This is a genomic window from Segatella copri, assembly GCF_026015625.1.
Classification (GTDB): Bacteria; Bacteroidota; Bacteroidia; order Bacteroidales; family Bacteroidaceae; genus Prevotella; species Prevotella copri_H.
This window is the reverse complement of record NZ_JAPDVG010000001.1, coordinates 1,153,433-1,384,118: the sequence shown is the minus strand read 5'-3', so window position 1 is coordinate 1,384,118 and position 230,686 is coordinate 1,153,433. Positions and strand designations below refer to the sequence as shown.

Annotated in this window: 199 protein-coding genes, 8 tRNA genes, 2 rRNA genes, 3 pseudogenes and 1 riboswitch (2 of these 213 cut by a window edge); of the genes and pseudogenes, 132 read left to right on the top strand and 80 right to left on the bottom strand. The window is 44.9% G+C overall.

Annotation, left to right across the window (positions count from 1 at the left end; translation table 11 throughout):
* Positions 1-1,244 (top strand): 23S ribosomal RNA (locus ONT19_RS06285) (it extends 1,653 nt beyond the left edge of the window).
* Positions 1,245-1,364: 120 nt separating this feature from the next.
* Positions 1,365-1,477, top strand: a 5S ribosomal RNA gene (gene rrf / locus ONT19_RS06280).
* A 156-nt stretch (positions 1,478-1,633) separates the two neighbouring features.
* Here the strand turns inward: rrf and ONT19_RS06275 are convergent.
* The gene (locus tag ONT19_RS06275) at positions 1,634-2,002 is read right to left on the bottom strand and encodes a hypothetical protein (protein WP_233400745.1); all 369 of its coding nucleotides are present in this window, start codon (positions 2,000-2,002) and stop codon (positions 1,634-1,636) included.
* A gap of 186 nt (positions 2,003-2,188) precedes the next feature.
* On the opposite strand from ONT19_RS06275, the gene ONT19_RS06270 reads away from it, so the two are divergent.
* Positions 2,189-3,850: a glycogen/starch synthase gene (locus ONT19_RS06270; RefSeq protein ID WP_264952914.1), complete on the top strand. Its 1,662-nt coding sequence runs from the start codon at positions 2,189-2,191 to the stop codon at positions 3,848-3,850.
* Positions 3,851-3,955: 105 nt separating this feature from the next.
* Positions 3,956-6,514: an alpha-glucan family phosphorylase gene (glgP, locus tag ONT19_RS06265; protein ID WP_264952915.1), complete on the top strand. Its 2,559-nt coding sequence runs from the start codon at positions 3,956-3,958 to the stop codon at positions 6,512-6,514.
* A gap of 219 nt (positions 6,515-6,733) precedes the next feature.
* Here glgP and ONT19_RS06260 read toward each other — a convergent pair whose 3' ends face one another.
* Positions 6,734-7,672, bottom strand: coding sequence for a ribose-phosphate pyrophosphokinase (locus ONT19_RS06260; RefSeq protein WP_006849494.1), 939 nt, complete (start codon positions 7,670-7,672; stop codon positions 6,734-6,736).
* An 83-nt stretch (positions 7,673-7,755) separates the two neighbouring features.
* Positions 7,756-8,364 (bottom strand): thiamine phosphate synthase, encoded by a 609-nt coding sequence (locus ONT19_RS06255; RefSeq protein ID WP_022120692.1) that lies wholly within the window; start codon positions 8,362-8,364, stop codon positions 7,756-7,758.
* A gap of 108 nt (positions 8,365-8,472) precedes the next feature.
* Between ONT19_RS06255 and nspC the strand changes: the two genes are divergently transcribed.
* The 12 genes from nspC (at position 8,473) to ONT19_RS06195 (ending at position 14,602) form a co-directional block, all read left to right on the top strand.
* The gene (nspC, locus tag ONT19_RS06250) at positions 8,473-9,648 is read left to right on the top strand and encodes a carboxynorspermidine decarboxylase (RefSeq protein ID WP_117728720.1); all 1,176 of its coding nucleotides are present in this window, start codon (positions 8,473-8,475) and stop codon (positions 9,646-9,648) included.
* A gap of 203 nt (positions 9,649-9,851) precedes the next feature.
* A tRNA-Gly gene (locus tag ONT19_RS06245) sits at positions 9,852-9,924 on the top strand.
* A gap of 59 nt (positions 9,925-9,983) precedes the next feature.
* A tRNA-Leu gene (locus ONT19_RS06240) sits at positions 9,984-10,067 on the top strand.
* 20 nt (positions 10,068-10,087) lie between these two features.
* Positions 10,088-10,160, top strand: a tRNA-Gly gene (locus tag ONT19_RS06235).
* A gap of 42 nt (positions 10,161-10,202) precedes the next feature.
* Positions 10,203-10,284: transfer RNA gene (locus ONT19_RS06230), tRNA-Leu, on the top strand.
* A gap of 23 nt (positions 10,285-10,307) precedes the next feature.
* Positions 10,308-10,391 (top strand) — tRNA-Leu (locus ONT19_RS06225).
* Between the two features lie 21 nt (positions 10,392-10,412).
* Positions 10,413-10,485: transfer RNA gene (locus ONT19_RS06220), tRNA-Gly, on the top strand.
* A gap of 31 nt (positions 10,486-10,516) precedes the next feature.
* Positions 10,517-11,053: a hypothetical protein gene (locus ONT19_RS06215; protein ID WP_264952916.1), complete on the top strand. Its 537-nt coding sequence runs from the start codon at positions 10,517-10,519 to the stop codon at positions 11,051-11,053.
* 29 nt (positions 11,054-11,082) lie between these two features.
* Positions 11,083-11,430, top strand: a complete 348-nt coding sequence (locus ONT19_RS06210) for a single-stranded DNA-binding protein (RefSeq protein WP_022120694.1) — start codon at positions 11,083-11,085, stop codon at positions 11,428-11,430.
* A 61-nt stretch (positions 11,431-11,491) separates the two neighbouring features.
* A complete protein-coding gene (gene gldE / locus ONT19_RS06205) occupies positions 11,492-12,799 on the top strand; it encodes a gliding motility-associated protein GldE (protein WP_181992512.1) in 1,308 nt (435 codons plus the stop codon).
* A 35-nt stretch (positions 12,800-12,834) separates the two neighbouring features.
* The gene (locus ONT19_RS06200; protein ID WP_118255725.1) at positions 12,835-13,470 is read left to right on the top strand and encodes a 4'-phosphopantetheinyl transferase family protein; all 636 of its coding nucleotides are present in this window, start codon (positions 12,835-12,837) and stop codon (positions 13,468-13,470) included.
* Positions 13,457-14,602 carry an esterase-like activity of phytase family protein gene (locus ONT19_RS06195; protein ID WP_264952917.1) on the top strand — a complete coding sequence of 382 codons (1,146 nt, stop codon included), beginning with the start codon at positions 13,457-13,459 and terminating at the stop codon, positions 14,600-14,602. Before ONT19_RS06200 ends, ONT19_RS06195 begins: the two co-directional genes overlap by 14 nt.
* Before the next feature lie 5 nt (positions 14,603-14,607).
* Here the strand turns inward: ONT19_RS06195 and ONT19_RS06190 are convergent, their stop codons facing one another.
* The 5 genes and pseudogenes from ONT19_RS06190 to ONT19_RS06170 form a co-directional block, all read right to left on the bottom strand.
* A complete protein-coding gene (locus ONT19_RS06190) occupies positions 14,608-15,345 on the bottom strand; it encodes an SDR family NAD(P)-dependent oxidoreductase (protein ID WP_264952918.1) in 738 nt (245 codons plus the stop codon).
* A gap of 70 nt (positions 15,346-15,415) precedes the next feature.
* Positions 15,416-16,261, bottom strand: coding sequence for an N-acetylmuramic acid 6-phosphate etherase (locus tag ONT19_RS06185; protein WP_264952919.1), 846 nt, complete (start codon positions 16,259-16,261; stop codon positions 15,416-15,418).
* Positions 16,262-16,378: 117 nt separating this feature from the next.
* Positions 16,379-16,984 (bottom strand): HU family DNA-binding protein, encoded by a 606-nt coding sequence (locus ONT19_RS06180; protein WP_264952920.1) that lies wholly within the window; start codon positions 16,982-16,984, stop codon positions 16,379-16,381.
* Between the two features lie 532 nt (positions 16,985-17,516).
* A complete protein-coding gene (locus ONT19_RS06175) occupies positions 17,517-22,565 on the bottom strand; it encodes a RecQ family ATP-dependent DNA helicase (protein ID WP_264952921.1) in 5,049 nt (1,682 codons plus the stop codon).
* A gap of 206 nt (positions 22,566-22,771) precedes the next feature.
* Positions 22,772-23,869, bottom strand: a pseudogene (locus ONT19_RS06170) (ATP-binding protein); the annotation flags it as partial.
* Between the two features lie 154 nt (positions 23,870-24,023).
* On the opposite strand from ONT19_RS06170, the gene ONT19_RS06165 reads away from it, so the two are divergent.
* The 3 genes from ONT19_RS06165 (at position 24,024) to ONT19_RS06155 (ending at position 27,526) form a co-directional block, all read left to right on the top strand.
* Positions 24,024-25,742: a sigma-70 family RNA polymerase sigma factor gene (locus ONT19_RS06165; protein ID WP_264963853.1), complete on the top strand. Its 1,719-nt coding sequence runs from the start codon at positions 24,024-24,026 to the stop codon at positions 25,740-25,742.
* 73 nt (positions 25,743-25,815) lie between these two features.
* Positions 25,816-26,628, top strand: a complete 813-nt coding sequence (locus tag ONT19_RS06160) for a class I SAM-dependent methyltransferase (RefSeq protein WP_264952923.1) — start codon at positions 25,816-25,818, stop codon at positions 26,626-26,628.
* 100 nt (positions 26,629-26,728) lie between these two features.
* Complete coding sequence (locus ONT19_RS06155) at positions 26,729-27,526, top strand: Ig-like domain-containing protein (protein WP_264952924.1); 798 nt, start codon at positions 26,729-26,731, stop codon at positions 27,524-27,526.
* Positions 27,527-27,651: 125 nt separating this feature from the next.
* Here the strand turns inward: ONT19_RS06155 and ONT19_RS06150 are convergent, their stop codons facing one another.
* Both ONT19_RS06150 and ONT19_RS06145 read right to left on the bottom strand, forming a co-directional pair.
* Positions 27,652-28,209: a hypothetical protein gene (locus tag ONT19_RS06150; protein WP_264952925.1), complete on the bottom strand. Its 558-nt coding sequence runs from the start codon at positions 28,207-28,209 to the stop codon at positions 27,652-27,654.
* A gap of 115 nt (positions 28,210-28,324) precedes the next feature.
* Positions 28,325-29,098, bottom strand: coding sequence for a winged helix-turn-helix domain-containing protein (locus tag ONT19_RS06145; RefSeq protein ID WP_264952926.1), 774 nt, complete (start codon positions 29,096-29,098; stop codon positions 28,325-28,327).
* A gap of 203 nt (positions 29,099-29,301) precedes the next feature.
* Here ONT19_RS06145 and ONT19_RS06140 point away from each other — a divergent pair, with 203 nt between their 5' ends.
* Entirely contained in the window at positions 29,302-31,398 is a 2,097-nt protein-coding gene (locus ONT19_RS06140; RefSeq protein WP_264952927.1) for a hypothetical protein, read from the top strand.
* 44 nt (positions 31,399-31,442) lie between these two features.
* Here the strand turns inward: ONT19_RS06140 and ONT19_RS06135 are convergent, their stop codons facing one another.
* Genes ONT19_RS06135 through ONT19_RS06125 form a run of 3 tightly spaced genes read right to left on the bottom strand, consistent with a single transcriptional unit; the run spans position 31,443 to position 34,064 of the window.
* The gene (locus ONT19_RS06135) at positions 31,443-32,381 is read right to left on the bottom strand and encodes a DMT family transporter (protein WP_264952928.1); all 939 of its coding nucleotides are present in this window, start codon (positions 32,379-32,381) and stop codon (positions 31,443-31,445) included.
* A gap of 48 nt (positions 32,382-32,429) precedes the next feature.
* Positions 32,430-33,251, bottom strand: coding sequence for a bifunctional hydroxymethylpyrimidine kinase/phosphomethylpyrimidine kinase (locus ONT19_RS06130; RefSeq protein WP_264952929.1), 822 nt, complete (start codon positions 33,249-33,251; stop codon positions 32,430-32,432).
* 45 nt (positions 33,252-33,296) lie between these two features.
* Entirely contained in the window at positions 33,297-34,064 is a 768-nt protein-coding gene (locus ONT19_RS06125) for a radical SAM protein (protein ID WP_022120410.1), read from the bottom strand.
* Positions 34,065-34,366: 302 nt separating this feature from the next.
* Here ONT19_RS06125 and ONT19_RS06120 point away from each other — a divergent pair, with 302 nt between their 5' ends.
* From ONT19_RS06120 to ONT19_RS06105, 4 genes are read left to right on the top strand one after another with little or no spacing between them, the layout of a single operon-like run.
* The gene (locus ONT19_RS06120) at positions 34,367-34,846 is read left to right on the top strand and encodes a sigma-70 family RNA polymerase sigma factor (RefSeq protein WP_118201809.1); all 480 of its coding nucleotides are present in this window, start codon (positions 34,367-34,369) and stop codon (positions 34,844-34,846) included.
* Between the two features lie 17 nt (positions 34,847-34,863).
* Positions 34,864-35,550, top strand: a complete 687-nt coding sequence (locus tag ONT19_RS06115) for a DUF4974 domain-containing protein (protein ID WP_264952930.1) — start codon at positions 34,864-34,866, stop codon at positions 35,548-35,550.
* A 17-nt stretch (positions 35,551-35,567) separates the two neighbouring features.
* Positions 35,568-36,677: a carboxypeptidase-like regulatory domain-containing protein gene (locus ONT19_RS06110; RefSeq protein WP_264952931.1), complete on the top strand. Its 1,110-nt coding sequence runs from the start codon at positions 35,568-35,570 to the stop codon at positions 36,675-36,677.
* 3 nt (positions 36,678-36,680) lie between these two features.
* The gene (locus ONT19_RS06105; RefSeq protein ID WP_264952932.1) at positions 36,681-38,156 is read left to right on the top strand and encodes an outer membrane beta-barrel family protein; all 1,476 of its coding nucleotides are present in this window, start codon (positions 36,681-36,683) and stop codon (positions 38,154-38,156) included.
* A 101-nt stretch (positions 38,157-38,257) separates the two neighbouring features.
* Here the strand turns inward: ONT19_RS06105 and ONT19_RS06100 are convergent, their stop codons facing one another.
* From ONT19_RS06100 to ONT19_RS06090, 4 genes and pseudogenes are all read right to left on the bottom strand, one after another.
* Complete coding sequence (locus tag ONT19_RS06100; protein WP_118065935.1) at positions 38,258-38,605, bottom strand: HepT-like ribonuclease domain-containing protein; 348 nt, start codon at positions 38,603-38,605, stop codon at positions 38,258-38,260.
* Positions 38,589-38,885 carry a nucleotidyltransferase family protein gene (locus ONT19_RS06095; protein ID WP_117585943.1) on the bottom strand — a complete coding sequence of 99 codons (297 nt, stop codon included), beginning with the start codon at positions 38,883-38,885 and terminating at the stop codon, positions 38,589-38,591. Before ONT19_RS06095 ends, ONT19_RS06100 begins: the two co-directional genes overlap by 17 nt.
* Before the next feature lie 508 nt (positions 38,886-39,393).
* Positions 39,394-39,483: pseudogene (locus ONT19_RS16310) on the bottom strand (antitoxin); the annotation flags it as partial.
* 24 nt (positions 39,484-39,507) lie between these two features.
* Entirely contained in the window at positions 39,508-39,801 is a 294-nt protein-coding gene (locus tag ONT19_RS06090; RefSeq protein WP_089544535.1) for a nucleotidyltransferase family protein, read from the bottom strand.
* A 220-nt stretch (positions 39,802-40,021) separates the two neighbouring features.
* On the opposite strand from ONT19_RS06090, the gene ONT19_RS06085 reads away from it, so the two are divergent.
* The 7 genes from ONT19_RS06085 (at position 40,022) to ONT19_RS06050 (ending at position 50,408) form a co-directional block, all read left to right on the top strand.
* Positions 40,022-40,513, top strand: a complete 492-nt coding sequence (locus tag ONT19_RS06085) for an RNA polymerase sigma factor (RefSeq protein ID WP_254970439.1) — start codon at positions 40,022-40,024, stop codon at positions 40,511-40,513.
* Positions 40,514-40,539: 26 nt separating this feature from the next.
* On the top strand, positions 40,540-41,304 hold the full coding sequence (locus ONT19_RS06080; RefSeq protein WP_264952933.1) for a DUF4974 domain-containing protein: 765 nt from the start codon (positions 40,540-40,542) through the stop codon (positions 41,302-41,304).
* A gap of 1 nt (position 41,305) precedes the next feature.
* Positions 41,306-43,876 carry a TonB-dependent receptor domain-containing protein gene (locus ONT19_RS06075; RefSeq protein ID WP_264952934.1) on the top strand — a complete coding sequence of 857 codons (2,571 nt, stop codon included), beginning with the start codon at positions 41,306-41,308 and terminating at the stop codon, positions 43,874-43,876.
* Positions 43,877-44,293: 417 nt separating this feature from the next.
* Positions 44,294-46,339 carry a hypothetical protein gene (locus ONT19_RS06070; protein WP_264952935.1) on the top strand — a complete coding sequence of 682 codons (2,046 nt, stop codon included), beginning with the start codon at positions 44,294-44,296 and terminating at the stop codon, positions 46,337-46,339.
* A 36-nt stretch (positions 46,340-46,375) separates the two neighbouring features.
* A complete protein-coding gene (locus tag ONT19_RS06065) occupies positions 46,376-48,490 on the top strand; it encodes a TonB-dependent receptor domain-containing protein (RefSeq protein WP_264952936.1) in 2,115 nt (704 codons plus the stop codon).
* 191 nt (positions 48,491-48,681) lie between these two features.
* On the top strand, positions 48,682-49,713 hold the full coding sequence (locus ONT19_RS06060; RefSeq protein WP_264952937.1) for an alpha/beta hydrolase: 1,032 nt from the start codon (positions 48,682-48,684) through the stop codon (positions 49,711-49,713).
* A 296-nt stretch (positions 49,714-50,009) separates the two neighbouring features.
* Positions 50,010-50,408 (top strand): FKBP-type peptidyl-prolyl cis-trans isomerase, encoded by a 399-nt coding sequence (locus ONT19_RS06050; protein ID WP_022121977.1) that lies wholly within the window; start codon positions 50,010-50,012, stop codon positions 50,406-50,408.
* A gap of 51 nt (positions 50,409-50,459) precedes the next feature.
* Here the strand turns inward: ONT19_RS06050 and ONT19_RS06045 are convergent, their stop codons facing one another.
* A complete protein-coding gene (locus tag ONT19_RS06045) occupies positions 50,460-52,676 on the bottom strand; it encodes an outer membrane beta-barrel protein (protein WP_264952938.1) in 2,217 nt (738 codons plus the stop codon).
* Between the two features lie 162 nt (positions 52,677-52,838).
* Here ONT19_RS06045 and ONT19_RS06040 point away from each other — a divergent pair, with 162 nt between their 5' ends.
* Positions 52,839-54,257: a sensor histidine kinase gene (locus ONT19_RS06040; protein ID WP_264952939.1), complete on the top strand. Its 1,419-nt coding sequence runs from the start codon at positions 52,839-52,841 to the stop codon at positions 54,255-54,257.
* 34 nt (positions 54,258-54,291) lie between these two features.
* Complete coding sequence (locus tag ONT19_RS06035; RefSeq protein WP_118201233.1) at positions 54,292-54,978, top strand: response regulator transcription factor; 687 nt, start codon at positions 54,292-54,294, stop codon at positions 54,976-54,978.
* Here ONT19_RS06035 and ONT19_RS06030 read toward each other — a convergent pair.
* The 3 genes from ONT19_RS06030 to ONT19_RS06020 all read right to left on the bottom strand — a co-directional run bounded on the left by ONT19_RS06030 (position 54,962) and on the right by ONT19_RS06020 (position 56,830).
* Positions 54,962-55,384: a hypothetical protein gene (locus ONT19_RS06030; RefSeq protein ID WP_264952940.1), complete on the bottom strand. Its 423-nt coding sequence runs from the start codon at positions 55,382-55,384 to the stop codon at positions 54,962-54,964. The genes ONT19_RS06035 and ONT19_RS06030 overlap by 17 nt on opposite strands.
* A gap of 38 nt (positions 55,385-55,422) precedes the next feature.
* Entirely contained in the window at positions 55,423-56,247 is an 825-nt protein-coding gene (locus ONT19_RS06025) for a hypothetical protein (RefSeq protein ID WP_264952941.1), read from the bottom strand.
* Between the two features lie 76 nt (positions 56,248-56,323).
* Positions 56,324-56,830, bottom strand: coding sequence for an RNA polymerase sigma factor (locus tag ONT19_RS06020; RefSeq protein WP_264952942.1), 507 nt, complete (start codon positions 56,828-56,830; stop codon positions 56,324-56,326).
* Between the two features lie 351 nt (positions 56,831-57,181).
* Between ONT19_RS06020 and ONT19_RS06015 the strand changes: the two genes are divergently transcribed.
* Positions 57,182-58,243 carry an OprO/OprP family phosphate-selective porin gene (locus tag ONT19_RS06015; protein ID WP_264952943.1) on the top strand — a complete coding sequence of 354 codons (1,062 nt, stop codon included), beginning with the start codon at positions 57,182-57,184 and terminating at the stop codon, positions 58,241-58,243.
* Positions 58,244-58,334: 91 nt separating this feature from the next.
* On the opposite strand, the gene hisB is transcribed toward ONT19_RS06015, so the two are convergent.
* The 3 genes from hisB to ONT19_RS06000 all read right to left on the bottom strand — a co-directional run bounded on the left by hisB (position 58,335) and on the right by ONT19_RS06000 (position 60,968).
* Positions 58,335-59,411 carry a bifunctional histidinol-phosphatase/imidazoleglycerol-phosphate dehydratase HisB gene (gene hisB / locus ONT19_RS06010; RefSeq protein ID WP_264952944.1) on the bottom strand — a complete coding sequence of 359 codons (1,077 nt, stop codon included), beginning with the start codon at positions 59,409-59,411 and terminating at the stop codon, positions 58,335-58,337.
* Between the two features lie 26 nt (positions 59,412-59,437).
* On the bottom strand, positions 59,438-60,070 hold the full coding sequence (locus ONT19_RS06005; protein ID WP_117727706.1) for a hypothetical protein: 633 nt from the start codon (positions 60,068-60,070) through the stop codon (positions 59,438-59,440).
* A 148-nt stretch (positions 60,071-60,218) separates the two neighbouring features.
* The gene (locus tag ONT19_RS06000; protein WP_264952945.1) at positions 60,219-60,968 is read right to left on the bottom strand and encodes an RNA methyltransferase; all 750 of its coding nucleotides are present in this window, start codon (positions 60,966-60,968) and stop codon (positions 60,219-60,221) included.
* Between the two features lie 190 nt (positions 60,969-61,158).
* Between ONT19_RS06000 and ONT19_RS05995 the strand changes: the two genes are divergently transcribed.
* Positions 61,159-63,273: a BamA/TamA family outer membrane protein gene (locus tag ONT19_RS05995; RefSeq protein WP_264953096.1), complete on the top strand. Its 2,115-nt coding sequence runs from the start codon at positions 61,159-61,161 to the stop codon at positions 63,271-63,273.
* A gap of 90 nt (positions 63,274-63,363) precedes the next feature.
* On the opposite strand, the gene ONT19_RS05990 is transcribed toward ONT19_RS05995, so the two are convergent.
* Complete coding sequence (locus ONT19_RS05990) at positions 63,364-63,819, bottom strand: hypothetical protein (protein ID WP_264952946.1); 456 nt, start codon at positions 63,817-63,819, stop codon at positions 63,364-63,366.
* A 113-nt stretch (positions 63,820-63,932) separates the two neighbouring features.
* On the opposite strand from ONT19_RS05990, the gene ONT19_RS05985 reads away from it, so the two are divergent.
* Positions 63,933-64,736 (top strand): MBL fold metallo-hydrolase, encoded by an 804-nt coding sequence (locus ONT19_RS05985; RefSeq protein WP_264952947.1) that lies wholly within the window; start codon positions 63,933-63,935, stop codon positions 64,734-64,736.
* A 63-nt stretch (positions 64,737-64,799) separates the two neighbouring features.
* Here the strand turns inward: ONT19_RS05985 and ONT19_RS05980 are convergent, their stop codons facing one another.
* The 4 genes from ONT19_RS05980 to ONT19_RS05965 form a co-directional block, all read right to left on the bottom strand.
* On the bottom strand, positions 64,800-65,168 hold the full coding sequence (locus tag ONT19_RS05980) for a DMT family protein (protein ID WP_040553814.1): 369 nt from the start codon (positions 65,166-65,168) through the stop codon (positions 64,800-64,802).
* Positions 65,169-65,625: 457 nt separating this feature from the next.
* Positions 65,626-67,212 (bottom strand): ATP-binding protein, encoded by a 1,587-nt coding sequence (locus ONT19_RS05975; protein ID WP_264952948.1) that lies wholly within the window; start codon positions 67,210-67,212, stop codon positions 65,626-65,628.
* Between the two features lie 430 nt (positions 67,213-67,642).
* On the bottom strand, positions 67,643-68,068 hold the full coding sequence (locus ONT19_RS05970) for a putative toxin-antitoxin system toxin component, PIN family (protein WP_118201221.1): 426 nt from the start codon (positions 68,066-68,068) through the stop codon (positions 67,643-67,645).
* Between the two features lie 7 nt (positions 68,069-68,075).
* Entirely contained in the window at positions 68,076-68,300 is a 225-nt protein-coding gene (locus ONT19_RS05965; RefSeq protein ID WP_117727701.1) for a dephospho-CoA kinase, read from the bottom strand.
* Between the two features lie 528 nt (positions 68,301-68,828).
* On the opposite strand from ONT19_RS05965, the gene ONT19_RS05960 reads away from it, so the two are divergent.
* The 3 genes from ONT19_RS05960 (at position 68,829) to ONT19_RS05950 (ending at position 74,169) form a co-directional block, all read left to right on the top strand.
* Positions 68,829-70,739, top strand: coding sequence for a site-specific DNA-methyltransferase (locus tag ONT19_RS05960; RefSeq protein ID WP_117727700.1), 1,911 nt, complete (start codon positions 68,829-68,831; stop codon positions 70,737-70,739).
* 28 nt (positions 70,740-70,767) lie between these two features.
* Entirely contained in the window at positions 70,768-73,674 is a 2,907-nt protein-coding gene (locus tag ONT19_RS05955; protein ID WP_264952949.1) for a DEAD/DEAH box helicase family protein, read from the top strand.
* A 225-nt stretch (positions 73,675-73,899) separates the two neighbouring features.
* The gene (locus ONT19_RS05950) at positions 73,900-74,169 is read left to right on the top strand and encodes a hypothetical protein (protein WP_117727698.1); all 270 of its coding nucleotides are present in this window, start codon (positions 73,900-73,902) and stop codon (positions 74,167-74,169) included.
* 135 nt (positions 74,170-74,304) lie between these two features.
* Here ONT19_RS05950 and ONT19_RS05945 read toward each other — a convergent pair whose 3' ends face one another.
* Entirely contained in the window at positions 74,305-75,033 is a 729-nt protein-coding gene (locus ONT19_RS05945) for a DUF2442 domain-containing protein (protein WP_264952950.1), read from the bottom strand.
* A 274-nt stretch (positions 75,034-75,307) separates the two neighbouring features.
* Here ONT19_RS05945 and ONT19_RS05940 point away from each other — a divergent pair, with 274 nt between their 5' ends.
* From ONT19_RS05940 to ONT19_RS05915, 6 genes are all read left to right on the top strand, one after another.
* On the top strand, positions 75,308-75,595 hold the full coding sequence (locus tag ONT19_RS05940) for a hypothetical protein (protein ID WP_264952951.1): 288 nt from the start codon (positions 75,308-75,310) through the stop codon (positions 75,593-75,595).
* Positions 75,583-75,906, top strand: coding sequence for a type II toxin-antitoxin system RelE/ParE family toxin (locus tag ONT19_RS05935; RefSeq protein ID WP_022120705.1), 324 nt, complete (start codon positions 75,583-75,585; stop codon positions 75,904-75,906). Before ONT19_RS05940 ends, ONT19_RS05935 begins: the two co-directional genes overlap by 13 nt.
* Before the next feature lie 230 nt (positions 75,907-76,136).
* Positions 76,137-78,374, top strand: a complete 2,238-nt coding sequence (locus ONT19_RS05930) for a patatin-like phospholipase family protein (protein WP_264952952.1) — start codon at positions 76,137-76,139, stop codon at positions 78,372-78,374.
* 72 nt (positions 78,375-78,446) lie between these two features.
* Entirely contained in the window at positions 78,447-79,751 is a 1,305-nt protein-coding gene (locus ONT19_RS05925) for a S28 family serine protease (RefSeq protein WP_264952953.1), read from the top strand.
* A gap of 128 nt (positions 79,752-79,879) precedes the next feature.
* Positions 79,880-79,952 (top strand) — tRNA-Lys (locus ONT19_RS05920).
* A gap of 172 nt (positions 79,953-80,124) precedes the next feature.
* A complete protein-coding gene (locus ONT19_RS05915; RefSeq protein ID WP_264952954.1) occupies positions 80,125-81,480 on the top strand; it encodes an MATE family efflux transporter in 1,356 nt (451 codons plus the stop codon).
* Between the two features lie 11 nt (positions 81,481-81,491).
* Here ONT19_RS05915 and ONT19_RS16305 read toward each other — a convergent pair whose 3' ends face one another.
* The gene (locus ONT19_RS16305; protein ID WP_367399989.1) at positions 81,492-81,656 is read right to left on the bottom strand and encodes a helix-turn-helix domain-containing protein; all 165 of its coding nucleotides are present in this window, start codon (positions 81,654-81,656) and stop codon (positions 81,492-81,494) included.
* 739 nt (positions 81,657-82,395) lie between these two features.
* On the opposite strand from ONT19_RS16305, the gene ONT19_RS05910 reads away from it, so the two are divergent.
* The 8 genes from ONT19_RS05910 to ONT19_RS05875 all read left to right on the top strand — a co-directional run bounded on the left by ONT19_RS05910 (position 82,396) and on the right by ONT19_RS05875 (position 93,330).
* On the top strand, positions 82,396-83,397 hold the full coding sequence (locus ONT19_RS05910; RefSeq protein WP_264952955.1) for a restriction endonuclease subunit M: 1,002 nt from the start codon (positions 82,396-82,398) through the stop codon (positions 83,395-83,397).
* A 1-nt stretch (position 83,398) separates the two neighbouring features.
* Positions 83,399-87,472 (top strand): Eco57I restriction-modification methylase domain-containing protein, encoded by a 4,074-nt coding sequence (locus ONT19_RS05905; protein ID WP_264952956.1) that lies wholly within the window; start codon positions 83,399-83,401, stop codon positions 87,470-87,472.
* 599 nt (positions 87,473-88,071) lie between these two features.
* Positions 88,072-89,355: a hypothetical protein gene (locus ONT19_RS05900; RefSeq protein WP_264952957.1), complete on the top strand. Its 1,284-nt coding sequence runs from the start codon at positions 88,072-88,074 to the stop codon at positions 89,353-89,355.
* A 415-nt stretch (positions 89,356-89,770) separates the two neighbouring features.
* A complete protein-coding gene (locus tag ONT19_RS05895; RefSeq protein ID WP_181976412.1) occupies positions 89,771-89,944 on the top strand; it encodes a hypothetical protein in 174 nt (57 codons plus the stop codon).
* On the top strand, positions 89,937-90,977 hold the full coding sequence (locus ONT19_RS05890) for an AAA family ATPase (protein ID WP_264952958.1): 1,041 nt from the start codon (positions 89,937-89,939) through the stop codon (positions 90,975-90,977). The genes ONT19_RS05895 and ONT19_RS05890 overlap by 8 nt, the downstream gene beginning before the upstream one ends.
* 253 nt (positions 90,978-91,230) lie before the next feature.
* Positions 91,231-92,286: a DUF6371 domain-containing protein gene (locus ONT19_RS05885; RefSeq protein WP_264952959.1), complete on the top strand. Its 1,056-nt coding sequence runs from the start codon at positions 91,231-91,233 to the stop codon at positions 92,284-92,286.
* A 91-nt stretch (positions 92,287-92,377) separates the two neighbouring features.
* Entirely contained in the window at positions 92,378-92,602 is a 225-nt protein-coding gene (locus tag ONT19_RS05880) for a DUF4248 domain-containing protein (protein WP_234699075.1), read from the top strand.
* A 200-nt stretch (positions 92,603-92,802) separates the two neighbouring features.
* Positions 92,803-93,330, top strand: a complete 528-nt coding sequence (locus ONT19_RS05875) for a DNA-binding protein (RefSeq protein WP_264952960.1) — start codon at positions 92,803-92,805, stop codon at positions 93,328-93,330.
* A gap of 73 nt (positions 93,331-93,403) precedes the next feature.
* Here ONT19_RS05875 and thiH read toward each other — a convergent pair whose 3' ends face one another.
* From thiH to ONT19_RS05835, 8 genes are all read right to left on the bottom strand, one after another.
* Positions 93,404-94,552, bottom strand: coding sequence for a 2-iminoacetate synthase ThiH (thiH, locus tag ONT19_RS05870; RefSeq protein ID WP_117692438.1), 1,149 nt, complete (start codon positions 94,550-94,552; stop codon positions 93,404-93,406).
* Positions 94,553-94,556: 4 nt separating this feature from the next.
* Positions 94,557-96,251 carry a phosphomethylpyrimidine synthase ThiC gene (thiC, locus tag ONT19_RS05865; RefSeq protein ID WP_089542781.1) on the bottom strand — a complete coding sequence of 565 codons (1,695 nt, stop codon included), beginning with the start codon at positions 96,249-96,251 and terminating at the stop codon, positions 94,557-94,559.
* Between the two features lie 92 nt (positions 96,252-96,343).
* Entirely contained in the window at positions 96,344-97,117 is a 774-nt protein-coding gene (locus ONT19_RS05860; protein ID WP_117585967.1) for a thiazole synthase, read from the bottom strand.
* A gap of 87 nt (positions 97,118-97,204) precedes the next feature.
* A complete protein-coding gene (gene thiS, locus ONT19_RS05855; RefSeq protein ID WP_006848697.1) occupies positions 97,205-97,402 on the bottom strand; it encodes a sulfur carrier protein ThiS in 198 nt (65 codons plus the stop codon).
* 124 nt (positions 97,403-97,526) lie between these two features.
* Positions 97,527-97,621: riboswitch (TPP riboswitch) on the bottom strand.
* An 83-nt stretch (positions 97,622-97,704) separates the two neighbouring features.
* Positions 97,705-98,130 (bottom strand): Fur family transcriptional regulator, encoded by a 426-nt coding sequence (locus ONT19_RS05850; RefSeq protein ID WP_117692436.1) that lies wholly within the window; start codon positions 98,128-98,130, stop codon positions 97,705-97,707.
* 709 nt (positions 98,131-98,839) lie between these two features.
* Complete coding sequence (locus ONT19_RS05845) at positions 98,840-99,850, bottom strand: GYF domain-containing protein (protein WP_264952961.1); 1,011 nt, start codon at positions 99,848-99,850, stop codon at positions 98,840-98,842.
* Positions 99,851-99,915: 65 nt separating this feature from the next.
* The gene (locus ONT19_RS05840) at positions 99,916-101,202 is read right to left on the bottom strand and encodes a clostripain-related cysteine peptidase (protein ID WP_264952962.1); all 1,287 of its coding nucleotides are present in this window, start codon (positions 101,200-101,202) and stop codon (positions 99,916-99,918) included.
* Positions 101,203-101,314: 112 nt separating this feature from the next.
* On the bottom strand, positions 101,315-103,996 hold the full coding sequence (locus ONT19_RS05835) for a valine--tRNA ligase (protein ID WP_264952963.1): 2,682 nt from the start codon (positions 103,994-103,996) through the stop codon (positions 101,315-101,317).
* 110 nt (positions 103,997-104,106) lie between these two features.
* Between ONT19_RS05835 and mazG the strand changes: the two genes are divergently transcribed.
* From mazG to ONT19_RS05810, 5 genes are all read left to right on the top strand, one after another.
* Positions 104,107-105,063, top strand: a complete 957-nt coding sequence (gene mazG, locus ONT19_RS05830) for a nucleoside triphosphate pyrophosphohydrolase (protein ID WP_264952964.1) — start codon at positions 104,107-104,109, stop codon at positions 105,061-105,063.
* A 56-nt stretch (positions 105,064-105,119) separates the two neighbouring features.
* Positions 105,120-105,680, top strand: coding sequence for a hypothetical protein (locus ONT19_RS05825; RefSeq protein WP_118139400.1), 561 nt, complete (start codon positions 105,120-105,122; stop codon positions 105,678-105,680).
* A gap of 36 nt (positions 105,681-105,716) precedes the next feature.
* Positions 105,717-106,634, top strand: coding sequence for a ribonuclease Z (locus ONT19_RS05820; RefSeq protein ID WP_264952965.1), 918 nt, complete (start codon positions 105,717-105,719; stop codon positions 106,632-106,634).
* A gap of 149 nt (positions 106,635-106,783) precedes the next feature.
* Positions 106,784-107,368, top strand: coding sequence for an RNA polymerase sigma factor (locus ONT19_RS05815; RefSeq protein WP_264952966.1), 585 nt, complete (start codon positions 106,784-106,786; stop codon positions 107,366-107,368).
* Positions 107,368-108,723, top strand: coding sequence for a hypothetical protein (locus ONT19_RS05810; RefSeq protein ID WP_264952967.1), 1,356 nt, complete (start codon positions 107,368-107,370; stop codon positions 108,721-108,723). The genes ONT19_RS05815 and ONT19_RS05810 overlap by 1 nt, the downstream gene beginning before the upstream one ends.
* A gap of 124 nt (positions 108,724-108,847) precedes the next feature.
* Here ONT19_RS05810 and ONT19_RS05805 read toward each other — a convergent pair whose 3' ends face one another.
* The 5 genes from ONT19_RS05805 to ONT19_RS05785 form a co-directional block, all read right to left on the bottom strand.
* Positions 108,848-111,193, bottom strand: a complete 2,346-nt coding sequence (locus ONT19_RS05805) for a bifunctional dihydroorotate dehydrogenase B NAD binding subunit/NADPH-dependent glutamate synthase (protein WP_118416527.1) — start codon at positions 111,191-111,193, stop codon at positions 108,848-108,850.
* A gap of 201 nt (positions 111,194-111,394) precedes the next feature.
* Complete coding sequence (serS, locus tag ONT19_RS05800; protein ID WP_118064869.1) at positions 111,395-112,687, bottom strand: serine--tRNA ligase; 1,293 nt, start codon at positions 112,685-112,687, stop codon at positions 111,395-111,397.
* Positions 112,688-112,940: 253 nt separating this feature from the next.
* Positions 112,941-113,231, bottom strand: coding sequence for a 50S ribosomal protein L27 (gene rpmA / locus ONT19_RS05795; protein ID WP_006848684.1), 291 nt, complete (start codon positions 113,229-113,231; stop codon positions 112,941-112,943).
* A 19-nt stretch (positions 113,232-113,250) separates the two neighbouring features.
* Complete coding sequence (gene rplU / locus ONT19_RS05790) at positions 113,251-113,568, bottom strand: 50S ribosomal protein L21 (protein WP_006848683.1); 318 nt, start codon at positions 113,566-113,568, stop codon at positions 113,251-113,253.
* A gap of 965 nt (positions 113,569-114,533) precedes the next feature.
* The gene (locus ONT19_RS05785) at positions 114,534-116,822 is read right to left on the bottom strand and encodes an NADP-dependent malic enzyme (protein ID WP_264952968.1); all 2,289 of its coding nucleotides are present in this window, start codon (positions 116,820-116,822) and stop codon (positions 114,534-114,536) included.
* A gap of 159 nt (positions 116,823-116,981) precedes the next feature.
* On the opposite strand from ONT19_RS05785, the gene ONT19_RS05780 reads away from it, so the two are divergent.
* On the top strand, positions 116,982-117,599 hold the full coding sequence (locus ONT19_RS05780; RefSeq protein WP_117692418.1) for a TetR/AcrR family transcriptional regulator: 618 nt from the start codon (positions 116,982-116,984) through the stop codon (positions 117,597-117,599).
* 112 nt (positions 117,600-117,711) lie between these two features.
* Here the strand turns inward: ONT19_RS05780 and ONT19_RS05775 are convergent, their stop codons facing one another.
* Positions 117,712-118,197, bottom strand: coding sequence for a GNAT family N-acetyltransferase (locus tag ONT19_RS05775; protein ID WP_264952969.1), 486 nt, complete (start codon positions 118,195-118,197; stop codon positions 117,712-117,714).
* Positions 118,198-118,793: 596 nt separating this feature from the next.
* On the opposite strand from ONT19_RS05775, the gene ONT19_RS05770 reads away from it, so the two are divergent.
* The 7 genes from ONT19_RS05770 to ONT19_RS05740 all read left to right on the top strand — a co-directional run bounded on the left by ONT19_RS05770 (position 118,794) and on the right by ONT19_RS05740 (position 125,283).
* Complete coding sequence (locus tag ONT19_RS05770) at positions 118,794-119,564, top strand: Rossmann-like and DUF2520 domain-containing protein (RefSeq protein ID WP_264952970.1); 771 nt, start codon at positions 118,794-118,796, stop codon at positions 119,562-119,564.
* Between the two features lie 58 nt (positions 119,565-119,622).
* Positions 119,623-120,141, top strand: coding sequence for a KdsC family phosphatase (locus ONT19_RS05765; protein WP_022121881.1), 519 nt, complete (start codon positions 119,623-119,625; stop codon positions 120,139-120,141).
* A 93-nt stretch (positions 120,142-120,234) separates the two neighbouring features.
* The gene (locus ONT19_RS05760) at positions 120,235-120,864 is read left to right on the top strand and encodes a Maf-like protein (protein WP_117727678.1); all 630 of its coding nucleotides are present in this window, start codon (positions 120,235-120,237) and stop codon (positions 120,862-120,864) included.
* Between the two features lie 76 nt (positions 120,865-120,940).
* Positions 120,941-121,405 (top strand): Fur family transcriptional regulator, encoded by a 465-nt coding sequence (locus ONT19_RS05755; RefSeq protein WP_022121879.1) that lies wholly within the window; start codon positions 120,941-120,943, stop codon positions 121,403-121,405.
* A 23-nt stretch (positions 121,406-121,428) separates the two neighbouring features.
* On the top strand, positions 121,429-122,703 hold the full coding sequence (locus ONT19_RS05750) for an adenylosuccinate synthase (protein WP_254970392.1): 1,275 nt from the start codon (positions 121,429-121,431) through the stop codon (positions 122,701-122,703).
* 98 nt (positions 122,704-122,801) lie between these two features.
* Positions 122,802-124,166 carry a histidine--tRNA ligase gene (hisS, locus tag ONT19_RS05745; RefSeq protein WP_264952971.1) on the top strand — a complete coding sequence of 455 codons (1,365 nt, stop codon included), beginning with the start codon at positions 122,802-122,804 and terminating at the stop codon, positions 124,164-124,166.
* A gap of 124 nt (positions 124,167-124,290) precedes the next feature.
* Positions 124,291-125,283 (top strand): rhamnogalacturonan acetylesterase, encoded by a 993-nt coding sequence (locus ONT19_RS05740; RefSeq protein ID WP_264952972.1) that lies wholly within the window; start codon positions 124,291-124,293, stop codon positions 125,281-125,283.
* Between the two features lie 445 nt (positions 125,284-125,728).
* On the opposite strand, the gene ONT19_RS05735 is transcribed toward ONT19_RS05740, so the two are convergent.
* From ONT19_RS05735 to ONT19_RS05725, 3 genes are all read right to left on the bottom strand, one after another.
* Positions 125,729-125,799, bottom strand: a tRNA-Cys gene (locus tag ONT19_RS05735).
* Positions 125,800-126,215: 416 nt separating this feature from the next.
* Positions 126,216-126,437 carry a hypothetical protein gene (locus ONT19_RS05730; protein WP_022121874.1) on the bottom strand — a complete coding sequence of 74 codons (222 nt, stop codon included), beginning with the start codon at positions 126,435-126,437 and terminating at the stop codon, positions 126,216-126,218.
* 33 nt (positions 126,438-126,470) lie between these two features.
* On the bottom strand, positions 126,471-127,283 hold the full coding sequence (locus ONT19_RS05725; RefSeq protein WP_006848669.1) for a hypothetical protein: 813 nt from the start codon (positions 127,281-127,283) through the stop codon (positions 126,471-126,473).
* Positions 127,284-127,413: 130 nt separating this feature from the next.
* Between ONT19_RS05725 and ONT19_RS05720 the strand changes: the two genes are divergently transcribed.
* From ONT19_RS05720 to ONT19_RS05710, 3 genes are all read left to right on the top strand, one after another.
* Entirely contained in the window at positions 127,414-128,688 is a 1,275-nt protein-coding gene (locus ONT19_RS05720) for a replication-associated recombination protein A (protein ID WP_264952973.1), read from the top strand.
* A 68-nt stretch (positions 128,689-128,756) separates the two neighbouring features.
* Positions 128,757-129,404 carry a trimeric intracellular cation channel family protein gene (locus ONT19_RS05715; protein WP_117692538.1) on the top strand — a complete coding sequence of 216 codons (648 nt, stop codon included), beginning with the start codon at positions 128,757-128,759 and terminating at the stop codon, positions 129,402-129,404.
* 37 nt (positions 129,405-129,441) lie between these two features.
* Positions 129,442-130,950, top strand: coding sequence for a glycoside hydrolase family 10 protein (locus tag ONT19_RS05710; protein ID WP_264952974.1), 1,509 nt, complete (start codon positions 129,442-129,444; stop codon positions 130,948-130,950).
* 129 nt (positions 130,951-131,079) lie between these two features.
* Here the strand turns inward: ONT19_RS05710 and ONT19_RS05705 are convergent, their stop codons facing one another.
* Positions 131,080-131,529 carry a hypothetical protein gene (locus ONT19_RS05705; protein ID WP_006848665.1) on the bottom strand — a complete coding sequence of 150 codons (450 nt, stop codon included), beginning with the start codon at positions 131,527-131,529 and terminating at the stop codon, positions 131,080-131,082.
* Between the two features lie 230 nt (positions 131,530-131,759).
* Between ONT19_RS05705 and ONT19_RS05700 the strand changes: the two genes are divergently transcribed.
* From ONT19_RS05700 to rsxA, 7 genes are all read left to right on the top strand, one after another.
* Positions 131,760-132,173: a SoxR reducing system RseC family protein gene (locus ONT19_RS05700; RefSeq protein ID WP_118064879.1), complete on the top strand. Its 414-nt coding sequence runs from the start codon at positions 131,760-131,762 to the stop codon at positions 132,171-132,173.
* 77 nt (positions 132,174-132,250) lie between these two features.
* Positions 132,251-133,171, top strand: a complete 921-nt coding sequence (locus ONT19_RS05695; protein WP_118416518.1) for a Fe-S cluster domain-containing protein — start codon at positions 132,251-132,253, stop codon at positions 133,169-133,171.
* A gap of 3 nt (positions 133,172-133,174) precedes the next feature.
* Positions 133,175-134,527 (top strand): electron transport complex subunit RsxC, encoded by a 1,353-nt coding sequence (gene rsxC / locus ONT19_RS05690; protein WP_118139411.1) that lies wholly within the window; start codon positions 133,175-133,177, stop codon positions 134,525-134,527.
* A gap of 50 nt (positions 134,528-134,577) precedes the next feature.
* Positions 134,578-135,579: an RnfABCDGE type electron transport complex subunit D gene (locus tag ONT19_RS05685; protein WP_264952975.1), complete on the top strand. Its 1,002-nt coding sequence runs from the start codon at positions 134,578-134,580 to the stop codon at positions 135,577-135,579.
* A 13-nt stretch (positions 135,580-135,592) separates the two neighbouring features.
* Positions 135,593-136,267 (top strand): RnfABCDGE type electron transport complex subunit G, encoded by a 675-nt coding sequence (locus ONT19_RS05680; protein ID WP_264952976.1) that lies wholly within the window; start codon positions 135,593-135,595, stop codon positions 136,265-136,267.
* Positions 136,268-136,273: 6 nt separating this feature from the next.
* Positions 136,274-136,858 (top strand): electron transport complex subunit RsxE, encoded by a 585-nt coding sequence (gene rsxE / locus ONT19_RS05675; protein ID WP_022121864.1) that lies wholly within the window; start codon positions 136,274-136,276, stop codon positions 136,856-136,858.
* A gap of 41 nt (positions 136,859-136,899) precedes the next feature.
* Complete coding sequence (gene rsxA, locus ONT19_RS05670; protein WP_006848658.1) at positions 136,900-137,502, top strand: electron transport complex subunit RsxA; 603 nt, start codon at positions 136,900-136,902, stop codon at positions 137,500-137,502.
* A gap of 195 nt (positions 137,503-137,697) precedes the next feature.
* On the opposite strand, the gene ONT19_RS05665 is transcribed toward rsxA, so the two are convergent.
* A complete protein-coding gene (locus ONT19_RS05665) occupies positions 137,698-138,672 on the bottom strand; it encodes a hypothetical protein (RefSeq protein ID WP_118190014.1) in 975 nt (324 codons plus the stop codon).
* A 319-nt stretch (positions 138,673-138,991) separates the two neighbouring features.
* Here ONT19_RS05665 and ONT19_RS05660 point away from each other — a divergent pair, with 319 nt between their 5' ends.
* Positions 138,992-140,473, top strand: coding sequence for a tagaturonate reductase (locus ONT19_RS05660; protein WP_117727669.1), 1,482 nt, complete (start codon positions 138,992-138,994; stop codon positions 140,471-140,473).
* 143 nt (positions 140,474-140,616) lie between these two features.
* On the opposite strand, the gene ONT19_RS05655 is transcribed toward ONT19_RS05660, so the two are convergent.
* The 4 genes from ONT19_RS05655 to ONT19_RS05640 all read right to left on the bottom strand — a co-directional run bounded on the left by ONT19_RS05655 (position 140,617) and on the right by ONT19_RS05640 (position 144,646).
* Positions 140,617-142,608 (bottom strand): KUP/HAK/KT family potassium transporter, encoded by a 1,992-nt coding sequence (locus ONT19_RS05655; RefSeq protein ID WP_118190015.1) that lies wholly within the window; start codon positions 142,606-142,608, stop codon positions 140,617-140,619.
* Positions 142,609-142,927: 319 nt separating this feature from the next.
* Complete coding sequence (locus tag ONT19_RS05650; RefSeq protein WP_264952977.1) at positions 142,928-143,788, bottom strand: tRNA threonylcarbamoyladenosine dehydratase; 861 nt, start codon at positions 143,786-143,788, stop codon at positions 142,928-142,930.
* Positions 143,789-143,896: 108 nt separating this feature from the next.
* Entirely contained in the window at positions 143,897-143,992 is a 96-nt protein-coding gene (locus ONT19_RS05645; RefSeq protein WP_181975291.1) for a smalltalk protein, read from the bottom strand.
* A gap of 96 nt (positions 143,993-144,088) precedes the next feature.
* The gene (locus ONT19_RS05640; protein WP_264952978.1) at positions 144,089-144,646 is read right to left on the bottom strand and encodes an HU family DNA-binding protein; all 558 of its coding nucleotides are present in this window, start codon (positions 144,644-144,646) and stop codon (positions 144,089-144,091) included.
* A 779-nt stretch (positions 144,647-145,425) separates the two neighbouring features.
* Between ONT19_RS05640 and ONT19_RS05635 the strand changes: the two genes are divergently transcribed.
* From ONT19_RS05635 to ONT19_RS05605, 7 genes are all read left to right on the top strand, one after another.
* Complete coding sequence (locus ONT19_RS05635) at positions 145,426-146,175, top strand: hypothetical protein (RefSeq protein ID WP_264952979.1); 750 nt, start codon at positions 145,426-145,428, stop codon at positions 146,173-146,175.
* Between the two features lie 15 nt (positions 146,176-146,190).
* A complete protein-coding gene (locus ONT19_RS05630) occupies positions 146,191-146,961 on the top strand; it encodes a hypothetical protein (RefSeq protein ID WP_264952980.1) in 771 nt (256 codons plus the stop codon).
* Positions 146,948-147,544 carry a hypothetical protein gene (locus ONT19_RS05625; RefSeq protein ID WP_264952981.1) on the top strand — a complete coding sequence of 199 codons (597 nt, stop codon included), beginning with the start codon at positions 146,948-146,950 and terminating at the stop codon, positions 147,542-147,544. Before ONT19_RS05630 ends, ONT19_RS05625 begins: the two co-directional genes overlap by 14 nt.
* A 173-nt stretch (positions 147,545-147,717) precedes the next feature.
* Entirely contained in the window at positions 147,718-147,999 is a 282-nt protein-coding gene (locus tag ONT19_RS05620; RefSeq protein ID WP_022121856.1) for a DUF3127 domain-containing protein, read from the top strand.
* A gap of 64 nt (positions 148,000-148,063) precedes the next feature.
* A complete protein-coding gene (locus ONT19_RS05615; protein WP_217326185.1) occupies positions 148,064-148,366 on the top strand; it encodes a cell division topological specificity factor in 303 nt (100 codons plus the stop codon).
* A 3-nt stretch (positions 148,367-148,369) separates the two neighbouring features.
* Positions 148,370-150,874: a VirE protein gene (locus tag ONT19_RS05610; RefSeq protein ID WP_264952982.1), complete on the top strand. Its 2,505-nt coding sequence runs from the start codon at positions 148,370-148,372 to the stop codon at positions 150,872-150,874.
* Between the two features lie 4 nt (positions 150,875-150,878).
* Positions 150,879-151,439, top strand: coding sequence for a DUF5675 family protein (locus ONT19_RS05605; RefSeq protein ID WP_264952983.1), 561 nt, complete (start codon positions 150,879-150,881; stop codon positions 151,437-151,439).
* Positions 151,440-151,491: 52 nt separating this feature from the next.
* Here ONT19_RS05605 and ONT19_RS05600 read toward each other — a convergent pair whose 3' ends face one another.
* The gene (locus ONT19_RS05600) at positions 151,492-155,694 is read right to left on the bottom strand and encodes a translocation/assembly module TamB domain-containing protein (protein ID WP_264952984.1); all 4,203 of its coding nucleotides are present in this window, start codon (positions 155,692-155,694) and stop codon (positions 151,492-151,494) included.
* A 353-nt stretch (positions 155,695-156,047) separates the two neighbouring features.
* Between ONT19_RS05600 and ONT19_RS05595 the strand changes: the two genes are divergently transcribed.
* From ONT19_RS05595 to ONT19_RS05560, 8 genes are all read left to right on the top strand, one after another.
* Positions 156,048-157,403: a Na(+)-translocating NADH-quinone reductase subunit A gene (locus tag ONT19_RS05595; protein WP_118064478.1), complete on the top strand. Its 1,356-nt coding sequence runs from the start codon at positions 156,048-156,050 to the stop codon at positions 157,401-157,403.
* A gap of 26 nt (positions 157,404-157,429) precedes the next feature.
* On the top strand, positions 157,430-158,587 hold the full coding sequence (locus ONT19_RS05590; protein ID WP_264952985.1) for an NADH:ubiquinone reductase (Na(+)-transporting) subunit B: 1,158 nt from the start codon (positions 157,430-157,432) through the stop codon (positions 158,585-158,587).
* A gap of 18 nt (positions 158,588-158,605) precedes the next feature.
* Complete coding sequence (locus tag ONT19_RS05585) at positions 158,606-159,208, top strand: FMN-binding protein (protein ID WP_118190714.1); 603 nt, start codon at positions 158,606-158,608, stop codon at positions 159,206-159,208.
* 12 nt (positions 159,209-159,220) lie between these two features.
* On the top strand, positions 159,221-159,847 hold the full coding sequence (locus tag ONT19_RS05580; RefSeq protein ID WP_118139423.1) for an NADH:ubiquinone reductase (Na(+)-transporting) subunit D: 627 nt from the start codon (positions 159,221-159,223) through the stop codon (positions 159,845-159,847).
* 1 nt (position 159,848) lies between these two features.
* Entirely contained in the window at positions 159,849-160,472 is a 624-nt protein-coding gene (nqrE, locus tag ONT19_RS05575) for an NADH:ubiquinone reductase (Na(+)-transporting) subunit E (RefSeq protein ID WP_006848996.1), read from the top strand.
* A gap of 18 nt (positions 160,473-160,490) precedes the next feature.
* Complete coding sequence (gene nqrF / locus ONT19_RS05570; protein WP_022121847.1) at positions 160,491-161,765, top strand: NADH:ubiquinone reductase (Na(+)-transporting) subunit F; 1,275 nt, start codon at positions 160,491-160,493, stop codon at positions 161,763-161,765.
* A gap of 135 nt (positions 161,766-161,900) precedes the next feature.
* The gene (locus tag ONT19_RS05565) at positions 161,901-163,481 is read left to right on the top strand and encodes a capsule assembly Wzi family protein (protein WP_254970383.1); all 1,581 of its coding nucleotides are present in this window, start codon (positions 161,901-161,903) and stop codon (positions 163,479-163,481) included.
* 20 nt (positions 163,482-163,501) lie between these two features.
* Entirely contained in the window at positions 163,502-163,960 is a 459-nt protein-coding gene (locus ONT19_RS05560; protein ID WP_117727982.1) for a lipocalin-like domain-containing protein, read from the top strand.
* 54 nt (positions 163,961-164,014) lie between these two features.
* On the opposite strand, the gene ONT19_RS05555 is transcribed toward ONT19_RS05560, so the two are convergent.
* Positions 164,015-166,003 (bottom strand): fructose-1,6-bisphosphatase, encoded by a 1,989-nt coding sequence (locus ONT19_RS05555; protein ID WP_117727995.1) that lies wholly within the window; start codon positions 166,001-166,003, stop codon positions 164,015-164,017.
* A 176-nt stretch (positions 166,004-166,179) separates the two neighbouring features.
* Between ONT19_RS05555 and galE the strand changes: the two genes are divergently transcribed.
* The 10 genes from galE (at position 166,180) to ONT19_RS05505 (ending at position 175,334) form a co-directional block, all read left to right on the top strand.
* Positions 166,180-167,217 carry a UDP-glucose 4-epimerase GalE gene (galE, locus tag ONT19_RS05550; protein ID WP_006849003.1) on the top strand — a complete coding sequence of 346 codons (1,038 nt, stop codon included), beginning with the start codon at positions 166,180-166,182 and terminating at the stop codon, positions 167,215-167,217.
* Between the two features lie 199 nt (positions 167,218-167,416).
* Positions 167,417-167,698: a T9SS type A sorting domain-containing protein gene (locus tag ONT19_RS05545; RefSeq protein ID WP_022121842.1), complete on the top strand. Its 282-nt coding sequence runs from the start codon at positions 167,417-167,419 to the stop codon at positions 167,696-167,698.
* Positions 167,699-167,812: 114 nt separating this feature from the next.
* Positions 167,813-169,273, top strand: a complete 1,461-nt coding sequence (locus ONT19_RS05540; RefSeq protein ID WP_367399988.1) for a L,D-transpeptidase family protein — start codon at positions 167,813-167,815, stop codon at positions 169,271-169,273.
* A gap of 20 nt (positions 169,274-169,293) precedes the next feature.
* The gene (locus ONT19_RS05535) at positions 169,294-169,836 is read left to right on the top strand and encodes an RNA polymerase sigma factor (RefSeq protein ID WP_118253362.1); all 543 of its coding nucleotides are present in this window, start codon (positions 169,294-169,296) and stop codon (positions 169,834-169,836) included.
* A 57-nt stretch (positions 169,837-169,893) separates the two neighbouring features.
* Entirely contained in the window at positions 169,894-170,283 is a 390-nt protein-coding gene (locus tag ONT19_RS05530; RefSeq protein ID WP_264952986.1) for a hypothetical protein, read from the top strand.
* A 51-nt stretch (positions 170,284-170,334) separates the two neighbouring features.
* Positions 170,335-170,784 (top strand): hypothetical protein, encoded by a 450-nt coding sequence (locus ONT19_RS05525; RefSeq protein ID WP_022121838.1) that lies wholly within the window; start codon positions 170,335-170,337, stop codon positions 170,782-170,784.
* Positions 170,785-170,955: 171 nt separating this feature from the next.
* The gene (aspS, locus tag ONT19_RS05520; RefSeq protein ID WP_153091242.1) at positions 170,956-172,716 is read left to right on the top strand and encodes an aspartate--tRNA ligase; all 1,761 of its coding nucleotides are present in this window, start codon (positions 170,956-170,958) and stop codon (positions 172,714-172,716) included.
* Positions 172,717-172,985: 269 nt separating this feature from the next.
* Entirely contained in the window at positions 172,986-173,282 is a 297-nt protein-coding gene (locus tag ONT19_RS05515) for a winged helix-turn-helix domain-containing protein (protein ID WP_022121836.1), read from the top strand.
* Between the two features lie 106 nt (positions 173,283-173,388).
* Positions 173,389-173,742: a hypothetical protein gene (locus tag ONT19_RS05510; RefSeq protein ID WP_118152594.1), complete on the top strand. Its 354-nt coding sequence runs from the start codon at positions 173,389-173,391 to the stop codon at positions 173,740-173,742.
* Positions 173,743-173,846: 104 nt separating this feature from the next.
* A complete protein-coding gene (locus ONT19_RS05505) occupies positions 173,847-175,334 on the top strand; it encodes a xylulokinase (protein ID WP_264952987.1) in 1,488 nt (495 codons plus the stop codon).
* Between the two features lie 290 nt (positions 175,335-175,624).
* Here the strand turns inward: ONT19_RS05505 and ONT19_RS05500 are convergent, their stop codons facing one another.
* From ONT19_RS05500 to mltG, 3 genes are all read right to left on the bottom strand, one after another.
* On the bottom strand, positions 175,625-176,989 hold the full coding sequence (locus ONT19_RS05500) for a PFL family protein (RefSeq protein ID WP_117693627.1): 1,365 nt from the start codon (positions 176,987-176,989) through the stop codon (positions 175,625-175,627).
* A gap of 12 nt (positions 176,990-177,001) precedes the next feature.
* A complete protein-coding gene (locus ONT19_RS05495; protein ID WP_006849014.1) occupies positions 177,002-177,274 on the bottom strand; it encodes an ACT domain-containing protein in 273 nt (90 codons plus the stop codon).
* Between the two features lie 150 nt (positions 177,275-177,424).
* Positions 177,425-178,477 carry an endolytic transglycosylase MltG gene (mltG, locus tag ONT19_RS05490; RefSeq protein ID WP_264952988.1) on the bottom strand — a complete coding sequence of 351 codons (1,053 nt, stop codon included), beginning with the start codon at positions 178,475-178,477 and terminating at the stop codon, positions 177,425-177,427.
* A gap of 191 nt (positions 178,478-178,668) precedes the next feature.
* Between mltG and ONT19_RS05485 the strand changes: the two are divergent.
* Positions 178,669-179,322, top strand: a pseudogene (locus ONT19_RS05485) (carbohydrate-binding module family 20 domain-containing protein); the annotation flags it as partial.
* Positions 179,323-179,421: 99 nt separating this feature from the next.
* Entirely contained in the window at positions 179,422-180,084 is a 663-nt protein-coding gene (locus ONT19_RS05480) for an HAD family hydrolase (protein ID WP_228113366.1), read from the top strand.
* A 31-nt stretch (positions 180,085-180,115) separates the two neighbouring features.
* Here ONT19_RS05480 and ONT19_RS05475 read toward each other — a convergent pair whose 3' ends face one another.
* Positions 180,116-180,823 (bottom strand): LytR/AlgR family response regulator transcription factor, encoded by a 708-nt coding sequence (locus tag ONT19_RS05475; protein ID WP_022121830.1) that lies wholly within the window; start codon positions 180,821-180,823, stop codon positions 180,116-180,118.
* 272 nt (positions 180,824-181,095) lie between these two features.
* Between ONT19_RS05475 and ONT19_RS05470 the strand changes: the two genes are divergently transcribed.
* The 10 genes from ONT19_RS05470 (at position 181,096) to ONT19_RS05425 (ending at position 193,074) form a co-directional block, all read left to right on the top strand.
* A complete protein-coding gene (locus ONT19_RS05470; protein ID WP_264953098.1) occupies positions 181,096-182,175 on the top strand; it encodes a phosphatidylinositol-4-phosphate 5-kinase in 1,080 nt (359 codons plus the stop codon).
* Between the two features lie 179 nt (positions 182,176-182,354).
* A complete protein-coding gene (locus tag ONT19_RS05465; protein WP_264912789.1) occupies positions 182,355-182,798 on the top strand; it encodes a YhcH/YjgK/YiaL family protein in 444 nt (147 codons plus the stop codon).
* 68 nt (positions 182,799-182,866) lie between these two features.
* On the top strand, positions 182,867-184,966 hold the full coding sequence (locus ONT19_RS05460) for an alpha amylase C-terminal domain-containing protein (protein WP_264952989.1): 2,100 nt from the start codon (positions 182,867-182,869) through the stop codon (positions 184,964-184,966).
* An 11-nt stretch (positions 184,967-184,977) separates the two neighbouring features.
* The gene (locus ONT19_RS05455; RefSeq protein ID WP_118139437.1) at positions 184,978-186,087 is read left to right on the top strand and encodes a DUF6057 family protein; all 1,110 of its coding nucleotides are present in this window, start codon (positions 184,978-184,980) and stop codon (positions 186,085-186,087) included.
* Positions 186,088-186,110: 23 nt separating this feature from the next.
* Positions 186,111-187,337 (top strand): tetratricopeptide repeat protein, encoded by a 1,227-nt coding sequence (locus ONT19_RS05450; protein WP_218487116.1) that lies wholly within the window; start codon positions 186,111-186,113, stop codon positions 187,335-187,337.
* Between the two features lie 79 nt (positions 187,338-187,416).
* Positions 187,417-188,736, top strand: coding sequence for a DEAD/DEAH box helicase (locus ONT19_RS05445; protein ID WP_022121824.1), 1,320 nt, complete (start codon positions 187,417-187,419; stop codon positions 188,734-188,736).
* 286 nt (positions 188,737-189,022) lie between these two features.
* Positions 189,023-190,093 carry a 3-phosphoserine/phosphohydroxythreonine transaminase gene (gene serC / locus ONT19_RS05440; protein ID WP_117727969.1) on the top strand — a complete coding sequence of 357 codons (1,071 nt, stop codon included), beginning with the start codon at positions 189,023-189,025 and terminating at the stop codon, positions 190,091-190,093.
* Positions 190,094-190,106: 13 nt separating this feature from the next.
* Complete coding sequence (locus ONT19_RS05435) at positions 190,107-191,024, top strand: NAD(P)-dependent oxidoreductase (protein ID WP_118139440.1); 918 nt, start codon at positions 190,107-190,109, stop codon at positions 191,022-191,024.
* A 128-nt stretch (positions 191,025-191,152) separates the two neighbouring features.
* Positions 191,153-192,487, top strand: a complete 1,335-nt coding sequence (locus tag ONT19_RS05430) for a DUF1015 domain-containing protein (protein WP_118200442.1) — start codon at positions 191,153-191,155, stop codon at positions 192,485-192,487.
* Positions 192,487-193,074 (top strand): IMPACT family protein, encoded by a 588-nt coding sequence (locus ONT19_RS05425; protein WP_118415935.1) that lies wholly within the window; start codon positions 192,487-192,489, stop codon positions 193,072-193,074. The genes ONT19_RS05430 and ONT19_RS05425 overlap by 1 nt, the downstream gene beginning before the upstream one ends.
* 101 nt (positions 193,075-193,175) lie before the next feature.
* On the opposite strand, the gene uvrB is transcribed toward ONT19_RS05425, so the two are convergent.
* Positions 193,176-195,221 (bottom strand): excinuclease ABC subunit UvrB, encoded by a 2,046-nt coding sequence (gene uvrB, locus ONT19_RS05420; protein WP_117693657.1) that lies wholly within the window; start codon positions 195,219-195,221, stop codon positions 193,176-193,178.
* Positions 195,222-195,379: 158 nt separating this feature from the next.
* Between uvrB and ONT19_RS05415 the strand changes: the two genes are divergently transcribed.
* From ONT19_RS05415 to ONT19_RS05395, 5 genes are all read left to right on the top strand, one after another.
* On the top strand, positions 195,380-196,246 hold the full coding sequence (locus ONT19_RS05415; protein ID WP_117693762.1) for an outer membrane protein assembly factor BamD: 867 nt from the start codon (positions 195,380-195,382) through the stop codon (positions 196,244-196,246).
* 56 nt (positions 196,247-196,302) lie between these two features.
* Complete coding sequence (locus ONT19_RS05410) at positions 196,303-196,653, top strand: DNA-directed RNA polymerase subunit omega (protein ID WP_006849031.1); 351 nt, start codon at positions 196,303-196,305, stop codon at positions 196,651-196,653.
* A gap of 14 nt (positions 196,654-196,667) precedes the next feature.
* Complete coding sequence (locus tag ONT19_RS05405) at positions 196,668-197,135, top strand: DUF4293 domain-containing protein (protein ID WP_006849032.1); 468 nt, start codon at positions 196,668-196,670, stop codon at positions 197,133-197,135.
* A gap of 139 nt (positions 197,136-197,274) precedes the next feature.
* Positions 197,275-197,805 carry a 30S ribosomal protein S16 gene (locus tag ONT19_RS05400; protein ID WP_022121818.1) on the top strand — a complete coding sequence of 177 codons (531 nt, stop codon included), beginning with the start codon at positions 197,275-197,277 and terminating at the stop codon, positions 197,803-197,805.
* 90 nt (positions 197,806-197,895) lie between these two features.
* Positions 197,896-199,380, top strand: coding sequence for a hypothetical protein (locus ONT19_RS05395; protein WP_264952990.1), 1,485 nt, complete (start codon positions 197,896-197,898; stop codon positions 199,378-199,380).
* Between the two features lie 194 nt (positions 199,381-199,574).
* Here ONT19_RS05395 and ONT19_RS05390 read toward each other — a convergent pair whose 3' ends face one another.
* Together ONT19_RS05390 and ONT19_RS05385 are read right to left on the bottom strand one after the other, a co-directional pair.
* Positions 199,575-200,588, bottom strand: a complete 1,014-nt coding sequence (locus tag ONT19_RS05390) for a GGGtGRT protein (RefSeq protein ID WP_264952991.1) — start codon at positions 200,586-200,588, stop codon at positions 199,575-199,577.
* A 15-nt stretch (positions 200,589-200,603) separates the two neighbouring features.
* Positions 200,604-201,305, bottom strand: coding sequence for an iron-sulfur cluster assembly scaffold protein (locus tag ONT19_RS05385; protein WP_006849036.1), 702 nt, complete (start codon positions 201,303-201,305; stop codon positions 200,604-200,606).
* A 241-nt stretch (positions 201,306-201,546) separates the two neighbouring features.
* Here ONT19_RS05385 and ONT19_RS05380 point away from each other — a divergent pair, with 241 nt between their 5' ends.
* The 10 genes from ONT19_RS05380 (at position 201,547) to ONT19_RS05335 (ending at position 209,340) form a co-directional block, all read left to right on the top strand.
* Complete coding sequence (locus ONT19_RS05380) at positions 201,547-202,056, top strand: DMP19 family protein (protein WP_022121815.1); 510 nt, start codon at positions 201,547-201,549, stop codon at positions 202,054-202,056.
* Between the two features lie 25 nt (positions 202,057-202,081).
* A complete protein-coding gene (smpB, locus tag ONT19_RS05375) occupies positions 202,082-202,561 on the top strand; it encodes an SsrA-binding protein SmpB (protein ID WP_264952992.1) in 480 nt (159 codons plus the stop codon).
* Between the two features lie 3 nt (positions 202,562-202,564).
* A complete protein-coding gene (gene metH, locus ONT19_RS05370; RefSeq protein WP_264952993.1) occupies positions 202,565-205,348 on the top strand; it encodes a methionine synthase in 2,784 nt (927 codons plus the stop codon).
* Between the two features lie 35 nt (positions 205,349-205,383).
* Positions 205,384-206,004 (top strand): HAD family hydrolase, encoded by a 621-nt coding sequence (locus tag ONT19_RS05365; protein WP_264904434.1) that lies wholly within the window; start codon positions 205,384-205,386, stop codon positions 206,002-206,004.
* A 108-nt stretch (positions 206,005-206,112) separates the two neighbouring features.
* Positions 206,113-206,973, top strand: coding sequence for a type I methionyl aminopeptidase (gene map / locus ONT19_RS05360; protein WP_153073550.1), 861 nt, complete (start codon positions 206,113-206,115; stop codon positions 206,971-206,973).
* A gap of 16 nt (positions 206,974-206,989) precedes the next feature.
* A complete protein-coding gene (gene tsaD, locus ONT19_RS05355) occupies positions 206,990-208,015 on the top strand; it encodes a tRNA (adenosine(37)-N6)-threonylcarbamoyltransferase complex transferase subunit TsaD (protein WP_264952994.1) in 1,026 nt (341 codons plus the stop codon).
* A 5-nt stretch (positions 208,016-208,020) separates the two neighbouring features.
* Entirely contained in the window at positions 208,021-208,533 is a 513-nt protein-coding gene (locus ONT19_RS05350; protein WP_118085826.1) for a CinA family protein, read from the top strand.
* Positions 208,534-208,680: 147 nt separating this feature from the next.
* Positions 208,681-208,944 (top strand): 50S ribosomal protein L28, encoded by a 264-nt coding sequence (gene rpmB / locus ONT19_RS05345; protein ID WP_006849044.1) that lies wholly within the window; start codon positions 208,681-208,683, stop codon positions 208,942-208,944.
* A gap of 5 nt (positions 208,945-208,949) precedes the next feature.
* Positions 208,950-209,138 carry a 50S ribosomal protein L33 gene (rpmG, locus tag ONT19_RS05340; protein WP_006849045.1) on the top strand — a complete coding sequence of 63 codons (189 nt, stop codon included), beginning with the start codon at positions 208,950-208,952 and terminating at the stop codon, positions 209,136-209,138.
* Between the two features lie 43 nt (positions 209,139-209,181).
* A complete protein-coding gene (locus tag ONT19_RS05335; protein WP_006849046.1) occupies positions 209,182-209,340 on the top strand; it encodes a DUF4295 domain-containing protein in 159 nt (52 codons plus the stop codon).
* 205 nt (positions 209,341-209,545) lie between these two features.
* Here the strand turns inward: ONT19_RS05335 and hrpB are convergent, their stop codons facing one another.
* The 12 genes from hrpB to ONT19_RS05275 all read right to left on the bottom strand — a co-directional run bounded on the left by hrpB (position 209,546) and on the right by ONT19_RS05275 (position 222,498).
* Positions 209,546-212,122, bottom strand: coding sequence for an ATP-dependent helicase HrpB (gene hrpB / locus ONT19_RS05330; RefSeq protein WP_264952995.1), 2,577 nt, complete (start codon positions 212,120-212,122; stop codon positions 209,546-209,548).
* Positions 212,123-212,154: 32 nt separating this feature from the next.
* Positions 212,155-212,928 (bottom strand): hypothetical protein, encoded by a 774-nt coding sequence (locus ONT19_RS05325; RefSeq protein ID WP_234564493.1) that lies wholly within the window; start codon positions 212,926-212,928, stop codon positions 212,155-212,157.
* Between the two features lie 63 nt (positions 212,929-212,991).
* Complete coding sequence (locus tag ONT19_RS05320) at positions 212,992-214,134, bottom strand: glycosyltransferase family 2 protein (protein ID WP_217756359.1); 1,143 nt, start codon at positions 214,132-214,134, stop codon at positions 212,992-212,994.
* Positions 214,135-214,209: 75 nt separating this feature from the next.
* On the bottom strand, positions 214,210-215,367 hold the full coding sequence (gene lysA, locus ONT19_RS05315) for a diaminopimelate decarboxylase (RefSeq protein ID WP_006846457.1): 1,158 nt from the start codon (positions 215,365-215,367) through the stop codon (positions 214,210-214,212).
* Between the two features lie 115 nt (positions 215,368-215,482).
* Complete coding sequence (locus ONT19_RS05310) at positions 215,483-216,805, bottom strand: aspartate kinase (protein ID WP_117586361.1); 1,323 nt, start codon at positions 216,803-216,805, stop codon at positions 215,483-215,485.
* Positions 216,806-216,832: 27 nt separating this feature from the next.
* Entirely contained in the window at positions 216,833-217,549 is a 717-nt protein-coding gene (locus tag ONT19_RS05305) for a cell division ATP-binding protein FtsE (protein ID WP_022121797.1), read from the bottom strand.
* Between the two features lie 31 nt (positions 217,550-217,580).
* Positions 217,581-218,228, bottom strand: coding sequence for a bifunctional phosphoribosyl-AMP cyclohydrolase/phosphoribosyl-ATP diphosphatase HisIE (hisIE, locus tag ONT19_RS05300; protein ID WP_117728361.1), 648 nt, complete (start codon positions 218,226-218,228; stop codon positions 217,581-217,583).
* Positions 218,229-218,272: 44 nt separating this feature from the next.
* Positions 218,273-219,052 carry an imidazole glycerol phosphate synthase subunit HisF gene (hisF, locus tag ONT19_RS05295; RefSeq protein WP_118140298.1) on the bottom strand — a complete coding sequence of 260 codons (780 nt, stop codon included), beginning with the start codon at positions 219,050-219,052 and terminating at the stop codon, positions 218,273-218,275.
* A 60-nt stretch (positions 219,053-219,112) separates the two neighbouring features.
* Positions 219,113-219,829, bottom strand: a complete 717-nt coding sequence (gene hisA / locus ONT19_RS05290) for a 1-(5-phosphoribosyl)-5-[(5-phosphoribosylamino)methylideneamino]imidazole-4-carboxamide isomerase (RefSeq protein WP_264952996.1) — start codon at positions 219,827-219,829, stop codon at positions 219,113-219,115.
* A 16-nt stretch (positions 219,830-219,845) separates the two neighbouring features.
* Positions 219,846-220,484, bottom strand: coding sequence for an imidazole glycerol phosphate synthase subunit HisH (hisH, locus tag ONT19_RS05285; protein WP_264952997.1), 639 nt, complete (start codon positions 220,482-220,484; stop codon positions 219,846-219,848).
* Between the two features lie 229 nt (positions 220,485-220,713).
* Positions 220,714-221,250 carry an FHA domain-containing protein gene (locus ONT19_RS05280; RefSeq protein ID WP_006846465.1) on the bottom strand — a complete coding sequence of 179 codons (537 nt, stop codon included), beginning with the start codon at positions 221,248-221,250 and terminating at the stop codon, positions 220,714-220,716.
* A 99-nt stretch (positions 221,251-221,349) separates the two neighbouring features.
* A complete protein-coding gene (locus ONT19_RS05275; protein ID WP_264952998.1) occupies positions 221,350-222,498 on the bottom strand; it encodes an SPOR domain-containing protein in 1,149 nt (382 codons plus the stop codon).
* Between the two features lie 106 nt (positions 222,499-222,604).
* On the opposite strand from ONT19_RS05275, the gene rfbC reads away from it, so the two are divergent.
* Positions 222,605-223,159: a dTDP-4-dehydrorhamnose 3,5-epimerase gene (rfbC, locus tag ONT19_RS05270; protein WP_264952999.1), complete on the top strand. Its 555-nt coding sequence runs from the start codon at positions 222,605-222,607 to the stop codon at positions 223,157-223,159.
* Positions 223,160-223,204: 45 nt separating this feature from the next.
* Positions 223,205-224,008: a DUF4738 domain-containing protein gene (locus ONT19_RS05265; protein WP_234564502.1), complete on the top strand. Its 804-nt coding sequence runs from the start codon at positions 223,205-223,207 to the stop codon at positions 224,006-224,008.
* Positions 224,009-224,126: 118 nt separating this feature from the next.
* On the opposite strand, the gene ONT19_RS05260 is transcribed toward ONT19_RS05265, so the two are convergent.
* The 5 genes from ONT19_RS05260 to ONT19_RS05240 all read right to left on the bottom strand — a co-directional run bounded on the left by ONT19_RS05260 (position 224,127) and on the right by ONT19_RS05240 (position 230,327).
* Positions 224,127-225,275, bottom strand: a complete 1,149-nt coding sequence (locus ONT19_RS05260) for a sodium ion-translocating decarboxylase subunit beta (RefSeq protein ID WP_022121790.1) — start codon at positions 225,273-225,275, stop codon at positions 224,127-224,129.
* Positions 225,276-225,399: 124 nt separating this feature from the next.
* The gene (locus ONT19_RS05255; protein ID WP_153084424.1) at positions 225,400-225,885 is read right to left on the bottom strand and encodes a biotin/lipoyl-containing protein; all 486 of its coding nucleotides are present in this window, start codon (positions 225,883-225,885) and stop codon (positions 225,400-225,402) included.
* A 5-nt stretch (positions 225,886-225,890) separates the two neighbouring features.
* Entirely contained in the window at positions 225,891-226,919 is a 1,029-nt protein-coding gene (locus ONT19_RS05250; RefSeq protein ID WP_264953000.1) for an OadG family protein, read from the bottom strand.
* Positions 226,920-227,142: 223 nt separating this feature from the next.
* The gene (locus tag ONT19_RS05245) at positions 227,143-228,837 is read right to left on the bottom strand and encodes a putative transporter (protein ID WP_117693730.1); all 1,695 of its coding nucleotides are present in this window, start codon (positions 228,835-228,837) and stop codon (positions 227,143-227,145) included.
* A 242-nt stretch (positions 228,838-229,079) separates the two neighbouring features.
* Positions 229,080-230,327 (bottom strand): phosphoglycerate kinase, encoded by a 1,248-nt coding sequence (locus ONT19_RS05240; RefSeq protein ID WP_022121786.1) that lies wholly within the window; start codon positions 230,325-230,327, stop codon positions 229,080-229,082.
* Between the two features lie 324 nt (positions 230,328-230,651).
* Between ONT19_RS05240 and radA the strand changes: the two genes are divergently transcribed.
* Positions 230,652-230,686: the 5' end (the start) of a DNA repair protein RadA gene (radA, locus tag ONT19_RS05235; RefSeq protein ID WP_118080753.1), read on the top strand. It continues 1,450 nt past the right edge of the window; the window shows 35 of its 1,485 coding nt (coding positions 1-35); the start codon lies at positions 230,652-230,654; its stop codon lies beyond the right edge, outside the window.

The following is a 230,686-nucleotide window of genomic DNA, read 5'->3' as shown; positions in this document are numbered from 1 at the left end:
GCAAACGGACACACGTGGTCGGGTAGAACATACTAAGGCGTTGAGAGATTCATGGTTAAGGAACTAGGCAAATTGACCCTGTAACTTCGGGATAAAGGGTCCTCGTGATGAGCGAGGCGCAGAGAATAGGTCCAGGCAACTGTTTAACAAAAACACAGGGCTGTGCAAACTCGAAAGATGACGTATACAGCCTGACACCTGCCCGGTGCCGGAAGGTTAAGAGGAGATGTCACTCGCAAGAGGAAGCATTGAATTGAAGCCCCGGTAAACGGCGGCCGTAACTATAACGGTCCTAAGGTAGCGAAATTCCTTGTCGGGTAAGTTCCGACCTGCACGAATGGTGTAATGATCCGGACGCTGTCTCAACCATGAGCTCAGTGAAATTGTAGTATCGGTGAAGATGCCGATTACCCGCGATGGGACGAAAAGACCCCGTGAACCTTTACTACAGCTTAGCATTGACCTTGGTCATCCGATGTGTAGGATAGGCCGGAGGCTTTGAAGCGGGAGCGCCAGCTTTCGTGGAGCCATCCTTGAAATACGGCCCTTTGGCTGTCTGAGGTCTAACGCGTGATACGCGGACACTGCTTGGTGGGTAGTTTGACTGGGGTGGTCGCCTCCAAAAGCGTAACGGAGGCTTCCAAAGGTGCCCTCGGGTCGATTGGTAACCGACCTCAAAGAGTGCAATGGCATAAGGGCGCTTGACTGGGAGGCAGACATGCCGAGCAGGCAGGAAACTGGGGCATAGTGATCCGGCGGATGTGTATGGAAACTCCGTCGCTCAAAGGATAAAAGGTACTCCGGGGATAACAGGCTGATCCCCCCCAAGAGCTCATATCGACGGGGTGGTTTGGCACCTCGATGTCGGCTCGTCACATCCTGGGGCTGGAGAAGGTCCCAAGGGTTGGGCTGTTCGCCCATTAAAGTGGCACGCGAGCTGGGTTCAGAACGTCGTGAGACAGTTCGGTCTCTATCTATCGTGGGCGTGGGAGTTTTGAGTGGTGCCGTCACTAGTACGAGAGGACCGTGATGGACAGACCTCCGGTTTACCAGTTGTGCCGCCAGGCGCACCGCTGGGTATCTGAGTCTGGATTGGATAAGCGCTGAAAGCATCTAAGTGCGAAGCCAGCCGCAAGATGAGAACTCCATTGAGGGTCGTCAGAGACGATGACGTTGATAGGATGCAGGTGTAAAGACAGTGATGTCAAAGCCGAGCATTACTAATTGCCCGAACACTTTCTTTAGGAAAGTTCATAGTTTCAACTGTATGTACAGTCTGAATGGTGCTGAAAGTTGTAATTCAACATTCAACAATCAACATTACTTATACGTTTGCTTGTGTGCAAATACGTCATAACCCATTATCAGGTGGTTATTGCGGTGAGGTCCCACCTCTTCCCATTCCGAACAGAGAAGTTAAGCTCACTTGCGCCGATGGTACTGCAATGCAATGCGGGAGAGTAGGTAGCCGCCTCCTTTCAATTTCAGAAGCCTCGATTACGAAAGTAGTCGGGGCTTTTCTGTTTAATAACTCTGGCTATTTAGTATAATTACCCTTGCTATATAATATAATAACCCCTCGCTATTTACCATAATAGCGAGGGGCATTTCTGCGATATTCTGAGTGTTTTGTCTACTGCTTGGTGAATTTCAGTTTTTTAGGAATCTTCACCCATTTCCGGTTTCGGGCAATTTTCAGGTTACTTCCTTCTTTCTGCTGCAACTCGTAACTGCCATCGGGCAAGGCTATGAGGTCGGCAGTAAGATCTTCGCTCCCGTAATCATTGATAATGGATAGATGAGCGGTCTTTCCTTCTATGTCAGCATCTGTAATCAGCCATTTGCGACTATCACGTCTGTCACCGAAATATCCGGGCATTTCACCGAACAGTTCCTGTCCAGGAACCTTGAGGTTCTTATGGTAGAAGTCTATATTCATATAGACATCATACTCTTTGTTTGTAATCTTCCCCTTGAATAAGGTGCTGTCTGTTTGTGCCATACTAGATATACTAATTAGGCATAATAATGTTGCTAAAATCTTTCTTTTCATCTCTTTTTTCAATTAACTGCGACAAAGTTATTCATTTAAATCAAGAAAACTGCATTTTTTTTAGGATTTTAATAAGATTAATTCGTTTTTTTGCAAATATTTATCTATCTTTGCGGTGTTTATTGATAATTATATATGGAAAAGAAAAGATTATTTCCAGATTACATATTTGAGTCTAGTTGGGAAGTGTGTAATAAAGTTGGTGGTATCTACACCGTTCTTTCAACACGAGCTAAGACTCTTACGGAAAGGTTAAAGGATCAACTAATCTTCATTGGTCCTGATTGCTGGGGAGACAAGGTGAATCCTTATTTCTCTCAAGATGATACGCTTTATGCGGCGTGGAAAACAGAAGCTCTGAAAGAGGGCTTAAAGGTTAAAGTAGGTAGATGGAATATACCGGGAGAGCCAGTAGCTGTTTTAGTAGATTTCAATCCTTACTATGCTGTTAAAGACCAGATCTATGGACAACTATGGCAGGACTATCAGGTTGATAGTCTTCATGCTTATGGTGACTATGACGAAGCATCGATGTTCTCTTATGCTGCCGCTCTGGTAGTAGAGAGTTTCTACAAACATGTCGTTGGAAAAGGCAAGAAAGTTATCTATCATGGAAATGAATGGATGACAGGGCTTGGTGTGCTCTATGTGAACAAGCATCTTCCTGAGGTGGCTACTGTGTTCACCACGCATGCTACAAGTATCGGTCGTAGTATTGCCGGTAATAATAAGCCTCTTTACGATTATCTTTTTGCCTATAATGGTGATCAGATGGCGCAGGAACTCAATATGCAAAGCAAGCATTCTATAGAAAAGCAGACTGCTATGTATGTTGATTGTTTCACAACAGTGAGTGATATTACTGCCAACGAGTGCAAGGAATTGCTCGATAAACCGGTAGATTTCGTTTTGCCTAACGGATTTGACAATAGTTTTGTACCTAAAGCAAGTACCTTTACAAAGAAACGTAAGGAGGCAAGAAAGCGTTTGCTCGATGTTGCCAATGCTTTGATGGGTACAGATTTGGATGATGATACGCTCATCGTTTCTACCAGCGGACGCTACGAGTTCCGCAACAAGGGTATCGATGTCTATATTGAGGCAATGAACCGCTTGCTTCGTGACAACAATTTGAAGAAGAATGTATTGGCATTCATTGACGTACCTGGTTGGGTAGGAGATCCACGTCAGGATCTGTTGGATCGTCTGAATAGCGGTAAGAAGTTTGACACGCCATTGGAGGTTCCGGAGATTACCCATTGGTTGCATAATATGAGTCATGATAATGTATTGGGTATGCTGAAGTACTTCAACATGCATAATAATAAGGAAGACAAGGTGAAACTGATATTCTTACCTTGTTACTTGACAGGCGATGATGGCATTATCAACAAGAGCTACTATGATGTAGTGTTGGGTAATGACCTCTGTATCTATCCTTCTTATTATGAGCCATGGGGATATACTCCATTGGAGGCTGTTGCGTTCAAGGTGCCTTGTATCACCACCGATTTGGCTGGTTTCGGTCTTTGGGCTAACTCAGAGAAGGGAAGTTACAGTGAGATAGAGGATGGTGTGAAGGTTATCAAGCGTACCGACTATAATTATTCTGAGGTAGCTGATGCTATCAAGGATACCGTAGCTAAGTACTCGGGATTCACCAAGACACAGGTGAACAAGTGTCGTAAAAATGCTGAGATTCTTTCAGAAAAAGCATTGTGGAAACACTTTATCGAGTATTACTATGATGCTTATGACTTTGCCCTGCGCAAGGCTGAAGTTCGTATGAAGAAATAATAATCACTCTCTCTTGATGGCGTAAGCCATAAAACAAATATTTGGATTCTGCAAGAATCGCTATGTTTGCAAGATAGAAAATATACATCTTAAAAATAAAACACAATGAAAATTAAGGCAGACTATGCTAATGCTCCTCAATGGAAGGAGACAACCATTAAATCAAGCCTTCCTAAGGAGTTGAAGTGCTTGGATGAGATCGCTCACAATATGTGGTGGGCATGGAATTATGAAGGTCGTGACTTGTTCAAGAGTCTTGATCCAGACTTGTACGAGAAGTGTAATGCTAACCCTGTATTGCTCTTGGAGCGCTTGAGCTACGACCGCAAGGAGGCTATTGTTAAGGACAAGGAGACAATGGCTAAGGTTAAAAACGTCTATAAGATGTTCCGCGAGTACATGGATGTGAAGCCTAATGCTAAGCGCCCTTCAGTTGCTTACTTCTGCATGGAGTATGGTATTAACCAGGTGGTTAAGATTTACTCTGGTGGTCTTGGTATGCTTGCTGGTGACTACTTGAAGGAGGCTTCTGACAGCAACGTGGATATGTGTGCTGTTGGTTTCCTCTACAGATATGGTTATTTCAAGCAGTCTTTGAGTATGGATGGTCAGCAGATTGCTAACTATGATGCTCAGAACTTCAACTCTCTCCCTATCGAGCGAGTATATGATGAGAATGGTAACCCATTGGTAGTTGATGTGCCTTACACAAACTATCAGGTACATGCATACGTATGGCAGATGAATGTAGGTCGTATCAAGTTGTATCTCCTGGATACAGATAATGATATGAACTCAGAGTTCGACCGTCCTATCACTCACTCTCTCTACGGTGGTGACTGGGAGAACCGTTTGAAGCAGGAGATTCTGCTCGGTATCGGTGGTATGCTCGCATTGAAGAAGATGGGTATCAAGAAGAATATTTATCACTGCAACGAGGGTCATGCAGCTCTTTGCAACTTGCAGCGTCTCTGCGACTATATCGAGGAGGATGGCTTGAACTTCAACCAGGCTCTCGAGTTGGTTCGCGCTTCTTCTCTCTATACTGTTCACACTCCTGTGCCAGCTGGTCATGACTACTTCGACGAGGCTCTCTTCGGCAAGTACATGGGTGGCTATCCACAGCGCCTTGGCATCTCTTGGGATGAGTTCATCGGTATGGGTCGTGAAAATCCAGACGATCACAACGAGCGTTTCTGTCTCTCTACATTCGCATGCAACACTTGCCAGGAGGTTAACGGTGTAAGTAAGCTTCACGGTTGGGTAAGCCAGCAAATGTTCTCTAACATCTGGAAGGGCTACTTCCCAGAGGAAAACCACGTAGGTTATGTAACCAATGGTGTTCACTTCCCAACTTGGACTGCAACAGAGTGGCGTAAGCTTTATGATAAATATTTCGACAAGAACTTCATGAACGACCAGAGCAACGAGGAAATCTGGCATGCCATCTACAATGTTTCAGATGCTGAAATCTGGAATACCCGTATGACATTGAAGAAGAAGCTCGTAGCTTATATCCGTGAGAAGTTCACCCAGACATGGTTGAAGAACCAGGGTGATCCTGCTCGTGTAGTATCTTTGCTCGAGCGTATCAACCCTAACGCTTTGATGATTGGTTTCTGCCGTCGTTTCGCTACATACAAGCGTGCTCACCTGCTCTTCACCGACTTGGAACGCTTGTCTAAGATCGTTAACGATCCTGAGCACCCAGTATTGTTCTTCTTCTCAGGTAAGGCTCACCCAGCTGATGGTGCAGGTCAGGGCTTGATCAAGAAGATTTTCGAGATCAGTCAGCGTCCTGAGTTCCTCGGCAAGATTATCTTCCTCGAGGACTACGATATGACTTTGGCTCGCCGTCTGGTTTCAGGTGTTGATATCTGGATGAATACTCCTACACGTCCATTGGAGGCTTCTGGTACATCTGGCGAGAAGGCTGAGATGAATGGTGTTGTCAACCTCTCTGTACTTGATGGTTGGTGGGTAGAAGGTTACCGCGAGGGTGCTGGTTGGGCTCTTCCTGAGAAGCGTACATACCAGAACCAGGGTTACCAGGATCAGCTTGATGCTGCTACTATCTACAACCTCTTGGAGAACGACATCATCCCTATGTATTACAACAAGAATAAGGAAGGCTTCAGCAAGGAGTGGATCCAGGTAGTAAAGAACTCTATTGCTACTATCGCTCCTCACTATACAATGAAGCGCCAGTTGGATGACTACTATGATAAGTTCTACAATAAGGAGGCTGCCCGCTTCAAGAAGTTGAGCGCTAACGACAATGCACTTGCTAAGGAGATTGCACTCTGGAAGGAGAGCGTTGCAGAGCGTTGGGATGGTATCCACGTTGTATCTAAGGACGACTGCATGCTGATGGCTGCTGAGACTGGTCAGAAGATTAAGGTTCAGTATGTTATCGATGAGCAGGGCTTGAACGATGCAGTAGGCTTGGAGCTTGTTGTATTGAAAGATCAGCCAGAGGATGGCAAGCAGATTTATGCTGTTTATCCATTCAAGATGGTTGGTCACGAGGGTAACAACTTTACATTCGAGGCTGAGATTGAGCCAATCAATGCTGGTTCATTCAAGACAGGCGTACGTATGTATCCTAAGAATGATAAGTTGCCACACCGTCAGGACTTCTGCTACGTGAAGTGGTTGAACTAATATAATAGCGACATTGTCACATTATAAATATATGAATCCTGTATCTCTTTTTGGGATACAGGATTTTTTTTGTTGAAATCGAACAATGAACAGTGTTATTGTAGTTGTGAAAAGTGAATTGTGAATGTAGATTAGAAACAGGGGAAGAATGGAATCATAAAAAAGGAGTCTTCCTTTTTAAAAGAAAGACTCCTTGTAAACTTGTATGATGATATTTCCTTATACCAGATACTGGGAAGAGATACTCTCGTTATCCTCAACACGGCGAATGGTTTCTGCAAACATATCTGCAATAGAAATCTGCTTAACCTTTGCGCAACGCTTGGTGTAAGGGATGGAATCAGTGAATACTATCTCCTCAAGAGCTGAATCCTGGACACGCTCAGATGCAGGACCACTCATCACGCAGTGAGATGCACATGCACGAACAGTCTTTGCACCAGCCTGCTTCATGATGTCGGCAGCCTTCGTGATAGTACCGGCTGTATCGACCATATCATCAATGATGACAACATTCTTGTCTTTTACATCACCGATAATCTGCATGCTTGCTACTACATTGGCGCGAGCACGGGTCTTGTTGCAGAGCACGAGAGGGCAGCCAAAGTACTTAGCATAAGTGTTGGCACGCTTAGAACCACCAACGTCTGGAGAAGCAATGACCATATCCTTGAGGCGTAAGCTCTGCAGGTATGGCAAAATAACGCCAGATGCATAGAGGTGATCTACAGGAACATCAAAGAAGCCCTGAATCTGGTCGGCATGGAGATCCATGGTGATGAGACGGTCGATACCGGCAACGCTGAGCAAGTCGGCTACCAGTTTAGCGCCGATGCTGACACGTGGCTTGTCCTTGCGATCCTGACGGGCCCATCCGAAGTAAGGAACAACAGCAATAATATTGCGGGCAGAAGCACGCTTTGCTGCGTCAATCATCAGGAGCAACTCCATCAAGTTGTCTGAATTAGGGAATGTGCTCTGTACGAGGAAAACATCGCGTCCGCGGATAGACTCCTCGAAAGATACGCCAAATTCACCATCAGAGAACTTGGTTACAACCAAATTACCCAGTGGGCAACCTAAACTAGCGCAGATTTTTTCTGCAAGGTATCTCGAGTTAGTACCAGAGAATACCAAAAAAGAGTTTTTGTCACTCATTTCTATTAGTGTTTATGTGTATTAATAGTTATTTTTATCTGTTTTCATGTAGGGGGATGAATCTTTTTTCGGGAACCTCAGTATTAGCTGATAGCCTTTCTCAATTTCTCGAAGTGAAGAATCAGCTCTTTGAAATCGCGCTCGTTGTGAATGTCGAATCGGTTCCAGAGATCTCCACAGATTACTACTCCTCCAAATCCGAGTTCCTTGGCAATCTTGAGATTTTCCAGACTCATGCCTCCCAAGGCGTATACCTTCTTGTCTATGAGTCCTGCCTTGGCTGCATTCTCAAGCTGCTGCAGATTGAAGGAAGACTTTTCATCTTTAAACTCAATACAGTCGAAGATGTTTTTCAGAAACACATAGTTTGATTTCTTCTTCATCTCTTTCAGCATCGAGAGATCTGTGCAGGTGCGACTGAACTTGCCTTTGTATCCATCCGGTACCGGTGCTAGCGGATCGTCTATATGGATTCCTGCTAAATCATACTCCTGTTTGAGGTAATAATGATCATGAACAGTAATCTTGCGAAGATAGTCTTCAGGCAGTAACGTGAGCAGTCGCTCAGCATACATTGGTGACGAACCTGGCTTGAAAAGATGCAGGTTGTCCATGCCCTCGTCGAACAGCGAGGATAGTATTTTATCTTCTTCCACAAAGAATGTGGACTTGGTCATTATCGCTAATTTCATCGTCAAAATGATTTTTATGATGCAAAAGTATTAAAAAAAACGCAAACTAGCAATTATATTCGGGATAAAAAGCTATCTTTGCACCATAAAATTAATATTTATCAAGTTATGCAAGTAAATTTAGCAAATTTTAATGAGATTCATCGACCAATTTACGTTTTAGAGGAAGAACGTTTGCGACACAATCTGTCGCTCATCAAGAGTGTGGCTGAGCGTGCCGATATGGAAATTATTCTAGCTTTTAAGGCTTATGCTCTTTGGAAGACATTTCCGATTTTCAGAGAGTATATTTCTTCGACCACGGCCAGCTCTCTTAGCGAGGCAAAACTGGCGTATCATGAATTTGGCAGTAAAGCGCATACTTTTTCGCCGGCTTATACCGATTATGAGATTGATGAGATAGCACAATGCTCAAGTCATCTTACTTTCAACTCGCTTACGCAATATGAGCGATATCATGAACGGGCTCGTAGGGCAAATTCTGACATCAGACTGGGATTGAGAGTAAATCCGGAATATTCTGAAGTCGGAACATTGCTGTATAATCCGTGTGCACCTGGAACCCGATTCGGTGTATCGGCAGATAAATTGCCTCAAACTTTGCCTTCAGATATAGAAGGATTCCATTGTCATTGTCACTGCGAGAGTGGGGCGGATGTCTTTGAACGTACGTTAGCTCATATCGAAGAGAAATTCTCTCCTTGGTTTCCGCAGCTGAAATGGATCAATTTCGGTGGAGGTCATCTGATGACCAGGAAGGATTATGATGTGGAACACCTTATTAATATAATAAAGGGATTTCATCAGCGTTATCCTCATCTTAAAATTATCATGGAACCTGGTAGTGCCTTTGGGTGGCAGACCGGGCCGCTTGTAACTCAAGTAGTAGATGTGGTTGAGGATAAAGGTATCAGGACAGCTATCATAAATGCCAGTTTTACCTGTCATATGCCCGACTGTCTGGAGATGCCGTATATGCCAGCTGTCAGAAATGCAGAAACCCTGGAGGTTGATGATCCGACGAAGGCTCCTGAGGGTGCACATATATATAGAATAGGTGGCAACAGTTGTCTGAGTGGAGATTTTATGGGCTTCTGGAAATTTGACCATGAATTGCAAATAGGCGAGAATGTTATTTTCGAAGATATGCTGCATTACACTACGGTAAAGACAAATACCTTTAATGGAATCACTCATCCATCAATAGGAATCGTACATTTAGATGGAAAATTGGAAACTCTAAGAGATTTCAGCTACGAAGATTATCGCAGTAGGATGGATTAGTATAATTTTCATTTTTCCCGATTTTTCTGCCGGATGAGTTTAAAAATCGGCAAAATAAGGCTTAAAATGTGTGTTTTGCTCACTAAAAAGGGCAAAATGCACATTTTTTTTCAAAAAAATCGAAGAAAAGTTTGGTAATTCAGAAAAAAGTAGTACCTTTGCACTCGCATTCAGAGGAATGCTCCTAAGTAATAGGAAAAACTGCGGAAATAGCTCAGTTGGTAGAGCACAACCTTGCCAAGGTTGGGGTCGCGGGTCCGAGTCCCGTTTTCCGCTCATTTTTTGGAAACAACATCAAGCTTTATCTTGGTTAGATAATTGATGGCAATATACTTGGAGAGGTGGCGGAATTGGTAGACGCGCTACTTTGAGGGGGTAGTGACAATTGTGTCGTGGGAGTTCGAGTCTCCTCCTCTTCACAGGTATTGTTATCTTACATGCGGAAATAGCTCAGTTGGTAGAGTACAACCTTGCCAAGGTTGGGGTCGCGGGTCCGAGTCCCGTTTTCCGCTCGATTATTTTTTATAATAAACCAAGATAGGTTTAAGTTTAGGGCCCAAGTGGCGGAATTGGTAGACGCGCACGTTTCAGGTGCGTGTGTTTCACAACGTGCAGGTTCGAGTCCTGTCTTGGGCACAATGTTTAATTAGCTTAGTGTTGGAGAGGTGGCGGAATTGGTAGACGCGCTACTTTGAGGGGGTAGTGACAATTGTGTCGTGGGAGTTCGAGTCTCCTCCTCTTCACTTTTATTGTTGTTTTTATAAGCGGAAATAGCTCAGTTGGTAGAGCACAACCTTGCCAAGGTTGGGGTCGCGGGTCCGAGTCCCGTTTTCCGCTCTTTTTTTGAACTCGAGAAACATACCCATTTATGAATTTATATTTAAGATATTTTGGTCAGGAGACATTAGTTACTAGTGTTGATGATGCTATTGATTTTTTAAAGAGTATTCCTGAGATTGAGATGGATGCGGAGCTAGAGGCAGATGTTCGTGAGTATGCCGCTAGCGATTTGACGTATCCAAAAAGATATAAGGTACGCCCACGTGTTTATTTTATTGTGATAAAGACTACGGCGCAAACTATGCAGGATTTTAAGGATAAGAAAGCATTGCGTACTCCTACTCCTGCAGAGAGAATGGAGAATCCTGTTGTTGCCAGTTTGGCTCAAGAGGCTCCAGGCTGGTATGAAGGATCACTTGATTTCAAGCGTGTTGTGATGGTACCGGCTACAGGAAAGTTTGAGTACCGTGATACTCATTTCGTTGCGGATGTTAAAGCTGAATCAGGTTTGGATTGTTACAATCGCATCGTAGATTATCTGCGCGATTGTGTAGATTCACGCAGCCAGTTCCCATCTGCAAAAGGTAAGAATTTCCATTTCCGCTATCTGGGAATGTGGAAATAAAATATTCAGAAATTTAAAAGATTCGTGTCATGAACAAGGTTATGCTAATTGGTAATGTAGGTAAAGATCCTGACATTCATTATTTCGAAGCAGATCAGGCAGTAGCTCAGGTCTCTCTTGCAACTACAGAGAAAGGATATACTTTGCCTAATGGTACCCAAGTGCCAGACCATACAGATTGGCACAATCTTGTTTTTTATCGTGGGCTTGCAAAGGTAGTAGAGAAGTATGTGCATAAGGGTGACCGCCTTTATGTGGAAGGAAGAATCCGCTACCGCTCCTATGATGACAAGCAGGGTAGAAGACAATATATTACAGAAATCTATGTAGATAATATGGAGATGTTGAGTACTCGCCCTGCTACTAAAGAACAATAATTATTAATTTTTAGCTCAGAAATTGGATATATCCACCATAACTGATGCCTTCGGTGATGTGATGCTGATGCAGCCTTCCGCCGGGGTTATTGTAGCTGCTGTACTTGCAGCTATATTGTTAGGCATGTCTGCTTTTGCCAGTGGTTCCGAAATTGCTTTTTTCAGTTTATCACCAACTGATGTTGCGGAACTTGAGGATGAAAAGACTGATGCCGATAAGAAAATACAGATGTTGCGTGATGATTCTGAACGTACGTTGGCTACCATTTTGATAACCAATAATTTTGTGAATGTCACAATCATCATGCTCCTTAATTATGTATTCGCAGGAATCGTAGAGTTTGGTCCTAAAGCTTATTGGCTTCAGTTCCTGATTATTACGGTTATTCTTACTTTCTTGCTTTTGCTTTTTGGTGAGATTATGCCGAAAGTGTATGCCCGCCAGGATCCTCTGAAGTTCTGTCGCCGGTGCGTAGGGGGAATTCTGTTTGCCAGAAAGTTGTTTTGGCCTTTAGAAACGATCTTGCTGAAAAGTGGAATTCTTGCAGAAAAGATTATACAGAAGGAAAATCATGTGCTGAGTGTTGATGACTTGGAACAAGCTCTGGAACTGACAGATAAGAATGATATCAAGGACGAGCAGAGCATGCTGAAGGGTATCATCCGCTTTGGCGATGAAACAGCCAAGGAGGTGATGACCAGCCGACAGAATATTGTTGACCTGGATATCCGTAGTTCTTATCCAGAAGTATTAAAGTGCATTGAAGAGAATAATTACAGTCGTATTCCTGTTTATCAGGATAATACAGATAATATTCGTGGTGTACTGTATATCAAGGACTTATTGCCTCATCTTACGAAGTCTTCCAACTTCCGTTGGCAGAGCCTGATTCGTCCTCCTTACTTTGTTCCTGAAACCAAGAAGATAGATGATCTGCTTCGCGATTTCCAGGACAACAAGGTTCATATCGCCATTGTGGTAGATGAGTTCGGAGGTACATCGGGTATTGTTACTCTCGAAGATATTCTGGAGGAAATTGTAGGTGAGATCAATGATGAATACGATGAGGAGGAGAAGTTCTACTCGAAATTAAATTACAACACCTTTGTTTTTGAAGGTAAAACGCTTCTTTCTGATTTCTGTAAAATCCTGAATGTAGATGACGAAGAGTTCGAGGAGGTTGAGGGTGATGCTGATTCTCTGGCTGGTCTGCTCTTGGAAATCAAAGGCGATTTCCCAAGTATGCACGAGAAGATAGATTATAAGAACTATACTTTCGAGGTTATGCAGATAGAGGAGCGTCGCATCAGCAAGATTAAGGTGACGGTACATCCTTTGAAAGATAACGTGGAGGATTCTTCTAAGTAATCATCAGTATTCATCAATATCAGAATATAAAAAATATGGCAGTTGTCAATATACGAGAAGTTTATCCGGGAGTGAGTCTTGGTTTATGGCAGATGGATGAAACTGTAGAACAGTTGTTCGAGCAGTATTCTCATCTGCAGGCTTACCGCTCTCAGTTGGAAGAGAAATATAAGAACGATGGCAGGAAACTGGAGTTTCTTGCCATTCGTGCATTAATGTATGAGATGCTCAAGACGAATGGGGCTTCCAAGGGCTTGCTTTCTCATGCAGGTGACATTACCCACAACGAGGCTGGCAAGCCATTGTTCCGTGGTTATCATATCAGCGTTTCGCATACCAAGAGTTATGCTGCGCTTATCCTTTCCAAAAATCAGGAAGTGGCGGTGGATATCGAATACTTCAGCGATAGGGTAGAGCGCATCGCATCCAAATTCCTGCGCAAGGATGAGAAGGCGGAAGATCTGGATGCCAAGCTGGTGCATTGGTGTGCCAAGGAAACGGTCTTCAAGTTATTCTCTGAAGAAAATCTAATGTTTGAGGATATGCGGGTGAAGCCGTTTGATACGATGGCAGATTGGTCGTGTGATGTGGAGAATCTCAAGAGCGGAAAGATGGCGCATGTAGATTTCGAGTTAACCATGGAATTTGTATTGACTTATGCTGCGTTGTAATATTCTGTCCATCTTCCTGGCATTCAGTCTGTTGGCTGGAGCACAGGATTGGAAAGTAGTGAGAGAGAATCCTCAGAAAGCTTTTCCGAAAACCGTGGCTGCGGGCAACTACAGTGGCATTGCTCATCTGCATGATGATATCTATGCGGTGGTAAGCGACAAGTCGGATAGTGCCCTGTACTTCAACTTCCGGATTCAGGTGAATCCCAAGACCGGCGAATTGGAACAGGTAGAGAACCTTGGGTTTACCGAGAGAACAGATGGAACGCTGAACGACGGAAAGTTTTGGCAGGGGCAGGAGAAAGGCTTTGACCACGAAGCCATCGTGAAGGCTTCTGATTCTACCTTGGTGATAACAAGCGAAGGATATTGCCGTTTAAAGGAGTATCCTGTTCTGCCTACTTCGGCTAATGCTCCCAAGATTAGCTATCAGCAGAACCTTTGGGAGAGCAGATGGCCTTCTTCTGATTTTTATCCCAATTATAATTTTGAGTCTCTGGCTTTTGATTCCGTCCGTCAGTATCTCTGGACGATTCCTGAGAGCACGCTCCGCAAAGACGGACAGCCTGCTACTCCTCAAAACGGATTGGCCAACCAGCTTCGTTTGATGAGGTATGATTGGGGAAAAATAGAGGAAAATCGTAACAAGGAAGAGTATAGCGAGCAAGAGAGTAGCAAGAAAGCCTCTCGTTACATGACAGCCTATGCCTATCAGATGGATCAACCTTCTACCCATAAGAAAGCAGATATCTATGTGATGGGTGTGAGTGAGCTTTGCGCCTTGCCCGATGGACAGCTTCTGGTTTTGGAGCGTGAGGCATTTATCCCGAAGATTAAGATTGGGGCTTTCTGCAAGTGTAAACTCTATCAGATTAATCCTTTGAATTCTGAGGAGTTTGCTTTGAAAGAGAAGTTTTCATCAGATACTCCTTTCTTGAAGAAGAATTTGCTTGTGGAATGGAAAACCGGCTTGTCACTTTCCAAGCGTTCCTTTGCCAATTACGAAGGTATGTGTCTGGGACCCAAGCTGGAAGATGGTTCCCAGGTTGTCATCCTGCTGTCTGATTCGCAGGATCAATATGCTGGAGTATTGAAAGACTGGTTCAAGACGATTGTCATCAGAAAGGAATAAAGATGTTATGTTGTAATCTTCAATCTCGTCCATAACCATCTAGGTATGAGTCGCCAGAGGAAGACGAGGATATCATATCTCCAGTCTATCACCTTTACTTCCTTTCCGTTTTCGATGGCATTCACGATGTGCTTCGCCACATCTTCCGGTTTGAGCTGTAGCGGATAGCTGCTGCCTGCGATAAGGTCGGTCTTTACAAAACCTGGTCGGATATCTGTGATTGCGATGGGGAGATGACGCATCCGTGCCTGCTGCGACAGGCATTCCAGATAATGGTTCTGGAATCGCTTGGTGGCAGAGTAGGCTGGGGCGGCACCGAGACCTTTGGTTCCGGCAATGGAAGTGATGCAGGCAATGCGGGCTTTTGAATTGTTCTGATGATGAGTAGCAAACCAATTGAATGCCGTATCCACCATTCTTGTGAATCCCAAGCCGTTGGTTTCCAGTGTCTTCAACTCCTTTTCTATATCCAGCGTATTATTCTGCCAGCCAATGCCGGAACTATGGAAGTAGAGGTTCATGCCTCCCAACTTATCGATTAGTTCGAGAAGTTGGGCAGGAGCATCGGGAGAAGTCACGTCTATTTGCTGGTAGCAGGTAATGCCGCCCTGCGAAATCAGAGCCTGCAATCTTTCAATTCTTCTTCCGGCAATTCCTACCTGCCATCCTTTTGCAGCAAGCAGTTTTGCCACTTCCATTCCGATGCCCGATGTGGCACCCATTACAATTGCTTTCTTTGCCATATAGTCCTATTATATAAGGTGAAATCTTGATAGTTCTATTTATATAAGGTGAAGTTTGGTCTAACTCTATCTAAATATCTAAATCGCTTTTACTCTTCAGCAAGTCTTCCGCCTTCTTTACGCTTCCTGATTCCAGAATCAGCTGTTTCACTTCCTCGTAGTCCGTATATTGCGGATTGCGTTCCATGAAGATACGGCAGGCACGGTCGATGAGTTTATGATTGATAAGCTTGGCATTCACCATCTTGTTGCCTTCCACCCGTCCTTGTCGAATCTGGAGAGAAGTACTGATCATATCCAGAATCATCTTCTGCGAAGAACCTGCTTTCATACGGGTACTTCCCGTCACGAACTCCGGTCCCGTGATTACTTCTACGGGATAATCGGCTGCTTGGGCGATGGGAGCATGAGGATTGTTGACGATGCATCCCGTAGGAATGCCAGCCTCCTTGCAATGTTTCAGGATGGCGAGCACGAAGGGTGTGGTGCCGCTTGCCGAGAAGCCCAGCACGAAATCCAGCTTTGAGATATGTTTATCGCAGAGCTGGTGCCAACCATTTTCCAGGTCGTCTTCTCTTGATTCCCTGGTTTGCGTAAGGCAGCCGATGCCTCCGGGGAAGATGGCTTGTATCTGTGAACCGTCGATGCCATAGGTGTTCTGCACTTCGATGGTATCGAGCGTAGCCAGTCTTCCGCCCGTTCCGCAACCTGCATAGAAGAGTCTACCACCCTTCTTCAGCTGCCCTTCAATGGCGGAAATCAGTTGGTTGATGGTGGGTAATGCTTCTTCTATCGCCAGAGCCACCTTCTTGTTTTCTGCATTGATATGAGCGGTAAGTTCTTCCACGCTCATCTTTTCCAGATGTTCGTAGAGCGAACTCTGCTCTGTTATTTTCTTTTCTTCTTTATTTGGCATATTACTTTATCTTTAGGGTGTAGATTTAATGTAATGAAGCCTAGATGGTCGCGGAGGCTATGGCTTGCAGTCATCTAGAGAGTTCTATCATGATGAGACCTATCATCCGATGGGCTCCTATTCTTCTGCCAGGAAATAAACCGGCGCATTCCGGGAACCTTCTTTAATCAGAAATCCGGATTTTTCCAGTTTCTTCAGCCAGTTGAGTGCTGTCTGTTTACGGATATGAAATTCCGCTTCTAGTACTTTTCTGTTAATGGAACGGTTATGCTGCAGATACTCTCTTATTTTCTCCTTCAATGCATCTTCAGAGAAAGGGTAGGAGCGGGAAGTATATTGTGATTTCTCGAAATGGGTATTATATTTCACCTGTTTCAGCAGGTCTGCATTGGGGCGAAACTTGATGCCTCTTACGCTTACATATTCAGCTCTCACTTTATTGTCGGGTTTCAGGTCATCCATATCCAGATCTACCGAGAGCGAGAGATAACCTATTTCCGGAATGTTGACACGTCTTCCATCCTGCAGGTCTTCTTCTATGATATCACGCAGTTTCATGAGTACGGACGAAACTTCTCCTTCTCCCAGACAGCTATGTCTGGCGATTCGGCTGATCATCTCCTTGTCAGTCATAGCTGTTTGCTCAAAGATATGGGCGAATCGGCGAGTCTCTTCATTTCCTCCTGCATTGGGAAGATAATGGATTTCATATTTAATAGCCATCGTTTTCTTCTTTCTGTTTAGCGATACAAAGGTAATCTTTTATTCTTAAACTACCAAATAAAAATGGCACTAATATGGATGAGCGGTTTGATTGATACGAATGAGCGGTGCTATTGATGTGGGTTAGAACTGCTTATCAATAGGAATAAGCATCGTAAGAAGCCTTTATAAGTTGTCGGAAGAAGTAGGATAAGTTGTTGGAACAGTAAGTATATGTTGCCGGGAAAGTCACTTCCGTCAGTCGCACAACAGCTGTTGTGCGCTTGCATATCAGCTGTTATGCGCTCGCATAACACGTGTTGTGCGAGTGTAAAACAGTTGTTGTGCAGTAAAATTTGTAACTCCCTTTATCATATTGCAATTCCTTCCTTATTTACGTTATGATTGAATAAGGTATAATGGTTCTCCTCCCATTCTTTTTGGGAAAAGAGTACAGGGTTGATGATTTCATCAATATCCCAGCCTAATTCTCTTAGTGGATAAGAATACTTATCGTAGGTTGTGCTTGTAGATAAGGTTCCAGGAGCTTACCTTATTTTTTTATCACCAAATCTGCGAGCACGATGGCAGATTCCTTCTCATCCCTAGGTGCATCCTTTGACTTCCATGCCACGATGAAGCGGATTCGGGCAGCGGTTACCTTGTAGCCTTTCAACTCCCATTTGCCTAGTTTCTCTTTCATCTTGATGGAGAGCTGGGCTATGTCTCTGCCTGTTGATGGGAGACAGAGGCAATGGTCGTGATAGGTTAGCGGCATACCGCTTCTCAGGCAAAGGATAGCGTCCTTGTGAGGCTTGGAGAAGCCCAGGTTTATATCCTTGTGTGAGAGCTGAAGCACTATTTCGTTGGGCTCATCGTAGGCTTGGGCATCATAGAGATGCTGGGCATTTTTCAGACTGTCGAAGAGATTGCCGTTGGTGTGGATGGTTAGTGTACGCTTGGCACGGGTCATGCCCACATAGTATCGGCGCAGTATGTCATCAGTAGGATGTTCGGGATGGGTAATGAGCATCAGTACATGGTCGAACTCATGGCCTTTTGCCTTGTGGATGGTGCTGACCACAATGTCTGATTTCGAGATGTCACAGAAGTCTTCTACTGATGATTCGAACACGAACTCCCTCAGGTCGCTGTAGTACTTGGCACGATTGGTCTGCTCAAATATCTGGAGGCTGCGGTGCAGATATGGCAATGCCTGGCTGGTGGCATACTTTTGGAATGTCTGCTGCTTGGTTGTTTCCCAAATATCATCAGGGATGATAGGGGATTTCGTCTCCTTGATGCCTTGGTCTATCTTCTTCAAGAGGTATCTTACCTCTGCCAGATTCCAGAAGCGCAAGCCGTCCATTGATTGCACCAGCTTGGCCTTGATGCCATGACTGTGAAGAAGAGCCAGCATGATGACTGCCTCTTCATTGGTCTGCGTGAGGATGCTGATGGTTTCGTTCTTCTTGCGGGAAGATGCATCGGCTTCTTTTGAAGTGTTACTTCCCAGTAATCGCGTAACATCTTCTAGGATAGGCTGATACATATAAGCCTTTTTCTCCTGAATCTCGTATGGATGCTTCACGATTCTTACCTCTCCATCTTCTTGACTCATGGAGATGATAGGGGTAGATTTGATTCGTTGGCGGATGTTTCGGGCAAAGTCGTTGGCAGTATCCACGATGTGGCGAAGGCTGCGGTAATTCTCGGTCATCTCGATGAAACGGCTGTGTTTTGTCTGGGTCAATTCATAGAGATACCGCGAGTTGGAACCTCTAAACTCATAGATGTTCTGGTCATCATCTCCTACGGCAATCACCCTCATCTCTTCGTTGGCTTTCATCAGAGCAGAGACAAGGGCATAGTCATCCTTGCTCATGTCTTGCGCCTCATCGATCACGAGCACGGTCTTGCTGATGCGATTGGGCTCCACTTCTCCATTGTTGATCATTTCGGCGGCTTGCTTAACCACATCTCCAGCCTCATCCAGATTGCCAACCCTGCCCAGCAGGTCGAAGCAGTAGGAATGGAAGGTCTTGATCTCTACGAAATGGGCGGCATTGCCGATGAGTTGCATCAGTCGCTGCTTGAATTCGGTAGCGGCTGCACGAGAGAAAGTAAGCATCAGAAGTTGTTCGTGCTTTACATCTTCCAGCAGCAGGAGAGAGGCAAGCTTATGTACGAGCACACGTGTCTTGCCGCTGCCAGGACCGGCAGCGACTACGATGCAGCGGGACTCGTGGTCGTCGATGATTTCCTTCTGTCGCTTGGAGAGTATTCCGAAGAGTTTCTTATACTTCGAAGGTGTTACGTTGCGCTCTATCTCAGTCTCCCGGTTGCCCTTGAAGTATTTTGAGATGAAGCAATGGTAGTCCATCTGGAAGTAATCCTGCACATATTGCAGGGCGGCATCGTAATCTCTTACCATCAGGTTGGCATATTCGCCCACGATGTGAATCTGCTGAATCTTCTGCTTGTAGAATTCGTTGAGCATGCGGTAATCCTCCTGCTTATAGTGGAGGCGAGGTTCCTTGATGCGTTTAATTGCCATCGCATTGTAAAGCACCAGAAATCCTCCTTCCAGCTTCATGGCTCCTATCTTGGAGAGATAGAGCAAGGCTTCCTCCACGTCTTCCAACTGCAGGGAAGAGAAGTCGGAGAAGAGTGACTGGTTGCTGGATTTCAGATCGTTCAGAAGTTCAACTACCGAGAATTGAAGAGGCTTCTCTTTTCTATTGTCTGTTGCGCCAGAGGCTTTTCCTAAACCTTTTTCTTCAGAAGGATTCTTTTCTTCAGAAGAGCTGTTGTTGCTCTCTTCTGTTATAGTTTTACTGTTTTCTTCAGCCAGGCTGTATAGTCTTTCGATGATGAATCGGCAAACCTCAATTCGTCTTTCGAATCGCTTGATGATGGTCTCTATATCCTTGTCTCTTGTCACGATAAGATTGCGGACGCCGTCTTCCTTCTTGTGCGCATATCCCTTTACTGCCAGGAAGTATAGCAGTGTGCGGATTTTCTTTTCTGTTGAAGTGTTGATGCCGTCGTGTACGGCATTGTCATTGAGTTGCTTGTATGTGATATGCAGCGATTCATCCGGGATATGTTCCAGAATGTATCTTTCCAGTTTGGCGAAGTTTTCCAGCATCTGCTGAGGCTTGCGTTGCTTGTTGCTGATGTCTTGCAGATAGGCAGAGATGTCATGGGTATCGGCAAGGATGCCTTCCTGTCGCATTCGGTCAACGGAGGAGATGACGTCTCGCTTGCTGAGTCCTAGGATGTCGGCGAGGTAATCGATGCGGGATTCTGCCTCGCTATCCTGTGCCTTGGCTATATGCTTCTGGGTGATGAGCGACTTGATGATGCGTATGGCATTCTGCATCTCATCTTCAGAGAACAGGGGTGATTCGGTGAGGCGCAGTCTTGCCTCGTCCATGTTCTTGACGGTGATACCTGTGGCATAGACGTGCGGAATGTTGTTGCCACGCTCTATGTATCCGCTCTGTTCTAGAGCAGAAAGGGCGGTGCGGACACGGGTTTCTATGTCGGATACCGAGTCATCCCAACCAGCTTGACGGGCTATCTCCAGTGCCGAACAACTTACATGTGGACGCTGCTTGGTAAAATCCTTAATGGCTTTCCATACCTGTTGTATCTCGCTGATGCTCAGCTTGGTTTGGTTGAGCAGGATGAAGTGCTTGTCCAAGTCCTCATCGCTATAGAGTACATAGCATTTGGCATTGAGGTGTGGGTCTCTTCCTGCACGTCCTGCCTCCTGTACATAGTTCTCCAGAGAGTCGGAGATGTCGTAGTGGATAACCAGACCCACATCGCTCTTATCTACTCCCATACCGAAGGCGGAGGTGGCAACGATGATTCTTACCTTATCGCTCATGAAGGCATCCTGATTGTGTATCTTCTCATCAGCATCCATCTTGCCATTATAGGGCAGGGCGGATATACCGTCACGTGTCAGCTTCTGGGCGAGTTCCCGGGTTCGCTTGGTGCGGGATACGTAGATGATGGTAGGGCAATCAGCCTGCTCTACCAGCGAGCGCAGGAGATTGTATTTGTTGCCGTCACTATCTACGTGGATAACGGAATAGTGCAGGTTGGTACGTGAGGCTGATGAGGCGAAGAGCTGGAGATCGGTGCCCAGCCAATGCTTGAAATAGTCGCAGATGTCCTGCACCACCTTCTGTTTCGCAGTGGCGGTGAAGCAAGATACGGGTATCAGGGTTTGACCATGGTTGCGGGTCATGGCATCCTTGCCAAACTTGCGTTCCTGATATTCCTTGATAAATTTACCGATGTATAGGTAATCCACCCGGAAGTCTTGTCCCCATGCAGAGAAGCAGTGGGCTTCGTCAATGACGAATCTCACCACATGCCGTGCCATGAGGATGCGCTCGATGGTTTTGGAGCGCAACATCTCTGGTGCTATATATAATATGGTGGCATCTCCACTCTGCACTCGTTCGATGGCTAGGGAGCGGGAGATAGGGTCGAGGAGACCGTTGATGGTTACGGCATCGGTGAAACCGCGGTCTGCGAGGTTATCTACCTGGTCTTTCATCAATGATTGCAGAGGCGAGATAACCACGGTGAGTCCATGTATGGTTCTGCCATCCATCAGGGCTGGCAACTGGAAGGTGAGCGATTTGCCGCCACCTGTAGGGAATATCGCCAATAATGACTTACCATCCACTGCAGCCTGCGATGCCTGTTCTTGCAGCGGTTCGCCGTCATAGGTACGGAAGGCATCATAGCCGAAGAGTTGTTTCAGGTTGTGATGAATGTCGAGCATGCGGTTGCAATACTCGCAGCCATCGGTGCATTGGGTATGGCAGAGCATATAGATGATATGTTCTACTTCGGGATAATGGAAGAGTACCCAACCTGGGGTTACAGATTGGTAATCGTCTGTGCCTATGAGGGCCAAGGCGTATGCCAAGCCGCAAGGCGACTGGGCTGCAAGTGCCGGAATGTCGGCATGGGCGCAAATATGATTCTTGTATTCAGAATGAATGAATTCTGAAACTTCTATGATTGCATCATCCTTTTCGATGGCTCCCACATACATCAGGAATCCTCTGAATTCCTCTTCATTCTGGAGCAGCAAGGTGAAGATTTTCCTCTTCCTTTCTGATAATTGATTCCATGCAGCGATTTCATCCATCAAAAGCTCCTTGGCTTTCTCGCAGTCGGTGACAGGATTGTTCATCTGCTCGCTCATCAGTTTGTCGTCCTTTACCAGATGATGGTAAGGGCGCTTGGGGAAGAGGAGTGGGGAGAGATAGAGGGTATCTATCAGTATGCCGTTGAGTTGGAGATAGCGGGCATCGTGATGAATGAGGTTATGACCGCAGATATAGTCAACCTTTCCTTCTTGCAGGAACTTGTTCAGTGCCGTCTGCGATGCTTGGTGAAAGTTGGCTCCGTCATAACGCAATGCTCCGATATCATGTATTTTATGGTCTTTCAGTCCCACTTCGGTATCCACGAAGGCAATGTTCCTGCTTCTGGCATCTTTCTTCTTGATGTCAGAGCTTACGGTGAGATTGTTTTTCCTTTCAAAGAGGCGACTGAATATTGACATAATAAACGTTTCTTTTTTGTTTCTTAGATGTATCAGAAAGCTGTCTTATCTATGCATAGACCATACCTTCCTCTATGATGTCGCAGGCAGATATTTTTATCTTATGCTTTTTTGATTATCCAATTTTCGATATTCCCAGTTTTACTGTCGAAGTTGATGCCGACCGATAGTCTGTAAGCAGAGAGAATATGACGAAGAGCATCTGCTACCTCCTTGTTAGGAACATCAAGAACGTAATAGTTGTAGTCTTCATGATATTCCTTGATTGTGATATATCCACTTTGGTAAAGCAGCGGCATGATGGTTGGCATATTCTCCGTAGGAGCATCAAACTCACTGGCATCAGCCTCCACTCGTGTGATGAAGTCTGTAGGAACTACCTGATATTTGCGCATCATATTGATGAGATAAGTTGGAGTGCCGGAAGTAAACCAATAGGATCCGAACTTGTTTTCAGCAAAGCAATTCAGCAGGCTATATGGATTGAAGATATCAGGTGAGAATCTTGTAAAATGATAGCCGTCATAATTCTCTTTCAACTTGTCGATTACTTGCTCTTTCGTTATGTTTCTTCTTCGGGCAAGCTCCTCAATATCTTCCGACATCTGCATCAGAAGTTCTTCTTTGGTGATGCCACAGATACCAGCATAGTCATCATTCATGGATATGTTGGTGATGTTGTTCAGTTCGCTGAAGATGCTGATTTGCGAGAACTTGGTGATGCCTGTCAGGAAGACAAAGCGCAGTTTTGCTTCGCTGTATTTCAAAGGACTGAAGAAGTTGCGCATGATATTGCGTAAGGTATCCAATTGTTCTTTCTCGTGAGCCACATCCAGCATGGGTGCATCATATTCATCAATAAGTACGACTACCTGTTTTCCGGATTTCTCGTATGCAGTATTGATTAGTTCTGTCAATCGGTTATTGGCATCAATTTGTGGCTGTGTGATACCCCATATCTTCTCTTCTGTTTCCAGAATGAATGCGAGATATCTCTCCAGCTGTTCTTTATTCATGTGTTTGCCTCCGCTTAAATCAAAGTGGAGCACAGGATATTCTGTCCACTCCTTTTCCAGCTTTTCGATGGCAAGACCATTGAATAAGTCTTTCTTGCCTTCAAAGTAACTCTGGAGGGTGGTTAGAAATAGGGATTTTCCAAAGCGGCGTGGACGTCCCAAGAAGAAATAGGTACCGCTGGTGTGAGTCAGGCGGTAAACGTATTCCGTCTTGTCGATATAGAGCTTGTTTTCCTTGCGGATTCGCTCGAAAGTCTGTATGCCTAATGGATATAACTTAAGTGCCATAATCTTCGATGTTTATATTTCCACCGCAAATATACAATTAATATTTGATATATGCAAATAATCAAGCGCTTTTATGTTCTTTAACAATTTTTCGTGCAGTATTCATGCTGGTTTCATATCTATATATAGATAAATTATGCAAAATAATATACTCATGGATTCAAATATACAAACTTTAGTATTTAAAGCAAAACAAGGAGATAAAAGTGCTTTCAGCACATTGTATCAGATATATTATCCTAAAATGAAAGGTATATGTATCAATATTCTTAAAGAGGACAAGGATGTCATAGATGATCTTGTCCAAGATGCATTTATACTAGCGCTTGTATCTTTGAAAGATTTGAAGAATCCTAACAGATTCGGTCAATGGCTTACAAGTATAACTTCTAATCTTGCATTAAAATACAAAGAAAAGGGTAATACATTTAGGTATATTTCTTTATCAGACATAGATGAAAGTGTGATTGACAGCTGTGATGATTGTAGAAATACAGTATCTTCTATCCAATACGAGGATATTATGGCTGAAATCGATAAATTACCAGTTGGATACAAAAAGGTATTCAAGCTTTCTGTGCTAGATGGTTTGTCTCATCAGGAAATTGCAAAGTTGCTTGATATAGCTCCACACAGTTCTTCTTCGCAATTAGCGAGAGCTAAGGCTTTGTTGAGAAACAAATTGAGCCAGAGAACAATACTAATTATGGTATTGGTTCTCATCATTATTCCTGTATATAAGCAACTTATAACCAAAAAACAGCTTATTTCAGAAAATGATACCAATATAATACGCAGACGTAAAATAAAAGGTTCAGTTAGTCCAGCATCAAAGAACGATGTTGACTCTACAAACTGTACCCCAAAGCAGAATCCATGTACTCATTATCACAAGATACTAACCATAGAGACAATAGCAGCAATGCGTGATGACACAACGGAAATAAAACATAATATAATTGCAAATATAACAGATACATTGCAAGATGAAAAGCAGTTTGCTGTAAATAGAACTGATAGTATCTTGGTAAAAGATTCTATCATCGCCCCTAATCTCTATAAGGAATCATGGATTACAGAAAATATTGAGGTTCACAAAAGGAATAAGTGGCAATTACTGGCTGCAGGTTCTTTGGGTACGACTCTTGTACAGAGTGTATGTAAGTTTATGAAAAGTAACGATATTACTAATGATTTGCCTTCTGGTCCGGACCAGCCAACAGACCCAATCAACCCTGCTGAGAAGTATTTCACGACATGGGAAGACTATGCAAAAGAGCTACATCGCATATCCCAGGCAGACCCTACTACAGAAAATGTAGCCATGGCAGATATTGCAGACCACAATAGTGGAGAAATAGTAGAAGTAGAACATCATGACAAGCCAATAACATTGAGCATTGCTGTAAATAAAAACATAGGTAAAAGATGGAGTTTAGAGACAGGACTTCAATATTCTTATCTGAAATCATATCTCATTCTTGGTACTGGCAGCTATCGTGTTGACAAGGAACAAAAGCTCCACTATCTTGGTGTTCCTTTCAAACTGTCTTATCAATTTATGAAGTTCAAGAGATTGTCAACTTATGGTTCTGTAGGCACTGGTATTCTGATTCCTATATATGGAAAAACTGATGCAGATTATATCGTTGAAGATAAGTCTGCATACACAACAGATTGGAAACTGACGCTCCCGATACAATGGTCTGTAAATGCAAACATCGGAATCCAATATCAGTTTGCACCAAATCTGAATCTGTTTATAGAGCCAACCATGAATTGGTACATTCCGAATGGTAGCTGTATTAAGAATGTTTGGACAGAACGTCCATTCACATTTACCGTTCCGTTTGGAATAAGGTTCTCTTGGTAAAAAGTCTCTTTTCGCATGCAGTCTTTTTGGCAAATCTGTATCTATATGATAAAGGTCAAAACATTATATAGATATGCAGAAAAGACATACAGATAGAAGGATGTACTTCCATGATTTGGAAATTACATCTAAAGAGTTTTACATCAGCTACTTGTCAACTTTCAAAAAGTTGACTTCGAAAAGTAGAGTATTAGAGGTGGGTTGTGGCGAAGGAGGTAATTTAGTTCCCTTTGCCCAACTTGGCTGTAGAGTTACTGGAATAGACATAGCTGAATGTAGAATAATAGATGCGAAAGCATACTTTTCGGAAATCTGCGAAAATGCCACATTCGTGTGTTGCGACTTTATGAAATACCTTGCGCCAATCAATGAAGAGGAAAAGTTTGACGTGATTCTATTACATGATGTAATAGAACATGTTCCAACGAAAGGAGAATTTCTGTTACACCTCAAAAGTTTTCTAAAGTCAACAGGCGTTCTCTTTGTCGGATTCCCTGCATGGCAGATGCCGTTTGGTGGACATCAACAGATTTGCCGAAGCAAACTCTGTTCGCACTTTCCGTTCATACATCTGCTACCAAACTCTATGTATAATTCATTATTGAAACTATGCAAAGAGGAAGATGGTACTATAAGCGAGCTGATGAGCATAAAAGAGTGCAGAACAAGTATAGAGTTATTTGAAAAATTGATAAAAAGATGTGAATTCTCTGTTGTTGACAAGAAGTTTTGGTTTATCAATCCTCATTATAAGCAGAAGTTCCAGCTTACTCCATCGCTGTTGCCTCGTTTTGTTTGGAAAATTAAGTATGCAAGGAATTTCTTCACTACTTCTTGTTGGTACATATTGAATTTGAGCAATACGGAAAGTAATACTCTCTTGTAGAGTGATAGAATATAAAAAAGTAAAAAGAGAAATCTCATGCAAGTTTTGAAAACGAGTTGCGTTTATTAATTAGTTATAATCCTTTAATATAAAGAAGCGTATGAAAATTAGAATGATTCTTATGGCATTAGCAGCTTTGCTTTGTTTGGCAAGTTGTAGCGATGATGATTCTGGAATCCAGCTCACTGAAGACGAAGTAACCGGTGATATAATTACTGGTAAGCAGATTGTTATTAACACTCTTACAACCTATACCGATAGTGGCAGCAAGGTGAATGTTAATAGAGCTAAAGGCAAAGTATCAGCAACTTCTTCTGATGATAGTGTTGCCAAGGTTTCGTGTTCTTCAAATGAGTCTGAGAAGGAGATATACGTAAGTGGCGTTTCTGAGGGAAATGCTACTATAACCGTAACCGACTCAGACGGAAACTCTGCTATCTTAAAGGTAGAAGTAAAAAATTGGACTGCCCGTTGGAAGATATATAGAACGATGTATGTGGTAAATAGAAAATGTTTAGTTGAAGGCGTTTCTTCCGAGGATTCCGCTGCTATCGCAGCCGATGCCATAGAGAACGACAAGTTCTATAAATATTATACTTTCCGTACACCTACTAATAATCCTTTTGGTGTTATAACCAAAAGACTTACCATAACTGACAGTGAAGGAAATACTCGTATGGAGGGAGTTCTTAACATCCAACAAAATGCTGATAATACAGAAGTTTGGTATTTGTTGCCTTTCAAAGATTATAGAGCAGTTGTCTTGGCTACATTCTATAGTGACGGTGAGAGTATCTTTAAAGATGTGACAGATAATTATAAGAAGACTTATCCTCACATTAAAAAGGTCGAGCTACAAGCCATTTGTGCAATAGAGGAATTGGAGCCGGACAAATAAGTAAGAGTGTTTCTTGTAATATTTTTGTGGATAAATCCCGAGGAAAGATTTCTAAAGAAACGTTTCCTCGGGATTGTTGTATTTATACAATCCCAAGAGGCTTACGAGGATATCTTCAAAGCAGATTAATATGCCCCTAAAACCTTCCAGTCGTCTATGAGTTTGAACAGGCGGGGCATGGCTGGCTTGTAGCTGTCGGGATAGGTGAGGGAATAAACGAAGAGTATTCTGCCACTCTTGATGAATTTATCGTAATGACTGTAGCCATCTACTCTTACTCCGTTTTCATAGACAGGACCGGAGAGGATGAATGCTTTATCCGATGCCTGCATCGTCCTTTCCGAATGAAGCTTTTGGGCTAGAGAATCGGCACAAGCCTGGAGGGTGTTGCTATAGTTGGGGGTAACATAACTCTCCAGGATGATGTTGGCATGATTGGTGAATGAGAAGCGGGCATAGCCCTGGTATCCCGATACCGAAGTATCCTCCTGCTGGAAGAAGCAAGGATATTTGACAACGTAGCCGAAGTCCGGGTCATTGTATTCTTTCATAGGTGCCATCTCTACCTTGGTTTTGAAATCCGCCATCGGTGTATGCTGCTCTTTCGCTACCTCATGGTGATAGTTGATGATGAAGTTTATCATCATCAGCAAGACAACTGCTATCAAAAAAATCTTCTTCATATCTTTGCTTCTTTTGTATTATAGCTGCAAAGGTATGAAGAAGATGGGAAACTGCCAAATAACAAGTATGACATTTGACTGTTATTTGCCTGACATTTGGCTGACATTTCTGAACTTATCTGATTATCAGTCGGTAAGACTTGCCTCTTTCCGACTCAATCATGAGGTTGCTATTCTGCTCAATCACCGGTTTGATACGGCGAATCAAGGTATAGAGCGTTTCGCTGGCATCCGGTTTCTTGGGCCAAAGAGCATCACAAATCTCCTGTTTGGAGAGTTGATAATGCGTATTGTTGAAGAAGAGTTGCATCAGCTGGTGCTGCATCGGAGTAAACTTGATGGCTTGTCCGTTTTCCTGATTGTAGAAGGAATCCTCGTCTTGAGAATAGCACATGGTGCCGAACATATCAGCCTCATGATTCCAGGGTTGTTTTCTGCGATGATAGTATAGCGATGCAATAGCCCAAATCATAGCCATGAGGGTAAGCGTCAAAGATGTCCGCTGGTTGCTCATACTCAAAACATCTGCCATCGAACAGTTAGCATAACTTTGGATAGAATGCTCGTTGAGAAGCATCTCTTTGCTGCTGAGCAGGTTGGCGCTATTTACCAGCTGGGAATTGTTCTTGCCTCTTCTTCTGTCTTCCATCACATAGCAGAGATTACTGGTCGATTTCAGCAGGTCGATGCTGAGATGTGAGCGGTAGCTCTGGATGGTATCAGGCGTAATCCATTGATATTTATTTTCCTGAAGTGTCAGAGCCAAAGCTTTGTTCATATCTTGTACAATGGCATACTGTGCCTTGCGGTAGTTGCTTACGCTGGAGAATGCCGCAGACATCACAAGGATGGTGAAGATGAGGATGGAATGATATGCTTTCAGTTTCATATTATCTATTCTGTTTAAATGATATACTGTTTAAAGATTCAAATGCAAAAGTACAGAAATTCTATGAAAGATGGTATAAAACTCGATATAATATTCGTTAATTGATAAATGTCAGACTCATGTCAGTCATATTTTTCGCTTTGGTCTTCTCTTTTTGATACCTTTGCAGCTGAAAACAAGTTTTAGAAAAGTATATGATGACAATGAAGAAAAGTAAATTGTTAACAGCTATGGTGATGTTGTGGGCATTGATCTCTTGTGTAGAAATAAGTGCCCAGGAGATCCAGAAGGTATCGAATGATTCTATAGCCTTGCAAGAGGTTGTTGTGAAGGCGGCACGAGTAGTCAACAAGGAAGATGGCAAGTTGATATTCCCAAGCGATATACAGAAGCAGCGTTCTTTTTCTGGTTTTTCGCTTTTGGGAAAGTTAGCTTTGCCTCATATCAGGGTTGATGAGGCTGGTCGTTCCATTTCTGCTACCGATAATAAAGGAGAAGTGCAGATTCGTATCAATGGCATTCTCGCCAATATGCATGACGTGCAGATGCTGGATGTAGCTTCTATTATGAGTGTAGATTATATCGACAGCCCTGGCGTAAGATATGGAAAGAATATTGCATACGTGATAGATATTCATACCCGCAGGGATTCATCGGGTGGCAGTTTGGGCTTCAACTTGACCAATGCGCTAACTACCAAGCTCGGTTCGAACGATGTCTATGCATCTGTCAATAGGGGCAAGAGCCAATTGAATATTTTATATGAGCAGACTTATGTGGATAATAAGGCATCCGAATATAATGAGGATGCTCAGTATCTTCTACATGATGGTTCTGAGTATCAGATATCTCGAAAAATCATGAATGGGGCAACTCAAAATTATGGTAATACATTGCAGTTGAAGTATAATCTGGCTGATTCTGCCTTATATGTATTCCAAACAACGCTTACCACGGATTTCAGCAATCAGCCTTATACATCGAATGAGATGTGGTTTTCTGAATCTGGAAAGCCTGCGTATCCTGTTTACAGAACCAGCAAGGGTAGGGATTTTACTCCTGCTCTCGATTTGTATTTCTATCATCAGTTGGGCAAGCATCAGTCTTTGTCGGCAGATGTTTTGGGCACTTATATTCGAACAAAAGGTGCCTATTATGAAGGTGAGGGCGAACCCTATCAATATCAGGTAGATGGAAAGACCTATTCGCTCATAGCTGAGGCTATCTATGAAAACCGGTTGAAACCCTTTACTTTTTCTGCAGGAACCAACTTGAACTGGAAATATATGGATAATCAGTATTTGGGTGATGTGGTTAGCGAGAATGGTATCCGTTCATTGGGTATTTATGGTTTTGCACAAATCAAGGGTAGTTTGGGACAATTCAAGGAAGGAACATCCCGTTTAACTTATGTGGCTGGCTTCGGGTTGAGTAATCAGACTTATCGACAGGGAGATGAGGATTTTAGTTTTTGGCTTTGTCGTCCGAAACTCACATTGGCTTATTCCTTGACATCTTCGTTTCAGATCCGCTTGGGAAGTGAATTATCACAGCATATTTCGCAGATAGCTATGATTTCGGATACCCGTATTCGAAAAAACAGTATGGAATGGACTGTGGGTAATCCTTTGCTTAAGCCTAACAGTATATATGAGAACTGGGTGGTATTCTCTTTCAGTAAACCAAGGATAAATACTGATTTTACCTTAGAGTATCGTATCAATCGTCATTGTAATTTGGCAAAATACACCCGCACGGAAAATGATCAGTTTCTTTATTCCCAGACGAATCAGCCCCATTGTAATATGTTGTATCTTACGAATGATACCCGGTTTGACATTATCCCCGACCACCTTATATTATCTGTGAACGCAGGTATTGACCGTTTTTTCAATAAGGGCGATGAGTACAGTCATTGTTATACCGCTTATAATTATGGTGGAACATTACAGGGGTATTGGGGAAAATGGACTGTGATACTGTATGCTGATAACGGTTGGAACTTTATGGAGGGAGAGCACATCGGGCATAATCCTCCTTCTTTGGCTGCCTCAGCCAGTTATCATATGGGTGATTTCGATTTTACGCTCTATATGCATAATCCGTTTATGGCTCATCCGAAATCCTATTCAGCAGAAATCGTCAACGCATTACTCCGTAAGCAGGTTTGTGGTTATGACAATTCGGAAGGTAATTTGTTCCGTATCGGTGTTGCCTGGAATATCAATCGGGGAAAGGACTACCGTAAGATACAGCGGAATATCAACAATGAGGAGCGCGAAACGGGTATCTTGAAATAGGTGGCTTTGCTTTCTATATGGGTTGCATGGGCAACAGCCGGAATTTATTTCTTCCCTTTATTGATGATATAAATTCCGGCAGTAGCCAATGCGCCTGCTATCAGATACTTCCAGTAGAAGGTTTCGCCCAGACAGAGGCAGGAGGTGATGGCTCCTACTACGGGGATGAGCGAATTGTATATCGCTACCTTTCCTACGGGATTGCAGCTCAATAGTTTGTTGTAGAGAGCGAAACTGATGGTTGAGATGGCGATGAGCAGCAGAAGGATAGTGATGCCCCAGAGGCTGATGACTGGCAGATAGCCACCCGTTAACAATGCAGGAATCACCAGCAAGGCTCCACCGATGCTCAGCGAATAACCGGTTCCTACGAAAACATCCACTCTCTTGCTCAATCCTCGGGTCAGCAGGGAAGCACTGGCTCCACACAGGGCATTGAGGATAATCATACCATCGCCCAGGAATGTGAAACTTCCGCTTTCCTTTCCGCCAAGGTTCAAGGCAAGGATGCCCAGGAAGCCAATGATGCAGCCTAAAGCCTTTCGCCACGTCATCCTGTCGCTCTTGAAGAAGATGCAGGCAAAGATAACCACCGTGAAGACGCTCATCGAATTGAGTATCGCCGAACGTGCTCCTGCATTATGCGAGAGTCCGAAATAGAAAAAGGCATAATGAAGGGTGGTGTTGAGGAGTGCATAGAGGAGAAGGAACCAGACATTCTCTTGAACAGCTTTCTTCTTGAATCCGAATTTACGATGCGAGCTTCTGGCGATGGCAAGGATGATGATGCCGGAGATGAAGAAGCGGATGCCTGCAAAAAGCATCTTGCTTCCGGTCATGTCTGCTGTAATCTGATATTCCTTCATTCCCATTTTTATCAATGGGTAAGCCCATCCCCACGAGATAGCAGCCGTAAGGGCGAACAGGCTTACCCATACTGGGCGCTGAAATATACTGAGTGTATTTGTTTCTTTCTTTTCCATTATAACTTAATTGATATTCCCTTGCTTCTGTGTTTGCTAAATGGCAATCTACAAGTCCCCCAGATGCCTTTCTATCGGAATTCCGCGGTTCTTGTCCTTGTCATCCTTGTTGATGTCTATCCAGTTGCGCAGGGTATCCATGGCGATGCGGGTGGCATGGCGGAGATGATCGCCATCCTTCAGTCTGCCCACGATGATGCTGGAGAAGATGTCGCCGGTGCCCGGGAACTGAACGGGGATTTCTTCGTAGGGCAGGAGGAAATACTCTTCAGTAAGATGATTGAAACCTATCACGGCATGCTGACCCTCTACGATGCACGAGGTGATGAGCACGGAGTGGGAACCGATGGCTCTCAGTTTATCTATCAGTTCATAGGCTTCCTTCTCCGAGACTCCCTCTTCCTTGTATTCCGAATCTGTCAGCAGACAAGCCTCGGTATAGTTGGGAAAACAGAGATGCGATACGCTCAGCATCTCCTTCATGCATCTCACGGTACTCTCACTGGCTCCACCATAGAGCTTGCCGTAATCGCCCATCACGGGATCCACATAGATGTCGGTGCCCATTGCTGCCTGTTCTCTGCAATAGCGTGCCACCAGCTTCGCCTGACGCTCTGAAGCCATGAAACCCGTGGTAATGGCATCGAAGTGAATGCCCAGTTCGTTCCACTTCTGCAAGGCTTCCTCGATATACGAAGTGCATTCCAGAATGGCGTACTTGCCGTATGGGAACGTGTTGCTGATGAGCATGGTGGGTAGATTGAACACATCGAGTCCCATATAAGAGAGGATAGGCATCTGAACTGCAGCAGATACCTTTCCGTAACCACACATATCGCTGATAATAAGGATATTACTTTTCGCTTTCATTCTTTCTTTTTTCTACTTGCTTTTCTTTCTTATCCTGATTATCTCTTAATAGCTGGCTGTACATTTGATACCCAATGCCTCTACACGCTCCTTGATGGCATCGAGAACTTCCTTTGGCGCCTTTTCCAGCAACTTGTCTGGTGTTTCGCGGGCGATGGTATAAACCATTACCTGCTGAGGCTGGATGTCTTTCACTGCCTCCAGCCAAGGAGCTACGAAGTGCTCGCTGGTATTGTCCAAACCGTCACCTCTCAGGAACATGGTCTGGATGATGACGTGCCCCTTGAACATCTTCAGATATTTGATCACATCCTTCACATCGTAGTTAGGCTGCTGAGGGCGGTCCAGCTTCTTGATGTAATCCATATCCACGGTATCCAGTTTCAGGATGTTGTTATCCACGAGCATCAGCGCCTCTCTCACTTCCTCCTTATATATATAGGTAGCGTTGCTGAGTACGGATACTTGTGCTTCAGGGAAATATTTCTTGCAGAGTTCCATCGTATCTTCTACGATTCCCTTGAAGTCTGGGTGTCCCGTAGGTTCACCGTTTCCTGCGAAGGTAATGTCATCCAGAGGCTGGTTGTTGTCGTGGCGCTCTTTCAGAACCTTCTCCAATCCTTCTCTTACCTCCTCGCGGGTAGGGCGCTTCTTTTTAGGACGGAAGTCGGCGTTGAATCCGCATTCGCAATAAACGCAGTCGAATGAACAGACCTTGCCATCAGATGGCATGAGGTTGATACCCAGTGAAACTCCCAGACGGCGGGAGTTTACCGGACCGAATATCGGTGATGGATAAATAATCGTTGACATAATCTTATTCTCCTTTATCTAATCTATTCTTTATTTTATCTTGGTAATACCTATTTTATACCAATCTTATTTACTTGTTCGTAATTTGATGGGCAAAAGTACTAAAAAATGTTGGAATGAACAAATAAATCAACAGAAAATCGATTTATCCTTACCATTTGTCTTCTATCTCCGATAGATTGTGTACTTTTGCATTCAAATCCGGGGAGATTCTTGGTGATTTCGATTCGGATTTAAAGGAAAAAACAAAAAAGTTGATGTTTTGCTTAGTTTTTCGCTTGGCTCAACTGTATAGATAGTATATGAACAGAAAAAAGGACATAGAACAGTTATTCCGTCAGCATTATGCGAAGATGTACAATCTGGCCAGATGCATTCTTTCGGATGATGACGAGAGCAAGGATGTGGTGAGCGAAGTATTCGCCCAGATTCTTGCCGATGATGTGGTTCTGGTGCCTGGGAGTGAGGACGGTTACTTGATGCGGAGCGTACGCAACCGCTGTCTCAACCTGATAGCTCATAAGAGCGTGAAGGAAAGGGTGGCGAAGCTGCTGCTGGATGATGCCGACGTGATTCTCTCGGAAGAGACCGACGAGCGACTCGATCGGCTTATGCTTCTCATCGAAGACCTGGAACCGCCTATCCGGCAACTTATTTTCCGTCTGCGCTATCTTCAGGAGAAATCTTATCAGGAGGTGGCTGATGAAGTGGGAGTGAGCAAGGTGACGGTGTTCAATCATCTCTCGAAGGCGATGGACTGGATTAAGAAACAATTTAAATGAGCAAGACAATGACAAACATGAGTAAAGAAGAAAAGCAGATGATGCTCTTTGACATGCAGGAGCATCCCGAGAAATATACCGACGAGCAGGTGGAGCGCCTGCTTGCCGATGAGGAAGTGAAGGAGTTCTTCCATGAACTGGCGATGGCGAGAATGGCTGGCAAGAAAGCCAATCCGAAGGCGGTGGATGTGGATGGGGCTTGGAAGGAGTTTGTTCAGGCACATCACGAGGGTAAGATGGAGATAGATGCCGGCAAATCCAAGGGTGCTTATCGCAACCGGATGAAGATTGCTGCATCCATCGTTGGCATCATCTTCCTTTCGGGTGTAGCCTTGGCTGCGATTCACAATGGTTGGTTGGGGTTCCCGGCTTCTGATCAGACAGCGGATAACAAGGCTGCGACAGAACAGCTGGCAACAACCCAGGCGCTGCCGAATGAAAGTCTTCGTGCTGCAACAGTAGAGAGTAAGGATTCGCTTGATATGAAACCCGTGGTGTTTGATGATGCTGAATTGGGAACCATCCTGGCTCAGCTATCCGGTTTCTATCATGTCAAGGTGGAGTATGTGGATGCAGGTGCCCAGCACATCCGTCTCCTCTTCAACTGGAACAAGACGAAGACTTTGGAGCAGAACCTGGAGATTTTGAATGCTTTCGACCGCATACAGATAGAGTATATTGACGGTACATTGTTGGTGAAATAAGATAGGAGGATATATTTATGAGAGATTTTTGGAAACCAATGCCCGTTAGCGGCAAGCTTATCAGAGAGCTTCTTCTTCTCTTCCTGCTGTTTGGGGTTCAGCAGTCTTATGCCCAGCGCATCACCCGACAATATAATAATGTGTCGTTCTCTGCGGCGTTGAAGGATTTGAATGCCCGCCAGCATAAGTACACCATCAACTTCGTGTATGATGAACTGGAGGATTTCAGGGTGACCAAGAGCATCAGAAACCAGAGTGTTCCCGATGCCATTATGCAGCTGATAGGATTCTATCCCATCAGGATGACGCAGGTGGAGGATAATATCATGGTGGAGTGTGCGCAGAAAACTCCCACCAAGATGATAGGTCGCATTGTTGATACGCATCATCGCCCTATAGATTTCGCCAATGTAGCCCTGCTGAATGTTCGTGACTCTTCTTTGATTAATGGTGGCGTGACGAATGAGAACGGCCAGTTCGTGATTCCCTGCGGAGCCACAAAGGCGATAGTTAGAGTAAGTTGCGTGGGCTATATTACGACAAGCAATACATATAATATAGGCAAGATAGGGACAATAACTCTGAAGGAGGCAACAATGAACCTGCAGAAGGTGGTTGTAAAAGGACATCGTAAAACCTTTGAGATGACGAATGAAGGACTTGTTACTCAGGTGAAAGGAACACCTTTGAGCGAAGCTGGTACTGCCAACGATGTTATGGCGCAAGTGCCGAGTGTTTATGGCAGTGATGGAAAATATCGTGTTTATGGCAAGGGTGAAGCATTGGTATATGTGAATGGAAGGAAGTTGACGGATGAGGGGGAACTGGATAGAATAAGTTCCAAAGACATCGCCTCCGTAACTCTCAACAACAATCCTGGAGCAAAATATGATGCTACGGTAAAGGCTGTCATTGTGATCAGAACGAATAAGAAACAAGGTGATGGACTGAGCGGTGGGTTTACTTCTATGGCTCGGCAGGGACATTCTACATCTTTGTCTGAGGGTGGTAATTTAAACTGGCGTAGAGGAGGACTAGATATATTCGGAAGTCTTTATTATGATTTGACGCAAAGGTATCAGCATCAGATAGATAAAAAGACTGTCATTAAAGATGGAGATATGTGACAAATGCATAGCGACATCGGGATATTCCCCAAAAGCAAAGCCCAAATTGCCACAAAGATAGGTTTCAATTATGTCTTCAATGAGAAACATTCCATAGGTGCTACTTATAATGTAAACTTTTTACCAAATAGTACTGCTTCATGGCCTACATATCAACGTGTAATGAAGAATGGGACAGAGTTGGAATCCATATCCTATGATATGAAATGGAATCGCAAGACGCCTCCTGCTCATTATGTGAATGCTTATTATCGGGGAGAATTCGGAAAATGGAATGTCGTTTTTGATAATGACTTGGTTGTTAGCCAGAACAAGGCTGTGCAGAATATTAAGGAGCAGAGTAGTGCTTCTGGTGAAAGTAATGTTAACAGCACAAACAAGGCGGACAATGTAATGGCTGCTTCTAAATTGGCGCTGTCTTATCCTGTTGGGAAAGGAAAGCTAGAAGGTGGTGGTGAGTTTATCTATACAGACCGCAAGGAAACGTACAACAATGTGGAACAGATAATAGCTTCTACAGATGACCATATCAGGGAAAATAAGTTGGCTGGATTCTTGACCTGTTATCTTCCATTGGGAAAAATTGATTTAGAAGCAGGTCTGAGGTATGAACATACCGTTTCTGATTATTATGAGAAAGGAATCTGGATTGATGGACAAAGTCGTCGGTATGATAAATTGTTTCCGAATGCAAGTTTATCATTTCCGATAGGCAAAGCCAATTTCTCGTTGGATTATACGATGAAGACTCGTCGTCCGTCTTATCAGGAATTGAGCAGCAATATGCAATATGATGACGTCTTCACTTATGAAAAGGGAAATCCTCTTCTGAAGCCTGAAATTATCCATGACATAACCTTCGCAGGATTATACAAATGGGTATATTTAAATTTCAGTTTTCAACATATCAATGACTTCATAGTGAATACGATAGATTTGCAGCCGGGTGAAGGTAAACCGCTCAACATTCTAACGAATGTCAATCGTTCCCACATGAATACATATACGGCAGTTCTATCATTGTCGCCAAGTATAGGGATTTGGTCTCCTCGCTTGTCTTTGGTATTGATGGGACAGAATTTTGAAATGGTTCATTATGGGCAAATGCTTAAGTTGAACAATCCGTTGTTGATGACCAATTGGTTTAATTCTTTCTCTATTTCAAAAGGTTATATACTGACGGCTGATATGATAGGGCATACTTCTGGTGATAATACGATAGCAACCCTGAAGCCGAGTTTTCAGTTGAATTTGGGAATAACAAAGAAGTTTAAACAATGGACTTTTCAATTTCAGGCAACGGATGTCTTTCGTACAGCCCGTAACTCTATGTTTACCTATGGTACAAGTATGTTGCTCGATAAATGGAACTATAGCGATTCGCAAGCTGTTAAGCTAACTATAAGCTATCGTTTCAACTCTGTTAACAGCAAGTACAAAGGCACAGGAGCCGGCAATGAAGAAAAGAGCCACTTGTAGTTCTTGTTAGGAAGAAACTCTCTTAATAAACAATGAATATATGACAATCGGTCAAGCGAAGGCAAAACCATGTTGGTTTGCTCTTTGCTTGGCCGATGTTTTTATTTTTCTTCAGTTAGATACTCCTTTATTTGTTGCTCTAATATCGGAAGGTCGTTTGTAATCACGTCCCAAACAACGTTGTTATCAACTTGAAAATATTCATGAACGATATAGTTCCTCATGCCGTTCACTTGTTTCCAAGGAGTCTTAGGATGTGCTTGTCGAAATTCTTCGGTAAGCATATTCGAAGCTTCTCCAAGAATTTCGATGTTCTTGACTACTGCGTAATACATCATGTCGTCTGCGATAAAATCCTCAAAGTTTTTACCTTTTGTATATCGGCAGATTCTTTCTATCGCCTGGAGCATATGCTCTAAGCGGTTTTTATCTCTACTTCGTTCTCTCATAAACTAAGATTTTATCACGTTCTACTGATTCCTGTGCAAAAGGGAGTAAGGTTCCTTCTGATACCAAATCAACTTTTCTACCTAAGAGTTCTTCCAAATCACTCCACATGCCGAAGAATTTTAAACCAATAGGTTTGCTCTTGTCCAAAGAAACCATAATATCGACATCGCTATCCTTCGTTTCTTCCCCTCTGGAGAAAGAACCGAACAGCCAGGCTTTCAGTACGGGTTGGGTGCTGAAATAATGGCGTAAAGCTTCTATGATGGCTCGTTTACCCATAATATAATGATGTTGTTTCTTGGTGCAAAGATACACTTTTTATTCGAAAGAGCAAGCTTTTTTCTAGTTTTTTATTACCTTTGCATAGGTTTTTCGAAAATAATCTATGTTTTGCTTAGTTTTTCGCTTGGCTCAACTGTATAGAGAATTAGAAACAGAAAAAAGAAAAACTGATGTATATGAAAAAAACTTTTTCGTGTGCGTATAAGCTCGATGTTAAATCAAAAAAGAATCTGATATGAAACCTTATAGATACCCCCAAAAATTACGTCCCGATGTAGACTTTACCACATTGCGACGTAATCTTTCCTACATCACGACACAGATATTCCTGCGTCGCCATGTAATTTCAAGGACATCGGGAGAGATTACACGGATTCTTTATGAGATTATAATCGCTTCATGTAGCTTTTTCCAGAAAGAAACTCTCTTAAAACAATGAATATATGACAATCGGTCAAGCGAAGGCAAAACCATATTGGTTTGCTCTTTGCTTGACCGATGTTTCTTATAATTCTTCTATCATCTTATTGATTGTTTCTAACATTCCAGGGAGTTTGTTCTTGACTACATCAAAGACAATAGATTCATCTATGTCAAAATAGTGATGATTAGTTCTTCGTCATGCATAGATTCCATCTCTTTTAATTTGCTTCAAAAGCATCGGATTCATGTTATTGCGAAGTCGGACAATATCTACAGGCTTACCAAAGAGCTCTTGCAGTTCTTCCTTGATGTGAACCATTGTAAATAAGTCTGGCTTTTTCATTTCCACACAAACATCAACATCGCTGTCTTCGGTCTGTTCGTTTCTAGCAACAGATCCAAAGATTCCAATCTTTGTAATACCATAAGCATCAGCTTTGGTGCTCAGGTATTTGCGAAGTATGGTAATATAATCGTTTGTCGTTTTCATTATCTTTCCATTTTTGCCACAAATATACGATTTTATTTTTTATGTTCCAAGTTTTTGCAGGGTTTTCTTGCAATAATAGTTCAAAATACTTGGTTTTATGGTGTTTTTTATTACCTTTGCATCGGTTTTTCCAAAGAAAATAGAAGATTTCTTCATTTTAGGGGTAATTGATTTCCGGAAAGCTTGTATATAAGAGTAGAAACAAGAAGAAAATGACGTGATGACAGAAGAAAATGAACAGCGGATGGAACGGCTGTTCCACGACCATTACGAGCAGATGTATCGCTTCGCCTTTGCCTTGCTTCATGATAATGAGGAGGCGAGGGATGTGGTGAGTGATGTGTTCTCCAGATTGTGGGATAAACAGCTGCTTCCAGACCGGGCTTACCTGATGCGGAGCGTGAAGAATGCCTGCATCAATCTTATAGCCAGAAAGAAGAGAGATGAAAGACTGAAACGGCTTCTCCCTCTCTCGGAAGAGAAATTGACGGAGGAAGAACCTTCTCGTCTGGAAGAGCGATGGCAGGCTGCCGTGGATTGCATCGACCATGACCTGACCGACCAGACTGCTTCCGTCATCCGATTGTGCTATCGGGAAGGAATGTCGTATAAGGATACGGCGGAGGAACTGGGCATCAGCGTCTCGGCAGTGAACAAGCATATCGTGAAAGGTTTGCGAACGCTCAGAGAAAAGTTGAAAGGAAAACAATAACCCTAAAATGAAGAAAGGAAAAGAAAATGAAACATGAATTATCTGACATAAATCCTCAGAAGATGGATTCTCAGAAATGGGATTTGCTCCTCAATCTCCTGGAGCATCCCGAAAAGTATTCCGAAACCCAAAAGGATGAACTTCTGGGCGATGAGGAAGTGAACGAACTCTATCAGCAGCTGATAGAGACCCGACAGTCTCTGGATTTCGGCAAGTCGAAGGAAGGGATGAAGATGCCTTCGATTGATGCAGAATGGGAGAAGCTGAAAGACGAGATGAAGCTGAAAGAAGAAAAGCAGCAGAAAGAAGAGATGAATCAGAATGCAGAAACCCAGCAAACTGCCAAGCTGTTTCCTCTCTGGAGTCCGATGAGAAAGGTGGCTGCCGTTGCAGCCGTCCTTGTCGTCTCCGGTATCACCTTTGCTGCCATTCATCTGGTAACCCGTTCTCATCAGCCATCTGATAAGAACAATACCGAACTCGTGGCATCCCGAAAGGATTCTATCCAGCAGGTTTCTGCTCCTCAGAAATCCAACATAGAAGAAAAGACAGATTCTGCAAGTCTTGCCCAGCTCCCATTGGTTTACGAAAACGCTGAGCTTCAGAATATCCTGACTCCTATTGCCGGGCATTTTCATCTCCAGGTAACTTATCAGAATGAGTCGGCTCGCCACATCCGTCTCTTCCTGCAACTGGAGAAGAACATGAGTCTGGATGATATCATCGAACTGTTGAATCATTTCGAGAAAGTGAATATTCGTCATGAAGGTCAAACTTTAATCGTGGAATAAGATGAAAAGATTAAGATATATCATGCTGCTGGCAGGTCTGATGAGCCTTTCTCTTCAGACCATCTATGCCCAACGCATCACCCGCAGCTTCCGCAACAGTTCTATGTCAGAAGCGCTCACCATCCTTGCCAAGAGCACCAAGGATTATCGTATCAACTTTATGTATGATGAACTGGAGGATTTCACGGTTACCACGAGTATCGTGAAGCGAACTGCTCCGGATGCCATCCGCCAGATTATGGGCTTCTATCCGATGAAGATGACGATAGATGGCGAAAACATCTTTGTGGAGTGTACGCAGAAGACTCCCACCAAGATGATAGGTCGCATTGTGGATACGCATCATCGCCCTGTAGATTTCGCCAATGTAGCCCTGCTGAATGTTCGTGACTCTTCATTGATTAATGGCGGTGTGACGAATGAGAACGGCCAGTTCGTGATTCCCTGCGGAGCGAGAAAGGCGATAGTAAGAGTAAGTTGCGTGGGCTATATTACGACAAGCAATACATATAATACAGGTAAGATTGGTTCAATTACCCTGAAGGAGGCTACGTTGAACCTGCAGAAGGTGATAGTAAAGGCGGTTCGCCCCAAGACAAAACTGACTCGCGAGGGATTCCAAACCCAGGTGCAGGGTACGATACTGAGTGATGCGGGTATGGTTGCCGACTTGTTGAAGCAGGTTCCAAGAGTGCGTGTAGATAAGAATGGAAACTGTTCGGTGTTCGGAAAAGGCACACCGGAGATTTATGTCAATGGCAGAAAGCTGACCGACAAAAATGAATTGCAAACCATATCTTCAAAGGATGTGAAGAACGTGACGGTTATCACGACTCCCGGTGCTCAGTATGATGCCCAGGTCAATTCGGTGATTCGTATTACTACGGTCAAGAAGCAAGGTTATGGATGGAGTGGTAATTTCCAGGCAAAATATGGCTTTGCCATGAAGAATGCCTGGCAAGAGCAGGCTAATCTCAATTACCGTGTGGGTGGACTGGATGTATTCGGTGGATTGATGTGGTCAGATTCGTATTTCTATGATAAGTTGGGATTGGATGAATATATCAATGGAAATCAGCATCAGATATATCAAAAATCTGCAGGGCGCATAGATGCTAGAAATTATGGACCTGATGCCAATCTGGGTTTCAATTATGAATTCAACGAAAATCATACCATCGGTCTGAAGTATAAGTTTGGTTCTGGCTATACCAAGTATTTTACTGATCAGAATAACTATTCCATCTTTCAGGATGGAGTTCACCAGGGAGATGTAAATTATCTCAACGATGAGTCAGATTCCAAGCAGACTCCTATTCATCAGGCTGACTTTTATTATGATGGTAAGATAGGCAAGTGGAGTATAGACCTGAATGCATCTGCTATGTGGCGGACGAAAGACCAGATACAGAAAGCCACAGAAACCAGTACTGAGTTGGGCGACCAGATTGTATGTTCAGATAGTCATACCAAAGGAAAGTTGCTTGCTGGTAAATTGGTTGTTTCTTATCCTTTGACCGACCAGTTGAACATAGACTTTGGTTCGGAATACACAAATTCTGATAGTCATACCAACAACCAGAACGAGGGTGGTGTGGCTGCATCCAATGATTCCAGAATCAAGGAACAGAACATAGCCGCTTTTGCTGAGGCTGCATGGTCGTTGGGAGATTATTCTCTGAATGCCGGTGTGAGATATGAGCATGTAAAATCAGACTATTATGCCGAAGGAGTGCTCAATCCGGATATGAGCAGAAAGTATGATAATGTATTTCCTAATGTATCCTTGGGATATGACAAGGGCAAGTGGCATTCTTCGTTGAGTTTCACGGCGAAGACCTATCGACCAAGTTACTTCCGTCTTTCCGGTTATACCCGATATACGAGTCGTCATTCCTATGAAAGCGGTAATCCGAACTTGCGACCAACGGATGCCTATCATCTGGAATGGGATGCGCAATATTCCTGGCTGAGTTTCTCTGCTGAATATATTTACAACAAGAATGCTTCGGTATATATGATGAAGCCATTCCAGGGCAATAAGGATATAGCCCTGTCATATTACGAGAATGTAGATAAGATTCAGAACCTGAAGTTCTATCTTGAGGCTACTCCGGTGATAGGCTTATGGCATCTTGACTATACGGTAGGTCTGGTCAATCAGTTCTTTGATGCCAGCAAATATGTCAGCGACTATAATGCCAACCGTCCTTCTCTCTATCTGGATTTGGAGAATACCTGGGTATTGCCACATCATTGGAAGGCTCGATTGGAATACTCTTACCAGTCGCGTAATTATCGTGAATTGGGTGTCAACTATGCATGGAATTCCCTGGATGCGTCTATTTCAAAGTCATTCCTGAACAACCGACTGGTTGTGAGACTGGAAGCAGAGGATTTGCTTCATGGTCAGAACGAGAGTTGGAAATATAATAATTCGTATGCGCACTTCACCAGAACCGGTATAGATAATACCCGCATGTTCTTGGTCAATGTAACTTATAACTTCAATGCCACCAAGAGCAAGTATAAGGGTACGGGTGCTGGTAATGCAGAAAAGAGCAGATTATAGCTATTTTTTAAAACACGGACAAATTGAATTTGTCCGGACAATTTGTCCGGTTGATTCTAAGTAGTTGATATTTAGAATATTATAAACCGACGGACAAAGAGACCGGACAAATTGAATTTGTCCGTGTTATTTTTTTCTGTGGTTTTGGAGTCAAAATCAGGCTTTTTCAGCTTTGTTCCCTATAGCTTTTCTCCCCGTAACTCTATGACTTTTGGATGTTAACTCTATGAGTTAGTTTTTTTAAGAGATGATGTATGACAAAAAACGGGAATACATTCAGACTAGGAGGGATGAAGAACTGGATGGAATTGGTAATTTGATGCAGTTATACAAATTTAACGGAAGAGATGTAATGACTTTGGATAATAATGTGTACTTTTGTACTAGATAATGATGAAATAAAAACATATTGTAAGAATGAAGACGGCTTTTTGCTCTTTTGGACTGCTGATGGCTGCTGTACCCGTGTTCGCTCAGAACACTGGGAAGGACTCTATTGTCTTTACTAAAGCTTTGGATGATGTGGTGGTATCAGCCTCCAATATCAGTCGTGTGGGTGATCATCTCGTTATCTATCCCAACAGCCAGCAACGAAAACATGCGGTCAATGGATTCGGGGTGTTGGAAAACCTGAATATCCCAGGACTCATCATCGATGCAAAATCGAATCAGGTGGATGTGATGGGACTGCAAGCCACCTTGTATCTGAATGGGCAGGAATGCGACATCCGGGAAATACAGATGCTCCGTCCTCGTGACATCGAGAAAATAGAATATCATGATGCTCCATCTGGAAAATACGCCAAGGATAAGTTTGTCGTCAACTTCATCACCAAACAATACCGATATGGAGGATATGTGCAGGCTGACGGACTGCAGATGATAGGATATGACCATGGCGACTATAACGTTGCCACCAATTATGTAAAAGGTAACAATTCCTATACTGTGTTTGCTGGTGCAAACTATAGTCATGTGGATGGTACTGAGACCTGGAACAATGAGAACTATCAGTTTCCGCAATCCCTATTTGATAGGGAGAGCTATAGTAAGAATTCTTACCGGAATCATCAGGAATATATGCAGTTCCGCTATCAGAACCAGAAGGGAAAGAGATATTGGGTGGGCAAGTTTACGCTCGTCAACCTCTCTACTCCAAGAAATGTATCTTCTGGTTTTGCGAAGGAAAGCACAGAGACGGACATCTTATCAAATATCCGGAAGAAGAGTCTGTCTCCTAAGATTGACCTGAACGCCAACTTACCATTAAGCAAGAATCAGACGCTTACTTTGGGAGTACATGGCAAGTATTCTGCCAACTCCTATCATCGTCTTTATCAGGAACAGCCTTTCGAGGCAATGACCGATGAAGACGAGAATGCGCTGTCGTTCCGGCTGTCTGCCATCTATAATTATTTCTCTCAAAAGCATTCCTTATCTGTGGAACTGTTTCATTACCACGATGTCTGGAATGCCGATTATTCCGGCAATTGCGAACTTTGGCAGCATCTGTGGAAAGGGGAGTCGTTGGCTTTCTTCTCCTATAATTTCCAGGCTAGCAGGCGCTTGAGCCTGAAAACCCGCATCGGATTGGATTGGCTTCAATATCATCTGCATGGAGACAACAGTTTTAGCCAGCTGTCTCCTCGCATCAATACGAATGTGCAATACCAGCTGAATAAGGGAATGCTCTTGTGGTCATTCAACTTTGTGAACTCCAATCATGGTATGGATGTCATCAACCGGGCTATGATTCAGGTCAATTCCCACATGATGGAAAAGGGAATGCCCGAACTGAAGAAATCGCATGACATCAACACCTATTTGTATTATATGGGGCGTTTCAACAGGTTGAGTGTTTCTGCCATCGGACAATTCCGTTACAATCATCATCCTGTAACTGATGATTATTACCTGGATGAGGCAAACAGGAAAATAGTGAAGACTTACTCGAACGGTGGAAATGCTCAATATTATTCTGCTATCCTCGCCTTGCAGTACAAACTGTGTAAGTTTGCCAATCTGTCGGGAGATATCAGATATAACCATGCGGAGGTGAAGACAACCTGGTCGAAGCATAACAACAATTTGACGGGTAATCTTGGGTTGAATATGTTCATGGGTGATTTTGCCTTGAAGCCTTACCTGCATTTTGGCAAGAAGTCTTTGGATGAAGCTGCTTTGGTGATAAACAAGACTCCTATCGACTATGGAATGTCGTGTTCTTACAGCAGGGGCAACCTCTATGTAGAACTTCAGGCAGTATCGCCTTTCAAAAAGCAGGAGAAGCAATATTGGTTGGATTTGCCTATCTACAGTTACAGTAAGAGCATCAAAGACCAGACGGCTTCGCAATATGCCAGCATCAAGGTTGCTTACTCCTTCGACTTTGGCAGGAAAACCCAAAAAGTAGAGAAGGATGTTAATAAGAATATAAACAGCTCTTTGTTAAGAGTGGAGTAGAGTTTTATAAAACAAAAGATATAGGAACGGATGAAAATGTTAGATTTTAAGGTAAAAAGATTTGTTGGTATTATATTTCATTTGATTTTAGCTCAAATTTGTTTGGCACAGACTGGTATCGCTAACCAAAATTTTGGAAAGGATACTCTGCAATTAAGGGAGGTTGTTGTTAGAGCAACCCGCCCTTTGGCAAAGTTGAACAGCGAAGGCTTTGTGACAGAAGTCAAAGGTACCGTTTTGGAAAAACTTGGTTTTGCAAAAGACGTTATGGGTATGTTGCCTGGTGTACTGAATAATAATGGTTCCATTGAAGTTTTTGGCAAGGGAAAACCAGTCTTCTATATCAATGGACATATTGTCCGCAATAATATAGAAGTTGAGCAATTGAAGGCTAACCAAATAGATAAGATAACAGTTATAACGAATCCAAGTTCACGTTATGCCTCAACCGTAGGTTCCATCATAAAGATAACAACCATTAAAAAGGTTGGGGATGGTTTCTCCTTTGATAACATCGCTACTATTGGTTATCGTAATTATCTGTATGGCAAAGACAATTTGGACTTGAACTATAGAATTGACAATTTGGATGTTTTTGGAACGTTGGGATTTGAGAAAGGCAAGGATACGAACTCTAGCAAAAATGTTCAGAATTCATGGCTCTCGTCACATCATCAGCAGAATACGACTATGAAATCGACACAGCACTCAAACTTGATTGATGGTAAATGGGGATTTGATTTTTCCTCATCTCCAAAACTCTCATTTGGCGCATTTTACCAAGTGTCTTATGCTCCAATAAAGACCAATTCTAGCATTATGTCATCATTATATTCTGATGATGTAATTGAAAGTGAAACTTCTGCATACAAGGATATCAAATTAAGAGATTTGGAACATTTGTTAGATGGATATTGCCATGGGGTTTGGGGAAAATGGAATTTGGAAATGACTTTTGATTTAATGTGGAAAAAAACACGTGAAAATCAAAATGTTATAGAGCAAACTGGCATCAATCAGGATTTCGGAATAAAAGATGTTGGGCATGCTAGGTTAATGGCAACGGAATTATATGCGTCACACCCATTTCTTAAAGGTAATTTTAGCTTTGGAGTAGATTTCACCAATAGTAGCCGTGAGGAAAATTCAGAAAGTGAAAATAGCATTATGGCAGGCGAGAACAATAAAATACAGGAGCTTAACATGGCATATTACGTTGAGACTATGCAGCATCTAGGCAATGTAACATTCCGTATCGGTGGCAGGTATGAGCATGTGAACAGTGAATATTTTATAGGTGGCAGAAAAAATCACGAACAGTCACATGTTTATGATAAGTTTTTCCCGACTGCTTCATTGTCTCTGCCCATTGGAAAAACTATGGTGCAGCTGAGCTATTCTAAGCAATGCTATCGTCCATTGTACTCTCAGTTGAGCAACACGGTTCACTATGTTAACAAATATCTCTATCAAAGTGGAAATCCGTATTTGCAACCATCCTATAGCGACAACATCTCTTTGAATTTGAGGTATCGCTGGCTGGCATTAACTGCTAATTATAAAAAGGTGCAAAACCAAATAATAACATCATATACATATTATGATGATGCGAAGACTATAGCTTTGCTCAAAAAGGAAAATTCTAGAAACAGTCTGTCTAACTTACAGATAATGGCTTCTTTTATGCCCGGATTCCTTTGGAAATGCTATTATCCCGTATTGGCATGTGGTGTTGTCTCGCAATTTTACAAGATTGATTACAGAGGAAATATAAAGCACGTGGACAATCCTTTGGTTGTAGTTAAGTTCAATAATATTTTCAAATTCCATAACAACTATATGGCGACAGTAAATTACAGTTGGCGTAGTGAGGGAAATAGTGAGAATATTAAGATGGGGAGTATTGGACAGATAAATCTTTCTTTGGCTAAGGACTTATCTAAAAAATGGAATGTCAAGTTGTCTGCAAATGACATCTTTAATACTGCCCGCAAAAATACTTTTACCATTTTCAGCGGAATGAATGATGTCTATATTGAAAAGGCTGCGTCTGTAAGGGCAGTGGAATGTAACGTAAGATATAAGTTTAATACAGTTAAAACAAAATATAAAGGTAAAGGGGCAGGGAAAAAGGAAATGGATAGATTGTAACTGTTTAAACTCTATCCATTCTGGGATATGCTTATCGATAGTTTGTCGTAGTTCATATACCCATATAAATGCAGCTTTATGCTTCAATTTAACTGGATTTTTTCCTCCGTTTCTTTGCCATTTCCATCTTTTTCCTTAATTTTGCAGCGGAAACTCTATAATAGATATTTTTAATAGCAAAAAGAATGAAGATGAAACAGAAAAGGATGAGAAAGATAGGCATCGCTTCGGCTCTGGGCTTGGTGGTGCTTGTGGTGCTGGGCTTGTATGGTGCCAGCAACTATATGCTCAATTATTCGCTCAACTATCCGAAGGAGGAGAGAATGACGGCTGAGCATTGGAAGAACAGAATGAAGAACGAGTGTCCCTGGATGATTGGCTGGATGGACTCCGTGTATCAGCACCATTGCGTGAAGGATACCTTTGTCGTGATGCCGTCGGGCTACAAGGCCCATGCCATCTATCTCTATGCACCGAAGACTACGGAAAAGACTGCCGTGGTGGTGCATGGCTATCAGGTGCGCTCCGAGGGAATGCTGCACATCGCCTATCTCTATAATCACGATATGGGGTATAATGTGCTCCTGCCAGATTTGTATGGACATGGAGAGAGTGAGGGCGACCATATCCAGATGGGATGGAAGGATAGATGGGATGTCATCAGATGGTCGGAAGTAGCCAATGAGATTTTTAAAGTGAAGAGTGAAGGACGAGGAGTGAAGGGTGAAGGAGGAAAAGTGAAGAGTGAAGAACGAAGAGTGAAGAATACCCGTCAGGTGATTCACGGTATTTCGATGGGTGCGGCAACCACGATGGCAGTATCGGGAGAGAAGACTCCCGATTACGTGAAGTGCTTTGTGGAGGACTGCGGCTATACCAGCGTATGGGATGAGTTTGCTGCTCAGCTCAAAGACCAGTTTGGCTTGCCTGCCTTCCCGCTGATGAATACCACTTCCGCCCTTTGCCGGTATCGTTACGGCTGGTCGTTTGCCGAGGCTCAGCAGATAGAGCAGGTTCGCAAGAGCACCAAACCGATGCTCTTTATCCATGGCGACAAGGATGCCTTCGTGCCCTACGCTATGCTTCATCCGCTTTACGAGGCAAAGACGAAGGGCAGAAAAGCCATCTTCATCGCCAAGGGCTCCGTTCATGCCATGGCGTATCGCGACCATCATGAGGAATACACCCGCATCGTGAAAGATTTTGTTTCTAAAGAAGAATAGGCTATTCTCCTATATGTTGTCCCACCACATACCCCGTGGTCCAGGCGGCCTGCAGATTGAAACCGCCGGTGATGGCATCGATGTCGAGCACTTCGCCGCAAAGAATCCTGCGGCACCCCCACCAATAATTGCAATATGTAGTGATTGTGGCATATCGTATTTTGGGTTGATTAGGGTGCAAAGGTACTGCTTTTCTTTGATAAAAGAAGAAAAGTTCTCCTTTTTCTTTTGCAGATACGATAGATTTTTGTAACTTTGCGCAAAAATCATAGTATATCAAGAATCCAAATAGATTTATGGCAAAAAGAGAATATGTTGAGGCCAACAAGCGTTGGCTGGAGGAAAAGGCAAAGGAGGAGGGCGTTATGGCGCTGCCTCGTGGTATATATTATAAGGTGTTGAAGCAGGGCGACCCGAAGGGAGCACAGCCTAGCCGACGCAGCATCGTGACGGCTCATTATACCGGTTGGACCATCAACGGCAAGAAGTTTGATTCCAGCCGTGGCGGTACGCCGTTCGCTATGCGATTGAGCGACCTGATTGACGGCTGGATTGTGGCTATGCAGCAGATGCACGTGGGCGACCAGTGGGAACTTTACATCCCAGCCGAGATGGGCTACGGCAAGTTCTCGCAGCCGGGCATCCCAGGCGGTTCTACCCTGATATTCGAAGTAGAACTGCTGGGAGTGGGATAACCCGGATACTTGAAATTATAAAGATCATTAAGATAAGAGAGTCTTGTCCGGCTATAGTCGGTTCAATTCATCTTCCGCACTGTTCATGCCGTTGTATCTTCCCTTGCGCTTGTTGAATTTCCAGGTTACGGTCAACTTGTAGCTCCATAGCTTGTAATCCTCAGTCTGGGAGAAGTCAACGGCATGCTCGTGGGTTCGCTCCTTGAAGAGCTGCTGATGGAAGAGGTCGTTGGCACTGAAGGCAACCTGTAATCTGCCGTCCATCCACGATTTGTTGGCACCAAGACTCCAGTTCTGAGTGGGGCTGAACTTCATTTTGCCCACTTGTCCTCCGTTGTCAAAACTGTAGGAGAGCGACAGCTGATAGTCGTTTGGTAGCGTGAAGTAATTGTCAAACGATGCATTCCAAGTTGCTCCGTTATAGCTGATTAGCTCTCCATGATCATTTACGGAGAAGCGCTGGTAAGTGATGCTTGCATTTACATTTGGGCGCCAGCAGCCGAAGACGTGACCCCAGTTGAGATATGCCATGTATTTCTGAATCTTGTTGAAGTTCATGAATGTACTCACGTATCTTACGGGCTTGTCTTCCGGCACTTCATGAATGTACATGATGGAGTGGTCGGTACGGGTGTATCTCAGCATTCCCATGAAATCTTTCCACTGCACCGAGTAGGTCAGACGATAGGTGTTGACAGGCTGTAGCTTCGGATTGCTGATCTGATACTGAAAGCGCGAGGTATAGTAGATGTTCCCACTGAGCTGACTGAAAGAAGGTCGGGCGGTGGTAGTGCGGAAGCTGAGCGAGTGATGCCATGATGGTTCTTTGATAGTGATACCGAACGATGGAAACCATTGGTCGTAATGACGCTCCATATTGTCGGGAGATTTCTCCGACAGATTGGTGTATCGGGAGGTGAGATGCTCGTATCGGATGCCTGCCCACCAGCTCCATCTGCCAGCTTCACCCTGATATTGCAGGTAAGCTGCCGTCTTGGTATCGTGGTTTTTGTATTCCGTAGTTCCAAGCATATCGGCAGAACTTTCGGTTTTTCCCTTGCCTTCCATCAGGCTCCATTCGCCACCGAAGTTGATGGAATGTTTGTCAGAGATGAGTTGCTTGACTTCGAATCTTCCACTATAGATATCGTAGTTGGAATTGGAACGGTTGAGGGTTTCCTGCATCTCGCTACCTTCTTTCTCCGTGATAGGCTGGCTGTCAGAATTCTTGTTCCTTGCATAGTCCAGATAAATCTGTGATGAGAAATGCTTCGACCATTTAGCCAGATGGAAGAGGTTGAAGTGGTGACTGCGCTGGTGTCCCCATTGCTGGCTCTCCGCATCAAAATACTTCATCTCGCCATCCGCATCAGAAAGCTTCATCTCTCTATTTGTATCTTCTCCTGCTGGGTTAGGATAGCGATAGTACTGCTGCTGTTTCTCGCTTCTGCCGCCATTCAGCCAAAGCCCTTCCCATTGTATTCCCACTTCGTGTTGCTTGCTGAGCAACCAGTCGAAGTTGAGTTCTGTAGCGTTATAATTTGCCTTGTTCTTGCCATGGCGGTCGGTTCCGAAGAGATATTCGCCATCTTTGGCTCTTACGAGCGCTTCCTGTGGCTGATGCACATTGTATCGGTTGTCTGTGTAGCCGTAAAATCCTGTGAGCGAAATCTTCTTCGTTACCCAACCCAGAGTCAATTCCTCGTGGTTGGTGTTCACCTCGCTCAACTTATCATACACCTGCATCTTGCCGAATATACCCTCGTCTGTTCTTCTCGTCAGGATTCTCAGTACGGCTCCCGTCGTTGCATCAAATTTTGCACCAGGAGTGGTAATGAGTTCTATTTCATCTATCAGCTTCACATCGAGATGAGAGAGTTCGGCAGAAGTCGCCTTCTTGTCGTTGAGATAGATGATGGGTGCTCCCAGTCCGTTTACTTCCAGAGTTCCATCGGCGGTTTGTTTCATGCCGGGTATGTGCTTCAATACATCATCCAGCGTTGGCTCCTTTGCTAAAGGAGTATTACGGACACGGGTAACCAAGGCATCGTTTCTCATCTTGTACATCGGGCGATGACCTGTTACGGTTACGGCTTGAATCTCGGCTTCCTTGTCTGCTTTGATCTCAGCTTCTTGGTTAGCTTTGATCGAATCTTTTTCAGTCTGTACCGAGTCCGCGGAAACTCCGGATGTCGGGAATTTCCCGTTTTGTGCTGTTGCACAGGTGGCGGTGGCTAGCATCGCACATATAACTGTTTCTTTCTTCATTTTCTTCCTTGCTTTTTGTTTTCGTCTGCAAAGGAACAGCTTTTCGGGCTTAAAATCGCAAATAATCATTACTGAAACATTACGCTGGCAAAATAATTGGACTTCACCTTATTATATATAGTGAAATCTTCGTACCTTTGCATCGAAAAAAGAAAAAATGATATGAATAGAAGAATCAAACAAGTCTGGCTGCTCGCCATCCTTTCCTCTTTCCTGCTGATAGGCTTGCAGACCTATTGGCTCTACAATAGCGTGACCTATTCGATGGGAGAGATGGGGAAGAAAAACGCCGAAAAGGCGGAACAGGCGATTATTGCCTATCTGACAAATATCGGAGCGGCGGTAAAAGAAAAATCACATATCGGTTATGTCGTCTCGGCATATTTTTCAGACTTCAAGGGTCCCTGTACTACGGTTTGCTCTCCGCTGGATACGGATACAATCATTGGTGGAGTGGTGTATCGCAAGCCGGGATTCGGTAACGTGATGGAGAAGAGAGATACTTTCGATTTGCGTGAGACGGATTCCAACAATTCTTTTGATTGCCTGAATACTTACATCACTTACCAGCTTACCCACTTTGACAAGGCGCATTTTGACCGTTTCATCAGTAGGAAACTGGGCAATGATTTCATCGGGGCAGAGATGAAGACGGGAAAGCATCGTCTGTGGCAGACAAGAATCGTAGAGCCTCCTACCTTGTTTCATCACGAAATGCTGGTAGAAGTGCCTTTCAATCCTATCCAGTATCAGTCGATGCAGATGAGGATGCAGGTGCTGATGCTGCCCATCCTGAAGGGAATGATGTGGCAGATGATAGGAAGTCTGTTGGTTACCATCATGCTTCTCCTGAGCATAGCTTATCTCATCAAGGTGATGCTCCTGCAGAAGAAGGTGGATAAGATGCGAAGCGACTTTGTGCATACGATGATTCACGAGTTGAAGCGCCCCGTGCAGACGCTGAAGATGTGTGTATCTGTATTCTCTGCTCAAAAGACAGATGAGAAGGATGAGAATGCCCTCATCATGGAGACCGTAAGAGAGGAGAGCGATAACCTGACCGCCTATCTCGCCAAACTTCGTGAAGTAATCAGGGCAGAGGAACATATCCCGCTCCAGATAACTTCTTTCGATATCCATGCCGCTTTGCTGAATCTGGTGGCTATGTATCGAAAGAACAGACAGAAGGAGGTGAATGTTTCGCTCGATTACCAACGCACTTCCGACCGGCTGATGGGAGATAGAGACCAGCTTCTGAATGTGGTCAGCAACCTGATGGAGAACTCGGTGAAGTATTCCGGCGACATTGTCAATATCCATGTTGCCTGCCGAGATACCGAGAAGGAGGAAGTCATGATTTCTGTATCAGATAATGGTATCGGAATTTCGCCCGACGAGCAGCAGAGAGTCTGGACGAAGTTCTATCGCAGCAATGCTTACCCGGATATGATGCAGCCGGGCATCGGCTTGGGCTTGAGTTTTGTGGATATGATTGTGAAGGCCCATGGGGGCAGAAAAATGATGCAGAGCGAAGTGGGCAAGGGAACCAGAATTTCAATCGTCATCCCGCAGCATTCCTGATGCATCCGGTTTAACGCTATAAACAATAGAAAAAATGATCAAGATATTATTTGCAGACGATGACTTGAAGTATTCCATGTTGCTGAAGAGTTTCCTGCAGCAGCATGGCTACGATGTGACTTATGCCGGCAATGGCAAGAAGGCATGGGAGCAGTTCCCGGAAGTGAAGCCCGACCTGGTATTGCTCGACATCAATATGCCGGAGATGGATGGCTATGAGGTGGCAGAACGCATCAGAGCCATCGACCCGAAGGTGCTTATCTTCTTTCTCACCGACCGTACGGAGAAGAACGATCGACTGAAAGGTTTCTCCCTGAAGGCAAACGATTATCTTGCCAAACCCTTCTATCCGGAAGAGTTGCTGGCAAGAATAGAGGAGCGGTTCTCTATGAATGAGAGTGAGACGATAGAAGAGGAGGTGTATCATTTCGGTGAAACCACCTTCTGCTATAATAACAATGAGCTTCGTACCCGTTCCTCTCGTGTGCTCATTACCAGCCGACAAGCCGACATCCTCCGTCTGCTGGCGAAGAATATCGGCAATGTAGTAAGCAAGGAGATGATACAGGAGGCGGTGTGGGGTACCGTGAGCTATGCCAACTCCCTGGCTGTGAATGTGCAGATGACGTATCTTCGCCATGCTCTTCAGCATGATGCGACCGTTAAGATTGAGTCGCTGAAGAAAAAGGGATACGTCTTATCTGTTATTTCTCCAGAGTAACGATGATGTAGCTTCTGCCATCCTCTTTCAGACCTCTTTCCTGAATGGCTTTGGTGCCCTCTTTCAAGACCTCGATGGCTTTGATTTTGCTGGGAGAAATCTTGTAGAATTCCTCTTTAGTCAGCTCCTGCTCTCTGCCCTTGATCAGATAGTGAGGGGCTGGCTTGGCGGCAGGAGGTGTGGTAGTGGTGATGATATGAATCTCTATCACATCTCTTTTGGGTGCCGGCAGGACGTTGGTGTTTACCTGGTAATTCTTGATGGTTTTACCGATGAGTTCCTTGCCGGTGAAGTTCGGAATGCGCTCGCCGTCGATGCTGTAGATACGCAGGGTATCTGCCTTGGATGCCATACTGCTGGTTATGCCCAGCAGGGCAAATGCAATGGTGAAAATATACTTTTTCATAAGCGTGAAATGTTTATAATTCAGCGTGAAATGTTTTATTATTCGTTTAACTGTGCCAAAGGAAGTAGCTGATAGCTACCATCTTGCGTTTCTGCGATATTGATGGTGTAATGCTGCATGTTGCCGTCGTTGTCCAGGGTTGAGATAACGATGTTATCGCCTTGGCGGTTGATGGTCAGCTGCTCGGCAGAAGGCAGGGCGGCAGAGGCTACTTCATAAATCTGATTGAAATCTTCATGAATGCTTCTTTCTGCTTCAGATGAAGTCTTCCCGGCATTGCCGGAAGAGGTTTCTTCTGTATTTTCTGCAGTCTTCCCAGCATCTTTCTCGCTTCTTTCTGCGATATTCTTTCTTTTGGCAAGGGCCATCTTGCTTGACTTCATTTCCTGCTGGGTCACGATATCCTGGGTTGCAGCCAGGAAGAGGGAGTCGGCACGTTCCATCTTTTCGTATGCGTTCAGGTTCCCGTCTTCATCCTCGGAAGAAGGCTGCGAGCGAACCACCTGTTCTGTAGGAACCAGGTTGGCAAGGCCAGGTTGTTGTTCAGAAGAGGATGAGAAATAATCCTTGATAGGGAAGAGCAGGAAGATGAGTCCTGCCAGCATCGCCGTAGCGAGAAGAATGGCTGAGAGGCGTACCCATCTTGTTTCGTGCTTCTTAGAAGTTGGTTGAAGAATATTCGGAGTATAGTTCTCCATTCCCAGCATCAGGTTTCTGATGTCGAGATCCTCATCCGTTAAATCCTTATTCTCGCAATGGCGATAGAAATCAGCCAATGCCTGTTCTTCCTCCACGCTGGTATCAGCATCGAGGTAGCGCTCTATCAGCTCGTGGCGATAGGTTATATCTTCTAGTTTCTTCATTTCTTTCCTTTTTAGAGTTCCTTTTTTAGAATTCAATTTGAAGTTTAATTTAGAGCTCAATTTGAGCACCAACCTTTTATGACTTCATCATTTTCAGCAATGATCTTCTTGCTGCAGAAATCATCGTCTTGGTGCTCGTCTTGTTGGCTCCGCAGATTTCGGCAATCTCATCGAGGCTCTTTCCCTCGCTTCTCAATAGCAGCATTCTTCTCTGCGTATCCGGAAGCCTGTCCATCGCCCTGTTGAGTCGCCTTTGCGTATCCTCGCCGATGATGGTCTGGTCGGTACGCTCTGTTGCCGTACAGATTTCTGCGGGATGCTTCATCTGTTCCAGCGATGCCGTCTGGGCTTTGTTGCGTCTCAGATGGTCGATGCAGAGATTCCTGGCTATCGTCATACCTAAGGCCTCGATGCTCTGGTATTCCGAGAGCCTTTCGTGCATCTTCCAGAGCTTCACCAGGGTTTCCTGCACGATGTCATCAGCTTCTTCGGCAAGGGTTCCTGCCGAGAGATAGCGTTGACAATGTGCCGTCAACCTGGGGCGCATTTTCTGGGCGATATGTTCAAATTCTGTTTCTTCCATTTGTTCCTTTTTATGTGTATGACGCAAGAAGAGGCGAAAGGTAAACAAAAAAATGCTACCTTCGCACATTTCCGTGCAAAGATAGCATAAAAATTTGAGATATAGACATCTCTTTTATTTTATTTGTGGATGAAGTGGCTTATTCCTCTGTTTTTGCCATCATTACAATGATATTACAGGTGCAGAAAATCAGTGATGTAACAGCTTTGTAATACTTATGTTTTACGGTAGAAATATCTTCTCCTTACCTTTGCAGTCGAAATGAAGAAGATGTCTTTCCGCATCATCGGAAAAGATTTCATTCGGAATAAAGAAAATCAGATTTACGTGTATATATAATTAAGGTAAGAAATGAAGAAGAAAACGTATTTGTTGATGGCACTCACGATGGTGTCGATGGGAATGAATGCTCAGAATACAGAAAAAAGCTCTGTAGAGAAGGGCATTGAGAATTTCGCCAAGTCGATGACCTTTGGTGGAACCATCCGCTCTAAGTATGAGTACCAGACCGAAGAGGGGGAGGGACGATTTGAGGTGCGTACGGCCCGTATCAATGTAGCAGGAAATGTAACAAAGGAGGTTAGTTATAAGGCTGAGATTGATCTCTGTGATGAGGGTAAGATCAAGATGCTTGATGCTTATACCCGCATCAAGCCTTGGAAGACACTGCAGCTTACCATCGGTCAGGAGCGTGTGCCATTCACTATTGATGCTCACCGTTCTCCTCATCAGCAGTACTTCGCCAACCGTTCGTTCATCGCCAAGCAGGTGGGCAACGTGCGTGACGTGGGTGCTGAAATCGGATACACCTGGAATGTAGGTTTCCCTATCGTGGTGAATGCCGGTATCTTCAACGGTTCGGGCTTGACCAACCAGAAGGATTACTGGACCAAGGGCGTTAACTATTCAGCCAAGGCTCAGTTCCTCTTTCCGAATGTGAACCTGGTGTTGAGTACCCAGAAGATCAAGCCATCTGATGTTACGGTAACGATGTATGATGGTGGTATCACCTTCCACAAGGGCGGTTTCATTGCTGAGGCTGAGTATCTTTACAAGCATTACAGCAAGAATGCCTTTCACGATGTGCATGCTTTCGATGGATTCGTATGCTATGATATTCCGGTGGCTAATCCCAAGAGCATCATCAGGAAGGTTTCTCCTTTGGCAAGATATGATTTCATGAGCGACCACAGTGATGGTACAAGATATGGCGGTTCTGATACAGAGCTTGGTGCCTTGAAGATTAATGATTATAAGCGCCATCGTGTTACGGGCGGTGTAACCCTGAGTCTTGCCAAGCCATTCATCTCTGATATCCGTATCAACTACGAGAAATATTTCTATCGTAAAGGTGGTATAGCTAAAGTTTCAGAAAAAGATAAGATTGTTGTGGAGTTCATGACAAAGTTCTAATTTTTTTAGGCACGGATTACACGGATTTTTTGACTTGCGTAACTTTAAAAAAACTCATAACGCCAGCCTCCGTGTAATCCGTGCCTAGAAGTTACAGCATTCCCTTAGAGCTAGGAAGTTCGAAGTGGTAGATGTCTCTCTTTACCGCCATTTTCAGCGAACGGGCAAGCGCCTTGAAGATGCCTTCTATCTTATGATGCTCGTTCTCGCCCTCAGCCTTGATGTTGAGGTTCATCTTTGCCGCATCACTCAGACTCTTGAAGAAATGCTTGAACATCTCGGTTGGCATTTCGCCCACCTTTTCTCTGTGAAATTCGGCATCCCAGATCAGCCATGGACGGCCACCGAAATCCAATGCCACCTGACAGAGACAGTCGTCCATCGGCAGACTATAGCCGTATCTTTCTATTCCGCGCTTGTCACCTAAAGCCTGCAGCAGGCATTCGCCCAGTGCAATACCCGTATCCTCAATGGTATGATGCTCATCCACATAGAGGTCGCCCTTGGTATGGATGGTGAGATCCATCATGCCGTGCTTGCCTATCTGTTCCAGCATGTGGTCGAAGAAACCGAGACCGGTAGAAATGTCGCATTTTCCTGAACCATCGAGATTTACCTTGATGTAGATATCCGTTTCCTTGGTGGTGCGCTTCACCTCTGCGATGCGGTCGCCGGCAAAGAGAATCTCGGCTATCTTGTCCCAGTCCATGCCATCCTTTCCAAGAATCAGACTCTTGCAACCCAGGTTTTCTGCAAGCTGGGCATCGGTTTCACGGTCACCGATTACATAACTGTTTGCCATATCGTAGGCAGGATTATCGATGTATTCGGTCAGCATGCCTGTGCCCGGCTTTCTCATCGGCGAGTTATCCTCAGGGAAGTGGCGGTCGATGTGCTGTTTGCTGAAGTGGATGCCTTCGCTCTCCAGGGTCTGGATGATGAAGTTGTGGACTGGCCAGAAGGTATTTTCCGGAAAGGAGTCGGTACCCAAGCCGTCCTGGTTGCTCACCATCACCAGCTCGTAGTCGGTGTGCTGGGCAATGAAGGCGAGATTGCGGAACACGCCCTTGGTGAATACCAGCTTCTCGAAGCTGTCAATCTGTTCGTCCTCTGGTTCCTGAATCAGAGTTCCATCGCGGTCGATGAAGAGTAATCTTGTCTGTTTCATTTCTCTTATATATTATGTTAATACGATTAATATTTTTCTATCTCTGTAGTTGCCATTTTCTGACTTTCCTTCATTCTCTGTTTCTCTTCGTCTTGTACCTTGTAAGAGCCGAATTGATAGGCAAGCGAAATGCCAAGCCAGCTCAAGGCGTATATGATGAGCAGGAAGGTGATGGTGAACACTAGGAAGAGGAGTGGGGTGAAATAACCCGGCACACCGAGCGGGTCGCCATCAAGTGCACCGAGCTGTGAATAGATCTGTGCGATGATGAGGATGATGGAAGGTAGGGCTGCGATAAAGGTAGCGATGCCTACGATAATCATGCCGAGAAAACTGGTCAGAAAGAAACCTCCGAAGTGGCGGAGAATGCGGAGGAGAGATTTTCCTATTTTGCGCTTTTCGCCCTTAGGACACAGTTGTTTTCTTGGCAGAAGATGCCAGAATGATACGATAGCCATCACGATAGTGGCTCCGTAAATGATGGTTTGCAGAATGAACGAAGCCATCGGATTCACGGCTCCCCAATCGTGAAGTGGTTTGTTGGGGAGGAGGAAATAGAGTACGATAGCCAGCAATACAGCAAATGGAACATGGGTAGTCCATGTCTGTTTTACGAGTGATCTGAAGTCACTTGTTATGGTATCGTATGATGCTCTCATGCAGGAAGTTATACTTCGGTGCTTAAATAATTCATTTACTTCCATAACTATCTTGTTTTAATTTCTAATTATCGCTTTTGTTTTTTTACTCTTTTACTTTTTACCCTTTAAAAGTTTTTTACCTTTTTACCCTTTTACTTTTTTACCTTTAAAAGTTTCTTCTGAATTCTGAGCAGGTAATGGCGGTAGCGATAGCCACATTCAGACTGTCGGCGGTAGCTCTACCTTCCGGAAAGTTAGGGATGAGCAACTTGTGATTTACCTTCTTTGCCAGGTCTGGCGAGATGCCTTTTCCTTCGTTTCCCATCACGATGAGTCCACGATTTTCGAGCTTTTGCTGATAGATGTTGTCGCCATCGAGCAGGGTGCCGTAAACGGGAACATCAGCAGGAAGTGATTCTACCAGTCCCAGCAGGTCGCCGTATTCTACCTTCACTCTTGCTATGCTGCCCATCGTAGCCTGAACCACCTTCGGATTGTATACGTCGGCAGTATCCTGACTGCAGTAGATATGGGTGATGCCAAACCAGTCGGCGATGCGGATGATGGTGCCCAGGTTGCCCGGGTCCTGAACGCCGTCGAGCGCCAGACTCAGTTCGCTGGTATTAATAGAGTAATCTCCTGATGTTTCCTGTCTGAATACGGCAAGCACCTGCTGCGGATGCTGCAGGAAACTTACCTTCTTCAGTTCTTCATCAGTAACCTCTATCACTTCGGTTTCAGCCCCGAAGTGTTTGCCCCGGAGCCATTCGCCGGTAGCCACAATCAGGTCGGCAGGTTGCAGAGCAAGCAGATCGTCTACCACCTTGAAACCTTCTGCCACGAACTTTCCTTCTTTATTTCTGTTCTTCTTCAGTTCGAGCGAACGTATGTACTTTATTTTATTCTTGCTAATCATTTATTTTTTGTCTATATGTGTGCAAAGGTAACATAAAATATAGACATTTCAAAATAAAAAGTGCTAAATATTTTGTATTTAATTTGTTTTGCATTATCTTTGCATATCAAAAACGATAGATATTTTGAAAAAAGAAACGATTTCATTACTTGCCTTGCCGCTGCTCATAGCATCTTGTTCTTCAAGCAAAATGGTGCCGGAAGGGGAGTATATATTAAATAAGGTGGAAGTGAAGAGCGACTCGGCAGGGTATAATGCCGGGGCGCTCAAGCAGTATGTGCGCCAGAAAGAGAAACCGAAACTCTTCTCGCTCTTCAAGAATCCTTTCAGCAAGAAGCCTGTCATCTACGATACTTTGCAGGCGCGGCTCTCCTGTCAGGATCTGCTTACCGCCATGCAGAACCAGGGCTTCATGCATGCCGGGGTGTCGCTCTATACCACCAAGAAAGGAAAGAAACTGGATGCTACCTATCTGTTGCATCCCGGAGAACCTTTTATGATAGGTAAGGTGAAATATGAAGTGGAAGATGAACATATCCAGCAACTTCTGCATCTCGATAATCCCGATAATCAGCAGATTAAGCCGGGTATGAGATTTACGGTAGAAACATTGGATAATGAACGCAGACGTATCTCCAGCCTTCTGACCAATGATGGCTATTTCCGCTTTCATAAAGATTTTATCCAGTTTTCTGCCGATACGATTGCGGGACAGAAGGATATCGCCCTGACGCTCCACCTGATGAAGTATAAGGCAAACAGTAATGCTCCTGAGGTTGATCATACCCGATATGAAATCAGAAACATCAACTATCTGAGTAATGACAGCGACCGAATCCATCTGCGCCATCAGGTTTTGCTCAATGCCACTGCCCTCAGCGAAGGCCGTCCCTACAGCGCTGCTGCCTTGCAGCGCACCTATAACAACTTTGCCCGTCTGCAGGCGGTGAAGTATACCAATATCAGTTTCTCTGAAGTTCCTGACAGCAACCAGGTTACGGAGAACGGAATGGAGAGGGACAGCATCAGCCGGCAGATGGATTGCAATATCCAGATCAGTACCAACAAGCCTTCTACCATTGCCTTCCAGCCGGAAGGAACCAATACGGCGGGCGACTTGGGAGCTGCTGCTTCGCTCACTTATACCAACCGAAATCTCTTCAGGGGTAGTGAGCAGCTGAGCATCGAACTTCGTGGAGCTTACGAGGCTATTACCGGTCTGGAGGGGTATCAGGACCAGAACTATACTGAATATTCGGTTGAAGGCAAACTGGTTTTCCCTCGTTTCTTGGCGCCTTTCCTTTCAAGAAATTTCAGAAGAAGACAGACGGCAAACAGCGAGTTGTCGGCAAGTTGGAATCTTCAGAACCGTCCGGAGTTTCATCGCCGCGTATTCTCTACTGCCTGGCGTTATCGCTGGACAGAACCGCGTCATCACCTGGCCTGGCGTTTCGACCTGCTCGATCTCAACTATGTGTATATGCCATGGATATCCGAGACTTTCAAGAGAGACTATCTCGATAATGCAGAAAACAGAAATGCCATCCTCCGCTACAATTACGAAGACCTGTTTATCATGAAGATGGGTTTCGGTTTGAGTTATAGCGATGGGGTAGATGCTGTGCGAGTGAATGTAGAGACTTCGGGCAATCTGCTGAGCGGTGTTTCCAAGACATTCGGTTTCAAGGTGAATAGCCAGGGGCAGCGAACATTATTTAATATAGCTTATGCCCAGTATGCCAAGTTTGATGTAGATTATACCCATCTGATGCAGTTTGATAAGCGCAATGCTCTGGCGCTGCATGCGGGCATCGGTGTGGCTTATCCTTACGGCAACAGTACGGTGCTACCTTTCGAAAAGCGTTATTTCTCGGGTGGTGCCAACTCGGTAAGAGGTTGGGGCGTAAGAGAATTAGGTCCGGGCAAGTTTAAAGGAACTGACGGCAGAATAGATTTCATCAACCAGACGGGTGATGTGAAGCTCGACTTGAATGCCGAATATCGCACTTCGCTCTTCTGGAAGTTTGAGGGTGCAGCGTTTATCGATGCCGGTAATATCTGGACACTTCGCAATTATCAGGATCAGCCTGGCGGCCAGTTCAAGATAGATGAATTCTACAAACAGATAGCTGTAGCCTATGGCTTAGGTCTCAGGTTGAATTTCGATTACTTCATCCTCCGTCTGGATATGGGTATGAAGGCAATCAATCCAGCCTACGGAACGAAGGAAGAGCATTGGGCGATTATCCACCCGAAACTAGACCGCGATTTCGCCTTCCATTTCGCAGTTGGTCTGCCGTTCTAAATGCAGCTTTTATAGTTAATAGTTTATAGCCAGGAGTTTCTGTAGGGCATCTTTTTGATCATGATGTCCCTCAGAAACTCCTTGCTTTTTTCAAGGCAATTTTTCCAACTTAATCTTCCAGAGCCCCTTTTCCATACACATCGGCAGTTGGAAATCGGCCTGTTCTATGAGCTGCGGATCCTGCCCGATGCTGTCCATCTGCAGAAAATTATGAACCGTAAGGGTTATGGTGGCACTTGTTTCATCGTCACCGAAATCAATATCCGTAATCTCGATGCTGGCATCCTCCGATTTCTGGCGCAGCAGTTCCACGTCGGTCTCGTTCACATTACTTGCAGCATAGCGCAGCCAGCGCTCCGATTCCTGGGTGCAATACTTCACGGCTTTCGGGAAATGCCAGTTGAAATAATTGTTGGCAAACGAATCAACATCAGCCTTCAGCTGGTCCTCGCTGCCTTCGTGAGGTTCACATCCCGAAAGGCTGAATATACTTGCGCTCATGCATGCCACAGCTATGCATAAACCTATCATCGACTTCTTCATCATGATTCTCAAATCTTAAAAATTCTATTTTTTTGCGATATTTCGGCACAAAGATAGTAAAAAACTTTGTAATAAGAATCTTTTTTGCTAACTTTGCATGGAAAATAACAATTAAAATGCTGAAATTTATATCCTTTGGCAGTGGAAGTAGTGGCAATTGCTATTATCTTTACACTGATACGGATTCGATACTGATAGACGTAGGAGTAGGAATAAGAATATTGAAGAAGCATTTCCATAACTATGGACTTCGCTTCGAGGATGTGCATCACGTCCTCATCACCCATGACCACGCCGACCATGTAAAGTCGGTGGGGAGTCTGAGTACTGACTATCATCTACCGGTATATACGACCCGTAAAGTACATCAAGGCATCGAGCGCAACTATTGTGTTCGAAAGAAGATAGAGCCTAACCATGCTCATGTGATAGAGAAGAACGTAACTTTTACACTGGGCGAGTTTAAGATTACTCCGTTCGGCGTACCCCATGACAGTACCGACAATGTTGGCTATTTCGTGGAGTGTGGAGGTGTGAACTTCTGCCTCATCACCGATGTGGGGCATATTACTGAAGAGATGCACGACTTTATCGGCCGTGCCAACTATCTTGTGCTCGAGGCGAACCATAGTGTAGAGATGCTCCAGCAGGGTCATTATCCCCAGTATCTGAAGGAGCGCATTCTGGGAGATAACGGTCATCTGAGCAACGATGATTGTGGCGAGGCGCTTGCCAATTATGCTACACCGGAGCTTCATCACGTCTGGCTCTGTCATCTCAGCGAGGAGAACAACCATCCTGAGCTGGCACGCAAAACCGTGGAGCAGATCCTGCGCAGCAAAGGCATCATAGCCGGCAAGGATTTCCAGCTGGAAGTATTGAAGCGCAAGACGCCGAGCGAAATCTATAAGCTGGTGTAGGGCAGGTATAAAACTAAAAAGGTAGCCGGATAAGGAGTTATATTGAGTTAACTCCTTATCCGGCTATTTCATGAATACGAAATAAACGGCTGCAATCAGGCAGCAGAAGGCTGCGAAATGATTCCAGTGCAATCCCTGTCCCTGAAAGAGGATATTGGCGATGATGGCGAAGACGATAAGCGATACGCATTCCTGAATCACTTTGAGCTGGACCAGATTAAACGGTCCGCCATTATCTACGAAACCGATGCGGTTGGCTGGTACCTGACAGCAATATTCGAAGAAGGCGATGGCCCAACTGAAGGCGATGACACCGATAAGAGGCCAGTTGCTGCTCACGCCCGTTTGTTGCAACTTGAGGTGTCCGTACCAAGCCAGCGTCATGAAGATGTTGCTCAGCACCAATAATAATATAGTATACAATCCGTTCATAATCTTATCTTTTTTGCGGGTGCAAAGGTAATATATTTTTTTTAACCCTCCAAATTTCAGGGAAGTTTCATTTCGTTTTTGTTTTGATATGGCTGTTTTTGGCAGATAAATCTCCGATGTTCTGATATTTATCTCCGAAAGATAAATGTGCTGTTTGCGTATGGCCAGTAGGCTGTTTGGTGCGAACAGCCTACTGGCGGAATAGGGAACAGTCGGCTGTTCCTATAAGACAGTCATCGCAGACGGGGAAACCAGATTTCCCAATCCTATCAATATGATTTATGTTTAGCTTTCTGCAAAAATCTCTTCACTCTTCACCTTTCTTCCCAAATCCCCTGTGTTTATCGGCATTTCGGGAGGTGAAGAGTCATCAGCAACTCTTCACCCGCTCTTCACCACTCTTCACCTCCGTCAACCTCCCTGTTTATCTGGGGTAGGGTGAAGAGCTTTATCTTGATTACAAAGACTCATCCACTTCTTTCCAATCTATCAATCCCTTGCCTGTTTCATCGAGTTCCACTGCCAGGGCGATAACTTTGCGTTTGTCTGCCTTGAATGGTTCTGTGTAGCTCTTTTCATTTATCTGGCTCTCGGCAGCAGAAATGCCGCCATTGTTCGATAGCTTCAGCTCCATGACGTAGATGAAGGATGGAACCTCTACAATCATATCAATCCTGCCAGTGGCCAGCATCCTTTCTACTTCCACCCTAAAGCCCAAGGCTCTGAATATCGTACTCATTATCAGTCGGTAACGTTCCTCCATATCCATACTTGCCATCTTCTTGTTGCTGTATGGAACATCGGCGATAAGAGCCTTTAATGCCTTCTTGGCTTCAGCGGTATTTCCGTCCTGCATCATTTTTCTGAGGAAGCTCTGCGCAGAAACCACTTCCGAATTCGACTTCATGGTCAAGGCAGGAACCACTACCCGGTATAATGCCTTGCGAACTTCAAAGTTAGGGAAGCCCAGGATGTAAACGCCATCGTCGTAACCCTTGATGGTGAGATAACCCGACTGATAGAGGAAGAGCTCGGCTCCGCCATTCACTACATCCGATGTTTCCAGGGTATCGCGCTCGATGAAGCAATGGTCAAAATATTCCATCTTCATCTCCATGTCATCCACGAACTTTGGCAATAGGGAAGTGGCCCCTGATGAAGCCCAGTAATTTCTCAATTCCCTATCATCCAGGGCATTGATGAGGCTGAACGGATTGAAAATATCCACCATATTTTTGCGGCAGAAATGATATCCGTCGTAAAACGCCGTGAGCTGCTTCAGAGTCTCCTCTGGAGTCCATCCATTTTCTTCTCCCATTGCCTCAATCTCAGGTATGAAGTTTTCGGCAGCTTCCTGCTTTGAAATACCGCAGATGGTGGCGTAGGGTGCATCAAAACTGATGTTGCTCAGGTTGTTGAGCACGGAGAAGAGAGAAATTTGAGTGAACTTGGTGATGCCCGTGATGAAGACGAAACGCTCGTGTTCGTCTTCTTTTTTCAGAACAGCAAACACGGATTTATAGATGGCTGTACAGGCATCATGCTCTGGAGTCTTCCAGGAATGCTGCAATGGAGAATCATACTCATCGATGAGGATAACCGCCTGTTTTCCGGTCTTTTGAAACATCGTTTCGATGATGTTCTGGAAGCGGACGGCAAGGGAAGCCTCCGGGCGTACAGCTACTTCATACTTCTGTTCGTATTTATAGAAGGCATCGTCGAGATAGGAGTTGAGTTCTTCTGGTGCAGCACCTCCGCAACTCATGTCGAGTCGAATGACGGGATAGCAGGTCCATTCTTTCTCCAGTTTCATCACCTTCAATCCTTCGAAGAGTTCCTTTTTCCCCTCGAAGTAAGCCTGGAGTGTATCCACGAGAATGGACTTACCGAAGCGGCGTGGGCGGCTCAGGTAATTATACTTTTTTCCCCTGTTGGCAAGTCTCCAGATTATATCAGTCTTGTCAACATACAGATATCCTTCTCTTCTTATTTCTGCAAAAGACTGGATGCCTACAGGCAATTTTCTATCGTTCATTTCTGTCATAATCTAATCTCCTATGTTTTCAGGATAGCTTTTTGCGAGCTATTCGCCTTACTACAAATTCTATTTGCAAAGATACGATGAATATTTTGATTTTGCAAGAAAAATGGGGGATAATATAAAAAAGGTGGCGAATCTTTTTGTTATCTCTGATTTTTGCAGTATTCTTGTCAATTCGTAAAATGGCGGGGCGTTTTATTTATGATGGAGGTAGCCAACTGTATTCTTTTCAGTAGGTTTCTTGAAAAGGTATTCAGGTGAAGAGTGGTGAAGAGTGGGTGAAGAGTTTCAGAGAACTCTTCACCTCTTCCAACCGCCCTGTTTATCGGTGTTTCGGAGGGGTTGGGGAAGAGTGAAGAGTATTTCCGTGTTTGCTTTTGCTCATTTTAATATTATCTCTCGAAATATGTGTCAATGATGAAAAGAGTTTTAATTAATTGGCACCAAGATTTCGGTATAATCTGGCAAACTCTTCTAATCGAACTACAAGTACTCTTGGAAAATCGATATTTTCTAATTCTTTGAAATGTTTATCATCAGATACAATGAAATCGGCATTGGCAAAGACTGCACAATCCACAAACTTATTATCATCGGGATCCTGTGTGATAAGATTCCAATGATAATGAGCATCAACTCTTTGGGTATTCGGAGCTTGAGTTATAATCTCCAATACCATAGTTGCTATTAATCGATTCGTTTTTAAACAAAGTATTTCTTCGTATTCTTCTAGAATTTCAGTTGTATAGCAAAGACAATAGTCACCATTCAAGAATCCTTCCCATAAGAAATAATTCTTGCTTTTCCTTGCAATTATCTGCAAGAGACAGTTGGTATCTAAGACGATGTTTCTCTGCATAGTCAGTTTATTTATAAGCCGTGCGCAAATGTTCTGACTGCATTTCCTGCAACTTTTCATTGCTCATTTCGCCAGATTCCCAAAGCTTATCCATTTCTCGCTGCAAGCGATCATTCATGAACTTAACTAATGTTCGTTTCAAGTCTGCCAAGTCCTGTTCTGACTGTAAACAAGAGATAACATTGAGCACCGCCTGTTGAGCCTGATTGAATTGTAATACTTGTGTTGCCATAATTGTAATTTTTAAACATTTCACTCTGCAAAGATACAGATAATTATTGATACTCCAAAGATTTTGAGAAGAATATTTTGATTTCGCAAGAAAAAATGGGGGATAATATAAAAAAGTGGTGATTCTTTTTGTTATCTCTGATTTTTGCAGTATCTTTGCAGAAGCAAAGCTGCACTCGGCAATTTGAAAGCAAGCTTTCATTGCGCTCGTTTGCATTTACTTTGCATTCGGATTGATTCGCCCTAAGGCGATGACGTCTGTTTTTGTGGGTTAAAATAATAGCGTTTGCTGTTTATTCGATAAACGTTCAGGAAACTTGGCGGTGGAAAGAATGTATACATGAATAAATGTGCGAGCGCCTGCGATATACGTGGGCGTTCGACTTGTCTGTATACATAGGTTTCCGCCAAGTACCTCTGAACGTGGATGAGTTGAACTGTCCACGTTCTTGCGTTTGGGTATTTGGTGGAGTCTTCGTTTTAAAGAATAGCATGCTACGCATTAAAACTATATTTAAGCTTTAATGCTATGGCAAAATCATTGATTGAAGAACTACCTCGCATTGCAAGCGAAGGTAGGCAAGAGGCTCAGCGCATCATTGAGCGATTGAGCAGTGGTACACGCATTGGATTGCAGACCAATGAGCTGGTGTTGCCTCGTAAGGATGTCTCCGGATTCTTCCGTGGACAAGTTCCCAATATCCCTAATGCATTCAATGCCGCCCTGGATGGGGGGAGTTGGATGAACCGTCTGGTGTATGGTGATAATCTCCTGACCATGCAGGCGCTGCTAGCCGGAGACCCTCAGACGGGCTTGCCTTCATTAAGAGGCAAAGTGGATTTGATATACATCGACCCGCCGTTTGATTCTAAGGCGGATTATAGAACGAAGGTTAAGTTGCCAGGAGTTGATTTGCAACAGAAGCCAACGGTAGTAGAACAATTTGCCTATGCTGATACATGGGAAGAAGGAACAATCTCTTATCTGAAAATGATTTATAAGCGATTAGTGTTGATGAAAGAGTTACTATCATCTAATGGCTGTATTTATGTTCATATAGATTGGCATGTTGGACCTTATGTAAAAACTATATTAGATGATATATTTGGAAAAGAAAACTTTGTAAATGAGATAGTTTGGAGTTACTCATGGGGAATTAGAACAGATAGTAGATGGAATAGAAAGCATGATACAATTTATATGTATAGTAAATCTGCAGAGAATATAAAATTTAATGCTAATGAAGTTCTCGAAGAACGTCAAGTTAGTGAGTCAACAGCAAATCGCTTAAAATATAAAGGTGCCTTAATTAAGGATGGTAACAAGGGAAGAGGTGATTCGGAATTAGCTTTACCTTCTGATGTATGGTATATTGCAACAATCAATGGAATGGCGAAAGAGCGCTTGAATTACGCCACCCAAAAACCCGAAGCCCTCCTCGAACGTATCATCAAGGCCTCTTCCAACGAAGGCGACCTTGTCTGCGATTTCTTTGGCGGCAGCGGCACCACGGCAGCGGTAGCCGAAAAGCTGGGTCGTCGCTGGATTACCTGCGACATCGGCAAGCCGGCATCCCTCGTCATGCGCAAGCGTTTCATCGACCAGGAAGTAAATCCGTTCCTCTATCAGAGCATCGGCGACTATCAGAAAGAAGCTTTCCATAACAACAAGAAGCTTCGCAGAGTGGGCGATCTCTCTCAGGTCGTATTAGGCCTCTTCGGTGCCTTGCCATTCTCTCCAGAGCAGGTGAGCGACAGAAACTTCGGTTACGTAAAAGGCACACGAAATCTGGTGATGGTGGATAGTCCAAACCGCCTGACCACTGCCGCTACCGTTCGCCGTGCCGTGGAAGCAAAGGCTTCTCTGCTTGGTGGCGACTGGGATAAAGTCATCGTGCTCGGCTGGAACTTCGCCTTCGACATCTCGCAAGCCATCGAGAAATATAAGAACAGCAATGTAGAGGTGCTGGTGATTCCGCCCGATCTGCTCGACAAGCTATCCAAGAAAGGTTTCAAGAAGCTCATCGCCGACAAAACCGTCCGCTTCTCTTCTTTGCAATATCTGGTGGTGAACCCTGTGGAGGTAACCGTGAACGGCAATGGCGAGGATGAACTCGATATCAGTCTCAACAACTATGTGCTGCTCTCGCCTGATAATATTCCGCTGGACGATAAGGACAAGGAGAAGCTGCAGCAGGTGATGGAGCAGGACCCTCTCTCGTTGATAGAATATTGGAGCATCGACCCTGATTATGACGGCGATACCTTCCGCAGCACCTGGCAGGATTATCGTGAGAACGTGGATAACGACAGCGACCCGCTGCACTGCGTATATTCCACGCGAATTGCTATGCCGCATAAGGACGAGCGAAAAGTCTGCGTCAAGGCGGTGGATGTGTTCGGATTCGAGAGTCAGGTTATCCTGGATGTGAAGTGTTAGTGTTAAGAACGAATAGGAGATTACGACTATGGCTATCAATTCAAGTAATATATCTTTGGAATTGGCGCATCGACTCACCGATGTGGTCAATGCCGCCTGGAAGAGTGGGGAGATGCTGGAGAAGGTGACCCCAACCACCGCCTCGCTCTTGAACTATTGGTTTGGAGAGGGTTTCTGCAACGAGCGTGTGAGAAATTTCCATGAGGGTCAGCGACAGGCTATCCTCAACATCATCTATCTGCACGAAGTGATGGGAGAAAACTGCGTGATGGATGCCTATCAGGGCATCATTCCGGAACTGATGGATAGGGCCGACCTGGCTCAGCTTGCCAAACCTAAATATCAGATGCCTAAGTATGCAGTGAAGATGGCTACGGGCACGGGAAAGACATGGGTGATGCATGCCCTGATAATCTGGCAGATGCTGAATGCCCGGCACGAGGATGTGGAGAGTGGACGATTTACGCAGAAGTTCCTGATAGTGGCTCCGGGTCTGATTGTTTACGACCGTCTGCTGGATGCCTTCTGCGGCAGAAAGAAGCGAGATGAGGAATATCGTGACCCTCAGACCAACGACTACTACATGAACCAGGAGGTGTTCATCCCCGAGCGTTATCGTGACGAGGTGTTTTCGTTTATACAGAACAATGTAGTGACCAAGGAGGATGGCATCGGCAGGAAGACCACCGGCGAGGGACTGATTGCCCTGACCAACTGGCATCTGTTTGAAAATCAGATGGAAGAGAAGGAGCAGGATGAGGAGGTGGACGATTCCAGCACGGTGACACCCGCAGAAATCATCAGCGACCTGCTGCCTATCCGTCCGGGCAAATCGGCTGGCAACGACCTCAGCATGCTCGACCGCCGTGCTCTGGGTGGCACCGAACTGGAATATCTGGCTGGTTTAAAGGATTTGATGGTAATCAATGATGAGGCTCATCATATTCACGAAATCAAGCGTAATGGCGAAACCGAGGAGGTGGAATGGCAAAGAGGCCTGAATGCCATCAGTGCCACCAAGGGTACAAGATTCATACAGGTGGACTTCTCTGCTACTCCTTTTGATACAAAGGGTGCCGGAGAGAAGCAGGTGAAACTCTTCTTCCCGCATATCATTGTTGACTTCGACTTGCCTATGGCGATGAAGCAGGGACTGGTGAAACTGTTGTTGCTCGACCGCCGCCAGGAACTCACCGACCTGGAGAACCTGGATTACAACGCCGAGCGTGATGAGCAGGGAAAGGTAGTAGGGCTGAGCGAGGGCCAGCGCATGATGCTCCGTGCCGGATTGACCAAGCTGAACAAACTGGAAGAGGAATTCCTGAAAAATGATGCGTCTAAGAACCCGAAGATGCTCATCGTCTGCCAGGATACCACCGTATCTCCTTTTGTAGAAGAGTTTCTGAAGTCGGAAGGTCTGGAAGATGAAGACATCGTTACCATCGACAGCAACAAGCAGGGCGAGGTGAAGGATGAGGAATGGCAGGAAATCAAGAAGAAGCTCTTCGATATAGATAGGTATAAGAGTCCGAAGGTGGTCATCTCGGTGCTGATGCTCCGTGAGGGCTTCGATGTCAACAACATCTGTGTGCTCGTACCGCTGCGTTCTTCGCAGGCGCCAATCCTGCTGGAGCAGTTGGTTGGTAGAGGTTTGCGACTGATGTGGCGAGAGCCTGACTACATCGACATCAAGCGTGAAGACCGCCTCAGGGTATTGAAGAATCATCAACCTCCTCGCACTTATATCGATACCTTGTCCATCGTTGAGCATCCGGCTTTCATCAAGTTCTATGATGACTTGCAGGATCAAGGCTTGGTTGCAGTGGATGAAGGCGACGTGGGTACAGGAGGAGCCACTGGCGATATCCTGACCGTGGGACTTCGTGAGGATTACGAAAAGTATGATTTCCAATGGCCGGTTATTCTGCATGATTCCTTAGAAGAGTTGGAAGATGCAGAAATAGATTTAGATGATTTACAGCCATTCACGATGTATCCGCTGTCTTTGCTCCGTAAGTTCCTGGCAAAGGAGGGGGAGACCTTCGTATCGCAGGAATCTTTGACCAAGACAACCTTTGGCAAGTATAAGGTAACGGCTAATCTCTTCAATGCCAATGGATATAATGAGTATCTGCAGAAGTTGCTAAGGGTAGTAACCCTGCGCTTTGAGAACTGTCGCCGTCAGGGTTTCCCTACCATTCAGATCAATGGGGCTCAAACGGTGCAGGTGATGGACTGGTACATCAGGGTGAAACTTTTCGCAATACCTTTCGACCCGTTCCAGGGAAGCGACTGGAAGATTTTGCTGGCGAAGGATGGCATCGTGACGAAGCACATCGTGGAGCAGTTTGCGGTGGCAATCTATAAAATGCAGAACCGCCTGACTATGGTAGATGCAGAGGTGAGCCATACGGATTTCTCTTCGCTCAAAGCTATCAAGATGAGAGAGTCTTACTCGTTAGATGTGCAGAAATGTATCTATCCCCGACTGGGTTATCCTTCTCATGGCGGAGGTTTGGAAAAGGCATTCATTAAGTTTCTGGATAGGGATGCCGAGGTAGAAAGATTTCTGAAGATTAATGAGAGTGGCCATTCCTTCGCCATCATCTTCTATGTAAGGAAGGATGGCTTGATGGCAACGTATCATCCTGATTTCATCGTGGCTACGGCTGATAAGGTTTATCTGATTGAAACCAAGGGCGACGACAAGGTAGATGACGTGAATGTGCGTCAGAAACAGACGGCAACCATTGAGTGGATAAAGAAAATCAACGCTTTGGAGCCTGAGGATAGAATGAACCGCACCTGGGAGTATGTTTTGATAGGCGAGAGCGTGTTCTACTCGTTGAGTGGAAGTGGCGCTACGATTACTGATATCTGCAACCAGTGCAAGGTATCGTATTCTGTGGCAACGGGAAATCTGTTTGATATGTAAGAGCATTTGCTACAAATGAAGCAAATGCTGCAATAATGATAAATAAAGCCAGTCTTTTTGCAGGAGAAGGCTGGCTTTATTTTGTTCTTTGCGTGGGGAATTTATCTGCATAATCCATTATATTTCAGCTTTCTCTGCAATTTTCTAGTATTTTTCTTGCGAATACCAATCTTTCTTCGTATTTTTGCACCAATAAGCAATGTAGAATTTAAAAGCGAAAGAAATATGGAGGAAAAGAAATATCATATCGATGAATCGGAGATTGCGGGGGATAAGGTTTGTGAGCCATCACCTGCTTATCGTTCGGCAACATCAGCATCATCCGTATCATGGGATGAGGCTTATGATACCGATTCCTATCCTATGGGGCGCTCGCTGGAGCAGGTGATGGAGCATTGTGAAGAGGTAGAGAAATACTTGGATGATCCTGACTATTGGATTTCCATAGATGAATTTGAAGAGCAGATGCGAAAGGCAATACCGGGATGGAAATAGTAGAAATAAAAGTTGAAAGGCTTTTTCTTGCAGAATTTCAAAAAATAGATTTTATGATTTTCGGTAATATAAAAAACTGCCCAATACACTTTGAACGTTAGCCAAAGTGTATTGGGTAGGAATAAGTATTGCAATCTAGCGAATTCTAGCTTTTCTCAAAATAAACCAGAGGATGCGTGCAGGAAGTGTGATAGGAAAGGCGAGACAGCCCCAAAAGCAGGATCCTACGTCTGAGGTGAAAGAATGGTTCTCCCGTTTTAATCTTTCTTGCTCTTCGGCAATCTCATCCAAGATTCCTTTGTCCAATTCCTTGAAATCTACGTTGTTCGGAAGTGGCTCAGCGATGTTATAGAGTTCTTTTGCAGTCAGTTTGATTTCTGTATCCCATATTATGCTATATGGATTTACTTTGTAGCTTTCGTAGTAATCTATGTCATAAAAACGCTTGAACTTTTCTTCATCAGAAAGCATGAGTTTCTTGATGTCTATAAGTTTACGTTCCATATTGCTAAACCAGATAATCAGCTTGTAATCCTCCTGATACCATACAAATATGATTCCCAGTTTGTCTTTTGTATCTAATGGCTTTATGTGGATTTCCCTTATCTTGCTTAAATTCTCAATTTTGGCAAGGGGTTTCACTTTTTTGATATAGTGATAGTGGTCCATCAGCTCACGCTGATGAAGGTGTGCCCAATAATTCACCAGACGTTGTTGATCCTTGGGAATAAATGCATAATCAAACTTTAATTTCTTGAAATTATATGATGCGCTCTCATCCTTATAGTTGACGGAAAAGGATGGCTCCAGCATTATATCATCATTGAAATGAATATATATATCATAGAAGTTTACCTTACTCATAGTCATAATTTATAAATGAAAAAAGCTCAGCCTATTTAAGCTTTGTCAAGAGGCTCGGCTGGAACTAACGCTGCAAAGATACAGATAATTATTGATACTCCAAAGATTTTAAGAAGAAAAAAATATACCGGGTCGTTTTTTATCCAACTTAATCCGCATAATCCGTTAAATTTCAGTGTTCTCCGCAATTTTATAGTATTTTTCTTGCGAATACCAATCTTTCTTCGTACTTTTGCACCAATAAGTAACGTGGAACTTTAAAAACAAAAGAAATATGGAGGAAAGGAAATATCATATCGATGAATCTAAGGTAGCAGGGGATAAGGTCTGCGAGCCATCGCCTGCTTATGCATCTGTTGCATCAGAGTCTGTGTCTCATCATGTGATTGATTCTGGGATAGAGCAGGAAGATGAAATACCTGTTCTTAAAAATCATTTTAGTTATGAGGGTCTTTTGGATAGTATCGATTATTGTGAAACCATTAAGGATGATCCTTCTAAATGGGAATCTGTTGATGCCTTTAACGAACGTTTATATGAGGAATTCCCATGGCTGAAATAGTTGTTCACAAACTGTATGAAGAAAAGGAACGCCAGTATATTATCGATGCTTATGAGAATTTTGGTAAGAAAACAGCTCGAAGATGGAAAGAGGAACTGATGAAAATCCAGAACTTCCTGAGAAAATATCCTGAAGGTAAGCCCCCTTTTCTTGGTGCACCAAAGTTTAGCTATTTGCTTCGGGGTGCTAATTTTATGCGTAATTTCAAGTTGGTTTATTATTATGATGAATCCTTGGATGTGGTGCATATTGTTGACATTTGGGATATGAGACAGAATCCAAAAAGGTTCTCTGTCTCAAAATACAAGTGATTTTATATAACTTTAAAAACAAAAGAAATATGGAGGAAAAGAAATATCATTCTTCTCTTTTCTGTCGGATTCTTGAAAAAGTATTTAGGTGAAGAGTGGTGAAGAGTTGGTGAAGAGTTTCAGAGAACTCTTCACCTTCGCCAACCGCCCTGTTTATCGGTATTTCAGAGGGGTTGGTGAAGAGTGAAGAGTATTTGCCGTGTCAGTTATTCATTTTAATAAGGAGCAATATGATGGTACATCGAGATAAGATATTATGTTTTTTGGTTTTATTCTGCTTCTTCTTTGCATATACTCCTCTGCAAGCCCAGCAGCCACGCAAGAAGGTGGGGCTCGTGTTGGGTGGAGGTGGTGCCAAGGGCGCGGCTGAAGTAGGTGTGCTCAAGGTGCTGGAAGAGGCTGATATTCCTGTAGATTATATTGCCGGAACCAGTATCGGTGCCATCGTGGGCGGACTCTATGCCATCGGCTACGATGCTGCTGATATTGATAGCCTCTACCGTAACCAGAACTGGCTTTTCCTTTTGAGCGACCAGGTGAAACGTGAATCGGAGACTTTTCTTTCTAAAGAAGAAAGGGAGAAATATATCGTTCATATTCCTCTTTCCAAAGAGAGAAAGGTCTCGTTGCCAACCGGTTATGTGAAGGGGCAGAATATCTTTAACCTTTTCTCTAAACTTACCGTGGGGTATCATCAGGTGGATGATTTCTCCAACCTGCCTATTCCTTACCGTTGCGTGGCGGTAGATCTGGTAGAAGGCAAGGAGGTCGTGTTTTCATCGGGCTCGTTGCCATTGGCGATGCGTGCCAGCATGTCGATACCGGGCGTGTTTGCTCCGGTAGAATGGAAAGGGAAGATGCTGGTGGATGGAGGCGCCTTGAACAATCTGCCGGTTGATGTGGCAAAGGAAATGGGAGCGGATGTGATTATCTGTGTAGATTTGAGTACCGGTTGGAAGAAGAAGGAAGAACTGAAATCGGCTTCTTCTGTTGTTGAACAGCTCATAAGTATGATGGGGCAGAACAAATACCGGAAGAATATGGCTGAAGCCGATCTTTATATCAATCCTTCTCTGAAAGGTTATTCGGCAGCCAGCTTCCAGTCTGAAGCCATTGATACCATGATACAGCGGGGAGAACAGGCTGCCCGCCAGAAATGGGATGAGCTGATAGCTCTGAGAAAGTATATCTATGCTGATGCTTGTGATTCTGTAGCCTCTGATGATACATTACAGGATAAACGCCTCAAACAGCCGAAACCTTCTCAGACGGAAGCTTATCATATAGGAAGCATCCGGATAGAAGGCATCAGCGGAGAGGAGGAAAAGTGGATTAGAAAGAAAATTGCTTTACGGGAGAATTCGGAAGTCAGTCCTGAGGAGATAGATGGCACACTTGCTATGCTCAGGGGACTGAATATCTTTTCGCGTGTAGAATACAGACAGTCTAACGAGGAACCTTATGACCTGGTATTCATGCTGGAACCCAACGAATCCAGAAGAATCAGTGTAGGTGCACGTTTTGATACGCAGGATCTGGCGAGCGTCATAGCTCAGATATCCAATAACCAGCAGTTTTCTACCCGTCATCATTATGCCTTTACAGGACGCATTTCCCGTAATCCATATCTGGAAATGAAATATGCCTATGGCAACCTTTTCGGAGCGAAAATTGGCATTTCCTATCGTATGGCTCATTATGATTTCGACCTTTATGCTGATAAGCATAAGTTGGATGCCCTGGAGTTTCTTTCGCATTCTTTCGCTGGATTCTATACCCGCGATATCGGTAATTTCAGATTGAAATCGGGAGTGCAGTTTGATTATTATCATTATCATTCTGATATGTTCGAACGCGACGGAAGCATACAGACACGTTCGTCAGACCATTTTCTGAACTACTTTGCATCTGTTGTGATGGATACTTACGACCGCCGCTATTTCCCGACCCGTGGTAGCCGCATTCAGGTTCAGGGCATTCTGCATACGGATGATGGAATACATTATGCTGATGGTAATCCTTTCGGTGAAGCTGTTTTTCAAGGAGAATGTGCCGTACGTCTCAATTCCAGATTCTATCTGCTTCCTAAGCTCAAGAGCCGCTTCTTGTTTGGCAGTTCCGTACCAGCCATTTATCAGAATTATGCAGGTGGAGTAGCTGACGGTTACTATCTGCCTTGGCAAGTGGCATGGGAGAGTGCGCAGCATGTTCATCTGCTGGAGCGCAATGTGGTGACAGGTCAGCTTGGTTTCCGCTATCGGGTGAAAGGAAAGTTCTATCTTACCGCTCTGGGAGAGTATGGCAAGGAAGCCCGCAAGTTTTCCCATATTCTCATCGGTGATGATTTGTGGGGAGGAGCCTTGAGAGCATCCTATGATTTCGTATTGGGTCCGGTAAGCATTCAGGCTAATTATTCTAGCTTGGGTAAGAATGTAGGATTCTATATCAATGCAGGATTCTTGTTCTGATTTTAGAAAACATATAGAATGTATTTTGCAATCTTGAATTTTAGAATATAATAAATAAAAAGAGAGAATCAGATGAAACTGAGATTTTTGAAATTGATGCTGCTGCTCTTCATCCTGCCTTTGCAGATGCTGGCGGCAGAACTGGGCGTGGCTGGTAAGCAACTGGCTGCATTGCCTGGAGTAAGTAACGTGGAAACGCTGAAAAGTACGCATTTCCCGGAAAAGTATGTGTTCTTTATCAAGCAACAGCTCGATGCCAAGGATGCATCCAAGGGCTATTTCGAACAGAGGGTGGTGCTCTGCCATAGAGGATTCGACCGTCCTACCGTGCTCGTGACAGAAGGATATAATGCCAACTATGCGCTGCGTGAAGGATATATTGAAGAACTTTCCAAACTCTTCGATACGAATATCATTACCGTAGAGTACCGTTATTTCGACAAGTCGATGCCTAGTCCTTGCAACTGGGATTATCTTACCGTTGAGAATTCGCTCTATGATCTGCATCATGTAAACCAGACCCTGCATGCGATGTACAAGGGAAAATGGATTGCTACCGGCATCAGCAAGGGTGGACAGACTACGATGTTCTACCGTTCTTACTTCCCTGATGATGTAGATATTTCTGTGCCATACGTAGCTCCGCTCAACAAGGGTGTGGAGGATGGACGACATGAGAAGTTCCTGCAATATCAGGTATCAACCAAGGAAAACCGACAGAAGGTGCTCGATTTCCAGTTGCTCCTCTTCAAGCGAAAGGCTGCGTTGCTGCCAATGTTCGAGAAATATTGCAACGATAAGAAATATGTATTCAATGCTCCGCTGGCAGAGATTTTTGATTACTCTGTATTCGAATACGCCTTTGCTTTCTGGCAGTGGGGAGAAGACATCAACAAGATTCCTGCAAGAGAGGCAGATGACAAGACGGTGTTTGATTACTGGATCAACATGTGTGAACCAGACTATTTCACCAACTATAATGCCACAGCCTCATTTGATGTGCAGGCAGCCCGGGAGTTGGGTTATTACGGCTATTATACCAAACCATTCAAGAAATATCTCAGTATCAAGACAGCTAAGGGCTATCTGAAGAAACTGATGGTGCCAAAGGGGGCAGAAAACGTGAAGTTCTCGCCAGCACTCTATAATCATACGGTAGAGTTCCTGACCAAGAATGATCCGAAGATGGTTTATATTTATGGTGATATCGACCCATGGGGAGCTTCGGGCATTTACGGCTTGCCTTTCACCAAGAACAAGAAGAACCTGCATGTTTATATGTGTCATGGCGGTTCGCACAAAACTCGCATCTTGTCGTTCCCAGAGCCTATAAGACAGGAAATCATCAGTCTGATAGGTAGTTGGCTGAAGGAATAATGCTTCCATGAACCAATCATAATGGATAAAATGAAAGATTTTTTCAAAAAATATCCATAAAAGTTTGGTGGTTTCAGAAAAATGTATTACCTTTGCACTCGCTTTTGAAAACAAAGCTTTTAGCAGAGGCACCCTTAGCTCAGTTGGTAGAGCAACTGACTCTTAATCAGTGGGTCTAGGGTTCGAATCCCTAAGGGTGTACAAAAAACTCCGAAGAATCAATCTTGATTCTTCGGAGTTTTTTTTTGTATGTCCGGTATGAGGTAACCACGGCTCCGTGAATGTTGGTGATATATCACAAATTTGCAGAATTTGAGAAAAAATAAGTAAGATTGTCTCGCTATTTCTGTTTTTTATAGTATCTTTGCAACCGATGAATAGAACAGACTTGACACAAGGTAGCATTTGGGGGAATATCACGACCTTTTTGTTACCTTATATTCTGGCTTATTTCCTACAGATTCTCTATGGTTTGGCCGATCTTTTCGTGATAGGTAGATATTGTAATGTAGATAGTACTACGGCTGTATCTAATGGTGCGCAGGTAATGTATTTTGTTACTTGCGTAGTCATCGGTCTAGCTATGGGTACTACTGTGAATACGGCTCATGCCATCGGTGCAAAGGATCAGCGCCGGGCTTCCCGGGTTATTGGTAATACTGCTACCATGTTCTTTATCTTGAGTATATTGTTGGCGCTGGTGTTGCTTTGTTGCCGTGATGGTATTGTCCGATTGATGGATACGCCACCAGAGGCTGTGGAAGGTACCCGTGATTATCTCATGGTATGCTTTATCGGCATTCCGTTCATCATGGCATATAATGTGATAGCTTCAATCTTTCGTGGGTTGGGTGATTCGAAGAGTCCGATGTATTTCGTTGCTGTAGCCTGTGTGGTGAACATCCTTCTCGACTTTTTCTTTATCGGATATCTGGGGTGGGGAGCCCGAGGTGCGGCATTGGGTACTACCTTGTCGCAGATGTTCAGTGTGATAGTAGCCCTCATTGCTATCAGGCGTCACCGAGAAGTATTTGATGTTCACAGACATGATTTCCGTCCAAACCGTCAGACGGTAAAAAGTATTCTGAAGATAGGCTTCCCGATAGCTATGCAGGATGGTTTCATCCAGTTGGGCTTTCTTGCCATTGCCGTAATTGCCAATGGACGAGGTGTGTATGATGCCGGTGCTGTGGGTATCGTAGAGAAGTTTATCGGTCTGGTTTTTATTCTTCCTTCTGCCATGCTGTCTACCGTATCTGCCATCTGTTCCCAAAACTATGGTGCAGGTAATTTAGAACGTGTGCTTAAAACTTTGCGCTGTTCTCTTGTCATCATCTTGGGTTATGGCATGCTGATGATTGCCGTTTGGGAGATTTTCCCGGAGGTGGCAGTGGGTATCTTTACCGATGATCCTGTTGTTGTAGAAAAAGGAGCTGTTTATCTGCAGGGATATATTTATGATTGTCTTTTTGCCGGCATTCACTTCTGCTTCTCAGGCTTGTTTACAGCCTGCGGCTATTCCATCATCTCTTTTGTTTATAATTTCCTGTCGGTCATCCTGGTAAGAATTCCGTTGGCTTATCTTGCCTCAGAGATGTATCCGGATACGCTCTATCCTATGGGTATCACGACGTGGTTCGGTTCGCTGTTCTCTGTTATCATCTGTGTGGTTGTATACCGCTGGATGGTCAAGCATCATAAGTTCAGTCATTCCATCGTTGCTTCCTGATACAGGCATGATTATTCTTTTAACAGCTGTTTTCTGAAAGCACTAGGAGACATTCCCGTCTTTTGTTTGAAGAGGCGGGCGAAATGGTTGGGATAGCTGAAGCCTACTTCTCTGCAGGTGCCGTAGCTGCGGCTCTTTATGTTGCCGGTGATGGCCCATGAAACAGGATAAAACATGTATCAGAAGCAATAATTTCGCCAACTGCCACAACAAATTTGGGTCAACTGCCACAACAGAATTGGGTCAACTGCCACAACGAAAAAGCGCCAACTGCCACAACGGAATAGGAAAATAACAAGGTTAAACTGTTTTATTTGCTTGATATTCAGCAAAATATGTTATTTTTGTATCAAGAATTAAAAATGAGATTTTATGAAAGAATATAAAGCAAGAATTAAGTAAAATAGATACCGATAAGATGAAGTCTCCTTCTTTCAAAATGGTGTTGACTGGTGTCGGTAAATATGCCTACCAGCGTCCGCAGGACGGCGTATATGTTGTGCCGGTAGGGTGCTTGAGAGATTAGAAATTTATTTTTTGTTTCTTTTCTCATTAATGCCACGTTATGATGTTGACTATAGATGATAGTCATTAGATAAGGATAAAAGAAAAAGGGTTGCAATCTTCGGAAAGATGGATTGCAACCCTTTATACCTTTTATATATAAGAGTTCAATAACTCTATCGTATTTGATGGTTCCTTAGTTTTTTCGTTGGTAATAACCTTCACTTTGTTGGTCTCATTGGCAGAATCATTTTTTAGCCAAATATTGTAACTAAATAAGCGGAAAAATATTTTTTATGATAATACTTTATGATTTTTTATTTTTTTCGTCGTGTTCTCAATATTTATTTGTATTTTTGCACTCATTCTATAAAGCGATTCGCTATAGATAAGAAGATAAACAGAATAGATATGACTAAGTCAATTTCAATAGATATAAACAGAATCGATATCTCGGAGGATGAGATAAGTAAGCTTTACTCAGGTTTGCTTGACTCATTGTTGATAGATAGAACCCGAACTCATTATTCTGGTTCTGCTTCATATATTGTCTGGGGTACAAATGACTACTCCTATATGGGTGAATCATATGCTAAGGATAAACCAATTACTCCAAACCTCGTTACTGGTGAAAACAACGGCATCATCAAACCTCGTATTTTGAAGAATGAAGAACTGCGTAAATCAAGAACTGAGGATAAAGCGGAAGTATTTACACCAGCTTGGATATGCAACTCTCAGAACAATTTGCTTGATGATGCTTGGTTCGGAACAGAAGGAATATTCAATACAGAAAATGCTGATAAGACATGGACTTCTGTTCCAAAAGGTCAGATACATATACCTGATAATTATGATTGGAAGCAGTATGTAAAACTCCAGAGACTGGAAATGGCATGTGGAGAGGCTCCATATCTGGTAAGCAGATATGATGTCACAACAGGTGAAATCATTCCTGTTCAAGACAGAATTGGTTTGCTAGACCGCAAATTCAAGTTGATAAATCAATTTACCAAGAGCGAACCAACAAAGTTAAATAAACGTGAGTGGCGAAGATGGGCTCTCAGAGCCTTGCAATCTGTTTATGGATTTGATTGGCAAGGGGATAATGTTCTTCTTGCTCGTGAGGCTTTATTGTTGACTTATATAGATTTCTATGTTGATAAGTGGGGAAAATTTCCTTTAAAGGAAGCTTTGGAAAAGCCTGTTGAAGTCATTTCATGGAACATTTGGCAAATGGATGGACTTCAAGGAACATTGCCTGGAGTAGAGGGCATTCCAATGCTGCAAAGAATGTCAAATAACCAAGAACTATTTGAAGACGAGACTCTTTGCCTGATAAAGGAATGGCATAAGCAGGAGCCTCCTGCTGGTGAAAATATAAGATTTGTTGATCTCATCAATAATAAGTAATATGGCAAAGCATAAACCTACATACGACTATACACTCATCTATGCGTTCAGTATAGATGATGGCAGGCATGACAATATGCTCAAAGTGGGTAAGGCTACTATCAACTATTTTAAAAAGTGGCAAGACCTTACCCCTGATTGCGAACTGTTGATAAAGGCTGCAAAAGCAAGAATCACTCAAGAAACAGGTACCGCAGCTATTGAGTATAAACTGGAATATACCGAACTTGCTATCTATGAAGCTGATGGTGAGGAATTTGGCTTTGATGATCATGATGTACATGATGTTTTGGAAAACAGTGGTTATCATGCTGTTGAATTTGCTAATTTAGAATACAATCCAAAGGAATGGTATCCTGTAACGACAGAATTGGTAATAAAAGCTATTAATGCAGTTAAGCATAATCAGTCACTTCTTGAGAGAAAGGATTGGAAAACTGCATCTGCAAGAGAGAAAAAGACAGAGATTGTACTGAGAGAAGAACAGGAGTTAGCTGTTACAAAAACTCTTACTCAATTTCTGCATGGTTCCAAAATGCTGTGGGATGCCAAAATGCGTTTTGGTAAGACACTGTGTGCCTTGGAAGTTGTCAAGCGTAAGCCTTTTAATCGTGTATTGATACTTACCCATCGTCCGGCGGTTCGTGATGGTTGGTTCAAAGACTTCAATTTGTTGCAGTTGCCAGGATTCCACTATGTAACTCGTGTAAAGAATAAACTTCTTGTGGATGGACAAAAGATTGCAGGTGGTTTGGAGGTGCTGAAACAATATACCGAGCATGATCCAGACTATAAATATATTTATTTTGCATCTATTCAGGATATCCGTGGCTCAAAGACTGTAAACAAGAAAAGTAAGTTTGACAAGAACAACGAACTTTTCAAGGAGAAATGGGATTTGCTTATCATCGATGAGGCTCATGAGGGTATTCGTACAGAACAAGGAAAGGCTGTAGTTGCAGAGTTCCAGAAGAACAAACAGATGAAGAGCCTGTATCTCTCAGGTACGCCATATAATATTCTAAAGCTTTTCAAAGAGAAGGAAATCTACCGATGGGATTACAATATGGAGCAGGATGCCAAGGAACGTTGGACCAAGGAGCATCCTGACGAGAAGAATCCTTACGAGGGATTGGCTCGATTGAATATATGTACTTACAATCTTGGTGAAGTGATGACTAATTATAGTCATGACGAAAATGACTATTTCAACTTTACAGAGTTTTTCCGTGTTGACGCTGATACGGATAAATTCGTGCATGAAGATGATGTACGTGCTTTTCTCAAACTGATGACTAAGGATGGTGAGAATAAAGAACTCAATTATCCTTTTGCAACAAGCGAGTATCGTGATTATTTTCAACATACACTGTGGTCTATTCCTGGTGTAGATGCGGCTCGTTGTCTGAGCGCTATATTGCGTGAAGATAAGGAGGATAACTACTTCCGTGACTATGAAATAGTAAACATTGCTGGCAAGGGTGATAGTGATATTGAGCGTGAAAACGAAGATAACGCTACACGTGATAAGAAGGAAACTGAAGCTTTGGCTAAAGTGCAAAATGCCATCAGAACTCATGAGAAAACAATTACTCTGACTTGTGGCAGATGTACGACTGGTGTCAGTGTTCCAGAATGGACGGCCGTCTTGATGCTGTCTGGTTCATATGAGACGAAGGCTGCTCGTTATCTTCAGACTATCTTCCGTTGTCAGACCCCATTCAGGGGAAAGACAAAGCGTGAATGCTATGCTTTCGATTTTGCTCCTGATCGTACATTGACGGTTATTGATAATTATCTGACAGAAATAAGTCGTGGTAGTGGTAGCAAGAATTTTGGTCAGAAGAAAGCTCAAGAGACTGAACGCTTTCTGAGATTTTGTTCTGTCATTAGCATTGATGGAAGCAAGACTGTCAATTTTGATACTCGTAGCTTTATGAAGCAGGTCAATCGTGCCTATTCGGAAGAGATTATGAGAGGACATACTCGTAAACTATTCGACAATTTAGATAATATTAGTAATGATGTGTTTGAATTGTTGAAAAATATAGATGCAAAAATGTCCGTGTCTTCATCTGGTAAAAAAAGCAGAGGAAAGGTAAAGGTTAACAGCGAAGGAGTTACTGGCGAAGGTGCTACAACAAGCTCTTCATCTTCGGGGACAATTAAGGAACCTAAAGAACCTAAAATTGGCAAGAAGAATAAGACTAAGGGCGATCAGGCATATGAGATACTCGAAAAAATCATCATTCGTTTCCCTATGCTCATTTATGGAGCTATAGACAAATTGAGTGATTCTTTTACCATTGATAAGTTTGTCAAGGATATCGACGAAAAATCGTGGGAGGAGTTTATGCCTAAAGGATTAACCAAAGCAGACTTTATCAAGGTTGCACATATTATAAAGAACGAACGCTTCATAGCATGGGCTGAATCTATCTATGAAAAGGTCAATGCTTTAGAAGGTAAGCCTGTAGATGAGCGTGTTAACGGAATAGCAGACATCATCTCTGAATTCCGCTATCCTGACAAGGAAACTGTTCTTACTCCTTGGCGAGTAGTCAATATGCACCTGAGTGATACAGTGGGTGGTTATGATTTCTTTGGAGAGAAACATAGAGATGAAGATCTCTTGTCTGAACCTCGGTTTGTGGGTGAAGACAGAGAAGTAACAAAGCGTGTGTTCTTTACGCCAGCGCCGAATATTCTAGAACTCAATTCAAAGACCGGCCTATATCCATTATATATGGCTTATACGTTGTATCGTCTTCAATGTAAAAAACAACAAGGTTTTGGTCCCGAGTTGACTAATGAAGAAAAGGCTGACGTATGGAAAAAAGTGATAGAGAAGAACATCTTTGTGGTTTGTAAAACCAAGATGGCTGAAAGAATTACCAATCGCACACTTGTCGGTTTCTCTAATATTAAAGTCAATGCAAAGTGTTACACAGACGTACGTAATAACAATGCAGACATCATTGAGACTCTAAAGAACAATCCACAGCATTTTGTGGAAGATGTGAAAAATGGCAAAGAATTTTGGAAAGCAAATAATAATAGAAATATGAAGTTTGATGCAGTCGTAAGCAATCCTCCTTACCAGGTAGGAGTAAACAAGGAACCTCTATACCATCATTTCATTAGTATAGGTATGGAGATTGGTGACTTAGGTACATTGATACACCCTGGACGATTCCTGTTTAATGCAGGTAAAACTCCAAAAGCATGGAATCAAAAGATGCTTAATGATGAGCATTTTAAAGTAGTAAAATATTGGAAGAAGAGCGATGAGGTGTTTGATGCTGTGGACATTAAAGGCGGAGTTGCTGTAACTATGTGGGATAAACAAAACGTTATAGGACCAATTGGTACTTTTGTTCTTCATGATGAATTACGTACAATACAAGAAAAGGTAGAATCACTAGGTGAAGAGTCTTTCTCAAAATTAGTATATTCACGTGATTTGTACCAGTTAACCGAGTTGTTCTATAAAGAAAACCCTGAACTGGAAGGAAGACAAAGTAAAGGGCATCGATTTGATTTAGGTACTACTGCGTTCTCGCTTTTCCCAGAGGTTTTCTCGGATGAGAAGCCTGCTGGTGACGGCTATGCTCTAGTTGTAGGCAGAGAGAATGATACGAGAATTGCAAAGTGGATAAAGAAAGAGTATCTAAAGTTGCCTGATAACTTTGAAAGCTATAAGATTGCATTTCCTGTAGCTAATGGTTCAGGTAAATTTGGTGAAAGTTTGTCCGATCCTTTTGTTTGTGGTCCTTATTGTGCCCAAAATACGACATTCCTTTCTGCTGGAAATTTCTATACTTTATTTGAAGCGCAGTCTTGCTTAAAGTATGTTAAAACAAAATTTGCTCGTTGTATGTTGGGAATATTTAAAGTTACTCAGCATACCACAAGAGAGGCATGGAGAGCGGTTCCTCTTCAGAACTTTACGCAACAATCAGGCATAAATTGGGATTTGTCTATCCCCGAACTTGATACTGCTTTATACCAAAAGTATAATCTCACGCAAGATGAGATTGATTTTATAGAAAGTAATGTAAGTGCGATGCAGTAATGTTTGATAATAAAAACGATTTGAAACAATGGCTGTAGAATCACATGATAAAAAGTTTGATGTCCTTTGTGTAAAGCCCGGTTGCCAGACTTTCAGCGCAGTTTGGTATGGGATGATACGAAGATTACTATAGTATAAAAGGGAGAAACTTTAAATATCCCTGCTTCATTAGAAATAACAGGTGTAGGTAAAGTGGCTTTGTGGTAACTTTTACCTAAAGGTCTTCTATAAAGGGTTGCAATCATCGGAAAGATGGATTGCAACCCTTTATTTCCTTATCAGAAACTATTGTGAAATGGATGATAAAATATTTCGCTAAGTTGTTTATAGTAAATTAAATACACTTAAATATGGGTTTTAGGTGCATTTTATTTATATGTAGCATAAAATATACAGAAATTGAAAAAAAAAATAAGTAAGTTTGTCTTATTTTTGAAATATTTTTGTTAATTTTGTAGGCGAATGGTGGGTGGTAAGCCAACACAGGATAACAGCTTGCGAAACTATCGCCACCAACTTTCTTGGCTCAGCCTGGAAAGGAGGAATTTATTAACAACTTTGCTAAAGGCTGGCAGAGGTAAAATAATTAAAAACAAAGTATGAATTATAATGGTTTGACAGCAAAGTCAGTTGCAATAATAGGTAAATGCCTTGAGCAATGCTTATGTACCAAAAAGAACTCTTTTGTGGCCGACCTTTTTGGCAATATCTCTCCTTTTGATGAAGAATTTTACACTTCTTCCCTTGTTGATTCTAAGATAGTAGAAGATAGATTTGTCGATGCCCTAGTAAATGCTTCTATAACTAATGATTGCGATGCTTTTAAAAAGTATCTTTCTGAAATCCTTGTTGAAGCAGAAGGGCATGAATGCAATATTAAAAAGGCAGGTGCCGAATGGGTTCAGATGTATGCTTGTGATACTCCAACTTGTTTTAGGGATTATGCTGCTTATCTTGAACAAGCAGAGAAATTCGCTAAAATTGAGGAATCTTTCTTTAGACAATTTTGCAATACAAGAAAGCATGGTCGAAAAATGTGGAATTCTGCAGGAGCACCTATTCGCCATGACCTTCATAAGTCTTCATCTGTATGCAGCGATAACTATTCAATATCGCTTTATACTTTAAAGCAATGTGCCGGTAAAGACGCAATGCAGATTTTTGGTCTTTATAAGAGAATTATTTTTTGTTTCCTTAGAACCTACAGATATGCGCAGGCAATTGATCTTTATGCTCAAAGCCTGCATTCGAATCCTATCCAGGCACGTATCATTCTAAATAAAAATATCGAGCAAGCATTTTCTGATTTGAAAATTAAGGATGCGAATAACATCGATGAAGACATGATTGAGATGGCAAAGAAAAAAATAGATGCACAAATGCTTAATAGTATCTATAACAAGACAATTATAGATCTTGCTCCTTTTTATTATCATTATATTACAACAGGACAATTCCCTTGGTTTTCTATACTTCTTAAAGATAAGGAAAATCATTATGGAAAATTAACAGAGATAGAGCATGATATTTTCAAAAGCATCAAGGATCCTATGCTGCGAGAGAAAGCTGCTTTAAATACACGAAAACTCATTTATAATTTTGCTAAACTGCAAAATACCAAATATGAGGGATGCAATCATCAGGTAAAAAGTCTTACAGATGGCGAACTTCTGGCATTCATGGTTGAAGATATGGATCTTTCTGTCAGACTTACCTGTCCAATGAAAAAACTGATGAGGGAATATTTTTGTAAACTGCGCAATCAAGAGGCAGATGTAGATAAAATATATAAGGCTTTTAACTATGCAAAGAACAATATGTCTGATCATGATAATAAGAAAAAGGCCTTTGATGAAAAGGTAAAAGAAATTCTCGATTCATAGGATTTTTTTATATATGCGCATACTAGTATTTAGGATTGTCTATTGCCGGCAATCCTTTTTTTTGTTCTCTAAACTGAATGTTTTTATCCTAATTGGGATAAAATAAAAGCTAAGTTGTCCTAAATGGTCTTACCTTGTAATGATAATAGGCTGTTTTTATCCTAAGCGCACTTTTAAAGCTCATATTTATCCTAAATTGCTAAAAATAGAAGTCTAGTAAAAGCTGTCCGATTCTTATTATTTCTTACTATTTTTGCAACCAGAAACCAAGATAGTCATGCGCATTAAGCTAGATTCTTAGAGCATTGCGATATATAAGTCTCTCGCAGTGTTGGTTTCTTGCAAAAGATGCCTGTTGAGGCTTTGGGAACACATCTTTTGCCATTTTATGATGAAACATAATAATTATGTTAGTATGGGGAGTTTTGAGTCAAGCTCATCTGCCCCTCGTTACATCGGAGAAATCCTCAATGAGTATTTACTCCACAGCAACGCCCCTCTGGCTGCGGCTTATCGCAAGCACGTGCAGGAGATGATGGCAAGTAATGAATCTGTTGATTATATCAAGAAAGGAGAACGGTATGATTAACATTGATTCTAAACAGAAATTGGATGAATTCATGGCTCAGGCTGCTCAATTGCAGACTGAATCCCAGAAACAGGCTCAGGCTCTTGCTCCGGGGGTTGCTCAGCAGCAGGGCAGGGATAGCTTTTTCAATGTGTTCCATTTCAATGAGTACTTGAAGGATGGTCGGAAAATGAAACCTCCGAAGGAGTTTATCCCCCATATTCTGGTAGAACAAGAGACTACGATTCTCTTTAGCGGTCCAGGTGTGGGTAAAACAGTCCTCGCCATTCAGATAGCTATTGAGTTGGCTGAACAGGGAAAGCGGGTACTTTATGTCAACTTTGAGCTTTCGCAGCTACAATTGGCTCTGAGATATCCCAACAAGGATAGTCCTGATGCACTCTACCACGCTAGCATCGATTATACCAAGATGCACGATGTTACCGACCAGAGCATGATTCTTTCTGAGATTGAGCGAATGGCACTGGAACTGAATATAGAGGTGATAATCATAGATAACTTTACCAATCTCTGTATCAATTCTAAGGAGGCAGCTGAAGCTGGAAAAATCATGCAGCAACTGGTAGCTATGCGTATGACTCACAACTGTACCATGCTCATCCTTGCCCATGTGCCTAAGCGTAAGCCGGGTGATCCACTTACAATAGACGACTTGGCTGGTAGTAAGCTTCTCAGTAACCTTGCCGATAACGTAATTGGTTTCAACAAATCGAGAAAGGACAAGAACATGCGCTACCTCATTCAGCTGAAGTATCGTTCTCTCCCAATCGAACTTGATTTCAAGAACGTGCAGGAACTTACGTTGACCAGTTCTGACGGATGGCTCCATTTTGAATATGGTGGCTATGATGAGGAACGGGCACATTTGCCAAGATCAAGAGATGAAAGGGCAGAACTGGAGCGCGATATCATTCGTGAACTCAAGCAGCCTAACGGTTCTTCTTATCGGGATATTGCTGACAAACTGGGTACCAGTTTGAGTATGGTTCAGCGTGTTGCCAAGAGCAATGGCTTGAACAGAAAAGGCAAGTAAGCCTTACAAGAAGTAAGTATTTGTATCAGGGATGTATCATTCCGATTTTTGATACAAAATGATACTTAATTAATTGATATAGATATAGTTAGACTGTATCATAAGTGATACAGCTGCTGTATCTGAAGCAAAGGGAATGTATCATCTTTGATACATAATAACCTTCTGAATATCAATAGGTTAATGATTGTTTTGTATCGATTCGGAAATGATACACTCTGATACATTTTTTTATCATTAAATTTCAGAAAAAATGAAGAATGATATAAGATTTATTTTGGAGCGCTATCATGCCGGTGGAGCCAACCGCTATGTCTGTCCTCAATGCGGACGCAAGAAGTGCTTTACCCGATATGTGGACCTGGAAACGGGTGAGTATGTGGCTGACGACTGTGGTAAATGCGACCATACGGCATCCTGCGGCTATCATTATCCACCGCGTCAATACTTCCATGATCATCCGGAACTTAGCTGCAGGGAAGATTACCAGACGGAATATGTAAACGGTAAACCCTTGCTGGGATTGGGAAACAGGAGACAGGACTCAGATAACGCCCTGAACGTTCATAAGAACAGACTGATGACGCAACCGCAGGATAGGCGACAGACCGAGTTCTTCAGCCTTGAATGGGTACAGAAGGCGATGCTGAGACCGAGTGCTTTCAGTATGTGGTTTGAAGGCCTGAACATCGGTGGTGATGCCCGGCAGGTGCTAGCCGATTATTGTGTGGGAGGTACTGCCCGAGACGTCGTTGTGCAGGGAGTGAACTATGGCCGGGCAGTGGTGTTCTGGCTGATAGACGAACAGCAGCGGGTGCATGATGCCAAGCTGATGGCTTATCGCAATGACGGTCATCGGGTGCAGGGATGGGCCAATACCATGCGTTCCATCTGCGAACGTTCTCATGTAGGACCGCAACTTCAGAATACCGAAAAGGTGCTCTTTGGACAGCATCTGCTTCCCCGCTATCCCGCTAAGACGGTATGCATCGTGGAGAGTGAGAAGACATCGCTTATCTGTGCCTGCCGCTATCCGCAGTACCTGTGGCTGGCAACGGGCGGATGTGGTAATCTGCAGACCGATAAACTGATTCCCTTGCAGCATCGGCGACTCGTGGTTTATCCCGATAGCGGAGAGTATGACAAGTGGAAGGAGCAGATGGCAAGGAGCGGATGCCGGGATTATAGGGTGGTGGACTTCATGGAGCAGTTTGAGGCGAATACCGATATTGCCGATATCCTGTTGGGTGAGGCTCAGCAGAAACCCGAATTTCTGCTGCCACCTCCTCCAGATGTCTGCCCCTTCTAAACATAAGGTTTACGCTCCGTAAGTATCATCTTTAGAGGGCGTAAGTATAAGGGTTAGAAAAATAATTAAAATGCAAATTTAAAATGTAAATATGATGACAAATTTTAAAGTAAGAGCCTATGGAAAATCAGAGCTTGCCTGGCTCTATTTTCCAACAGCCAATTCGGCTCATACGGCAGTAAACCATCTGATGGCTTGGGTGTATCGCATTCCGCAACTTGTTGACGGACTTCAGAAGCTCGGCTATCGTAAGACGGCAAAGTTTTTTACACCCCGAGAGGTAGCTCTCATCATCGATTATCTAGGTGAACCATAAGAAAATCCTGATAAAGTATGCTATCTCACGCAACGTATGGTATCGTATGAATGACTTGATGGAATTTTGTATCTTTGCTGTGTAAACCAAAGGGGTTTACTCGATGAAACTCTCTACCCGATGGGGTGATGGATCCTATACCTTCTGAAGGAATATGGAGATGCGGAATCGGCAGTAATTAACTCAAAATTCTGAAAGGTATGATTAAGTATGTTTTGAAGCAGAACAAGAACAAGAAGAGTCTTGCTTATCTTAAGTGGTATGCTTTCCCATTGGTGGAAGAGACGATGGATTTGGCTGAACTTGCCAAGCACATGGAGGAGCACAATACCGGATTCACCGAGGCGATGTGCCTGGGCATGATGACTGCCATGGTGAAGTGTATCAAGGAGCAGCTCCTGGCTGGTAAAAATGTGAAGATAGACAACCTTGCCATCTTCAGCGTGGGTATCCGTAACAAGGAGGGAGCCAAGACCGAGGCTGAGTTTACTGCGGTAAACAATATTGCCGGAGTGAAGCTCAGAGCCCGTGCTACTGGTACATTGAGCAATGCCAACCTTAACACTTCGGCTAGTGTGAGAAGAGCAAGCAATGTTTTTGTTGCAAGTTCAGGCAGTGGTTCAGGTAGTAACATCGCTGGTGGCAATACAACTACCGGAGACAACAGTCAGGCTGGTGGAAGTTCTTCATCTGAAGGTAATACCGACAGCGGTGATGGCTTAGAATAAAGCCTTCTGAGACAAAAGGCAGCCTTAAAATTAAAAATCCTCGTCCGATATTTGAAACCGGACGAGGATTTTTTTATCCAACTTTCTCTTCTTTCAGTTTTCCGAAGAAATCGAATGAGGCATCCCAATCCTTCCAGACTGGCTCTCTGCCCAATTCCTTCAATCTCGCATTGATTACCTTGGCGGTACGCTCATCGCTTACGGTGAACTGCTCCAATGCCTGAGGATAGGTATGGTAACCACCAGGATTTACCTTTGATTCTGCCGACATGGTGGTGACACCCAGTGTTGCCATGTTGTCACGGATGTAGGCTGGCTCACGGGTAGAGTAGGAGATATCTACATCGTGGTCGAAGATACGCATGGCGAAAGTTGCCTGGGCCAACTGCTTATCGGTCATGAAGCAGTTTGGCTGGAAACCTTCGTTCTGTGCAGGGCGCATACGAGGGAAGTTCACGCTGTACTTGGTCTTCCAGTAGTGCTTCTGCAGGTAGCGCAGGTGATGAGCCATCATCACTACATCCGTGCGCCATTCCTTCTCCAAGCCGATGAGCACACCCATACCGATGGAATGAACGCCTGCCATACCCATGCGGTCGAAACCATCGCAGCGCCACTCAAACTTGCTCTTCATGCCACGTGGGTGGTAGAGCTTGTAGTGCTCGTGGTTGTAGGTCTCCTGGAAACAGATTACGCCGTTCATACCATGGTCGGCGAGGGTCTTGTAATCCTCAGTAGAGAGTGGCATCACCTCAATCTTCACGTTAGAGAAATACTTCTTGGCGATGTCGATTGCCTTGGCAAGATATGGGGTGCCTGCCTTGGCTGGGTTCTCGCCCGTAACGAGAAGGATGTTCTCGAATGGAGCCAGCTGCTTGATTGCCTTGTACTCGTTCTCAATCTGCTCTGGGGTGAGGATGGTGCGTGCCATCGGATTCTCACGATGGAAACCGCAATACACGCAGGAGTTAGAGCATGAATTGGTGATGTAGAGAGGAATGAACATCGACATGGTCTTGCCGAAGCGCTCCTCGGTATATTTGCGGGAAAGACGCGCCATTACCTCCAGGTATGGCTCGGCTGCAGGTGAAATCAGCGCCATGAAGTCGTTCACATCGCAATGGTCCTTGGCAAGGGCACGGCGCACATCGTTATCGGTCATTCGAGCAATGCGCTCCGTGGTCTCCTCCCAACTGATATTCTTTAATTCGTCTGAAAACATTTTCTTACTTTTTAAACTTTCTCAAATCGTGTGTCAACTTGGCTGCACAGAAGTTTGGACCACACATGGTGCAGTACTCACCGTCTGTATGACCTGCCTCCTCGAAATACTTCAAGGCGAGCTCTGGGTCGAGAGAGAGGTGGAACTGGTCTCTCCAGCGGAACTCGAAACGTGCCTTGGAGAGGGCGTTGTCGCGGATAGTTGCACCTGGATGACCCTTTGCCAAATCGGCTGCATGAGCGGCAATCTTATAGGTTACCACACCTGTGCGCACATCTTCCTTGTTAGGCAATGCGAGGTGCTCCTTAGGTGTTACATAGCAGAGCATGGCAGTGCCGAGCCATGCTATCTGGGCGCCACCGATGGCTGATGTGATGTGGTCGTAACCTGGAGCGATATCGGTAACCAATGGGCCGAGGGTGTAGAATGGTGCCTCGTGACAGTGGTCGAGCTGGCGCTCCATGTTCTCCTTGATCTTCTGCAATGGCACGTGACCAGGACCCTCGATGAATGCCTGCACGTTCTTGTCCCAGGCACGGGTAACAAGCTCGCCCATGGTATCCAACTCGGCAAACTGGGCTGCATCGTTGGCATCGGCAATACAGCCTGGGCGCAGACCATCGCCCAAAGAGAGGGCTACGTCGTACTGTGCCACGATGTCGCAGATATCGTCGAAGTGCTCATAGAGGAAGCTCTCCTGATCGTGATAGAGACACCACTTGCTCATGATACTACCGCCACGGCTCACGATTCCGCAGAGACGGCTGTCGGCGAGATGCACGTTGTGGCGGCGGATGCCGGCATGGATGGTGAAGTAGTCAACACCCTGCTCGCACTGTTCGATGAGGGTATCACGGAATACCTCCCAGTTCAGATCCTCTACCTTGCCGTTTACCTTCTCCAAAGCCTGGTAGATAGGCACGGTTCCTACTGGTACAGGGCAGTTGCGCACAATCCATTCACGGGTTTCGTGGATGTTGTCGCCGGTAGAGAGGTCCATCAATGTATCGCCTCCCCACTTGCAAGACCATACAGCCTTATCTACCTCTTCCTCGATGCTGGAGGTAGTGGCAGAGTTACCGATGTTGGTATTGATCTTTACGAGGAAGTTGCGGCCGATGATCATCGGTTCGCTCTCTGGGTGGTTGATGTTGGCAGGAAGAACGGCACGTCCGCGTGCAATCTCATCACGCACATACTCAGGGGTGATATGGGTATCGATGCCCAACTCCTGGCAGTTCATGTTCTCGCGGATAGCCACGTACTCCATCTCTGGAGTGATGATGCCAGCCTTGGCATAAGCCATCTGGGTGATGTGCTTGCCAGCCTGTGCACGGCGAGGCAACTGGATGTGCTCGAAGCGGAGGTGGTCGAGGCTATGGTCAGCAAGGCGCTGCTTGCCATACTCGCTGGTAACTTCCTTGAGCTGCTCGGTATCGTTGCGGTCGATAATCCACTGCTCGCGCATTCTTGGCAAGCCCTTCTTCAAATCTACCTGATAGTTAGGGTCGCTGTAAGGACCGCTGGTATCGTAGATGTAAACCGGAGCGTTTGGCTCTGTATGAGGAATGCCGCGCTCATCCTTCACAACAGTAGGAGTGAGGTTTACCTTGGTCATTCCAACCTTGATCTGTGGGAAGAGTTTTCCCTGCATATACGCCTTTTCTCTCTGGGCGTAAGCTTTCTTATCGTTTGGCATAATTTTTTAAAGGTAAAAAGGTAAAAGGGTAAAAAGAGCGTTCTTGCTTCTTTGCCTTCATCCTTCATGCCTTTTATTATCTATAATTATAATTAGTCGTTGAGGAATGCGGTGAGTGGAGAACTTGCCTCAGCACAATCGCTGATGGCTCCGAGACCTGCCTCGTAAGCACGGCGACCGCAGATGACTGCCTCCTTGAATGCCTTAGCCATCTCTACAGGGTCACCGGCAACGGCGATAGCTGTGTTAACCAAGCAAGCGCTGGCACCCATCTCCATAGCTTCGGCAGCGTGGCTAGGTGCACCGATACCTGCATCTACTACAACTGGAACAGTAGCCTGCTCGATGATGATCTGCAGGAAGTCCTTCATTCTCAATCCCTTGTTGGTACCGATAGGTGCAGCAAGTGGCATCACGGTAGCAGCACCAGCCTCTTCGAGGTGCTTGCAGAGGGTAGGGTCTGCCTGGCAATATGGCAATACCACGAAACCGAGTTTTACCAGTTTCTCGGTAGCCTTCAGCGTCTCGATAGAGTCTGGAAGAAGATAGCGAGGGTCTGGGTGGATTTCGAGCTTGAGCCAGTTGGTTCCGAAAGCTTCGCGAGCCATCTGTGCTGCGAAGACAGCCTCCTCGGCGTTGCGCACGCCACTGGTGTTAGGAAGGAGCTGGATATTTGGGTTCTGCACAATATGAGAGAGCAGGTCGTCCTGCTTGTCTTCGAGTTCGATACGTTTCATAGCAACAGTAACCATTTCTGTTTCTGATGCTTTGATGGCTTCAGCCATGAGGGCATTGTTGTTAAACTTTCCTGTACCCAAGAAGAGGCGGGAGTTAAACTCTCTGCCTGCGATTACTAATTTTTCCATTGTTTTATTATAGAGTTGTTATTTTTGTTTTCATTTCTGTAGGAAAAGTACTTTTGGGTGATTCTTTTCCGCAGTATTCTGAGACCATTATCCTCCGCAGAACGCTTTTACGATAACGATGTCTGCTCCTTCTGCGATGATTGTGTTTTCCCATTCATCACGAGGCACCATTTCGTTACTGATAGCTACTGCAACTCCTGTAGCTGGCAAATCGAGTTCCTGAGCTAACTCCCTGATGGTTTTAGCCTGTGTCTCGGTCTCTTTGTTGTTGATAGTTACTTTCATATTCTGTTCGTTTTATATAATGAATAATCCGTTTGTTTACGCTTTTCTATCGCCCGAAAGCGATGATAAGATAATATGTAATCAAACACGGTGAACTTCCAGATGAAAGCCTTAAGAGAAAAAATAAAGCGCTATCAAATATCCCTGCGACAGCATTACCTGCATCAGGTTCAATGGGTATCATCTCAGCCGAATCTTTCAGCACCCCGTGATAATCGCTTGCAAAAGTAATGATAATATCGGAAAAACAATAGAATTTCAAAAATATTTATGCTAAATTAACGCAGAATGTACCTTTCGCTTTACTGGTGTTTCTTTCTGCAATCCGGGCATTCGCCTTTGATGACAAAGGAAATAGAGTGGGGGTAAAAGCCTTCGGGCAGCTCGAAACTTGGAATATGGATATCCTCCATACAGAAGGAACGCTGGCAAGATTCGCAGTAGAAATGAATGTGCCCGTCGTGATGATCGCAGGCGCCTTTTTCTTCGCAGAGTTCGTAGCAGAGTACGCCTCGCCCATCTTCGAAGGCATGTACCACATCATGTTCCAGAAAGAGGGTAAGGGTACGGAAGATGCTCGACTTGTCCATCGATACCATTTTTCGTTCCAGATTGCTCAGACTCTGCGGGTTCTGTTCGCCCATCAGGGTCTTCATTACGAGTATGCGGTTGGCGGTTGGACGGATGCCTTTCGATTCCAGCCTGCTGATTATATCTTGTGAGTTCATCGTTTCTTCTTTTTAAAATTTTTACTAACTGGTTGCAAAGATACAAAAAAAGCGTGTAAGTATGGTAACTTACACGCTTTTTCTTTATTTAAACGTAATTACTTTTTGCTTTCAATCTAGTTTATGCCGCAGCATGAAGGGATTGGAACCCTTATGCGCAAGCACAACCACGGCTTCTGTTCAAAGCCTCACCATACATTTCCATTGCGGTCATGTAATCTGCAAGAATAGCCTTCAAGACCTTCTTGATGTTTGCATACATTGTTTTCATAATCGTTATCCTTTTTTAAAAAAATTAATACTTGGCATTTCTGCCATTTCCTTTTTCCTTTTATTCATGAACGGTGGTCAATTTTACTTGCCCATCTCCATGTTGTTGTTTACATTTACAGCCTTGACAATCATTGCTGCCACAACTGTAAGAATCATTACTGTCGTCATCATAATTTGTTTCCTTTCTTTCTTTGTGGAGCCTCCATGTGAGGTCTCCTGTTTTACATTATCCTTATTACAATCTCACTGTTTTCTGGTGCAAAGGTAATGCCTTTTTCTTGAATATCTGTCACAAAGACATGACAAAATGATGAAAAAGGGGCTTTTTTTGATACACGTCAACTAAACAGCAATGGCGGCTTGATATACGTCAAGCCGCCATGCTGTCATATTGAGAAATGTGTCATATTTCTTATGTTTCTTCGGATTTCTGATGCTAGATCAGTTCCAGAATCTTGTCGAGAATCTTTTCTACGGTTGAAGAATCGGTTGCTTCATCGAGTTTCTGGTTGATTTTCTCTTCCAGTTTCTTGCTCACCTTGTCGGCAGCCTGATCCATGGCCTGGTTTGCCTTGTCTTCCAGTTTCTTCTGAACGGAAGCGCCCAGTCCGTCTTCTTCTGAACCATCGCTGTTATTATCGCTTACCGAAGGGGATTCATCGGTTGATGAGCTGGTGGTTTCTTCTATCTGCAGATTGTCGGCACCTTCCAGCGCCTTCACCATATCATCAGCATTCATCGTGTAAACGCTGCCAAGGATTCCGAAGCTTACGGTGTGCTGCTTGCCATTAAACTCAACGGTTCCCTTAGAGCATACGATATAGTTGTGGTATTCGAAGAGCTGGTTCATCACTTCATCAATAGCGCTTCCTGCCATCATTTTGGCAATGGAACGGATGCTTTGGGTGAAGAAGTTGTTATCACTGGTTTCTGTAGCCTTGTCGATAGCCTTGGCTGCCTCAGTCTTTACCTTTTCTTTATGGGCATCAGGTCCTGGATTGGTTATGGCGAAAACCAGGAAGAGAAGTACGATAAGACCTAAAATGATTTTCCAGATGGTCTTGCTCGATTTTTTCTTTTCCGGTTCCTGTCTGTAGCCCTGGTTCATTGCTGCGCCGTGCTGAAAGCCTTGCTGGTAAGCTTCCTGCTGTGCCTGCTGGAAACCCTGCTGGTTTGCAGCCTGAAAGTTTGCTGCTTCTGTCCCGTTGTTGCCGGCTGCATCTGCTGATGTTCCTTCTGCATTTTCTTTGTTGGCTGTATTAGCTTTGATTGCTTCTATAGTTTCTAGAACAGTCTTCAGTTCTGCTATTTTCCAAGCAGGAGTCCAGTCTTTCATGCCTTGTGCCCAAACAAGGGTTTCGGGTGTGATAGCCTTCTGGACGAGTTGCTCCAGGCTGAATGGACCCGCTTGCTGTCCGTTATTCTCAATGATAAAATATTCCATCATGTATTCTTTTATATAATCTTTTTCTTAAAAGCCAATAAGGAGTTTCTTTCACTCTTCATTGCTTATTAGTGTGTAGCTTTCCACCAACCGGTTTTCTCTCTGCCCTTGATAGCTACGCTGTGCTGGCTAGGGTCGGAGATAGAAAGACCGCAATAGTTCTTTACTGGAAAGATAGAACCACTGTAAGGGTTACTTATCATTTCACAAGCCTGTTCGGTATGAGCTGCTGCTTTGATTGTGAGTTTCATCTGTGAATTAAATTTGTCTTTCAGAGAGCCGCTCGGTACAAGACTGTCTACGTATACACTCATATCGTAGAAGAGGTTGGGAGAGAAACCATCCAGAGACTGTATGGAATCTAGCGGAACGGATGATGAGAGGGTATATTTGCTATTGATTTCCTTCATCACTTGGGCTAGATTATCCATCTGCCTGCAGTCGATGGCCGCCATGTTGCAGAATGGATCGCTACTATTCTTGTAGAAATTGACAACTCCATTGACAATTCCTGAATAATTAGGTGCAGAACTGTTGAGGTAGCTCCATACGGTTTTGTATGGAACGCCGGCTCCCATTATTTCGCTACTTGAACTAATCATGAAATTAGTGACGTCTTTCAGTTCGTATGCAGTCTCAACATTGCCCATATAGCATGCATCGAAGAGGATGTACTGCATCTTGGTGCCGCTGAGTTTGATTCCTTCGGCAAGGGTAGGAACGTCGAGAGCGTTTTCTTCTAACTTTACGCTTCCGAAGAAACGGGTGACAGGTTTGTTGGGATCGGATCCAAACTGTATTCCGCTGAAATTGCCGGTAGCGGTAGGGTAGCTGGTGTTTCCTTTTTGGGCAAAACCAGCATTCGGTCTTGCCATATAGGGATAGTGAACCCAATCGCTCTTGTAGGTCCATCCGCAGCCATGAGCTCCGATGATGAGCGAATAATTCAGGGCTTCAGCACGGCGTTTCACCTCATTCAGAATCTCTGCAAATCCTTCAGCTGTAGTATATGTAGCTTCATCATATGTCTTCAACGTGTCGCGGATGACGGCTTTCTTATTGCCGTCATACTGAAGATCTATGAGATAGCTCTTCTTGTAATTCTGACTCATGAAGACCATTACACGCGAATTGTTCAATCCCTTCTTGGCAACAATACCTTCGCAGATACTGTCAACGTTCAACTTTAAATATCTTGTAAGACCGGAATCGCTGGTTCCACCCGTCCAAGGATAGAAGACGAAGATAGTCTGCTTATTGACGCTTTCTACATCAATAGCTTCATCACCGCAACTGGTGAAAGTTGCTGCAAGAGATAGCGTACATATAAATAAGGTGAAAAGCTTCTTGATCATAATTAAAAATGTTGAATGTTGAATGTTGAATGTTGAGTTGCAATCTTGCTAACGAATCAGCTTGACTAATTCAACATTCTACACTCAACATTCAACATTAAATATAATACTATTATTTCTTCTTGAGCTCCTCGATGGTTGCCTTGAGGGCAGCAATCTTCTCAACAGAGTCGCTTTCCTTCTTGCGCTCCAGGGCTACTACCTTCTCAGGTGCGTGAGCTACGAAGTTCTCGTTGCTGAGCTTCTTGCGTACGCCCATCAGGAAGCCTTCCAAGTGCTTGAGCTGAGCCTCTGCCTTCTCAATCTCGGCTGCTACGTCGATGAGGTCGCCCAATGGTACGGCAAACTCGTCGGTACCTACCATGAAGCTTGATGCATCGGCACTCTTCTCAGCGATGACCTCAATCTTATCAAGGTTCGCCATCTTCAGAGTTACGTCGTTGTAAGCCTCAAAATCGTTCTTGCCTACTACCTGGAGAGACAACTGTTCCTTCTGGGCAATGTTCTTCTGGTTGCGAACGGTACGAACACCGGCGATAATCTGCTTCACTGCCTCGATATCGGCTGCCAACTTCTGCTCCTCGGCTGTAGGTGCAGGAATATCCAGCTTCTCGCGCATGATGCTCTCGCCATCCTTGCGGTCGTAGATGTGCTGCCACAACTCCTCGGTGATGAATGGCATGAATGGATGCAGCATCTTCAGGAGGGCATCGAAGAAGCGGAGGGTAGCGTCGTAGCTCTTCTGGTCGATAGGCTCACCGTAAGCTGGCTTCACCATCTCCAGGTACCAGGATGAGAACTCATCCCAGAACAGCTTATATACAGTCATCAATGCCTCAGAGATACGGTAGTCCTTAAACTGCTTCTGCATCTCCTCGTTCACCTCCTTGAGCTTGGCGTCAAACCACTTCACGGCGATTTCTGCACTCTTAGGCTGCTCGATATCTGCAGTCTCCCAACCCTTGACGAGGCGGAAGGCATTCCAGATCTTATTGTTGAAGTTACGTCCCTGCTCGCAGAGGCTCTCGTCGAAGAGGATGTCGTTGCCCGCTGGAGCACTGAGCATCATACCCATACGAACACCATCGGCACCAAACTTGTCAATCAAGTCCAATGGGTCTGGTGAGTTACCGAGACTCTTGCTCATCTTGCGGCCCAGCTTATCGCGAACGATACCTGTGAAATATACGTGCTTGAATGGCATCTTGCCACGATACTCGTAGCCAGCCATGATCATACGTGCTACCCAGAAGAAGATGATGTCCGGACCAGTTACCAGGTCGGAAGTAGGGTAGTAGTAGTTGATCTCCTCGTTGTCTGGATTCTCGATACCATCAAACAGAGAGATAGGCCACAACCATGAAGAGAACCAGGTGTCGAGGCAGTCGCTCTCCTGCTCAAGATCCTCAGCCTTGATGGTGGCATTCTTCTCCTGAGCGAGTTTCAGAGCCTCCTCTGCAGTCTCTGCTACCACGAAATCCTTCTTGCCAGCATTGTCGAAGTAGTAGGCAGGGATGCGGTGACCCCACCAGAGCTGACGGCTGATGCACCAGTCCTTGATGTTCTCCAACCAGTGGCGATAGGTGTTCTTATATTTCTTAGGATAGAACTCGATATCATCGTCCATTACTGGAGGAAGGGCGATGTCGGCAAAGTGCTGCATCTTGAGGAACCACTGCGTAGAGAGCTTTGGCTCGATAGGCACATTGGTACGCTCAGAGAAGCCCACCTTATTATTATAGTCCTCAATCTTCTCCATCAGACCGGCGTTCTGAAGGTCGATGGAAATCTGCTTGCGCACGTCCATGCGGTCCATACCAACATAGAGACCTGCTGCCTCGCTGATGGTACCATTGTCGTTGAAGATATCGATGGTTTCCAAACCATGCTTCAAACCGAGGGCGTGGTCGTTGATATCGTGAGCTGGAGTTACCTTCAAGCAACCTGTACCGAACTCGATGTCTACGTATGTATCCTCGATGACAGGAATCTCGCGGTTTACGAGAGGCACAATCACGTGCTTACCCTTCAGCCAGGTATTCTTCTTATCCTCTGGGTTGATACACATGGCAGAGTCGCCCATGATGGTCTCAGGACGGGTGGTTGCTACTACTGCATAGTATCCCTTCTCATCCTTGTGCATCACGTTCTCCTCATCCACCTGCTGGCAGTCCTGCTCTACCACGTAATACTTCAGATGATAGAGCTTAGAGTGCTCGTCCTTGTAGATAACCTCCTCGTCAGAGAGCGCAGTCTGAGCCTTAGGGTCCCAGTTAACCATGCGCACGCCGCGATAGATGAGACCCTTCTGGTAGAGGTCGCAGAAAACGTGGATAACGGCACGAGAGCGGGTCTCGTCCATGGTGAATGCTGTGCGGTCCCAATCGCAACTGGCACCGAGTTTGCGGAGCTGCTTGAGGATGATGCCACCATGCTCGTGAGTCCAGTCCCAAGCGTGCTTGAGGAACTCATCGCGAGTAAGGTCAGTCTTCTTGATACCCTGCTGGGCGAGGCGGTTAACCACCTTAGCCTCGGTAGCGATACTGGCATGGTCGGTACCTGGTACCCAACATGCGTTCTTGCCCTCCATGCGAGCACGGCGAACGAGAATATCCTGGATAGTATTGTTGAGCATGTGTCCCATGTGGAGCACACCCGTTACGTTTGGTGGAGGGATAACCACTGTATAAGGTTCACGACCATCTGGCTTAGAACTGAAAAGCTTGTTGTCGAGCCAGTACTGATACCATTTACTTTCCACTGCTTGTGGATCGTATTTACTTGCTAATTCCATTGTTTATATCTAATTTTTATTCTTTTTCTTTAAAAAACGGTGCAAAGATACTAATTTTTGGGCGAAAAATACTATCTTTGCATCAAAATTATTAATTTTTGCACAAAACGATGGTTAGTAATACAGGAAAAGGACATACGAAAGAAGAAAAACTGGCGGCGTTCAGCCGCTTGCTGGATGTGCAGGACCGTTTGCGCCTGCAGTGTCCATGGGATAAAAAGCAGACATTCGAGAGTCTTCGTCCGAATACGATTGAGGAGACTTTCGAGCTTTGTGACGCCTTGATGAAGCGCGATTACAAGGATATTAAGAAGGAGTTGGGCGATGTGTTGGAGCACGTGATGTTCTATAGCATCATCGGCAGAGAAGACGGCGAGTTCGATATTTGCGATGTTTGCAATCAGGAGGCTGACAAGCTGATGTTCCGCCATCCTTTCATCAACTGGAAGGAAGAGGGAAATTGGACGGTTTCGAATCCTGATATGTATATCAACGATGAGGGACAGGTGGTATATAGAGAGTCTGAAGAAGCTGAAACCGGGAAGGCTGGAACTGCCAATGCCGAAGAAACCTTGGCTCTTGGCGCCATCAAGCCGAAAACTGCTACTTCTGTTGAGAAAACCTGGGAACAGATCAAGCAGCAGGAGAAGGATGGAAATGAGCGGGTGTTGAGCGGTGTCCCTAATTCTCTTCCGTCTCTTATCAAGGCTTATCGCATTCAGGACAAGGCTAGAAATGTAGGCTTCGACTGGAAAGAAAAAGAAGATGTGTGGGACAAAGTGCAGGAGGAACTGGAAGAACTCAAGGTGGAACTGGCTAAAGGCGACAAAGAGAATTCTACCCAGGAATTGGGCGATTTCATCTTCTCAGTAATCAATGCAGCACGTCTCTATAAACTCAATCCGGATAATGCGCTGGAGAAAACCAATCAGAAGTTTATCCGCCGTTTCAACTACGTAGAAGATCATAGCTTAAAGCAAGGTAAAAACTTGAAAGATATGAGCTTAGAAGAAATGGATAAACTATGGGATGAAGCAAAACTTCAGGAGAAAAAGGATGATAAATAACGGTGAATCAGATAATCTTATCGACTCATCAATATAATAATAAAAACTAAAGTGTTATGAAGAAATTAGTTTATGTAACAATAGCTTTGGTGGCGCTTTTCGCTGCCAACAGTTGTAAGAACAAAAATAATGTTCCTGTTATCAGTGCAACAGATTCGGTAGAGGTAGAGGATGCGATGAACGATTCTACCATCTATGGTGTATGCGGTGAGGGAACCTCTATGCATAGCCTGGAGCTGATTTCTGATGGTGGTGACACCCTTTCGGTGTTTATTGACGATGAGAATCCTGATGTTGTTCAGGGAGGATTGCTGGCTGGCGACCGTATTGCTCTTATCGGTTATAAGGCAGAGGATGGAGAGATGATGGCCCAGAAGATTATCAATCTGACATCCCTCTTGGGTAAATGGACTTCTCTGGATAAGAATTTTGATATCTTGGAAGGTGGAGAGGTGAAGAACAATGTGAAGGCTGAAACTAATCCTTGGACTAGCTGGAAGATACTCAATGGTAAACTCTTGCTGAATAAGGATACTTTCGCTATTGACAAATTGGGTTCTGACAGTCTTATGTTGGAGAATACTCAGGGTATCTTTGTTTTCAAGCGCCAAGAGTAAGGTCATCATGTTGAACCTGTAATTTATGATTTAGTTTTGGAACTATTTAAAGTACATATATTGGGGTGTGGCAGTGCTTTGCCCACCCTTCAGCATAGTGCCTCGGCCCAGATTATTGAGATGCGTGGCAAATGCTTTATGATGGATTGTGGAGAGGGTGCCCAGATGCAGTTCCGTCGCACTCATGTTCACTTTGCTAAGATAAATGCTATCTTTATTTCGCATCTTCATGGTGACCATTGCTTTGGCTTGCTGGGACTTCTTTCTACCTTAGGCATGCTGGGCAGAACGGCTAAGTTAAAAGTTTATGCACCAGAAAGTTACGGAGATTTATTTAAGCGTCAGATTGATTTCTTTATGCAGGGAATGGAATATGAAATTGAATTTGTTCCTGTAGATACCGAGAAGTCGCAAGTAGTATATGAAGATCATTCTGTAACCGTAGAAACCGTTCCTCTGCAGCATCGTGTGCCTTGTTGTGGTTACATTTTCAGAGAGAAACCGACATTGCCTCATATCCGTCGTGATATGATAGATTATTACGAGATTCCTGTAAGCCAGATTAATAACATCAAGAATGGAGCTGATTGGACAACGAAGGAGGGGGATGTAATACCTAATGCCAGATTGGTAATGCCTGCCGCTACTCCCCGCAGTTATGCTTATTGCAGTGATACCCGGTTTGTTCCGGGGTTGGCAGAAAAGGTAAAGGGGGTTACGGTGCTTTATCATGAGAGTACTTATACTTCAGAGAATGGGGACAGGGCTAAACTCTATTATCACAGTACGGCTCGACAGGCTGCAACTATAGCCAGAAATGCGGGTGTAGGCAAACTTCTTCTGGGACATTATAGTGCAAGATATAATAATGAAGAGGTATTGTTGAATGAAGCTAAAGAGGTGTTTACGGAAAGTTATCTTACTCAGGAAGGTAAAGTGTTCTCTATAGAATAATATAGAAACAGGGCTTGAATGCACCGGGAAACAAGGTGCAGAATAGCCTTCGATCTATATAAAAATATAAAAAAGTGCCTTGCATCAAAAAAAAAGTTCATTTTTGATGCAAGGTTTTCTCTTTATATCGTTTAATCTTTAAAAAGGATTTGAAATTGGAATCGGAAAAGAATCTCTTAGACGACATCAATAGCGGCAGTCGGGCAGCCATGCACAGATTGTACGAACGCTATGTGGGGTATGCCATGGCCGTAGCGCTGAGGTATGTCCCTATGCGCGATGATGCTGAAGATGTAGTGCAAGATAGTTTTATAAAAGTCTTTTCCGGCATTTCAAAGTTTGAATATCGGGGTGAGGGCGCTCTTCAGGCTTGGCTCTTGCGGATAGTGACAAATGAAGCTGTCAACTTTGTAAGGCAGCAAAAACGCTTCACTATCGTGGACGAAGTTCCCGATGATATTGAGGATGAAGAGCCTGAAGTAGAAAGAGTTCCTCCGGCAGTACTGACAAGAATGATAGGAGAGTTGCCTGATGGGTACAGACTGGTTCTTAACATGTTTGTTTTTGAACAGAAAAGCCATAAAGAAATTGCACAGCTGTTAGGCATCAAAGAAAGTAGTTCTGCTTCACAATATTTGCGAGCGAAAAAACTGTTGGGCAAAAAGGTGAAAGATTATCTGAGCCAGGCAGATTGTAGTGATAATAAAGAGTTGAATCATATACGAGAAAAGTAATGAGTAACGATTGGACAAATAAACTTCGAGATCAGTTGGCAGACTACCAAGAGCCTGTCAGCCACGACATGTGGGCTGAGATAGAACAATCGTTTGCTCAGTCTAAAAAGGTTGGTGATGAGGAAACTGATGTAAAAAAGACCCCACAGACTCGTTATGTTGTCTTGAAAAGATGGTCAGTAGCTGCAGCTATTGCTTTATTGGGAGTAGGAGGCAGTTATGTTTATCTGCATGATGATGAACCAGGACAGGCTAACTTGGCTGTTCAGAGTTCTTTCTCTACAGCACCAAGTTCAAGCAGGACTTCTTCTGTCCGTACAGAAGCGCAATCGGCAGGTAGTAAAAATGCTATCTTGCTTGCTGAAAACAATGCATATGCACATCAGGTGAATCGCCATTCATCGGGGCGTCAATTGAACCATAGTAAATCTTCTGTCTCTTTCCAGGAGAGGACTGTTGCTGCTGATCAGGAAGTAATGCTTGCAGCAGAGGTAGAAATGCCAGAACAGTCTGTTAATGCAGAGATAAATGGTCGGGAATTATCTGTTTTGCAAAAGCAAAATGAGGATTCAGAAAGCCAGATGGCCGTTTCTTCTAATCATGCAACCAAGCCGTTGGAAGCAGATGGTGGGCCGAAGCTTTATGCAGGCAGAGCGCAGGATGGGCATTTTGAACGCAGTTATAAGGACAAGTATGAACAGAACTGGACCATGAACCTGTATGCAGAGAATGTAAGTCTGGGCTCTGGCAGTGATGGAATGTCAAACGGCATGTATGCGTCTTCAGATCCTCTTGCTGGTGGCGGCTTTGCTGATCATGGTGTTTTCCTGGCTGCTGCTTCTCCTTTAAGATATGCAATACCGAAATATGTTGAAGCGAAACATCATGCTCCTTTGGCTATTGGTGCTCAGGTTGGTATCGGACTTGCGCCTCGTTTGTCTTTGAGTACCGGTGTCGTTTATACGCGTGTCGCTTCTGATTTCAAATCTTATGGTGTTTCAGAATTTGATACACATCAGGTTTTGCATTATGTGGGTGTTCCACTTGGTTTAAACTATGAGGTTTGGAGCACGGGAGGCTTTCATGCGTACGTAATGGCGGGTGGAGAAGCCGATTTCAACGTAAAGAATGATACAAAGGTTTCTGGTCATAAAGAGGATGTGAAACGTGATGGCGTTCAGTTCTCGGGTAAGGCTTCGCTTGGTGCACAGTATGATGTTACACCACAAGTGGGCTTCTATATTGAGCCAGGTGCAAAATATTATTTTGATAATGGCAGCGAAATAGAAAATACGTTTAAAGATAAGAAGTGGAATTTTAATCTCCAGTTCGGACTTCGTATTAATCTGAAATAGTGTTTGAGTCCAATTATTAATAAATATATGTACGAACTACATTTCATTTTATAACATTACATACGAGAAAAGGAAAGGGCAGTCTGCGTGATGCATGGCTGCCCTTTATTGTTTCCCGTTTTTCTTATTTATTCAATAATTTTTCGCTCATATTGAGAGCGGCCTTTCTGCCGTCTCCCATGGCAAGGATTACTGTGGCTCCTCCTCGTACGATATCGCCGCCAGCGTAGATTTCTTCGATGGAACTCTGCATCTGGTCGTTTACTGCAATGGTGTTCTTCCGGCCGAGTTCCAAGCCTTCGATACTTTGTGGAACGAGTGGATTAGGACTTACTCCTACGGCAACAATTACCTGGTCGCACTCCAGCGTGATGGTCTCTCCTGTAGCTTCAGGACGACGACGGCCGCTGGCATCAGGTTCGCCAAGCTTCATCACATCGAGAACTACAGCCTTTACTGCGCCCTTCTCGTCTGCCTCATATTCTTTAGGATTGTGTAATGTAAAGAAGTTGATTCCTTCTTCCTTGGCATGCTTCACCTCTTCGAGTCGGGCAGGCATTTCAGCCTCCGAACGGCGATATACCAAGGTTACGTCTGCTCCGAGTCGTTTTGCAGTACGGCAACTGTCCATAGCTGTATTTCCGCCGCCTACAACAACCACCTTCTTACCCAAGTTGATAGGGGTGTCGCTATGAGGATTGGCTGCATCCATCAGGTTTACACGGGTAAGATATTCGTTAGAAGACATGATGTTCAAGGCATTCTCTCCAGGAATATTCATGAAGTTTGGCAGACCCGCACCTGAACCAACGAAGATTCCCTTGAATCCTTGTTCTTCCAGATCTTTTACGGAAATGGTCTTGCCTACGATGCAGTCTGTAATAAACTTTACGCCCATCTTCTGAAGATTCTCAATCTCTACATCTACGATAGCATTAGGCAAACGGAATTCAGGAATACCATATTTCAATACACCGCCAATCTCGTGTAATGCTTCAAAGACGGTAACGTCGAATCCCTTCTTTGCCATATCGCCTGCAAAACTCAATCCGGAAGGTCCTGAACCAACTACGGCTATCTTGATGCCATTAGGTTCATCGCACTTTGGTACAGAGATGTTTCCACTCTGGCGTTCGTAATCGGCAGCAAAACGCTCCAGGTAGCCGATAGCTACAGCAGGCTCGTTCATCTTGAGATGTACACACTTGCTTTCACATTGCTTTTCCTGTGGACAAACTCGTCCGCAAACGGCTGGTAGGGCAGAGGTGTTCTTTAAAACCTTGGCTGCGGCAAGGAACTGGCCTCGCTCAATATTCTTGATGAAGGAAGGAATGTTGATACTTACCGGACAACCTTCCATACAGGTAGGCTTAGGACAGTCGAGACAGCGCTTGGCTTCGGTCAAAGCCATTTCCTTGGTTAAACCGATATTTACCTCTTCCGTACGGGTTGTGGCACGATAAAGAGGGTCAAGTTCTGGCATCTTTACGCGCTCTATAGCTGTACGTTCTTTTGCTTTCATCGAAGCGCGTAACTCCTTGCGCCACTCAGCGTTACGGTCGGTCAACTCTTCGATGCTCGCATCTGTAGGTTCTACGTCCATGATTACATCCGTAGTTTCTTTCTTCTTTCCTGCGTCTACAGTTGCAAGGTGCTCTTCGAAGTGTTCCATCTCTTTGCGTTCAACATCCTTGAAAGTGCCCATGCGCTTGAACATCTCGTCCCAGTCTACCTGGGCGCCGTCAAACTCAGGACCGTCGATGCAGACAAACTTGGTCTTTCCACCGATGGTTAAGCGGCAGGCACCGCACATACCGGTTCCATCCACCATGATGGTATTGAGCGAAACGTCTGTGGAAAGATTATATTTCTGGGTCAGGAGACAGCAGAACTTCATCATGATAGGAGGACCGATGGCGAAAACCTTATCGATATGTTCCTGATTGATAAACTTCTCGATTCCTACGGTTACAACACCCTTCTCGCCGTAACTTCCGTCATCGGTCATGATGATGAGCTCATCGCTAGATGCACGCACTTCATCTTCCATAATCACGAGGTCTTTGTTCCTACCCGCAATTACGGAAAGGACTCTGTTTCCTGCGGCTTTCAGTGCCTTGATGATAGGGAGCATAGGAGCTACGCCTACACCACCTCCGGCACAAATGACTGTTCCGAAGTTCTCGATATGTGTAGGATTTCCAAGTGGTCCCACCACATCGTGAATCTCATCACCTTCATTTAGGGCGCAGAGTTTGGTAGATGAAAGACCTACCTTCTGCACAACCAGCGTGATGGTTCCTTTCTCAATGTCAGCATCAGCGATGGTCAGCGGCATACGCTCGCTGTTGTTGTCTACACGGATGATAACAAAGTTACCTGCCTTTCGGCTCTTGGCAATAAGTGGTGCTTCTACATCGAAGCGGAATACTTTCTCTGAGTATTGTACTTTCTTGATAATCTTGTTCATGGGCTATTAAATTTCTTAATGCTGATATCTTAATATTTCTGGTTAGCTGATTAGAGTTTGCTTCATGGTACATAAAATGCAAAAGGATAACATCGGCTACCTTTGTGGCAGTCGAAGTTATCCTCGTACAATATATGTTATTTTTGTTTTTCGAATGTTTTGTATAATCGAGAAAACAGAAAGTCTTACCGATACTTCAAATTAATCGAAATTTTTGTCATCAAGCATCTCGAAACCGCAGTATGGAACCAATACCTTAGGTACGCGGATTCCTTCTGGGGTCTGATTGTTCTCCAAGATGGTTGCTACGATACGTGGCAAAGCAAGAGCTGAACCATTCAATGTGTGGCAAAGTTCAATCTTCTTGTCATCTGTATGGCGATAGCGGCAGTGGAGACGGTTAGCCTGGTAGCTCTCGAAGTTAGATACTGATGAAACTTCCAGCCAGCGACCCTGTGCAGCACTCCATGTCTCGAAGTCGTAGCAGATAGAAGAGGTGAAGCTCATATCACCACCGCAGAGACGGAGAATATGATATGGCAATTCCAACTTCTTCAAAAGACCTTCTACATGGTCGAGCATCTCGTTCAAACTCTCGTAAGAGTGACCTGGCTTATCGATGCGAACAATCTCTACCTTGTCGAACTGGTGCAGACGGTTCAAACCGCGAACGTCCTTACCATAGCTACCTGCTTCACGACGGAAACAAGCTGAGTAAGCACAACGCTTGATAGGGAGATCTTTCTCATCGAGAATAACATCGCGGAAGATGTTGGTTACAGGAACCTCAGCAGTAGGGATGAGGAAGAGATTATCCAGATTAGCATGATACATCTGACCTTCCTTGTCTGGCAACTGACCGGTACCACGACCAGAGTCTTCGTTTACTACGTAAGGAGGCTGAATCTCCAGGTATCCGCTCTTGCGAGCCTCATCGAGGAAGAATGCCTCAAGCGCACGCTGGAAACGAGCCATCTTGCCGATATATACAGGGAAACCTGCGCCAGTAATCTTAACGCCGAGGTCGAAGTCTACAAGATTATACTTCTTCAAGAGATCCCAATGGCAGAGAGCATCCTCGCCGAGGTTTGGCTTTTCGCCGCCTTCTTTCACAACAACGTTGTCGGCTGCGTCCTTACCTTCAGGAACCTGCTCGCAAGGGATGTTAGGAATTTCGAGCAACTGGTTGGTCATATCGTTCTGTGCTTTCTCCATGATCTCTTCAAGAGCCTTAGCGTCAGCCTTGAGCATAGCTACCTGAGTCTTTGCGCTCTCAGCTTCCTCTTTCTTACCTTCCTTCATAAGGGCACCAATCTGCTTAGCAAACTGGTTAGCCTGCTGCTTGTTGTTATCCAACTTCTGCTGAGCTTCACGACGAATCTTGTCGTACTCTAAAACTTTCTCTACGGCCTCACGAGCATTTGGAAAATGCTTCTTTTCGAGACCCTTAACTACACGTTCAGTTTCCTCACTGATAAGTTTAAGTGTAAGCATAAAATGTCTTTTAATTAAATAATTTACTATTTGTAGGCAAAAGTACAAAAAATATTTGTGATAGCGTAAAAAATTGCTGACTTTTTTACAGGGAAGGGTAGAATTAAAGTTTTTTTGTGGTTTTACAGGGTTAAGGAGCTTAGAAGGGGGTAATCCGTGCCTAAAAACTTATATAAACGAAGAAAGCCTGCTCTAGGTATGAGCAGGCTTCTATGTTGTTTGTTTGGAATAGTTTTTTCTAAAACTTTAAAAATTAAGCGTCAGCTTTTTTGGTCTTCTCAGCGTAAACCTCTGGAGAGAGAACAGAAACTGTACTCTTGTCCTTGCGACCCTTGTGGAAGTAAACGATACCATCTGCCAAAGCATACAATGTATCATCCTTACCCTGAGCTACATTCTCACCTGGGAAGTGCTTGTTACCACGCTGGCGAACGATGATGTTACCTGCGATGATGCTCTGACCACCCCAGATCTTAACGCCTAATCTTTGTGAAGCTGATTCACGGCCGTTCTTAGAACTACCAACACCTTTCTTATGTGCCATTTTCTAATTCCTCCTAATTTTAAGCGATTACAGATTTGATTGATACTTCAGTGAACTGAGCACGATGACCGTTCTTCTTGCGATAGTCCTTGCGGCGCTTCATCTTGAAGACGATTACCTTGTCACCCTTTACGAGTGGGTTCACTACTTCTACTACTACTTTTGCACCCTCTACAGCTGGTGCACCGACAGTGATTGAGCCGTCTTTGTCAACGAGCAAAACCTTGTCGAACTCAACAGTCTGACCTGCCTCAACATCCTTGATGTGATGTACGAAGAGCTTCTTGCCCTCCTCAGCCTTGAACTGCTGACCGTTAATTTCTACAATTGCGTACATTAAATTAATTATATAAACGGGTTTCTTCGGGAGGCGTCCTGCATTGTGCCGGATCTTCTTTGAGCCCCTTCGAACTAAACTTTTCTGTAACATTTGCCCAATCCATGAGCATTCGGGGTGCAAAATTACAAATTATCTTTGATATGAACAAAATGTTGGGGAAATAAAGATTGCTTTTTAGAAAGATTTAACAGAAATGCCTGTTTTTTATAAGAATACCGATTATTTGCTACCAGATAAGGGACTCGTGAATAGTATAATGTTCTTTATTGGGTTCAATAATATACTTCCTTAGGTTCAATGATATGTCTTCTCTGGTTCAAGGAGATGTCTCCTTAGGTTCAAGGATACGACTTCTCTGGTTCAAGAAGATACCTTCGTTAAAGTTATGACTAGTGTCAGCAGCTCTGCTGAGCCTAGTCAGCAGGTCTGCTCACTATAGTCGGCAGGTCTGCTCACTGCAGTCAGCAAGTCTTCCGACTCAAGTGATATTACCTTTTAATTGTATACTTTCTTCTTGGGGACAATATATGTTATATGCTATTTGATGGAGAAGGTGTATAAAAAGAAAAAAAGCGATGACCTTCACAGGCTACCGCTCCAAATCTTCAATAGGTATTAGTTTCCATTAAGGTAAAAAGATTGTTTTCAGGATAACTGGTTGCAAAGGTACACGATTTTTTTCAAATCACCAAATATTTATTTGATTATTTTTGTTGTGATTCAATTGTGCGGGCGCACAAAGGTATTAATTAACTTGTTTTAACAAGAAAGGCTGCGTAATCGATTGCAATTCTGTTGATTTTTTGTTTTTGTTTAGATATCTTCAAAAGTATAAAGAGACGAACTTTCGAGACGAGTAGTGAAGTCGAGAAAATAAAAACAGGTTGGCGCAGAAGTGCCAACCTGTTTATGGAAAATACTATTATCTTATTCTGTTTGTTTGAATCAGGAAAAAGAAGTGATTACTTCTGCTTCTTGATTTTCTCTACGTAAGCATCAATGACAGCTACTGCTGTGATGTTTACGATATCCTGTACGCTACTTTCTGAGTCAGTGAAGTGGATAGGCTTATTCAATCCCATCTGGATAGGGCCGATAATCTCAGCTTCAGGATTCAAACCCTGGAGAAGTTTGTATGCACCATTGGCGCTACTCAAGTTAGGGAACACCAAAGTGTTGACGTCTTTGCTCTTGAGGCGGGAGAATGGATACTTCTCATCGCGCAGATCCTTGTTGAGTGCATAGTTTACCTGCATCTCACCATCGATAGCGAGTTCTGGGAACTCCTTCTGCATCTCAGCAACGGCTTTCTTTACCTTAACAGGTGAGCCAATATTGTCTGTACCGAAGTTAGAGTAGCTTAACATGGCCATAACCGGCTCTTCGTTGAAGAACTTCACAGTACCTGCAGACAGCTTGGCAACATCGATCAGCACATCTTCGTCTGGGTGGCGGTTGATGAGCGTATCTGCGATATAATAAATACCCTTCTGGGTGTTAAGGATATGCATGGTACCGAAAGTCTTATATGGCTCACGGATTCCAATTACATCTTTTGCCACCTTAATAGTATTGCTGTACTTTGTGTAAAGACCAGTGATGAATGCGTCAGCATCACCCTGTTCTACCATTGACATACCGAAGTAGTTGCGCTCGTACATTTTATCATAAGCTTCCTCGAAGCTGTAGCCCTCGCGAGCACGCTTCTCTGCCAGATGCTTGGCAAACTTAGCACGGCGGCCCTGTTCGTTATCGGCACGCATATCTACAATCTCAATATCTGAAAGGTCAAGTTTCAAACGGCTAGCAACACGGTTCAGACGGTCTGGGTTGCCCAACAGGATTGGCTGGCAGATACCCTCTTGCTTTGCCTGGACTGCAGCCTTCAGCATAGTTGGGTTGCCACCTTCAGCGAATACTACACGCTGTGGGTGAAGGCGCGCTGTATCGTGGAGCTTGCGGGTCAGTTTGGTCTCCTGACCAAGCAGCTGGCGTAAATCCTGCTTGTACTTCTCCCAGTCTGTGATAGGGGTGCGAGCCACACCACTTTCCATTGCAGCCTTAGCTACGGCAGCAGAAACTTCTGTAATCAAACGTGGATCTACAGGTTTCGGAATGAAGTATTTAGGACCGAATGTAAGGTCGTTAACGTGGTAAACATCGTTTACTACATCAGGAACCGGCTGCTTAGCCAAATCGGCAATTGCATAAACAGCAGCCATCTTCATTTCTTCGTTGATAGCACGGGCGTGAACATCGAGTGCACCACGGAAGATGTATGGGAAACCGATTACATTGTTAATCTGGTTAGGATAATCTGAACGGCCAGTTGACATCAATACGTCAGGGCGGCTGTCCATAGCGTCCTCGTAGCTGATCTCAGGTACTGGATTGGCAAGAGCGAAAACGATAGGGTTGTCTGCCATAGAGCGAATCATATCCTTGGAGAGCACGTTACCCTTGCTGAGTCCTACGAATACATCGGCGCCTTTCACAGCCTCTTCGAGTGTATGAACATCGCGGCGGTCTGTTGCAAAGAGCTTTTTCTGCTCTGTCAGATTTTCGCGGTCGCTGGTAATGACACCCTTAGAGTCGAGCATAACGATGTTCTTTACCTGTGCACCGAGCGCTACGTAGAGTTTTGTACAGCTGATAGCAGCTGCACCAGCACCATTTACGACAATCTTTACATCGGCAATGTTCTTTCCTGCTACCTCAAGAGCGTTCTTCAAACCTGCTGCAGAGATGATAGCAGTACCATGCTGGTCATCGTGCATTACAGGGATATCGAGAGTTCTTTTCAGGCGTTCCTCGATGTAGAAACATTGAGGTGCCTTGATGTCCTCCAAGTTGATTCCACCAAATGTAGGAGCGATTTTCTCTACGGTTTCACAAAACTTTTCTGGGTCTTTTTCATCGATTTCAATATCGAAGACATCCACACCACCGTAAATCTTGAAAAGCAATCCCTTACCTTCCATCACTGGCTTTCCGCTCATGGCACCGATATCGCCAAGTCCGAGCACTGCTGTACCATTACTGATAACAGCAACCAGGTTACCCTTGTCAGTATACTTGTATGCATCGTCTGGGTTCTGCTGGATCTCAAGACATGGGAATGCCACGCCAGGAGAATAAGCAAGGCTCAGATCCGTTTGTGTGTGATAAGGTTTTGTTGGCTTAACCTCAATCTTGCCAGGACGGCCAGTCTCGTGATAACTTAAAGCCGCCTCTTTTGTAATTTTTACCATAACAATATATTGGTTTAAAGTTTATTTTTCTTTCATATTCGTGGATTTTTCGCACGAAATTTAAAAGTTTGTGCAAAGGTACAAAAAAACTTAGTAAAAAAGAATGGTTTTTTGATTTTTTTTGTATCTTTGCACAAAAATAGTCTTCAAACAAGTAAAATGGCAGAAATCAATCAATATAGACAAGAACTGAAAGACAGAATCATCTCTTATGCGATGCCTGAATTCTATAAGCGTGGGGTAAAAGCTGTCAAGATGGATGAAATCTCACAGGGGCTTCATGTATCTAAGAGAACTGTGTACGAGATTTTTGGTGACAAAGAAGAATTGTTGCTTGCTGGTATGATGCGTCAGCTAGAAGAAAATCGTTCGAAGTTAGAAAATTTCGCCAAGACCCAAGCGAAGAATGTGATAGATATTATCAGCTATGTCTATAAATTGCAGATGGAGCGCAATGGGATGGTGGGCGTTCTTTTTTATGAGGAGGTTCATAAGATGCCTCGTGTAGTGAAATTCTTCCAGGAAAATCATGCTCATGAACGGGAGGAGAGTGTGCGTTTCTTTGAGGCTGGTGTCAAGGAGGGGCTTTTCCGTAAGGATGTAGACTTCAATGTTGTTATGGACATAGGACATGTGATGATGGAGGAAATCATGCATCATCAGCTCTATCGTGTTCATTCGATGCAGGAGATATACGACAATTATATTTTGTGCCTGATTCGTGGATTCTGTACAGAGCGCGGCTTGGAGCAGCTTGACCGTGCTTTGAAAGAGTAGAGGCGTTGGCTTTAATATACAAAATGTACTTTTTGAGCGTATGTGTAATTCGCTTAAAAAAGAGAAAGAGGTTTCGGAGATGCTTTATATAGGCTCACGGAACCTCTTTTCCTTAATCCTTGTATAGCCAGTGGAGGAGCAGGTTTATAACTTTTGGATAGAAGCGGAACCAGCGAAACTTGGTAACAGGTTTGCCTCCGAAACCGAGAATGAATTCACGGTAGAGATTACTCTTAAGCGGAAGTCCTGCGTCCATAAAGTGGAGGTGTTGGGCATCCTGCTCCTGTGCATCAGAGAGTGCTTGCCAGATGGTCATTGTGTCCGGATGCAGATGGATGTAAGTCTTTCTCTTGAATGCAGAAAACCAAAGAAAGGCATTGCCTTGGTTGTAGATGCAGGTATAGCCGCCAATCACTTTGTCCTTATAGGTGATGATGACGTTTCTGGCATTACTACTTGTACTCAGTTTCTGAAAGAATGTTTCGTCAGGAACATAACGGCGAAGTTTCAGCCGATAATAATTTTTGAGCAACTGGTGATAACGATGGATGTCTTCGGGTGAAGTTGCCTCTCTACAACTTATTCCCTTTTTCTCCATTTTTTCAATCATAGCAATTTGTTTGTCTGAGAGTCTCTCTTGGGGAAGTTTGCTGTGTAGGGAGTTATGTATCTCTTGCCAGGCAATAGGTACATAGCCCAATTTTCTGAATTCCCGGTAACCCAGCATCTTTTTGCTCATTCGGGAGAACTCGATGTAAAAGCAGAGTCGTTTGTGTAAGTGGATAGTTATGCTGCGGAGTAACAATGGGAAAATAGCATTCTGTTCAGCATCGGGTGCATAAAATCCCTCTCCATACGCGTGCGCGTGCGTATATAAATAAGGTGGAAATAAAGATTTGCGGTGATAGAGGATGACGAGCATTTGTCCTACCACCTTATTCTCCTGTGTGGCGACAGCCATAAAAGGGGTTATGCCGGGTGTTTTTTCAAGAATCTGAAAAAGCTCCAAGCTATGAAAAAAGTCGCCTTCCAATAAATGCGGCATTTCTTCCAGTTTACCATATATTTCTACTTCATATTTTCTCACGAAGGCAAAAATAATAAATTTATCATAAAAAAGCAAGAAAAAGGGCTCCTCTATCGTTATTTTTTAGTATTTTTGCATAAAAAGTAGAACTTTAAACAAAATTACGTATGAAAATAGTGTTTATTGGGGCAGGTAATCTTGCTACCAATCTTGCGCTCGAAATATCGCAATCAGAACATCAGATTGTACAAGTTTTCAGTAGAACTTGGGAATCGGCCTCTCTATTGGCCGAGAAGGTGAATTGTGAGCCTGTCAATGAGATGGGTAAGGTGGTCTGTGATGCAGATTTGTACATCGTTTCAGTGAAGGATGATGCGCTTGAAATGCTTATTCCTGAACTGTGCAAAGGAAGAGAAGATAAGATGTTTGTTCATACAGCTGGTTCCATGCCGATGGATGTTTTCAAAGATTATGCCCGTCATTATGGCGTATTTTATCCGATGCAGACATTTACGAAAGATAAAAAGGTTGCATTCGAAAATATTCCTATTTTCATTGAGGGATGTGGTGCTTTCGAAACTTCTTTCCTGAAGAGGTTGGCAGAACAGATTTCTCGTAGTGTCTATGAATTGGATTCTGATAATCGTAAGTATCTGCACCTGTCAGCTGTTTTTGCTTGTAATTTTGCGAATCATTGCGTAGCTATAGGTCAGCAGATTCTCGAAAATCATCACATTCCTGGCAGTGTTCTCCGTCCTCTGGTTATGGAAACTATGGACAAGGCTTCTTCGCATTCGGCAGCTGAAGTGCAGACAGGACCGGCTATTCGTGATGATCGGAACGTAATGGAGAAACAAATGCAACTTCTTGAAAAACAGCCAGAACTACAGCAGATTTATGAAATGATGAGCAAAAGCATATTCAAGTTCAAGAGATAAAACTGTTATCGGTTTAAGTTTGCAGTTAGGAATTTAAGTTCTAAAAACAGAAATAAATATGATAAATTACGATTTAAATAAGATAAAAGCAATCATCTTTGATGTTGATGGAGTACTTTCAAGACAGACCATCACGCTTTCCAGTGCCGGCGAACCTTTGCGTACTGTTAATATCAAAGATGGCTATGCCATTCAGCTGGCTCAGAAAAAAGGTGTTCGTATCGTAATTCTGACAGGCGGTAATTCTCATGCCATACAGGTACGCTATGAAAATCTTGGCGTAGAGGATATCTTCATGGGGTGTTCTGTAAAGATAAAGACTTATGAGGAGTTCAAGCAGAAATATTCAATTACAGATGAGGAAATAATATATGTAGGTGATGATATTCCTGATTATGAGATTATGCGTCGTTGCGGATGTCCATGTTGTCCAGCAGATGCATGCTCCGATATTAAAGAAATTTCTACTTATATCTCGGCTTGTAACGGAGGTGATGGTGTGGGACGTGATGTCGTAGAACAGGTACTGAGAGCCAAGGGTTTATGGCTTTCAGATGCTAAGGCGTTTGGCTGGTAGAATTAAGTTAATAGTTGAAAGTTGATAGTTTGTAGTAGAAAGTTTGCAACTGAATTTTAATCATAAAGTTCAAAGTAATAAGGTTTAAAATAGATGAATTATAAGATCATTTTGGCGAGTAATTCGCCTCGTCGCAAGGAACTTCTGGCAGGTTTGGATATTCCCTTTGAGGTGAAGGTGATTAGTGGTATTGATGAAAGTTATCCTGCTGACCTCGATGCTTATCAGGTGGCAGAATTCATCTGCAAGAAAAAGGCTGAGGCTTATCGTCCGCTTTTGAACGGAAATAATAGTGTTGAAGAGTTGGACGAGTCAGAAACTTTGATTCTTACAGCAGATACGGTTGTGATTGCGCCAACAGCTGGCGAACAGAATGATCAGGAAGGAAAGGGAGTCATTCTCGGGAAACCTCGTGACGCTGAAGATGCCAGACGAATGCTGAAGATGTTGAGCGGAAAGACGCATCATGTAGTTACAGGTGTTTGTCTTACTACCCAGCATAAGCAGCGTTCCTTTTCAGTAACAACAGAAGTGACGTTCAAGCCGCTTTCTGATGATGAAATCAGTTATTATATAAATCATTATCAGCCGTTTGACAAAGCTGGCGCCTATGGTATTCAGGAATGGATTGGCTACATAGGTTGTACGGGGTTGAAGGGGAGTTATTTTAATGTGATGGGGCTTCCGGTTCAGCGTATCTATGAGGAATTGAGGCGAATTTAGATTTTTTAAAATTAAATATTGTTCTATGTCGTAGATAATGAGTATCTTTGTGCGTTTTATGTAACTAACAAGGATTATGAGTGAAGAAATTTTAGCAAAAGCTCATGAGGTTTTGGACAATTATATGGAGAGCAATCATCACCGGCGCACTCCGGAGCGTTCCACTATCCTCGACACCATTTATTCTATGGGAGAGCATTTCTCGATAGAAGATTTGGGCAGAGAGCTACTGAAAAAGAATTTTCGCGTTAGCAGGGCTACGCTTTATAACACATTGCATCTGTTCCTGGAACTGAGGCTTGTGGTAAAGCACAGTCTGGCAGACGGCACCAAGTATGAGGCCAGTTATAGCGAGGACAATCATGTGCATCAGGTTTGCACGATTTGTGGCAAGGTAACAGAAATTGTTGCACCGCAGGTTACGGCTGCAGTGAAGGATATCAGGATGCAGCGCTTTCGTAAAGATGCTTATGCTCTTTACATCTATGGCGTATGCAGCGGCTGTCAAAGCAAGATGACTCGCAAACGCAAAAAAGAATAAGTATCAAGATAAAAAGATAAAAAATGAACACAGGTAAAGTAGATGTCCTGCTGGGTTTGCAGTGGGGCGATGAAGGTAAAGGTAAGGTGGTTGACGTGTTGACCCCTAAGTATGATGTCATTGCTCGTTTCCAGGGTGGTCCTAATGCTGGACATACATTGGAGTTTGAGGGCGAGAAGTATGTGCTTCGCTCTATCCCTTCTGGTATTTTCCAGGGTGGTAAGGTGAACATCATCGGCAATGGTGTGGTTTTGGCTCCAGACCTCTTTATGGGTGAGGCTAAGGATCTTGAGAAGAGCGGTCATGATTTGAAGAGCCGTCTTTACATCTCTAAGAAGGCACATCTCATCATGCCTACTCACCGTGTACTCGATGCTGCTATCGAGGCTTCTAAGGGAAAGAACAAGGTAGGTACTACTGGTAAGGGTATCGGTCCTACTTATACTGACAAGGTTAGCCGTACCGGTCTTCGCGTAGGCGATATCCTTGACAATTTCGAGGAGAAGTATGCTGCTCACAAGGCTGCTCATCTCAAAACCATCGCAAGTCTCGGTTATACCGACTTCGATATTACAGAGGTTGAGAAGACCTGGATGGAGGGCATCGAATACTTGAAGCAGTTTAAACTTATTGATAGCGAGGTAGAAATCAATAAGGTGCTCCGTTCTGGTAAGGATATCCTCTGCGAGGGTGCTCAGGGTACTATGCTCGATGTTGATTTCGGTTCTTATCCATTCGTTACTTCTTCTAATACTATCTGTGCAGGTGCCTGCATAGGTTTGGGTGTCGGCCCTAACCGCATCGGCAATGTTTATGGTATCATGAAGGCTTACTGTACACGTGTTGGTGCAGGTCCATTCCCTACAGAGCTTTTCGATGAGACGGGTGCCAAGATTCGTGACCTCGGTCATGAGTATGGTGCTGTTACCGGTCGTGAGCGTCGTTGTGGCTGGTGCGATCTTGTACAGCTCAAGTATTCTGTCATGGTGAATGGTGTTACCGAGCTTATCATGATGAAGAGCGACGTGCTCGATGGCTTTGATACCATCAAGGCATGCGTGGCATATAAGTTGAAGGATGGTTCTGTTACAACAGATTTCCCATACGAAATCGATGATGTAGAACCTGTTTACAAGGAGTTCAAGGGCTGGAAGACAGATATGACTAAGTTCACATCTGAAGATCAGTTCCCACAGGAGTTCAAGGATTATATTGCTTTCGTAGAAGAGTTCCTTGAGACTAAGATCGGTATCATTTCTATCGGTCCGGACCGTGCTCAGACTATTGTACGCAAATAAATCATATAGTGTTTAATGTTTAGTGTTTAATGTTTACTTTGAGGGGTTTACATGGCGCTAGACATTAAACATTTAACATTCATATTAAACATTAATAAATGGCTCAGAAACCAAGTATACCAAAGGGCACGAGAGATTTTGGTCCTGTTGAGATGGCGAAACGCAACTACATCTTCAACACCATCAAGGAAGTGTATGCTCTTTATGGATTCCAGCAGATTGAAACCCCTGCCATGGAAACCCTTCAGACTTTGATGGGCAAGTATGGTGAAGAGGGTGATAAACTGCTTTTTAAGATATTGAATTCAGGCGACTATATGAATAAGGTGAGCGATGAGGATATTCATTCTCTCGGATCACTCAAATTAGCAGCGAAACTTTGTGAGAAGGGTCTTCGTTATGACCTGACCGTTCCTTTCGCACGTTATGTAGTGCAGCACCGCGAGGAGTTGCAGATGCCTTTCAAACGTTATCAGATTCAGCCAGTATGGCGTGCAGACCGCCCTCAGAAGGGACGTTACCGTGAGTTCTATCAGTGTGATGCTGATGTGGTTGGCTCTGATTCTCTCCTGAACGAGGTCGAATTGATGCAGATTGTTGATACCGTGTTCACTAAGTTTGGTGTTCGTGTATGCATCAAGATTAATAACCGCAAGATTCTTACCGGTATTGCAGAGGTTATCGGCGAGGCTGAGAAGATTGTAGATATCACAGTGGCCATCGATAAGCTTGATAAAATCGGACTTGACAATGTAAACGAAGAGTTGCGCAATGACGGCATTTCTGAAGATGCCATTGAGAAGTTGCAGCCAATCATCTCACTGTCAGGAACTAATGATGAGAAACTTGAAGTGATAGCGAAGGTTCTCGAAGGTTCAGAAGTTGGTTTGAAGGGTGTAGAGGAAACCAAGTTTATCCTCGATACCTTGAAGACTCTTGGCTTGAACAACGAGATAGAACTGGATCTCACTCTGGCTCGTGGCTTGAACTATTATACAGGTGCAATCTTCGAGGTGAAGGCGCTTGATACTCCAATGGGAAGTATTACAGGTGGTGGTCGTTACGACAACCTCACCGGCATTTTCGGTTTGCCAGGTTTGAGCGGTGTTGGTATCAGTTTTGGTGCTGACCGTATTTATGATGTGTTAGGTGCGCTCGACCTTTATCCGAAGGAGGCTGTAAATGCTACTCAGGTACTGTTTATCAACTTCGGTGAAAAGGAGACAGCTTACTGCCTGCCTATAGTAAGTGCAGCTCGTGCAGCCGGTATCCGTACCGAAATCTTCCCTGATAAGGCGAAGATGAAGAAGCAGATGAGCTATGCCAATGCCAAGAATATTCCGTTTGTGGTGCTTGCAGGTGAGAATGAGATGGCTCAGGGCAAGGTTACGCTTAAGAATATGGAAACTGGCGAACAAACCTTGGTTACTGCCGAGGAATTGATAGCCAAAATAAATAAATAATACTCTCTTTCTCGTCCTCTCGTGCTCGTATATGTGAATATGCAGTGCGGCAGGGCGAGAGCTTTTTATGTGTTAGCGTGTATGCCTAACTATAATTTTAGTAACTTCTAAAAACTACAGACAAATGAAAAAAATAAAAGCTATTTTATGTGTATTCATACTGGCGTTGCTGATGACATCCAGCACAAAGACAACAACGATTTTTGTAATAGGTGATTCTACTGCTGCCGAGAAAGGTGGTTTTAGAAATAATCCAGAGCGAGGATGGGGGATGGTATTGCAAGGCTTTTTTGATGACAAGGTGATTGTTGACAATCATGCTGTTAATGGTCGTTCTTCTTTGAGCTTTATCAATGAAGGAAGATGGAAAAAGGTTTTGGATAGAATAAAGCCAGGTGATTATGTGTTTATCCAGTTTGGGCATAACGATGAGAAGTCTATGCCTGACCGTCATACTGATCCGGGATCTACTTTTGATGCAAACCTTGCCAGATATGTAAATGAGACCCGTGCCAAGGGTGGTATTCCTGTACTGTTCAATGCGGTGGTTCGTCGCTGCTATTATTCTGCAGAATTGAAGAATGATGATGACGAGAAGCTTCGCAATAAAGTATATGATGGAAGGGAGCAGATTAATAGTGATACGCTTATCGATACCCATGGAGCTTATGTGATAGCTCCCCGCAATGTAGCAAAGCAGCTGAATGTTCCGTTTGTTGATGCTACTAAGATTACCCACGATATAGAAACGGGCATGGGTATTGAAGGCAGCCGCAAATTACATATGTGGTTTATGCCTGGCGAGAATCCGCAGGTTCCTAAGGGTAAGAAAGATAATACCCATTATAATGTATATGGTGCACGTGTGGTTGCCGGTGCGCTTGCTGATGCTGTAGCTGAGCAGGTGCCAGCGCTGAAGTCTCATGTCTGCCATTATGATTATGTAGTCTCTGCAGAAGGTCGAGGCAATTTCATGGATTTGCAGAAGGCTGTAGATGCGGTTCCTGTAGGCAAGAAGGCTGTTGTCCGTGTTTTGGGTGGTGAATGGAAGAAGCCAATCATCGCAAAAGGCAAGAAGATTAAGTTTGTCAAGTCATTTGGTGCTAAAATCAAATAGTAACAGGCTTTTTTAAAACTCCCGATATCTTTGAAATTACATGGCGATGTAGAAGTCTGTGCGTCGTGACATAGAACAAAATGCATCGCCATGTAGTAAACCTATACATAAAAGGGGTACTTTCACAAGCACCCCTTTTCATATTATACAAAAACATTATGAATTATTTCTATTAGCGAACAAGATTTTAATTTCTATCTTTGTCTCAATTATCTAAAAGTTTCAAACGTTCACCAGAATTGCTTTTGGCAAGGGGCAATTCCTACTCGTAGGATAACCTCAGTTCTGATGTTTATCATTTACGGTTGCAAAGGTACGAAGATTTTTATAATTGTGCAATACCTAAAAATGGGGGTTTTGATGAATACCTAGAAATGAGGAATGAAAATGGGGGAGAGTAGATATGAAAAAAGGAAGTCCTTATTGAAGAACTTCCTTTTTTATGAGGTGTCTAGCGGAGTCGAACCGCTCTACACGGTTTTGCAGACCGTTACCTAACCGCTCGGTTAAGACACCTTGTGTAGAACAATCATTTCTGATTTGCGAGTGCAAAGGTACTACTTTTTATTGGTTCTACCAAATTTTTATGCAACTTTTTTAATTAAAACAATCACTTTCTTTGTATCTTGCTCATAATGAACGGGTTCTGAAATGCTTTAATTTTTGTCTGGTTTCCTCGCTGCATGACAGTAAAAGTAGTTTTAGCAGCTCTTTTATGAGAACTGCTCTTGTTCTTTCCGCTGAGTAGCCTCTTTCTTTTTGTTCTTTTGGCATTTTTCAACGAACGGGCAACCTGAACATTGATAGTTTTTACACTCTCGTGCTTGTTTGATGGAGCGGTAGATACAAATGGCGGCATACGTGATGCATGCCGCCAATATGATTGCTATGATGATATACTGTATCATAAGCATAGGTAAATTAACATAATACTAACCTACGGCGTTATAACCATTGGTTGAGTTTTTGCGCATGATGTCGCGGATATTCATCTCCTTGAAACCCTCTGCGCGTTTCTGCTCTTCAAGCTCTTTCTCTTCCTCGATGTCCTTTTCTGAACGGGTGAAAGTGAAAGCCTTGTACTTAAATTCTGCAATCGCCCAACCTACGAGGCCCACAGCGATCAATGCAACAAATCCAATTAATGCGTTCATTTCTCTTTATATTATAATAATGTATAAACTGAATTAATAATCATCGTCGGCTACGTCTTCTGCATCATCAAGACCGAGGTTCTCCGGGTCTTCGAAGGTAGTACGGTAGCTTTCCTCAGTAAGCTTGTCGTCATCGAATGCATCGTCATCCTCATCTGGATCGTTGTAGTGATCCTCGATTTCTGGTGCATCCTCGTCTTCATCCTCGTCTGGGTCGAGCAGGTCGTCGTTGCGTTTCAAATCATTCTCATCTTCGAATCTCATGCGAACCTTTTCTACCTTTGGCTTCTCCTTGGCAAAGATAGCTTCTACCCAAGAACCTTTTGGTACCACGAGCACTTCGTAGTCATCAGCGAGCTTTTTCTCGTACAGACCACCCGGCTTTTTCAGGCGGTCAGCAGGAAGAGTAGTTGTGCTGATGTCGAAATTACTTTCGATGATGTCCTGGATGCTCTGAGGCAGACTCTCCCAGCCACCACCAAAGTTGCGCTCCAAGAGTTCGATGAGCTTATTGGCGGTGATGTGACTTACATTTTCGTAAGTAAGATCTGTAACACGCATGATAGGGCGCTTTTTGATGGCATACTTTTCTTTCTTGTCGTTGATACGGAAAGTGCCAATCTTAAAGCCGCGTGCCATCAGTTTGTCAATCACTTCAGGACGGTCTACCGTCACTGGTTCCATTTCGAATGCACTGCGGATCACTGCGATATACTTGTTCTGGTAATCCTTGAGGTCAGCATCCTTTTCTGCTGCTTCCCAAAGACGGAACACATCGTTCTCCTGCAATTCCCAAATGCTACTTTTAGTAACATTCTTCAGTGTTAATATTTTATCTTTATTCATCTTCAATTATGTTTGTGTGTGCAAAAGTAAGTACTTCTTTTTATATATCCAAATTTTCTTGCTGTTTTTTTGTGTTTTTGGTCACTTTTTTATTTGGAATTCGATTTTTTTCATTACCTTTGCACGTACTATGAGTGAACCGTTAGCTGAAAGAATGAGACCTCACACGCTTGCTGACTATGTAGGACAGCAGCATTTGGTAGGTGAGGGGGCCGTGCTGCGCAAGATGATTGACGCAGGGCGCATATCCTCTTTTATCCTCTGGGGACCCCCTGGAGTGGGCAAGACTACCCTTGCTCAAATCGTGGCACATACTATCAAGGTGCCGTTCTTCACCCTCTCTGCGGTGACCAGTGGCGTAAAGGATGTCCGCGAGGTGATAGAAAGAGCAAAAAGTGGTAGATTCTTTAATTCGGCTTCTCCTATATTGTTTATTGATGAGATTCACCGTTTCTCCAAGAGTCAGCAGGATTCGCTTTTGGGTGCGGTAGAGAAGGGTATTGTTACGCTGATAGGTGCTACCACCGAGAATCCTTCATTCGAGGTGATTCGGCCGCTGTTGTCCAGATGTCAGCTCTATGTGCTCAAACCGCTTGAAAAGGCTGATCTTGAAGGGCTTCTGCATCGTGCCATTACGCAGGATGTAGAACTCAGAGAAAAGAATATTAAGTTGGAAGAGACGGGCGCGCTGCTGCGATATAGTGGTGGAGATGCCCGAAAACTGCTCAATATTCTGGAACTGGTGGTAGAATCTGCCGGATCTTCAGAGATTGTGATTACCGACAAGATGGTAGAAGAGCAGTTGCAACAGAATCCGCTGGCTTACGATAAACAGGGTGATATGCATTATGATATTATCTCAGCCTTTATCAAGAGTATTCGCGGAAGCGATCCCGATGCTGCGCTCTATTGGATGGCGAGGATGATAGAAGGAGGAGAAGACCCGCAGTTTATAGCCCGTAGGGTTGTGATTAGTGCCTCTGAGGATGTGGGACTTGCCAATCCGAATGCACTCCTGCTTGCCAATGCAGCCTTCGATACGGTGATGAAGATAGGGTGGCCCGAAGCGCGTATCGCCCTTGCTGAGGCTGTGGTGTATCTGGCCACGAGTCCGAAGAGCAACAGTGCTTATCTGGGCATTAATGATGCGTTGGCTACTGTACGTCAAACGGGTAATCTGCCTGTTCCGCTGCACATCCGCAATGCTCCTACCAAACTGATGAAAGATTTGGGCTATCATGACGGATATAAGTATCCTCACGATTATCCTGGACATTTCACTGAGCAGCAGTATCTGCCAGACGAACTGAAGGATGCCCGCTTCTGGCATGCGCAGCATTCGCCTTCCGAGGAGCGCCTCTACAACTGGATGGTTACCTGCTGGGGAGAAAGATTCAAGAATTAGTGATTTAGAATAGATATATAGATAATTAGAAATTGATATTTAGAGCAACTAACTGATACGAGAAAATGATGATACATGGCGATCCAGAATTCGTGCTCACGCTTCATAGTGTGATAGAATTCATCGGTACATTTGCTTTTGCCCTTTCGGGCATTCGTCTGGCTGCAAGTAAGCACTATGATTGGCTGGGCGGTTTTGTTTGTGGTGTGGCTGTAGCCATAGGTGGTGGAACCATACGAGATGTGATGCTTGGTGTGCGTCCGTTTTGGATGTTGAGTCCTATCTACCTGATTTGTACACTGTTTGCGCAGTTGGTAGTGATTGCTTGCCACCGCTATCTTAAGCGTCTTGACAATACCTGGTTTCTGTTTGATACCTTGGGCTTGGCGCTTTTCAATATTGCGGGCATCCAGAAGTCGCTCGAATGTGGTTTCTCTTTTTGGGTAGCCATCATCATGGGCTGTATCACGGGTGCTGCAGGCGGTGTTATCCGCGATGTGCTTCTTAATGAAGAGCCGGTCATCTTCCGAAAGGAGATTTATGCGATGGCTTGTGTCGCCGGTGGTTTGGCTTATTGGGGATTGAGCTATCTGGGTGTGAGTCTCTATATTACGGTAATTGTAGCTTTCTGTGTGGTTTGCGCCATCCGATTGCTGGCTGTAAGATACCATATTTCACTCCCGAAGCTGAGGGATGAAGAACAAACTGTAGAATGAAAAGGAAAAAATGAAATTGATAAATAACAGATAACAGATGAAAAGACTGAAAGCGATTTTGATGCTCGTTGTTGCAATGATGCTGATGTCGTCGGCAACAATGATGGCTCAGAACAAACGAGAGTTTCGTGGAGCCTGGATACAGTGTGTTAACGGACAGTATCTTGGCAAGAGTACGCAGCAGATCCAGGCGATGCTTACCAGACAGCTTGATGAACTGCAGAAGGATGGCGTGAATGCGATAATCTTTCAGGTTCGAGCCGAGTGTGATGCTCTGTATAAGAGTGATTTAGAGCCTTGGAGCAAGTTTCTTACGGGGGTGCAGGGAAAGGCTCCTTCTCCTTATTGGGATCCGTTGCAGTGGATGATAGAGCAGTGTCATAATCGTGGCATGGAGCTTCATGCCTGGATTAATCCTTATCGTGCCAAGCATAGCGTAACTTCCTATGAGCAGGTTTCGCCGAAGAATATCGTGAAGAGGCGTCCTGATCTCTGTTTTCAGTATGGCAAGCTGACGCTGTTGAACCCTGGGTTGCAGGCTGCAGCCGACTATATTTGCGAGGTGGCTGTGGACATTGTAAGCCGATATGATGTTGATGGATTCCATATTGATGATTATTTCTATCCATATCCAGAGGCCGGACGTCAGATTCCTGATCAGCAGCTCTTCCGCCAGCAGTCGCGCGGCATGCGAAACATAGGTGATTGGCGCCGTGATAACGTGAGCCGGTTTGTAAAGCAGCTCAGCGAATCCATTCATGCCGTTAAGCCTTGGGTCAAGTTTGGTGTTTCTCCATTCGGCATCTACCGCAACAAGCGTACCGATCCTAATGGTTCTGAAACCTTCGGCCTCCAGAATTATGATGATCTTTATGCAGATGTATTGCTTTGGGTGAATAATGGTTGGATAGACTATTGTGTGCCTCAGATATATTGGGAGATAGGCAATCGTGCAGCCGATTACAAGACGCTCATTACCTGGTGGAATAAGCATGCTGGCAACCGCCCATTATATATAGGTGAAGATATAGAGCGTACAGCCAAGTTTGCTGACCCAGTCAATCCGCGCAGTCATCAGTTGCCTGCCAAGCACCGCTTGCATCAGCAGATGCGCAATGTGAAGGGCACAGTGCTCTGGTATGCGCAGACTGCTGCCGATAATGTAGGTAATATCGGACATACACTCCGCAACAATTATTGGAAGTATCCAGCATTGCCACCCTCTATGCCTTTCCTTGATAATAAGGCGCCAAAGGGGGTAAAGGGTGTCAAGCTGATGTGGACCGAGAAAGGTCCGCTGCTGGTATGGAAGGCTCCTAAGGCTAGCAAGAAAAAGTGGGGCGATCAGGTGAACCGTTTTGCTATCTACCGTTTTGAGAAAGGAGCTAAGGTAAATCTCAATGATGTTTCGGCACTCCAGGCAGTTACTTATGATAATTTCTATCGCATCCCTTATGTGAGTGGCAAGAAATATGTGTATGTAGTAACTGCTCTCGACCGTGTAGGAAACGAAAGTAAAGGTAAGAAAAAGAAAATTTCTTTTTAGATTGGTTAGATGATATAAACGGAAAGACCGTTAAAAACAGAAAAACCGTTGTACTCGATAGGAGAGAGTGCAACGGTTTTTTATTTTGTTGGGATGGGGGAGCGGGTAGTCCTTTCATCCTGTATTTTTTTATTCTTTCAGCAGGTCATTCAGGAAGTTGTCCAGATCGTTGTCCAGATTCTCCATCAAGTCACCACCTACGATGATTGTATCATCGTCAGCAAGATAGAGCTCGCCAATATGCTCTTTATCGTCATCTTCGAGCACAAAGCTGTATGGCTTGAGAATGCCGAGATGATCTATGATATCAGCCTGTTTGCGCAATACATCGCGAAGCAGCTTTGCTACCTCGTCGTAGAAGTCTTCATCCTTGTTTTCTATCCATTGCTCAACAACGCAGCGGGTAATCTCGTTGTCATCGTCGTCAAAGGCCAGGAGTTCGCCACTGTCTTGCGAAACCCTTACGTGGATGTCGGTCATTTGAGAAGTCTCGTCGTCAGATTCTGGCGCAGGGAACTTTTGAGCTACTTTTCTGATAAAGCGCTCTACTTGCATGATTGTTTGCTCTAATGTTTCCATATCAATTCTTTAATAATCAATGCAAAGATACATAAAAAATTGATATCACCAAAAGAAGTTGCTAAAAAAAAGCATTTTTGCTTTTAATTTGTTCTCAAACTGCCTGATTCCAGGGTATAGATAACGTTTACGCTTCTTTTTTTATATTTTCTTTTCGATTTTGTTTGCCATTTCTAAATAATGTAGTATCTTTGCACTTGAATTGCAAAAATGCAATCTCAACATTACAAATGAATAACAAGATAAAACATTCTGGCATCGTAGAAAGCGTAGAAGAAGGTTGTGTGTGCATTCGCATTGTACAGTCGTCAGCCTGCAGCGCTTGCAAGGTGGCTGCTCATTGTACTGCATCTGAATCGAAAGAGAAGATGATTGAGGTTTCTACCTCTGAGGCGTCTCTCTACCACAAAGGCGATAGCGTGGTGGTGACTGCAGATTCGGCTGTAGGCTTCAGAGCCAGTTTCTATGGCTATCTCTTGCCGCTGATACTGATGGTGATCGCTTTGGTGGGTGTACTGAAAGCTACTCACTCAGAGGGAGCCGCAGCGCTCTCGGCATTGGGCATTCTCATTCCATACTATGTGGTGCTCTACTTATTCAGAAACAAACTTAAAAACAAACTGAGCTTCTCTATAGAAACATAGGGTGCGTGATGTGCTCCTGTGGCTTCAGCGATGAGCCTTTATTTTAAAACAAAGAAAATAACAAAACACAAAAAATTATGAATTTTATTTTGATTGCTGTCTTGGTTCTCGGAGCAATCGCGCTGATTGCGGCGCTGGTTCTCTTCGGAGTATCTAAGAAGTTTGCCGTCGAAGAAGACCCTCGCTTGGGCCAGGTAGGAGAGATTCTGCCAGGTGCCAACTGTGGTGGTTGCGGTTTTGCCGGATGTTCCGGTATGGCTGCAGCTCTGGTGAAGGGTGCTGATGCCGGTTCTATTGATGGACTGATGTGTCCGGTAGGTGGTGCCGACGTGATGGGCAAGGTAGCCGACCTTTTAGGTATGGCAGTAGCCAATACCGAGCCAAAGGTGGCTGTGGTTCGTTGTAATGGTACTTGCGAGAATCGTCCTCGCATTGCCGAGTATGATGGTTTGCACACTTGTGCAGCTATGAATTCATGTGGCGCTGGCGAAACAGGCTGCGGGTTCGGCTGTCTGGGTTGTGGCGATTGCGTGGCTGCCTGCCAGTTTGGTGCAATCTCTATCAATCCTGAAACTGGCATTCCTGAGGTTGATGAAGAGAAGTGTACGGGTTGTGGTGCTTGCGCCAACGCTTGTCCACGTCATATCATCGAGCTCCGCAAGAAGGGTCCTAAGGGCCGTAGAGTTTACGTTCAGTGCGTAAACCACGACAAGGGCGCTGTTGCCAAGAAGGCTTGTAGCGTAGCTTGCATCGGATGCGGTAAGTGTCAGAAGGTCTGCAAGTTTGATGCTATCACCATTGAAAACAATGTGGCTTATGTTGACTTCAATAAGTGCCGCATGTGTACCAAGTGTGTTGACGAATGCCCAACAGGTGCTCTCGTAAAAGTAAATTTCCCAGTTAAGAAGGCAAAGCCAGCTGCAGAGGCTGCACCTAAGGCAGAGGCTCCAGTAGCTGCTCCTAAGGCTGAGGTTTCAGAAGAAAAGAAGGAGGATTAAATCATGAATTTGAGAACTTTTAGAATTGGTGGAGTTCACCCAGAAGAGAATAAGATTACTGCCGAGATGGCTACTCAGGTAGCTCCTCTCCCTAAGCAGGCTATTTTCCCACTTGGTCAGCACATCGGTGCTCCTGCCAAGCCTGTAGTTGCCAAGGGCGACAAGGTGAAGGTGGGTACACTCATCGCTGAGGCGGGTGGTTTTGTGAGTGCTCCTATTTACAGTTCCGTTTCAGGAACCGTGTTCAAGGTAGATACATCTATTGATGCTACCGGTTATCGCAAGCCTTGCATCATTATTAATGTAGAAGGCGATGAGTGGGAGGAGAGCATCGACCGCTCTGATAAACTCGAGACGCTTGAGGCTCATACTGAGCTTACTCCAGAGGAAATCGTAAACCGTATCAAGGTGGCTGGTGTCACTGGTATGGGTGGTGCCGGTTTTCCTACCTTCATCAAGCTTTGTCCTCCTCCAGGAGCCAAGGCTGAGTGTGTCATCATCAATGGTGTAGAGTGCGAGCCTTACATTACAGCCGACTATCGTCTGATGATGGAGCATGCCGATGAGATTCTTGTTGGTTTGAACCTTCTGATGAAGGCGGCTAAGGTAGAGAAGGGCTACATCGGTATCGAGGATAACAAACCTGCTGCCATCAAACTCTTCGAGGAAAAGACAGCCAATGATTCTCGTATTGAGATTGTTCCTCTTGCCAAGAAGTATCCTCAGGGTGGTGAAAAGCAGTTGGTAGATGCGGTTATCCGCCGTCAGGTTCCTGCTCCTCCAGCTATCCCTGTCAACGTTGGAGCAATTGTTCAGAATGTAGGTACTGCCTTCGCTGTTTATCAGGCAGTTATGAAGAATAAACCTCTCTTCGAGCGCTATACTACCGTTACCGGTAAGCAGGTGAAGAACCCAGGCAACTTCCTCGTACGTATGGGTACTCCATTCTCTCAGATGATTGAGAATTGCGGAGGTTTGCCAGAGGGCGACAACAAGGTATTGGCTGGTGGTCCGATGATGGGTAAGGCTGTAATCAGCCTCGATGTACCGGTAACCAAGGGTACCAACTCCATCACCGTATTGACCGATGCTGATGCTCACCGCAAGAAGGCTCAGCCATGTATCCGCTGTGCCAAGTGTGTGGATGCCTGCCCAATGGGCCTGGAGCCATACTTGCTCGCTACCCTGAGCGTAGTGAAGGATTATGAGCGCCTGGAGGCAGAGGAGGTAACATCCTGCATCGCCTGCGGTTCATGCCAGTTCACCTGTCCTTCACATCGTCCTATCCTCGATAATATTATCAATGGTAAGGGTGCGGTAATGGGCATTATCAGAGCTCGCAACGCTAAAAAGTAAGCGTTCACGTCAAGAATGAATTTCATTTAAGAAAGAATTTAAAAGATAAAATGGGAAAATTAATCGTTTCATTATCGCCACACGCTCATGGAAATGAGAGCGTAGAGAAGAACATGTACGGAGTGATTATCGCTCTCGTGCCTGCCATCCTCGCTTCTTTCTATTTCTTCGGCTTGGGTTCAGCAGTCGTACTGCTCACCTCTGTGGCAGCCTGCGTCTTCTTTGAGTGGGCAATTACAAAATATCTCCTGAAGGAGGAGACCAGCTTGCTCGATGGTTCTGCCATCATTACCGGTCTCTTGCTTGGCATGAACTTGCCAAGTAACCTTCCTCTCTGGATCATCATCATCGGTGCCCTGTTTGCCATCGGTGTAGGTAAGATGAGCTTCGGCGGTCTGGGTAACAATCCTTTCAATCCAGCTTTGGTAGGCCGTTGCTTCTTGCTCGTCAGCTTCCCTGCCCAGATGACTTCATGGCCTGTTGCCGGACAGATGCTCAGCTATACTGACGCTACAACGGGTGCTACTCCGCTGGCTATCATGAAGACAGCCATCAAGACAGGCGATGCTTCAGTTCTCAACCAGTTGCCTGATGCGATGAGCCTGCTCTTCGGTGCCACTGGCGATACCTTCGGTGCCGGTACTACCGGTGAGGTTTGTGCATTCGCCCTCTTGCTCGGTTTGGCTTACATGCTCTGGAAGAAGGTCATCACCTGGCATATTCCAGTCAGCATCATCGTTACCGTATTCGTTTTCAGCGGTTTGATGCATTTGGCTAATCCTGTTTATGCCAATCCTCTGGCTGTCATCTTCAGCGGTGGTCTGATGCTCGGTGCCATCTTTATGGCTACTGATTATGTAACTTCTCCGATGACCCACAAGGGCATGCTTATCTATGGTGTATGCATCGGTCTGCTGACCGTCATCATCCGAAACTGGGGTAGCTATCCTGAAGGTATGTCGTTCGCCATTCTTATCATGAATGCGTTCACACCTCTTATTAACACATACGTTAAACCAAAGCGCTTCGGTGAGAAGCCAGCTAAAAAATAAGGAGGACAGAGACATGCAGAAATTAGAATCATCATTGAAGAACATGGTGCTTGTGCTGGTGGGCGTAGCGCTCATCGTAGGTGCTGTGCTTGCATATATCAATCATCTTACTTCCGGTCCTATCGCCGAGAAGGCAGCACAGAGTCTGGCTGCCGGTATTAAGAGTGTGATGGGTACCGAAGATCTCCAGGTGGCTGAGCCTGAAGAGGTAAAGCAGGAGTTTGGTGGTAAGGAATTCTCTTTCACCATTCACAAGTGCTCAGACAAGAGCGGCAAGCAGTTGGGTGCAGCCGTAGAGAGTACTACCGGTGGTTTCGGTGGCGATCTGAAGGTGCTCGTAGGTTTCGATACCGAGGGCAAGATTATGGGTTATACCGTGCTTCAGGCTTCAGAGACTCCAGGTCTGGGTGCCAAGGCTGCTACCTGGTTCCAGAAAAACGGAAAGGGTAGCATCATCGGTAAGACTCCAAAGGATGGCGACCTCCACGTATCTAAGGACGATAAGAGTGGCAATGCAGTAGACGCCATTACCGCTTCTACCATTACCAGCCGCGCCTTCCTCAAGGCTATCAATCAGGCTTACGCTGCCTATGCAGGTAAGAGTGTAGATGGCGAGAGCGGTGCATCTCAGAAAGCAGATGCAGAGAGTGGTGCATCTAAAGTTGAACATAACGAAAAGAAAGGATAAACCGATATGAGTAATGTTAAGATTTTGATGAACGGACTCATCAAGGAGAATCCAACCTTCGTGTTGCTTCTCGGTATGTGTCCTACTTTGGCTACAACAACCAGCGCCATCAACGGTCTCTCTATGGGATTGGCTACCATGGCGGTGCTGATTTGTACCAACTTTGTTATTTCCTGTATCAAGAAGATTACCCCGGATATGGTTCGCATCCCTGTTTTCATCGTAGTGATTGCAGCCTTCGTAACCATCCTTCAGATGCTGATGAGCGCTTATGCTCCCGACAGCATCAATCAGGCGCTGGGTATTTATATTCCGCTGATTGTAGTAAACTGTATCATCCTGGGTAGAGCAGAGAGCTTTGCTGCCAAGAATTCGCCTATTGCCAGTCTCTTCGATGGCATTGGTTGCGGTTTGGGTTTCACCCTCGGTTTGACCATCCTGGGTAGTGCCCGCGAGATTCTCGGTGCAGGTAGTGTATTCGGTATCACTCTGTTGCCGGAGACTACCAATATTCTGATGTTCATCCTGCCTCCTGGAGCTTTCCTCACCTTGGGTTACATCATTGCTATATTTAATAAGGTAAAGAAGTAAGCGTAGGCATCGCTTCAAATCAATGAAATAAAATAGAAATTATGGAATATTTATTGATATTTATCTCTGCGATATTCGTCAACAACATCGTCTTGTCGCAGTTTCTCGGTATCTGTCCATTCCTGGGCGTATCGAAGAAAGTTGATACAGCCATCGGTATGGGTGGTGCCATCGCTTTTGTCTTGACCCTGGCAACCATCATTACCTGGTGTGTTCAGAAGTATGTACTCGATCCGTTCGGATTGCAATATCTCCAGACCCTGGCGTTCATCCTCGTGATTGCAGCCTTGGTTCAGATGGTAGAGATTATCCTGAAGAAGGTTTCTCCTGCACTTTATCAGGCACTCGGTATCTTCCTGCCTTTGATTACTACCAACTGTGCCGTGCTGGGTGTAGCCATCCTGGTTATCCAGAAGGATTACAATCTGCTTGAGAGCGTGGTTTACGCCTTCTCTACCGCTCTCGGTTTTGCCCTGGCTCTTATTGTCTTTGCCGGCATTCGCGAGCAGCAGGCTTTGGTCCGTATTCCTAAGGGCATGCAGGGCGTAGCTATCGTCATGGTAACTGCAGCGCTCCTCAGCCTCGCCTTCATGGGATTCTCGGGCGTAGATGGCGGTTTGAAATCGCTCTTCGGATTGGAGTAAAACTTTTACTGAAAGTTGATAAAATAATAATGGGAATTTGCGAATGGTATGAACCGATGCAAATTCCCATTTTTTGTACTTGATTTTTCTTACTCTCTTGCTTGAGGTCTTGATTTTCTTACTCTCTTACTTGAGGTCTTGATTTTCTTAACTCTCTGTCTTTATAAACTTGAAATTTTAACTCTTTCTCTTTTCTTATCTTCTGTGTCCGAAGCTTCCACCGCCATTGTTCTTGCTTGGTGTAGAAGAGCGAGGGGTGAATCCGCCGCCACGGTTGCCAGACCCGCTGCTGAATGAACGGCTCATGCTGCTGCGGTTGCCCCCGAAGATATTACTTCTTCCGCTTCCGAAGCTGCTGTTTCCGAAACCACGGCTGCTGTTTCCGAAACCACGGTTGTTGCTGGTGCTGCTGTTGCTGCTGCCGAAACCGCGGTTAGGGCGGCTGTTGCTATTGCCGAAGCCCCGGTTGCTGCTGTTGCCGAAACCTCCGTTGTTATTTCCGAAGCCTCCGTTCTGAGGGCGGCTGCTGTTTCCGAAGCCAGCGTTGTTGTTAGGGCGGCTTGCATTACCGAAACCACGGTTTGGGTTCATCTGAGGTCGGTTCTCGCGGTTCAGATTTCCGAAAGATCTTCCTCTGCCGTAATCACCACGGTTGAATCCGTCTCTCATACCTACTCTAGGATGTCCACCAGGGTGAGGGCCGCCAAATCTTCTTCCGTGATACCAGCTTCTGTTTCCGTTTACTCTCCAGCTATGACCTCCACGGTAAGAAACGTAGAAGTGAGGGCGACCGAAGTAGAAATAGTCGCGGCGAGGATAGCGGGCGTAGATGCCGAAGTGCCAGTAGCCCGCATTCCAGTAGAGCGGACGGTAGAAGTAGGTGGCATTGAGATATGTTCTATACTGCCAGTCGAGCAGGATATAGCTCAAATCCATATTGCGCTGGCGCCAGTAAGCACCATACAGGTCATCGTATGTATCTACACTCATCAGGTAGTCGAGGTTCACCTCGTAAGCTGCCTCATACTGGTCTTCCGTAAGATTGAGCTCGTAAGCCATCTTGTCTGTCAGGAAGAGAGCCTGCTGTCTTGCCTGCTCATAACTCATTGCAGAAGCGGTAGTGAATGTCATCATGAACATGGCTACCAGAGCTATTATTATTCGTTTCATAATCGTATATCTTTAAATTGTTATACTTCATGTTTCTTTTTTCTGGTGCAAAGATACGATGTTTTTTGCTTCCACGGTCGGGATTTCCCCTAAAGGGGTGGGGGAAAATCCCTACTTCTTTATTTCGTGCCTGCGCAGTTCTATATATAATTAAGGTATAGAACCGGAGTGGAGCGTAAAGGTTTGCGTGAAGTTTTTCGCTGTTTTTGGAACAATCAAACGAAATATTTACTACCTTTGCACTCAGAAAAAAACAATCTGATGAATAGATTGGAATTTAAAACGGAAAGTAAAATAATAAAAACAAAATAAACAAATCATGAAAGAGCTAAAAGCATTAAACAAGCGCACTGCTCCTAAGAGCGTCGCTCCAGAGAAAATCATTCAGTTTGGTGAAGGTAACTTCCTCCGTGCATTCGTAGATTGGATTGTATGGAATATGAACAAGAAGACCGACTTCAACGGTTCTGTCGTTGTAGTTCAGCCATTGGCTGGTGGTATGGTTGACTGGCTGAACGGTCAGGACTGCCTCTATCACGTAAACCTTCAGGGTAAGGAGAACGGCCAGGCTATCAATACATTGGAGCGTATCGACGTTATCAGCCGTGCACTGAATCCATATTCTCAGAACCAGGCTTTCATGGCTTTGGCTGAGCAGCCAGAGATGCGTTTCATCATCTCTAACACTACAGAGGCTGGTATCGCATTCGATGACTCTTGCAAGTTTACAGATGCTCCTGCAGCTTCTTATCCAGGCAAGTTGGTTCAGCTCTTGTTCCACCGCTACAAGTTCTTCGAGGGCGACCCAACCAAGGGTATGATCCTGATGCCATGTGAGCTGATCTTCCTCAACGGTCACCACCTCAAGGAGTGCATCTATCAGTATATCGAGCTCTGGAAGGGCGATATGGGTGCTGATTACGAGGGGTTCAAGGAGTGGTTCACCAACCACTGCTACGTTTGCGCTACATTGGTAGACCGCATCGTTCCTGGTTTCCCACGCGATACCATCAAGGAGATTCAGCAGAAGGTTTGCTACAAGGACAACCTCGTGGTTAAGGCAGAAAGCTTCCACCTCTGGGTTATCGAGAAGGCAGAAAATATGACAGTAGAGCAGATGCAGGAGGAGTTCCCAGCTCATAAGGCAGGTCTCCACGTGCTTATCACAGATAATGAGAAGCCATACCACGAGCGTAAGGTTACCCTGCTGAATGGTCCTCACACCGTATTGAGCCCTGTTACATACCTCAGCGGTGTAAACATTGTTCGCGATGCCTGCGAGCACCCGGTATTGGGCAAGTACATCCACAAGGTACAGTTTGAGGAGTTGATGCAGACGCTGAACCTCCCTATGGATGAGCTGCAGAAGTTCGCTTCTGACGTATTGGAGCGTTTCGAGAATCCATTCGTAGATCATCAGGTAACCAGCATCATGCTCAACTCATTCCCTAAGTTTGAGACTCGCGACCTGCCTGGTGTCAAGATTTATCTTGAGCGTAAGGGCGAGTTGCCACAGGGTTTGGTATTCGGTCTCGCTGCTATCATCACTTACTATAAGGGTGGTGTTCGCGAGGATGGTGCTCCTATCCAGCCAAACGATGACCAGAAGATTATGGACAAGCTCACCGAGCTTTGGGCTACCGGCGATACCCAGAAGGTAGCTGAGGGCGTATTGGGCTTCGACTATATCTGGCACGAGGATTTGAACAAGACTGTTCCTGGTCTTACCGAGTTGGTTAAGAAGGATCTTGACCTTATTCAGGAGAAGGGCATGCTGGAGGCTGTTAAGACTATCCTCTAATTAAAAAAAACATGTTCGTTCATAGGTTCAAATAACGATTAAGATTTGAAAATAGTTATAAGGTTTTGTGTTAGTTGTTAGCTATAATCTTCTAGCTAATAGGTTAAAGGCGGGGAGCTTGTGAAAGCGCCTCGCCTTTTTGCTTATTGTCTGCTTTGTGATGTTTCAGAATCCTTAATAACCTTAATGACCTTGTCCTTCATGGCCGGATGGTTGATGATGAGCGGCACTCTTTCTACCACTACCATGGAAGTGTCGAGGCCCAATGCCTTAGGCTCGTCAATACCTATCTTGCTGATAAGAGCGTAGATACTCATCAGCAGGTTCTGTTGGCGATTATCTGAACTCTCCGGGTAATATACGCGGTGAATGATGATGAATCGGAAATCGCCCGGAATTCCGTATTTGCGCAGCGAAGGATAGGTGCTTTGCAAATCTACCTTTCCGTCTGCTACCAGATCTTCCACTACTTGTCGCAGATAGAGACTCACCCTAGGCTCTATGCGGAAACCAATGTGCATGGTTACGCTGTAGAGGGTGTCGGGAATCAGGGTCTCGCAGTTGTACTCCAGCGTGTCAGGAGTGTCAACAAACTCCATGTTGATAAGCCAGTAATGGTCAGCACGTTTCGGCTGCTTGTTGATGATGGAGTAGAGCAACTTGTCATCTACGGCACCTTCCTTGTTGGCGTGGTTCACATAAACCAGGTTGGAAGCATACTTAGGGATGCTCTCGTCGGCCTTGATGTCGGAGATAATCTGATAATAATCATCCAGCGGTTTGGTGCTGATATAATGGCGTCGTATCTTCATGGCTTTCACCCACACGTACATCATCAGGAACAGGATTCCTCCAATGAGCATCGTGCACCATCCACCTGCAAGAAACTTTGACAGATTGGCAGTCAGGAAGATGGCTTCGATGATGCAGTATGCGCCCATAAACAGCATCGTGAAAATCCGTGCCACTCCCTTGCTGTGCAGGTAGAAACCGAGCAGCAGGGTAGTCATCAGCATGGTGATGGTGATGGCGAGTCCGTAGGCTGCCTCCATGTGCGAGGAGTCGCGGAAGAGCAGGATGATGAGAACCACGCCGATATACATGGCGAGGTTGATCATCGGGATATAGAGCTGCCCCTTAACATGGGTAGGATGCTTGATTCGCATGCGCGGCCAGAAGTGCAGGTTCATGGCTTCGCTCAATATGGAGAAGGTTCCGCTGATGAGTGCCTGGCTCGCAACGATTGCCGCACCCGTGGCCATGATGATGGCGAAGAACAGCATGCTCTGCGGCATGATGGCAAAGAACGGATTCGCTGCCAGTGCCGTATCAGCATGATTCAGCACCCATGCTCCCTGTCCCAGATAGTTGAGAATGAGCATGGTCTTTACGAAGCCCCAGCTGATGGCGATGTTCTTTCTGCCGCAATGTCCCAGGTCGGAATAGAGAGCCTCAGCACCGGTAGTACAGAGAAATACGGCACCCAGAATCAGAAACCATTCAGGCGATTTTGCCAGCAGCATGGCAGCATAATAGGGGTTGAAAGCCTTCAGTATCAATGGGTAAGACGTGATGCTGAAAGCTCCCACCACGCCCAGCAGCAGGAACCATAGCAGCATAAATACGCCAAACGATTTGCCGATACTCTCTGTGCCAAACCGCTGCACGAAGAAGATGATGGTGATGATGCCCAGGGTGATGGGGATAACTGGCAGGTTGGGACTGATGCTTTCGAGTCCTTCGATGGCTGTGGTCACGGTGATGGCAGGGGTGATGATTCCGTCTGCCAGCAGGGTGCTTGCGCCAATGATGGCCAGTAGGTAAATCCACTTGCTCTTGAGTCGGCGCAGCAAGGCATAGAGGGCGAGGATGCCTCCCTCGCCATTGTTGTCGGCACGCAGCGCCACGCATACATATTTGATGGTGGTCTGGAGGGTGAGTGTCCAGATGATGCATGACAGTGCGCCCAGGATGGTGCTCTCGCTGATGCTTTCGCCCGTATGCAGGATGGCCTTCATCACATAGAGAGGTGATGTTCCGATGTCTCCGAATACAATGCCTAATGTAACGAGCAATCCCAGGAAGCCTACTCTGTGATGATTGCAGGCTACTGAACTTTCTGCTTTTTCTTTCATTTTTCTTCTCTTATTTAAATTAAATATTATCCTTTTTAGAACATGAAAATGTCCTTTGTGATTATAAATTTGCGTGCAAAGGTATAAACATAAGAGGTAAGATAGAATTTGTTTAACAAGATTTATCGGATTTAACCTTTATTCTTTGAAGATATGAAGAGACGAATAGAGGCGAATGCCGATATAAGACTACTCCCGAGAAACTTCTGAACTTTGCGAAACTTGAATAATTAATAAAGGCGGGGAGCTTGTGAAAGCGCCTCGCCTTTTGCGTATGTTTTGTAAGTTTCTTTTCAAGTGACTGTTGTAAAGAAAACAGTTATTCAATGATGTGGTTGATGACCATTCCTGCGATAGCCATTCCGAAGGTTGCGGTGATGTGGCAGAGCGAACCGTTGATCTGTGCCTTAGTAGAGCACCATTCGTGTTCTACCAGTTGCTGGTCGCCCGGAGCATCATATACGGCAGTATCGGTACCCCTCTCTCCGCTAATGAGTTTGGCTTTCGGGCATAGGCATCCGCCTGTGCCGCAGGCTTTGTTCACCCCCTGGTTCTGCATCGGTTTTTCTTCACTGTATACGCACTGGAATTTTCGTAGTGGGAAGGTTTTGTTCTTCTTGAATTTCTTTCGTAGTGCTCTTGCCAGCGGGTCTCCATCCACCTTCCAGAATTCAGATTTTCTTACCTTGAATGGGTCGGTGCGCAGGGCAGCTCCCATAGAAGATATAAAGGTGATTTCCTTAGGCAGGGCAGTGGCACGCAGAATGAGGTCAGCCTTATCCTTGAGCGAGTCGATGGCATCGATGATGAAGTCGTATTGCTCCATGTGGAATTCATCGGCAGTATCTGCCTGATATATTTTCTGATAGGCTGTGATGTTGGCATCGGGGTTGATTTCGAGCAGTCGGTTGCGCAGCGCCTCTACCTTCACTTCGCCTAAGGTTCGGCTTGTAGCCATCAGCTGGCGGTTGCAGTTGGTTACGCATACCCTGTCGCTGTCTACGATTGTGATGTTTCTCACGCCGCTTCTCAGGAGTCCTTCAGCGCACCATGATCCTACTCCTCCGATACCGAAGATGAGCACTCTTGCCTTCTGAATTTTCTCAAGATTATCCTTTCCCAGGAGCAGTTCGGTGCGTCGCTGCATTCCCCGCTCCATTGTCGTTATTTTATTCTCCATTTTATTGTTTGTAAAGAATTCTAATGTATATATCTGATGCAAAGTTAGTGAATAAAATCCGATGTCGGCTGATATGAATAAATGTTTATAATTCTTTAACTCATTTTTTTATCCCATGCAGCTCGTTACTCCGAGCGTAGTAGCGATAGCGGTCAGAATGCTGATGGCTATCTGCAGAATTGTTTTCCAGGTGTTCGTTTTCATTTTTTTGAATGTTGAATGTTGAGTGTTGAATGTTGGCTTTTTGTGGGCGGATAGGCTGGGGCTAGGGGCTAGCAACCTAGCCAGTCTATCCTTGGGCTATTCAAGGCCGTCGCCAGTATCGTCCTTGCCGGTAGTGCCGCCGCTTGATTCTGAGCCTTGGCCGTCGCTGCCCGTGCCACCGGTGGTTCCTGAGCCGCCCTGGGTAGAACCGCCGCCGGAAGTACCGGTGTTATCGGTGCCGGTGAAGGCGCCATACTCTTCAATCTTGCACTTCTTTCTGAGCTCGGAGTTGCTCCAGGTTTTGGTGTTGCGTACAATCAGGTGAACGCCCTCTACGCTGGCAGCGGTTACCTTGTCGCGGGTGTCTTCCGCTTTTGAACTCATGCCGATGGAGAAGAGGCCGAGACCTGAGAGGCGGACGCTCTTGCCGTCGAGAATCAACTCCTGCAAGTGGTCGAGAGCATCCATCAGTACACCGTGGATGGTGCCTCGGCTGTATGGCGAGCCGTGGTCGGCGATGTGTGTAACGAAGCCTTCGAAATCTACTTCGCGGTCGGTTACTGAGGTGGCATACCACTTTTTCTTACCTGCGTTTTCTCCACTCTGTGGTGTACGCTGAATCTTACGATACTTCAATGTTCCTTTCTGTTCCATGTTCTTTTAGTGTTTAATGTTCTTTTTTAGTGTTTATGTTTAGGGTGTGTGGGAAGCCGCCGCCATCTTTTGTCCGGAGCTTGATGAGGCTTTTCCTAATCACGATGCAAAGATACGCATTTTTTCTGTAACTGCCAAATTTCAGGTTGCAGATAAGGGCTGTTTTCAGCAAAGGGGGATGGAGGGAGGAAGAGAAGGGAGGGGGACCTGCGATGGAATCGCAGGGAACGGGGGCAGGCGGGGGGAGGCGAGGCGAGAAGGGGGGGGGGAGCGATTCTCGTTAATAAAGCAAAAAATATAGAGTAGGGGCTCGCTACTCTTAGAGTTATGAGGGATAAGTCATAGATTAGCGCAGAGAGAAACGCTATGGAGGGTGATTCTGGTGCTGCGTTTTGCTGACACTGACACTGACAGTTTTTGTTTCTGCTAGCTGCTCTAATAGGTAAAAGAATGTTAAGATAATATTTTATATTTATATATATATAAATATAACTTTTCTTCTTACTCTTTTACTACCCTCGGAAAAAATAACTGTCAGTGTCAGTGTCAGAAAATGATAGAAAAAATGTGTTCATTTGTTTGGTCATTCAAAAAATTATATATACCTTTGCGCTACTTTTTCGCTTTAAGCGGGAATTGTATTAACAACTATATATTTTTAGATAAAGGATGAGGCCCTGCAGCTTTGTTTCCCGAGCCCAAGCTCAACAAACTTGAACCCCCGAACCGGAACCGCATCTTATACTTTACCCTAAAACAAACTATAAACGAATATTCCTATGGAAAAAGTTTTTGAATGGCACCATAGCCTTTATTATGGAGAGAGATTGAGTCTTGATGACTTTGATACGAAGAGTACTAAATCGCTCGATTCCTTGCTGAGAGCAATCTGTATGGTTGAACCTACGAGTTATAAAACAGAATTTAGGATGAAAGCCCTCCTGCCTTCGTTGAATGCAGCTTATTACGTGGCTGCCTGTCTTGCTAATGCTGAATCTTTAGATATAGCTGAGTTGTATGACGAGATAGGCCTTGTAATCAGGCTGCATTGGGATGAATATTTTCAGGAGAATCTAAAATATCCTTATCCTTGCAGATGCTCATTCCTCTATCTTATGCTTATTAAATGGATGGTTTATGGTATCCTTCATTCTCAGGCGAACAAAAGTAGAGAAATGGTTGCTTTCCTAGATGGTTTCAGAAGAAAGCTTATAGGAGAAAGAAGGTATGATGGCAGAGATGGTTCTGATGTTTATGACTATTTACATTTGTTGGGAATAGTAGAACGAACCATTGACGAGTGGCCCTATCGTTATCATACAGATTTGCGCCCTAATCCTCTGCATCCACGCCATTATACTCTTAATTTATGGTATAAGTCTGTTCGCAATTATGATATGGATCAGATAGAGAGACAGTTGAGGTTGTTTCGTACCAAGGAAGAGCAGCTGGCGTTTCTTGATTGGGCTAGGGAGGCATCCAGACAACCTCAGCCCGTCTTTGTTGATGATGATTTTGAAACAATATAGTAATCCAATAATAAGATGATAATCACTAGTAAGATTTATAACAGCCTCTCCAAGCGTATACTGGCTGGAGAGTTTTTGAGTTCAGAAGAAGCAAAGCGGGCAGAATTGCCTTTATCCCCAGCTGGTGATGATGATAAGCATCAGGAGGGGCTATCTGATGTGGAGTTGTCTAGAGTTCAATCGGAATGCAGTATGTTGAAACAGAAACTGGAAGAGGCTCAGGCGGAAAACCAGAAGCTCAGTAAGAAACTTGATGATGCAAGAGATGAAATCAGCTGTAAGGATATCACCATTCGTCGCATGAAGAAAGATGCAGAACGTAAAGATACAGCCATGCAGGCTGATACATCTGAGGTGAAAGAAAAAATTGCCAGGGAAATGATTGACTCCGGTATCAGATTTGTTAAAGATATGAAGACTGCGATAGATGATTCGCAGACTTTTAAATGTATGGGGCTGTTAAACCATATGACAGATGATTGCTTTGGCAAACATGAATCTATACATCGCGAACTGAAAGATATGATTCAAGGCATTTTTGGCAGTCGTGAACAAGTTGCAAAGGAGCAGAATGAACCTAGGCCTAACAATGTTACGGTAGAAAAAGGAGGGGTGTACAATGCAGAGGTTCATCATCAGGATATTCATCATGAGGTGGACCAGCCGGATTTTCTGCCTAAGGGGTACCATCCGCTTTCTCTGCCTGAGGTAGATTTGAAGGATTCTCTGTCTAGATATAAACGCAAAAGATTAGGATTAGAAGGAGATGATTATGAGTGGAGATAAGATTATTATATGCCCTGGGGCTTTTTACAACGAGCATGTTGAACAGCAGAATATCTTTGGCGTGGTGAATGTATATCCGCCGAAAGATGGAGGGAGAGGCGGACAGACGGTTTCTTCTGTACAGCTGATTGACTGTTCGGAGGATGAGGACCTCGAGGCGGAAGATGTTGCTGCTGCTGACATCAGCCAGAAGGAAACCGGTAGGGGCAGAAAGAGCGAGTGTCTCTTTGCCCTTGATGAAAACTACTGCGTCAAGGACGAGGCTAAAACCCGCAAACAGGCTGAGCTCTTCTGCAGATTCCTAGAGCAGAATGAGTTGGCAGGGCTGCCTACCAGTTCTAGTAGAAATTCGCCCCTGAACATCGCCATCTTCTCCTTCCTTGATCATTGGAAAGAATATGGGGTAATTCCCCGCAAGCGAGCGGTAGGAGTGAACACCATCTTCCGATTCCTGACCGAAGACTGCAAAATCAAGAAGGATGCAATAAAGAAGTCGTTCAATAATGCCTTCTGTAACAAGCCCCCGAAAAAGAATTCCGATATGGAGAAGCTGGTGGATGCTTTTTTTGAAGAGAATATGTAGGATTAATGACTGAAAAAAGAAAAAACGTAGGCAGAAATAATTAATCCTATTTTGCCTATTTGTCCTAAAGGTGAAAAAGCCGTACCTTTGCCCCGTAATCAGATGACAAGTCTGGTTGCGGGGCATTTTTTTTGTCCTTAAATATGATTTATTAATTTTTAATTTTTAAGTTTATGAAAAAGATGAAAGTAGTCAAGCTTCTTGACGTTCAGAGTGGTGTAAGCCAGCAGACAGGTAATCCTTGGAAATCTCGCGAGGTAGTGGTGGAATCAATGGAGAATGCGGTTCATCCCGACCGGTATGTGGCGCGGCTCTTCGGCGATGCGGTAGACAAATTTACGGCTAAGGAAGGCGATGTTCTGGGCATCGGGCTCCGCCACAGCGTGAGGGAGTATAACGGCAGATATTATGGCGAGACGCATATCTCGGAGTTTGAGCAAGTGCAGCCATTCTGATGTTAGTTAATAGTTGACAGTTAATAGTTTATAGAGTTTTGCTTATTATAAAAAATAAAGAATTATGTATATTAAGATTCAGATTTCAGATGCTTTGTATCAGGCTCTCCTGACGCAGGGCAAACGCAAGAAGGGCTCTATCGCCCTGGTCAGCCCCAAGGAGGGTAATTTCAACGCATTCGCCAGCAATAGCGAAAAGCGGAAACAACGCAAGTTTATACGGCTGGCTCATGGAAGTGCCAGCGTGGGCGATGAGGATGTGAGAATGCATCTGCGTATCAGCCGCAGAGAAGCCGAGGTTATGCCGGCTCAGGTTATCTGCAAAGAGAGTGAGATTGCCGGTGAGTTTGTAACGAAAAATTGCTAGTATATGAGTTTTGGAATATCCGAAAGTGTAAGGAGCAGGGCAGTACAGGTTTGTACGCCCCAGCTCTTTCATCAGGCAGCCCAGAGCGGTGTGGTGGTGAAGACTTGCGCCGAGATAGAAGACGCACTTGAGAGCCTGCGCAGAGGCGAGATGAGCAAGGATGATTATGTGGCGCTGAAGACGAAGCTGAAGGCTAAACTCCCGATTCTCACTCCGCATGCTACCTTCAAGAACGGCCGACGACTGAATGCGGATGCCATCCCCAGCGGGCTTTCTATCTACGACAAAGACCATATTCCCGACCCGAGAGGGTGGTGGAAGACGAAGAGCCAGGAGCTGAAGAAGAATAAGCCTGAGGTGCTGGAATGCATCCTGCTGGTTCATGTTACGCCTTCGCTCGAGGGACTGAGGCTTGTCTTCGTTATCCCGGGGGGAATGAACCTGGCTGATGCGCAGAAATGGATGTCGGAGCAGCTGGGGGATAAGGATTATGATTCTTGCGTGAAGGACCTGGCACGGCCTTCGTTCATCGTGCCCGAAGACTATATCCTCTTTATTAATGAAGAGGAGCTGTTTAAGGATAGAGAGGCTGCAACCCGGAGCGAGAAGCTGAAAAAAGACGGAGAGCTGAAGGGGGACGGAGAACTGAAGGGGGACGGGGCTTGGAAAGCCCCGGAACGGGGGCTGCCTGACGGGAGACCGGAGGGAGCTGCTGAAGGAGACGGAGCTGGTGCTGAAGGCAAGCAGGCTGACGGCGGAGCTGCTGAAGGAGGCGGAGCTGGTGCTGAAGGCAAGCAGGCTGACGGCAAGGGTGCTCCTGCCAGCTACCCCAAGGAATACCAGGGGGTGCCTTATCCGGTTATCATAGAGAAGCTGATAGAGCTGCTGGGAGGAGAGCCGCAACATGGCTCCAGAAACTCGTTTATCTTTACATTAAGCTGCTATCTCCGCTATCTCTGCGATGATAATGCGGAATGGATCAAGCAGGTGATTCCAACCTTTGGCGAAGACCGGAAGAGGGCGTTCATAACCGTGGAGAGTGCCTGCAACAGAAAGCAGAGCTACCGAATGCCCAGCATCGTGAGCAAGGCCGTAGAGCTGGTAAGAAATGAAGAGATGAATACGCTTTCTGCCAACTATGATGATAGCGATTTCGGCGATATCAACAATCCGGAATCTTACTTCTATCATATTCATCAGATGCCGGAAAAATTGCCCAAACTCATCAGACTCCTGATTTCGAAAACACCGGGGATTTACCGTCCGGCCGTATCGCAGGCCATCTTCCCGCCACTGGCATCGCATCTCTGCGAAACCCGATTCCGCTATCTCGATAATGTAGAGCATGAGGCTACAATTTCTTCTATCTTGTGTGCCCCTACAGGAAGCGGAAAGGAAGCCATCACGCAACCTATCAACCACATCATGGCTGACATCAGGAAGCGGGATGCTGAACAGAGAGAAAGAGAGCGACTGTGGAAAGATGAATGCAACCGCAAAGGCTCGAACAAAGACAAGAGAGAAAGACCGCAAGGACTTGTTATACAAGAGGTTAATATTGATATGACGAACCCTGCCTTTGTACTCAGAATGAAGGAGGCTGAGAACCATTTCCTCTATTCAAAACTGAACGAGCTGAACCTCTTCGATGCGCTGAAGGGCAAGACTAACCAGCACTTCCGCATCATGGAGCTTGCCTTCGATCTGGGTAATTACGGACAGGACAGAGTGGGCACACAGAGCGTTACCGAAACCATCAAGGTGCGCTTCAACTGGAATGCCTGCTGCACCCCGAAAAAGTGTCGCGAATATTTCAAAAGGGTGGTAACGGATGGTCCTATCAGCCGTATCTCGTTCAGCACCATCGAGCGCCGTCCATGCGGTTCGGAGCTTCCGGTATACGGCACTTATGATGCAGCCTTCGATGAACAGCTGAAGCCCTATATCGACAATCTGGTGAAGGCTAGAGGACTGGTAGACTGCCCTGGAGCCCGCAAGCTGGCTCAGACGCTTCTGGATGAAAATGCCCAGTTTGCCCGTCTGTCGCAGGATGTGGTATTCGAGAATCTCTCGTTCAGAGCCAATGTCATCGCCTATCTGAAGGCATGCGTGCTGTATGTGGCAAACGGCATGAAATGGGAGAAATCCATCGCAGATTTCGTGCGCTGGAGTGAGCGTTATGATCTCTACTGTAAGTTGAAATTATTTGGACAGATGATTTACGATGCAGACAGAGAGCAGGACAGCGTGCCTAAGACAGCACCGAGGGGTCCGAAGAATATGCTTGAGATGCTGCCCGAACAGTTCTCGCTCAAGGATTATGCCAATCTGCGCAGGGAGCAGGGTTTCGACGACAACCGCAAGCGTACGATGGATGCTGTTTACCAGTGGGTATCGCGCGGATATGTGGTGAAGCTGCTTAAAGACGAAACTGCTGACACTGACACTGACAGTTTAATTTTCCGCAAGGTGCATTACAACAGAAGTTATCTTCTCAATAAAGAATAAGCTTATGGAAATAATAGTAAAGCGAATAGCCAAGAAGAAGACCTATACGATAGGTCATCTTTATCTTCTGAAAGAGGAGGAGGTAGAGAGCCGCCAGAGTTTCAGCAAGCGTTTGGAAGACAAACGTGAATTTCGCGATACCTTCTCTGAGACGCTGCTGGATAAGGAGCATTATTTCTGCGATACGCTGGAGCCTACCTGGCGCAATCTGCTGGGTATCACGCTGAGCCCTGAGGAAGTGGATGCCCGTTCGGGCAGGGTGAGCGGCAAGATAGCGCGCAAGGTTCGGGGCAAGACGGCGATACCCGAGGGCACTTATCCGCTGCTTGTTACCCCGTCGCCCAGGTTTAAGTGTTTTCTGCCTCTCGTTCAGGGAGTGCCCGGTTTCGAGGGCATCCGCATCCATGCAGGCAATTATCCTGACGACACGCAAGGCTGCATCCTGGTGGGCGAGAACAAGTTCAGGGGAATGGTAGTGAACTCCCGCATCTGGCTCAACCGCCTCATCAGCCGCATCGCCGAGGCAAGGGAGCAGGGGGAATCTGTATGGATTACGGTTATCTGAAAATAAAAAAGAGGGTGAGTCATCTGGTTATGACACACCCTCTTTTTGGCTTTTATTTCTTTTTCTTCTTCTTCTTCTTTTTGATGCCGAAGAAATCGCGCCAGCCGTTGAAGTCTTTCTTCATGATGAGACCGAGACCCTGCGTGTTCAGACTGTTGCGCGTAAAATAGCGGTCGTTGGTCTGATTGTACATGCGTATGGCGAGGTTGCCGTTAGGGAAGATGAGGTAGCGGAGGTCGAAATCGCCGATGAAACTCTGCGTGGCATTCGGATTGTCGCGATAACCGAACTGGCCATTGAAGAGTAACCGGTTGTTGAGCAGCTTGCCACTCAGAATGCCCTCATATTCGGCATTGTTGAAACCTTCATCGCCCGTGGATATGTTGGCACCGAAATTCCAGTTGTTGCTCTTCACCACGTTGGAAAGTACGGTGTTCAGCTGCTGCGAGATGGTGCCGCTCAGCAGGCTCTGCATCGCCAGCGAAGTCTGACTCTGCTGTTCGCCATCCTCGCTCACCTGGTTGTTGTTGGTCTGGGCGTAGAACCGGCCGATGCCCAAGAGATAGAGCACCTGCTGGTTCATCTCTTCCTGCGAATTGATGATAGAGTAGATCATCTGCTTTGCATCGCTGTTAACCGTAGGCAGGTCCATAGAGAAATCTACCTTAGGCGATTGAGGCGTGCCGGTGATGTCCATCAGGCAGTCTACGCGGATGTTGTTGCCCGAGAACGAACGGCCTATGCGCAGGTCGCTCAGCGGCACTCCGTTTACGGTATATTTAGCCCGCAGGTTGAGTGGGGCATTGTATGGATTGCCACCGAAGGCGATGGTGCCGCCCGGCATGAACTCGAACTCCTTCTTGATGAGATTCTGGATGGTGAGCTTGTAGGTGCCGTGGTCTACCACATAGTTGCCAAACATGTCGAACGAGCCCTTGTTGAAGTAGTTGGCGCGAATTACGCCATCTCCGTTCAGGGTGATGTAATCGCCCGACTGCTCGTCCATGATCAGCTTGAGCGTGAGGTTCTGGTTGGTGTTTACGAGGAAGTTGATGCGCATATCCGATTCGAAATCGATGTCATCCTCTCTCTGTTTCGTGGTTGGAACCCCGTTCAGGCTGTCCATGATATCCGGCACAATCTCGTGCCAGTGGATAAAGCTCTTGTCGCTGATGGCGTCCGGACTTGCCACATTATATACAAAGATGCTGCCCGGTTCGGGTTCGGCGTTGATATCTATGACGGTTTCGCCGCTCTTGCCGTGAATGCCTACCTCGCCTGTGGCATAGATGGTGCCATAGAAGGTGTTGTCGCCAAACTCGCGGGTATCGAAGCCCAGGAAGTTGTGCGCCTTGATATCGAGGTCGTAGCTCAGCCTGGTGAGGTGCTTGTGGTGGATGCCTCCGCTCAGGATGGCTATGTTGCGGTTGCGGTCGAAGATGGTATCATTCTCTATGAGGATATCATCTGGGATAGCGTGTGCATGGAGCGCATCGAAGGTGTAATCGGTGTTGAGCTGCTTGAGGTGCACCTTGCCGTGAGCGGTAAGGTCGCCCACGAGATTGATGTTTTTCAAATCGCCCACCACATTGAGATGGCCATTGCCCCAGGCTTCTACCTGGTTCATGAAACTGCCGCAGAAATTCTCGAGGAATTTCATGCTGGTGCCCTGGGCATCGATACCCAGGTCGATATAGTTGCGCTTAGGCGAGACGTATCCGTTGATGAGCGTCTGATGCTCCGGACCATCATCGGCAACTGCATGAATATCAATCTGTTCGAGCTCCTTGTTGAAGTTGACACCAGCATGGAGCACACCGAGCGGTCCGTTTTCGAAGGTAAACTCCTTCACGTCTAGCTGGGCGTAGGCATCAGGGTCGTTGAAGAGGCTCTTGATGATAGCCTTGCCCGAAGCCTTGCCGGTGAAATCTACCGAATGGAAATTGACGAGGTTCAGCACGTATGCTACATCTACATCCTTCAAATCAGCTACGATAGAATCGGTCTTCTCGGGTGTAGCAAGACCGGAAACGATGACGTGCTGCTGGTCGTGGCTCACGGCGAAATGGTCTACCAGCAGGCGGTTCTTGCTGTAGATGATGTCGGCAGGATGAACCTCCCACGGCGTGCCGTCGATTCTGATTTCAGACGGGTGTATGGTTACGTGGGCGGTAGAAACCTGATTTTCGTTCTTGAAGAACTGCGCCCTCGTATCGATGATGCCCTGAATAGGGAGCTTAGCCGAATGGTTGTCGTAGAAGAGCTTGGCGAAGAGCTGGTTGTCGGCAGCGGCTGCCTTTACGTGGATGCCCGGTCCGTTATCTCCCCATTTGCCCTGCCTAATCTGTGCATCTACCTTGAGCGAATCGTTGATGGTATGCAGTCGCACTTTGACGCCATGATAGTCTTTTGCGCCATAGCTGAAGTCAGGCACGTTGGCATAGATGTTGACGGTTTTCTCGGCATCGTTCATGAATCCATCGGCAAAGACGGGCTGCTCTATCTTCAGCGGAATGCCCAGCATGCGCTGCAGAATCTCGGTAGAGGTGATTTCTGCCTGGAAGGTGAAATGGTTCTTCGCACTCCTGTCTACCTTGCCGATGCCCGGAAGGGTAGGCAGTTTGCTGGCTACCAGGTTGGTGAAGCTCTTGGTGAGGGTAGCGTAATCGTACTCTCCGTTAACATGGATGCTGGCGAACGGGGCTTCGAGGTCGAAATAGCTGTCCTTGCCCTGGTTCTTGGCGCTTACGGTGATGTCATTGAGACTGTAGGTCTTGTCAGAAACCTTCAGTCCCAGAATGGTTGGCAGCAGATGCTGTACATGGGCAGTAGCTGCATACTGCTTGCGGGGGATGGAGTAGGAGCCTTCTACCTGGATGTTGGCGTTAGGGTCGGCGATGGATGCGAGTCCTTCGAGCAATCCCCGGTTATAGCTGCCGTCTATCTGAATGTTGCGGTAGCTGTACTTGTTGAAATCGAAGCGCGGAATGCTGCCCTTGGCATAGAAATGCTGCTTGTTGCCGTGAGCCGAAAGCGATGCTGCCAGGATGCCGAACTGCCCGTTGTCGAGGATTCGGCCCAGGTTGATGCCCTGGGTGTTGATGCTAGCCTTGAGCTCGGAGCCAGCCTTTTCGGCCTTGATGGCTACTTCGCCCACGCCGGTCTTCAGCTGGCCGCGGGTGCCTACGTTCTTGCCAGCACCATATACCTCACCTATATAATATATGTCGCCCAGGCGCAGCACTTCTTTCGGAATGCTGATGCGTTTGCCCAGATTTCTGGAAACTTCTCCGATGCCATCGCCTGATATCTTGAGGGCTGAGATGTTTGCCTTCCAGCGCAGAAGGCGGTCCCAATCGCTCACACGGCCGTTAACCCTGAGCAGCAGACTGCCGCTCTGAGTCTTGAATTCGAGGTTATGGATGCGTGCAGATGTACTGGTGCCCGAAAACTGGAGATGAAGCTGCAGGGCATCCTTGAACTTGCGGAGTTCAGGCACGAAGCAGGCAATATCGGCAAGCGTGATGACGGATGGCTTGATGCCGCCCTGAAACTGGAGTGTAGGCTTTACGATATGCTTGTTCTCGATGCGGTAGGTAGCGCGCAGGTCATCAAACTGCAATTGCGAATGAGGGAGCTCGATACTGAAGTCTCTGAGCAGGGCTTGCTGCTGGTTGGCATCGAGTTTGAATCTCAGATTTCTGAGTTGAAGTCCTGATTTATCTTTCAGCGCTATCTTCTTGACAGCCAGATGGATATCCTTGTCGGTGAGATGGCCCAGAATAATGTGGGCAGAGAGGTTGGTGATGCCTAGATGCTGCGGCGAAAAGACGCCCGGCTTAGGCGCAATATCGCGCTGGTTGTAGGCAACGGCACCATGGCGGATAATCAGGCTTCCGATGTGCAGGTCGAGCGGAGTATGGCGGGTGGTATCTTTCGAAGCCAGCGAATCGAGCACGAACTGGATGTTCATCGGGCTCTTGGCATCCTGCTTGTAGATGTTGGCGTTGAGCCCGAAGAGCTGGGCAGATGAAACCGAAATCTTGCCATCCTTCAAAGGCAGGAAATCGAGCTTTGCCGATACGCGCGAAGCACAGATCATGCTGTCGCCCTTCTGGTCGAGCATCATCACGTCATCTATGATAATGCGGTTGAAGAAGCCCAGGTTCACCTTTCCGATACTTACCTGAGTGCCGAATTTCTGAGCCAGCGCACCGGCTACTTCAGAGCCGATGAAGGCCTGTACTGGTGGCACGTGCAACAGTACGACAAGCAAGAAATAGACAGCAGCCAGCGTCCATATAATGCTATTGATGATATGTTTTAAATGTTTCAGAGTTGCTTTCTCTAGTTTACAAAAATGTTACTAATTTGAATTTTGCGACAAAATTACTGAAAAATCGGCATAAAATCGAATAATTCACACAATTTTTCTTTTTTATATCACTTTTTTTCACTATTTTTGCAGCACGTTTAGAAGTTTCAGCATAGAAGTAGATAAAATATATGTTTTATGGCAGATGGCCAGTATAGCGTCTTGATGAGGGCGCTGACGCATATATCTTGAAGTGATTAGTAAGTTTATATATAATATTTTTTAATGTAGTTATGGCAAATGTAATTAAGTTACGTAAAGGCTTGGACATTAACCTTACGGGTAAGGCTTCCAAGGATGTAACGCTCCAGGTGGCTCAGGCTGGCGAGTATGCGCTGGTTCCTGCGGCTTTCGTGGGTGTGACTCCTAAGGTAGTGGTACGCGAGGGCGATCATGTCAATGCCGGAGATGCCTTGTTTGTGAACAAGGCTTGCCCGGAGGTGAAGTTTGCCTCGCCAGTGAGCGGAGAAGTAACCGCCATTGAGAGAGGTGAGCGCCGAAAGGTGCTCTGCGTGAAGGTGAAGGCCGACGCAGTACAGACCTCTACGGATTTTGGTAAGAAAAACGTTGATGCGTTAGACGGTGAGGCTGTCAAGCAGGCGCTGCTTGAGGCTGGTCTCTTCGGATACATCAACCAGTTGCCTTATGCTGTGTCCACAACTCCCGACACCAAGCCTAAGGCAATTTTCGTTTCTGCCCTCCGCGACATGCCGCTCGCAGCCGACTTTGAGGTAGAACTCGAAGGCAACGAAGAGGCTTTCCAGACGGGTTTGACAGCCTTGAGCAAGATTGCGAAAACTTATCTTGGTGTTGGCGTTGACCAGCACAGCAATGCGCTCGGCGAGGCTAAGAACGTAGAACTCAATGTATTCGACGGTCCTTGTCCGGCAGGTAATGTAGGCGTACAGGTGAACAACATCGACCCTGTAAACAAGGGCGAGGTAGTTTGGACAGTAGATCCAGCATCGGTTATCTTCTTCGGAAGACTCTTCCTGACAGGTAAGGTTGATTTGCACAAGACTGTAGCTGTAGCTGGTAGTGAAATCAAGACTCCTGGCTATGCTGAAGTTTTGGTAGGTACACCTTTAAGCAGTTTTGTAGCCAATCAGCTGAAAGCTACTGACCATGTGCGACTTATCAATGGCAATCCTCTTACCGGTGTAAAGACGACTACAGCCGATTTCGTAGGTGGTCATACATCAGAGATTACAGCCATCCCAGAGGGTGATGACAACGACGAGATGCTGGGTTGGATTCTTCCACGTACCGATCAGTTCTCTACATCGCGTTCATATCTTTCCTGGCTCTTCGGCAAGAAGAAGGAGTATAATCTCGATGCCCGCGTGAAGGGTGGCGAGCGCCACATGATCATGAGCGGCGAGTATGACAAGGTGCTCCCGATGGACATCTATGGTGAGTATCTCATCAAGGCAATCATCACCGGCGATATCGACAAGCAGGAGCAGCTCGGTATCTACGAGGTAAGTCCTGAAGATTTTGCTGTGGCTGAGTTCGTGGATTCATCTAAGCTCGAATTGCAGAAGATTGTACGCGAGGGCTTGAATACCCTGCGCAAGGAGAACGCTTAGTTTTAGTACTATTAATTATTTAAATAATGAGTGCATTAAGAAATTATCTCAATAAGATAAAGCCTAACTTCCAAGAGGGAGGTAAGCTGCATGCCTTCGAGAGCGTGTTTGACGGTTTTGAGAGCTTCCTGTACGTGCCAAATACGACAGCGAAGAGCGGAGCCAGCATCCACGATTCCATCGACTCGAAGCGCATCATGAGCTTTGTGGTAATCGCCCTGATTCCTGCATTGCTCTTCGGTATGTATAATGTGGGATACCAGAATTTCAAGGCTGCAGGTACACTGGACGCTGCCAGCTTCATCGAGGTCTTCGGCTTCGGATTCCTGGCTGTCCTCCCTAAGTTGCTGGTTAGCTACATCGTGGGTCTCGGCATCGAGTTTGCCTGGGCTCAGTGGAAGCACGAGGAAATCCAGGAGGGTTACCTCGTCAGCGGTATCATCATCCCGTTGATCATTCCTGTCTCTACACCGCTGTGGATGCTCGCTCTGGCGTGCGCCTTCGCAGTCATCTTCTGCAAGGAAATCTTCGGTGGTACCGGTATGAACATCTTCAATGTGGCTGTGGGTGCCCGTATGTTCCTCTTCTTCTCATATCCATTGGCTATGAGTGGTGATAAGGTTTGGGTGGCTAAGGATGCTATCTTCGGTCTGGGTAACACCCTGCCTGATGGCTTCACTGCTGCTACTCCTCTCGGTCAGCTGGCTCAGGGCAGCATACCTTCAGCTAGTCTCTGCGATTCTGTCATCGGTTTCATTCCTGGCTGTATCGGTGAGACATCAGTCATCGCCATCGCCATCGGTGCCATCATCCTTCTCTGGACAGGCATCGCATCCTGGAAGACCATGGGCTCAGTATTCGCAGGCGGCATCGTGATGGCGCTTATCTTCCAGGCTCTCGGCATGACACCTATCGCCTGGTATGAGCACATCGTTCTCGGTGGTTTCTGCTTCGGAGCCGTATTCATGGCCACCGACCCTGTAACCTCTGCCCGTACAGAGAAGGGTAAGTACTTCTACGGATTCTTCATCGGTGCCATCGCCGTCATCGTACGTGTGATGAACCCAGGTTATCCAGAGGGTATGATGCTCGCTATCTTCTTCGGCAACATGTTTGCTCCACTCATCGACTACTGTGTAGTTCAGGGCAACATCTCTCGCCGTGCTAAACGTGCTATTAAATAATGTAGGAGGAATGTAGATATGAAGACAAATTCAAATAGCTATACTATTATCTATTCGGTTATCATCGTGGTAATCGTGGCATTCCTGCTCGCGTTCGTGTCTTCTTCGCTGAAGACAAAACAGGATGCCAACGTGGCTCTTGATACTCAGAAGCAGATTCTGAACTCTCTGAACCTGCGCGACCTTGACAACGCTACTGCGGCTGCCAAATATAAAGAGGTGGTGAAGGACGAGAAGGAGAAGGACGGCATGAAGTATTACGAGTGCGAGATTGATGGTCAGAAGAAGACCGTTTACTCTGTAAAGGGTATGGGTCTCTGGGGCGGCATTTCAGGCTTCATCGCCGTGGATGCCGACAACAACACCATCTATGGCGTATATTTCAACCACGAAGGCGAGACAGCCGGACTCGGTGCTGAAATCAAGGACAACTTGAAGTGGCAGCAGAAGTTCCAGGGCAAGAAGATTCACAAGGATGGAGTAGAGGGCATCGCTCTGGGCGTAGAGAAAGACGCTCCTGCCAGCGACCCTAACAATGTAGATGCCGTTACCGGTGCTACATTGACATCCAACGGTGTGGATGCCATGCTCAAGGAAGGTCTTGCTAAATTCATTAAATAATTAAGTGAAATTATGGCATTATTTAGTAAACAAAATAAGGAGGCATTCATCAAGCCACTGAACGGCGACAACCCTATCCTCGTCCAGGTGCTTGGTATCTGTAGTGCCCTGGCTGTTACTTCACAGTTGAAGCCAGCCATTGTGATGGGACTTGCCGTTACTATCATCACGGCATTCTCTAACGTGATTATTTCCATCATCCGCAACACCATCCCTCAGCGCATCCGTATCATCGTTCAGCTGGTGGTAGTTGCTGCCCTGGTTACCATCGTGAGCCAGGTGCTGAAGGCTTTCGCCTACGACGTGAGCGTGCAGCTCTCTGTGTATGTGGGTCTGATCATCACCAACTGTATCCTGATGGGTCGCTTGGAGGCGTTCGCCATGATGAACAAGCCTTGGCCTTCATTCCTCGATGGTGTAGGTAATGGTTTGGGTTACGCCCTCATCCTCGTGATTATGGGTGCTGTTCGTGAGTTCCTGGGCCGCGGCTCTTTGCTCGGTTTCCAGCTGATACCGGAGGGAGCTTACAACTTTGGATATGTTAACAACGGTATGATGACCATGCCAGCCATGGCATTGATTCTCGTTGGATGTGTAATCTGGGTACATCGTGCCTATATTTATAAGGAGGAGAAGTAAGATGGAGCACGCAATAAGTTTGTTTTTCCGTTCGATTTTCGTCGATAACATGATCTTCGCCTACTTCCTGGGTATGTGTTCATACTTGGCAGTATCCAAGAACGTGAAGACCTCTTTGGGCCTGGGCTTGGCAGTAACCTTCGTGTTGCTCATCACCGTGCCTGTAGATTACCTGTTGCAGACCAAGGTGCTCAGCGCCGATGGAATCCTGGGTGTTGACCTCACATACCTGAGCTTCATCCTCTTCATCGCCGTCATCGCCGGTATCGTACAGCTGGTAGAGATGATTGTAGAGAAGTTCTCACCATCGCTCTATGCAGCGCTGGGTATCTTCCTGCCATTGATTGCCGTAAACTGTGCCATCATGGGTGCATCGCTCTTCATGCAGCAGCGCATCCTGATGGAGCCTACCAATACTCAGGCTATCACCTCAGTATGGGATAGCATCGTTTATGCCGTAGGTTCCGGTCTGGGTTGGACTCTCGCCATCGTGCTGATGGGAGCCATCCGCGAGAAGATGCAGTATTGCGACGTGCCAAAGCCATTGCAGGGACTCGGCATCACATTTATCACAGTAGGCCTCATGGCAATGGCTATGCTTTGCTTCTCAGGCTTGAAAATCTAAAATAGGAGGACTATAGATATGGGTAATACATCATTTATATTGGCTAGTATCGGAGTTTTCCTCGTGGTGATTCTCCTGCTGGTTATCATCCTGCTCGTGGCTAAGAAGTATCTGAGCCCTAGCGGAAATGTAAATATCGAAATCAATGGCGACAAGACCATCAACGTGCCTCAGGGCAGCAGTTTGATGACTACGCTGAATGAGAACGGCATCTTCCTGCCTTCTGCCTGCGGCGGTAAGGCAAGCTGCGGCCAGTGTAAGGTTCAGGTGCTCGAGGGCGGCGGCGAGATTCTCGATTCCGAGAAACCTCACTTCACCCGCAAGCAGATTAAGGACCACTGGCGTCTGGGATGCCAGTGCAAGGTGAAGGGCGACCTGAAGATCAAGGTGCCTGAGAGCGTGATGGGCGTGAAAGAGTGGGAGTGCGAGGTTATCTCCAACAAGAACGTTTCATCATTTATCAAGGAGTTCAAGGTGGCTCTGCCTCCTGGCGAGCACATGGACTTCGTTCCGGGTTCTTACGCTCAGATCAAGATTCCTGCATACGACTGCATCGATTATGACAAGGACTTCGACAAGGATCTCATTGGCGAGGAGTACATCGGAGCATGGAAGAAGTTCAACATTCTTTCCTTGAAGGCTCACAACCCAGAGCCTACCGTTCGTGCTTACTCTATGGCGAACTATCCTGACGAGGGTGACATCATCACCCTGACCGTACGTATCGCCACAACTCCATTCTTGCCACGTCCACAGGTAGGATTCCAGAACGTACCAACAGGTATCGCTTCTTCTTACATCTTCTCTCTGAAGCCAGGCGACAAGGTAATGATGAGTGGTCCTTACGGTGACTTCCATCCTAACTTCACTTCTGGCAAGGAGATGATCTGGATTGGTGGTGGTGCCGGTATGGCTCCATTGCGTGCGCAGATTATGCACATGACCAAGACTTTGCACACTACCGACCGTGAGCTTCACTTCTTCTACGGAGCGCGTGCGTTGGGTGAGGCATTCTTCCTGGAAGACTTCTGGGAGCTTGAGAAGGAATTCCCTAACTTCCACTTCCATCTTTCATTGGACCGCAAGGACCCAGTGGCAGATGCTCAGGGCGTGAAGTACTACGAGGGTTTTGCTGTTAACTGCATCCGTGATACCTACTTGAAGGATCACGAGGCACCAGAGGATTGCGAGTACTATCTCTGCGGACCTCCAATGCTGATCAAGACCGTAACAGATTATCTGGATTCTCTCGGAGTAGATCCTGAGAGCATCATGTACGATAACTTCGGATAAAACGATAATTCAATTAAAAGAGCAATGCTTGTTCTCAAAAAATGAGAGGCAAGTGTTGCTCTTTTTTTATTTTTCTGAATATATACAATATAATAGAGATAATTACGTTTTTATCTTGAAAGTATAGATTTAATTATGAATAAGATAAAGGTAGGTGTATGTTTTGCCCTTTGCAGTCTGGCAGCCCCATCTATGGCACAGTATATGTGGCAAGAGGAGGATGGCACGGAGAAGATAGATCTTCGGGAAGATATACAATATGGTGTTGAGATGCAAGGGTCGTTTTCGAAAGGTAAAACCCCATTGTGGCTTAACGCAAACAAACATGGATTAAGTTCTTTAGAGAAGAATAACGGCTATCTCAGAGGTAGTCTGGTTCGTCCGCTTTCTGCAGATTCTGCCCGCCGCTGGGCTGTAGGATATGGAGTAGATGTGGCAGTACCGGTAAACTATACCAGCCATGTAGTGGTGCAGCAGGCTTATGTGGAGGCCCGCTGGCTTTATGGTGTGCTGACTGCAGGTGCCAAGGAATATCCGATGGAGCTGAAAAACCAGTCGCTCTCCAGTGGTAGCCAGTGTCTGGGTATCAATGCCCGTCCGATACCTCAGGTTCGTCTGGCGCTTCCTGAATATTGGACGCTTCCGTTTGGTAGAGGCTGGCTGCAACTGAAAGGTCATCTGGCTTATGGTATGACTACGGATGATGGCTGGCAGCATGATTTTACGAAACGGCAGACTAAATATTGTGACCACATGCTCTATCACAGCAAAGCAGGTTTTCTGCGTATCGGAAACGAGAATGCTTTCTGTCCGCTCAGCATAGAAATGGGCTTGGAAATGGTTGCTCAGTTTGGTGGCAATGCATATCGTCCAATAGGTGACAGTATGGAACAGATTCCTACCGAGAAAAATCTGAAAGGCTTCTGGCATGCGCTGTCGGCAACGGGCTCTGATGCAGGAGAAGGGGCTTATGCCAATGTTGCCGGCAACCAGTTGGGCAGTTGGCTGATGCGTATCAATTATGACACTGACAGTTGGAAAGCTGCCATCTATGCCGATCATTATTTCGAAGACCACAGCCAGATGTTTCTCCTCGACTATAATGGATATGGTGAGGGCGCAGACTGGAATAAGAAAGTAAAACGCCGTTTCTTCATGTATTCGTTGAAGGATATCATGCTGGGCTTCGAACTGAATCTGAAGTATTCACGCTGGCTGAAAAATGTGGTGCTGGAGTATCTCTATACCAAATATCAGAGTGGTCCGTACAATCATGACCGTACATCGGGTATCGCAGACCATATAGCGGGTACTGATGATTATTATAACCACAGCATCTATCCAGGATGGCAGCATTGGGGCCAGGTGATAGGAAATCCACTCTACCGTTCGCCTATTTATAATAACGACGGATATATTGATATCAGAAACAACCGCTTCATAGCTTATCATCTGGGTTTTGATGGTCAGCCTACACAGCGGTTGGGCTATCGTATATTAGGCACCTATCAGAAAGGTTGGGGTACATATAGCAACCCGTTTACAAAAAAGCATCATAATGTAAGCTTTCTGGTAGAGGCCCATTACGATTTCCCGCATCAGTGGCAGATAAAGGCAGGCTATGCGATGGATTTCGGTAGCGAAAAGATGCTGGGACATAATGCCGGTATGCAGATAACCATCAGCAAAAGAGGCTTGCTGACGAAAAGAAAATAATAATCGATAAGATAGAAAATATGAAAAAGATAATAGGGGTGCTTTCCCTTGCTGTTATGATGCTCACTCTAAGCTCATGTGAGGTAGAAACAAGCCAGAATGGTGATTTGGATGGTTTCTGGCATCTGGAGCAGGTAGATACTTTAGCTACAGGGGGTACTTGTAACTTTGCAGATAAGCGCGTGTTCTGGGGCTGCCAGTATAAGTTGATTCAGGTTGCTGATTATGATTACTTTGGTGATGGTAGAGGATTTTATCTGCGTTTTGAGCAAACCTCCGACAGTTTGCTGATTACATCTGTTTATCGTAATAAATGGCATGAAGATTATGGAGGCGATGTACTTTTAACAGAAATGAATGATTCTTTGCGTAGCTGTGGCATCAATCATCTGAATGAGCATTTTGCCAAGGAGGTAATGACCGGAGGTAAGATGCAACTGAAGAGTAAAACCCTGAGATTGCGGTTCAGAAAATTCTGAAAAAAAGCCCTCGATGCATGTAGCACCGGGGGCTTTTTGGGTATGCTCGGTTTCTTACTTCTTCCTTTCTGATTCCTTGATGAAACCATGTCGGTAAGCATAGAGAAGTTCCTTCAGGTCTTCTATCTGCTTACGGAGTTCGCAACCTATATCTGTGTCGGCTACCAGCATTCGGCGGTTCGACATTTCTACAATCTGTGTGGTACTCTTGATGTCGGTACCTTGCTTGATGGCATCTTCCATACTCGTAAATGGCTCGTGCTGGACCAGCTGAAATCCGCGGGAGTGATATACTAAGGTGTAGCCGGCAATGCCAGTCTCGTTGTGGTAGGCTTTAGAGAAACCTCCATCGATAACCATCAGCTTGCCGTTTGCCTTGATAGGGTTCTCGCCCTTGGTTGTGCGAACGGGCACGTGCCCATTGATGATATGGCGGTTAGGACCGGTTACCCCAAACTCATCCATAATATGGTCGATAACCTGTTCGTTATCGCGCAACAGGAAGTAGTATCCCTTCTCTTCTTTATGAGTCTCCTTATCGGTAATGAAATAGCGCTCGAAGGTGGCCATCTTACTCTTGTCGAAGAGCGGACTGTCAGGACCGCACCATAGGTAGATGAAATAATCGATGGCATATTCCTTTTCATTCGGATCAGAATCTGATTGGAAAGCTGTGCGTATCTGCATGCCCGTATGATGCATCAGGGCTCTGCCGCTGAATTTCTTGCCAGGATATATTTCTACCTCTTTTAATGAACCATCTTCGTTGAGCGGACAGGAAGCATGGAAAAGCAGGTTGTTGTTGAAGATAGCGTACATGCAACCATGCTGCAGCATAACGTTGATATGCTTGTGCAGCTTCTCGCAGACCATAAACGAATGATGCAGTTTCTGAATCAGAATTTCCTCTTCTTCAGATAGTTTGTCTGGATTGTCCGGATCGATGGTAGGGAAGTGGCATGAGGTCATGTCATACTCTTTTCCGTCAATCTCTACCTTGCCTTTCCTGTAATCGATATGGTCAAAAAGACAACGGTCTTTCATCTTCCATTCCGGATGCTTCTTGAAAAGCTGGCTCTCTAATTTAAACTGGATGACAGCTATAGCCTTGTGCATCTGAGAGGTGAGCCGCTGGGTCTTTTCATCCATTGCTGCTGCACCTCCGCTGAGCTTAGGCAGAAATTCTTTGCAATCATCCTCCTTGTAGGTTTCCATCGCAAAAGTAGCGAGTGGTACGAGGTTGATGCCATAGCCTTCTTCCAATGTCGAGAGGTTGGCGTATCGCAGGGAGAGACGGATCACATTACAGATGCAGGCATCATTGCCGGCAGCTGCTCCCATCCATAGTACATCGTGATTACCCCACTGGATGTCCCAACTGTGGTAGCGGCGCATCTTGTCCAAGATGATGTGGGCTCCTGGACCTCTATCGTAGATATCGCCCAGAATATGGAGCTGATCGATAGCCAGGCGCTGGATGACGTTGGCTATAGCGATGATGAAATCATCGGCTCTGCCTGTGCTGATAATCGTATCAACAATAACATTGACATAGGCTGTCTTGTCATGATCTTCGGTGTGCTCGTGCAAAAGCTCCTGGATAATATACGAGAAATCGCATGGCAGCGATTTGCGCACCTTGCTTCGGGTATATTTGCTGGAAACATCACGGCATACAGCCACCAACTGGTGCAGGGTGATGTGATACCAGTCGTTGATGTCGGGTTCGTTCTGCTTGACGAGTTCCAGTTTCTGCTCAGGATAGTAAATAAGAGAGCAGAGTTCTCGCTTCTCCTGTTCGCGAAGGGTATTGCCAAAGAGTTCGTTCACCTTACGCTTGATATTTCCTGATGCATTTTTCAGTACATGCAGGAAGGCCTCATACTCACCATGGATGTCGGCAAGAAAATGCTCGGTACCCTTTGGCAGGTTGAGGATGGCTTGCAGGTTGATAATCTCGGTGCTCGCCTCTGCTATAGTAGGGAACGACTGAGAGAGCAACTGCAAATATCTCATGTCTTGTTCTATATTATAATGTTTCATGTTTTTTTCCATTTTCTTAGAGCCTTTTTACTATTTATCTTTTGCAAAGATAGTATAAATAATAGATAAAACAAAGGAAAAAAGTATTTTTTTGAAAAATCTTTCTGCTTTTTCAGATTTTTGCAGTACTTTTGCAGAAGAAATATAATAATTCTTCAAACTAACTATATTTGATTATGAAACAAACTATTCTTGTTACAGGTGGTACAGGCTTCATAGGTAGCCATACTACAGTAGAGTTGCAGCAGGCAGGCTACAATGTTGTTATCGTAGATGATCTCTCAAACTCAAAGATTGAAGTACTCGATGGTATCGAAAAGATTACTGGTATCCGCCCTGCTTTTGAACAGGTTGACTTGCGCGACAAGGCTGCTACCGAGGCAGTATTCCAGAAATATCCAGATATTAAGGGTATCATTCACTTTGCTGCAAGCAAGGCAGTAGGCGAGAGCGTACAGAAACCATTGTTGTATTATCGCAACAATATCGTATCGCTCATCAATCTCCTGGAACTTATGCCAAAGTATCAGGTAAAGGGTATCATCTTCTCTTCTTCTTGTACCGTTTATGGTCAGCCGAAGCCTGAGAATTTGCCTGTAACAGAAGAGGCTCCTCATCAGAAGGCTACTTCACCTTATGGCAATACTAAGGAGATTAATGAGCAGATCATAGCAGATTATATCCATAGTGGTGCAGCCATCAAGAGCATTGTATTGAGATATTTCAATCCTATAGGTGCACATCCTTCTGCTGAGATTGGTGAGTTGCCAAATGGTGTGCCAAACAATCTGATTCCATACGTTACTCAGACAGCTATGGGTATCCGCAAGGAACTCACTATCTTTGGTAATGATTATGATACTCCTGATGGAACCTGTATCCGCGACTATATTTATGTTGTAGACTTGGCTAAGGCACATGTAGCTGCTATGGCACGTGTTCTTGATAAGGAGACTGAGCCTATCGAATATTTCAATATCGGTACAGGTAATGGAAACTCAACTCTCGAAATTGTTGAGACTTTTGAAAAAGCTACAGGTGTGAAACTGAATTGGAAGTATGGTCCACGAAGAGAGGGCGATATTGAGAAAATTTGGGGTGATTGCACCAAGGCGAACAAGGTACTCGGCTGGAAGGCTGAGGCTAAGCTTGAAGATGTGTTGGCTTCTGCTTGGAAATGGCAGCAGAAACTTCGCGCTGATGGCATCATGTAAAGTGTTGGTTGTTTTAGAAAATAATGTGAATTGGCTTCTTTTTTCCTCTGAAAGGTTAAAAAAGCTAATTTTTGGGAAACTTATCGTCGGGAAGACGGTAAGTTTCCTTTTTTTTATATATCTTTGCAGAAAGAACTATTGGTTTAACGAAACTTGAAAATATATGAAACGGACTTTACTTTCAATATTGACAATTGCAATGTTAGCACTTTCTGTTCCTTCGGATGCTATGGCCAACGAGGGAAACATAGAATGGGCAGACCTTGATGTGGCAGATATCAACTTGAACTATGCTGGGGGCGTGATGCATATCACAGGCGCTAGCGGGCAAGTGGTGAGAATATATAATGTGGCAGGTGTTACTATCAAGACCTTCCGCATAGAAGGTAATGACAAGCGCGTAAACTTGCCATTGGCTGATGGTATCTATATTGTAAAGGTGGGGAATACCTTTACGCGCAAAATTTGCGTAAAGCATTAATAGTACTATAGAGGCCTTAGAATGCCGTTTAACTTTAATCAGAAAGTGAAAGTCTTTCATTTTTCGTTACTTATCATTTCTTGCTGTTTGATGTTCTGTTCTTGCCACGACAGGGTGCCAAACAGCAATTTCCAATTATCGTTAGATGATTATCAGGACTTACGTTCTTCTGCCTATGCTATCAATTCGAGGGCGGTAAGGAATCTGATAGACAGCATCATGCGAAATGATAAAGACCGACATGCTGCTGATTTGCATACCCGTCGCTATTATCAGAATGAAGGTAATCTGCTTTGGATTACACGTCATGGGGTAAATAGTCAGGCTGACTCCCTGGTGACTTGCCTGCGTTCCGTAGCGGATATGGGATTTGATAAACGTCGGTTCTATGTGGATGCTATAGCCCGAGATATTGACAGGTTACGAGATTTAAATCTAGATTCAGCTGATAATCAGATAAATCAAGTGATAGCCCGACTGGAGTATCGCTTGACCAAAGCTTACTTCAGATATACGATGGGGCAGAATTTTGGATTTATGAATCCTAGTTTTGTTTTCAATCGTTTAGATACTCTTGCTCCCAATCCTTATGATAGTAGCAAGAGACCCGTTAGGTTCAGAGGTCTGTTTGATGTAAAAATGGCTCATGCAGATGATGCGTTCTATCAGAAGGCTATGCAAATGGTTAGATGCGACTCGGTGGCTTCCTTCTTGAAAGAAGTACAGCCTAAGAATCCTTTCTATTATCAACTGCTGGAAAAATTGAAGACTGGAGGACTGGGCAAGGCGATGAGAATCAAAATTCTCTGCAACATGGAACGTTGCCGCTGGAGGCAGTATGATAATCCCTGGCAACACGAAAAATATGTGGTTGTCAATATACCATCGTTCCATCTGATGGCTATTGATCATCAGGATACGCTCTCGATGCGCATAGGATGTGGAGCCAGTAAAACCAAAACCCCGATATTGAACAGTCATATCAAACGTATGGAACTGAATCCTCAATGGTTTGTTCCCCGTAGTATCGTTCTCCATGATATGATACACCGGGTGGGGAATCATGGCTACTTTCGCGCGCGTAACTACTATGTAAGGGAAGTGGCAACAGGTAAGGAGGTTGACTTAAACAGAGTAACTCGATCTATGCTTATTTCTGGTGCTTATGGCATCGCTCAGCGGGGCGGAAAGGGGAATGCTCTGGGAAGAATCATCTTCCGTTTTGATAATAATTTCTCGGTCTTCCTGCATGATACTAACAGTAAGGGCGTGTTTGGACAAGAGGATAGAGGAGTATCGCATGGATGTATCAGAATAGAAAAACCATACGATTTCGCTGTCTTCCTATTGGCTGACAAAAACGAGAAACTGAAGGAAAAGATATACTATTCGATGACAGCAGATTCGCTTGCCAATAAAAAACTTGTTGTGAATAACGTAAAGGTTAATCCTCAAGTTCCTCTCTTCATAACCTATTATACACTCTATCCGTTAGCAGGAGGCAGAATAGCTGATTATTCTGATGTGTATGGATTTGATGCGGTAATATTCGATATGTTGAGAAAATATCTATAAACAACACATTTGTAAAAGCAATGATAAACGATAAAGAACTCTTGGCGATGATTAGGGATCCTAAGACCCAACGCGAAGGCTTTGCTGTACTGGTAAGTCAGTATAGCGAGCCGTTGTATTGGAAGGTTCGCCATATTGTTTTAGATCATGATGATGCTGATGATGTGTTGCAGAATGCCTTTGTTAAGGCTTGGACCAATCTGGATTCGTTTCAGGGAAAGTCTTCGCTCTCAACATGGCTTTACCGTATAGCAATTAACGAAGCGCTTGATTTCTTGAGACGCAAGAAGCAGATGGTAAATGTCAGTACCGAAGACGAGCCGGGCTTGGCTTCACGTCTTCTTGCCGATGACTATTTTGATGGTGACCAGATTCAGGCAGAACTGCAAGAGGCTGTAGCCCTACTGCCCGATGTTCAGCGCACAGTTTTCACTCTAAAATATTATGATAATATGAAATATTCAGAGATGAGTAAGGTGCTGTCAACAAGTGAAGGAGCTTTGAAGGCATCCTATCATCTTGCTGTGAAAAAAATAACCGATTTTTTCAATCGTAAGGATTAAACCTTTTCGGTTAGTTTTCGTCTATTTAATAAAGTATAAAAGAAAGGAATGAGGAATATGTTAAAAGAATACAATATATTGAATAGCCGTTTTGGTAAGAAAAACCATTTCCAGGTGCCGGCTGGTTATTTCGACCAGCTGACGGATAGGGTGATGGCAAATTTGCCGGAGCAGGAACCCCGCATCATTCACATGCAGCCTAGCTTATGGCAGCGTATGCCGATTCGAAAGATTGCGGCGGCTGTTGCTGTTTTGGCTGTGATGGGAGGTGGTTCGGTACTGGCGCTGAAATATACGGGAAGCAGTAAGCCTGCTATGGCACATGTGGACCATATGGTTCAGAAAGCTGCTGTGAATAATAATGAAGATGCTACTTTTAATGAGATGGCCGATTATACGATGATGGATAATGAAACTATCTATGCATCGCTGATTGCAGAAAATTAATGGTTGGTATTTCTTTTTGTCTACAGATAAAGATTTTAAAAAAGATAAGGTATGAGAAAGATAATGCAACATAGGTTTCTTGCGCTTTTAGCTATGCTGATGATTAGTCTGGTTTCACTTGCTTCACAGCCTCAGGGTAGAAAACATCATAATGGATTTGATCCTAAAAGGTTTCAGGCAGAACTAGAACAGTTTATTACGACTAATGCCTGTCTTACGCCGAGAGAAGCTGCTAAATTCTTCCCGGTATATAGACAGATGGGTAAGAAAATGCGTATGATATTCGATGAAATGCGCCGATTCCGTCATGTGAATCCGAATGATAATGAGGCATGTGCCGAAGCTATCAGAAGACAGGATGAGTTGGATATTCAGCTGAAACAGTTGCAGCAAGAGTATCATTCTAGATTTATGACCATCTTGCCACCTAATAAGGTGTTCAGTGTCATCAAGGCAGAGGAACGGTTCCATCGGCAGGCATTCAGGCGGATGAAGAAATAAATCTCTAAAAAAGTAGAGATAAAACTATTTAATATGTATTTATGTGACTTTTGGTCACATTAATAGGGTCGCGAAGATATTTTTAATAATATTTTCGCGATTTTATTTTGTCCTTTCCGTTATTTGTTGTACTTTTGCACTTTGGAAAATAATAATATAATATAATAAGGTATGTACAGAAGTAATACGTGTGGAGAGTTACGTCTCTCTGATGCCGGCAAGGAAGTGACACTTGCCGGTTGGGTACAGCGCTCAAGAAAGATGGGTGGTATGACATTCGTCGATTTGCGCGACCGTTATGGTATCACACAGTTGGTCTTCAACGAGGCTGATAACAAAGACTTGTGTGATGCAGCTAACAAGCTAGGTCGTGAATTCTGCATTCAAATAAAGGGTGTAGTAAGTGAACGACAGAGCAAGAATCCTAAAATGGATACTGGTGACATCGAAATCCTGGTGAAGGAACTCAATGTCCTCTCTCAGAGTCAGACCCCTCCTTTCACTATCGAAGATAATACTGATGGTGGTGATGATATCCGTATGAAGTATCGTTATCTTGATTTGCGTCGTCCTGTAGTGCGCAAAAATCTGGAGTTGCGTCATCGTATGTGCATCTTGATTCGTAACTTCCTCGATGCACAGAACTTCATGGAGGTTGAAACTCCAATTCTTATTGGTAGTACACCAGAGGGAGCCCGCGACTTTGTTGTTCCTTCCCGTATGAATCCAGGTCAGTTCTACGCTCTTCCACAGAGTCCTCAGACTTTAAAGCAGCTCTTGATGGTTGCTGGCTTCGACCGCTATTTCCAGATTGCCAAGTGCTTCCGTGATGAGGATCTTCGTGCTGACCGTCAGCCAGAGTTTACACAGATTGACTGTGAAATGAGTTTTGTTGATCAGGATGATGTCATCAACCTTTTCGAGGAAATGGCTCGCCATTTGTTTAAGGAGATTCGTGGTGTAGAACTTCCTAAGTTGGAGCAGATGACCTGGCACGATGCTATGCGCCGTTTCGGTAGTGATAAGCCAGACTTGCGCTTCGGTATGGAATTTGTTGAGTTGAAAGATGCTTTCACAGGTAAGGGTAATTTCTCTGTATTCGATGAGGCTAAGTATATTGGCGGTATCTGTGTTCCAGGTTGTGCTGATTATAGCCGTAAGCAGTTGAACGAATTGACTGATTTTGTTAAGCGTCCTCAGGTTGGAGCCAAGGGCTTGGTTTATATTAAGTACAATGCAGATGGTACCGTTAAGAGTAGCATAGATAAGTTCTACTCTCCAGAGGAACTTGCTGAAATCAAGACCGTAATGGGAGCCAAGGATGGTGACCTCGTTTTGATTTTGAGCGGTGATAATGCTAACAAGACACGCATTCAGCTTTGCTCTTTGCGTTTGGAAATGGGTGACCGTCTTGGTCTTCGTGATAAGAATGTATTCAAGTGTCTTTGGATTATCGACTTCCCTCTCTTTGAGTGGAGCGATGAGGAGCAGCGCCTGATGGCTACACACCATCCATTCACTATGCCAAATCCTGATGATATCCCATTGCTCGATGAGCATCCTGAGCAGGTTCGTGCCAAGGCATACGACTTTGTTTGCAATGGTATTGAAGTAGGTGGAGGTTCTCTCCGTATTCACGATACTCAGCTGCAGGAGAAGATGTTTGAGGTTCTCGGCTTTACTCCAGAGCGTGCTGAGGCTCAGTTCGGTTTCTTGATGAATGCTTTCAAGTATGGCGCACCACCTCACGCAGGTCTTGCTTTCGGTTTGGACCGTTTCGTCAGCATTATGGCTGGTCTCGACAGTATTCGCGATTGTATTGCCTTCCCAAAGAACAACTCAGGTCGAGATGTTATGCTCGATGCTCCTTCTGAACTTGACCCTAAGCAGTTGGATGAATTGGAAATCAAACTTGATTTGAAGGCTGAATAAAAATAGAGAAACGAAGGTATTCACTCCATAAAAAAGTATGCGTAAAATGCCTTGAGAAAAATTCAATGATTTATAATAAGTAATTGATTTTTAGTAAATAAAGTGCTGCGCTTCTTGACGTAAATCAAGAAATGCAGCACTTTTGTTTATAAGTAGTAGTTTTTTCTATTTTTCTAACACTATTTCGAAATAAAAGTTATAAATTTGCAGCAGATATTAAGGTTGAGCTGACGAAATGAGGCTCAATAGAATCATAAAATTCTTAAAACATGGTAGAAAAGAAAGCGACAACTAAGACTGCTGCAAAGAAGCCAGCAGCAAAGAAGGCTCCAGTAGCAAAGAAGGCTCCTGCAGCAAAGAAGGACGTTCTTTACTTGAACGCAGAGAACGCAGGTTTTAGAGCTGGTGATGTATATCAGGCATTGGCAGCTTCAGAAAAGGCTCTCACAGTAGCAGAAATTGCTAAGGCTGCTAAGATCAGTACAGAGGATGTAATCCTTGGTATCGGTTGGCTCTTTAAAGAGGGTAAGATTAAGGATGAGGACAACAAGGTTGCTCTCGCTTAAATAAGGTTTATTTTTCAAAGAGCCGCGGTTGCTTGTAAGTGAGTAACCGCGGTTTTTTCTTTTTCTGTCTTCTCTCTTGAAAGAGGACGAATGTTATGATTATTATATGAAACTTGATCAGGAGATATTCAATGTTCTTTTGGCTGCGGGTGCAAAAGGGTTGAAAGTAGAAAAAATAGCTCGTCATGTATATAATTCCTGTAATTCGATTTTTACACCTCTGAATTACAAGGATGTTCATAGCTATGTTACACAATATCTCACCAGATGCGCTAAAGACCCACAATCGCTTATAGAAAAAGGTAAGGGGTATGGTGTATATCATGTTAATTTTGATTCAAAGGCCGTACAGCAACTGATGCTTAATTTTTCTTCTTCTGTATTAGAAAATAGTAATGAAGGGGAGGACAAGGCTGACGATAGTGCTCCTCAAAGTCTTTTTGATGAGAATATGTTCTAAATTATTTTTTTTATGAGGGGAATGTTGTAGTATGTTCGTATAATATATGTAGACTTTATAATAACTGATAAAAGTTAAACAATAAACATATAAACGAATAAACTATGGCTAGTAGATATTTATTAGGTTTTGACGTAGGCTCAAGTTCTGTAAAGGCTTCGCTTACTGATGTTGACAATGGAGAAATCGTAGCTTCTGCATTCTATCCGGATCATGAAGCACCCATTATGGCTGTAAAGACCGGTTGGGCAGAGCAGGATCCTCAGATGTGGTGGAATAATGCTAAGTTGGCGCTCAAGAAAATCATGGCAGAATCTGGTGCCAAGGGTGAAGATATCCTTGCTATTGGTATCTCGTACCAGATGCATGGCTTGGTTTGTGTTGATAAGAATCAGCAAGTTTTGCGTCCTAGTATCATCTGGTGCGACTCTCGTGCCGTACCTTATGGCGAGAAGGCTTTTCATGATTTAGGTGAGAATTTCTGCTTGCGTAATCTGCTCAATTCTCCTGGAAACTTTACTGCTTCTAAACTTGCTTGGGTAAAGGATAATGAACCGGAACTGTTTGATAAGATTGATAAGATTATGCTTCCTGGTGATTATCTGGCAATGAAACTTTCAGGTGAAGTTAAGACTACTATCAGTGGTCTTTCTGAAGGTATGATGTGGGACTTCAACCAGAAAAAGCCTGCTAAATTCCTGCTTGATTACTTTGGCTTCGATGAAAGCATTCTGGCTGATATTGTTCCTACTTTCTCTGTACAGAGTGTAGTAAGTAAAGCGGCAGCTGAAGAACTTGGTCTGAAAGAAGGTACACCAATATCTTATCGTGCGGGTGACCAGCCAAATAATGCTGTGAGTCTGAATGTGTTCAATCCGGGTGAAATTGCAAGTACTGCAGGTACATCAGGAGTTGTATATGGTGTATTGGGTGATGTTAACTATGATCCAAAGAGCCGTGTCAATACTTTTGCTCATGCTAATTATACTACAGACCTTGACCGTCTTGGTGTATTGTTGTGTATCAATGGAACTGGTATCTTGAATGCGTGGGTTCATCGAAATATCACTCCAGATGTAAGCTATGCGGATATGAATGATCTTGCAGCTTCTGTGCCAATAGGTAGTGATGGTGTTAAGATTATCCCATTTGGTAATGGAGCTGAGCGTGTATTAGAGAATAAGGAAGTTGGTTGTTCTATTCGTGGCATCAGCTTTAATAAGCATAATCGTGCTCATATTGTTCGTGCAGCACAAGAGGGTATCGTCTTCAGTTTCTGCTATGGAATGGAAATCATGCAGCAGATGGGTATGGATATCAAGAATATTCATGCAGGTAAGGCTAATATGTTCCTCAGTCCGTTGTTCCGAGATACCTTGGCGGGTGTGAGTGGTGCTACTATCGAACTTTATGAGACAGATGGTAGTGCAGGTGCTGCTAAGGGTGCTGGTATTGGTGCCGGTATCTATAAGGATCATAATGAGGCTTTTGCTTCATTGAAGAAACTTGCAGTCATAGATCCTGATGAGGCTAACCGTTCTGCTTATCTCGAGGCTTATTCTGCATGGAAAGAAGAGCTGAAAAAACTTTAAACGTTTGTAATTTACTTTAGACAAACTTTTTTTATAATATCAGATAAAGGGTGGGAGAAGTCTCACCCTTTATTTTTCTTTTTCCCGATTCTTTTGACTTTTGGGGGAGCTTCCGTCTTATTTAAAGATTGGATTTAAATATCTGTAGTTGATGTTTCTGAGTATCTATCCACCTATGTTTTGTCGTGATGAACCGCTTTAGAAGATAGATAAGTGATTATACAATGAAAAAATCCCCCAGCCCGCTTGAGAAAGCAGGATGGGGGATTGGTATTTTGAATCAAAACAGTTTAATTCTTGAAACTGTGGATTGGAGCCGGAATACGACCGGCACGGTTTACGAATGCCTCGCAACTGAATGGGTTTACAGGCATGATTGGAGCATGACCGAGCAAACCGCCAAAATCTACATTGTCGCCTACCTTCATGCCCACAACTGGGATGATACGTACGGCAGTAGTCTTCTGGTTAACCATACCGATGGCAGCCTCGTCGGCAATGACACCGGAAATTGTGGTGGCTGGAGTATCGCCAGGGATGGCAATCATATCCAAACCTACTGAGCAGACACAAGTCATCGCCTCAAGCTTCTCGATGGTCAGCGCACCAGCCTCTACAGCGTTGATCATGCCCTGGTCTTCGCTGACAGGGATGAAGGCACCGCTCAAACCACCTACATAAGAAGAAGCCATGATACCGCCCTTCTTAACTTGGTCGTTCAGGAGTGCAAGAGCTGCTGTGGTACCAGGAGCACCGGCATGCTCAAGACCGATGAGCTCGAGAATATCGGCTACACTATCACCGATAGCTGGGGTAGGAGCCAATGAAAGGTCGATGATGCCGAAAGGTACGTTCAGACGGCGTGAAGCCTCCTTGGCTACCAACTGACCTACACGGGTAATCTTGAAAGCGGTGCGCTTGATGGTTTCGCAAAGAACCTCGAAGCTTTCGCCCTTTACCTTCTCCAATGCATATTTTACAACGCCAGGACCGCTGACACCGACACTCACTACCGCATCGGCCTCAGAAACACCATGGAAGGCACCAGCCATGAACGGATTGTCGTCTGGCGCATTGCAGAGAACAACGAGTTTGGCGCAACCCAGAGAACCTCTGTCCTTGGTTGCCTCGGCTGTATCCTTTACGATTTCGCCCATCAGTCGGACGGCGTCCATGTTGATACCGGTCTTGGTAGAACCCACATTGACTGAGCTGCAGACGAAATCGGTCTGTGCCATCGCCTGAGGGATAGAACGGATAAGGAGCTCATCGCTCTTGCTCATACCCTTGCTTACGATGGCAGAATAGCCGCCCAGGAAGTTGACACCGAGCTCCTTGGCACACTGGTCGAGGGTCTTGGCAATCTTCACGTAATCGTCGGTAGTCTTGCAGGCAGAACCGCCTACCAGCGAGATAGGAGTGATGGAGATACGCTTGTTGACGATAGGCACACCAAACTCCTTGGAGATTTCTTCGCCGGTCTTCACCAGGTTCTTTGCCAGACGTGTAATCTTATTATGAATGTTCTGACAGAGCTCATCGAGATCGGTAGATGCGCAATCCAAAAGGTTGATACCCATGGTGATGGTACGCACATCGAAATTCTCCTGCTCTATCATCTTATTGGTTTCGATAACCTCAGATATATTGATCATATTGTTTGCTTTTTAAATTCTGTGCATCATATTGAAAATTTCCTCGCGCTGGCATTTGATCTGCACGCCCATAGCCTTACCAACATTGGTGAGTTCATCGGCTACTTCCTCGAAAGTTTTCTGCATCTTGCCCATGTCTACGATCATCATCATGTTGAAATACTCCTGTACGATGGTCTGAGAGATATCCAAGATGTTGATACTGTTCTCTGCCAAATAGGTACATACCTTAGCGATGATACCAACGGTATCCTTGCCCACTACTGTAATAATCGTTCTGTTCATGTATTTATTCCTTATTTTAAATTGGTAAGTTTTCGGCTGCAAATTTACAACTATTTTGTTAGACTACCAAATAAAAAGTCAGAAAACTTGTAAAATCACTAACGCTTTGCAAGTTTTCTGACTCATTTTTACCTTTCTTGTTTCCTTATCTTACTTGATACCTCTTTCGTTGAGTGCCTTAGAATATTTGGCTGCATTCTGCAGGTGCTCATCGTAAGTGCGGGCAAAATTATGAGTGCCGCTGAAATCCTCCTTGGCACACATGTAGAGGTAATCGTGATGCACATGGTTGAGGACGGCATCGATACCTGCTACGCTCGGAATACGGATAGGCCCCGGTGGCAAACCTGGGTTCTTATAGGTATTATACGGGCTCTTGATAGACAGGAGGTTGTTGTAGATGCGCTTGAGGTCGAATCGCTGCCAGGCATATTTAATGGTAGGATCGGCCTGCAATGGCATTCCCTCTGGATATTCGGCATTGCGAAGCATCAGACGGTTATAATACATGCCGGCTATCATCGGTTTCTCGCCGTTGTTGGCTGTTTCTTCGTCCACGATGCTGGCAAGGGTGATGATCTCCACCGGTGTCAGTTTCATAGCCTTTGCCTTTTCGGTGCGCTCAAAGTTCCAGAACTTGTCGCTTTCTTTCTTCATGCGCTCCAGAAATTTATCTACCGAGATGTTCCAATAGAGATCGTAGGTGTTAGGTACGAACATGCAGGCGATGGTGGCAGTATTGTAACCATATTTCTGACAGACGCTCTCGTCGCGCAGGGCATGGTAGAGGTCGTTGCTGCCAAACATCATCTTCTTGCCAATCTCATCAGAGAGTTTGTCGAGCGTGCGGACCGAAGGGATGGTAAGGCTAACCGGTTCCTGCAAACCGTTCTTCATGTGGCGCCATGTCTTGAGGGCACCATCGCCCGGAGCAATGGCGTATCTGCCGGTGCGGATATGATCGGCATAGCCGGAATGGAGGGTCAGGGTCTTGAATGCCTGGAACGGAATGCTCTTGGCAAATGGGCGGAGCTTGTTGTATACAGAGTCGATGTTATCATCGCTGTCGATGTAAACATACTCGGTGTTGCTGCTCTTCGAGAAGGAAGAGAAACAGTAGATGTAGCCCACGATGGCGATGACTGCGATGCAGCCTATAGCACCATACAGATAGAGCTTAGAAAATGATTTTTTCTTTTTCATATTCTTCTTGTTTGTTATTTTTCGGGTGCAAAAGTACAGTAAAAATGGGAAATAGCAAAGTATAGGAATTTAAAATAGGTTAATTGTCATCTTTCTTTATCCGTTGTGTCTGCTTTTTTGTTACCTTTGCACTTGACATTGAGAATCAACATGTGTATCGGTGCTTTCGGGCACATTATTATAAAAGGATTATGAAAATGAAGTTTTCGATAGCGTATGCTGCCAAGTGGGGTCATGCCCTGCATGTAGAATTAACTTTTGCCGCCGCTGACGGCTATCAAGATACGATGGACTTGCCGATGACCACCCGGGACGGGTATCACTGGGAGGTGGAAATGGCGTCAAGGCAGAACCGCCATCACCCTTTCGTAGCTGTGGCTTACTGCTACTGCGTGAAAGATGCCGAGGGAAAGGTGCTGCGTAGGGAATCGCTCGCTTCTGCCCGCCAATATGTTTTTGATGAGAGTAAGAATTTCTATTTTCAGGACTATTGGCTGGAGGAGGATAATCCTTACGTGGGAAAAAATGCCTTCGTATTGCAGCAGGTAAAGTTTACTGATGTCAAGCCAGCGCGTCTGCCTCTCTTCGACCGTACTATCATCTTCAAGATTCATGCCCCGAAACTCTATGAGGGCGAGGCTGTAGCTCTGTTGGGAAATCATCCTACGCTGGGCAAATGGAATCCGGCTCATTTCCTGAAGATGCAGAACAATCATGGCAAGGACTGGGAAATATCTGTGAATGTGCAGGCTATCGATGAGCCGATAGAATATAAATATGTGGTGATTGATGCACAGACCCAGAAACTGAAGAGATGGGAATTTGGGGATAACAGAATCTTTGGCATTTCGGGTAATGAACAGGCTGGTGGACAGGGAACTCCTCAGGGTGAAATCCGTGTATACCATCAGGATGTTTATGTGCTACACGGCGGTGAGTTCCGCATCAAGAGGGTTCCGGTTCATGCCCAGTTCAATTTCGATACCTATATATTCGATCTTGACGGAACCCTGATTTCTTCTCTCCACGACCTGGCTGCAAGCTGCAATTATGCGCTGAAACTGAACGGGATGCCTGAACGTACGCTGGAGGAGGTACGCATGTTTGTAGGAAACGGGGTGAAGAAGCTGATGGAACGTGCCGTGCCGGGAGGATTGGAGAATGAGAAGTTTGAGAAAACCCTGCAGGATTTCCGCCAGCATTATATGGTGCACAATATGGATAATACGAAACCTTATCCGGACGTGATGGAGATGCTGGAGGAACTGAAGAATAGGGGAAAGAACATTGCGGTGGTAAGCAACAAGTTTTATGCAGCTACCCAGGAAATCTGCCGCCATTTCTTCGGCGACCTGGTAGATGTGGCGATAGGAGAGCGGGAAAATATCAAGAAAAAACCGGCTCCAGATACCGTAAACGAAGCCTTGCGCCAGCTGCATGCGGATAGAGAAAGGGCGGTATATATCGGCGACAGCGACGTGGATGTGATGACGGCAAAGAACAGCGGAATGCCTTGTATCTCTGTTCTTTGGGGATTCAGAGATCACGATTTTCTGCTGGCACATGGAGCTTCTATCCTAGTATCATCACCCTTGCAGATATTATAAGAAAGGTAGGATAAAACTATCTGGAAGACCATCATAGAGAATGGTCTTCCAGATATTTCTTGATAAATTCAAAGTAGGTTTCTGATATCGGAATGCTCTGGTCGCCATAGGTAATGTGCTGCTGGTCTACCGTATCAAACTTTGTCATGTTGGCAAGGAACGAACGGTGTACACGCTTGAATTTCTCTCTTGGCAGCCTTTCTTCCAACTGTTTGAGGTTGCCCAGGGTTCTGATGTTAGGCCTGCCCTCAAGATGGAAACGGATGTAGTCTTTGTCGCAGTCAACAAACAGAATATCATCTATCGGGATTCTTACGCATTTGTAATCTCGTTTTACCACCAGAAAACCGTCGCGCTTGATTGGGTTGTAGTTATCGTCCTGCATGTAGCTTTCGAAGACTTTCTGGCATGATCCCATAAAGTCATCGTATGTGATGGGCTTGAGCAAATAGTCGAATGCATTCACTTTGTAGGCTTCGATGGCATACTCCTTGAATGCGGTGGTGAAGACAATCTTCACGTTCTTGGGTACAACCTTTGCAAATTCCAGACCGCTGATCTGCTGCATGTGGATGGCGAGAAAAAGTATGTCGAGATGGTTGTGATGGATGCCGTCTACAGCATCTATCGCACTTTTGTAGGCTCCGATCAAATGCAGGGTCGGAGTTTTCTCTATATACTGTTCCAGGAGTTGCAAAGCTTCCGGATCTTCATCTATGATGGCGCAATTTAAAATCATAATTTTACTGTTTTAGTGATTTTATTCTCGATTTTCGTAAAAACGAAAATTGTGTTTGTTTATTGTATCAAGCTGCAGATTTTTTCAGATAAAAATCTATTTTCATGATTTTACCTTAAATTTGTTTAATCTATTTGGCTATTTGAGGAAAAAACCGTAATTTTGGAGATTGATAAGTCAGACTATAACTGTAGAATATGAAATACAATAAGAAACAACATACCAAATTGTCCTGTCGGAGCAAGTGTTTTTTCCTTGCCTTGGCTTTGGCTATGGCATCGGTTGATGCCTCAGCCCAGAAGATTTCGCTAGGCTCTTGCATCACCCGTGACGGAGGTCAGTTTAAAGGCGAAATGGTGAGCGGAAAGCCACAGGGAAAAGGTACTACCATCTATAAGAATGGGGATACCTACGAAGGCTCTTATATGAAAGGTAAGCGCGAAGGTTATGGCGTTTATACCTTCAGTGATGGCGAAAAGTATGAGGGACAGTGGATGCAGGACCAGCAGCATGGTAAAGGCACCTACTATTTCCAGAACAACAACAAATATGTAGGCCTCTGGTTCCGCGATTACCAGCATGGTCATGGCGTCATGTTCTATTATAATGGTGATAAATATGACGGCGACTGGTATAAGGACAAGCGTCAGGGACGCGGCGTTTATACTTATGCCAATGGCGCACAGTATAAAGGCCAGTGGATGAACGATATGAAGAATGGAAACGGCTTCTTCAACTGGGGAGACGGAACTACTTATGACGGTCAGTGGCTAGACAACCAGCGCTCAGGAAAAGGTACTTTCAAATATGCTGATGGCGATGTGTATATCGGCGACTGGAAGGATGATATCCAGGACGGAAAGGGTATCTATAAATTTCATAATGGCGACATTTATGAAGGCGATTATGTGCAGGGAGAACGCACGGGTATAGGCATCTTCCGCTCTGCAAAGGGTGCCAAGTATAACGGACAGTTTAAGGATGGCCTGCGTACCGGTCAGGGTACCTTCATCTGGAAGAATGGCGATATCTATGTAGGCGACTGGAGGGATGATCTGCAGAACGGCAGGGGCAAACTGACCAAGAAGAACGGCGACGTGTTTGAAGGTGAGTTCAAGAACGGTCTGGTTGATGGTAATGTCGTGATTCATTATGCTGATGGTAGAAGATTCAAGGGTGCCTATCACAAAGGTAAGCGCCAGGGACCTTGCATAGAAGAAGATAAAAACGGTAAGCGTTTCGAAGGAACCTATTGTAACGATGTTCGTGACGGAAGATTTGTAGAAAAAGACCGCAACGGACAGGTTACAGCCAAGGGAGCCTACGAAAACGGCAAACGATTTGAAGACTAATCTCTTCAGAAAATTAGAAAAATACAAAGAAATTATAAATAACGAGATAGAGAACCTTTATATTTTAAATAATGAGAAAAAGAACATATTATAATGTTGAATATTGAATGTTCAATGTTCTGTTTTCAAATCTCAAAGTTAAAAGTAAATGTTCAAATCTCAAAGCTTAAACTAGAATTATGGTAGTAGATACTTTAGACAATCTGGAGAAATATGTTTCTCTCAATCCGCTCTTCGCTGATGTAGTGAAGTTTATCAAAGATAATGACCTCTCTAAATTGGAGGACGGTAAGCATTTTATCAAGGAGAGTAACCTCTTTGTTAATATAACGACAGCTCACGGAAAAAGCGAGGAAGATGCTGTTCTTGAAACACATCGCAAGATGATTGATATTCAGATTCCTCTTGACAACGAGGAGACTTATGGCTATACTCCTCTTGCTGATCTTCCTGAAGTGGAATATAACGAGGCAAAGGATTTGACCAAGTATCCTGGTGTGAAAGCGCAGACGCTCGTTACCTGCAAGCCAGGTCAGTTTGCCATTTTCTGGCCACAAGACGGTCATCAGCCATGCATCGGTAACGGTGATATCCACAAGGCTATCTTCAAGATTAAAAATTAAAGAAGAAAAAATCTTCAAGATAAAATTAAAGAAGAATAATATAGAGTAACCATCTAAAATCATGATATATGGCAACAGAAAAGAAAACTACAGCCCAGAAGGCTGCAACTAAAAAGGCAACTGCAAAGAAAACAGTTGCAAAAAAGGCAGCGAAGGCTGTGGTAAAGCATATCGGACTCGTGAAGAACGACCCATATCTGGCAGACTATGAGAATGCCATCAAGGGCCGACACGACCATGCACTCTGGAAACTCGGTCAGCTGACTAATAACGGCAAACAGACATTGAGCGATTTTGCCAATGGATACGAGTATTTCGGACTGCATAAGACTGCCCGTGGATGGGTGTTCCGTGAGTGGGCACCTAATGCAACAGACATCTATCTGATCGGTGACTTCAACAACTGGCAGGAAACCGAAAAGTATCGTGCCAAAAGAATAAAGAATACCGGTAACTGGGAACTCAAACTTCCGGAGAAAGCGATGAAACATGGCGATCTCTTCAAGATGAAAGTTCATTGGGAAGGTGGTGAAGGCGAGCGTATTCCAGCATGGGCACAGCGCGTAGTACAGGACGACCAGACCAAGATTTTCTCTGCTCAGGTTTGGAATCCGGAACCATATAAATGGAAGAAGAAAACCTTCAGACCAAATGTGGCACCTCTGCTCATCTATGAATGCCATATCGGTATGGCACAGGATGCTGAGAAGGTTGGCACTTACACAGAATTTAAGGAGAATGTGTTGCCACGTATCATCAAGGATGGTTATAACTGCATTCAGATTATGGCTATCCAGGAGCATCCGTATTATGGCTCCTTCGGCTATCATGTAAGCAGTTTCTTTGCTGCAAGTAGCCGCTTTGGAACTCCTGAAGAGTTGAAGGATCTCATTGATACTGCTCACCAGAATGGTATTGCCGTCATCATGGACATCGTTCACTCTCATGCCGTAAAGAACGAGGTGGAAGGACTGGGTAATCTCGCTGGCGATCCTAACCAGTATTTCTATCCTGGCGACCGTCATGAGCATCCGGCTTGGGACAGTCTCTGCTTCGACTATGGAAAGGATGAAGTCATCCACTTCCTGCTGAGCAACTGCAAGTACTGGCTTAATGAGTTCCATTTCGACGGATTCCGTTTTGACGGTGTAACATCCATGCTCTATTACAGTCATGGCTTGGGTGAGGCATTCTGCAACTACGGCGATTATTTCAATGGTCATGAGGATGATAATGCCATCTGCTATCTTACCCTTGCCAACTGTCTGATTCATGAGGTTAACAAGCATGCCATTACGATTGCCGAAGAGGTGAGCGGAATGCCGGGACTGGCAGCCAAGTTTGAGGATGGCGGTTATGGTTTCGATTATCGCATGGCGATGAATATTCCAGATTATTGGATCAAGACCATCAAGGAACTGAAGGATGAAGACTGGAAACCATCCAGCATCTTCTGGGAGGTAAAGAACCGCCGTTCCGATGAGAAAACCATCTCTTATTGTGAGAGTCATGACCAGGCATTGGTGGGCGATAAAACCATCATCTTCCGTCTGATTGATGCCGATATGTACTGGCATTTCAAGAAGGGCGATGAAAACGAAATGGCTCATCGTGGTATTGCTCTGCATAAGATGATCCGTCTGGTTACCGCCTCTACAATCAATGGCGGTTATCTCAACTTCATGGGTAATGAGTTCGGTCACCCAGAGTGGATTGATTTCCCTCGCGAGGGTAATGGCTGGAGCCATAAATACGCCCGCAGGCAGTGGAATCTGGTAGATAATCATGAACTCTGCTACCACTATCTTGGAGATTTCGACCGAGAAATGCTCAAGACGATTACAAGCGAAAAGAATTTTAACAAGACACCAGTTGTAGAAATCTGGCATAATGATGGCGATCAGGTTCTCGCCTTTATGCGTGGCGATCTGCTCTTCGTGTTTAACTTCTCGCCAACCCGCTCTTTCACCGACTATGGCTTCCTGGTTCCAACCGGTTCCTACAGCGTAGTGCTTGATTCTGACAGCAAGGATTTCGGCGGTAATGGCTTGAATGATGACACGATGACGCATCTGACTAATTACGATCCACTTTATGTGAAAGACCGTAAGGAGTGGCTGAAACTTTATCTGCCAGCTCGTACAGCTTTGGTGCTGAAGAAAAATTAATAGATTGATTTATGAAAAATAAAAGGAGTAGTACTGCGAAGATGCAAATCGCCTGTGCTATCATCTTTATCACATTTACCTACGTCTACCTGGCATTTTACCAGGCAGACGTACTGGCAGTGGCTCAGCATGTTTTCTCAGGCGGTTTGACCAACTACAGTTACACGCTGGCTCCACTGCTTATCACGCTCGTACTCTATCTGCTGCAAGTGGGAGTGTACGCGGTAACCCGTGTGAAACGCCGTTTCCACGGGCTTACTTATTTCCCTTCGTTCCTCATCCTGACGATGATTACCGATATCCCCGTTGATATCGACCGTTATCATTCGCTGGGGGCGTGGTGGATTATCTTGCCACTCTGTCTGATTCTATGGGGCGGATTGATATGGATAGCCCGCCAGTTGGAGCCGATAGAAACAGAGCCTCACAGCAACGGCTGGTTCTCCCGCTATATGTGGGTGAATTTGCTCCAGATGCTGGTGATGATATTGCTTGTCAACTTTGTTGCTAGCAATGATCGGCTGTTTCATGAACGTATGCGCATGGAACATCTGATGAAAGAAAAACAGTATGAAAAAGCTTTGGAAGTAGGTGAAAAATCTCTGAAAACAGATTCTTCGCTGACGATGCTCCGTATAGCCTGTCTCAACGAAACAGGCGAGCTGGGCAGCCGTCTCTTTACTTATCCGCTGGTAGGTGGAAGTAAGGCGATGATGCCGGATAGCGTAACCGTGAAGGCTATGATGTGGAAGGCGCCAAAATGGATGCAGAAACCTTCGGCATGGATGGTTAAACATCATCTCAAGTATCGTCTGCCTGTTGACTATCAGCTTTGTGCACTCTTGCTGGACAAGCAACTAGACAAGTTCGTAGCAGAGGTGCAGAAACATTATAAAGTAACTTCGGGCAAACTGCCTGTTCATTATAAGGAAGCGTTGGTTCTTTATACGCATCGCCGCAGTAATCCAAGTATCGTTTATCACGATAATGTGATGGATACAGACTTTGAGGATTTCCAGCAGATGGATCACAAATATGCTAATGAGACAGAAAAGCAGAATGCTCTTCGGGATACTTATGGAAATACCTACTGGTATTATTATGAGTATGGAAATAAATGAAAGTTTTAATTTAGGAGATTAATATGAAAATGCAGATATTCAGAAACTTATGGGTTTTACAGATAGCTTTTCTTCTGTTGGCGCCATTAGGGTTGCAGGCACAGAAGAAGGAGATTTCTGCAGCCAAAGATCTGGTAAAGGCTGGCAAGGATTTGGCGAAGGCCGAATCCAGTATGCGTAAACTCCTGACGGATTCTGCCAACCGGAATAACAAGAAAATTTGGAATATTCTCTTCGATGCTGTGAAGAAGCAGTATGAACAGGGTAATGAGAAACTCTACCTCAAACAGGCGTATGATACAGCCCAACTCTTCAATGCAACCCGACAGCTCTTCGTTATAGCCCAAGGACTTGATTCCGTTGAGATGATTCCTAACAAGAAAGGAAAATGTGAGTTTGATTTCCGTAAGTCTCATTCTGAATATTTGAACAGGATACGTCCGAACCTCTATAACGGAGGAACCTGGTTTATCAGGAAGCAGAAATACAAGGAGGCTTATCAGTTCTTTGACCAGTACATAGAGTGCAGTACAGCTCCGATGTTCCAATCTTATAAGTATGTCCAGAAAGACAAATATCTTTCTTCGGCAGCTTATTGGGCTGTATATGCCGGATATAAGATGAAAGATACCAAAGCTACGCTTCATCATTCTTATGAGGCGCTGAAAGATACGGCTCATTATAACTATATGTTACAGTATCTGGCAGAGACTTATAAACTGGAGAAGGATACTGCGCGCTATCTCTCGACCTTGAAGGAAGGTTTTGAGCGGGATCCGAAATTCCCGTTCTTCTTCCCGCGTCTGGTAGAGTATTATTCGCAGAAAAACCAACTCGATTCTGCACTCGCCGTAGCAGATAAGGCGCTGGCGATAGCTCCCGACAATGATATCTATCTCTTTACCAAGGGAACCATTCTCCTGAATATGGGTGATTTCAAGCAATGCATCGAAGTGAGCAAAAAGGCACTTGCCGTGAACGATTCTTTGGCTGGTGCTTATTATAATATAGGTTTGGCTTATTTCAATCAGGCGGTTGAAATGGATAAGAATTCGCAGCAATCCCGCAAAACTCATCAGGAGATAGACGGACTTTACAAGAGTGCGATGCCTTATCTGCAGAAGTACAGAACGATGGCGCCTGATATGCAGGACCAGTGGGCTTTGCCGCTATATACCATCTATCTGAACCTGAACATGGGTAAGGAGTTTGATGAGATAGACAAACTTCTCAATCAGAAAAAGAAATAATGCCTCATGATGAGGAATTTATGAAAACTTCTCTTTAATAAAAGAAAACTTCTCTTTAGAAATTGATTATTAGAAATTTATGATAGACAGAATTTTAGATAAACTGGGCATTGAGCTCAATGATATGCAGCAGGATTCCATGCAGGCAATCTTGCACGGGAACAAGGATGTGGTGATACTTTCGCCAACTGGTAGTGGCAAGACACTGGCTTATCTTTTGCCTCTTACCCAACTTATAGATGCTACTGATGACGAGGCACAGGCGGTGGTGGTAACTCCTGGTAGAGAACTCGCTTTGCAGTCGGCTAACGTATTGAAGAATATGGGCAGCGGTTTGCGTGCGATGGCTTGCTATGGTGGTCGTGCTACGATGGATGAGCATCGCGTGATGAAACAGGTTCGTCCTCAGATTGTATTTGGAACTCCAGGTCGTCTCAATGATCATCTGGATAAGGGAAATCTTTCTCCATATCACATCAAATACCTGATTATTGATGAGTTTGACAAGTGTCTGGAGATGGGCTTCCAAGACGAAATGAGCCGACTGATCAAGTCATTGCCTGGCTTGCGTCGTCACTTTCTGCTTTCTGCTACCGAAGCAGAGGAAATTCCTCATTTCGTACACATGGGTAGGGTAGAAAAGATAGATTACCGTGTGGATGAAGATCAGGTTCCTGACCGTGTACATATATATAAGGTGGATAGTCCGGTAAAGGATAAACTGGAGAGTCTGTCACTTTTGCTACGCAGTTTAGGCGATCAGAGTACCATTGTATTCCTCAATTACCGTGATAGTGTAGAGCGTACCAACAAATATCTGGTAGAACAAGGTTTTTCTACATCTTTCTTCCATGGTGGATTGGAACAGAAGGAGCGAGAGGCTTCTCTCTATCGTTTCAGCAACGGTAGTGCTAATATCCTGGTGAGTACGGATCTGGCTTCGCGCGGACTTGATATTCCTGATATAGATAATATCATCCATTATCACATGCCGGAGAGCGAAGATGGTTATATCCATCGTGTAGGACGTACGGCAAGATGGGAAGCCCAGGGAAAGGCTTTCTTCCTGTTAGGTCCTGAAGAGCATATTCCGGAATATGTGGATGCAGAGATTGAGAATTATGAGATGCCTGTTGCTGATCAGCTTCCTGCGCCAGCCAAACCTAAGATGGCTACTATATATATAGGTAAAGGCAAAAAGGATAAAATCAGCAAGGGTGACATCTTAGGCTTCCTTTGCAAGAAGGGTGGGCTGCAGTCGGCTGAAATCGGAAAGATTGATGTTAATGACCGTTATGCTTATGCTGCCATTTCCCGAACGAAGTTGCGCAGCGTACTGAATAATGTAAAGGGCGAAAAGATAAAAGGCGTCAAAACGATAGTGGAAGAGGTAAGGTAGTTGACAAACTGCTATTATCTTTTCTCTGTTGCTTGCTAATGTATAATAAATGTAAAAATAGACATAAATATGCAGTTATTATACTAAAATGACTAACAAAATGAAAGAAATCTGCGCAAAACGCTAAAAATGTGCAGAAAAGTTTGGTAGTTTCAAATAAAAAGTGTAATTTCGCAGTCGTAAATACAATCCAAAGGTTTACTATGTATCCTATATGGGTGTATTGTGCACTAATTTTTCCTGCTAACAGGATTATATCGTATAAAACTTAAATAATTATACAAAGATGAAGAAGTACAATTTTAACGCAGGTCCATCAATGCTTCCACGCGAAGTGATTGAGAACACAGCAAAGCAGATTTTGGATTTTAATGGTTCAGGTCTTTCATTGATGGAAATCAGCCACCGTGCTAAGGATTTCCAGCCAGTAGTTGATGAGGCAGTCTCCTTATTCAAGGAACTTCTTGACATTCCTGAGGGTTATTCCGTTATCTTCCTTGGTGGTGGCGCGTCATTGCAGTTTATGCAGATTCCAGCAAACTTCCTCATCAAGAAGGCTGCCTACATTAATTCTGGCACTTGGGCTAAGAAGGCAATGAAAGAGGCAAAGCATTTTGGTGAGGTCGTGGAGATCGCATCATCGTCCGACGCCAATTTCACTTTCTATCCACAGGTTCCTAACACTGTACCAGCCGATTGTGATTACTTGCATTTGACAAGCAACAATACTATATATGGTACTGAACTCCGTGTAGATCCAGATGTAAACGTACCATTGATTTCTGATATGTCTTCAGATATCATGAGCCGTCCAGTAGATGTTTCTAAGTATACTGCCATCTATGCAGGTGCTCAGAAGAATCTTTCTATGGCAGGTGTTACCGTTATCATCGTTAAGGATGATATGCTCGGCAAGGCTCCTCGCGAGCTTCCTACAATGCTCGATTATCGTACTCACGTTGAGAAGGGCAGTATGTTCAATACTCCTCCTGTTGTTCCTATCTATACCTTGATGGAGAATCTCCGCTGGTTGAAGGCTAATGGTGGTGTTGAGGCTGCTGACAAGCGAGCTCACGAACGTGCAGAAGTTCTTTATGCAGAAATCGACCGCAACAAACTCTTCAAGGGTACTGTTGAAGAAGCATCCCGTTCTTTGATGAACATCTGCTTCGTGATGAACGATGAGTACAAGGAGTTGGAGAAGCCATTCCTCGACTTCGCTACAGAGCGTGGCATGGTAGGTATCAAGGGTCACCGCTCAGTGGGTGGTTTCCGTGCCAGCTGCTATAATGCACAGACCATGGAGGGCGTTCAGGCACTCGTCAAGGCCATGCAGGATTTTGAAGCACAACATTAATTTTTGAATTTGTATGAAAGTATTAGTTGCAACAGAAAAGCCATTCGCAGCGGCTGCTGTGGAAGGCATTAAGAAAGAAATAGAGGGAGCAGGCAACGAATTGGTGCTGCTCGAAAAATATACAGAGAAGGCTCAGCTTCTCGATGCAGTGAAGGATGTGGACGCGATGATTATCCGTTCTGACAAGGCTGATGCCGAGGTGCTCGATGCAGCAAAGAACCTGAAGATTATCGTTCGTGCTGGTGCAGGTTATGATAACATTGACCTTGCTGCTGCTACTGCTCATAATGTAGTGGCTGAGAATACTCCTGGTCAGAACTCTAACGCAGTAGCTGAGTTGGTATTCGGCTTGTTGGTCTTTACTGTACGTAATTTCTACAACGGCAAGGCTGGCAGCGAGTTGAAGGGTAAGAAACTGGGTATTCTTGCTTTCGGTAATGTAGGTCGAAATGTGGCTCGCATCGCCAAGGGATTCGGCATGGAAGTAGCTGCTTACGATGCATTCTGCCCAGCTGATGTTATCGAGGCTGCCGGTGTTCATGCTGTAAAGTCACAGGATGAGTTGTTCCAGACTTGCGACATCGTTTCTCTTCATATCCCTGCTACTCCAGAGACTATCAAGAGCATCGACTACAAGACTGTAAACCAGTTGCCTAAGGGTGGCATCCTCATCAATACAGCGCGTAAGGAAGTTATCAATGAGCCTGAGCTCCTGAAACTTCTCGCTGAGCGTGAGGATTTGAAGTTCATCACTGATATCAAGCCTGATGCTGATGCAGACTTTGCCAAGTTCGAGGGTCGCTACTTCTCAACTCCTAAGAAGATGGGTGCACAGACTGCAGAAGCAAATATCAATGCCGGTATTGCAGCAGCTAAGCAGATCAATGCGTTCTTTGCTGATGGCTGCACAAAATATCAAGTAAATAAATAAAAATTAGGATATAAAAAAGCTCATAGAGGGTGCTTTAGCTAGTGCCCTTTATGGGCTTTTTATCTTTACAGACTTCATGATATACTTGCCCTTCGTGGGCTTTTATTCATTAAAATCAATAAAACATTATGGCTATAGTTAAACCATTTAAGGGTATTCGTCCCCCAAAAGATTTAGTTGAGCAAGTTGAGTCTCGTCCTTACGATGTTCTCAATTCTGAGGAAGCACGTGCCGAGGCAGGCGATAACGAGAAGAGCCTTTATCATATTATTAAACCTGAAATCAATTTCGAACCAGGTACTTCTGAGTACGATCCTCGCGTTTATGAAAGCGCTGCAGAGAACTTCAGAAAGTTCCAGGAGAATGGCTGGTTGAAACAGGATGATAAGGAACAGTATTATATCTATGCACAGACGATGAACGGCAAGACTCAGTATGGTCTTGTGGTAGGTGCGTATGTAAACGACTATATGACGGGTGTCATCAAGAAACATGAGCTGACACGCCGCGATAAGGAAGAAGACCGTATGAAGCATGTGCGTGTATGCAATGCCAATATCGAACCAGTATTCTTCGCTTATCCTGATAATGAGGTGCTTAACGAACTTCTGATGCGTTATGCAGCAACAACGCCGGAGTATGATTTCATTGCTCCAATAGATGGTTTCCGTCATCAGTTCTGGGTTGTAAGCGATGATCAGGATATTGCCACAATTACAGCGGAATTTGCCAAGATGCCTAGCCTTTATATTGCTGACGGTCATCACCGTAGTGCAGCAGCAGCTCTGGTAGGTGCAGAAAAAGCTAAGCAGAATCCTAATCATACAGGTAAGGAGGAATATAACTACTTTATGGCAGTTTGTTTCCAGGCAAGTCAGCTTACTATTCTCGATTATAACCGAGTTGTGAAGGATTTGAACGGTCTGACTTCTGATCAGTTCCTCGATGCTTTGACAAAGAATTTCGAGGTGATAGATATTGATGCAATCAATGTGAATGTATCTGGTGATGAAGAGGGCATACCTTGCTATGAAAAGATGGCTATTGATGATGCTATCAGCCAGTTTGGCTTGGATATTCTGAAACCAGCTGCTCTCCATTCTTTCCTCCTCTATCTGGACGGTAAATGGTACGGTTTGTTTGCCAAGCCAGGAACTTACGACGATGCAGATCCTATCGGCGTGCTCGATGTGGATATTTCATCTCGTCTGATTCTTGATGAAATTCTGGGTATCAAGGATTTACGTTCTGATAAGCGCATCGATTTTGTGGGCGGTCTTCGCGGTCTCGGTGAGTTGAAACGTCGTGTGGATAGCGGTGAGATGAAGATGGCACTTGCTTTGCATCCGGTTACTATGCAGCAGATTATGGATATCGCTGACAGTGGTAAGATTATGCCACCTAAGGCAACTTGGTTTGAACCTAAGTTGCGCAGCGGTTTGATTATTCACAAGTTGGATTAATGATAGACGAATTTAAGACTATATCAGATACGATAGGCGAGGGATATTACACCGAGAAAAGGAGTAAGTTTCTCGCCTTTGCTCACCATGTTACAACTGTTGACGAGGTGAAGGAAATTGTTGCCGGGTACCGTAAGAAATATTACGATGCCCGACATTGTTGTTATGCATATATGCTAGGTCCTGAACGGACAGAGTTCCGTGCCAATGATGATGGCGAACCTTCTTCTACAGCAGGAAAACCAATCCTCGGCCAAATCACGAAATCAGAATTGACGGATATTTTAATTGTCGTCATCCGATATTTCGGAGGAGTGAAATTGGGAACCAGCGGACTCATTGTTGCCTATCGTGAAGCTGCTATTGATGCTTTGGCTCATAGTGAGGAGGTTACGCAACAGATAGAGGAAATAGTAACCTATGATTTTACTTATCCGATGATGAATGATGTGATGAGGATAGTCAAAGATATGAATCCGCGTATCCTGGATCAGACTTTCGATAATACTTGCAGCATCAAACTCTCTATCAGAAAGAGCGAGGCGGAGCAGTTACGTTCCCGTCTGAAAAAGCTGTCGTTTGAATAGCAGATAACTGACAGACAGATGAATAACTGCTGGGTAAATAAAAAGAGGGTGAATCATTAATTTATGATTCACCCTCTTTTTGATGGTTATTTCTTTTGAATTTATCCCTTTTCTTCCAATTCCTTCTGCAATCGGATGATTTCATCGCGATATTGGGCAGCTTGCATGAAGTCGAGGTCTTTGGCAGCTTGCTTCATCAATGCCGTAGTATTGGCAATGCTCTTTTCCAATTCTTCCTTGCTCATACTGCGAACAATAGGGTCGGCAACGAAGGCTGCACTTTCCGGTTCCACGTAAACGCGAGGCTTGGAACCCTCGGCTCCCATCGGAACAATCTTTGCTCCTTCTTCCTTGCTGGTAGGCAGAGCTGAGGTTATTGCTTTCACAATCTGTTTTGGAGTAATGCCATGGTCGGCATTGTATTTCAACTGGATGCTTCGGCGGCGGGCAGTTTCATCTATCGTTTTCTGCATGCTGTCTGTGATGTTGTCTGCATACATGATTACCTTGCCGTTCACATTTCGGGCTGCACGGCCAGCTGTCTGGGTCAGAGAACGGTGACTGCGCAGGAAACCTTCCTTGTCTGCATCGAGAATAGCTACGAGCGAAACTTCCGGTAAGTCGAGTCCTTCTCGTAACAGGTTGACACCCACCAGTACATCGTATACTCCTGCACGGAGATCGTTCATGATCTTTACTCGGTCTAAGGTTGCCACATCACTGTGGATATAGGCAGCCTTTACGTTGTGGTTGAGCAGGAACTCGGTGAGTTCTTCTGCCATGCGCTTTGTAAGAGTCGTAATCAGAACTCGCTCGTTGCGGTGTGTTCTTGTTAATATTTCGTCCAGAAGATCATCTATCTGATTCTCACTTGGACGGACTTCGATTTCCGGATCCAGGAGTCCTGTAGGACGAATCAGCTGTTCTACAACCACGCCTTCGGCTTCTCTCAATTCATAGTCTGCCGGAGTTGCACTTACGTAGATGGCCTGCGGAATGAGATCATGAAATTCCTCGAACTTCAGCGGACGGTTGTCGAAGGCAGCAGGCAAACGGAAACCATATTCTACCAGGTTCTTCTTTCGTGCCCGGTCGCCTCCATACATGGCTCCAATCTGCGGGATGCTCACATGGCTCTCGTCAACCACAAGCAGGAAATCTTTAGGGAAGAAATCGAGCAGGCAATACGGGCGTTCGCCTTCATGTCTGCCATCGAAATAACGGGAATAGTTCTCGATGCCCGAACAGTGGCCCAATTCCTTGATCATTTCCATATCATATTCTACACGTTCCTTGATGCGCTGTGCCTTGATTCCATCTCCAATACTCTTGAAGAATTCTACCTGTTTAACCAGGTCGTCCTGAATTCTGCGAATGGCACTTTCCTGTTGTTCTTTTGTTGTTACGAAAAGGTTGGCTGGATAAATCTCGTAATCTTCGAACGAGGCAAGGCGGTGATAGGTGAGCGAATCCACTTCTTCGATACTGTCAATCTCATCGTCCCACCATGTTACGCGCAAAACATGATCGCTGTAAGCCATAAAGATGTCAACCGTTTCGCCTTTCACTCTAAAGTTGCCACGTTGCAGTTCTATGTCATTTCTAACGTAAAGTGCATCAACGAGTTTCCTCAGAAATTCATTTCTGTCGAGTCGCTGCCCGCGATGAATCTTGATGATGTTCTCCTGCATCGCCACAGGTCCGCCCATACCATAGATGCACGATACGGATGAGACAACGATGACATCCTTTCTGCCCGAGAGAAGGGCAGAAACAGCACCGAGTCGCAACTTGTCTATTTCATCATTGATGGCGAGGTCTTTTTCAATATAAGTATCAGTCGTTGGCAGATAAGCTTCCGGCTGATAATAGTCGTAGTATGAAACATAATATTCTACAGCGTTCTCAGGGAAGAAACCCTTCATCTCCTGATACAGTTGGGCGGCAAGAGTCTTGTTGTGGCTCAAGATGAGCGTAGGCTTCCCCACGTTGGCAATCACGTTTGCCACCGTAAAGGTTTTACCCGAGCCGGTTACACCCAACAACACCTGTGCAGGGTCTCCTTCAAGCACCCCCTCTGTGAGTTGCCTGATGGCTTGCGGCTGGTCGCCAGTTGGCTTATATTTTGATGTAATCTTAAAATCCATTTTCTTCCTGATTTCTTCTCAAAAGTTCTGTTTCAAGGTGCAAAATTACAAAAAAAACGCCATTAATCGTTATAAAGATTAATTTTTTACGAAAAAATGTATCTTTTCTTTTGATAATAAGTAAATTATGAGTAACTTTGCAGTTCAAAATGAGAATTATGAAAAAATTGACTCTTATTGCATCGTGTGTTGCATTGCTCTTGTCGAGCTGTGCCCACGAATATAACCAGGTATTGAAATCAGGCGATTATACTTATAAGTATGAGTACGCCAAGCAGAGCTATGCCCAGGGCAAGTATTCCCGTGCCATTCCTCTTCTGCAGGAACTGGTAACGATGAAGAAAGGTTCTACCGAGGGTGAGGAATGTTTGTACATGCTGGCTATGGCCGAGTATGGTATGAAGGATTATGAGACTGCTGCAGAGTATTTCAAGAAGTATTACTCTTCTTATCCTAAAGGTAAGTTTGCTGAAAATGCAAAGTACTTTGTGGGAGAGAGTCTGTATCAGAATGCTCCAGAGCCTCGTCTTGACCAGAGTACCACGATTACAGCCATCGCAGCCTTCCAGGAGTTTCTGGATCTTTATCCGGATGCCCGACTCAAGCAGCAGGCTACAAACCGCCTTTTTGCTCTTCAGGACCTCTTGGTTGAGAAGGAGTATAAGAGTGCCAAGCTGTATTTTGATATGGGCACCTATTTCGGCAACTGTACCAGCGGAGGCAACAATTATGAGGCTTGTATCGTAACTGCACAGAATGCGCTTAAGGATTATCCTTACAGCAACCGACGCGAGGAGTTTGCATCGCTCATCATGAAAGGTAAATACGAACTGGCAAAGATGAGTGTCGAGAAAAAGCAGCTGGAGCGCTATCAGGATGCTGAGGATGAGTGTTATGGCTTTATCAACGAATATCCTGATTCAAAGGACCGCGCACTTGCCGAGAAGTATATCGAGAAGTGCAAGCAGTACGAGAAAGAGCATCCGGAGACTGCTCTCGACCAGCTTGGCAATAATGCCAATTAAAAAAAAGCATATATATAATAAGGTAAAAACAATATAATAATAATAGTACTATAATTATGGATTTCAAAAAATCAAAGGCACCAGTAAACACAGTAACTCGCAACATTATGGATCTCTGCGATGATACCCATAATATCTACGAGAGCGTAGCTATCATTGCAAAGCGCGCTAATCAGATTTCTATCGAAATCAAGCAGGAGTTGAGCAAGAAACTTCAGGAGTTTGCTTCTTATAACGATTCTTTGGAGGAAGTTTTTGAGAACCGCGAACAGATTGAAATCTCTCGCTACTACGAGAAGTTGCCAAAGCCAACTTTGCTCGCTACAGAAGAGTTTATTGAGAATAATATTTATTGGCGCGATCCTACCAAGACATCTGCACCAATGGTTCACGAGAGCGAAATTTAATATTCCAGAGCTATATGATACAGCGTAAACAGACATTATTTCTGCTCTTTGCTGTCATCGCCATTGCTATCTGTCTTTTCCTTCCTATCGCCAGCATCGCAGCTAAGACGATGGGAGGAGACACTATGGTTTATAATCTCGGAGTGGTAGGGGAGGCAGGAATGCAGATTTCAACTACTTGCGTTCCTCTGTTCCTTCTGCTCGCCGTTTCAGCCATCATAGCATTGGTAAACATCTTTTTGTACAAGAATCTGAAGCTTCAGAAATCACTCTGTTCACTTGCCATGCTTTTTGCAGGTTTATGGTATGTAGATTATATCGTGATGTTCATGGGCTTGATTCCTGTTCCTGAAGCAGAAGGAACGATGAAGTTTCAGTTTGCCGCTTGCCTTCCTTTGGTAGCAATCATATTCGAATGGATGGCAATGAAAGGTGTGAACGATGACATCAAACTCTTGAGAGCAGCAGACCGAATCAGATAAAAAATGCTAAAAAAGCATTTGAATATAGATAAAAGTTTGCTCAATTCAAATAAAAGTAGTAATTTTGCACCCGCTGTCACGAGATGGCAGCATAAAATTCAAACCTCATTATAAATTAAATTAAAATTAAGATTTAAAAATGGCAACAAAAATCAGATTGCAGCGCGGCGGTCGTAAAAGCTATGCTTTCTACAGCATCGTAATCGCTGACGTTAGAGCACCACGTGATGGTAAATTTACTGAGAAGATTGGTACTTTCAACCCTAACACCAATCCAGCTACTGTAGATTTGAATTTCGAGCGCGCACTCTACTGGGTAGAGACAGGTGCACAGCCAACAGACACAGTTCGCAACATCCTCAAGGGCGAGGGCGTTTACTTGATGAAGCACCTCAAGGGTGGCGTTAAGAAGGGCGCATTCGACGATGCTGAGGCTCAGAAGCGTTTCGACGCTTGGAAGAATAGCAAGGACGCTAAGATTTCTGCTGTTCGCGAGGGCGATGCTAAGGCAAAGAAGGAAGCTGCTGCTAAGGAGCTCGAGGCTGAGAAGAAGATGAACGAGGCAATCGCTAAGAAGGTAGCTGATAAGAAGGCTGCTGCAGCTGCTGCTGAGGCAGAGGCTAAGGCTGCTGAGGAAGCTCCTGCAGAGGAGGCTCCAGCTGAGGCTTAATCTTCGACAGAATCTTCTTTTGAGATTTTAAAGTATAAAGGTTGAATTTCTCTTTCGGGAAATCCAACCTTTTTTTTGTTTCTTTTGATTATGGGTGATAAAAAGGAAAACAGTTATTCGCATATTCTGAAATATACAGGATTGTTTGGCAGTGTGCAAGGATTGGGAATTCTTGTAGGAGTTTTGCGCAATAAATTTACGGCGCTCTTCCTCGGACCTTCTGGAATGGGACTGCTGTCTCTTTTCAGCTCAACGATTTCTGTTCTCAGTTCTGCGTGTAATTTCGGCATTCCTACAAGTGGTGTTAAATTTATTTCTGAAAAGGAACATGCTGCAGATGAATCGCAGTCCGAAAAGGCTGATATCGCCGGGGCGGTTCTTCTTGTCCGCACCTATAGTCTGCTTGCTGCATTTTTCGGAGCCATCGTCTGTGTCCTTCTGGGTCCGTTACTCAATGGGTTTACTTTTTCCTGGGGCAATCATACGCTACATTTCATTCTCCTGGCACCAACCATTTTCTTCACGATTCTGGCTGGAGGTGAAACTGCCATTCTGAAAGCTACCGGACAGTTGCGTGCGTTGGCGATGCAGGCAAGTCTTCTGGCTATTCTTCTGCTTTTGGTTTCGGTTCCGGTTTATTGGATATTTGGTGAGAGAGGTATTCTGCCCATTCTGTTCATTTTGGCATTTATGCAATGGGCTCTGAATTTTCGATATTCCCGACGAGTTGTACGGTGGGGCGTAAATATGCGAAAAATGACGCTAGTTGCAGGTTTCCCACTTTTGCGACTTGGCGGGGCATTTGTACTTTCGGGTTTGATGAATAGCGGATGCGAATTTCTGATTCGTGCCTTTTTGAACCAACAAGGCGATCTGGAAGTTGTCGGACTTTTCAATGCCGGTATAACGATTGTCTTTGTTTATGCGGGAATGGTGTTCTCGGTCATGGATCAGGATTTTTATCCCCGTCTCTCCGGCATTTCGGGTTCCAGAAAAAACGAGGAGTCTGTTAAAGAGCGCAATCTCTGTGTGAACCGCCAGCTTGAAATGAATGTCCTGTTGCTGGGGCCTATAGTAGCTGCTATCATTTTGGGACTGCCTCTCATTATTCCGATTTTATACAATGCCCAGTTTATGGGGATGCTCCAGATGACTCAGCTTGCTGCTGTTGCCATGTTGTTCAAGGCCGTTTATCTTCCAATAGAATATCTCCCGTTGTCAAGAGGCGATTCCAGGCTTTTTCTCATTCAGGAAAGTTTTTGTGTTATCTTGCTGATAATCTGTGAAATAGCTGGTTATCAGTTAGATGGATTGAGAGGAGTAGGAGAGGGTATTGCCGTTGCTTATGCCATAGAGACCTTAGCAGTATTGGCTTTCAGCAGAGCCGTTTATGGTTATCGGTTATCCGCTCTTGGTTTCAGATTCTGTATCTTTCAGCTTCTGATTCTGCTCCTGGTGTTGTTCCTGGTTTTCATGATCAGTTATCGTGCTTGGCTTTACTGGCTGATTGGCGTAATCATTGCACTTATGAGCACATCGTTTAGTTTTAGGAAAATTAGAAAGCTGGTTAGATAAAAATAGAAACTCTGTAGGATAAATTATTTTCTCCGAAAGATAGAAGAATATCTCCGAAAGATAAAAAAATATCTTTCGGAGATATTTTTTTATTCCAGTAAGATATAAAGATTATTCCAGTAGGATAAATAAAGAAAAAGCCTTGAGAATCAGCTGATTCTCAAGGCTTTTATATGTTTTGTATCTCAAAGAAATTACTTCTTGTTGATAGCGAGGTCGATAGCTACGGCGATAGCAACAGTAGCACCTACCATAGGGTTGTTACCCATACCGAGGAAGCCCATCATCTCTACGTGAGCAGGAACTGAAGAAGAACCTGCGAACTGAGCGTCTGAGTGCATACGACCCATAGTATCAGTCATACCGTAAGAAGCAGGACCTGCAGCCATGTTATCTGGGTGCAAAGTACGACCTGTACCACCACCAGAAGCTACTGAGAAGTATGGCTTACCAGCAGCAATACGCTCCTTCTTGTATGTACCAGCTACTGGGTGCTGGAAACGTGTAGGGTTTGTAGAGTTACCTGTGATAGATACGTCTACATCCTCGCTCCAGTTGATAGCAACACCCTCGCGAACGTCGTCAGCGCCATAGCAGTTAACCTTAGCACGTGGACCGTCGCTGTAAGCGATGCGGTTAACAACCTTCAACTCACCTGTATAGTAGTCGAACTTTGTCTGTACGTATGTGAAACCGTTGATGCGGCTGATGATCTGAGCAGCATCCTTACCAAGACCGTTCAAGATAACGCGCAATGGGTTCTTGCGAACCTTGTTTGCCATCTCAGCAATCTTGATAGCACCCTCAGCAGCAGCGAAAGACTCGTGACCAGCCAAGAAAGCGAAGCACTGAGTCTCCTCACGGAGCAAACGAGCAGCCAAGTTACCGTGACCAAGACCAACCTTACGGTCGTCAGCTACAGAACCTGGGATGCAGAAAGCCTGCAAACCGATACCGATAGCCTCAGCTGCATCAGCAGCAGTCTTAACACCTTTCTTGATAGCGATAGCAGCACCAGCTACATACGCCCACTTAGCGTTCTCGAAGCAGATACGCTGAGTATCTTCACACATCTGATAAGGGTCAACACCTGCGTGCTCGCAGATTTGATTAGCCTCTTCCAAGCTCTTGATACCGTTAGCATTAAGAGCAGCAAGAACCTGCTTCTCGCGACGTTCCTGACTTTCGTAACTTACTTTTCTAATCATATCTGTATCTCCTTATTATTCTTTACGTGGATCAATAGCTTTAACAACACCCTGCTCAGCAGTTGTACGACCGTAGCTACCTGTGAACTTCTTGACAGCCTCGTTAGCGTCCATACCGTTCTTGATAGCTTCCATCATCTTGCCGAGGTGAACATACTCATAACCACAAACCTGGCTGTCCTTATCGAGGAACTGCTTTGTGATGTAACCCTCTGTCAACTCGAGGTAACGTGTACCCTTAGCTACAGTACCATAGAGAGTACCAGTCTGTGAACGAAGACCCTTACCCAAGTCCTCAAGACCTGCACCGATAACGAGACCGCCCTCTGAGAAAGCGCTCTGGCTACGACCGTAAACAATCTGGAGGAAGAGCTCGCGCATAGCTGTATTGATAGCATCGCATACGAGGTCAGTGTTCAAAGCCTCAAGAATAGTCTTGCCTGGGAGAATCTCAGAAGCCATAGCAGCTGAGTGAGTCATACCAGTACAACCGATAGTCTCAACAAGAGCCTCCTGAATAACGCCTTCCTTGATGTTCAAAGAGAGCTTGCAAGCACCCTGCTGAGGAGCACACCAACCCACACCGTGAGTATAACCAGAGATGTCTTTGATCTCTTTTGCCTGAATCCATTTTCCCTCTTCAGGAATTGGAGCTGGTCCGTGGTTAGGACCCTTAGCGACAACGCACATGTTGTCTACTTCTTTAGAATAGATCATATTCGCTAAATTTTATATTAATGAATATTATAAGTATAAAGTTCTGTACTTAATTCATATTGTTTTGCTGAAACATCGGTGCCATCACCTCAATTCCGAGCACAAAAGTACAAAAAAAATCCGGAAAATACCTAAAATTGGGTATTCTTTTTAACTCTTTAACCTAATATTTAGATTTTTTCTTGGGTTTATGCACAATTTCATGTATCTTTGCAAACTGAAAATTGCAATTTTGTAGATTATGATCGAAGTAAAGATAAACGATGCCAAGCTTCAGCATGCTGCCGAGGCGGGCATGGATGAATTTGTAAAGGCTTTCGTGGACGCTATCCGCGAAGCGATTGGTGGTGAACTGACTGCCGAAACCATGGCGCAGCTCAACAGCGACCAGATTACTCTTCTGGCTTGGGATATCCTGCATGAGGAGATGATGGATGGCGGAATGGTTCAGCTCATACATAACGGTTACGGTGCTTTCCTCTGGAAGAACCCTACCGACAAGGCGTTTAAAAACTGGGGATTGACAGAACTCGCCAAACTCATCAAGAAGAGTCATTTCCTGTATAAAACAAACCATGAGGAGATTGAGCGCGATCTGACCGATGAGGAGTTTATGGCGCTCTACGAAAAATTTCCTGAGTTTGATGATTTTGACGATGAGTTCGTTGAGAACGAAGAAGAGTGGACCAGCAAGGTTGCCTTCTACATCGATGATCATATCGACAATTTCTGCGAAATTGTCAAACTATAAACTTATAATACATTATTATATATATATGAAAAAGCAAGAACAGGAACTCCGTAAGAAGAGTCCGATACAGATACGCAACAAGAAGGCTTCGTTTGAGTACTTCTTCGTTGACACATATACCGCAGGCATTGTGCTTACGGGAACAGAGATTAAGTCAATCCGTGGCGGAAAGGCTTCGCTGGTAGATTGTTATTGCGATTTCTATCAGGGCGAACTTTGGGTCAAGGGAATGAACATCTCTCCTTATTTTTATGGTTCTTTCAGCAATCATGAGGCTCGCCGCGACCGCAAGCTTCTTCTCACTAAGCGCGAATTGCGCCGTCTTGAGGAGGACAGCAAGCAGCCTGGTTTCACCATTGTTCCAACCCTCATCTTTATCGATAATCACGGTAGAGCCAAGGTGGATATTGCCCTCTGTAAGGGAAAGAAGGAGTATGACAAGCGCCAGACTCTGAAAGAAAAGGAAGACAGAAGAGAGATGGATAGAGCAATCAAGCACTTTTAGACAATGAAGAATTTAAGAGAGATTGTAAAGGAGAAAATTCTGATTCTCGATGGTGCCATGGGTACTGAGATTCAGAAGTATAATCTTACAGAAGAAGACTTCAGAGGAGAGCGGTTCCGCGATTTGCCGGGTATGATGAAGGGCAACAACGACATGCTCAACATTACTCGTCCTGATGTGATATCTGATATTTACCGACGCTACCTGGAGGCTGGCGCCGATATTATTACCGCGAATACTTTTTCGTGCCAGCGCATTTCGCAGGCTGATTATCACCTGGAGAACTGCGCCCGCGAAATGGCATTCGAGGGTGCCCGACTGGCACGTATCGAATGCGATAAGTTTTCTACGCCTGATAAACCACGCTTCGTTGCAGGAGATGTGGGACCAACCAACAAGACTTGCTCCATGAGTCCGGACGTCAGCAATCCTGCCGCCCGCGAGATTACATACGATGAGCTTTTCACCGATGTATGCGAACAGGTGGACGGACTTATCGAAGGCGGTGCTGACGTGATTCTCATCGAAACCATCTTTGATACACTCAACTGCAAGGCGATGATAGATGCAGCGCTCACCATGATGAAGAAACATGGAGTAGAGTTGCCTGTCATGATCAGTCTTACGGTAAGTGATCTGGCGGGCAGAACGCTCAGCGGTCAGACTGTAGATGCTTTCCTAGCTTCGCTTTCTCCTTATCCTATCTTCTCTGTCGGCATGAACTGCGCCTTTGGTGCTCCTCAGATGAAACCTTTCATCGAGCACATGGCTCAGGTTGCACCTTATTATATTAGTGCGCATCCTAATGCCGGTTTGCCTAACGAAATGGGCGAATATGACGAGACAGCCGAATCGATGGCTCCGCAAATAGCCGAATTCATCGATGAAGGCATCGTGAACATCATAGGCGGATGCTGCGGTACAAGTCCTGAATTCATCGCCCATTACGCCCGTATAGCTGAGGGTAAGAAGCAGCACCAGGTGGTGGAGAAACCTAAGTATATGTGGCTCTCGGGATTAGACCTTCTGCAGGTCGATGATTCCGTACATTTGCCGGTTGACGCCAGTCGGTTTGTCAACGTGGGCGAACGCTGTAACGTAGCTGGTAGCAGGAAGTTCCTGCGTTTGATTAACGAAAAGAATTATGAAGAAGCCATCGGTATTGCCAGAAAGCAAGTGGCTGATGGAGCGGCTGTCGTTGACGTGAATATGGACGATGGTTTGCTCGATGCGAAAGCCGAGATGGTTAATTTCCTGAATATGATTGCAGCCGAACCAGACATTGCGAAGGTTCCGGTGATGATCGACTCTTCCAAATGGGACGTCATCGTGGCTGGCTTGAAGTGCTGCCAGGGCAAGTGTATTGTCAATTCCATCAGTTTGAAGGAGGGTGAGGAAGTATTCCTTTCTCATGCCCGCGATGTGTTGCGCTATGGTGCAGCCGTTGTTGTGATGTGTTTTGATGAGGTTGGTCAGGCTACCACTTTCGAGCGCCGCATCGAGATAGCAGAACGTGCTTATCACCTTCTGGTAGACAAGTTGGGTATGAATCCGCTCGATATCATCTTCGACCCGAACGTACTTGCCATTGCTACCGGTATGGAGGAGCATGATAATTATGCCGTTGAGTTCATCCGTGCAACGGAGTGGATTCATCAGAATCTGCCTGGTGCACATGTCAGCGGAGGTGTCAGCAACCTCTCGTTCTCATTCCGTGGCAATACTTACATCCGTGAGGCTATCCATTGTGTCTTTCTGCATCATGCCCAGCAGGTAGGTATGGACTTTGGTATTGTAAATGCCAAAGCCAGAATGGATTACAATAAAATTCCTGAAGAACAGCTTCATCTCATCGAGGATGTTGTGCTGAATAGGAGAAAAGGTGCAGCTGATGAACTCATCGAGCTTGCGGCAGAGATAAAAGCCCAGGCTGATGCTGCCAAGGCTGCAGCTAAGGCAGGCGGTGTTGCTCCCAAGAAACCGGCTGCTCCTGAATGGCGAAAGGAGAGTGTGGAAGAACGTCTGAAGTATGCGCTGAGAAAGGGAATCACCGATTTCCTGCATCAGGATATTGACGAAGCACTTGCCAAATATCCTCATGCAGTAAACGTTATTGAGGGTCCTCTGATGGACGGCATGAACCTGGTAGGCGAACTTTTCGGAAAAGGCGAAATGTTCTTGCCGCAGGTTGTCAAGACGGCTCGCACGATGAAATCGGCAGTTTCTATCCTTCAGCCTCATATCGAGGCAGAAAAACAGGGTGGAGCAACAACTGCCGGCAAGATTCTGATGGCAACCGTGAAGGGCGATGTTCATGATATCGGAAAGAACATCGTCTGCGTGGTTATGTCATGTAACAATTACGAAATCATCGACTTAGGTGTGATGGTTCCAGCCGAACAGATTGTACAGAAAGCTATCGATGAAAAGGTAGATGCAATCGGTTTGAGCGGACTTATCACCCCTTCGCTTGAAGAAATGGTTCATGTGGCCCGAGAAATGCAGAAAGCTGGTTTGCGCATTCCTATCATGGTAGGTGGGGCAACGACGAGCGAACTGCATGTGGCTCTGAAGATTGCGCCTGAATATGACGGACCGGTCATCTGGGTGAAGGACGCATCGCTCAATGCCGGAATCTGTGCCCGCTTCCTCAACGAGGCTGAATGTCCTAAGTTTGAGGCGGAACTGAAGGAACGCTACGAGAAACTTCGCCAGAACTATCACGAAGAGCAGGCTAAGATAGCCTCGCTCTCAGAGGCTAGAAAGAACAAGCTGGAGCTGTTCTGACAAGATAAAGAATACAACGTTTTTAGGATAATTATATGATTAAAACTGTGATTTTTGATATGGGTGGTGTCATCATCACCCTCGACGAGAATGAGGCAGGCAAACGTTTCATTGAGTTGGGTATGAAGGAGTTTGCGGAGAAGATGGACCCTTATAAGCAGGTTGGTTTAAACGGTCAGCTGGAAGAGGGCAAGATTTCCGAGGAGGAATACCGTCGGGAAGTGTGCAAGAAGATTGGCCGCGAGGTAACCTTCGAGGAACTGCAGCATTGCTGGCTGGGCTACATGAAGGAAATTCCAGAACGCAATCTGGTTACTCTCCGCAATCTTAAGAAGCAGGGCTACCGTGTAATCTTGCTCAGCAATACCAACCCTTATGTATCAGCCTGGGTAGACAGCGAGGCATTCTCCGGCGACGGTCATCCTATCGGCGATTATTTCGATGCGATGTATCGTTCTTATGAAGTAAAGTATATGAAACCGGATGAGAATTTCTTCCGTTATGTCCTTTCTCAGGAGAAGATCATGCCAGAGGAGTGTCTGTTTATTGATGATGGTCCCCGTAACTGCTGTGCAGCCTCAGAACTGGGACTGTTTACTTATTGTCCGCAGAATGGAGAAGACTGGTGCGATAAGATTTACGAGCATTTGAAGTAATTATTTGTGGTGATTATTTGCACTAAAATGCAAATAATTGCCATTTTATTTTGTGCTCTGCAATAAAAAATGTACTTTTGCAGTCGCAAATATTAAATACATAATACAATGATTAAGAAGAAAAGATGGCATTGCTTGCCAGGTCAGCCTCTTACAGAGCTCGACAAGCAGGTAATGTTTTGGGAAAACAAGGGTAAACTTGTTCCTACCCGTGACTTGATTAAAACTCCAGAACAGATAGAAGGCATCCGCAAGAGTGGTGTCGTAAACACCGGTTGTCTTGATGCGGTAGCCGAGATGATCCGTCCGGGAATCAACACCCAGGAGATTGATGATCTCTGCATGCAGTATTGCAAGGATCATAATGCCATTCCTGCGTGTCTCAATTACGAAGGCTATCCTAAGAGCGTTTGTACCTCTATCAACGAGGTGGTTTGCCATGGTATTCCTAAGGAAGAGGATGTGCTCGAAGAGGGCGATATCATCAATGTGGACATGACAACCATCGTAGATGGCTATTACGCTGATGCCAGCCGTATGTTCATCGTTGGCGGCAAGACTACTCCTGAAAAGGAGCAGCTGGTTCGCGTAGCCAAGGAATGTCTGGAAATCGGTATGGAGGTTGCCAAGCCATACTCGTTCGTAGGTGATATCGGTCATGCTATCGAGAAGCATTGCAAGAAGTATGGTTATGGTGTGGTTCGCGATCTTTGCGGTCATGGCGTAGGTTGCCAGTTCCATGAAGAGCCTGAGGTTCTTCACTATGGTCATAGAGGCACGGGCATGCTGCTCGTTCCGGGCATGGTATTTACTATCGAGCCAATGATCAACATGGGCACCTGGCAGGTATTCCTCGATGCGGACGATCCGTACGGTTGGGAAGTAATCACCGGTGATGAGAAGCCATCTGCGCAGTGGGAGCACACGCTTGTGATGACAGAGACAGGTGTGGAGATTTTGACATATTAACGTTAAATGTTAAGAAATGAAGGATATATATATATTAGGTATAGAGAGCAGCTGCGACGATACCTCTGCCGCAGTGCTCAAGAATGGTGTGCTGCTGAGCAATGTAACCGCCTCTCAGGAGGTTCACAAAGCTTACGGCGGTGTTGTTCCGGAGTTGGCTTCCCGTGCCCACCAGCAGAATGTGGTTCCAGTCGTTGACCAGGCCATCGCGCGTGCCGGCATCAAGAAGGAAGATCTTTCTGCCGTAGCCTTCACCCGTGGTCCGGGTCTGATGGGTTCGCTCCTTGTGGGTGTAAGCTTTGCCAAGGGATTCGCCCGTTCGCTCAATATTCCGATGATAGATGTAAACCATCTGCAGGGTCATGTGATGGCTCATTTCATCAAGGAGAGCGATGATGACCAGAGTGCACCTCCATTCCCGTTCATCTGTCTTCTCGTGAGCGGTGGAAATTCGCAGATTGTAAAGGTGAATGCCTACAACGATATGGAAGTGCTGGGACAGACCATCGATGATGCGGCTGGCGAGGCTATTGACAAGTGCGCCAAGGTGCTGGAGTGGGGCTATCCTGGTGGTCCTGTCGTAGATAAGTATGCACGCCAGGGCAATCCGAAGGCTTTCAGTTTCTCTGAGCCTCATATTCCGGGTTTGAACTACAGTTTCTCAGGCTTCAAGACCAGTTTCCTCTACAGCTTGCGCAAATGGGTGGCTGCTGATCCTGATTTTGTTGAGAAGAACAAGTACGATCTGGCTGCCAGCATAGAGTTTACCATCGTTGATATTCTGATGAAGAAACTCCGCATGGCTGTCAAGCAGACCGGTATCAAGCATGTGGCTGTAGCTGGAGGTGTGAGCGCCAATAATGGTTTGCGCAACGCTTTCCGCGACCATGCCAAGCGCTTCGGCTGGACTATCTACATCCCAAAGTTCAGCTATACTACCGATAATGCGGCGATGATAGGCTGCGTGGGAACCTTCAAGTATCGTGATGGTGAGTTTGCAACCATCGACTTGCCAGCCTATAGTAAAGTATCATTTAAGTAAGAAATATGGAATTTGAAACAAAGATATTGAGCAAGGGCATCCAGGAGATGCTCTACAACAGTGACAAGACAGTAGGCACAGCAGAGAGCTGCACAGGCGGCCGTATCGCCGAGGCGCTGATTTCTGTGCCAGGTGCCAGCAATTACTTCAAGGGTGGTGTAGTAAGCTACACCAACGAGGTAAAGGAGAATCTTCTGGGCGTGAGCCATGAGGTTCTGGAGGAGCAGACTGCCGTTTGCGAAGAAGTGGCAAGGGAGATGGTGCTCGGCACAATCAAGACCCTGAATGTAGACTTCGCCATTTCAGCAACGGGTGTGGCTGGTCCGACGGGTGGAACTCCAGCCATTCCTGTGGGCACAATCTATGTAGGTTATGGCGATAAGAACGATGTTCGCGTAGTAAAACTCACCGAAGATTTCGGACGCGACATCAACCTTGCAATTGCCACAAATACAGCGCTTAAAGGCATGCTCGAATTCTTGAAAGAACATGCTGAAGAACTTAAAAAAGAGGCTTAAATTGCTAATTTAAGGCTATCAAATATTAATAATCCTTAAAAGACAGCGTTCTTTTAGGGATTATTTTGTTATTACCAAATTATTTTGTAATTTTGCACTCTGTTTGGAATAGGTATCAATTAACGAATTACAAAATTAAAGATAGAAATGTCTAAGATTTGTCAAATTACAGGTAAGAAGGCACAGTTAGGTTGCAATGTGTCTCACTCAAAGCACCGTACAAAGAGAAGCTTTGATGTTAACCTCTTCAGCAAGAAATTCTACTATGTAGAAGAGGGTTGCTGGATCAGCCTCAAGATCAGTGCTGCTGGTCTTCGTCTTATTAATAAGGTAGGTCTCGATGCTGCTTTGAATCAGGCAGTAAAGAAGGGCTACGTAGATTGGAAGGACATTAAAGTTATAGGAGAATAAATATCATGGCAAAGAAAGCAAAAGGTAATAGAGTACAGGTTATCCTCGAGTGCACTGAACACAAGAACAGTGGTATGCCAGGTACAAGCCGTTACGTGACTACAAAGAATCGTAAGAACACTCCTGAGCGTCTTGAGTTGATGAAGTACAACCCAATCCTTAAGAAGATGACTCTTCACAAGGAGATTAAGTAAGCTTAGCTTACAAGTTTAATAATTTTATCAATTTAAATAGACTATGGCAAAGAAAGCGGTCGCTACCCTCCACGAAGGTAACATGGATGGTCGCGCATATACAAAGGTTATCAAGATGGTTAAGAGCCCTAAGACTGGTGCATACGTTTTCGATGAGAAGATGGTACCAAACGAGGCTGTTAAGGATTTCTTCAAGGATTAATTTCCTTGCAGATGATGCATCGTTGAATTAAGATTACATCAAAATTCAAATATAAAGATAAAGGTCGCTCCCCAGATAGGGGAGCGACCTTTTTTTCTTCTTTTTCTTTTCTAAGGTCAAGAAAACAGCTTTTGGCCTTTTACAATACTATTTGAAGCTTCTTTCATCGTCTCTTACGAATCTTCTTAGCGTTTGCTTCCTCTTATCATCGTTTGACACCTCTTACGGCCTGACTCTCTAACGGATTCTCCGGCCAGAAATGCTTAGGGTAACGGCGCTTCAGTTCCTTGCGGACTTCGAAATAAGTGCCTTGCCAAAAACTTGCGAGATCCTGAGTAAGCTGAACGGGCTTGAAACCGGGAGATAACAACTCAAGCAGAAGAGGCTGTTTGCCAGCATCGACAGTTGGTGTTGATGTCATTCCGAAACACTCCTGAAGCCGCACACTCAGAACCGGGGCTTCGGCCCCCAAGCGATAATCGATGCGGATGTTGCTGCCCGATGGTACACGGATGTGGGTGGGAGCAAGGCGGTCTATCTCCTGCTGAAGCTCGTAAGGAAGGATGTTCCAAAGGATTTCGCACAGGTTGAGTTTCTTCAGCTCAGTAACAGAAGTCTTCATCTTACCACCTTCTTCGAGATAGAAAGGGAGCCACGCTTGGGCTGTTGTCAGGAGATGCTCTGTTGACAGGTCGGGAATCTCCAGTTCCGGATGCCACTCAGCTACTTGCGCCACGCGTTGTTGCAGACGATGAACCGATTCGTTCCAATCGAACATGCTGAGTCCGTCTTTTCTGGCAGCTTCGCAGATAATGTCTGAAACTGTCTCTCGGCTGGCATTCTGTATCGGCTTGCTGTCTATGACGAGTGCTCCTATCCGTGTTTCCTGTTGCATCTTTACTGCCAGCGCTTTGCTGTCCCATGAAATATTCTCGCAGGTTTGTGCCGGCAAGTTCTTCCAGTTGACGGGGGCTGAGAGAAATACCCTTCCTTTCCGCCCCTGCCTAGAACTGGATGATGAGGTTGAAGATAGGTTGAGTGATGCGATGGCAAGCCATTCGTTTGCTGCCATGCTGTCGCACGGGTCTATGAAAATCGTGTTGCCATTCGACATCTTGAAGTTGCCCGCATGGTCGGTGGCATGGGCGATGCGCTCAGGGTAGGCTAGGGCGATGAGATGGCCCACTTCCTCAGCATCAATTGGCTCGTTGTCTTCCCTGATACGCAGCATCTTCCTGTATTCCTGGGCAATCTGAGCGATACGGTTCCAACGTCCCAGATTCTTCTTGCAGCGTGCGGAACGTAGGATAGAAAGGCGGAGCGTCATGTCAGAATCTTCATTTTCGCCCATCGGGTCTTTCTCTTCCAGCAGAGCAGCAATGTCGCAGGCCAGGGCTTGGCTCGCCGGAGAATCGCTGCTGATCATCATCTTGGCAATGCGCGGATGACAAGGAAGTTGAGCCATTCTGCTGCCTTCTGCGGTGATGCTGCCACTGAGAGCGTGAGTATCATGATCAGGAGTGAGGGCGTTGAGCGACATAAGAAGTTGCTGTGCCAATACGAGGTTGCCCTTGGGAGGAAGGGTGAGCCAAGGCAGCAGTTCCGGTTTGTTTTCGCCGAAAGCTGCAATGTCGAGAACCATCGAAGAGAGATCTGCATCCAGTATTTCGGGCAGCCGCTGTTCTGGCATCAGATGTTCCGAGGTCTGTGTCCAAAGCCGGTAACATACGCCTGATGTTATTCTGCCCGCACGTCCCCTTCGTTGCACAGCCATGTCCTGGCTGATGCGAACGGTTTCGAGATGACTCAAGCCTGTACGGGCATCATAAACCAGTTTTCGGCAGAGTCCGGAATCCACAACGATTCGTACCCCTTCGATGGTGAGAGAAGTTTCGGCGATAGGAGTGGCCAGTACGATTTTTCGTTCACCCGGTTTGGAAGGAGCGATGGCGAGCCGCTGCTTTTCAGGCGAGAGGTTACCGTAGAGTGGATAGATTTCCGTTGAAGATAAGGCAGAACGAAGCAGTTCTTCGCATTTCATGATTTCTCCCTGTCCCGGCAGAAAGGCAAGAATGTCACCTTCCTGGTTTCTGAAAGCCTGACAGATAGTGGCTGCCATTTCCTGCGCTACCTGATATCTGTCGATGTCGTGGTCTGCATAAATGGTTTCTATCGGAAACATTCTGCCTTTACTCTCGATAAGCGGAGCCTGAAGTGCCTGGCAGATGATAGAAGCATCGATTGTTGCTGACATGATAATGAGCTTCAGGTCGGGGCGGATGATTTCCTGTGTTTGCCGGGCCAGCGCTAACGCCAGATCGGAATTGATGCTGCGCTCATGAAACTCATCAAAGATGAGGCACGAAACGCCTTCGAGTGTAGCATCATTGACCAGCATTCGGGTGAGAATGCCCTCAGTAAGGACTTCGATGCGTGTATCATCCGAAACCTTGCTTTCGAATCTTACCCGATAGCCGATGGTTTTGCCCACGGGTTCTCCCAGAATCTGTGCCATCCGTTCGGCAATCTGGCGAGCAGCCAGACGACGCGGTTCGAGCATCAGAATCTTACCCTGACTTTTAAGATGATCATGGATGAAACCTTCCAATGCCTGATCACTCATGCCCCGCAGAATGGTGAGCGGGAGAAGGGTAGATTTACCGGCTCCAGGAGGAGCTGTAATAACAAGGTTAGCCGACTCCATCAATGCTTCATTGACAGAGTCGGCTATCTGGTAAGCTGGCAGATGACCAGCCTGCTGTTCTATTCTATCTAAGTTCATTTCTTCTTATTTCGCAAACTTCAGAATCTTTTTTATTTCACAAATTTCAGAATCTCTTTACTCTTTCTGCCCTTTTTGGCAGGAATCGGCATGAAGCCTTCTGTGAGTCCTGTTTTATCTGTCATGGTCTGGAAAACGGAGGCGGCATAGGAAGAGAGTTTCTTCTCTGCCAGTTCTTGCTTGATAGCATCCTCATCATAATCATCAGCATAGAGGAGTGTGTGTAAATCGTCAAGATATTTTTGCGGAATGTTCTGATGCGGCATGCGGCTTTTTATCTGCATGATCTGTGCGATGATTGCCTGTTTGGTTTGGGCAGCGATGGCTTCTGCCTTTTGCTGCTCGAAGACTGCCAGCGTCTCCTCATCCGTCTCCTGCCAGTTTTGCATCATGGCTTCAGTGTTGGTAAGATGACTGTAGCCTGCATAGCGAATCAGGGCGATGCGCTTGTTCCAACCTTTCTTTTCCAGATAGTTTTTCTCCATAGGGGTAGTAGCTACTATGAGGTTGGCTTTGGCGTACATGGCTTTCTGATACATAGACTGTTGCAGTGAACGCTTCAAGTAAGGGTTCTTGCAGTTTCTCTCAGAAATATCACCTAGTGGACAAACGATGTAGGGAATGTCCATCTGCCTTGCTTTCTTGGCTATCTGGGCTCCCTGCCATGTCCATGCTCCTATAATCAACACAATGTCGGCATCAACCAGGTTGTTGGTGATGTCGAGCTGTTTATTCAAGGCTTCGATGTATGGAAGATACATCTTCAGCAACTTCTTATGGTTGGAAATGAACAAATATACTTTCATCGTTCTGTCGGTTATTTTTAACTGTTATTATTCAGATAGACTGTTACTTCCTTTTTACCCTGTTTAGAGTTTATGAGAAGTGAAATCGTTTTTGTCAGCCCGCCAATAGCGCAATTTGGTAGCCAGATTTCTCCAGATAATTCCATATTCGAAGAATGGCAGTTTGAACATCGCTATTCCGTCATCAAAGTGTTTGATGGCCTTGTTGGCTATCAGCATTCTCACGATGAACAGCAGGAGGAAACTGAAACCTGCGCATCCTGTAAGAATCCAATTCTTCATGAGGATAGAGTAGGCTGCAACGGCCAGTGTTGCTATCAGGCTGAGATGTGGCATGAGATGGTCAAAGAACATGAGGGTTCGCATGGAACCGGCTCTTTCCAAACTCTTGCGTGAAGCTTGCAGATAGAGGTGGGCATTGTGCCAGCTCTTGTTCGATGGTGCTTCGCGGATGAGCCATGCATCGCAATCCAGTTCTGTAGCTGTATCTCCACAATGTGCATACTTGTTGACGAGAAAATCGTATTCGCCGCGAACATATTCCAGGTTGCCCTGATAGCCCTGTTCCTTCATGAAATCGCTCTTGCGGAACGCTACGTTTGGCATGTGACTGCGATAGCCGTAGGTCTGTTGGGCACGGCGCAAAACATAGTAAGCCTTGCGGATGCTGTCGAAACGGCGTACGCTCTTGGTTTCCTCATCAAGGGCTACATATCCCAATACCAGATGGTTTGGGTCCTGGCATTGACGGACCATGGTTTGCAGCCACTTGTCGTTGCTTGGGCGGCAATTAGGTTCTGTCAGAATAATCCATTCATGTTTGGCTGCCTTCACACCCAGTGTAATCTGCAATTTCTTGCGGCTCATGTAGCGTGAACTCTCAGGAATATAAGTATAATACAGATGAGGGTTCTCGGCTGCTGTTCGCTTCAGAAAATCCTGCGTCTCGCCATCTGTACTCTGGCAGACTACGATTACCTGATAGTCGGCAGCGTACTGCTGACGCAGGAACATAGGGAGATTCCTCTCCAATTCAGCAAGATTATCGTGTGCGGTAATGAGTATACTGACAGGAGGTTGATTCTCTGCCGTTTCTGTCTTTTGAAAGCGCAACGAGCGCAGAAATGGATTTATCAGCGATCCGAGAACCGCCAATAAAACCACCACTGCGCCTGCTATTATAGTAGTTGTACTAATGATCATCATATTCTTTTTCTCGTAATATAGAAAGCTAGAGAAAGGAGAATCCTATAAACTCTTAACTTTTAACTTTCAGCTATATTAAAAGTCTTCTGTAATATACCCCTTTGGCAACTGGCGACAGTTATACTGGCTCGCCATGATCTCACCATAGGCTCCGGCTGAGCGGAGGGCGATGAGGTCGCCGCGATGGGCTTTGTTGATGTCGACAGCCTTGCCGAAGACATCGCTTGATTCGCAGATAGGACCTACTACGTCGTAAGTTTCTACAGGTTCATCGCTTGAGATGTTCTCAATCTTATGGTAAGCCTGATAGAGTGCTGGACGGATGAGGTCGGTCATTCCTGCATCCACAATGGCAAACTGCTTGGCTGTGCCCTGCTTGATGTAGAGTGTCTTGGTGATGAGAGAACCCATCTGACCCACTACGGCGCGGCCCAACTCGAAGTGAAGCTTCTGACCATCGCGCAACTTCAGTTTCTTTGCGTATGTATCGAAATAATCCTTGAAATTAGGGATTGGCTGTCGGTTTGGATGATTATAGTCAATGCCCAATCCACCGCCCACATTGATGTTCTTCACAACGATGTGATGCGCTTCAAGTTGGTTCTGAAGTTCGTTGATACGGTTGCAGAGTGCCTCGAAATCACCCATATCGAGAATCTGGCTTCCGATGTGGAAGTGCAGTCCGAGGAACTGGATGTTCTTCATCTTGGCAGCCTCTTCGATTACGGCTTCCATGTCGCGCATGGCAATTCCGAACTTGTTTTCTGCCAGACCTGTTGTGATGTTAGCGTGCGTATGGGCACCGACATCCGGATTGATGCGGAAACAAACCTGCGCAATCTTATTCTGTTTTTCAGCCAGCTCGTTGATGATTTCCAACTCCGGAATACTCTCTACATTGAAGCAGAAGATGCCTTTCTCCAATCCGAGGTTGATTTCCCAATCGCTTTTGCCTACACCAGCGTAAACAATCTTACTGGCAGGGAAACCGGCTTTGATGGCTGCCTGAATCTCTCCTCCGCTCACACAGTCGGCTCCTAAACCAGCCTGACAGATGATATTGAGCACCTTAGGGTTGGCATTTGCCTTTACGGCATAGTGCACTTCAAATCCCTCGTGCTTGCCAGCCTCTTCATTGATGGTTTTCAATGTCTGGCGCAACACATTGGTGTCGTAATAGTAGAACGGAGTCTGTATCTCCTGAAACTTATCTATCGGAAATGTACCTTTCATTTCACTTAATCTTAAATTAATACCTTATTATAGTTAAATCAGAATATCCAACGAAGAGTGGATAGGAAGCATTACATACGAATTCTTCACTCTTCACTCTTCGTTTTCATTTGCATTACTTCTTCTCGAACAATACGTTGCTCAAGTTCTGCAATGCCTGCTTCTTATCTTTCTCTCTGATGAGGAATGAGATGTTGTAGTTAGAACCACCGTAAGAAATCATGCGTACAGGAATGTTCTTCATCGCATCGGTAGCGATGGTCTCGAAGCCAACGTTGCTCCAGTCCAAATCACCTACAACGCAGATGATGCACATATCAGAATCTACAGTTACTGTACCATATTTCTTCAGCTCGTTTACGATGTCGTTAAGATGAGAATCATTATCAATACTCATGCTGACACCCACCTCAGAAGTGGCAATCATATCAATTGGAGTCTGATAGCTCTCGAAGATTTCGAATACCTTGCGTAGGAAACCTGTAGCGAGCAACATGCGGCTACTCTTGATCTTGATGGCTGTGATGTTGTCCTTGGCAGCAACAGCCTTGATCTTGCCGCGTACGATGACATTGTCGATGATTGTACCGTCGGCCTTAGGATCCATGGTGTTCTTCAAGCGTACAGGGATGCCTGCATACTTTGCTGGCTGAACACAGGTAGGGTGGAGAATCTTGGCACCGAAGTAAGCCAACTCTGCAGCCTCCTCGAAGTTCAACTGGCGGACAGCTTCAGTGTGCTCTACGACACGAGGGTCGTTGTTGTGCATTCCGTCGATATCGGTCCAGATCTGAATTTCGTCAGCTGGGAGAGCTGCACCGATAAGAGATGCGGTGTAGTCGCTACCGCCACGCTGCAGATTGTCAACCTCGCCGTATGCGTTGCGGCAGATGAATCCCTGAGTGATGTAAATCTGATAGCCCTGGTTCTGCTCCATGATAGCAGCCAACTTCTCCTTGATGTACTGAGGATCCGGCTCTGCGTTCTTGTCAGTGCGCATAAAGTCTAATGCGCTGAGCAATACGGCCTTTACACCCTGTTCCTTCAAGTAGTTTACAACCATGTTGGTGCTCATCATCTCGCCCTGAGCCACGATGCTCTTCTCCTCGAAAGAAGTGAAGAGGTCTTTGGTGAATGAGCGGAGATAGTTGAATTCGCCCTGCAAGAACTCACGAGTCGTATTTTTCATCTCCTCGGTAGAGTAGAGTTCTTCTACATGCTGCATGTATTTTTTCTCCAAGTTGTTGATTACCTCGTTGGCGCCCTCTGGATTCTTCTTGTAAAGATAGTCAGAAATCTCAACGAGAGAGTTTGTTGTACCGCTCATCGCAGACAATACGATGAAAGTTGGTTCACCTGATTCTGTAACCAAAGAGGCTACTCCCTTCATGCGCTCTGGTGAGCCTACAGAAGTACCTCCGAATTTCATTACCTTCATAGTCGTAATTTTATTTAATTATTTCACTTAATTATCTTCTCCATCCTCTGTGAGGTCGATGTGGTTGTACTCGTTGGTTACGTCGTAGAGCACACCTTCCTTACAGCGGTAAACGATGCCTGGGAATTTGTCGAGCATCGGGATGTTATGGGTTGTCATCACAACAGCTGTGCCTTGTTTGGTGATGTCTTTCAGCAGACTCACGATGTTGCTGGCTGTCTCTGGGTCGAGATTGCCTGTAGGCTCATCGGCGATGATGATTTTTGGATTATTGAGAATGGCGCGGGCGATGGCTACACGCTGCTGTTCACCACCTGAGAGCTCATGAGGCATCTTGTCGATTTTATCAATCATGCCTACTTCGTTGAGCACCTCTTCGATACGCTTTTCTCTGTCTTTTTTGTTTTTCCAGCCTGTTGCCTTGAGTACGAATTCAAAGTTCTTGCGAACGGTGCGGTCGTGTAGCAGCTGGAAATCCTGAAAGATGATTCCCAATTCCTTGCGCAGAGCCGGAATCTCCTTTCGTCTGATAGTTTTGAGGTCTCTGCCGAGGATTTCAGCCTTCTCGGTTTCGCCTTCTACAAGGTCTAGTTCGCAATAAAGTGTCTTTAATAGCGAACTTTTACCAGAGCCGACTTTTCCAATAAGGTAGGCGAATTCGCCTTCGTCAATATGGAAATTGATGTTCTGGAGCACGCACTTATCGGCCTGATATATGCTGACGTTCTGATAATCTATTAACATCTTCTATTTTTTTCTCCTTAATGTTGGTTTGTTATTTCATTTCGCCCTTGCTCTTGGCAACGCGGCGTTTCTTATCCCATTCCGGGTCGTGACGCATCTGAAGTTCTTTCACAACATCTTCTATTCTCAAGCCCTTGCTTGTGAGCAGTACGATGAGGTGATAGAGAAGGTCTGAACTCTCGTAAACGAGTTTCTCGTTGTTGCCGTTTGTGGCTTCGATAATGGTTTCAACAGCTTCTTCTCCAACCTTTTGTGCCATTTTGTTAACGCCTTTCTTGAAGAGGCTGGTAGTGTAGCTTCCCTCTGGCATTTCTTCGTGGCGCTTGTTGATGAAGTCCTGAAGCTCTGAGAGGAAGAGGATTGGGTTGAGTGTATTCTCTTCTGCCCAGCAGGTGTCTGTACCTTTGTGGCAGGTTGGACCATCAGGGTGAACCTTAACCAGCAAGGTATCGTTATCGCAGTCGTTCTGAATGCTAACGAGATTCAGGAAGTTGCCTGATGTTTCACCTTTTGTCCAGAGGCAGTTGCGTGAACGGCTCCAGAATGTAACCTTTTTGGTTGCTATTGTCTTATCGTATGCTTCCTGGTTCATGAAACCAAGCATCAAGACGTTCTTTGTAACTGCGTCTTGGATGATGGCAGGAACCAGTCCGCCTAATTTTTCGAAATCTATTTCCATTTTATCTTGTTTTTATTTTCTTACATTATTATATTCCCCGTGTTCTATATTCTCACGTTGATTCCTTCTTCTCTCAGATATTTCTTGAGGTCAGGAATGGCAATCTCGCCAAAGTGGAACACGCTGGCTGCCAGTGCAGCATCTGCCTTGCCTTGGGTGAAAGCATCGCGGAAATGCTCCATCTTTCCAGCACCTCCTGAGGCGATGATAGGAATGCTTACTTCTTCAGCAAGACGGGCGAGGGCCTCGTTTGCGAATCCCTGTTTCACACCGTCATGATCCATACTGGTAAAGAGAATTTCACCGGCACCCCGGTCGGCTACTTCCTTAGCCCAGTCAAACAATCCTAGTTCCACCCGTTCTCTTCCGCCTTTTACATAACAGTGCCAGCCGTCAGAATCAAGACGTGCATCAATGGCGCATACGCAAACCTGTGAGCCATAATGGTTGGCAATTTCATCGATGAGCTCCGGATGTCGGATGGCAGCACTGTTGATGCTAACCTTGTCAGCTCCGGCGTTGAGCAGGCGGTCAACATCTTTGAGTTCATTGATTCCACCTCCCACAGTAAATGGGATATTGATTTCGGCAGCCACACGGGTTACCATATCCGTAAAGGTTTTGCGCTCTTCGAAACTCGCTGTAATATCGAGGAATACGAGCTCATCGGCTCCAGCATCGCTATAAGCTTTTCCCAGTTCTACCGGGTCACCAGCGCTGCGAAGGTTTACGAAATTGGTTCCCTTTACCGTCTCGCCGTTCTTAACATCAAGACAAGGAACGATTCGTTTAGCTAATCCTTTGTTACTTTGAACTTTGACCATTGAACTTTGAACTTTATGATTACTTAACTCCTAACTATAAACTTTTTGACTGTCAACTATTTAACTATTAACTAGTTTCTTAACATCGATTTTCCCTTCGTAGAAAGCTTTTCCAAATACTACGGCAGGAATTCCTGCAGTTTCCAATGCTTCGATGTCTTCGTTGCAACTCACTCCGCCTGAGGCGATAAGATGCAGTTGAGGATAGGCAGCCATTACTTCTTTGTAGAGTTCTATGGCAGGTCCCTGCAGCGTTCCGTCTTTGCTGATTTCTGTACAGAGAACATAGCGTACTCCTTTATCGATGTACTTTTTCAGGAAAGGAAGGAGATCTTCAGAAGAATCTTCTTTCCATCCGTTGATAGAAATCTTACCGTTTCTTACGTCGGCTCCCAGAATCAGGCGGTCGGCTCCATACTTGTCCAGCCATTGCATGAAGAGTTCAGGATTGGTGACGGCAATACTGCCCACTGTAACCATGCTTGCTCCCGCAGCAAAAGCTTTCTCAATATCTTCTTCGGTCTTGATTCCGCCACCGAAATCAACCACGAGAGAGGTTTCTGTGGTAATGGCCTTCAACACCGCATCATTTACGATGTGCTTTGACTTGGCTCCATCGAGGTCTACTACATGAAGGCGTTTGAAGCCCATCTGCTCAAACAGTTTTGCAACCTCGGCAGGATTGTCATTGTATACCTTCTTCTGGTCGTAATCGCCTTTTGTAAGACGAACACACTGGCCATTTATCAAGTCGATAGCTGGAATTAATTCTATCATATTAGTATTTCCTCTTTTATTTTATCTCTAAAAAGTTCTTTAAAATCTGTTCTCCCACTTTTCCGCTCTTTTCCGGATGGAACTGGCAGGTATAGAAATTGTCTTTGTGGAGCGATGCGCTATAAGGAAGAATGTATTCTGCCTTGGCAATGGTCTCCTCGCAGAGTGGCACATAATAACTATGTACGAAATAGGAGTAGGGATGAAGCAGCGCATCAGCGGTAGACTTGTCTGAGTCAGAATCCACTCTGTTTCCGAACCCCTTATAAAGGTCAGTCTTCAAATCATAGATTTCATTCCAGCCCATAGCAGGCACCTTGTCTTCGTGTTTCTGAGGCTGGAATCGCTTTACATCTACATCAAAGATTCCGATGCAATCTACGTCACCTTCTTCCGAATGGCGGCACAAGAGTTGCTGTCCTACACAAATGCCCAGGACGGGTTGCTTCAAGTTCTTGATTACTTGATCAAGCTGATGAGCCTTCAGATATTCCATTGCTTCTCTTGCCTGGCCTTGTCCTGGGAAGAGAACGCGGTCTGCCTTCTGGAGCATTTCTGCATCATCTGTAAGTACAGGTTCGATGCCTAAACGCTTCATGGCGTTGACTACGGAATAGATATTTCCGGCATTATATTTTACGATTGCTACATCCATAACCTAACGTAATTCATTTCTATTTCTTATTTTTCGATGCAAAGGTACACATTTTCTTTTAATTTAAAGAAAATAAAAGCAAAAAGATTACGAAATATAGTAGATTTCTTTCAGAAAGTTAGAAATATGGCGTGTTTTTACGTTTTCGTTAAGTGAAAAAGGAGCAATTGGATGTAAACCAACATCTAATTGCTCCTTTTGAAGTGTTTATTTTGATAATCGAAACTTCTTAGTTTTCTTCTTCACTGTCTGCTGTGCGGAGAATGATAGAAGTTGCTCCAATGGTGAACAGGGTTCCGTCTTCGATAACGCGGCGTTCTCTGTCGCCCAGAATCTCATTGTCAACGAAAGTTCCTGTATAACTTGGTCCATCGCGGAGTACATACTTCAACTTGCCTTTCTTGTCGCGGCTAACGTTGATTACGCAATGGTTCATGTCAACGCTTGGGTCTACGGTTTCGATAGGGCAGTTGATTCCGCTGTTCTTCATGTAGCGGCCGATGATGTTGTCGCCTAACTGCAGCGGGATGACCTGTTTGTAAGCGAATACGTTCTCGATGACAACGATAGAACCGTATCCCTTCTCGTTGGCATTCTCGTCAAGTTTTTCCTCCTTGCGGGTTTCGCGGAGCTTGGAAACTCCCATTCGGATACCAAACTGCTTATTGCAATTAGGGCAAACGAAAACGAGACTCTGACCTGCCTGATACTTGGTCTCATCGAAGGTGATAAAATTATCGCATTTAGGACAACGTACTCTTTTCATATTCTTTTTCTTACTTTTCTGTCTTTATTATAATAATGTGTTGTAGAAGTTTCCGATACTCCTTGCTCTTTGTTCTAGCTAAAAGCTCTTAACTATCAACTATTCTTTCACTTTCGTAATCCAGCCGTCAGTAAATGCATCATAGTTGTGTAAACGGTTGAGAGCAGTATAAGCTTCGCCCTCGGTAGAGTATGTTCCGTATATAACTTTCACATTATTATCCGTAATCAACACCCTAGCTTCCTTGAATCCCTTGTTCTGGAGGAGTTCAGCATAGCAGGCTGCATTGCGCTTGGTAACACGACTTGCCAAAACGATGCTATAGTAAGAAGAAACTGTTTGCAATTCGTTGTCCTGAGTCATGTTGACAGACTTGGCAGGAATGCTCTCTTCTGCCTGTGATTCTGTACTAAGTACCAGTTCTTGAGGTTGCGCAACCTTATTAATCTCCTTAGGCATGATGCGGTTCAACATACCTGTGTCGATTTGGCTCTTCTGAACGGTTGGGGTTCCCAATGGAGAAGAATAGGTGAAGAATGCAATGAGAGCGATGCAGGCTGCTGCAATATTGCGCAACCAGCTCTTCTTGATGCTGATGAATTCGGCATTTGATTCTTCTTCTTCGTTAACGAATACAGAATTGTTGACAGAGAGCCCACTCTCCATCTTCTGGTTACTATCCTGATTCTTGACTTCGCTTTCTGTACGATTGTTTTCTACTGTCTTTGCTGGCATTTCAATGATTGAAGCAGCAGAATTTTCAGCCTTCTGAACCTCTTCTGCAGAAATCTGCGCGAGTGGGAGCATGTTTAAGCCGCCCAAACCATACAACTCAGGGGTAAGAATGCCCGCCTCGCATGGTTCGAAGGTATAATTTCCGTCTTCGTTCAATATGATGGTGCCAATATCATTCAGTTCGAATTTTCCTGAATTCTCCAGAGTCTGACGCATCTCTGTCACCTCATCAGCAATGCGGTTCAAAGCTTCCGGATAGCTGATGTCGTATGCTTCAACATACGAAAGTGCAAGGAGAGAATCGTTCATCTGGAGCTGTGGGTTAAAGCCAATAGTTCTCAGCGGTGGCAAAAACATGCTGTCTCTGCCATCGTAACGCGCATCTACATGATGAGCCATGAAGCCACCAAATCCTGGGACAATCACGCAATCGTTGCTCAAAAGTAGGATCTCTATATGTCTTTCTAGTCTATTCACGTTTGCAAAGGTAGTGATTTTTTCGGAAATGACCAACAGAAAATAGAGAAAATTTTCGATGAAATCATAAAAAGTCTAATTTGTTTTGTCGTTTCGGGAAAAAGTATTACCTTTGTGCCTAAAATAAATAAGGTATAAATCAATGAAATATACAGAGACAGAAATTGAAGGAGTCTGGCTGATAGAACCTCGGGTATTTGAAGATGCTCGCGGCTATTTCTTTGAAGCATGGAAGCAGGCTGACTTTGATGCTCACGTTGGCGGGCATGTGGAGTTTGTGCAAGACAATGAATCGATGTCGGCTCGTGGTGTGCTCAGAGGTTTGCATTATCAGAAAGGTGAATTCTCGCAGGCTAAGTTGGTGCGTGTCATCAAAGGCCGCGTGCTGGATGTAGCTGTTGACTTGAGAAAGGGCAGTAAGACTTTCGGTAAATATGTAATGGTAGAACTGAGTGGAGAGAACAAACGACAGTTTTTCATTCCTCGCGGTTTTGCCCATGGTTTCCTGGTACTGAGTGACGAAGCCATCTTTACTTATAAAGTAGATAATGTTTATGCTCCTGATTACGAAGCCAGTATTCATTGGGATGATCCTACTATCGGAATAAAATGGCCTATTGAAGGAGTTGAGGTGCTTACGTCAGAAAAAGACAGAACCAAAGCAAAGTCTTTCGATGAGGCTGATTATTTCGAGTAGAATTGGCATCAGCTTTTACCGATTAATTTATTTAAAGAACTCATCATGAAAAAGATAGTTAATTTATGGCTGCTCAGTTGTATCTTGACTCTTGTTGCTTGTGGGCATAAGGCCGAAAAGCAACAGGAAGTGAAGGAAGATACTGCGGCTAAGAAGATGTTGCAAGGCATTTGGCTGAACGATGACGATGAGGATGATGTGGCGTTCCGCGTAAAAGGCGATACGATTTATTATCCTGATTCTACCAGTCAGCCTGTCTACTTCTACATTGCTGGCGATACGCTTGTAATGAAGGGTGCTAATATTGCAAAATATCCGATTGTAAAACAGGCTGAGCATATTTTCCAGTTTAAGGTGCAGAATGGGGATGTGGTTAAGCTGGTGAAGACGGAAGATAAGTCTTATTTGCAGCAGTTCATCCACAACCATGTTTCCGTGGCGCTGAATCAGAATACGCTGATTAAACGTGATACGGTGGTTGTAAGGGGCGATGAGAAATATCATCTCTACGTCCAGGTTAACCCAACAAGTTATAAGGTCTACAAGAGTTCTTATAATGATGATGGTGTTGAGGTAGACAATGTTTATTATGATAATATTGTGAACTTGCATGTTTATCATGGTGCCAACTGTCTGTTCTCTCGTGATTTTCATAAGAAGGATTTCGATAAGCAGGTTCCTGCTTCTTTCTTGGACCAGTCTATATTGAGCGACATCGTATTCAATAAGATAGATGAATCTGGCATTCATTATCTTGCTGTTCTGGCAATGCCTGACAGCAGTTTGAGTTATCAGGTTGAGGTTATCATTTCCTTTGAAGGAAAAATGAGAATGCGGGTTAAGAGCTAAAGAAGAAATAAAAAAGTCGCCCTGAAAGGGAAAGCATTGGATGTAAGATGCTTTTGTCCTTTCAGGGCGATTCTTTTTTATGTGCTTATCCTGGAGGGGTAGCTTGGTGGCTCAATTTTTAATTGAAGAATCCCAGCAAAGCTCCGGCTGCAACGGCAGAACCGATGACTCCCGCAACGTTTGGTCCCATGGCGTGCATGAGAAGGAAGTTGTGGCGGTCGTATTCCAGACCTAGGTTGTTGGAGATGCGTGCACTCATTGGTACGGCACTCACTCCGGCGTTTCCGATAAGTGGGTTCAGTTTCTTGCCTTTTGGCAAGAAGAGATTCATCAGCTTGACGAATAAGATTCCGCTTGCCGATGCGATGATGAAAGCAAGAGCACCGAGAGCAAAGATTTTGATGGTGTTTAATGTCAGAAACTCTGAAGCCTGGGTAGAACAGCCTACGGTCAGGCCGAGGAGGATAACGACAATATCATTCAAGCTGCTGCTTGCTGTCTTGGCGAGTCGGGTTGTCTTTCCACTCTCTTTCAGAAGATTTCCGAAGAACAGCATTCCTAATAATGGCAAACCGGATGGAACGATGAAGGTGGTGAGAAGCAGACCGATGATAGGGAAGAGAATCTTTTCTGTCTGTGAAACCTGACGTGCCGGTTTCATCTTGATGACGCGCTCTTTCTTGGTTGTAAGCAGTCGCATCAAAGGTGGCTGGATTACAGGCACCAGTGCCATGTAAGAGTAGGCGCAAACCGCAATGGCTCCCATGAGGTTCGGACTCAGTTTGCTGCTCAGGAAGATGGCGGTTGGTCCGTCTGCTCCTCCGATAATGGCAATGCCAGCTGCCTGGTTAGGTTCGAATCCCAGAGCCAGTGCAATCATGTAGGCGCCGAAGATTCCAAATTGGGCAGCGGCTCCAATCAGGATGAGCTTCGGGTTGGAAATGAGCGCAGAGAAGTCGGTCATGGCTCCAATGCCCAGGAATACGAGTGGCGGGTACCAGCCCTGTTTCACTCCCTGGTAGAAGATGTTCAGAACGGAGTTGTCTTCGTATAAACCTATTTCGAGTCCTGCATCGGCACGGAATGGAATATTGCCAAGAATGATTCCCAATCCGATAGGAACCAGGAGCAGCGGCTCAAAATCTTTCTTGATGGCGAGCCAGATAAAGAGTGCTCCCACCAGAATCATGATGAGGTTTCCTGCCGAGGCGTTGGCAAAGCCCGTAAAGGTAAGAAACTCATTGAAGTTTTGTATAATGAAATCCATAATTTACTTTGAACTTTGAAAGTTAGACATTGATTTACTTTGAACTTTGAAAGTTGAACATTGAACTTTATGATTAGTCTTTTGATTGGAAGAGTAATCATTAGCTTTTTGTCTAAACAGCTTATTACGCGATCGTAACAAGCGTGTCTCCTTCCATTACTGCGTCTCCCTTGTTCACGTTGATGCTGGTAATGGTTCCCGAAGTTTCTGCATCGATGTTGTTCTGCATCTTCATGGCTTCGAGAACGACAACAGTATCGCCTGTGTTCACCTTGTCACCGACTTTCACCTTGATTTCGTTGATAGTGCCAGGCAGAGGGGCAACAACTGGTTTGCCTGCAGCAGGAGTTGCCTGTTTGCTTGATGAAGCAGAATCAGAACTTGCTGAAGAACTGGAACCTGCAGCAGAACCTGCGCTTGCAACAGAGCTGGCAGAAATGTTGTTTTGTCCATCACTTAACTTCACTTTCTGCTTACTACTCTTAACCGGCTGTTTCATTTCCACTTCGAATGGAATTCCATTCACGGTTACATTGGCGATATTGCCTTCAATATCCTGTATTTCAACGACGTAATCTACGCCTTTAACCTTATATTCGTACTTTGCCATAGTTTCTATATTTTAACGTTGTTATTGTTGTTGTTGAATTTCGGAGCATTCCATCTGGTCTGTTTTGGCTTGATGGTGATAATGCCTGGTTCTACATCATGAACATCTTCCAGATATTCCTGTAGTGCAAGGGAGATGACTGCCATGTAAATCTCCTTATCAATACCCTTGGTTTCTAAACCATCTTTCAGAATCACGTTGGTCTTATGACTGAGGCCTTGAGTAACCTCGATGGTCTTCTTTCCTGTCTTATATAATAAGGTGGCGTGCTTCTCAGTAGCACGGGCGATGCGCTGTTTATGTTTCATGTAGGCTCCGAAAACCCAGAACACGATGAAGAGGAGAGCAAGGCAGGCAAATACGATTCCCATTGAAAGTACGGCGATTCCTATTCCGTATGGGTCGCTTTTCTTCAATTGCTGGGCTTTACTCAAACCTGTGTTTTGAGGCAGATAGCCTGGAGTTACTGATCCGGCAATGGCTTTCTCCCATGTCTTGAAGTCCTTACTCAGTTCAAAACTCTCATCGGCAGCCAACACTGGCACGCTTACGGAATCTATCAGGTCAACGGCATTTCCGTCATAGAGTGCTATCCAGTTGGACATCTTTTCCTGTAGAATAAGATTGAGATGAAAAGGTCCCGAGTTGGAAGAATTCTTTGCCTTCCAATGTTGTCCGTTCCTGCCATTCTGGTACCAGGAACTGCTGTCGAAGATAACGATGCTCTTCTTGCCTCCCAGTGTGGTTCGTGGTTCATTGTTAGGCAATGGACACATCAACTGTCGGCGAGCTTCAGGCGACATTTTCTTGTCGAGAACCCTTCGGTCGGTGGTTAGGAACATACCACGCACATTATACGTGGTAAAGGAGGAATTGCTCAATTCCACCCATGGTTTGTGCTGCCCGTACTCATCTACAAGATTGGTACGGTTGTCGGTCATCACCTCCGTAATACGGATACTTTTGGCTCCTTGACTCCAAGCGGGCAAGGACGTGATGACTAGCATGGTTATCAGAAATCCCAATTTCTTCATACGCTTACTAACGTTTATAGGGTTATTGTTTCATATTTCGAAAAAATCTGCATCATATAGGAACGATAGCTGTTCCTAGAAGATTCATTAGGTTTGTTTCTTGTGCTCAAAGGTACGAAGAATTTCTGAAAAGACAACAAAAAAGGTGCACAATTTTTAGTCATTGTGCACCTCTTTTATAATTTATAACTATTTCCAGTTGTTTTGTTAACTTTTGTAAGTCTTACGCTCCGCAGAAGAACAGCACCACTATCTGGGCTGTAAAGATACGGAGGAACATGCTCAATGGATAAACCGTAGAGTATCCTACAGCTGGAGCCTCTTTAGAGCAAGAAGCATTTGCATAAGCCAATGCAGGAGGGTCTGTGTAAGTACCGGCGAGCATACCCATGATGGTGAAGTAGTTGAACTTAAACTTCAGGCGGGCAATTGTACCGATGATGAGGATAGGAATAACGGTGATGAGGAAACCGCATCCCACATATTTCAAACCGTCACCCTGTACTACTGTGTCCCAGAATCCGGCACCAGCCTTGATTCCCACACTCGCCAGGAAGAGTACAAGTCCTATTTCTCGTAGCATCATATTAGCCGAAGTCGTCGTATAAGTTACCAGCTTCATGCGATAGCCGAAACGGCCTATGAGGATGGCGATGATAAGCGGACCTCCGGCAATACCCAACTTCAAAGGCACCGGCATTCCCGGAATGGCAAATGGGAGAGAACCGAAGATAATACCTACCATAATGCCTACGAAGATAGTAGCAATGTTAGGCGCATCGAGGCGCTTTACAGAGTTACCCATAATTTCAGCCACACGGTTCACATTCTCTTCAGGACCTACAACCAGAATCTTATCACCTACGTGGAAGTGGTGGTTTCTGCCTGCAAAGATGTCCATTCCCTGACGGGAAATACGGGTTACGTTAACGCCGTATACGCTGGAGAAGTGCATCTTACCCAAGGTCTTACCGTTCATTTCCGGACGGGTAACGATGATACGGCGAGAAACAAAGTGCTGTACTTCATCCTTCTCGCGGTCCCATTCAGCTTCAACCTCTGGTCCGATAAAAGCCTTGATGGCTTCAGCATCAGCCTCTGCACATACAACGAGCAATTCATCTCCAACCTCAAACTTAGTCTTGCTGTTAGGAATGCTCACCTCGCCATTGTGGAGCAGTCGTGAACATACAATGTCACGGTTCAAGAATTCTGAAACTTCTCTCAGCGTTCTGCCTGTAATATAAGCATTTTCCACGCGCAAGTGCATGTTGTGGGCCTTAGCGTGTGGGTTGGCAGCATCTTCTTCGTTAAGCTGTTCTTCCTCATCAGCAGTATTAATCTTACAGATGTACTTGATAAGGATAGTAGCACCAATAATGCCCACTACACCAAGAGGATAAGCACAAGCATAACCGTTGGCAATACTTGGAGCGCCATTAGGGAAGACGCTGAGCAAAGCCTCGTTGGCAGCACCAAGACCCGGAGTATTGGTAACCGCACCATAGAGAGTACCTACCATCATAGGCAGGTTGTTAGGGTTGCTCGTGTCGAAGAAGAGATAATAGCAACCAAACATCACGAGGATGTTGAGCAGAATTGCGCTAGCCGAAAGCATGTTGAGCGTAACACCACCTTTCTTGAAACTCTCGAAGAAGCCAGGTCCTACCTGGAGACCAATCATGAAGACGAAGAGGATCAAGCCGAAGTCTTGCACGAATGTGAGAATTTCCTTTGGACCGGTGAAGCCAACGTGGCCAGCCAAAATACCTGCGAAGAGAACGAAGGTGACGCCTAACGAAATGCCGCCAATCTTTATCTTTCCGAGGTAAACACCAATAGCTATCACGATAGCGTAGAGTAGGGCGATGTGAGCCACCGACTCGGTATTGGTGAAGAGATTAACAATCCAATCCATGTATTCGTTTTAAAATCAGAAAATTATATTCCTTGTAGTTTACCAAATAATTTTAGAATTTATGTTTTCTGTTGCTTGTTTTAATTGAAAGATACAGTTCTGTTTATAGAGAGAATCTGTAGATTATTAGGGATTCAGTTAAAACTGAAAATTGGAGGACATCACATAGGATGCCCTCCAACCTATTTTTTCTTGTAAAAAATCAAGCCCTTTTTGCAAATGGCTTTCTTTTTGACATGAGATTACTTCTCGATAGCTGCTACACCTGGCAATACCTTACCCTCGATAGCCTCGAGGAGAGCACCACCACCTGTAGAGATGTAAGATACCTGATCAGCCAAACCGAACTTGTTGATACAAGCTACAGAGTCACCACCACCGATGAGTGAGAATGCACCTTCCTTAGTAGCCTCAGCGATTGCGTCAGCAATAGCCTTAGAACCACCAGCGAAGTTGTCGAACTCGAATACACCTGCAGGACCGTTCCAGAGGATAGTCTTGGCACCCTTGATGGCAGCTGCGAAAGCCTTGCGAGTCTCAGGACCTGCGTCCATACCCTCCCAACCGTCAGGGATGTTGTTAGATGGGCAAACCTGAGTATTGCAATCGTTCTTGAAGTCGTCACCGCAGATAGAGTCTGTGCCGAGTACGAGGTTTACACCGTTCTCCTTAGCCTTCTTGATTACGTCGAGAGCAACGTCAAGCTTGTCATCCTCGCAGATAGACATACCGATCTTGCCGCCGAGAGCCTTAGAGAATGTATAAGTCATACCACCGCAGAGAATCAGGTTGTCAACCTTAGTCAACAGGTTCTCGATGATACCGATCTTAGTAGAAACCTTAGAACCACCCATGATAGCTGTGAATGGGCGCTTGATGTTGCCGAGAACTGCGTCAACAGCCTTAACTTCCTTCTCCATCAAGAAGCCGAGCATCTTGTGATCCTTGTCGAAAGAATCAGCGATGACAGCTGTAGAAGCGTGCTTGCGGTGAGCTGTACCGAATGCGTCCATTACATATACGTCAGCGTAAGAAGCCAACTTGGCAGCGAACTTCTTCTGACGCTCCTTCATCTCAGCCTTTGCAGCATCGAATTCTGGAGTACCCTTCTCTACGCCAACTGGCTTGCCTTCCTCTTCTGGATAGAAGCGGAGGTTCTCGAGCAAGAGAGCCTCACCTGGCTTCAAGGCAGCTGCCTCAGCATCAGCGTTACCGCAGTCCTTAGCGAACTTAACGTCTACGCCGAGAGCGTCTGATACGTTCTTAACAATCTGAGAGAGAGAAAGCTCTGGTTTAACCTTGCCCTTTGGCTTACCCATGTGGCTCATCATGATGAGCGCACCGCCGTCTGCAAGTACCTTCTTCAATGTAGGAAGGGCACCGCGGATACGAGTGTCGTCTGTTACATTACCATTTTCATCCAATGGCACGTTGAAGTCAACGCGCACGATTGCCTTGTGACCGGCAAAGTTAAAATCTTCAATTTTCATTTTACCTAAATTTTATTTAGTTTATGTACTAATTTATTGTTCTAAACCTTTCTGCTGGTTTCAAAAACCGAAGGCAAAGATACAAATTATATTTGAATCAGCAAAATATAGTAGCGGTTTTTATGATTTTTAGTAGATGAAATCGTCTGTTTGCTATATCGGGTTTGCAAAATTCGTGTATTGCGCTTCCTTCTGCCTGATTTGTTAAACAAAATGGAGAGAAATGAAATATATTCTTAACAAATTACTTTTTTTTTGGATTTTTCGATAATAAATAGTACCTTTGTGCGCAGTTAAAACGTTATTACATATAAATGAGATAAAATGGCGAAAGATAAAATTGCTTTTGTGTGCAGCAA

Excerpts from the sequence above, each read along its gene's own strand:
- ONT19_RS06275 (WP_233400745.1), bottom strand. The coding sequence starts at position 2,002 with ATGGCACAAACAGACAGCACCTTATTCAAGGGGAAGATTACAAACAAA.
- ONT19_RS06270 (WP_264952914.1), top strand. The coding sequence starts at position 2,189 with ATGGAAAAGAAAAGATTATTTCCAGATTACATATTTGAGTCTAGTTGG.
- glgP (WP_264952915.1), top strand. The coding sequence starts at position 3,956 with ATGAAAATTAAGGCAGACTATGCTAATGCTCCTCAATGGAAGGAGACA.
- ONT19_RS06260 (WP_006849494.1), bottom strand. The coding sequence starts at position 7,672 with ATGAGTGACAAAAACTCTTTTTTGGTATTCTCTGGTACTAACTCGAGA.
- ONT19_RS06255 (WP_022120692.1), bottom strand. The coding sequence starts at position 8,364 with ATGAAATTAGCGATAATGACCAAGTCCACATTCTTTGTGGAAGAAGAT.
- nspC (WP_117728720.1), top strand. The coding sequence starts at position 8,473 with ATGCAAGTAAATTTAGCAAATTTTAATGAGATTCATCGACCAATTTAC.
- ONT19_RS06215 (WP_264952916.1), top strand. The coding sequence starts at position 10,517 with ATGAATTTATATTTAAGATATTTTGGTCAGGAGACATTAGTTACTAGT.
- ONT19_RS06210 (WP_022120694.1), top strand. The coding sequence starts at position 11,083 with ATGAACAAGGTTATGCTAATTGGTAATGTAGGTAAAGATCCTGACATT.
- gldE (WP_181992512.1), top strand. The coding sequence starts at position 11,492 with ATGCTGATGCAGCCTTCCGCCGGGGTTATTGTAGCTGCTGTACTTGCA.
- ONT19_RS06200 (WP_118255725.1), top strand. The coding sequence starts at position 12,835 with ATGGCAGTTGTCAATATACGAGAAGTTTATCCGGGAGTGAGTCTTGGT.
- ONT19_RS06195 (WP_264952917.1), top strand. The coding sequence starts at position 13,457 with ATGCTGCGTTGTAATATTCTGTCCATCTTCCTGGCATTCAGTCTGTTG.
- ONT19_RS06190 (WP_264952918.1), bottom strand. The coding sequence starts at position 15,345 with ATGGCAAAGAAAGCAATTGTAATGGGTGCCACATCGGGCATCGGAATG.
- ONT19_RS06185 (WP_264952919.1), bottom strand. The coding sequence starts at position 16,261 with ATGCCAAATAAAGAAGAAAAGAAAATAACAGAGCAGAGTTCGCTCTAC.
- ONT19_RS06180 (WP_264952920.1), bottom strand. The coding sequence starts at position 16,984 with ATGGCTATTAAATATGAAATCCATTATCTTCCCAATGCAGGAGGAAAT.
- ONT19_RS06175 (WP_264952921.1), bottom strand. The coding sequence starts at position 22,565 with ATGTCAATATTCAGTCGCCTCTTTGAAAGGAAAAACAATCTCACCGTA.
- ONT19_RS06165 (WP_264963853.1), top strand. The coding sequence starts at position 24,024 with ATGGATTCAAATATACAAACTTTAGTATTTAAAGCAAAACAAGGAGAT.
- ONT19_RS06160 (WP_264952923.1), top strand. The coding sequence starts at position 25,816 with ATGCAGAAAAGACATACAGATAGAAGGATGTACTTCCATGATTTGGAA.
- ONT19_RS06155 (WP_264952924.1), top strand. The coding sequence starts at position 26,729 with ATGAAAATTAGAATGATTCTTATGGCATTAGCAGCTTTGCTTTGTTTG.
- ONT19_RS06150 (WP_264952925.1), bottom strand. The coding sequence starts at position 28,209 with ATGAAGAAGATTTTTTTGATAGCAGTTGTCTTGCTGATGATGATAAAC.
- ONT19_RS06145 (WP_264952926.1), bottom strand. The coding sequence starts at position 29,098 with ATGAAACTGAAAGCATATCATTCCATCCTCATCTTCACCATCCTTGTG.
- ONT19_RS06140 (WP_264952927.1), top strand. The coding sequence starts at position 29,302 with ATGAAGAAAAGTAAATTGTTAACAGCTATGGTGATGTTGTGGGCATTG.
- ONT19_RS06135 (WP_264952928.1), bottom strand. The coding sequence starts at position 32,381 with ATGGAAAAGAAAGAAACAAATACACTCAGTATATTTCAGCGCCCAGTA.
- ONT19_RS06130 (WP_264952929.1), bottom strand. The coding sequence starts at position 33,251 with ATGAAAGCGAAAAGTAATATCCTTATTATCAGCGATATGTGTGGTTAC.
- ONT19_RS06125 (WP_022120410.1), bottom strand. The coding sequence starts at position 34,064 with ATGTCAACGATTATTTATCCATCACCGATATTCGGTCCGGTAAACTCC.
- ONT19_RS06120 (WP_118201809.1), top strand. The coding sequence starts at position 34,367 with ATGAACAGAAAAAAGGACATAGAACAGTTATTCCGTCAGCATTATGCG.
- ONT19_RS06115 (WP_264952930.1), top strand. The coding sequence starts at position 34,864 with ATGAGTAAAGAAGAAAAGCAGATGATGCTCTTTGACATGCAGGAGCAT.
- ONT19_RS06110 (WP_264952931.1), top strand. The coding sequence starts at position 35,568 with ATGAGAGATTTTTGGAAACCAATGCCCGTTAGCGGCAAGCTTATCAGA.
- ONT19_RS06105 (WP_264952932.1), top strand. The coding sequence starts at position 36,681 with ATGCATAGCGACATCGGGATATTCCCCAAAAGCAAAGCCCAAATTGCC.
- ONT19_RS06100 (WP_118065935.1), bottom strand. The coding sequence starts at position 38,605 with ATGAGAGAACGAAGTAGAGATAAAAACCGCTTAGAGCATATGCTCCAG.
- ONT19_RS06095 (WP_117585943.1), bottom strand. The coding sequence starts at position 38,885 with ATGGGTAAACGAGCCATCATAGAAGCTTTACGCCATTATTTCAGCACC.
- ONT19_RS06090 (WP_089544535.1), bottom strand. The coding sequence starts at position 39,801 with ATGAAAACGACAAACGATTATATTACCATACTTCGCAAATACCTGAGC.
- ONT19_RS06085 (WP_254970439.1), top strand. The coding sequence starts at position 40,022 with ATGACAGAAGAAAATGAACAGCGGATGGAACGGCTGTTCCACGACCAT.
- ONT19_RS06080 (WP_264952933.1), top strand. The coding sequence starts at position 40,540 with ATGAAACATGAATTATCTGACATAAATCCTCAGAAGATGGATTCTCAG.
- ONT19_RS06075 (WP_264952934.1), top strand. The coding sequence starts at position 41,306 with ATGAAAAGATTAAGATATATCATGCTGCTGGCAGGTCTGATGAGCCTT.
- ONT19_RS06070 (WP_264952935.1), top strand. The coding sequence starts at position 44,294 with ATGAAGACGGCTTTTTGCTCTTTTGGACTGCTGATGGCTGCTGTACCC.
- ONT19_RS06065 (WP_264952936.1), top strand. The coding sequence starts at position 46,376 with ATGTTAGATTTTAAGGTAAAAAGATTTGTTGGTATTATATTTCATTTG.
- ONT19_RS06060 (WP_264952937.1), top strand. The coding sequence starts at position 48,682 with ATGAAACAGAAAAGGATGAGAAAGATAGGCATCGCTTCGGCTCTGGGC.
- ONT19_RS06050 (WP_022121977.1), top strand. The coding sequence starts at position 50,010 with ATGGCAAAAAGAGAATATGTTGAGGCCAACAAGCGTTGGCTGGAGGAA.
- ONT19_RS06045 (WP_264952938.1), bottom strand. The coding sequence starts at position 52,676 with ATGAAGAAAGAAACAGTTATATGTGCGATGCTAGCCACCGCCACCTGT.
- ONT19_RS06040 (WP_264952939.1), top strand. The coding sequence starts at position 52,839 with ATGAATAGAAGAATCAAACAAGTCTGGCTGCTCGCCATCCTTTCCTCT.
- ONT19_RS06035 (WP_118201233.1), top strand. The coding sequence starts at position 54,292 with ATGATCAAGATATTATTTGCAGACGATGACTTGAAGTATTCCATGTTG.
- ONT19_RS06030 (WP_264952940.1), bottom strand. The coding sequence starts at position 55,384 with ATGAAAAAGTATATTTTCACCATTGCATTTGCCCTGCTGGGCATAACC.
- ONT19_RS06025 (WP_264952941.1), bottom strand. The coding sequence starts at position 56,247 with ATGAAGAAACTAGAAGATATAACCTATCGCCACGAGCTGATAGAGCGC.
- ONT19_RS06020 (WP_264952942.1), bottom strand. The coding sequence starts at position 56,830 with ATGGAAGAAACAGAATTTGAACATATCGCCCAGAAAATGCGCCCCAGG.
- ONT19_RS06015 (WP_264952943.1), top strand. The coding sequence starts at position 57,182 with ATGAAGAAGAAAACGTATTTGTTGATGGCACTCACGATGGTGTCGATG.
- hisB (WP_264952944.1), bottom strand. The coding sequence starts at position 59,411 with ATGAAACAGACAAGATTACTCTTCATCGACCGCGATGGAACTCTGATT.
- ONT19_RS06005 (WP_117727706.1), bottom strand. The coding sequence starts at position 60,070 with ATGAGAGCATCATACGATACCATAACAAGTGACTTCAGATCACTCGTA.
- ONT19_RS06000 (WP_264952945.1), bottom strand. The coding sequence starts at position 60,968 with ATGATTAGCAAGAATAAAATAAAGTACATACGTTCGCTCGAACTGAAG.
- ONT19_RS05995 (WP_264953096.1), top strand. The coding sequence starts at position 61,159 with ATGGTGCCGGAAGGGGAGTATATATTAAATAAGGTGGAAGTGAAGAGC.
- ONT19_RS05990 (WP_264952946.1), bottom strand. The coding sequence starts at position 63,819 with ATGATGAAGAAGTCGATGATAGGTTTATGCATAGCTGTGGCATGCATG.
- ONT19_RS05985 (WP_264952947.1), top strand. The coding sequence starts at position 63,933 with ATGCTGAAATTTATATCCTTTGGCAGTGGAAGTAGTGGCAATTGCTAT.
- ONT19_RS05980 (WP_040553814.1), bottom strand. The coding sequence starts at position 65,168 with ATGAACGGATTGTATACTATATTATTATTGGTGCTGAGCAACATCTTC.
- ONT19_RS05975 (WP_264952948.1), bottom strand. The coding sequence starts at position 67,212 with ATGACAGAAATGAACGATAGAAAATTGCCTGTAGGCATCCAGTCTTTT.
- ONT19_RS05970 (WP_118201221.1), bottom strand. The coding sequence starts at position 68,068 with ATGCAGAGAAACATCGTCTTAGATACCAACTGTCTCTTGCAGATAATT.
- ONT19_RS05965 (WP_117727701.1), bottom strand. The coding sequence starts at position 68,300 with ATGGCAACACAAGTATTACAATTCAATCAGGCTCAACAGGCGGTGCTC.
- ONT19_RS05960 (WP_117727700.1), top strand. The coding sequence starts at position 68,829 with ATGGCAAAATCATTGATTGAAGAACTACCTCGCATTGCAAGCGAAGGT.
- ONT19_RS05955 (WP_264952949.1), top strand. The coding sequence starts at position 70,768 with ATGGCTATCAATTCAAGTAATATATCTTTGGAATTGGCGCATCGACTC.
- ONT19_RS05950 (WP_117727698.1), top strand. The coding sequence starts at position 73,900 with ATGGAGGAAAAGAAATATCATATCGATGAATCGGAGATTGCGGGGGAT.
- ONT19_RS05945 (WP_264952950.1), bottom strand. The coding sequence starts at position 75,033 with ATGAGTAAGGTAAACTTCTATGATATATATATTCATTTCAATGATGAT.
- ONT19_RS05940 (WP_264952951.1), top strand. The coding sequence starts at position 75,308 with ATGGAGGAAAGGAAATATCATATCGATGAATCTAAGGTAGCAGGGGAT.
- ONT19_RS05935 (WP_022120705.1), top strand. The coding sequence starts at position 75,583 with ATGGCTGAAATAGTTGTTCACAAACTGTATGAAGAAAAGGAACGCCAG.
- ONT19_RS05930 (WP_264952952.1), top strand. The coding sequence starts at position 76,137 with ATGATGGTACATCGAGATAAGATATTATGTTTTTTGGTTTTATTCTGC.
- ONT19_RS05925 (WP_264952953.1), top strand. The coding sequence starts at position 78,447 with ATGAAACTGAGATTTTTGAAATTGATGCTGCTGCTCTTCATCCTGCCT.
- ONT19_RS05915 (WP_264952954.1), top strand. The coding sequence starts at position 80,125 with ATGAATAGAACAGACTTGACACAAGGTAGCATTTGGGGGAATATCACG.
- ONT19_RS16305 (WP_367399989.1), bottom strand. The coding sequence starts at position 81,656 with ATGTTTTATCCTGTTTCATGGGCCATCACCGGCAACATAAAGAGCCGC.
- ONT19_RS05910 (WP_264952955.1), top strand. The coding sequence starts at position 82,396 with ATGACTAAGTCAATTTCAATAGATATAAACAGAATCGATATCTCGGAG.
- ONT19_RS05905 (WP_264952956.1), top strand. The coding sequence starts at position 83,399 with ATGGCAAAGCATAAACCTACATACGACTATACACTCATCTATGCGTTC.
- ONT19_RS05900 (WP_264952957.1), top strand. The coding sequence starts at position 88,072 with ATGAATTATAATGGTTTGACAGCAAAGTCAGTTGCAATAATAGGTAAA.
- ONT19_RS05895 (WP_181976412.1), top strand. The coding sequence starts at position 89,771 with ATGGGGAGTTTTGAGTCAAGCTCATCTGCCCCTCGTTACATCGGAGAA.
- ONT19_RS05890 (WP_264952958.1), top strand. The coding sequence starts at position 89,937 with ATGATTAACATTGATTCTAAACAGAAATTGGATGAATTCATGGCTCAG.
- ONT19_RS05885 (WP_264952959.1), top strand. The coding sequence starts at position 91,231 with ATGAAGAATGATATAAGATTTATTTTGGAGCGCTATCATGCCGGTGGA.
- ONT19_RS05880 (WP_234699075.1), top strand. The coding sequence starts at position 92,378 with ATGATGACAAATTTTAAAGTAAGAGCCTATGGAAAATCAGAGCTTGCC.
- ONT19_RS05875 (WP_264952960.1), top strand. The coding sequence starts at position 92,803 with ATGATTAAGTATGTTTTGAAGCAGAACAAGAACAAGAAGAGTCTTGCT.
- thiH (WP_117692438.1), bottom strand. The coding sequence starts at position 94,552 with ATGTTTTCAGACGAATTAAAGAATATCAGTTGGGAGGAGACCACGGAG.
- thiC (WP_089542781.1), bottom strand. The coding sequence starts at position 96,251 with ATGCCAAACGATAAGAAAGCTTACGCCCAGAGAGAAAAGGCGTATATG.
- ONT19_RS05860 (WP_117585967.1), bottom strand. The coding sequence starts at position 97,117 with ATGGAAAAATTAGTAATCGCAGGCAGAGAGTTTAACTCCCGCCTCTTC.
- thiS (WP_006848697.1), bottom strand. The coding sequence starts at position 97,402 with ATGAAAGTAACTATCAACAACAAAGAGACCGAGACACAGGCTAAAACC.
- ONT19_RS05850 (WP_117692436.1), bottom strand. The coding sequence starts at position 98,130 with ATGAACTCACAAGATATAATCAGCAGGCTGGAATCGAAAGGCATCCGT.
- ONT19_RS05845 (WP_264952961.1), bottom strand. The coding sequence starts at position 99,850 with ATGATGGAATATTTTATCATTGAGAATAACGGACAGCAAGCGGGTCCA.
- ONT19_RS05840 (WP_264952962.1), bottom strand. The coding sequence starts at position 101,202 with ATGATCAAGAAGCTTTTCACCTTATTTATATGTACGCTATCTCTTGCA.
- ONT19_RS05835 (WP_264952963.1), bottom strand. The coding sequence starts at position 103,996 with ATGGAATTAGCAAGTAAATACGATCCACAAGCAGTGGAAAGTAAATGG.
- mazG (WP_264952964.1), top strand. The coding sequence starts at position 104,107 with ATGGTTAGTAATACAGGAAAAGGACATACGAAAGAAGAAAAACTGGCG.
- ONT19_RS05825 (WP_118139400.1), top strand. The coding sequence starts at position 105,120 with ATGAAGAAATTAGTTTATGTAACAATAGCTTTGGTGGCGCTTTTCGCT.
- ONT19_RS05810 (WP_264952967.1), top strand. The coding sequence starts at position 107,368 with ATGAGTAACGATTGGACAAATAAACTTCGAGATCAGTTGGCAGACTAC.
- ONT19_RS05805 (WP_118416527.1), bottom strand. The coding sequence starts at position 111,193 with ATGAACAAGATTATCAAGAAAGTACAATACTCAGAGAAAGTATTCCGC.
- serS (WP_118064869.1), bottom strand. The coding sequence starts at position 112,687 with ATGCTTACACTTAAACTTATCAGTGAGGAAACTGAACGTGTAGTTAAG.
- rpmA (WP_006848684.1), bottom strand. The coding sequence starts at position 113,231 with ATGGCACATAAGAAAGGTGTTGGTAGTTCTAAGAACGGCCGTGAATCA.
- rplU (WP_006848683.1), bottom strand. The coding sequence starts at position 113,568 with ATGTACGCAATTGTAGAAATTAACGGTCAGCAGTTCAAGGCTGAGGAG.
- ONT19_RS05785 (WP_264952968.1), bottom strand. The coding sequence starts at position 116,822 with ATGGTAAAAATTACAAAAGAGGCGGCTTTAAGTTATCACGAGACTGGC.
- ONT19_RS05780 (WP_117692418.1), top strand. The coding sequence starts at position 116,982 with ATGGCAGAAATCAATCAATATAGACAAGAACTGAAAGACAGAATCATC.
- ONT19_RS05775 (WP_264952969.1), bottom strand. The coding sequence starts at position 118,197 with ATGGAGAAAAAGGGAATAAGTTGTAGAGAGGCAACTTCACCCGAAGAC.
- ONT19_RS05770 (WP_264952970.1), top strand. The coding sequence starts at position 118,794 with ATGAAAATAGTGTTTATTGGGGCAGGTAATCTTGCTACCAATCTTGCG.
- ONT19_RS05765 (WP_022121881.1), top strand. The coding sequence starts at position 119,623 with ATGATAAATTACGATTTAAATAAGATAAAAGCAATCATCTTTGATGTT.
- ONT19_RS05760 (WP_117727678.1), top strand. The coding sequence starts at position 120,235 with ATGAATTATAAGATCATTTTGGCGAGTAATTCGCCTCGTCGCAAGGAA.
- ONT19_RS05755 (WP_022121879.1), top strand. The coding sequence starts at position 120,941 with ATGAGTGAAGAAATTTTAGCAAAAGCTCATGAGGTTTTGGACAATTAT.
- ONT19_RS05750 (WP_254970392.1), top strand. The coding sequence starts at position 121,429 with ATGAACACAGGTAAAGTAGATGTCCTGCTGGGTTTGCAGTGGGGCGAT.
- hisS (WP_264952971.1), top strand. The coding sequence starts at position 122,802 with ATGGCTCAGAAACCAAGTATACCAAAGGGCACGAGAGATTTTGGTCCT.
- ONT19_RS05740 (WP_264952972.1), top strand. The coding sequence starts at position 124,291 with ATGAAAAAAATAAAAGCTATTTTATGTGTATTCATACTGGCGTTGCTG.
- ONT19_RS05730 (WP_022121874.1), bottom strand. The coding sequence starts at position 126,437 with ATGAACGCATTAATTGGATTTGTTGCATTGATCGCTGTGGGCCTCGTA.
- ONT19_RS05725 (WP_006848669.1), bottom strand. The coding sequence starts at position 127,283 with ATGAATAAAGATAAAATATTAACACTGAAGAATGTTACTAAAAGTAGC.
- ONT19_RS05720 (WP_264952973.1), top strand. The coding sequence starts at position 127,414 with ATGAGTGAACCGTTAGCTGAAAGAATGAGACCTCACACGCTTGCTGAC.
- ONT19_RS05715 (WP_117692538.1), top strand. The coding sequence starts at position 128,757 with ATGATACATGGCGATCCAGAATTCGTGCTCACGCTTCATAGTGTGATA.
- ONT19_RS05710 (WP_264952974.1), top strand. The coding sequence starts at position 129,442 with ATGAAAAGACTGAAAGCGATTTTGATGCTCGTTGTTGCAATGATGCTG.
- ONT19_RS05705 (WP_006848665.1), bottom strand. The coding sequence starts at position 131,529 with ATGGAAACATTAGAGCAAACAATCATGCAAGTAGAGCGCTTTATCAGA.
- ONT19_RS05700 (WP_118064879.1), top strand. The coding sequence starts at position 131,760 with ATGAATAACAAGATAAAACATTCTGGCATCGTAGAAAGCGTAGAAGAA.
- ONT19_RS05695 (WP_118416518.1), top strand. The coding sequence starts at position 132,251 with ATGAATTTTATTTTGATTGCTGTCTTGGTTCTCGGAGCAATCGCGCTG.
- rsxC (WP_118139411.1), top strand. The coding sequence starts at position 133,175 with ATGAATTTGAGAACTTTTAGAATTGGTGGAGTTCACCCAGAAGAGAAT.
- ONT19_RS05685 (WP_264952975.1), top strand. The coding sequence starts at position 134,578 with ATGGGAAAATTAATCGTTTCATTATCGCCACACGCTCATGGAAATGAG.
- ONT19_RS05680 (WP_264952976.1), top strand. The coding sequence starts at position 135,593 with ATGCAGAAATTAGAATCATCATTGAAGAACATGGTGCTTGTGCTGGTG.
- rsxE (WP_022121864.1), top strand. The coding sequence starts at position 136,274 with ATGAGTAATGTTAAGATTTTGATGAACGGACTCATCAAGGAGAATCCA.
- rsxA (WP_006848658.1), top strand. The coding sequence starts at position 136,900 with ATGGAATATTTATTGATATTTATCTCTGCGATATTCGTCAACAACATC.
- ONT19_RS05665 (WP_118190014.1), bottom strand. The coding sequence starts at position 138,672 with ATGAAACGAATAATAATAGCTCTGGTAGCCATGTTCATGATGACATTC.
- ONT19_RS05660 (WP_117727669.1), top strand. The coding sequence starts at position 138,992 with ATGAAAGAGCTAAAAGCATTAAACAAGCGCACTGCTCCTAAGAGCGTC.
- ONT19_RS05655 (WP_118190015.1), bottom strand. The coding sequence starts at position 142,608 with ATGAAAGAAAAAGCAGAAAGTTCAGTAGCCTGCAATCATCACAGAGTA.
- ONT19_RS05650 (WP_264952977.1), bottom strand. The coding sequence starts at position 143,788 with ATGGAGAATAAAATAACGACAATGGAGCGGGGAATGCAGCGACGCACC.
- ONT19_RS05645 (WP_181975291.1), bottom strand. The coding sequence starts at position 143,992 with ATGAAAACGAACACCTGGAAAACAATTCTGCAGATAGCCATCAGCATT.
- ONT19_RS05640 (WP_264952978.1), bottom strand. The coding sequence starts at position 144,646 with ATGGAACAGAAAGGAACATTGAAGTATCGTAAGATTCAGCGTACACCA.
- ONT19_RS05635 (WP_264952979.1), top strand. The coding sequence starts at position 145,426 with ATGGAAAAAGTTTTTGAATGGCACCATAGCCTTTATTATGGAGAGAGA.
- ONT19_RS05630 (WP_264952980.1), top strand. The coding sequence starts at position 146,191 with ATGATAATCACTAGTAAGATTTATAACAGCCTCTCCAAGCGTATACTG.
- ONT19_RS05625 (WP_264952981.1), top strand. The coding sequence starts at position 146,948 with ATGAGTGGAGATAAGATTATTATATGCCCTGGGGCTTTTTACAACGAG.
- ONT19_RS05620 (WP_022121856.1), top strand. The coding sequence starts at position 147,718 with ATGAAAAAGATGAAAGTAGTCAAGCTTCTTGACGTTCAGAGTGGTGTA.
- ONT19_RS05615 (WP_217326185.1), top strand. The coding sequence starts at position 148,064 with ATGTATATTAAGATTCAGATTTCAGATGCTTTGTATCAGGCTCTCCTG.
- ONT19_RS05610 (WP_264952982.1), top strand. The coding sequence starts at position 148,370 with ATGAGTTTTGGAATATCCGAAAGTGTAAGGAGCAGGGCAGTACAGGTT.
- ONT19_RS05605 (WP_264952983.1), top strand. The coding sequence starts at position 150,879 with ATGGAAATAATAGTAAAGCGAATAGCCAAGAAGAAGACCTATACGATA.
- ONT19_RS05595 (WP_118064478.1), top strand. The coding sequence starts at position 156,048 with ATGGCAAATGTAATTAAGTTACGTAAAGGCTTGGACATTAACCTTACG.
- ONT19_RS05590 (WP_264952985.1), top strand. The coding sequence starts at position 157,430 with ATGAGTGCATTAAGAAATTATCTCAATAAGATAAAGCCTAACTTCCAA.
- ONT19_RS05585 (WP_118190714.1), top strand. The coding sequence starts at position 158,606 with ATGAAGACAAATTCAAATAGCTATACTATTATCTATTCGGTTATCATC.
- ONT19_RS05580 (WP_118139423.1), top strand. The coding sequence starts at position 159,221 with ATGGCATTATTTAGTAAACAAAATAAGGAGGCATTCATCAAGCCACTG.
- nqrE (WP_006848996.1), top strand. The coding sequence starts at position 159,849 with ATGGAGCACGCAATAAGTTTGTTTTTCCGTTCGATTTTCGTCGATAAC.
- nqrF (WP_022121847.1), top strand. The coding sequence starts at position 160,491 with ATGGGTAATACATCATTTATATTGGCTAGTATCGGAGTTTTCCTCGTG.
- ONT19_RS05565 (WP_254970383.1), top strand. The coding sequence starts at position 161,901 with ATGAATAAGATAAAGGTAGGTGTATGTTTTGCCCTTTGCAGTCTGGCA.
- ONT19_RS05560 (WP_117727982.1), top strand. The coding sequence starts at position 163,502 with ATGAAAAAGATAATAGGGGTGCTTTCCCTTGCTGTTATGATGCTCACT.
- ONT19_RS05555 (WP_117727995.1), bottom strand. The coding sequence starts at position 166,003 with ATGAAACATTATAATATAGAACAAGACATGAGATATTTGCAGTTGCTC.
- galE (WP_006849003.1), top strand. The coding sequence starts at position 166,180 with ATGAAACAAACTATTCTTGTTACAGGTGGTACAGGCTTCATAGGTAGC.
- ONT19_RS05545 (WP_022121842.1), top strand. The coding sequence starts at position 167,417 with ATGTTAGCACTTTCTGTTCCTTCGGATGCTATGGCCAACGAGGGAAAC.
- ONT19_RS05535 (WP_118253362.1), top strand. The coding sequence starts at position 169,294 with ATGATAAACGATAAAGAACTCTTGGCGATGATTAGGGATCCTAAGACC.
- ONT19_RS05530 (WP_264952986.1), top strand. The coding sequence starts at position 169,894 with ATGTTAAAAGAATACAATATATTGAATAGCCGTTTTGGTAAGAAAAAC.
- ONT19_RS05525 (WP_022121838.1), top strand. The coding sequence starts at position 170,335 with ATGAGAAAGATAATGCAACATAGGTTTCTTGCGCTTTTAGCTATGCTG.
- aspS (WP_153091242.1), top strand. The coding sequence starts at position 170,956 with ATGTACAGAAGTAATACGTGTGGAGAGTTACGTCTCTCTGATGCCGGC.
- ONT19_RS05515 (WP_022121836.1), top strand. The coding sequence starts at position 172,986 with ATGGTAGAAAAGAAAGCGACAACTAAGACTGCTGCAAAGAAGCCAGCA.
- ONT19_RS05510 (WP_118152594.1), top strand. The coding sequence starts at position 173,389 with ATGAAACTTGATCAGGAGATATTCAATGTTCTTTTGGCTGCGGGTGCA.
- ONT19_RS05505 (WP_264952987.1), top strand. The coding sequence starts at position 173,847 with ATGGCTAGTAGATATTTATTAGGTTTTGACGTAGGCTCAAGTTCTGTA.
- ONT19_RS05500 (WP_117693627.1), bottom strand. The coding sequence starts at position 176,989 with ATGATCAATATATCTGAGGTTATCGAAACCAATAAGATGATAGAGCAG.
- ONT19_RS05495 (WP_006849014.1), bottom strand. The coding sequence starts at position 177,274 with ATGAACAGAACGATTATTACAGTAGTGGGCAAGGATACCGTTGGTATC.
- mltG (WP_264952988.1), bottom strand. The coding sequence starts at position 178,477 with ATGAAAAAGAAAAAATCATTTTCTAAGCTCTATCTGTATGGTGCTATA.
- ONT19_RS05475 (WP_022121830.1), bottom strand. The coding sequence starts at position 180,823 with ATGATTTTAAATTGCGCCATCATAGATGAAGATCCGGAAGCTTTGCAA.
- ONT19_RS05470 (WP_264953098.1), top strand. The coding sequence starts at position 181,096 with ATGGCATCGGTTGATGCCTCAGCCCAGAAGATTTCGCTAGGCTCTTGC.
- ONT19_RS05465 (WP_264912789.1), top strand. The coding sequence starts at position 182,355 with ATGGTAGTAGATACTTTAGACAATCTGGAGAAATATGTTTCTCTCAAT.
- ONT19_RS05460 (WP_264952989.1), top strand. The coding sequence starts at position 182,867 with ATGGCAACAGAAAAGAAAACTACAGCCCAGAAGGCTGCAACTAAAAAG.
- ONT19_RS05455 (WP_118139437.1), top strand. The coding sequence starts at position 184,978 with ATGAAAAATAAAAGGAGTAGTACTGCGAAGATGCAAATCGCCTGTGCT.
- ONT19_RS05450 (WP_218487116.1), top strand. The coding sequence starts at position 186,111 with ATGAAAATGCAGATATTCAGAAACTTATGGGTTTTACAGATAGCTTTT.
- ONT19_RS05445 (WP_022121824.1), top strand. The coding sequence starts at position 187,417 with ATGATAGACAGAATTTTAGATAAACTGGGCATTGAGCTCAATGATATG.
- serC (WP_117727969.1), top strand. The coding sequence starts at position 189,023 with ATGAAGAAGTACAATTTTAACGCAGGTCCATCAATGCTTCCACGCGAA.
- ONT19_RS05435 (WP_118139440.1), top strand. The coding sequence starts at position 190,107 with ATGAAAGTATTAGTTGCAACAGAAAAGCCATTCGCAGCGGCTGCTGTG.
- ONT19_RS05430 (WP_118200442.1), top strand. The coding sequence starts at position 191,153 with ATGGCTATAGTTAAACCATTTAAGGGTATTCGTCCCCCAAAAGATTTA.
- ONT19_RS05425 (WP_118415935.1), top strand. The coding sequence starts at position 192,487 with ATGATAGACGAATTTAAGACTATATCAGATACGATAGGCGAGGGATAT.
- uvrB (WP_117693657.1), bottom strand. The coding sequence starts at position 195,221 with ATGGATTTTAAGATTACATCAAAATATAAGCCAACTGGCGACCAGCCG.
- ONT19_RS05415 (WP_117693762.1), top strand. The coding sequence starts at position 195,380 with ATGAAAAAATTGACTCTTATTGCATCGTGTGTTGCATTGCTCTTGTCG.
- ONT19_RS05410 (WP_006849031.1), top strand. The coding sequence starts at position 196,303 with ATGGATTTCAAAAAATCAAAGGCACCAGTAAACACAGTAACTCGCAAC.
- ONT19_RS05405 (WP_006849032.1), top strand. The coding sequence starts at position 196,668 with ATGATACAGCGTAAACAGACATTATTTCTGCTCTTTGCTGTCATCGCC.
- ONT19_RS05400 (WP_022121818.1), top strand. The coding sequence starts at position 197,275 with ATGGCAACAAAAATCAGATTGCAGCGCGGCGGTCGTAAAAGCTATGCT.
- ONT19_RS05395 (WP_264952990.1), top strand. The coding sequence starts at position 197,896 with ATGGGTGATAAAAAGGAAAACAGTTATTCGCATATTCTGAAATATACA.
- ONT19_RS05390 (WP_264952991.1), bottom strand. The coding sequence starts at position 200,588 with ATGATTAGAAAAGTAAGTTACGAAAGTCAGGAACGTCGCGAGAAGCAG.
- ONT19_RS05385 (WP_006849036.1), bottom strand. The coding sequence starts at position 201,305 with ATGATCTATTCTAAAGAAGTAGACAACATGTGCGTTGTCGCTAAGGGT.
- ONT19_RS05380 (WP_022121815.1), top strand. The coding sequence starts at position 201,547 with ATGATCGAAGTAAAGATAAACGATGCCAAGCTTCAGCATGCTGCCGAG.
- smpB (WP_264952992.1), top strand. The coding sequence starts at position 202,082 with ATGAAAAAGCAAGAACAGGAACTCCGTAAGAAGAGTCCGATACAGATA.
- metH (WP_264952993.1), top strand. The coding sequence starts at position 202,565 with ATGAAGAATTTAAGAGAGATTGTAAAGGAGAAAATTCTGATTCTCGAT.
- ONT19_RS05365 (WP_264904434.1), top strand. The coding sequence starts at position 205,384 with ATGATTAAAACTGTGATTTTTGATATGGGTGGTGTCATCATCACCCTC.
- map (WP_153073550.1), top strand. The coding sequence starts at position 206,113 with ATGATTAAGAAGAAAAGATGGCATTGCTTGCCAGGTCAGCCTCTTACA.
- tsaD (WP_264952994.1), top strand. The coding sequence starts at position 206,990 with ATGAAGGATATATATATATTAGGTATAGAGAGCAGCTGCGACGATACC.
- ONT19_RS05350 (WP_118085826.1), top strand. The coding sequence starts at position 208,021 with ATGGAATTTGAAACAAAGATATTGAGCAAGGGCATCCAGGAGATGCTC.
- rpmB (WP_006849044.1), top strand. The coding sequence starts at position 208,681 with ATGTCTAAGATTTGTCAAATTACAGGTAAGAAGGCACAGTTAGGTTGC.
- rpmG (WP_006849045.1), top strand. The coding sequence starts at position 208,950 with ATGGCAAAGAAAGCAAAAGGTAATAGAGTACAGGTTATCCTCGAGTGC.
- ONT19_RS05335 (WP_006849046.1), top strand. The coding sequence starts at position 209,182 with ATGGCAAAGAAAGCGGTCGCTACCCTCCACGAAGGTAACATGGATGGT.
- hrpB (WP_264952995.1), bottom strand. The coding sequence starts at position 212,122 with ATGAACTTAGATAGAATAGAACAGCAGGCTGGTCATCTGCCAGCTTAC.
- ONT19_RS05325 (WP_234564493.1), bottom strand. The coding sequence starts at position 212,928 with ATGAAAGTATATTTGTTCATTTCCAACCATAAGAAGTTGCTGAAGATG.
- ONT19_RS05320 (WP_217756359.1), bottom strand. The coding sequence starts at position 214,134 with ATGATGATCATTAGTACAACTACTATAATAGCAGGCGCAGTGGTGGTT.
- lysA (WP_006846457.1), bottom strand. The coding sequence starts at position 215,367 with ATGAAAGGTACATTTCCGATAGATAAGTTTCAGGAGATACAGACTCCG.
- ONT19_RS05310 (WP_117586361.1), bottom strand. The coding sequence starts at position 216,805 with ATGAAGGTAATGAAATTCGGAGGTACTTCTGTAGGCTCACCAGAGCGC.
- ONT19_RS05305 (WP_022121797.1), bottom strand. The coding sequence starts at position 217,549 with ATGTTAATAGATTATCAGAACGTCAGCATATATCAGGCCGATAAGTGC.
- hisIE (WP_117728361.1), bottom strand. The coding sequence starts at position 218,228 with ATGGAAATAGATTTCGAAAAATTAGGCGGACTGGTTCCTGCCATCATC.
- hisF (WP_118140298.1), bottom strand. The coding sequence starts at position 219,052 with ATGGTCAAAGTTCAAAGTAACAAAGGATTAGCTAAACGAATCGTTCCT.
- hisA (WP_264952996.1), bottom strand. The coding sequence starts at position 219,829 with ATGATAGAATTAATTCCAGCTATCGACTTGATAAATGGCCAGTGTGTT.
- hisH (WP_264952997.1), bottom strand. The coding sequence starts at position 220,484 with ATGGATGTAGCAATCGTAAAATATAATGCCGGAAATATCTATTCCGTA.
- ONT19_RS05280 (WP_006846465.1), bottom strand. The coding sequence starts at position 221,250 with ATGAAAAGAGTACGTTGTCCTAAATGCGATAATTTTATCACCTTCGAT.
- rfbC (WP_264952999.1), top strand. The coding sequence starts at position 222,605 with ATGAAATATACAGAGACAGAAATTGAAGGAGTCTGGCTGATAGAACCT.
- ONT19_RS05265 (WP_234564502.1), top strand. The coding sequence starts at position 223,205 with ATGAAAAAGATAGTTAATTTATGGCTGCTCAGTTGTATCTTGACTCTT.
- ONT19_RS05260 (WP_022121790.1), bottom strand. The coding sequence starts at position 225,275 with ATGGATTTCATTATACAAAACTTCAATGAGTTTCTTACCTTTACGGGC.
- ONT19_RS05255 (WP_153084424.1), bottom strand. The coding sequence starts at position 225,885 with ATGGCAAAGTACGAATATAAGGTTAAAGGCGTAGATTACGTCGTTGAA.
- ONT19_RS05250 (WP_264953000.1), bottom strand. The coding sequence starts at position 226,919 with ATGAAGAAATTGGGATTTCTGATAACCATGCTAGTCATCACGTCCTTG.
- ONT19_RS05245 (WP_117693730.1), bottom strand. The coding sequence starts at position 228,837 with ATGGATTGGATTGTTAATCTCTTCACCAATACCGAGTCGGTGGCTCAC.
- ONT19_RS05240 (WP_022121786.1), bottom strand. The coding sequence starts at position 230,327 with ATGAAAATTGAAGATTTTAACTTTGCCGGTCACAAGGCAATCGTGCGC.